A 228,566-nucleotide genomic window follows, 5' to 3' on the forward strand; every position below is an offset into this window, starting at 1 on the left:
GGCCGGGAATGTGCGGCTGCCGGAGGTGAACGTCGTCTGCCAGGGGCCCAGCGTCGGCGCGGTCGCCCCGGGGAAGTCGAAGTGGGAGCCGTTCGCCGACCGTACGGCGACGGTCAGGGCCTGCACCCGGATCGTGCGATCGGAATGGACCTTCGCGGTTGCCGTCATCGAGCCATTCGATGCCGTCGAAAGGGACAGCGAATCGAGGACCACCCCGGTCGACCCGGTCGACGGCTGCGAGTCGCCTGCCCATGCCGCGCTGCCCATGGCAAGGGTCGCGAAGGAAAGCACGAGGGCGGAAATCTTCGTCCGGGTGGTCAGCTTGCGGCGGTGTCTGGAATTTCTGGGCATGAATGGATGACCTTTCGCCCCCCACATCAGGCAATAGGCCTGCCATTGCGCGGGGCAAAAGCGGGCTGAAGGCTTGGACTCTGCGCGAGCCGAATCGGGCACGCAACCGCCTTCGTTGTCCTGTCACCCGTATCGCCGAGGTCACTGACCCTCAGAACTTATGACACAACGCCGAGTTGGCGAGACTCGGCGCCTTTTATGTGATGTCCGCCATAGTGAATTACATTTCACTCAAATGGGACGAATGCGATGCGATGGAAACGTCCCATTTATGCCGAAGATGAAGAATTACCGCCCTACCGGGAACCGGCAAAACACCCCCACGGAGGCCGACCGGCGGAGAAAGGCCTCAACGCCTGATCCGGGGCCGCTCAGGACCTCCGGTCGCCGCCCATCCAAAGCCGACATACCATCGAAAAAGCCAACGAACAGGCCGACGTTGCCCAGCAGACAACGGTGCTGTACCGGGTGTCCGATGGTGGTAGGAGGCGGTTCGCATTGACCCGGTTCCAGCGCCTGATGGCCGGCTATTTCGCACTCGTGATCCCGCTCACCGTCGTGTACCTGACGATCCCGAGCCGACGCGAGATCACCTGGGCAGCCATCGGCCTCCTCGGCGTTTGCGCCATTCTCCTGGGCATCCGGATCAACCGGCCGACCCACCGCTGGCCGTGGCTGGTGCTCGCCGCCGCCAACTTGACCTTCACCGCCGGCGACACCACGTACAACATCCTCAACACCGTCTTCAACCAGCAGAATCCATTTCCCTCGCTGGCCGACGTGTTCTATCTGGCGACGTATCCGCTGTTCGCCATAGGGCTGTTCGGATTCATCCGGTATCGCGCGACGGGGCGTGGCCTCGCGAATCTGCTGGACGCGTTGATTCTGGTGTCCGGCCTCGCGCTGCTTTCCTGGGTCTACCTGATCACGCCGTATGCCCAGGCCGCCGACATGACCTGGATTCAGCGAGCGATTTCGATCGCCTACCCGCTCGGTGACGTACTGATGCTGGCGATGCTCGTGCGTCTGCTCGTTCCCGGCGATGTGCGCAGCCCCGCGGTCCAGCTCCTCACCGTCGGCACGCTCGGCATGCTCGTCTCCGACGTTTTCTACGGGCGTCTCCAGCTCAATGGAACCTGGCAGACCGGCACCCCGATAGATCTGGGCTGGGTGGTCTTCTTCACCGCCTGGGGTCTGGCGGCGCTGCATCCCTCGATGGTGGAACTGACGACACGAATGCCCGAGCGGCAGCCGGTCATCCGCATCCGGCGGCTCGTCATACTCGCCCTGGCCGCGCTGGTCGCTCCCACGATGCTCCTGTACGAAGCCCTGGGCGGCTCAGTCCAGGACGGGGCTGTCATCGCCGTGTTCTCGGCCGTTCTCTTCCTGCTCGTACTGGCCCGTCTTTCCGGCCTGGTCCCCGTCCACTTGAAGGCAATGAGCCGCGAACGGGGCCTTCGGGAGGGGGCCGCGTCGCTGGTGGCGGCGGCCAGCGTGAAGGAGATCGCGAATTCGGTCCAGGGAGCGGCGGACCTGCTCTTCGGAGCGCGGACGCCCCACGAGGCCGTCCTGCTGACCACCGACACCGGCGAGTCCAGGCTCCACAGCGTGCGCACGACATCGCGCCTCTGGGACTGGCGCCTCGACTGGACCGACGAGACGGCCGAAGCGTGGCTGCCCGCATTCCTCGCCCGTGAGACGCAGGTCGTGAAGCTCGAGGACCTCGGTCAGTCCGCAGCCTCCGAGTTGGGGGACCTGCCGAACGCCCTGCTGTGTCCCCTGTCCTTCCCCGACCGTCCGACCGGTGACGCGCTGGTCGGCGCTCTGGTCGTGGCGGGGCCGGAGCAGAGCCTGGCGCAGTTGTGGGGGTCCTTCGAGACCCTGGCCTCGCAGGTCGCACTGGCGGTCGAACGCGTCGCGCTCGGCAAGGAGGTCAACCGCCGTAACAGCGAGGCGTACTTCCGCACCCTCGTGCACAACGCCTCCGACGTGATCCTGATCCTCGACGACGACAACACCATCAAGTACGCGAGCCCGTCCGCCGAGGGGATGTTCGGCCGGTCGCCCCTGTACGGGGTGGGACTCGGCGAACTCGTGGCGGACCAGGACAGCGAGCGGGCGATGGAGTCCCTGGCGCGGATGCGCACCGAGGACGACCTGGACAGCCGCAACGACTGGCAGGTCCTGCAGCAGGACGGGGGACGCATCGATGTGGAGGTCCGATGCAGCAACCTGCGGCACGACCAGACCGTCCACGGACTGGTCCTCACCCTGCGCGACGTGACCGAGCAGCGCAAACTGGAGCAGGAACTCACCTACCGCGCCTTCCACGACGGCCTCACCGGCCTCCCCAACCGTGTGCTCCTGCTGGAGCGGATCGAGCGGGCACTGCTGCGCGGACGCCGGGCTTCCACCCTCACCTGCGTACTGTTCGTGGACCTGGACGACTTCAAGGTGGTCAATGACACGAGGGGCCACTCGGTCGGGGACGAACTCCTCATCGCCGTGGCACGGCGGTTGACCGGAACACTGCGGGCCAGTGACACGGCATCGCGCCTGGGGGGTGACGAGTTCGCGGTGCTCATGGAGGGGGCGAAGGAACCGGCAGCCGCGGAAGTGCTCGCCCAACAGATAATCCAGAGTCTCACCGAGCCGTTCCGGCTCTCGAGCGGAATGGTCAGCCTCTCGGCCAGCGTGGGCATAGCCAGCGCGCAGGACAGCGCCAACGCGGAAGAACTGCTGGAACATGCCGACTTGGCCCTGTACGCCGCGAAAACGGCCGGGAAGCGGCAGTGGCGCACCTACCGGGCGCAGTTGCACACCGGAATGCTGGAGCGGCACGAACTCCAGGCGAGCCTCGAAAGCGCCATCGCCGCCGAGGCGTTCCATGTGCGCTATCAGCCCATAGTCGAGATCCCCACCGGCGAGGTCACCGGCTTCGAAGCGCTGATCCGCTGGCCGCAGGACAGGCGCGGTCTGATGCCTCCCGACCAGTTCATCGCGCTCGCCGAGGAGACCGGGCACATCATGCCGCTCGGCGCCTGGGTGCTCGAACACGCCACCGCCCACGTGGCCCACTGGCAGCAGTCGGTGCCACGGCCGGTCCCCCTGAACATCAACGTCAACGTGTCCGCCCGCCAGTTCCGCGACCCCGGGTTCCTCGAGCAGGTGCGCCGCGTCCTCGACACGTCCGGCCTGGCGAGCGGTTCGCTGGTGCTGGAGTTGACGGAGACCGTCCTCATGAATCGCGACGATCAGATTCGTTCGGTGATGAGGACGCTGAAGGAACTCGGCGTGGGGATGGCGATCGACGACTTCGGCACCGGCTTCTCGTCGCTCAGTTATCTCCGCGAATTCCCGATCGACGTGCTCAAAGTCGACAAGTCCTTCATCGACGACATCGGCGTCGACGACCAGCAAGTCGCTCTGGTCGAAGGCATTGTGCGCATTGCCGACACCCTCGGCCTTCAGGTCATTGCCGAAGGTATCGAAGAGGTGGAGCAGCGGGACCGGCTGGCAGCCATGGGCTGCCGGTTCGGGCAGGGTTATCTGTTCGCCCGCCCGATGACAGCGGACCAGGGCGAACAACTCCTGAGAAGCGCCAGCGAACACCAAGCACCACGGGTGATCAACAGCACGGCGACGCGTCGGACGACCCGCATTCGCCAGAGCACCGCCGACGTCAGCCCGCGCTCGTCGACCGGTGCCGAAGGCCCGGTGGACGAGGATCCCGCACGCAAGACACTGACACCCAGCGACGTGCGACGCGACCCGCGCTGGGGAGATCTCGAACACCTGCGGCGTTCCAGCCCGATGTGCGATGCCGTCGTCGACGAGGTCCGCGGCCGGCACGTGCGCTGCGGTGACCACTGGCTCATCGACTTCGCGTCATCCAACTTTCTGGGCTTCGACCTCGACCCCGAGATCATGGACGCGATCGAGCCACAGATTCAGCGTTGGGGCACCCACGCGAGCTGGTCGCGGCTGGGCGGCAGTCCCAGCCTCTACCCGGAGATCGAGGAGCGGCTCACCGAACTGCTGGACGCGCCGGACACGTTGCTGCTCCCGACCGTCACCCTCATCCATGCCTCCGTGATCCCGGTGATCGGCGGCGAGGGCCACATCTTCATCGAGGCACGCGCACACCGCACGGTCTACGACGGATGCCTGGTCGCCCGGGCACATGGCGCAACCGTGCAGCGGTTCCACGCAGACCGGCCGGACGAACTCGATGCTCTGCTGCGCGCCGCGCCGGCCGATTCCTCCCGGCTGGTGTGCCTGGACGGGGTCGACAGCATGACCGGGAACCTGCCCAATCTGGCCGAACTGGCTGGCGTCTGCCGGGCGCGGGACGCATTGATGTACATCGACGACGCGTACGGCTTCGGGATCGTCGGCGAACGCCGTGCCGATGAGACGTCCCCGTACGGCTCCCGCGGCAACAGCATCATCCGCCATCTCGGGGAGACGTACGACGACGTCATCCTGGTCGGCGGATTCTCCAAGGCGTACTCGTCGCTGCTGGCGTTCCTGGCTCTGCCGACATGGCTGAAGGACCATCTCAAGGTCGCCGCCGCACCGTATCTCTACTCCGGCCCCTCACCGACGGCCTCGCTCGCCAGTGCACTCGCCGGCCTGGATGTCAACGACCGGCGGGGCGACACCATCCGCGCCGATCTGCACCGCAAGGCAATGCGCGTCCTGGATCATGTCAACGCCCTTGGCGTCTTCACGCCCAACACCAGCGGGCTGCCCGTCATCGAGATTCCCCTCGCCGACGGCTCTGACCTGGATGCGGCGGCGCAGTTCCTCTGGGACCGCGGGATCTACGTCACGCTGGCGGCGTATCCGCTCGTCCCGCGGGACCGGGTGGGAGTCCGCATCCAGGTCACCGCCAAGAACAGCGACGAGGACATCGACCGGCTCAACGAGTCGCTTTCGGAGTTCGTCGAGCGGTTCGAACTGCAGATGCGGCCCTGACGCGCCGGGCACTGGCCGGCTGATGCCCGGGCGCTGGCCGACTACTCTTCGGCCGGATGGTGACCCTGTGCCGCCTCCCGCAGGGTGAAGGCCGTGTTGACCAGCGCGATGTGACTGAACGCCTGTGGTGTGTTGCCGAGTTGACGGCGAGTCACCGGATCCCACTCCTCGGAGAGCAGCCCGACATCGTTACGCACGTCCAGCACCCTCTCGAACACCGCGCGGGCCTCGTCCTGGCGCCCGGTGACGGCCAGCGCATCGGCCATCCACATCGAACAGGCCAGGAACGCACCCTCCGAGCCACGCAGCCCGTCCACGTCGTTCACCTCATGGTCCCTGCTGGCGTAGCGGCGCAGGAAGCCGTGGTGATCCAGCGTCCTGACCGCCTCGACGGTGCCGAGCACCCGCGGATCGTGAACCGGCAGGAAGCCGACTCTGGGGATGAGCAGCGCGGAGGCATCGAGCACATGGGCCCCGTAGTACTGCACGAAGGACCCCTTCTCCTCGTTCCAGCCGTCCCGGCACACCTCCCGGTGGACCTCTTTGCGCATGGCTCGCCATCGTTCGACGTTGTCGGTGCGTCCGGCCAGCTTCCACATCCGCAGGGCGCGGTCGGCGGCCACCCAGCACATGATCTTGGAGTGGACGAACTGCCGCCGTGGCCCGCGTACCTCCCACAGTCCCTCATCGGGTTCGCGCCAGTGCTCTTCGAGGTAGCTCATGAACGAGTTGACGAGTCTCCATACATGGCGTGGCATGGGAACACCGGAGCGCAGGGCCATGTACAAGGCGTCCAGCACCTCGCCGTAGACGTCGAGCTGGAACTGCCCCACCGCCGCGTTCCCGAAGCGGACCGGCTCCGAGCCCTCGTAGCCGGGCAGCCACAAGGCCGACGACTCTTCCGGCAGCCGGCGCTGCCCCGCCACGCCGTAGAGCGTCTGCAGGTCCGCCGGATCCCCCGCGATGGCGCGCAGCAGCCAGTCCCTCCAGGACACGGCCTCTTCCCGGAAACCGCTGCGCAGCAGGCAGGAGAGGGTGAGAGTGGAATCGCGGAGCCAGCAGAACCGGTAGTCCCAGTTCCGCTCTCCGCCGATGCTCTCGGGCAGGGACGTGGTGGCCGCGGCGACGATACCCCCGGTGGGGGCGTAGGTGAGCGCCTTCAATGTGATCAGGGAGCGCACCACAGCGTCCCGCCAGGGCCCCTGGTAGCGGCACTTCGCCGTCCAGCGCTCCCAGAAATCGAGTGTTTCCAGCAGCGCGGTCGCCGGGTCGACCAGCGGCGGGACCGGCATGTGCGAGGGTGACCAGCTGAGCATGAAGGCGAGAGTCTCGCCTTCCCGGACGGTGAAGTCGAAATAGGTGCAGTCGTCGGTGGCGCGCACATCCACCCGCTGGTCGGCGCTCAGCCATGCGGAGTCGGGTCCGGCGACCGAGACGACGTAGGTGCCGCGGGTGCGCGTCCAGGGAACGACACGGCCGTGGTTGAACCGGAGCCTCATTTCTCCGCGCATGGCCACGGTCCCGGAGAGACCTTCGACGATGCGCACGACATGGGGCAGATCGGCGCGCGGAGGCATGAAGTCGGTGACCCTCACCGCGCCGTCGACCGAGTCCCAAATGGAATCCAGCACCAGGGTGTCGCCGCGGTACGACCGGCGGTTGCACTGACGCCGGCCGACGGGCGCGATGCGCCAGTACCCGTTGCCGGGGCCCCCGAGAAGCGCGGCGAAGCAGGCCGGAGAATCGAAGCGGGGCACACACAACCAGTCGATCGCCCCGTCGCGGCTGATGAGGGCTGCCGTCTCCAGATCACCGACGACGGCATAGTCCTCGATCATCCCGGCCATGACGCACTGCCACTGTCGGGGGCGCCCGGCGGACGGGCGACCCGTCGTGGATACCTCCGGGCTCCCACGACGCCGACCCTGAATGCCCAGATTTTCCAAGCTCTCACGATGGCCGCCACAGTCGCTGGAGTATCAGCCTTTCCCGGTTCAGTTTGCCTTGGATGCAGCATAACTCCGGCTTTGCGCCCCCGCGCGGCGTCGCAAAACCGGACGAACGTGGAAGGTCCGCACGGCGGCGGCCCCGACGACGGCATTCACCCGTATGGCGCAGTACTAGTGGCTGTGCCCGCCGGCCTTCGCGTCCGAGCCGGCTTCCCGCCCGGCGCTTTCCGGGTGGTGCGGCTCGTACCCCGGGATCGTCCCGTCCGGCTTTGCCACCAGGAACAGCCCGGCCATACCCATGTCGGAGTGGCTCTGGACATGACAGTGGTACATCCACGCCCCCGCCCCCACGCTTTCGCCCGCGACGACCTGGAAGCCGAAGGAGTCCGCCGGGCCCGTGATCTTGTTGTCGATGACACGGCTGACATCCTCCGGACCCTGAAGCAGACCGGTCCGGTTGTCCGCCCAGCGATGGCCGTGCATATGGAAGGTGTGGTAGTACTCGCCGTGCGTGATCATGATGATCTCGACGCGATCGCCCACCGTGGCCCGGAAGTTGGGGCTCGCGCTCGCCGGCTTGTTGTTGATGGTCATGTCGTTGAAGACGATCGTGAACTGCTTGTCCGGGAGGATGTCACCCTTCCTGCGGACCACCACCGGACCGTAGAGACCCTTGCGGATGCCGCCGGTGCCGTGGTCCGTGCCCACCACATGGTCGTGGTAGTGCCAGTAGCCCGCGCTGCCGGGGCGCCAGGTGCCGTCGGCGCGCTTGCCCGGGGCGTGCGTGCGCCAGGTGTACGTACGCGTGGCTCCCGGTTCGACGTGACTCTTGCTCATCCGGGTGCCGTCGTTGGCGATGTCGTAGTCCACGCCGTGGGCATGCAGGCTGACCGGAACATCCATGGTGTTCTCGAACTCGATGTGCAGCGTGTCGCCCTCGATCAGCTCGATGAGCGGGCCGGGGATCGACGCCTTCCCCTTCTCCAGGCCGTAGCCCATCTGGCCGTCCATCAACTTCTCGGCGTACAGCTTGAGATGGCGTACCTGGCCGCCCGCCGGGGCGGTCCTCGGTGCGTCCGCCGCCGACGGCGCGCTCGTCGCGCTTTGGGCGGCGGCCAGCGATAACGATGTCACGCCCGTCGCCGCCACCGCGCTCCCTGCCAGCAGCCGCCGGTTGAAGCTCCGTCTGTCCATGCCGAACTCTCCAGTCCTGTACGGAGGTTGACGGGGTACGGATATGCACAGGTGACCCCGGGGACGGCGCCACGGTAGCCCGGTGATCTTCGTTTATCCACGCCCAGGACAAAGTTCGTGCCATTGCGGTCTTTCCTATTGGCGAACCACGAAAAGGGGTCTAGTTTCCAAGGCTGTTGTTGTGACCACAGAGGGGTGGGTGACCAATGCAGCGCACACCACATCACAGGTCGAGATCCCGAAGAAGCAGTCTGGCAGCTGCCCTTGGGGTCGGAGCTCTGACCGTCTCCCTGCTCGGCGGTGGCGATGTCGCCTCGGCCAGGATCAATCCGGAACCACCGTCGACAACGTTGTCCTTACCGTCGCCCCCGGGCGGCCAGAATGTGAAAGTCCTCGTCTTCCACGCCTCGGCCACCGCCGAGTCGCCGACCGTCGACGCGGGTATCGCGGCGATCGAGGCCATCGGCCGGACCGGGCCCGCCGCCGGCCGGTTCACGGCCGAGGCCACGGACGACGCCGCCGTCTTCACCGAAGCCACCAGGCTCGGCACGTACAACGCGGTCGTCTTTCTGACCGGCGGCGGCGATGTGCTCGACCCGGAGCAGGAGGCCGGGCTGGAGTCGTATCTGGAGGCCGGCGGAGGCTTCGTCGGCATTCATGACGCGGCGCGCACCGAGCCGTACTCCGACTGGTTCACCGGGCTGATCGGGGCCCGGCCGACCGGCGCACCGAGCACAGTGCAGCGCGCGGTCGTCGAGGTCGGCGACCGCCGGCATCCGGCCACCGCGTCGCTTCCGCTGCAGTGGAAGCGGCCGGACGCCTGGTTCAACTGGGCGGCGAACCCGTCCGGCAGCGTGCACACCGTGGCCCGTGTCAAGGAGAGTTCGTACAAGCCCGCCGCCGGCGCCAACGGCTGGGACCACCCCGTCTCCTGGTGCCGTGACTACGACGGCGGCCGCTCCTTCTACACCGGCATGGGCGGTACGGTCGACAGCTTCGCCGAGACCGACTTCCGCGACCATCTGCGCGGCGCCCTCGCCTGGACCACCCGCCTCTCGCGCGCCGACTGCAAGGCCACCATCAACGCCAACTACACCGCCGAGCGCGTGACCCGGCCCAACCAGCCCGGGCAGAACGACCAGATCGGCGAGCCGCACGGCCTGGTGACGGCACCCGACGGGCGGGTGCTCTACATCGGCCGCGGCGGGGCCGACGCCGGCACGCCCGTCGTCACCGACTGGAACAACCCCGACATCGGCAAGGGCCTGGGCGAGATCCATGTCTACGACCCGAGGACCAGGAAGGTCACCCTCGCCGGGGCGCTCACCGTCTTCGGCAACAAGGGCGGCGGCGATGAACTGATCAAGGTCGAGGAGGGGCTGCTCGGTATCGAGCTGGACCCCGGCTTCATGACCAACGGCTGGGTGTATCTGCACTACACGCCGCATGCGCAGATCAACCGCGAAACGCACATGGCCGAGCGTCGCGTCTCACGCTTCACGCTCGACCTCGCTGCCGACAAGCTGGATCTCGCCTCCGAGAAGGTCCTGCTCAAGTGGCCGGTGCAGATCCACAGTTGCTGCCACGCGGGCGGCGGTATGGCGTGGGACTCGAAAGAGAATCTCTACATCGCCACCGGCGACAACAACTCCTCCGGTTTCAGCGGCGGTTACTCCGGCAACAACCCCCAGCCCAACTTCAAGGGCGTGTCCTTCGCGGACGCGCGCCGCACCGCGGGCAACACCAACAACCTCAACGGCAAGATCCTGCGGATCCACCCCGAGGACGACGGGACCTACACGCTCCCGGCAGGGAACCTGTTCACGGGCACGGAGCAGGACGAGGGCGGCGGCAAGACCCGCGGCGAGATCTATGTGATGGGCGTGCGCAACCCGGCCCGTATCTTCGTCGACAAGTCGACGGACATTCTGTACGCGGGCTGGGTCGGTCCGGACGCGGGCGCACCGAGCACGACCTGGGGCCCGGCGAAGTACGACACCTTCTCCGCCATCACCACAGCGGGCAACCACGGCTGGCCGTACTGCATGGGCAACAAGCAGCCCTACCGGGACCGCAATCTGCCCGATCCGGGCAAGCCGCTCGGCTGGTACAACTGCGACGCCCCGAAGAACGAGTCCCCGAACAACGACGGCCTGGTGAATCTGCCGCCGGTCACCTCCAACACCATCTGGTACTCGCCGCAGGGCGGTGGCGTGGACTATCCGCGGGACGCCAATGGCATCCCCAGCTACAAGACGGAGGAGCAGAAGATCCTCATGCCGTGGCTCAAGGGCGGCGGCCAGGCGACCATGAACGGCCCGGTCTACCGCTATGACGCGGCGAGCACCAGCGAGGACAAGTGGCCCTCGTACTGGGACGGGAAGTGGTTCGTCGGCGACTTCTACGACGGCGACCAGCCGCGGCACGCGGTCCTCACCGACCCCAGGACCGTCGGCAAGGGCGGGATTCCGGTGCACGCCGAATCCCTGAAGAAGATCATCCCGGTCGGGACGGACGGCATCCGCAATCTCATGGACTGGAAGTTCGCCCCCGACGGCTCGCTCTATGTCCTGGACTACGGCCGCGGATTCTTCACCTCCGACTCCAAGTCGGCGCTGTGGCACGTCACGTACAAGGGCGGCGAGCCGACCCCGTCCGCCGACAAACTGGCACGGAAGGCGGCGCGGTGAGACCCGTGAAACACAGAACGGCGAGTTTCTGGACGGCCGTGGTGGCCGCGCTGACGATGGTCCTCGGTCTGATGTCGGCGGTCGCCTACGGGCAGAGCGACGACGTGGCCGCGGGCCAAGTCCTCACCTGGACGGCCGGCGACTCGATCGAGAAGTACGCGTCGTTCCCGGGCACGGCGGTGGCGGGCAGGGCGACGATCGTCTTCGAGAACAGCGCGGCGACCGGCAACACCATGGGAATGCCGCACACGCTGACCTTCGACGTCTCCGATCCCGAGTACAACAACGACGTACCGCTGAACATCCTCGCCAACCCCAGTGACGACCAGGGCGGCAAGCACACCGCCGAGGTCACTCTCACCCCCGGCCGGTACCGCTTCCACTGCACCATCCCCGGCCACGGCGCGATGCAGGGGATCCTGACCGTCACCGAGGGCGGCGGCCAGGACACCACACCGCCGGAGACGTCCGCGAAGGTCGACGGTGACAAGAACGCCGACGGCGCGTACGTCGGCCAGGCCACCGTGACCGTCTCGGCGGCCGACGCGGGTTCGGGTGTGGACAGGACCGAGTACGCGGTCGGGGCCGGCGGCCCCTGGCAGCCGTACACCGCGCCCGTCGTGGTGAACGAGGTCGGCACGCACAAGATCCGCTACCGGGCCCGTGACAAGGCCGGCAACGTCGCCGCCGAGAAGGCGGTCGACTTCGCCGTCGTCGCCCCGCCGACCGACGACAGGACCCCGCCCGAGACTTCGGCGACGGTCAGCGGCGAGAAGAACGACCAGGGTCAGTATCTGGGCATGGCCACGGTCACGGTGACCGCGTCCGACACCGGCTCGGGCGTCAACACCATCGAGTACGCGATCGGCGCGAGCGGGGCCTGGCAGCCGTACACCGCCCCGGTGATGGTGCATGAGGCGGGCACGCACAAGGTCCGCTACAAGGCGACCGACAAGGCGGGCAACGCGGCCCCGGAGAAGTCCGTGGACTTCACCGTCGTCACACCGCCCGCCGAGGACAAGAATCCGCCGCAGACCTCGGCCGCGGTGAGTGGCAGGCAGAACTCCGACGGCGCGTACATCACGAGCGCCAAGGTGACCGTCACCGCGAGCGACGCGGAATCCGGGGTCGACAAGGTCGAGTACTCCCTCGACGGCGGTCCCTATCTCGCGTACTCCACGCCCGTCATCGTCGACCGGGTCGGCTTCCACACCCTCCTGCACCGGGCCACCGACAAGGCGGGCAACACCTCGGCCGCGCAGAAGGTGACGTTCACGATCGCCGAGGGCGGCGGCGTACCGGCGCCCAACTGCCCGGAGTTCGACGAGCGGTTGACAGTGATCGTGGGTACGGTCGACACGGGTGTGCCCAACCGCGTCACCCGCAGCCGCTGCACCATCAACGAGCTGATCGAGGACGAGAAGGACTGGTCCTCGCACGCGCTGTTCCTCAAGCACGTCGACAAGGTCCTCGACCAGCTGCTCGCCGACGGTGTGATCGACCGGCGCGAGCACACGAAGATCTACCGGGCGGCCAAGCAGTCCGGCATCGGAAAGCCGGGCCAGAACACCGGCTACCGCGATCTGTTCGACGGCACACAGGCCTCGTTCGGCAAGTGGCAGCACGTGGGCGGCGGTTCGTTCGGGCTGGGCCCCGACGGGTCGATGACCAGCGGCACCACCAGAGGCGGCCTGGGCATGCTGTGGTTCCCGCAGCGGCAGTACGGGGACTTCTCGCTGAAGCTCCAGTGGCGCGACGACGCGCCGGGCAACGGCAACGCCAACAGCGGTGTCTTCGTGCGCTTCCCGTACGTCCACGACAATCCGGAGGAGCCGCGTCCCGAGTGGGTCGCCATCAAGTACGGCCACGAGGTGCAGGTTCTGGACCGGTCGGACGGCGACATGTACAAGACCGGCTCGGTCTACGGGTTCGACCGGGTGGGCCTCGGCGGTGCGGGTGTGACGCCGAAGGGCACCTGGAACGACTACGAGATCCGGGTGGTCGGCCAGCACTACTCGGTCTACCGCAACGGCGTGCTGATCAATGAGTTCGACAACGCCGGCGGCCAGGAGTTCGTCCCGCCGCGGGGCGACGACCCGGGCACGGACGGCCGGCGGTACGCCTCCGGCTACATCGGGCTCCAGGTCCACGGCACGACCGATGTGATCTCCTACCGCAACATCCGCGTCAAGGAGCTGTGAGGAGGGGCCCGGCGCGGCGCGCTCAGGCGTCGTCGTGCCGGGCCCTGCTGGGCTGTACGCGCTTGGGCTCGCCCGGCATCTTCGGATACTCCGGCGGGTAGGGCAGATCGCCGAGGCCGTGCTCCGCCTCGTCCTTGCGGGCCACCTCCAGCAGGCTCTCCAGGCTGAACCGGTGGTCGTCCATGTCCGCGTGCACATCGCCGACCTCGGCGTACCGCGCGGGCATCGTCCTGATGTCGAAGTCCTGCGGCACGGCGTCGTCGATCTCCTCCCAGCGCAGCGGCGCGGAGACCGGGGCGTGGGGGCGCGGGCGTACGGAGTAGGCGGAGGCGATGGTGCGGTCCCGGGCGGTCTGGTTGTAGTCGACGAAGATCCGCTCGCCGCGCTCCTCCTTCCACCACTTGATGGTCACCCGGTCCGGCATCCGGCGCTCCAACTGCCTGCCGACGGCGATCGCGGCCCGCCGTACCTGGGTGAAGGTCCACTGCGGCTCGATCGGTACGAAGACATGGATGCCGCGTCCGCCCGACGTCTTGGGCCAGCCGCGCAGTCCTGCCTCGTCCAGTACGGCGCGCAGTTCGTGGGCCGCGCGCACGGCGTCCGTGTAGTCGGTGCCGGGCTGCGGGTCGAGGTCGATCCGCAGTTCGTCGGGGTGGTCGGTGTCCTCGCGGCGTACGGGCCAGGGGTGGAAGGTGACCGCCCCGAGATTGGCCGCCCACAGCACGGCGGCGGGTTCCGTCGGGCACATCTCGTCCGCGGACCGGCCGCTGGGGAAGGTGATGTGGGCGGTCGGGATCCAGTCGGGCAGGTACTTGGGGGCGCGTTTCTGGAAGAACGACTCGCCGGTCACCCCGTCGGGGTAGCGCTCCAGGGTGGTCGGCCGATTGCGCAGGGCGCGGGTGATGCCGTCGCCGACGGCAAGGTAATAGCGGACCATGTCCAGCTTGGTGTAGCCGGGCTCGGGGAAGTAGACCTTGTCGGGATTGGACACGCGTACGGTCCGCTCCCCCACCTCCAGCTCGATTGCTCCGGCCATGCCCGCCAGCGTAGGCCGTGCCGAGATTCCCCGCATACCGGACAATCGCCGTATGGATCTGCCTGTGATGCCGCCCCTGAAGCCGATGCTGGCCAAGTCGGTCAAGAAGATCCCGCCGGGCATGCAGTACGAGGCCAAATGGGACGGCTTCCGGGCGATCGTCCACCGGGACGGCGACGAGGTGGTCATCGGCTCCAGGACCGGCAAACCGCTCACCCGCTACTTCCCCGAGCTGGTCGCCGAACTGCTGGCCAACCTTCCCGGCCGCTGTGTCGTCGACGGCGAGATCGTCATCGCCCACGAGGGGCGCCTCGACTTCGACAAGCTCACCGAGCGCATCCACCCGGCCGATTCCCGGGTGCGAATGCTCGCCGAGCAGACGCCCGCGAGCTTCGTCGCCTTCGATCTGCTCGCGCTCGGTGACGAAGCCCTGCTGGACGCCCCGCTCTCGGTCCGCCGCACCACCCTGGCCGCCGCGCTGAGCGATGCCGTACCGCCCGTGCATCTGGCGCCCGCCACCACCGACGTCGCGCTGGCGCAGGAGTGGTTCGAGCGGTACGAGGGCGCGGGGCTCGACGGGATCGTCGCCAAGCCTCTGGATCTGCCCTACCGGCCCGACGCCCGGCTGATGTTCAAGATCAAGCACGAGCGGACGGCGGATGTCGTCGTGGCCGGCTACCGCTTCCACAAGAGCGGACCGATCGTCGGCTCGCTGCTCCTCGGCCTTCATGACGCATCGGGCGCGCTGCAGCACGTCGGCGTCTGCGCGGCGTTCTCCATGAAGGTGCGCGAGGAGCTGATCGAGGAGCTGGAGCCGCTGCGGATGGATCCGCCCGAGGGCCATCCGTGGGCGGCGTGGGCGGAGGAGAGCGCCCATGAGAGCGCCCGGCTCCCCGGCGCGCAGAGCCGCTGGACGGGCAAGAAGGATCTGTCGTGGGTGGCGCTGCGGCCCGAGCGGGTCGTCGAGGTCGCGTACGACCACATGGAGGGCGACCGGTTCCGGCACACCGCGCAGTTCCGCCGCTGGCGGCCGGACCGCGAGCCCGCCGACTGCACGTACGCGCAGTTGGAGGAGCCGGTGCGCTACGACCTGTCCGAGGTGTTCTCGGCGCCCTGAGGCAGTCGTTCACTCGGCGTGCGTGCAGCCCGTCGCGACCGCCTCGGCGCGCTCCGGGCTCTCGGCGATCAGGTGACGTGTACCACTGCCCCGTACGATCCATTCGCCCCGATCCGGCGACGGGCCGGCGTCGTTGGGCACGCTCCGGCCGCCCGCCGCCCGGACCGCGAAGTCCGGCCCGGCCCACTCGTACCTGGTCCGGGGCATGATCGCGATTCGGCCACCGGGCTCGATGCCCGCAATGATCAACGCCTTGGCCACAGGGGTCACTTGGGCCGCGAAGGCGCCGGCCCGTGACGGGCCGCTCGTCGCCCTTGCGTGGCGCGACGAGCGAGTGGGGTGCCTGGCCGGCGTTCGCGTAAGGTGTCGGCGGCGCTGCCGGAGGCGGCCGGCCGTTCGAGTCGCGCGCTTCTGGCACCACACCGTTGTCCCTGACGATGCAGTCGGCGGGTGATCCGAAACGGTTGCCGCACAGAGACATCCCTGACGACGAACGCGGAAGCCCGTCCGGTACGTATGAAGGGGTGGGCGCCGGCCTCCGGCGCCCGATGGAGAAGAAGAGAAGGACTACACGTGACCGCGTCGCCCCTCGTACCCGTACCGATCCCCGATCGCGTCGCCGCGCTGATCGGGTCCTGCATGCCGATCGACATCCTGCAGGCGGAGGTCGACGCCGAGTGCGCAGTACGCGAGGTCAACCGGTTCCGCATACCCCTGTGCAGCGAGGACCAGGCGGACCGCGAGCACGCGCTGTCCACACTGGCTCAGGCCAACAAGATCCTTGCCGCGTACAACCCGCGGCTGATCATCAAGCCGTCACGCGGCTTCTGAACTCACCGGGGTCGTGGTGAGCGTGGGCCAGGGGGCGTTGGTGGTTGCTGTTCGTGGGTGGCCCCGCGGGCGAACCGCGGCAGCCTGACCCGGCACCCCGCCCTACGCCCCGGCCGGCGCCGGGTTCCGGTTGAACGCGCGGCGGTAGGCCTGCGGGCTCGTCCCGACCTGGCGCTTGAAGCGGTCGCGGAAGGCCGTCGGTGAGCCGAAGCCGACCTGCGTCGCGATCCGGTCCACCGAGTGTGCCGTCGTCTCCAGCAGAAACTGGGCCTGGCGGATACGCGCGCGGTGCAGCCACTGCAGCGGCGTGGTCGCCGTCTGCTCACGGAAGCGACGGTTGAGGGTGCGGGTGCTCATGCCCGCCTGCGCGGCGATCTCGCCGAGGGTCAGTTCGCGGCGGGCGTTCTCCTCCATCCAGCGCAGCAGGGGCTCCAGCGTCATGCCGTCGGGGCTCGGCGGCTGCTCGTGGACGATGAACTGCGCCTGGCCGCCCTCGCGTTCGAGCGGCATCACCGACAGGCGGGCCGCGTCCGCCGCCACCGCCGAGCCGTGGTCCGTGCGGATCATGTGCAGACACAGATCGAGTCCGGCGGCGGCGCCCGCCGAGGTCAGGAACTGACCGTTGTCGACATAGAGCACATCGGGGTCCACGTCGACCTCGGGATGCATGGCCGCGAGCGCTGCCGCGCCGAGCCAGTGGGTGGTCGCCCGCAGTCCGTCCAGCAGGCCGGTGGCCGCGAGCACGAAGGCACCCACGCAGACAGAGGCGATACGGGTACCACGGGCGGCCGCCGCGCGCAGGGCGTCCAGTACCTCCGGCGGGACCGGCAGGGTCGGGTCGGCACAACCGGGCAGGATGATCGTGTCGGCCTCGGCGAGGGCGTCGAGACCCCAGGGCGCGCGCAGCGTGAACGCCCCCGCGTCGACCTCTTGTGACGGGGAACAGACACGGACCCGGTAGGCGGCCCGGCCGTCGGGCAGCCGGGTGCGGCCGAAGACCTCCAGCGGGGTGGACAGATCGAAAGCGAGGACGCCGTCGAGTGCGAGGATGGCCACGGTGTGCATGGCCATAACGTATGCCCTGCCCGGTTTCCAGCCAAGAGCCGTCAGGCTGCACTTATCTGTCATCAGACGCTGTCGGAAGCCCTGGCGAGAATCCGTTGAAAGGTGGCATTCACGCCACTGTCCTGGGTCGGCAGCGCTCCATAGCGTCGGTCCGGCGGCCCGCAGGGGGCTGCCCCCCTCCCCAGACAAGGACTGGTGCCGGATGCTTGCCCAGATCGTCCTGTTCGACGGCTTCGACCCGTTGGACGTCATCGCTCCGCACGAGGTGCTCACCGCAGGCGGCATGGTCGCCGGGGGTGCGCTCACCGTCGAGCTCGTCTCCGCCGAGGGCGCGCGTGAGGTGCCCAGCGGCCTGGGCCTGCTGTCGCTGCGCGCCGTCGGTGTGCTGGACCCCGGGCGCGCGGACCTGGTCGTGGTGCCGGGCGCCGCGGGCCGTATCTCGGACGACGGGGGCGAGGACACCATTGCGGCGATCCTCGGCCGGAGCCTGAACACTCCCCTGCCCGGCCTGCTCAAGGCCGCAGTCGAGCGGCCCGAGCTGGTCATGAGCACGGTGTGCGGCGGCTCCATGGTGCTCGCCATGGCGGGACTGATCGCCGACCGCCGTGCCACCACCCATCACCTGGGTCTGGACGCGCTGGCCGGCGCCGGGGTCCACGCGATCGAGGTGCGAGTCGTCGACGACGGCGATCTGGTGACCGGCGCGGGCGTGACCTCGGGCCTGGATCTCGCGCTCTATCTGCTGGAGCGTGAGCTCGGTCCGCGGATCGCGCACGAGGTCGAGAGGCTCTTCTCCCACGAGCGTCGCGGCACGGTCTGGAGCGCCCGCGGCACCGTCCCCGTATCCGAAGGCCTGCCGGCGTGACCAAGTTCCTGCTCATCGTCCATGTCCTGGCCGCGATCATCGCGATCGGTCCGGTGACCGTCGCCGCGAGTGCCTTCCCCGCCGCCGTCCGCCGTGCGGTGGCCGAGCCCGGGAGCGAGCAAGCTCTCGGGGCCGTACGCAATCTCCACCGCATCTGCCGGGTGTACGCGCTCGTCGGCGTCGTCGTGCCGGTCTTCGGTCTCGCGACCGCCAACAGCCTGCATGTACTCGGTGACACCTGGCTGATCGTCTCGATCGTGCTCACCGCGCTGGCCGCCGCGGTCCTCGGGCTGCTGGTGCTGCCGGGGCAGAGCGCGGTCCTGGAGGATCTCGGAGCAGGCGCCTCGGCCCGGCTCGCCATGGCGACCGGGGTGTTCAACCTGCTGTGGGCGACGGTGACGGTGCTGATGATCGTCCGCCCAGGATCCACCACAGGGGCCTGATCGGCCGGGCCCGCCCGGACCACTCCCGGCTCAGTCCAGGAATTCGCCGTCCACGTACACCCAGGCGCCGCCGTGCCGCTGGAAGCGGCTGCGCTCATGCAGCGCGCCGCGCTTCCCGTGGTGCCGGAAGCGGGCGCGGAAGGTGACCGTGCCGGACGAATGGAACGGGCTGCCGTCCTCGGTGTCCAGGATCTCCAGGCGCGTCCACTGCATCGCGGGGTCGATCTCGAAGTGCCGTGGCCGGGTCGAGGGATGCCATGTACGCCGCAGATACGTCTCGTTCCCGGCGACGAAGGCGCTGTAGCGGGAGCGCATCAGCAGCTCGGCGGTGGGTGCGGTGGCCTCGCCCGCGTGGAAGCGCCCGCAGCACTCGCCATAGGTGGCGGGCAGCCCGCAGGGGCAGGGCGAGGTGTCGGTGAGGGCCGGGGCCGAATCACGACCGGGGCGGGAGCTGCGTCGGGACATGACTCCATTTTCCGCCATTGAACGAATGGGCCGACGCGCGGCTTCCGGGTCATGGGGGATCTCCGTATGCTCCTGCGCCGGACGGACAGTTACCGTCGGTAAGGGGGATGGGGATGGATCGGGCGGGCAGCACACGACGCACCTTCATGGCGGGGGCGGCCGCGGTCGGCGGCACGGCCGCACTGGCCGCGGCGGGCACAGCCACGGCGGCCGCACAGACGAACGCGGACGGCACCGCGGCCGCGCCCTCGGTCGCCGTGCTCGGCGGCGGCGTCGCCGGGCTCACCGCCGCGCACGAGCTGGCCGAACGCGGATTCCGGGTCACCGTCTTCGAACGCAGGGCGCTCGGCGGCAAGGCCCGCAGCATGGACGTCCCGAACAGCGCGAAAGGCGCCCGCCGTCCGCTGCCCGCCGAGCACGGCTTCCGCTTCATCCCCGGCATTTACCACAATCTGCCCGACACAATGCGGCGCATCCCCTTCCCCGGAAACACCAACGGCGTCTGGGACAACCTGGTCGCGCCGCCCGAGATGTCGTTCGCCCGCACCGGGCGTGAGGACTTACGGATCCCGCTGCCCTGGCCGGGACACAAGCCGGCCCAGCTGACCCTCGACGAGATCCGCCGCGCACTGACCGCCGCGCTGGACACGCTCAGGGGCATCCCCGCCCACGAGACGGCGTACTTCGTCAACCGCGGCCTGGTCTTCCTCACCAGCTGCGACGAGCGGCGGGACCAGACCTGGGAGCGCACGCCCTGGTGGGAGTTCATCCGGGCCGAGCGGATGAGTTACGACTACCAGCGCATCCTGGCCATCGGGCTGACCCGGAACATCGTGGCGACCAAGGCCGAGGAGGCCAGCACCCGTACCGTCGCCACGCTCCTCGAGGCCTTCGTCTTCAACGCGCTGGGCCGGGGCGCGGACGGCCCCCTCGACCGGATCCTCAACGCCCCCACCAATGAGGCGTGGATCGACCCCTGGGCGGACCATCTGACAGGGCTGGGCGTGGACTTCCGGATCGGCTGGACGGTACGGGAGGTGAAGTACGGCGGCGGGCGGGTCATGGCAGCGGTGATCGAGGACCCGCAGGGGGTACGCCAGTCGGTCACCGCGGACCACTACGTCTCGGCGATGCCGGTCGAGCACGCACGCCGGACCTGGGGAGCCGAACTGCGCGCGGCCGACCCGCAGCTGGCCCGGTGCGACAAGCTGGAGACGGACTGGATGACCGGCATCCAGTTCTATCTGACCGAGAAGGCCTCGCTGCTGCACGGCCACCTCAACTGCATCGACTCCCCCTGGTCCCTGACGGCCATTCAGCAGGCAGGTCACTGGCCCTCCCGCGACTTCCCCGCCGACTACGGCGACGGCGTCGCGGTCGACTGTCTGTCGGTGGACATCTCCGAATGGGACAGAACCGGCATCCTGTACGGGAAGACCGCCAAGCAGTGCACTCGTACCGAGGTCGCGAGGGAGGTATGGGCCCAGCTCAAGGCCGCCGTCAATGACACGGGCCGCACGGTGCTCAAGGACAGCGCCCTGCACTCGTGGTTCCTCGACCCGGGCGTGGACGGCCTCGGGACCCCCAACCCGACCAATCAGGACGAGCTCCTGATCCACCCCGTCGGCACCTTCCACAACCGCCCGAAGGCCGCCACCGCGATCCCGAACTTCTTCCTGGCCGGGGACTATGTCGCCGTCGACATCGACCTGGCGACGATGGAGGGGGCCAACGCCTCGGCCCGCGCGGCGGTCAACGCCCTGCTGGACAGGACCGGTTCGGCGGCCTCCCGCTGCACGGTGAAGCCGCTCTTCCGCGCTCCGGAGATCGAACTGCTGAAGCGTCACGACCGCACCCGCTACCGGCTGGGGCTGCGCAACGCCTTCGACCTGGGGTGAGGGCCACGCCGCTGCGGGGCGGGCAGCGTAGCGGCTGGCCGCTGCGGACGTCGGGATGAGCTCCCCCGGGCGGCGTAGTCAAGTCCTTACGGACCTGTGACGGCACGGCGCGCAAAGGCGATCAGTGCGCTTGTCGGCCGTAGCGTCGCCAGTATGCGTGTACTTGTCACAGGAGGCGCGGGCTTCATCGGCTCGCAGGTCGTCGCGGCTCTCGCCGCCCGCGGCCATGACCCGGTCGTGCTCGACGCCCTGCTCCCGGCGGCCCATCCCGTACCCCCGCCGCTGCCCGACGGCGAGTGGATGCTCGGGGACGTGCGGGACCGGGAGCTGCTGGCGCGGGCGCTGCGCGGTGTTGACTCCGTCTGCCACCAGGCGGCGATGGTCGGCCTCGGCAAGGACTTCGCGGACGCACCGGAGTACGTCGGCTGCAACGACCTCGGCACGGCCGTGCTCCTTGCGGCGATGGCCGAGGCCGGTGTGCCCGAACTGGTGCTGGCCGGCTCGATGGTGGTCTACGGCGAGGGCCGCTACGACTGCCCGCGCCACGGCCGGGTCCGCCCGGGCCCGCGGGCCACGGGCGATCTCGAGGCCGGACGCTTCGAGCCCCTGTGCCCCGAGTGCGGCGCCGAGCTGACGTCGGGCCTGGTGGAAGAGGACGCGCCGACGGACCCGCGCAATGTGTACGCGACGACCAAGCTTGCCCAGGAGCATCTGGCCGCGGCCTGGGCCAGGGCGACGGGCGGTCGCGCAGTCGCCCTGCGCTACCACAATGTGTACGGGCCCGGGATGCCGCGCGACACCCCGTACGCGGGCGTTGCCTCCTTCTTCCGGTCCGCTCTCGAACGGGGCGAGGCGCCGCAGGTCTTCGAGGACGGGCGGCAGCGGCGGGATTTCGTCCATGTACGGGACGTCGCCGAGGCGAACGCGATCGCCCTGGAGGCCCTGCGCGGCCGGGAGCCGGGTGTGCTCACCGCGTACAACACCGGCAGCGGGACCCCGCACACGGTCGGCGAGATGGCGGGCGCGCTCGCGTCCGCCCACGGCGGTCCCGCACCGGTGGTCACCGGGGAGTTCCGGCTCGGCGACGTACGCCACATCACCGCGGACTCACGGCGGTTGCGGGCCGAACTGGGCTGGAAACCGCGGATCGGCTTCGCGCAGGGGATGACGGAGTTCGCGGCGAGCAGGCTGCGGGGTACGGCGTGATGACGGTCGATGTGATCCTTCCCTGCCTCGACGAGGCGGAGGCGCTGCCGTGGGTACTGAGCCGGATTCCGGCCGGATGGCGCGCGATCGTCGTCGACAACGGCTCGACGGACGGCTCCGGCCGGATCGCCCGCGACCTCGGCGCGACCGTCGTGCACGAGGGAAGGCGCGGGTTCGGGGCCGCGTGCCATGCCGGGCTGCTGGCGGCGGAGGCGGAGTACGTGTGCTTCTGCGACTGCGACGCCTCGCTGGACCCGGGGCTGCTGGTCGATTTCGTACGCCAAGTCGCCGACAGCGAGAGCGACTTGGTACTGGGGCGGCGTCGGCCGCAGGGGCCCGGGGCCTGGCCGCCGCACGCCCGGGCCGGGAATCTGGCGCTGGCGCGGATGCTGCGCCGACGCTCCGGTCTGCGACTGCACGACCTGGGCCCGCTGCGGGCGGCGCGCCGCGAGAAGCTGCTGGCCCTCGACCTGACGGACCGCCGCAGCGGCTACCCGCTCCAGATGGTGGTCCGCGCGGCGGACGCGGGCTGGCGGGTGACGGAGGTGGACGTCCCGTATCTGCCGAGATCGGGAAGGTCGAAGGTGACGGGCACATGGCGGGGCACCTGGCAGGCGGTCCAGGACATGCGGGCGGTCCTGGCGGAGCGGCCCGCGGGCCGGGTCGGCGTCATGGGTGGTGTGCGATGAGCGGGGAACGCGCCGAGGGACTGCCGGGGCCGGTGGCCGCGCTCCACACGTCCCCCGCCCGGCAGGATCGGCCCGGCACGCTGCTCGTCATCGCCAAGGCCCCCGTGCCCGGGCGGGTCAAGACCCGGCTCTGCCCCGCGTACTCCCCCGAGGAGGCGGCCCGGCTCGCCGAGGCCGCGCTCGCCGACACCCTGGATGTCGTGCTGGCCACTCCCGCACGCCGCCGGGTTCTGGTGCTCGACGGTGCGCCCGGCGACTGGCTGCCGGACGGTTTCGAGGTCGTGCCGCAGTGTCCGGGCGGGCTCGACGAACGGCTGGCGCATGCCTTCGGGCTCTGCGAGGGGCCCGCGCTGCTCGTCGGCATGGACACACCACAGATCACCGTCGAACTCCTCAGCACCGGACTGGAGTTGAGCGAGGGCGAGGCGACATTGGGTCCCGCCGACGACGGCGGATTCTGGGCGCTGGGCCTGGCCGAGCCGGATCCCTCGCTGCTGCGGGGCGTACCGATGTCCGTGCCCGAGACCGGGGCGATACAGCGGCACCGGCTCCTGCGCGCCGGTCTCGCGGTGCGTCACCTGCCCGTGCTGCGGGACGTGGACACCGCCGACGATGCCCGTCTGGTCGCGGCCCAGGCACCGCACGGCCGGTTCGCCGCGGCGATGGCCGCGCTCGCCGGGACCGGGGCACGATGACGGCGCCCGCCTGGCAGGCCGATCCGTACACCGACGCGCTGCGCACAGGACGCGGACCGCTGTTTCTGCGCCGCCCCGACGGCTGGCTGCTGCCCCTGGAGGTCGAGCGCTGGTGCGCCGATCCGGACGACGCCGATCAGACCGTGCTGGAGCGCTGCCGGGGTGCGGTGCTCGACATCGGCTGCGGGCCCGGCCGTCTGGTCGCGGCGCTGGCCGCACGGGGGCAGCCGACGCTCGGCATCGACGTCAGCCCCGAGGCGGTGGCCCGCACGCTTCGGCTCGGCGGAAGTGCGCTGCACCGTTCGGTCTTCGATCCGCTTCCCCTTGAAGGGAGTTGGAGCACCGCTCTGCTCATGGACGGCAATATCGGCATCGGCGGAGACCCCTGGGTGCTGCTCGCCCGGGTGGCGGCTCTGGTCGCCCATGACGGCGTGCTGCTGGCCGAGACCGCGCCGCACGATGTCGACGAGCGCGTGCAGGTGCGGGTCTATGACGGCAGTGCGCAGGGCTCGGCGTTCCCCTGGGCCCGGGTGGGCACGCCGGCGCTGCTCGACTACGCGGAATCGGCGGGCTGGGCGGCGGACCAGGCGGAGCTCTGGACGGTGGCCGGGCGCGCGTTCGTGGCGCTGCGCCGCGCACCGGGCGTGCTCCAGAACTCCCCCGAGAGCCTCAGACGCCGGAGCGGACTGATGTGAGACGGGGCGTCGTGAAGACCGGCGGCTGGCCCGCCGGGACCGGCTGTTCCGGCTGGTCCACGGCGCCCTGCCACAGCAGCACTCGGTTCCGTCGCTCCCAGCGGGCCGCGCGTTCGGCCCGCATCAGCGGGTCCACCGCCCAGACGAGGTTGAACGTCACGACCAGCGGTTCGTAGACGGCCAGTGCCGTGCCCACCGGGAGCCAGAGGGCAAGCCTCATTCCGTAGGTCCTCATCAGCCACAACCGGACCTGCGCCGGGGCGGACAGCGCCCTGGCCGGGTCCGCGATCGGGACCGCGGCCCGGAACAACGGCAGGTCGCCTTCCTTCAGCAGACCGCTCGTGGAGACGACCGCCCACAAGACGCCCCAGGCCACAATCGCGGCGATGAACCACCAACCGGGCAGCCTGACGGGGCCGTTCACCGCGACGCCGACCGTCGCGGCGATCAGCCCCGAGACCCCTATCACCAGGGCGTACGCCAACTGTTTGTGTACGAACCTGACCATGACCGCGTCCCCCTTGTACGCCACGGACGGGCACTCGGTGTCACTATGCCCAGGCGGACACGGTCACCGACCGTCCGGGCCGATGCGTTCGCCAAGAGTTCAACGCCGCGGCACCCGGCGCCTGATCCACCGCGCCGCAAGCAGCACCCCCGTAAGCACCGCGACCGCCGCGAGCGCCAGCAGCCAGTTGCGTACGTAGTCCAGCGGCAGCACGGTCGGGTTCTTCGGTGTTCCCGGCCGCAGCAGGACCGGCAGGGCGACCGCCGTCAGGCAGCCCGCCACGATCAGCGCGCCCCGGACCGTTCCGCGCGCCGGGACCGCCGCGAGGAGCAGGCCCACGCCGAGGACCAGCGGGGCGACGATCCCGTCGTGCACGACGATCGCACCGGCCAGCCACAGCGCAACCTCCTTCAGTTGTCCGCCCGTCAGCAGCAGTACCGCGCCGACGGTCATCAGGGCGAGGCCCAGCGCACCTGTCACGATCCGCATCAGATGACCTCCATCCGGGCGACCCACTTGGTCTGCAGCACACCGGGCCGGTTCGGGGCGATGATGCGCGCCGGGAAGCCGTGGTCGAGCGAGAGCACCTGGCCGTTGAGGCGCAGGGCGAGCAGGCTGAGCGGATCGTCGGCGTAGTCGGCGCCCATCTCCATCACGCGGTAGGTGCCGCGCCGCTCCATCGACACGACCCGTACCGCAGTGCCGGGCCGGGCTCCGGCGCGCTCCAGCAGAGCCCGTACGCGGACGCCCGTCCACTGGGCCGACTTGCTCCAGCCCTCCACACAGGCGATCGGAAGGGTGACGGTCGTCTGGGGCAGCGCCCTGAGTTCGTCGAGGGTGAGTTCGTAACTGCGCTTGCCGACCACGGTCAGCCGCCAGTCGGCAACGGTCAGCGCCGTCACCCCCGCGGTGGATGCCAGGCGGTTGACGGGCAGCCCCTGAGGGCCGTGGTCGGGATGTCTCGGCGCGAGCAGGTCGAAGCGCCCCAGAGGAGTGAAGGACTGACCGACGGTCGTGAGCGTGACCGCGCCGACCGCCGCCGCGATGCCGGTCAGCAGGGAGCGCCGGTCGGGCCCCTCCGCCGCCGGGAGTTCGAGCGTGCCCGGCGAGCGGATGGTCCAGTGCGCCCTGATCTCCGGGTACTTGACGGCGATGTGCAGGATCAGCGCGCCGAACAGCAGCCATGCCACGGCGAAGTGCACGGGGACGAAGGAGAACGGCCACGGGTACCACTGGACGGTGTTGAGCAGTCCGGTGAAGAGCTGGAAGACGGCCGCGCCGACCAGGACCGCCACCGAGAGACGCTCCAGTGCATGGCGCACCGACTTCAGCGCGGGCCACACGAACAGCCGGGGATACACGGTCCACAGCTTGGCGAACAGCAGCGGGATCGCCGCGATGCCGCTCGCCACATGCAGCCCCTGCGTCACCCGGTAGCCCCAGGACGGACGGCTCGGCAGCACGTTCACGAGATAGTCCGGCGGGTGCTGGAGGTAGTGGCTGATCACGCCGGTCACGAAGCACACGGCGATCGCCAGGCCCAGCCAGCGGCCGATCGAGGTCGCCGTGCGGGCATCGTGCAGCTTACCCGAGAAGGACGGCAAGGGGGGCGCGGACAGTCTGGGCAGTCGGGGCGGCTTGATCTTCATGTCGTCCATGAGACCCCCGCCAGAGCCCGTGTGGGGCGGCGTGACACCTTACGGAATGCGGACATCAGGAGGTGGCCCGGCGTCCGGACCCCTTCCCGGTGCCAGGCTGAGCCTGTGATCAACCCGCGTACGCTCACCGCCGGCGTTCTCCTGGCGGCCCTGACGGCCGCACTCGCGCTGACCGTCCGCAAGGACGGCTACTTCACCGACTCCGTCGGTCTTTCCTGGTGGTACGCCGCCTGCTGGGCGCTGTTCGCCGCGGCGGTCTTCGCGGTACGCAAGGCGCCGGTGCGCCAGGCCGTGGTCCTGGTGATGGCGGGCGGTGTCGCCGTCGCCGCGACCGGGCTGCTGGCTCCCCCGCGCACCAGTACGGACTCGTACCGCTACGCCTGGGACGGCAGGGTGCAGGCGGCCGGCATCTCGCCGTACGACCACGCCCCGGCCGATCCCGCGCTGGGCGGCCTGCGAGACGACTGGCTGTTCCCGAGCGGGGCCGCGTGCGCCGGGCCCGATCTGGTACGCATCGCGGGGCCCCAGGGCGAGGTGCACTGCACGCGGATCAACCGGCCGCAGGTGCACACCATCTACCCGCCGGTGGCGGAGGGGTACTTCCTGCTCGTCGACTCCCTCGCGCCGGACGGTTCACGGCACAAGGCACTGCAGGCCGGCGGTATGGCACTGTCGCTGGGCACAACGGCGGCGCTGCTGCTCGTCCTGCGCAGGCGCGGCGATCCCCGCAGTGCGGCGTACTGGGCGTGGTGCCCGATCGTGCCCATCGAAGCGGTGAACAACGCGCACGCCGACGTGCTCGGGGCGCTGCTGACCGTGGTGGGCCTGGGAGTACTGCTGCGGCGCCGCATCGCCGGCGGGGCACTGCTCGGTGCGGCGATCGCGACCAAGCTGCTGCCTGCCGTGGTCCTGCCGGGCGCCCTGTCCGGGGTGCGGCGTGTGCGGGACGTTGCGGCGATCCTGCTGCCCGCGGCCGCCGTGGTCGCGCTCACGTATCTGCCGTACGTCCTGGCATCCAACAGCTCGGTGCTCGGCTATCTCAGCGGCTATACGAAGGAGGAGGGCTACGACGATCCCTCGGCCCGCAACCGCTACGCCCTGCTGCGGCTGGTACTGCCGGACGACTGGGCGCTGCCCGCCGTCATCGTGGCGATGCTGGCGGTCACCGCCCATGTCCTGCTGCGCGGCGATCCCGAACGCCCGTGGAGCGGCGCCCTGCTGGTCACCGGATCGGCCTTCCTGCTGCTGACTCCCGGCTACTCCTGGTACGCGCTGCTGCTGGCCGCACTGGTGGCGCTGGACGGACGGTGGGAGTGGCTCGCGGTCGCGGTCGCGGGCGCGGCCAAGTACGTCACCGTGAGGTCGGACGCCGACCCGCAGAGCATGGGGACCTGGGTGTACGCGGTCGCAGCCGGCGTGGTGCTCACCGGCTGCGTAATGCGCCGTCGTGAGCCGCGACGCCCGGTGCCGCGCGGTGACCACGACCGGCAGGTCGGCAGTCTCGCCACGGGCTCCTGAGGTACTGGGCCACGTCGAGGAGCAGCCGCGGATCAGGGAAGTCAGTACGGCATGAGCCTCGTCGCCAACTCTGCTGTCTTTACGGCCCGTTGGGCACCCCCTACGCTCCGGCCCCATGACCTCACCCGGTACCCGTTTACGAAGAGCGGCCGCGCTCGCCACCGCGGGCGTGCTGCTCGCCGGAGGACTGCTGGCCGCCACGCCATCGGCGGCGGCCGACAGTCCCGTCACCGAAGCCGCCACGGTGGTACCCGTACAGACCACCGGCCCCGCGGACAAGCGCTTCAACATCATCGTTCTCGGCGACGGCTACACCGCCGCCGAGCTCCCCAAGTTCCGCGCCGACGTCGACAAGCACCTCAATGTGCTCTGGTCCACCGAGCCCTTCGCCTCGTACCGCTCCTACGTCAACGTCTGGGCCGTGGAGGTCCCTTCGGCCGAGTCCGGCGTGGACTGCGACCCGGGTCTGGACTCGCCGCGCCGCAACACCGCGCTGGGCATGGGCTTCTGGGGCGGCTGCAACCCCGGCAGCGTGCAGCGTCTGCTGACCGTCGACAGTCGCTCGGCGTCCGCTCTCGCCGATCTCGTCCCGGGGTCGGCGAGCGCCAACCGGCAGATCGTGGCGCTCGCCAACAGCGAGACCTACGGCGGCGCGGGCGGCACCTTCGCCACCGCGTCCGGCGGCAACGCGCTCTCCTCGCTGATCACCCCGCACGAGATCGGCCACTCGCTGGGCGGTCTCCAGGACGAGTACGACTACTACGCGCGCGGCGTACCCGGAGCGGCGTACGAAGGCGGTGAGCCGTCGTCCGCCCACCACACGCTGCTCACCGAGGAGCAGATGAAGCAGCAGCGGGCCAAGTGGTGGCGCTGGCTCGGCGAGAAGAGCGAATCGGGCGGGGTCATCGGCCGGTTCGAGGGCGGGATGTACAGCACCAAGGGCGTCTGGCGGCCCAGCAAACACTCGATCATGAAGACCCTCGGGTACGCCTTCGACCAGGTCGTGCGCGAGGTGATGACCCAGAAGATCTCCGCCAAGGTCGGTCTGGTCCAGGACCACACCCCGAACAGCGCCGCGATCGGCGACGACCGGACGGTGTGGGTGGACACCCTGCATCCGGTGGGCGGTGAGCTCGATGTCGTGTGGCGGCTGGACGGCCGTCCGCTGCGTGCGGTCGGCGATGCCCGGACGGTTGATCTGCGCGGGCTCCAACTCCCGCGCGGCACCCACTCCTTGACGGCCACCGTCAGCGACCCGACGCCCTTCGTACGGGACCCGGCCATCCGCGCGTCCGCCGCGCTGACCCGCACGGTCTCCTGGAGTGTGGACACGGAGGTCACGACCCCGCGGGAGCCGGTCGCGGCCGCCTTCACCGGTCACACCGACACCGCGGCCCCGGTGGGCTCGGCCTCGGTCGTGTACGCGGACACCACGCACCCCGCCGACCGGACCCACTCCGTGCGCTGGACGCTCGACGGGCGGCCGGTGGCCAATGGGGGCAACGACCGCGATCTCGATCTGGGCGCGCTGCGACTGCCCGACGGCACCCACAGCCTCACGGCGCGTATCGCCGGAACGCAGACCGCCCTGACATGGACGGTCGACGCGGCACCCGCGGCGGGGGCGTACACACTCTCCAAGCCGCTGCGCACCGTGCACCGGCCGGGTATGCCCGTGGAGTACGTCTACGACGGCCCGTTCACGATGAAGCTGACGGCCCGCGACGACCGGGAAGGCTCCGTGGTCTCGCAGTTCCGGGTCGACGGCGACGGCTGGCAGACCTACTACGGCTGGCCCACGGACGCGGACGCGCCGTACCGCTTCACTCCGGGCGGCACGGTCATCGACGGTCTCGTCTACGGCAAGCTCGGCCGTACGCGCGCGGTGCCGTGGGACGACGCCACACCTGACTACGGGACCCACACGATCGAGTACCGGACGATCGACGCGGCAGGCAATCTCTCACCGCCGAAGGCGTTCCTCGCGACGCTGCTCCCGCCGGGGGCCGCGAAGGGCTGAGCCGGCACCCGGGCCGACGGCCGAGCCGTCAGGTGAGCAGGAAGTCCGCCTTCCCGGACTTGGCCCCCTGGATGAACGCCTCCATTTCGTTGGAGGTGTAGATGAGGGCGGGGCCGTCCGGGTCGGCGGACTGTCGCACCGCGACCCGGCCGTCGGCCAGCTTCATCGTCTCGAAGCAGTTGCCGCCGTTGCCGCCGCTCCACGGCTTGTGCCAGCCCTCTTCGCCCAGTTCGGCCGCCGGCATCCCGTTGTATATGTCGTGATTCATTACAACTCCTTGCGGAGATCCTTGAGAATCTCCTTCGTGCGTTGCGCAGTCGCGGCCTGAGCCGCCATGCGGTCCAGAACCTCCAGATGCGAGGCGACCTCGGGGCGGGCGTCCAGATAGACGGCGCCGGTGAGGTACTCGCTGTAGACCATGTCCGGGAGCTCGGGGACGGCGAACCGGAAGAGGACGAACGGCCCGTAGGTGCCGGGGTGATGTCCGGTCGCGAACTCCGCGATCTGCAGGGTGATATGGGGCAGCCGGGCCCATTCGAGCAGCTTGTCGATCTGCGCTCGCATGACGCCGGGGCCACCGACGGGCCGGCGGAAGACCGTCTCGTCCATGATCACCCAGAACTTGGGTGCGTCGGGTCGGGTGAGCAGAGCCTGGCGTTCCATCCGCAGCGCCACATGGCGCTCGATGTCGGCCGGGTCGGTCTGCCCGACGGCTCCGCCGGTCATGATCGCCCGGGCGTAGTCCTCCGTCTGCAGCAGACCGGGCACGAAGTGTGGCTCGTAGGTCCGGATGAGGGCGGCGGCACCCTCCAGACTCACATACATGCTGAACCAGCCGGGCAGAACATCGTGAAAGCGCTGCCACCAGCCGGGCTTGTTGGCCTCCTCGGCGAGTTCGATGAAACCCCGGGCCTCGTCGTCAGTGATCCCGTAGGCGTTCAGCAGCAGCTGGACATAGGGGATTTTCAGCGCGACCTCGGCGGTTTCCATCCGGCGGATGGTGCCTGCGGCCACGCGAAGGACCTTTGCCGCTTCCTCGCGCCTGAGTCCGGCCCGCTCGCGCAGATCCTGCAAGCGCTTGCCGAGAACGACCTGGCCCACCGTGGGGGCGGACCGCGGTTCACTCACTTCGAGACCTCCCCACGTGCTGTTGCGTGCAGTGTGCCACGCTCCCGCAAGGATGAATATGCCCACTCTGAATATTTCAAAGTGGGCCTTGCCAAGCTGACCATTGCAGCGGGAGAGTGGTCGGGTGAACCGTGACGCGCTCACCGCCCCGCTCGTGGACCAGTGCTCGGGGGCCGACCACCACCGGTACGGCTTCGAGCTTCCGGCTCGCGTCGAATTCGTCGCGAGAGCGCGAAGACTCGCGCGCGAGCGCCTGCACTTCTGGGGCATAGGCGGGGACGTTCACGACACGGCGATGCTCGTCGTGTCCGAACTGGTCACCAACGCGGTCGTGCACACCGACGGCGATCTGGTGGCCTGCGAACTTCTCAACGACGCCGAGCGCCTGCGTATCACCGTGCAGGACCAGGGGTCGTCCCCCGCCGGCCCGCATGTGTGCCACACCCTCGAAGAAGAACGCGGGCGCGGCCTTCTGCTGGTCGAGGCCGTCAGCAGCGCCTGGGGGGCGTACGACTCGCAGCACGGCCCCGGCCGCCTCGTGTGGGCGGAGTTGCCGCACGCCCGCACATCCCGGGAAGGCGGCATTCCGCACGCCCGCACGTCCCGGGAGAGCATTCCGCACGATCCGCAGAGGCCATGCTGAAAAGCCTGGCGACGCTCCTCTTCTTCCGGAGCTTCTCCCGGAGGTTCCCCCGGAGCGCCCGCCGCGGCACCCTCCGCACCGAGACCCCGGTGACCCGGCTCGACCTTCCGCCCACGCTCTCGGCCCATCTGGGCTGTGATGCCGTGGGCTTTCCCGCGCGCCACGGCTTCCGGCTGCTGGGCGGACTGCCGCGCTACGGCTGCGTCTTCGCCGACACCGACTGGTGGTGGTGGATCGTACCGGCCGGCTCGGACCTGGAGCTGACGTGGCCGCTGCCGTCGCACTACGCCCGCGGAGCGTACGTACCGGCGGTGAATCCCCGGCTGATCCGCCGGCCCGACGACACCAGCCCCTACACACCGCCGATCCCGCTCTATCTGATGGCCTGCCAGCTCACCGGAACCGCTCCCCGGTGGACGGCCGGTGTGGGCGGCGCGCGCAGCGCCTGAGCCGACGCAGGGGGCACGGAAGATCGGCCCCGGCAGCCCGAAAGCCCCCGCGACCGCATAGGCTTCGGTGCATGTCAGAAGCCAATTCGAGCCCGGAGCGGCAGGGGCTCACACCACGCCAGGCACGTCATGTACGGATAGCGCTCTCCGCGGTCATCATGATCGCCGTGGGTGTCACGCTCGTGCTGCGGCTCGGCAGCACGCACTCGGTGCTGACCATGGGCTTCTACGGCATCGCGCTGATCCTCTCGGGCAGCGCGCTGGTGCTCAGCCGCCAGGGGCGTACGCGGGTGGCCACCGCGGTGCTGGGGGTCGGGGTCGCGGTGGCTCTCGTGTCGGAGTGGGCCGTGGCGTCGATGCGCTGAGCTTGATCCTTACTGCTCGTAGACCTCGGCCAGTCGATCCCTCAGCCGTGCGTGGCGGAACTGGTAGACCGCGCCGACCTGGCGCAGCACGCCTCGCTGGTAGGCGTCGTCCAGGAAGGCGTTCACCGCCCACGGGAGCCGCCCTGTCAGGGGGAGCCAGACGCGGACCAGGACCACCCACCGGCCCCAAGCGGTCAGCGTGGCGACCCCGAGCCCGACCACGAGCCCGCTCGCGAGCCCGCTCGTGACCCCGAGTGCGAACCCGTTCACGAGCGCGACGACGATCCCGAACCCGAGCCCGAGCGCCAGCCCGACCGCGAGCACTTGGGCGAGCACCGTCGTGCGGTTCGTGTGCAACAGGTCCGACGGGCTGACCGAGGATTTCGTCTCGATGACTGCCTCAAGCCCGGCCACGAGCGCGAGCATGAGCCCGACCGAGAGTCCGAGCGCGAGCCCGGCCACGAGAAAGTTCCCGAACACCAAGGCGATCACGGTCCAGGGGAAATCCAGGAGACCCGCATAGACCGCCACTCCGAGCCCGAACACGACCCCGAAGACCAGCCCGCCCGCGAGTCCGCCCCGAATTCTGGGGAGGAAACTCTCCTTCACTCTCTTCGACCCGCCGCGGATCTGTATGTGCATGCGCGACGGTTCAAATGCGCCGCCGACCTTGAGCTTTGACCCGAATCCGTGCATGAGCCCGAAGGTCAGCCCGATCCCCAGCACGTTCAGAAGCACGGTGACGGATGCCACTCTGGGCTCGGTCGTGAGCCCAAAGACGAGTCCGAGGATGGTCCCTGACACGAGCCCGCTCGTGACCCCCGAGACGAGCATGCGCGAAGAGAGGCTCATGGCGGTTCCCAGTCGCCACCATTCGATGTCGTGTGTGTCGAGTGTCTTCAGGTGTGTGGCGAGGTAGCCGAGCCAGTGGCGGGCGCGTTCGGCGCGCCACGGCCGGCGTTTCGCGGCGGGGCGGTTGCTGAGAAAGCGGTCGTAGGCGGTGGGGATGAAGGTGTCCAGGAGATGGTCTTCAAGGGCTCCTCGGGTGCTGAACTCCTCGATCTCCAGCAGCTTCACCGGATCGCGGCCGGAGGTGTGGACGGTGTGGGCGAGTGTGACCATCAGGGGGGTGGTCAGCACAGCGGCCAGATTGGCGCAGGCGGGTTTGTCGGGGTGACGGCGCAGCTTGTTCAGGACGTACTCCCACCCGGTCAGTGTGGTGGGGTCCGTGCCGTCGCAGGGGGCCGTGTCGGAGTCGGGCGTATTGGTCGCGTGCAGCAGGTAGTTGACGGAGTCGTCGAGGGTGAGGTCGGTCAGTTCGATACCGGCGAAGAGCGCGGTTGTTCCCACGGCGGCTTCGAGTTCGGCGCGGCGACTCGTCATCAGCAGCGGCACGGTGGTGGCCCTCAGGTCCAGCAGCGCGGACTCGTGCAGGCCCTCGGCGATCTCGTCGAACCCGTCCAGGATCGCCAGCACACGGTCGGCACCGACCAGCGCGGCGGCCCATGTCGATCCGTCGGGGCCGGTCCCGGCAAGAAAGGGGTGGTCCCGCTCCAGCCGCTCGATCAGCCAGTCCCGCAGTGGGGTGGTGGTGGGATTCCACGATCCCAGACTGAAGATCACCGGTACTGGTATTTCTCCGGTTGGAGTGCGAGCTTCCAGCCGGGCCCTTGCGAAACGCCTGACCAGGATGGTCTTTCCCGAGCCCGCCCGGCCCAGCACCATCAGTCTGCCGGGCTTTGTCCCCTCGTAGACAGCCGCGATCCTTTCCAGCGGACCGGTCAGGTCCAGCGGGAGAGTGGCCGCCGCCTCGGCCGAGACGTCGAGGATGCTCTTCCGGCGGCCGGTCAGCGTCTCAGGCGCCGGCCGACAACGCACAGGCAGCGGGGCCGGATCCCATAACCGCTGCTGCTCCTCCTCACGCTTCAGGACGTCGCTGACCCTGTCCGCGAGCAGATTGGCCTTCCCTGCCAGCGAGTTCTCGGCAGGGCGCGCTGCAGGAAGGATGAGCACGTTGTTCGCGTTGTCTCCGGTGCTCACGATGCCGTGGTTGTCACCGCCCACGTTCACCGACCGGTCGCCGCCCGACTGGTCAGGCTTGTGCTCGGCGGGGTCCGGCTTCTGCAGACCCGGCCCGCCGTTCACTGGTGCAGGGCGTTCTTCGCACCGTCGCCGGTGGAAATGATCCCGGAGTTGTTTCCGGCAACGGCGACGCTGCGCTCGCCGTCGGCCTGCGCGGCGGGACGCTCCGGCAGCAGCGCCGAGAGCTCATCGGCAGGGCCTGGGGAGTCCCTGAGCGCCTCCCGGTCCGTGCCCGTGTCCGCCGGGCTGGCGGCGGCGGAGCGAACGGGGTCGGCGTCGGCGTCGGCGTTCAGGATCCTGGCCAGCAGCCGCTGCCGGTCGAGCAGCGCATCGATGTCGGGCACAGGCGTTCCCCTTGTCGCGCAAGCGAATTCAGGTTTCATGCTAGCCACGCAGACACCTTCGGTCAGCGGTTCGGCCGCGAAATTGATCCCAGGTCAGGTTTCCCGGCCGACGCCCGCGCCTCAGCCGCTGGAGACCGCTCGCAGATGCGACTTGCCGCGCCGTACGTCGGGCGAGACGGCGGAGCGTCCCTCGCGCATGACGAGCGTCAGCCGGGTGAATCCCCGGTCCAGCAGGGTCCCGGGGGTCTCGTCGAGGATCCGGCACTCGGTGCGCCCCCACCGGGGATCGGGGTGGTGGAGCGGCCGTACGGCTCCGTCGTGATGCACGGCTGCCGCACCCATGACGCGCATCCAGTGCGGCAGGCCGAAGCGGTAGGCGGCGTCCATGATCGGGTCGCCCGCGATGTCGCCACGAATGGCCTGAAGGACTCGGTCCTCCGGGTAACGCTCCAGGGCCGCGCCGAGCTGCGCCAGCAGGGGAAGGCACCAGCTCGTCTCACGGTCGCCGAGCACCGCACCGGCGTCCGGGTGGAACAGTACGAACCGGAGGAAGTTGTCGCCGGGCATAGCTGTGGGGTGCGGTGCGATGCCGCGGAACAGCGCCGCGAAGGAGTGGTTGGCGTGTGCCACGTTCCAGCGCCGGTCGAGCAGCACCGAAGGCATCGGCACGGCGTCCATCATCACGGCATAGTCGTGCAGGTAGGCCTGGGTTTCGGGGTCCGGCGCAGCACCGGGGTCCGGCTCCCCCGGCGCCGCGGGCACGGTGGGCAGCACGGGTGCGGTCACCGGCGCGAACGGGCGCATGGGCCCGGCCGGGAAGGCCGGACCCGAGGGGCGTGCGGGTCCCAGCGGAAGCGCGGACAGGGACGCTGCCACAGTCCTGTCGGAGGTGGCAGGCGGATCCCGGTCGACGGCGAGACGGAAGAGCCAGCCGCCCTGCTGGTCGCTCATCTCCAGGGCCTTGACCAGGGCACAGAGCCTGTCGTCGGTCCAGTCCTGGGCGGGGGTGCGCTCCCAGTTTCCGTACGCGCCGGTGCTCATCTCGAGCCGGGCGGCCACGTCCTCCACGCTCAGCCCGAGCTCTTCGCGGCGCCGTCTGATGACATCGGTGACGCGCCTCGCCCGGACCGCGCCGCGAGCCGTGCCGAAGTGGCCTCGCCGCCCATGGGCACCGGGTCGTTCCACGCCTGCCTCATATGTCATCGAGAACGCCACCCTCTCGAAGTCCCGGTGCGGCAGGGCCATTTGGATCATCACCGCGTGGGCGATCCTGCTACCCGCACACGACCATGTCAACTATCGTGGCATTGGCCGCCGCTGAGCGCTCAGATCGCGCCACAGCTGTGGCAAGGCCTGGTTACACTTCCCTGAAGCAGTTACTCTCCCGGCAGCCCCCCTGTGTGCGGAGTGACCTCGCGTGATCTAGGAGACCTACTGGTGACAGACGGCTTCTTGGTTCCGGGCCCGACAGCCGCAGGCCCCCTGACGGCATCGATTTCCCGTCTGGCCGAACTCGCGGGCAAGCTCGGTGTGCCTCACAGCGAGGTCTTCGACCTGCATCAGCTCTCCGAGGCCTCCGGCGTCCCCGCCGACGTGGTCGGCGACCTCCTCGACGGCCTGCCCGCCGGCGAACCCGACCTCCAGGCGCGCTTTCTGCAGCGCTTCGATCTGCTGCGCAGGACGCGGCTCAAGCCCAACGGCCGCCGCTACACCCAGCAGGAGATCGCCGACGGCGCGGGCATGTCGCGGCAGCAGGCGGGGGCCCTCATCAACGGCGACCGCCGACCGACCATGGAGCACTGCGACGCCATTCAGCGCTTCTTCAAGGTCCACGCCGGATTCCTCACCGCCGAGGACGCCGACGCCCTCGACGGCGCCCTCCAGCGCACCGAGCAGACGCTGCTGCACGACTACGCCGGCGACAGCGACCCGCTGGAGCGTCTGCTGCAGGACCATGGGGTACGGGGCATCGCCTGGCGCGCGGCCCAGCTCCCCACCGACAAGCACCGCGACAAGGTCACCGAATGGCTCGACATGCTCCTGGAGAGCGTCAAGCCGACGGAGTCCTGAAGTGAACCCTGCACCGACGGGAGAACGGTGAACAAAGGCAAAGAGATGCGGCGGTTGTGCGGCGAACTGATCGCCGGAATCGACCTGCCCGTCCCCGCGGAACCGACGGACCTCTACGCCACCCTGTGCGCCAGGATGAGCGGCCGACGCGGCCGGCCGGTCCAGTTCCGCATGGCCTCTTTCCCCCCGGGAACCGCGAGCGGGCTCTGGCTCGACATGGCGGACCAGGACCTCATCGTCATCGAGGAACGCACCGCCCCCGACCACCAACTGGTCATCCTCGGCCACGAGTTGTGGCACATGCAGGCCGGTCACTGCAGCCACCACGTCGAAGGGGCGGCCGTCGCGGCACGACTGCTGAACGACGGAGCCGACCTGCAGGACACCGTCCTGAAGGTCGCGGCCCGTACGCACTTCGACGTCGCCGAGGAGAACGAGGCGGAGAGCTTCGGTCTGCTGCTGAGCTCCAAGTGCCGTTCACTGCTCACGAGTTCGCCCGCCCACGGTCCCCTGCCCGGCCTGGATGTCATCGAGGGCCGCATCGAGGCGTCGCTGGGATACCGAAAGCCGCAGGGCTGATGCGTGGAAGGCCTGGACCTCTGCATATCGGGCTTCGCGTTCGCCAGTCGGCTGCACGGATTCAGCCACGTCGGGCGTGACCCGCTGCTGCGGTCCGTGAGCGCACTGCGCCCGGTGGCAGAACTCGAGTCCGATCCGGCGGGCCCGTGAGTGGGAACGGCCCCGGGAACCATCCACCGCTGGAGCCCAAGGCCGACCGGGAAACGGTACGACGGCACAACCTCAGCCTGGTGCTGCGGGCGGTCCGCGACGCGGGCGAGGTGACCCGGGCCGGGGTCTCGGCGCGGGTGGGGCTGACCCGCGCGGCCGTCTCCTCCCTGGTCGAGCAGCTGCTGGACAGCGGGTTCCTGACGGAATCGGGCAAGACCTTCAGCGGTCAGGCGGGCCGTCCGGGCACGGTGCTGAAGGTGGCCCGTACCGGAGTCGCGGGCATCGGGGTCGAGATCAACGTCGACTATGTCGCGGTGTGCGTGGTCGACCTGGCGGGCACCGACCGGGTGCGGCTGGTCGAGCACATCGACAACAGGGGCGCGCCGCCCGAGCGGGTGCTGGACCGGGCCGCCGTGATCGCCGCCCGGGCGTTGGTGTCCGCGGCCGAGCAGGAACTGCACCCGGTCGGAGCCCAGTTGGCGCTGCCGGGCCTCGTCTCGGCCGGAACCGTCCGGTACGCGCCCAACCTCGGCTGGACGCGCGTCGCGGCCGAGGGCCCGTTCGCCGAGGCGCTTGCCGCGCTGCGTCCGGCGCAGCCCGTTCTGCCGGTGCGGTCGGAGAACGAGGCCAATGTGGCGGCCCTGGCTGAGCTGTGGTTCGGGGGCCTCGGCGACGTACGCAGCTTCCTGTACCTGACGGGGGAGATCGGGGTCGGCGGCGCGCTCGTCCTGAACGGTGAGCTGCTGCGCGGTGCGCACGGTTTCGCCGGTGAGATCGGCCATGTCGTGGTGTCCCCTGACGGCCCCGACTGCCGCTGCGGCTCGCGCGGCTGCCTGGAGCAGTACGCGGGGCAGTCGGCGCTGCTGCGGGCCGCGGGCCTCGACGAGCACAGTGGCGCACGGGGCGTGGCGCAGCTGGAACGGCGGGCCCGCGCGGGCGACGAGCGCGCGGTGTCGGCCCTCCGCCGGGCCGGCCTCATGCTGGGCCGGGTGCTGTCCGGCGCGGTGAACCTCTTCGACCCGGACGCGGTGGTGCTCGGCGGGATCTATCCGCCGCTGCTGCCGTGGCTGGCGCCACCGGCCGACGGCGAGCTGTCGGCCCGGGTGGTCTCGGGCCTGTGGCCCGAGACCGCGGGCCGCCTGCGTGCCGCGTCCCCGGCGGCGGACGCGGCACGGGGTGCGGCGGCGCTGGTGGTACGGGACGTGCTGGGGGACCCGGTGCGGTACGCCGCACGGGCGGCGGGGTAGGCGCAGCGGTGGTGCGGGTCGCCTGCGGCGGGCCTGTTCCCCACCCCGCCCCTTCCCGAACCGGGGGCAAGCCCCCAGACCTCCGGAGGGCCTTCGGCCGTGTACTCAAACGCGGGACGGGCTGAAATGTGCGGCCGAGCCGCACCATCAGCCCCTCCGGCGTTTGAGGAGCGGGGTCCGGGGCGGAGCCCCGGCGGAAGGCCCGCCGCCCTCAACGCACCCCCAGCAGGTGGTCCAGCGCCAACTGGTCCAGCTCCTCGAACGCCATCCCCCGCTCCGCCGCCGCCTCCACATCGAACTCCTCGAACGCGGACCGGTCCGCCAGCAGCCCGGACAGCCCGTCCTCAGCCGTGGAGCGGCAGAGTTCGTCCAGGCGCGCCGCCCGCAGCGCCTCCCTGACCGCGGGGTCCGCGCGGAACGCCGCAGCCCGTTCCCGCAGAATGAGGTAGTTGCGCATACAGCCCGCCGCCGACGCCCACACCCCATCCGCGTCCTCCGTCCTCGGCGGCTTGAAGTCGAAGTGCCTCGGGCCCTCGTAACCGCAGGTCTCCAGCAGGTCGACCAGCCAGAAGGCGGACCGCAGATCGCCCGCGCCGAAGCGCAGGTCCTGGTCGTACTTGATGCCGTTCTGCCCGTTGAGGTCGATGTGGAAGAGCTTGCCCGCCCACAGCGCCTGGGCGACGGAGTGCGTGAAGTTCAGCCCGGCCATCTGCTCGTGGCCGACCTCGGGGTTGACTCCGTACAGCTCGGGCCGCTCCAGCTGTTCGATGAAGGCCAGCGCATGGCCGACCGTCGGCAGCAGGATGTCGCCGCGCGGCTCGTTCGGCTTGGGCTCGATGGCGAAGCGCAGCTCGTAGCCCTGCTCGGTGACGTACTCCCCCAGCAGGTCGAAGGCTTCCTTCATCCGGTCCAGCGCGGTGCGCACATCCTTCGCCGCGCCCGACTCCGCGCCTTCGCGGCCGCCCCAGGCGACATAGGTGCGCGCCCCGAGCTCGGCGGCCAGGTCGATGGTGCGCATGGTCTTGCGCAGCGCGTACCGGCGTACGTCGCGGTCGTTGGCGGTGAAACCGCCGTCCTTGAACACGGGGTGGGTGAAGAGATTGGTCGTGGCCATGGGCACGACCATGCCGGTGGCGTCCAGCGCCTGCCGGAAGCGTTTGACGTGCGACTCGCGCTCGGACTCGGAGGCGCCGAAGGGGATCAGGTCGTTGTCGTGGAAGGTGACGCCGTACGCGCCGAGTGAGGCGAGCCGCTGTACGGACTCGACGGGGTCCAGTGGCGGGCGGGTCGCGTCCCCGAACGGGTCTCTGCCCTGCCAGCCGACCGTCCAGAGGCCGAAGCTGAACTTGTCGTCGGGGGTGGGAGTGAAGCCTTGCGCCATGGTCATGACCGCCTTCGAACCCTGGTTTGTTTGCTGGCCTTACTAATGATGCATACCCCCTCTCGATCGCAGTAGCCCCCAACACCTGTTCGCGCACGACCGCTTGACGTAATTTGTTCGGCGAACGGCCAAATAGGCCGGGAGGGAGAGGTGGGGACCATGCCCGCGCAGCAGGTGGTCATCGGTGTGGACAGCTCGACCCAGTCCGCCAAGGCCGCGTTCATCGACGCCGCCACCGGCCGCCCGCTCGCCGTCGGCCGGGCTCCGCACCAGGTCGGGGGCGAGGGCGGCGCACGCGAGAGCGACCCCGAGGTGTGGTGGTACGCGCTGCGCGAGGCCGTCTCCGCCGGGTTCAAGGAGTCGGGCCTGCCCGCGTCCGCCGTCACCGGTATCGCGGTGGCGGGCCAGCAGCACGGCCTGGTGGTCCTCGACCGGGCCGGACGTCCGGTCCGTCCCGCGCTGCTGTGGAACGACACCCGTTCGGCCCCGCAGGCGGCCGCCCTCACCGAGGCGCTCGGCGGGCCCGATGCCTGGACCGCCCGTACCGGATCGGTACCGGTCGCCTCCATGACGGCGGCCAAGTGGCAGTGGCTGCGCGAGAACGAACCACGGGCCGCCAAGGCGGCCGCCGCCGTATGCCTCCCCCACGACTTCCTCACCGAACGGCTTGCGGGCACCGCGGCCACCGACCCCGGTGACGCCTCGGGCACCTGCTGGTACTCCACCGCCACCGGCGCGTACGACCCGGACGTCCTTCAACACATCGGCTTGGACGCCGACTTGCTGCCTCCGGTGGCCGCGACCGGAGCCGTACGCATCGGCTCGCTGACCGACACCGCGGCAGCCGACCTCGGCCTGCCCGCGGGCATCGCCGTCGCCGCGGGCACCGGCGACAACATGGCCGCCGCGGTGGGCCTCGGTCTCGGCGGCGCGGGGCTTCTCGACCACCCGGCCCTCAGCCTCGGCACCTCGGGCACCGTCTTCGCGGCCAGCCGCACCCGGCCCGCCTCCCCGGCGCTCGCCGGGTTCGCCGCGACCGACGGTACGTATCTGCCGCTGGCCTGCACTCTGAACTGCACGCTCGCCGTCGACAAGATCGCGACCCTGCTGGGCCTCGGCCGTGACGCCGCCGAGGCGGGCGGCGAGGTCGTGCTGCTGCCCTATCTCGACGGGGAGCGCACCCCCGATCTGCCCGCGGCTTCCGGCCTGCTCACCGGCCTTCGCCACACCACCACCCGCCAGCAGCTCCTCGGCGCGGCCTACGAGGGCGCGGTGGTGACGGTGCTGCGCGCGCTGGACGAAGTGCTCCGCGCCTGCGGCCTCGACCCGGCCGACGAGGAGGTGGCGGCCCGCCCGCTGCGCCTGGTGGGCGGCGGAGCGAAGGGTCGACACTGGGTGGAGACCGTGCGCCGCCTCTCCGGCCGCCCGCTGCTGATCCCTCAGAGCGGCGAGCTCGTGGCCCTCGGCGCGGCGGCCCTCGCGGCGGGAGCCGCGACGGGCGAAGACCCGGTCGCCCTGGCGGGCAGCTGGCGGGGCAGCGGCGATGCTGTCGAACTCCCGCCGGTGGAACGGGACATGGAGACCTGGGAGCGGGTCACCGCCGTACTGGAGAAAGCGGCGCCGACGCTGCTCGCCTAGGGAGTGTCGTCAAAGTAGCGTCGTCCGCCCGCCGGGCAGACGGGACTTTGACGACACGACCTAGCGCCGGACCTCAGCCCATGACCAGCAGGACTCCCGTGTACGAGACCCCCGCCACGACCACCCACGCGCTCAGCCCCAGCGCCGCGACCCGCGCGCCCGTGCGCGTCAGGGACGGCAGGTCGACCGCGCTGCCCAGACCGAACAGCGCGGCGGCGAGCAGGAGTTCCTGTGCGTGCTGGGCCGCGTCGATGGCCGACGTCGGCAGCAGGCCCGTACTGCGCAGGGCCACCATCGCCAGGAAGCCGACCACGAAGAGCGGGACGAGCGGCAGCCGCTTCCGCGCCGTCGCAGCGCCGCGCCGTCTGTGTCGTACGGACAAGGCCACCGCCGCGACGAGCGGTGCGAGCAGCGCCACCCGCATCAGCTTGACCAGGACCGCCTCGGCGAGCGCGTCGGGTCCCGCGGTCTGCGCGGTGGCCACGACCTGCCCCACGTCGTGGACGCTCGCGCCGACCCAGCGTCCGAACTCCGCGTCGCCGAGCCCCAACGGCTGCTGCAGCAGCGGCAGTACGGCGATGGCGAGAGTTCCGCACAGCGTCACCAGCGCCACGGACGTCGCGGCGTCGCGCTCGTCGCTGTCCGTCGCCTCGCTCACCGCGCCGATCGCGGACGCACCGCAGATGGAGTATCCGGCGGCGATCAACAGCGGCTGATCGCCCGGGAGCCCCATCCGGCGGCCCAGCCACCAGGTGCCCAGGAAGGTCGCGGCGACGACGCCGAGCACCATGGTGACCGTCGCCCAGCCGAGGCCGAGCACGTCGTCCAGGCTCAGCTTCAGCCCGAGCAGCACGATACCGACGCGCATCAGGCGCTTCGCGGCGTACGAGAGTCCCGGGCGGGCCGCTCCCCGGACCAGGGTGCGTGCGCCCGGCAGATGCGCCGCCACGATTCCCAGGACCACGGCGGCGGTCAGCATCGGTATGTCCGGCAGGAGTTGGTGGACGGACCAGGCGACGGCGACGGCGGACGCGGCGAGCGCGAGTCCGGGCAGGATGCGGGGCGCGGCCGCGGAAGGGGGTGCCTTGGCCGCCCGTTCCCTCAGCAGCGCCATCAGCGGTCGGCCGGCAGCTCGTAGACCCGCCGGACGCTGGTACCCAGGCGCGAGATGTCCGCCCCGTACACATGAAGGGAGATCGCCCGGCCGGGTCCCGCGTTCCAGACCCGGTGGATGTCGCCGGGCGGCGCGAATCCGCAGACCTCGCCCTGCCCGTTGACGACATCGCCGGTGGCGACGAGGCGGGCGGCCGCGCCGGTGGCCTGGGACGGGAGGAGACGGTAGCGCCGCTCGTACTCCTCGCCCTCGTGCACACCGGTGGTGCACCACGACACATGGTCGTGCACGGACGTCCCCTGGCCGGGCAGCCAGACCAGCGCGACGATCGAGAAGCTTCCGTCGTGTTCTGCGTGCAGCAGATGCTGGCGGTAGCGGGCGGGGTCGCTCTCGCACTGCTCGGAGGTGAGCAGATCGTCCGCGCCGAGATGCGGTGCGAGGCGCTCGCCGACCAGATACGCCGTCAGGTCCGGCGGCAGGCCTCTCCCGACGGCCTCGCGCACGTCGGCGATCAGCACGTCGAGACGGTCGGTCGTGCGGGCGGTCGTGAAGGCGGTCGTACCGGTCGAGAGGGTCATACGGGCAGAGTCGAGCCGCCCGACCCATCACGTCCAACGACGGTTTCTTGGCGACTTCCCAAGCTCCGCTTATGGGTGAGACGCCGCTGTCTCAGCAGCCGATCTTGTTCGCCGCGACCTTCTTCAGCTCGTCGAGTACCCGCGCCGTCGCCGGTATCCGCAGATGCTCTTTCAGGACATACGCCGAGATCTGCCGCCGGGAAGCGGGTTGCAGCGGCCGTCCGGTGACTTTGCGGTGGCAGAGGAAGTTCAGTACGAGCGCCGGGATCATGGCGACACCGAGCCCTTCCGCGACCAGGCTCTGCACCACGAGATTGTCGTCGGTCGTGAACGCGATGTCCGGGGCGAACCCCTGCTCGCCGCATTCGTGCAGGAGATTGGCTCGGCAGCGCAGACACCCGGCTATCCAGCGCTCCTGCGCCAGATCCGCCAGCTGCACGGCTCTGCGCCGCGCCAGCGGATGCCCGGTCGGCAGCAGCACCGTCAACTGGTCCTCCAGGAGCGGGATCTCCACCATCTCGTCCGGCACCTCTTCATGCAGGCCGGGATAGGTGAAGGCGAGCGTGATGTCGCACTCCCCGCCCACCAGGCGATGGAGCGACTCCGGCGGTTCGCTCTCCAGCAGGTCGACGCGCACCCCGGGGTGGGCGGCGGCGAGGCGGGCCATCGCCTCCGGAATGAGGGTGGCGTTGGCGCTGGGGAACGCGCAGACGCGGACCCTTCCCGCACGCAGCCGGGTCAGCGCGCTCATCTGCTGCCGGGCCGCGGACATGTTGTCGAGGATGACCGTGGCATGCCGCGACAGGGCCTCGCCCGCTTCGGTGAGACGCATATTGCGGCCGACCCGGATGAACAGCGGTGTACCGACGTCCCGTTCCAGAGACTTCATCTGCTGGGTGATCGCCGGTTGCGTATAGCCCAGGGTGCGGGCGGCCGCCGAGTACGAACCGGCCCTGACCACTTCATGGAACGTTCTGATGTGCCGGGAATCGAACACATCTGAATCATAAGCAGAATTTGGGTACCCCGGGGTGCCTGCCGTTCCCTTGGCCGGTATACGCCGCCGATATACCCCGCGGACGACCGCTACCGCCACGGCTACGCCTTGCGCGCCACTCCCGCGTAGAGCGAGGCCGCCTCGTTCCCCTCGGTGACCTCTTCCACTCCCAGCTCGGGGTGCCATCGCGTCAGCTGGACGATGCCGGGCTCCGTCAGCTCAAGCCCCTCGAAGAAGCGGCCCACCTCGTCGCGCGAGCGCGGCACCAGGGTGACGCCGCCCGCCGCGTACATGTCGACGCCACGCTGGACGGCGAGCGGGTCGAAGTCGGCGGTGAGCTGGGACAGTACGAGATAGCTGCCGGACGGCAGCGCGTCCACGAGCTGACCCACCAGCTCGTACGGACCGGCCTCGTCGGCGACGAAGTGCAGCAGCGCCACCAGCGAGAGCGCGATCGGCTGCTCGAAGTCGAGGACCTTTCTGGCCTGTTCAAGTATGCGCCCGGGCTCGCGCACATCGGCCTGGATGTAGTCGGTCACGCCCTCGGAAGTGCTGCGCAGCAACGCCTCCGCGTGGGTGAGCACGATCGGATCGTTGTCGGTGTAGACGACGCGGGACTCGGGCGCCACGCCCTGGGCTATCTGGTGCAGATTGGGCTCGGTGGGAATGCCGGTGCCGATGTCGAGGTACTGGCGTATGCCCGCCTCGCCCGCCATCCATCGGGTGACGCGGTGCATGAACCACCTGTTGGTCTGGGCGACATGCTTGGCGCGGTTGTCGATACTCATGATGTGGCGGCCCAGTTGCTCGTCGACCGGGTAGTTGTCCTTGCCGCCCAGGAACCAGTCGTACACCCGGGCCGGATGCGGCTTGCTGGTGTCGATCCTGGGGACGGCCGGCTCGCTCCCGGTCATGAGGCGCTCCCTGGATGGTCAGGAATTGTGCTTCGTCGATCATGTGATCCTCGCAGGTGGAGGAACCACGGGCAAGCAACTCTCCGCCCAGGGCGAGCAGTTGGGCGAGGTCCGTCGGCCGGGGGCAGTTGCGCTCTTCCAGGAGGTGAGAATCGCCGGTACGTCCTGCTCCGGCTTCGTAGAATGCTCGTCGATCTCCGCACGCCCGGCAGGAAGGACCACGATGTCCCACGAGCCCCCGCCCTTCCGGCTTCTTCCCGGCGCCGACCACTCCCCGGTCCTTCTGCATGTCCCGCACTCCGCACGAGTCATCCCCGCGCCGGTGCGCAGCGGCATCGAGCTGGACGACGCGGCGCTTGAGCGGGAGCTCGACCACATCACCGACGCCCACACCGCGGAGATCGCCGCCGCCGCGGCAGAGGCCGCGCCCGTCGCCCCCTGGCGGTTCGTCAACGCGCTTTCCCGCCTGGTCATCGACCCCGAGCGGTTTCCCGACGAGCGGGAGGAGATGCTGGCCGTCGGCATGGGCGCCGTCTATACCCACACCACGCACGGCGAGCGGCTGCGCTCACCGGATGTGGACCTTCAGCCCCTGATCGACTGCTATTTCCGTCCGTACGCGAAGGCGATGACCGCGGCGGTCGGCGAGCGGCTGGCGGCCACCGGACGCGCTGTCGTCATCGACATCCACTCGTATCCGACCGAGCCGCTGCCCTACGAGCTGCACGGCGAGAGCCCGCGGCCGCCGATCTGCCTGGGCGCCGACGACTTCCACACTCCGCCGGAGCTCGTCGCCCTGGCCGAGAAGGCGTTCGCCGGGCTGGGCAGCACTGCGGTGAACACGCCCTTCGCCGGTACGTATGTGCCGCTGAAGTACTACGGCAAGGACCCTCGCGTCAGCGCGCTGATGATCGAGATCCGCAGGGACCTCTACATGACGGAGCCGGGCGGCCCGGCAGGCCCCGGCCTCGCAGCGCTGGCACGCGCGGTGGCCGATCTGGTCGGTCACGCGGGCGGGACGAGGGTCGTGTAGCGGTCGGGACCATCCCGGTCGCCTTTGGCCGATCGGCGGTCTCTTGCACAGCAACCTCCTTGGCGGAGCTCCAAAAATCCCTGGTGACTCTGCTGCGCGTCGGGCAGGCTCCGCATTGATGAGTAACGAATCAGCGGGTGACCAGGCGTACGCGCCGGTGGACTCGCTCAAAGGACTTCTGCAACGAGGCCGGGGGCTGGGCGCGCTACGTGCGATGGACGATCCGGCGACAGCACGCGAGTTGGTGTACGGCAAGGTCCGGCAGGACTGGCGGTGGGATTCGGTGGACGACCGCTGCCTCTATCTGGCGCGCTTGATCCAGGAATTGGGACTGGCGCTGGATCCGGTGATCGCCGTGCTGGCAGGTGACGAGGACGACTGCGAGCGGGCCACCGGCATTCTGGAACTGCTGGCCGTGTCGGGTTCGGCCGAGGCCCGCGATGCCCTGCGGGCCTACGTCCAGGAGGGCGAGCACTGGGTGGACGTCCTTGAGTCGGTGGCCCGGATCTGGCCGATGGAGTGGTGGAACGACCTGGCCGGCGTCGCACGTGCCCGGCTGAGCGGCGAGGAACGACTGCTGTGGCGCTCCGAGCCCTGGGTGTCCTGGGGGACGGGGTACGAGACGTCCGCACATCCGCGCCCGCAAAGGAGGCACACCGTCGAGCTGGGTCCGAGCCGTCGCCGACTGCTGTCCGTACTCGCCGACGCGGACACGGCCGACGGTGCGAAGGCCGAGGCACTGCACACCTTGTCCGGTCGCCCGCCGGAGCCGGACCTGATCCCGCTGGTGCCCGGCCTTGGGACGGTGGACGGCAGGTGGCCACTGCCCTGGCTCAGTCGCGCGGTCGAGCGACTCGGCGCCCTCGCCGTACCGGAGGCGCGCGCATGGGCGGCGGACGAGCGAGACTGGTTGTCCTGGACCGGAATCCGGGTTCTGGCCGAACACGGCGAAACCCAGGACCTGCCCGCGCTGATACGTGAACTCGCCGCCCACGAGGAGGCGCGCCAGTGGTGCGGGCCAGACCGGCTGGCCGCCGGTCTGGCCCGCTTCGGGCCGGCGGCCGCGGAAGCCACGCCGGTACTGCGCCGATTCTGGCTGCACACCCCGCACTCCTACGAACGACCGGCCTACCTGAAGGCACTGGCGGCCATCGACCCGGCCGGGCTTGACTGGGCGTACACCGAGTCGCTCTGGGACTGCGAATCGAACGCCCGCCTGCTGGGCATCGCCTCCGCACCCGACGATCCGCGAGTCAGCCAGCGGCTCACCCAGCTCCGCGACGACCCGATGGAGGAGCCCGAGGTAAGGACGGCCGCAGGCGGCCGCCTGGCAGGCAGGCGTTGATCGTCCAGACATGCCGGTTGTCACCTGGGTCAAAATCCGGTCGCAGCCAGGCCCGATCGGTCAGGACTCCTGGAGAGCGGCGTCCACGCCCCGGGTAACGCCGGTCCAGTCGTCCACTTCGCGCAGGCGGGCGGCGAGGGCGCCGCGAATGCCGTCCTCCGCTGCGCGTCCCAGGGCGAGACGCAGGGGCGGCTGCTCGGCGTCGACGGCTGTGATGACGGCCGCGGCGACTCGGGCGGGATCGAGGAACGCTTCAGGGGACAGTTCACCGAGCGAGCTCTGGACTGCGCGCACGGTCCGGTCGTAGTCGGGGGTGGGCTCGGCGAAGACCAGGTGGGACAGGAAGCCGGTCCCCATGTAGCCCGGCTCGATCAGCGTGAGCTTGATGTCCAGGGGGGCGAGCTCGGCAGCCAGTGCGTCGGAGAGTCCTTCGAGCGCGTACTTGCCGGCGGCGAGCAGGCCGACGCCCGGGTGCGCCAACTGCCCGTAGAGCGAGGATCCCTGGAGGATGTGGCCCGATCTCTGCCCTCGCAGGACGGGCAGCGTCGCGCGCAGCACGTTCAGCGGGCCGAAGACGTTGGTGTCGAAGATGGCTCTGGCCTGTGCGTCAGTCGCCTCCTCGACGGCGCCGAACAGTCCGTATCCCGCGACATTGGCGACCACGTCGATGCGGCCGAAGGCGGCGAGGGTCTGCTCGACGGCGCGGTGGGCCGCGCTTTCGTCTCGGACGTCGAGTGCGAGCGCGATGACCTGGCCGGGGTAGCGGTCGACGAGGTCGGCGAGCGACTCCGTGCGGCGGGCAGTGGCCGCGACGCGGTCGCCGCGGTCGAGGGCGGTGATCGCCAGTGCGCGACCGAGGCCCTGAGAGGAGCCGGTGATGAACCAGGTGCGGGTAGCGTTCGAGGTGTCACTGTCGTTCGTCATGGTTAGGACCATAAGCATTTAGCTCATAACTAGCAAGCGCGCTGGCACCCAGATGTCTATGCCTGACAGCAATGACGCCTCACTCACCTCGGGTACTGTGAGGTTCATGGCCATGGATGCAAACCGGACTGCGCTCAGCCCTTCGGAGGCGGCGGAGGTCGTACTCACCTTCGTCAACACCCGTGCGATCGACGGCAGTCGTGAGGAACTCCTCGACGGTGCCGCCTTCTCGCGGTGGTTGCGGAAGGAGGACCTGATCGACTCCGCATCGCTGGTCACGGATGCCGATGCCGCCGCCGCCCGTGAGCTGAGGGACGCCTTGGTCCTCGTCCTGCTGGCCCATGCGGGCGAGCAGGACGAGGCGGGCCGGGCCGGAGCCGAGGAGTATCTGCGCCGCAGTGCGGAGCTGTATCCCCTGGCTCCTGTCATCACCGCCTCGGGCGTACACCTCGCGCCCACCCAGAGCGGCGTACCGGGCGCGCTCGCAAAGATGCTCGCCGCAGCATCCGACGTAGCCCTGCGCGGCTCCTGGATGCGACTCAAGGCATGCCGGAACCCGCCGTGCCATCTCGGGTTCTACGACCGGACGCGCAACTCCTCCGCGGCCTACTGCAGCCCGAATCGATGCGGAGCCCAGGTCGCCATGCGTACCTACCGCAGCCGCAAGGCGAAGGAGGGAAACTGCTAGCCGGGCCCCGAGGACCTGCGCTTCGTCGGCTACCGCCCAGGATTCCTGGACGCGGACCGTGTCCTGGCCGCCATCGCCGAAGACCAGGACTCGGTGGCGCACGGCCTGAGTGCGGGCACCGCCCGCAGCGGCGGGGCATCAGTCGCGCCCCGCCGCCCACCCCGCCAGTTCCGCCCGCGCCGCACTCAGCAGTTCCGCCGAGGGCGCCGTCGCCCCGTTGGTGACGAGCGCGTAGTGCAGGACGTCGGCCCTCCCGGCCGTGAGCAGCAGGCGGCGGCTGCCCGTTCCGCCCGGTTCCGGGGCCACCGCGATCGGCACATCCGACCCGTACGACGGCAGGCCGTTGACCGTGCCGAGGTCGGAGACGACGGTGGTCCGGGCGGTCTCGAAGGACGCCGGGAGGTGGAGTTCGGTGGGGGCGGTGCCGCCGTCCGAGCGCCACAGCAGGAGGCCGTACTGCCCGGAGCCGACGAGTTCGCGGACGCGCGGGAGCGAGTTCGGTACGGGATTCCAGGTGAGGGTGGCCGATCCGTCCCGTGAGCGGTCCTCGTACGTGAAGGCGAGGGCGCGGCCCGCGGTGGCGCTGGGGTAGAGGCGGTCCAGGAGTCTGGCGTCCTGCCGCAGGACCGGCGTCCCGGAGTCGTCGAGACGTACGGCGGAGAGGTCCTCGTCGTTCCAGGCGTCGCCGGCGGTGCGGACCTTGTCGGGGTTGCCGTTCATCAGCTCGTGGTGGCGGCCGTTGTAGATGTCCCACTGCCATTGCGTACCGGACAGGACCGGGCCCGAGTCCTGTGGCCGGGACCACCAGGTGGCGCCCGGCAGCCGGGAGTCCAGGGCCTGGTACATCGCCTTGTGGACGGTCGGGGCCTTGTCGGAGACCGTCCCGGTCAGGGGATGGCCGAACTCGCTGACGACGGCCGCTGTTCCCGCGCCCGCCGCGCGGTCGCGGACGGCGCCGAAGTCGCGCGCGTACTGCCCGTCGGCGGCCTTGCCCCACATGAAGACGCCGGAGATGGCCTTGTGGTCGTAGAAGTGGGTGTTGAAGACATAGCGCGGGCCGATGGTGCCCGCGTCGAGGAGGCCGCCCTCCTGCTTCTGGAAGGAGAGGTTGGAGTTCCAGAAGAGGTTCGGTTCCACGAAGACGGGCTTGGACTGCCATCCGGCCGCGTCCATGCGGGCGCGGAACTTCTCGTAGAAGGGCCAGAGCAGGTCGCGCTCCCACATGCGGCTGGTCTGGCCGGTGTCGTACGAGCCCGCGTGCGGTTCGTTGTACGGGTCGAAGCCCGCGACGGCCGCGAACTCCGCGTCGGTGAGGTGGTCGGCGAGGTAGGCCATGGTGGTGCGGGCAGTCGCGAGGAAGGCGTTCTGGAGGCCGCCGCGGTTGTGCCAGAAGTCGTACGCAGCGCGCTTCACGGCCTCGTTCTGGGTGATGTTCTGGCCCCAGAAGAGGCAGATCCCGCAGAACTCCCGTGGATAGCCGCCGGCCTCGACCGCCCACTTGGGGGCGCCGTCGCCGGTGTACCAGCTGCCCGGGTTGAACAGATGCCGCGAGTACAGGTCCTGGTGGAAGTCGGGGTAGACGCGGATTCCGGCGGCGAGGAAGGCGCGCATCTGCGCGGTGACGGCGGCGAGATAGGCGCTGTCCACCTGGCCGCGGACAGGTTCGGCATGAGCCCAGGACAGCAGGAAGCGGACGCTGTTGCCGCCTCCGAGCGTGCGCAGGGCCGTCGCGGACTTCTCGGCGTCGGCGACGGACGCGAAGGGCAGTCCGCCGTTCTCCTCCAGCTTGGTCTCGCCGGAGACGTTGTATCCGCGCAGCACCACCTCGCGGCCGAGCCCGTCCGTGAAGCGGCCGTGGTCGACCGTGAACGCGGCGGCGGCCTGCTCGTCGAACCAGAGCGAGCCGGGCGGGGCCGCGGCGGCGGACGTGGCGCCCCTCAGGGACGCAGCGGCGGACGTGGTGCCCCCGGTGGTGAGGGACGCGGTCATGAGGACGAGCAGACCAATCAGACGCGCACGCATCATCGCCATGCCCACCACCTTCCTGACGCACCGTCAGACTGTCAATGACCCAAGCCAGGTCGAGTACCGCCAAACGCCGTGGTATGCGCCGGAATCGACCATTCCGCTCGCCTCGGACGCACCTCCGTTATGCGGTTATCTCCGCTTCTACCGGGGGCCGGACCATTTTCCCCGTAATGCCATGCCGATTGCAGCTCTGAACACCCTGCGAACACCCGAAGGAAACACTCCCTACACATGGACGTCTGCGGTGCGCGCACCACCTGACACAAGGAAGCGTCCTTCGGTGAATCTGCACACCGAATACCCAGGCGCCACACAGTCCCCGACACCGCAACCAGGCGCTGACCTGCTGGTCCGTTGTTTGGTGCGGAATGTCCTCCCATCGGCCAAGGGGCCGCACAGGCATTGGAATTGAGGCGCGGCGAATACGTGAAGAAGATGGCACCAACCCATGGACACCCGTGCACGTGACGTAATTCAGCGGACCTGAAGCACCTTGATCCGGCACTGTCCGATTAGCTGCGCAACACGCCTGCGTGCTTTGATCCTTCGCACTGCGGGAGAGTCGAAAGACCGGTCGCAGAAATTCGAGTTAGCCATGCGAAGGGAAGCTCATCATGAACTCCACCCCCCAGGTTGAGACCCAGGTAATCTCCGACGCCGACCTGGACAGCGTGTCCGGCGGCCTGGTGGGCCAGGCCGCGGGCGCCGTCCTCGGCACCGCCGACTCGCTCGTCCCCGTCTCCGGCATCGTCGACGCCGCGTCCGGCACCGTCGGTTCCCTGGTCGGCACAGCCGAGGGCGTCACCGGCCTGAACACCTCCGGCATCACGGGCCTGGCCGCCGGTCTCTGAGCCGGTTCTGTGTCGCTGGGCGGCACAGGCAGTTGCGGTGACTACGGCCAGTCGGCTTCCCCTCCCTGTCGACCGGCCGGGCCACGTGCCCCGGATCCCCCACGGGTCCGGGGCATTCGGTCGCCGCCCCCCGAGGAGTGTCCGTGCAGTTCCGCCAACAGGCCCTTTCCAAACTCCAGTCGCCCGAGGAAATCGATCTGCCGGTGCGTTTCGCCCGGCCACGCGGCCCGCTCATCCTCGCCGTCACGGTCGTCGTCATGATCGCCGCGGCCGTATGGGCCGTGACCGGCACCGTGACCTCGACCCTCGGCGCGCCCGGAATTCTCACGCACGCCCAGGGCAGCTATGTCCTGCAGAGCCCCGTCTCGGGCCAGGTCACCGAGGTGCTGGCCGAGGAGGGCGCGAGGGTTCCCGCCAACGCTCCCCTGGTGAAGGTCCGTACGGCCCAGGGCAGCACCGTCGTCCGCACCATCGCCGCGGGGCGGCTGACGGCGCTGGTCGCCACGATCGGCTCGGTGGTCACCACCGGAGCGGACTTGGCGGCCGTCGAGCGCGTCGAGAAGGCCGACGACCCCCTGATGGCGGTTCTGTATGTCCCTGCCGACAGCGCGTCCCCCGTGCGCGTGGGCGCGACGGTGGATCTCACGGTCCAGTCCGTGCCCACACAGCAGTACGGAGTGCTGCGCGGCCGGGTGAAGGCGGTCGGCCGGACCGCCCAGACCCGGCAGCGGATCACCGGCTTCCTCGGCAGCAGCCAGCTGGGCGAGCAGTTCTCCAAAGCAGGCCAGCCTGTCGCGGTCCTGGTCAGGCTCGATGCGTCGTCGGGCACCAAGTCCGGCTACTCCTGGTCCACTTCGCAGGGCCCTCCGTACGCCGTCGACTCCATGACCATGGCCACCGGTTCCATCCGCCTCGCTCAGCAGCATCCGATCGATTGGCTGCTTCCATGACCACGCAGCAGCAACTGCCGCCGGCGGGCCGCGGCCGGCACCGCCCGGAGAGCGCACCCGCTCCGCGACGTGGCGGCGCCCGCCGCGGAGCTCCCAAGCCGAAGAAGCGGCCGAAGCTGAAGACCGTCCGCACTCCGACCGTGCTCCAGATGGAGGCGCTGGAGTGCGGCGCCGCCTCGCTCGCCATGGTGCTCGCGCACTACGGAAGGCATGTGCCGCTGGAGGAACTGCGGATCGCGTGCGGCGTCTCGCGGGACGGTTCGCGGGCCAGCAACATCCTCAAGGCCGCCCGCAGTTACGGACTGCAGGCCACCGGCATGCAGATGGAACCGGCGGCACTCGCCGAGATGCGGGCGCCCGCGATCCTATTCTGGGAGTTCAACCACTACGTCGTCTACGACGGCATGGGCAGGCGGTTCGGCCGCCGGGGTGTGCACATCAACGACCCCGACAAGGGCCGCCGCTTCGTGGCGACGGAGGACTTCGACACCAGCTTCACCGGTGTCGCCCTGATCTTCGAGCCCTCCGGCAGCTTCCACCGCGGCGGGCGGAAGCCCGGGATCATGCGGGCGATGCCCGCGAGGCTGCGCGGCACGACAGGCACGCTGCTCGCGGCGCTGCTGGCGAGCCTGCTGCTCGTCGCGGTCGGCGCGGCGGTGCCCGCGCTGAGCCGTACGTACATCGACATGTTCCTGATCGGCAATCAGACCTCGCTGCTCGGACCGCTGTTCGCGTCGATGGCGGCGATGGTGGCGCTGACCGCGGTGCTGACCGGACTGCAACAGGCGAACCTGCTGCGCGGCCGCATCATCTCGTCCACGCTCAGCAGCGCACGGTTCCTGCGGCATCTGCTGCGGCTGCCGGTCACCTTCTTCGCGCAGCGCAGCCCGGCCGATCTGGTCCAGCGCCTCCAGTCCAACGACGCCGTCGCCGAAACGCTCGCCCGGGACCTCGCCGCCGCGGGCGTGGACGGCGTCGTCGTGATCCTCTACGCCCTCCTGCTGTGGACGTACGACCCTCAACTCACCGTCATCGGCATAGGGATCGCCCTGCTCAACGTGGTCGCGATGCGTATCGTGATCAGGCTGCGGGCCACCCACACCCAGAAGCTGCGCGCCGACAGCGCCAGGCTCACCAACACCTCGTACACCGGTCTTCAGCTCATCGAGACGATGAAGGCCACCGGCGGCGAGAACGGATACTTCCGCCGCTGGGCCGGCCAGCACGCAACGACACTGGAGGAACAGCAGCGGCTCGGCGTGCCGAGCGCGGTCCTGGCCGTCGTGGCGCCGACCCTCGCGACGCTCAACAGCGCGCTGATTCTGTGGATCGGCGGTCTGCGGGCCGTGGAGGGCCATATCTCGATCGGTCTGCTCGTCGCCTTCCAGGCGCTGGTGACCCGCTTTACGGCGCCCATCACACGCCTCAACGGCGTCGCGGGCAGAATCCAGGACTTCGCCGCCGACGTGGCCCGGCTCAAGGACGTCGAGAGCTTCCCCGTGGACTCGCTGTACTCGCGCCGGGAGACCGACGCGAGTACGCGCAGGCTCAAGGGCCATGTGTCCCTGGAGAACATCACCTTCGGCTACAGCCCGCTCGACAAGCCGCTGCTCAGCGGCTTCTCGCTGACGGTCGGACCCGGCCGGCAGGTCGCGCTCGTCGGTGGGTCGGGCAGCGGCAAGTCCACCGTCTCGCGGTTGATCTCCGGTCTGTACAGCCCGTGGGAGGGGACGATCCGTATCGACGGGCAGCGACTCGAGGACATCTCCCGCAGCTCGCTTGCCGCATCGGTCTCCTTCGTCGACCAGGACGTCTTCCTCTTCGAAGGCACCGTCCGCGACAACGTGGCGCTGTGGGACCCCTCGATAGCAGACGAGGCCGTCGTCACCGCCCTGAAGGACGCGGCACTCTACGACGTGATCGCACGGCGTCCCGACGGCATCCACAGCCGGGTCGAGCAGGACGGCCGCAACTTCTCCGGCGGTCAGCGCCAGCGACTCGAGATCGCCCGGGCGCTGGTGCGGCGGCCCAGCATTCTGGTGCTCGACGAGGTCACGAGCGCCCTCGACGCCGAGACCGAGCGGATCATCATCGACAATCTGCGGCGCCGCGGGTGTGCCTGCGTCGTCATCGCGCACCGGCTGAGCACCGTGCGCGACAGCGACGAGATCGTGGTCCTCGACCACGGCTCGGTCGTCGAACGCGGCCGTCATGAGGACCTGGTGGCCGCCGGGGGCGCGTACGCCCAGCTGGTCAAGGAGCACTGAGGTGGCATCCGTTCACCCGGCCGCGGTCGTGGGACCGGGCGAGAGCGACGCGGTGACGCATGCCCTGGGCGGCCTGGGCGCGCCCGTGGACTGCACCGGCCTGCGCAGTCTGCCGCTGGAGGGGCCACATGTGCTGTGGCTCGTCGTCGGCGGAACCCTGGATCTCTTCGCGGTCGACGCCGACCAGCAGGGGCACTGGCACTTCCTCGGCCGTCTGGAAGCGGGCACCCTGCTGCTGGGCCCGGTCGAGGGCCCCCGGCACACCCTGCTCGGCAGGCCCTCGCAGGACTCTCTGCTGCGCCGGATCCCGCTGCGGGAGCTGTACCGGCCGGAGTACAGCGGCGAGTACCCGGCGTACGGGTCCCCGACGGGGTACGGGACCGGCTACCAGAGCGGGTTTGAGACGGGGCATGGGACCGGGTACGAGACGGGGTACGAGGCGCCGACCCCGCTGGAGCACGCCTTCGCCCTCGGCACCGGACGTGGCCTCGGCGTCCTGTTCCAGGCTCCGCTGGAGGGCCGGGCCACCGACGAGGCTATGGCCGACGACGACATCCTGTGGATGCCGGTCCCGTCCGGCAGTGTCCAGTACGGCGCGATGTACAGCGCTGAGGCCGCAGGCGATCTGCTCGTCGACGCCGCGTTGTGGCAGCAGATGGTCAACCAGCAGTACCGGCTGCTGTCCGCGGTGGACCGCTGGATCGAGACCCTTGAGCGCGCCCACGAGGACCGTACGGCCGCGGGCATCAAGGCGGGCGAGGCAGTCAGGGCCCGGGCCGACCAGGCGCTGCTGGCCTCCATCGGCAGGCCCGAGCGGGCCGGGCGGGCATCCGCCGGAGCGGACGGGGCCGACGACGACGCGACCTTCGCCGTCTGCCGACGCGTGGCGGAAGCCGCCGGGATCACGCTCACCGAGCCGCCGAAGAGCGGCCAGGTCAGCGACCGCATCAGTCCCGTCGAGCGGATCGCGACCGGCTCCCGGATCCGCACCCGCGCGGTCCGGCTGGAGGGACGCTGGTGGCGTACGAACACCGGTCCCCTGGTGGGCCATTGGGCCAAGTCCGGCGCCCCGGTCGCCCTGCTGTGGCGCCGTGGCCGCTACGAGGCGGTGAACCCGGCCTCCGGCCTGCGCATCCGAATCGGCGAGAACCAGGCGGAGGAACTCGAGCCGCGCGCCGTGATGTTCTACCGCCCGCTGCCAGAACGGCCCATGACCCCCTGGCGCCTGCTTCGCTTCAGCCTGCGCGGTGCCGCAACGGACGTACGCAATCTGGCGATCGGCGGACTGGTGACCGTCGCCCTCGGCGCGCTGGTGCCGATCGCGACCGGCCAGGTGCTCGGCGTATACGTACCGACCGCCGAGAAGAGCCTCATCGTCCAGGTCGCCCTGGCCGTGATGATCGCCGGCATCGTCTCGGCCGCCTTCATGCTGCTGCAGAACCTCACGGTCCTGCGGATGGAGGGCCGCATGGAGAGCCAGCTCCAACCGGCCGTGTGGGACCGGCTGTTGCGGCTGCCGACGCGATTCTTCACCGAGCGCTCCACCGGCGAGCTGGCCAGTGCGGCGATGGGCGTCAGCGCCGTCCGGCGGCTGCTGTCCGGCATCGGCCCGGTGGCCCTGCAGGCGGGCACGGTCGGCGGGATGAACCTCGTACTGCTGCTCTGTTACAGCGTGCCGCTGGCGCTCACGGCCATCGCCATGCTCGTCGTCATCGGGGCCGTGTTTGTCGGGATGGGACTGTGGCAGCTGCGCTGGCAGCGGGAGCTTGTCGAACTCGGCAACAAGCTCAACAACCAGGCTTTCCAGACCCTGCGCGGACTGCCCAAGCTGCGGGTCGCGGCGGCGGAGAGCTTCGCGTACGCCGCGTGGGCGCGGGAGTTCGCCCGCTCCCGGGAACTCCAGCAGCGGGCGGGGCGGATCAAGAACATGACGACGGTCCTCGACGCGGTCTATCTGCCGCTCTGTTCGCTCACCATGTTCATGCTGCTGGCCGGTCCCGCGCGCGGGAGCATGTCGGCGGGTGAGTTCCTGACGTTCAACACCTCCGTCACCATGCTGCTGACCTCGGTCACCCAGCTGTCGGGGGTGCTGGTGTCGGCCGCCGCCGCGCTGCCGATGTTCGAGCAGATCAGGCCGGTCTTCGACGAGGCTCCCGAGGTCCGCGGGGCAAGTGCCCAGCCCTGCACCCTGTCCGGCGGGATCGAGACCAGAAAGCTCAGCTTCCGCTACGCCGACGACGGCCCGCTCGTCCTCGACGACGTGTCCCTCCAGGTGCGGCAGGGCGAGTTCGTGGCGATCGTCGGCCCCAGCGGCTGCGGCAAGTCGACGCTGCTGCGCCTCCTCATCGGCTTCGACCGGCCGGCCTCGGGCAGTGTCCTGTACGACGGCCAGGACCTGGCGGCCCTTGACCAGGCCGCCGTACGCCGCCAGTGCGGAGTCGTCCTGCAGAACGCACAGCCGCTGACCGGATCGATCCTGGACTGCATCTGCGGCACCGAGGCGTTCACCCAGGAAGAGGTGTGGGAGGCGGCCGAGATGGCGGGCCTGGCCGAGGACATCAAGCGCATGCCCATGGGCCTGCACACGATGATCGCGGGCGGCGGCGCAATATCGGGCGGCCAGCGCCAGCGCCTGATGATCGCCCAGGCCCTTGTCCGCCGCCCCCGGATCCTCTTCTTCGACGAGGCCACGAGTGCGCTGGACAACGAGGCCCAGCGCATCGTGATCGAGTCCACCCGCCGCCTGAGCGCGAGCCGCGTCGTGATCGCCCACCGGCTCTCGACCGTGATGGACGCCGACCGCGTAATCGTGATGTCGGACGGCCGGATCGTGGAGCAGGGGACCCCGGCGGAGCTGCTCGCGCACGGCGGCGGGCATCTGCACGAGCTGGTGCGCCGGCAGATGGCGTGACGTACGCGCTGCCTATTCGGCTGCGCCGTCCAGGTGCGGCAGGTAGTGATCGAGGCGGTCCCGCTTGGTCCACAGATAGGACCTGTTCTCCGCGCGCGGCGGTATCAGCAGGGGTACCAGATCGGCGATCTTGATGCCGTGCCGCAGCAGCGCCTCGCGCTTGAGCGGGTTGTTCGAGAGCAGCCGCACCGACCGGACGCCGAGATCGTGCAGGATGTCCGCCGCCACCTGGTAGTCGCGGGCGTCGACCGGGAGCCCGAGGGCGATGTTCGCCTCGACCGTGTCGAGGCCCTCCGCCTGGAGCTTCATCGCCCGGAGCTTGGCCAGCAGGCCGATCCCGCGCCCCTCATGGCCCTGGAGGTACACGAGGATGCCGTGCCCTTCCTCCACGATGGCACCGAGCGCCGCGGACAGTTGGTCGCCGCACTCGCAGTGTTTGGAACCGAAGACATCTCCGGTCAGACACTCCGAATGCACGCGGGTAAGCGCTCCTTCTCGCTCGACATCGCCGAATACCAGCACCATTTGTTCCTCGCCGCTATTGCGGTCCAGGTAGCCGATCGCGACGAAATCGCCGTGCACGGTGGACAGTTGGACATCCACCACTCGTTCGACACCTGATGGACGAACACTTCCGCGGAACGCGCCATCACTTTCTGTCATGCGCCCGATCCTATCTGGCAGACTGCGTGTGGTGTGAGGGAAAATGACGAAGGGCACAACTGGGCGCCCGATTCATCACGTTCGACCATCGGCGCGCAGAGCGAACGACGAAAGGCCGGAAAGACATGAGCAGTTCGGGAACGCCATGGCAGGCAGCGGGACTGTTGCCGTGGCACTCCACGGAGGATGTGAGGGCCGAGGGGGCCGACATCGCCATCCTTCCCATCGGCAGCTTCGAGCAGCACGGTGCGTATCTTCCATTGGTGACCGACACGGTCGTCGCCTGCACCATCGCGCGTGAGGTCGCCGCAGCTCATCGGGTACTCCACCTTCCTCCGTTGACCGTCTCCTGCTCCCACGAACATGCCTCCTGGCCGGGCACGGTCAGTATTTCCGCCGCGACCCTCATCGCGGTGGTACGGGACATCGCCGACTCCCTGAGCCGGTCCGGTATCGGCGCCCTCATTCTGCTCAACGGCCACGGGGGGAATTACGTACTGCGCAATGTGGTTCAGGAATCCGATAGCAACGGTATCCGCATGGCGCTTTTCCCGGGCACGGCGGACTGGGACGCCGCCCGGGCCAGAGCAGGTGTACAGACCCCGTCGCACAGCGATATGCACGCGGGAGAAGTGGAGACATCCATCCTGCTGCACGCCCATCCCGAACTCGTCCGGCCCGGCTTTGAGACATCCGATTTCCTTGCCGACGAGCGTAAGCATCTCCTCACTCTCGGTATGGAGGCATACACGGACTCCGGAGTCATCGGACGTCCGTCAATGGCATCCGCCGACAAGGGAAAGGAACTGCTGGCCTCACTTGTCGAATCCTTCGGTGAGTACGTCTCGCTGCTCTCCGGGCGAGCGACGCGATGAGCGGCCCCGGTGGTGCGCTGGATACGTCGGAGGCCTGGAAGCGGCTGCGAGCCGTACGGACCGGGGCGGACGCCGAGGCGGCCGGGCTGGTCCTGGACCCGAAGAGCGGCGGGCGCTGGACGCAGGACGCCTCGCCCGGGGCCGAGTGGCTCGCGGAGCGCTATCTGCCGCTGTGCCTGGCCGGTCCGCGCGTGGCATTCGCGCAGCTCGGGCAGAGCCTTGACGGCTTCATCGCGACCCGTACCGGCGACGCCGACTATGTCACCGGCGAGGAGGACCGCAGCCATCTGCACCATCTGCGTGCCCTGGCCGACGCGGTGGTCGTCGGTGCGGGCACGGCCGTCGCGGACGATCCTCAGCTGACCGTGCGTGCCTGCGCGGGGACCAACCCGGTGCGCGTCGTCCTCGATCCGCGCGGCCGGGTGCCGCTGGGGCGCCGGGTGTTCACCGATGGGTCAGCCCCCACTCTGTGGGTGGTGGGCGCCGGCAGTGGCCACGACAAGTCCGTCCCCGACGGTGTCGAGGTTCTGACCCTGCCGGACCAGGACGCGTTCGCCCCGGGACGCCTGCTGGACTCGCTCGCGCGGCGCGGCCTTGGCCGGGTGCTGGTCGAGGGCGGCGGCGTCACCGTCTCGCGCTTCCTTCACGAGCAGGCGCTGCACCGGCTGTACGTCACCGTGGCGCCGGTCCTGATCGGTGACGGCATCCCCGGGCTGCGCTTCGCCGGACAGCCGGTGATGCGCCATGCGCTTCGCCCACCGGTCCGACGTGCCTTCCTCGGCGAGGACACGCTCTTCGAGTTCGACCTGCGGGCGCCGCAGCCGGGCGAGCCAGGGGCCGACGAGGACGCCGATGCCGGGCAGGCTCGCGGCGAAGGTGAGCACTCCGTAGACCACGGCGACGGTCAGGCCCTGGGCGGCTCCCAGCCCGGCGGCGCCGAAGGCCCAGGCGGTGACGCCTTCCCTGGGCCCCCAGCCACCGACGTTCAGCGGCAGCGCCATGGCGAGCAGAGCGAGCACCATCAGGGGAGCCAACTGGGCGAACGGAGCCGTTGACCCCGCTGCCCGCGCGGCGAGAAGGAACATGCCCAGATGCCCCGCCAGCACCGCGACGGAGGAGATCACCACTCCCGGCCAGCTGGCGCGGGCGAGCAGTCCCAGGCGCGCTTCGGCCAGCGCGGTGCGGGTCGCCCGGTGCCATCGCGAGGTGCCGGGCTTCCCGCGCCGCCGGACGGCGACCGTGATCATCAGTGCACCCGTGACGGCGACGGCCGCGGCGAGAACCGGCACGGTGGCGAGGTGGCGGGCCGCTGTCAGCGCCGGGGACGGCTGGACGAGCAGCACCACCCCGCCGACGGCGATCAGGACCACCTGCCCCGCAGTCCGTTCGAGGACCACAGCGCGGACGCCGCGGCCGATGTCACCGGTGTTCTGCCCGTGCCGTACCGCGCGGTGCACATCGCCGAGCACGCCACCGGGCAGGGCCGCGTTCAGGAACAGGGCCCGGTAGTAGTCGGCGACCGCCCGGCCCAGCGGCAGCCGGATGTCCAGGCCGCGGGCCACCAGGCGCCAGCGCCAGGCGCTGAACACGGTGGTGAGCAGGCCCAGCCCGAGGGCGGCCAGAAGGGTCGGTCCGTCGATCCTGCGCAGCCCGTCCAGGAAGGCGCCGGTGCCAAGACGCCACACCAGCACGGCCAGGATGCCCGCTCCGGCGAGCGTGCCGATACGGGCCCTCGTCTGCCCGCTCATGAATTGCCACCCGTCGCGCTGGGCAGTGCCAGCAGATCGCTGTGCTGCACGACCACTGTCAACTCGCCCGCCGCGCACGCCGCCAGGCGGCGGCGCAGATACGCCTGGGCGCGGGGGGCCAAGGAGGGACGCTGCTCGCAGGCGGCGCCGACCCAGCCGCGCAGCCACTGCGCGGTCAGCAGCGCATCGTCGGCGCCGAGTTGCCAGGGGCTGGCATGCATCCGTACCGTCACGCCCTGCCGTACGAAGGCTTCCGCGGCGAACGTGACGGCTTCGGGCCCCAGCAGACCCTCGCGTTGCTGGTGTTCGTTGAAGGCTTCGGCGATCTGGTCGTCCAGCGGCTCGGCCGGTGTCAGCTCGACCCGCCCCACCACCGACAGGGCCAGCAGCGCCGGGCAACGGGCCCCGGCGCAGGCCCGGGCGAGCGCGGTCACCTCGTCGCGGGTGAGTACGTCCAGCAGCGCGGAGGCTGTCACCAGCGAGGCACTGGCCAGGAGGTCCGCCGTCAGGTGGGCGATGTCGCCGCGCTCCGTGGTGACCGTGACGCCGCTGCCGTCGGCTGCCGTACGGGGAGTGTGAGCGGCCGCCAGGCGGAGGAGTTCGGGGTCGTGGTCGTGCAGGATCCAGTGCTGGGGGCCAGGGAGCCTGGGTGCGAGCCAGCGCCCCATGGAGCCCGTGCCGCAGCCGAGATCGCGGATCACCAGACCGCCGGCCTTGTGGCCCGCCAGCCACTCTCGCAGCGGGTCGAGGAGTTCGGTCGCGCGGGAGGCAGCGTCGGCGCCCTCCCGCAGCTCGAGCCACTCGGGGGCGTAACGGGGTGCGTCGGTCGCATTCACGCGGCCCTCCGGGGATCGAGTCGGACGTGTTCCAGAGCGCCCGCCAGATTCCGGGCCGTGGTCTCCCACCCGTCCAGCGCGGCGCGCCGGGCGCCGGCGGCCGCCCTCAGCCGACGGCGCAGGGCGGGGTCGCCGAACCAGCGGCGCAGCGCCGTCGCGAGCGCCCCGGCGTCTTCCGACCGTACGAGCAGGCCCGGCACAGTGCCGTCGGGCGCGTGCCCGACAGCCTCCGGGAGCCCGCCGACGGTGGTTGCGAGTACGGGGATGCCGCGGGCGAGCGCCTCGGTCACCGCCATGCCGTACGTCTCCGCGTACGAGGTGAGCAGCAGGAGGTCGGCATCGGCGTAGGTCGCGTCCAGCTCCGCGCCGCTCTGCGGCCCGACGAGGTGCACCCGGCCGTCGAGGCCGGACTTTTCGATCAGCGCGCGCAGTTGGGCGACGTATGCGGGGTCCTGTCCGAGGCCTCCGGCGCACACGAGCGTCCAGGGCAGGTCCGCGACGTCGGCCAGGGCCTCCACCAGCCGGAGCTGCCCCTTGCGCGGGGTCACCGAGGCGACGCAGATCAGCCGCGAGGCTCCGTCGGTGCCGCAGGCCGGGGGCTCGATGTCGGCGCCAGGGGCTGCGACATGGACCCGGCCGGGGTCGAGCCCGTGGTGGGCCACAAGCCTGCGGGCCGCCCATTCGCTGGTCGCCACGACCGCGGGCACGGATCGCAGGGTCCTGCGCTCCAGAGCGTCGAGCTCACTCACCCGCGACGGAGCGAGCCCTGTCTCGTCGCCCAGCGGCAGGTGCACCAGTACCGCGATGCGCAGCCGTCCCGTCTCGGGGACGACGATGTCGGGAACGGCGCAGGCGACGAGTCCGTCGAGGAGGACGACGACGCCGTCCGCAGCCCTGGCCAGGATGCGGGCCAGCTCCGCCCGGGCGTCCGCTCCCGGCTGCGGCCAGCTGCCCGCGACGGTGTGCTCGCGGACCTGCCAGCCGGTGCCGGGCAGCTCCCGGCACAGGCGGCGGTCGTAGATGTTGCCGCCACTGGGCGCGGCCGGATCGTCCACCCCGCCCGGCATGACGATGTGCACCGAGCGGCTCATAGTGATCGCTCGTAACTCGCCCAGGCGACATGCGACTCGTGCAGGGTGACCGTGATCCCGGCCAGCCCGCGTGCGCCCTCGCCCAGAGCCCCCGCGTGCACCCGCTCGGCAAGGCGGTCGGCGATGACCTTGGCCAGGAATTCCGTACTGGTGTTGATGCCGGCGAAGTCGGGGTCGTCGTCGAGATTGCGGTAGTTCAGCGCGCCCACGACGGTGCCGAGCTCCTGGGTGGCCAGGCCGATGTCGACGACGATGTTGTCCGCGTCCAGTTCGGGGCGGCGGAAGGTGGCGTCCACGAGGAACGTAGCTCCGTGCAGGCGCTGCGCGGGTCCGAAAACCTCCCCGCTGAAGCTGTGAGCGATCATGATGTGATCACGGACGGTGATGCTGAACAAAGGACGACCCTCCAGGTGCGGTGGCACATCTGACCTGTAGTACGGCCGATCGGTCCGCCCTGTTCAGCGGTCGTACCGTACGCGCAGACACAACCCCGGAAGATCGCCGGAAGCAAGCCTCGGCAGCGCATCCGGGAGCTCGTCGAAAGCACACTCCGCAGTGATCAGCGCATCGAAGGCGGGATCGGCGAGCAGGTCGAGCGCGAGAACGAGCCGGTCGGCGAAGGTCCGGCGCGAACCCCTGGCCGGGGACACCGTGCCGACCTGGCTGCTGCGTACGACGAGGCGGCGGGAGTGGAAGGCCTCCCCCAGCGGCAGGCTGATGCGCCGGTCTCCGTACCAGCTCAGTTCGAGGACTGTGCCCTCCGGGGCGAGGAGTTCCAGCGAGCGCGCCAGTCCCTCCTCGGTGGCACTGGCGTGGACGACGAGATCGCAGTCGCCCGCGGCCTCCTCGGGGAGCGCGAAGTCGACGCCGAGGGCGCGTGCGATGTCCGCGCGCGCGGGATTGGCGTCGACGAGCTGGACGCGGACGGCGGGGAAGCGGGCGAGTACGGCCGCGACACTGGCGCCGACCATACCCGCGCCCACGACGGCGATGCGGTCGCCGAGCATCGGTGCCGCGTCCCAGACGGCGTTCACCGCCGTCTCCACCGTCCCGGCGAGCACGGCCCGGGCGGCGGGGACGCTGTCCGGCACCGGAGTGACGGCACTCGCGGGGACGACGAACCGGGTCTGGTGCGGATAGAGGCTGAAGACCGTACGGCCCACCAGCTCCCGCGGCCCCTCCTCCACAAGACCCACGTTGAGATAGCCGTACTTGACGGGCCCGGGGAAGTCGCCTTCCTGGAACGGCGCCCGCATCACGCCGTACTGGCTCTCCGGTACACCCCCGCGGAAGACCAGGGTCTCGGTGCCGCGGCTCACCCCGGAGAAGAGCGTGCGCACCAGCACCTCGTCGGCGGCGGGGGCCGGCAGGACGACCTCCCGGACCTCTCCATGGCCGGGAGAGCGGAGCCAGAAGGCACGGGCGACGCGCTGCATCGGCGTCCTCCTGAACGATCGCGCGGTAATTAACGTACTGGTGGCTGAAGCCGCGGCCACGGTACGCGGGAATGATCGACTCTGTCACTCACCCGGAGGTTGCGCACGGTGGCCTTGAACAACGCGTACGACATGAGGCCACTGCGGCACGAGACAGCCGTGGGAGCGGGCGCACAGCTCGCCCTGCTGGCTCTGCTCGGCACGGTGATCGGCCTGGGACCCGCGGGCTGGCTGACGGGCCTGGCCTTCGGGGTCGCCACCTGGGCGGCCCTGACCCGCGCCCTGCGCCGCTCCTGGCTCGAGTCCTTCGGACCGGCCAATCGTGTGACCCTGGCCCGCGCGACGCTTGTCGGCGGCGTGACCGCACTGGTCGCGGACTCCTTCGAAAGCCCGCCCCCGGTCACGGTCCTGGTCGCCCTCACGACGGTCGCCCTGATCCTCGACGCGGTCGACGGCAAGGTCGCCCGCCACACCGGCACATCGTCCCCTCTGGGGGCACGCTTCGACATGGAGGTCGACGCGTTCCTCATCCTGGTGCTCAGCATCTACGTCGCCATGTCCCTGGGCCCCTGGGTGCTCCTGATCGGCACCATGCGCTACGCCTTCGTCGCGGCGGCGCGGGTCCTGCCCTGGCTGAACGGAGCCCTGCCGCCGAGCACGGCCCGCAAGACCGTGGCGGCGCTGCAGGGGATCGTGCTGCTGGTGGTGGGCGCGGGGATCCTGCCGGTTCTGCCTGCCTTCGCGGCGGTGCTCGTGGCGCTGGCGCTGCTGGTGTGGTCCTTCGGACGGGACATCAGGTGGCTGTGGCGGGTGCGGGACGCGGAGGCGGCCGCGGACGTGTGCCGGTCGCCCGACCTGTCCCCCGCCTCCAACCGCCAGCAGGCGCTTCAGACTCCGGCGAACTCGATGAATGCGACCCACGCAGCCTGAGACACCGCGAACCGCGGCCCGTCCTTCTCCTTGGAGTCACGGACATGGACGGCGTCCGGTCGGCGCGCGACCTCTACGCAGCTGTCACCCTGGGAACCGCTGTAGCTGCTCTTGAACCAGTCCAGCTTGTCGTTGGTGCTCATAGCGCTCCTCGCATCCGCTGCAACAGCTCCGCCGAGTCCGCCGGAGACAGAGCTTGTGAGCGCATCTTGGCATAGCGCATCTGCATCAGGCTGACGTCTTTCGGGCCAGAGTTCAGCTGCCCGGTCTGCTGGCCCTCCGAGTAGCCCAGCCACTTGTTGTCGGGCGTCTCCAGAAGCTGCATCGGGCCGTCCGTACCAGCGTGATACGGCTGTCGCAGCGGCATGATCTGCAGCTCGACGTTCCACAACTCGGCGCAGGCGATGAGGCGGTCGAGGAGTTCCCGTGTGACGCTCTCGCCGCCGGTGTGCCGCAGCAGCACCGACTCCTCGACGATGAAGCTGAACGCGATCGGTGGCGTACGGGTCAACAGCTCCTGCCGCTCCATGCGCGCGGCGATCCGCTCCACGACCTCCGCCTCGGTGGGCGGCGGTGGGACGTTCAGCATCACGGCACGCGCGTACGCCTCGGTCTGCAACAGACCGGGCACCACCCGGCATTCGTATGTGCAGAGGCTCATGGCCGCGGACTCCAACTGCGCCCACAGCCGGAACCACGCGGCCAGACCCGGCCGCCGCGACACATGCTGGGCCACCGCCCGCAGCACGCCGAACGAGTCCAGTGCCTCCTCCGCCCGCTCGACGAAGTCGCCGGGAGGCATGCGCCGCCCCTGCTCGATCGAGGCGACGCACGCATGCGAATAGCAGACCAGCGGCGCGAGTTGCTCCTGCGTGAGCGAGGCCCGTTCACGGAAGATCTTGAGGACGGCTCCGAACGCCTTGAGGCTGTCGGACTGTTCGGGTGCACTGCTGTTCGCCATGGGTGGCGACCCCCTTGTCGCGCTCGTCGCACTCTTTGCTTCTGTTTAACGACCCCATGGTCACGTTGGGTTACTCGTACCGTCCAGAGGGTGAGCTCGTACGGGGACGGTGCGTACGAGCCGAGGAGTATCGGGTGGTTCGCCCTATCCGTCGCTGGATGTGTCCGAAAACTAGGCAGGAGACTTTTCAACAGGTACGTTTCGCTCCCTGAGTTGCACTGCGTAGTGCCCCCGACACGGGGGAAGGGAGCGGCCTAATGCGAGGAAGCGGTCCTCCCCTCCGTACCGAACCGCTTCGGTCGGGCGGCCTCGCCGACTCGGTGTACGAGACCGCCGAGCGCGACCCCTCCCTGGTGCAGCTCTCCCGATTGACCGGCATCCGGCCGGAGACCTGGGAACCGGTCAGCGCCCAGCAGTTCCGCGACGACGTGATGGCCGTGGCCAAGGGATTCCTGGCCAACGGCATCCGCTTCGGCGACCGGGTCGCGCTCATGTCCCGTACCCGGTACGAGTGGACGGCTCTGGCGTACGCCCTGTGGTCGGTCGGCGTCGAGATCGTTCCTGTCTACCCCACGTCGTCCATCGAGCAGGTGCGCTGGATCCTCTACGACGCCCAGGTTCGAGCCATCGTGGTCGAGCACGAGAACCATGCGATGACCGTGGCGGCGGCCACTGACACCGAGACGCCACTGTTCGCGATCTGGCAGATGGACCTGGGCTGTGTGGAGTCCCTGATCGACCAGGGCATCGACGTGGACGACGAATTGATCCACCGTCACCGGGCGGCCGTGATGTCCGACCAGGTCGCCGCGATCAGCTACACCTCCGGCACCACCGCCACTCCCAAGGGCTGCCTCATCACGCACGCCAATCTGGCCGCGGAGTGCGACATCCTCCTCAAAGGCTGGGGCCGGATCCTCGCCGAGCCCGGTGTGCAGCCGTCGATCCTCAACTTCCTCCCCGTCGCGCACATCTACGGGCTGGCGGTCGTCGTCTGCTGTCTGCGCGGCGGCATCCGGCTGGGCCACCAGCCCGATCTGACACCCGAGACGCTGCTCCCGGCCCTGACCACCTTCCGGCCGACGTTCCTGTTCGCCGTCCCGTACATCTTCGAGAAGATCTTCCACAGGGCCCGCCGCGCCGCCGAGGACGCCGGCCACGTCAGCCTCTTCGACAAGGCCGCCGCCGTCGCGGTGCGCCACGCCGAAGCCGTGGAACGCCACGCCATCGGCTCGGGCCACGGCCCGAGCCCGTCACTGAAGGTCCTGCACTCGGTGTACGACCGCCTGGTGTACAGCAAACTGCGCGCCGTACTGGGCGGCCAGGTCCGCAACGCGGTCTCCGGCGGCTCGACGCTCCGCAGGGAACTGGGTCTGTTCTTCGCGGGCACCGGTATCACGGTCTACGACGGCTACGGCCTCACCGAAACCTCCGGCGCGATCACGGCGCAGCCCCCGGGAGCGGTCCGCTTCGGCACGGTGGGCCGCCCGATCCCCGGCGCATCGGTGCACATCGCGGACGACGGCGAGGTATGGGTCCGCGGCGGCACGGTCTTCGCCGGGTACCTCAACAACCCCAAGGCCACCGAGGCGGTCCTGCGCGACGGCTGGTTCGCCACCGGCGACATGGGCCATCTCGACAACGAGGGCTACCTCGTCATCACGGGCCGCAAGAAGGACATCATCATCACCAGCGGCGGCAAGAGCGTGGCCCCACTCCCCTTGGAGGAACAGCTGCGCCACCACCCGCTGATCTCCCAGTGCCTGGTCGTGGGCGACGACCAGCCCTACGTCGCGGCTCTGATCACGGTGGACCCGGAGGCACTGGCGCACTGGCAGAGCCTCAAGGGCAAGCAGCCGGCGGACGTCTCCGCGATGACGGACGACGAGGAACTACGAGCCCAGATCCAGCGGGCGATCTCAAGGGCGAACACCCAGGTCTCGAGGGCAGAATCCATCCGGGCTTTCCGCATCCTGCCGAACGAGTTCAGCCTGGACGACGGCCTGATGACGCCGACGCTGAAGCTCAAGCGGCGAGCGATTACAGGGGCGTACGCGGCGGACATCGACGCGCTGTACATGCGCTGAGGCGGGTGTCGCGTCAGTTGTGCCGACCCCACCCATGGACAGACCAGGTTCGGGGTTCCGGAGCGCTGGGAACCAGTCAGCATCATGCGCCGGGGGTCGGCTCACCGGAGCCGAACGAGCCGCCGCTGAGGCTGCTGATCAAGCGTCACAGGTAACGGTTTGACCAGCTCACTTCAAGCCACTACCTTCTGCGCACCGGCTTGCTCCAAGAGGACAGGCTCCCATCGCGGTCCTTTGGGGGGACGCAGTGAACTGGTACGTCGACGTACTCAAGAAATATGCGGTATTCAGCGGGCGTGCGCGCCGCCAGGAATACTGGATGTTCGCTCTTTTCAACATCATCATCAGCGCCGTGCTGGCGGTCCTCGACAAGGTGCTCGGCACGAGCTTCCTCCAGCTGATCTACGCGGTCGGCGTGCTCCTTCCGGCCCTCGGCGTCACGATCCGCCGACTGCACGACACGGACCGGTCGGGCTGGTGGATCCTCATCGCGCTGATCCCGCTGGTGGGCTTCATCATCCTGATCGTCTTCCTGGCGACCGAGGGCAAGCGGCACGAGAACGCGCACGGCCCGGACCCGAAGGCCGTCGCCGCTTTCTGACGCTGACGCACCGGCAGGCGGGACCGCTCCCTGCCGGCCGGTGGCCTCACCGTCCGCTCGATTGCCCGTCAGCCCCGGCTGACGGGCAATCGTCGTTGTACGCGGCACTGGACGGGTGCCCCACATTCAATGTGTTAGGCCTGGGACGTGCCGGAAGCCTTCGCGATGGCAGGGTTTGTTACCATACCGAGGGCCAACTCGGCGTAGAACTCCCCAAGTTGCCCGGGCGAGTCCGGACCGTCGAGCCGGTACCAGCGGACGAGGTCGACCGCCAGGGACAGCATGGCCCGTACGACCCGGTTCACGTCGACCTGCACGAAGGAACCGTCCGCGATACCCCGAAGGACTGCCTTCCGGAATACTTCGGTGGTCTGCTGACGGATGCCGAGCACCTCCGCGTAGTGCTCCGGGGTAAGGGCGAACATCTCGTACTGATTGACCCGGCCGGCCACATGGTGGCGGGCGTGCCACGCCACGAAGCGCGAGAAGACCGACCGTAGATGCGCCGCCGCGTCCGGGTCCTCGGGGCCCTGCAGTGCCGCGAGGGCTCGCTCGTGTCCGACCCGGGAGATCGTGAACAGCACGTCCTCCTTCGAGGCGAAATGGACGTACAGCGAGGCCGGGCTCAACTTGGCGCCCGCCGTGATGTCTCTCGTCCTGGTGGCCTGGAAGCCCTTCGCCGCGAAACACCGCACCGCTGAGGTGAGCATGCTCTGGCCCACCTCACTGAACCCCTGCCCCCAGAGCGTCGGCGACTCGTCCTCGAGCCGGGCATCACGCGCCTCTTCCGCATGGGACAAACCGGAGCGCTCCGCGGGCGTCATCCTGTCTCCTCCTTCACAAGCTCCGAACCGCGAAGCCCGTACGCTGCCCAGCTTCAGCAGAGAGAACACGCAACGAGGGCCGCAACCCTAGGGTCGCGGCCCTCATGGCCGTATCTTCATTTGTGTCCGAGGGGGGACTTGAACCCCCACGCCCGATAAAGGGCACTAGCACCTCAAGCTAGCGCGTCTGCCATTCCGCCACCCGGACAAGGTGACCGCGGTCTCCCGCGGCGACATGGACAACAATACCAGGGGTTTGAAGCGCCCCGAACTTGAATATCCGGTGGTCAGTGGGGTGCCGGGGGCTCGCTCAGAGCCCCTTTCGCGCACCCGCCAGGAACAGCTACCGCGTGTAGCGATACGCCTGCGCAGCGTGACGCTACCGTCGGCTGTGTGAGTGATCGCAGCTATCGACGACCCCGCGCCCTCTCGCAACTGCGCGAGCATCTGCGGGACACCTTCTGGTTCGCGCCGACCGCGGGGCTGGTCTGCGTCCTCGTGCTGTGGGGACTGGCCGCGGAGCTGGATACGGAGATCGTCTCGTCTCTGCGGGAACAGCAGGAGTACGAGACCATCGAGGATCTCATCGAGCTCGCCAATGATGCCAAGACAGTCGTCACCACGATCAGCTCGGCAATGATGACCTTCATCGGTGTCGTCTTCAGCATCTCGTTGGTGGCCGTCCAGATGGCGAGCGGGCAGCTCACTCCCCGGGTGGTGCGGATCTTCGTACGGAGCCGGATCACCAAGGCCACCTTCACGGTGTTCCTGGCGACGTTTCTGCTGTCGCTGCTCGTGCTGACGTCGTTCGAGAGCAAGACCGATCCGCACCTCGTCACCACGGTGCCGTTTGTTCAGGGCCTTCTGACCATGGTGATGGTCGGGCTGAGCGTGCTGCTCTTCATCGCCTTTGTGACGTCGATGCTGCGGTTGATGCAGGTCGGGCCGGTCGTCGACCGCATCGCCCGGGAGGCCATGCACGCGGTGGTGAGACAGCCGGGCGGGGAGCGGGAGCCGGCGCCGCTCGCGGCGGAGAGTGCGTGGGTTCCGTACAACGGGCGGGCCGGGGTGCTGCGGGATGTGAATGTCGCGCGGCTCGTGCGGATCGCGAGGCGGCAGGGGGTCGTGCTGCGGCTGATCCCGCGGATCGGTGACTTCGTCGTGCCGGGGACGCCGATGCTGGCGGTGCACGGGACGGGGGAGCTCTCGCGGCGGGCGCTGAGTTACACCGTGTCCGTGGGGGTCGAGCGGACCTTTCCTCAGGATCTCGGGTTCGGGCTGCGGCAGTTGTCGGACATCGCTCTGCGCGCCCTGTCCGCCGCCGTGAACGATCCGACGACCGCGGTGCAGTGTCTGGACCGCATCGTGCAGTTCCTGACCGTGCTCGCGAGGAAACCCCTCGGCGCGGTGCACCACCGGGACGGCATGGGCGAGGTGCGGCTGGTGCAGGACGTGCCCGGGTGGACGGATCTCGTGGATCTCGCGCTCGCCGAGGTACGGCTGCACTCGGCGGGCAATCCTCAGGTCAGCCGACGGCTGCTGGCCGGCATCGACGATCTGCTGCTGATCGCGCCCGGGGAGCGGAAGGAACCATTGATCAGGCATCGTGCGCTGCTTGTTCAGGCGGTGGAGCGGGCCGTGCCCGGGGCGGCCGAGCGGGAGTTCGCGCTCCTGCCCGACCGCCAGGGGATCAGGTAAGGCCTCAAGGCATCACGGCATCAGGTGGTAGTCGGGGAAGTTGCCCGGCAGCCGCTCCCCCGCCGGGCCGTCGGTCACCGCCCGCACCAGCAGTTCGCCGCCGACGAAGGCTCCGCGCCACGACGCCCCGAAGCCGCCGAAGAGTTCGTCGCGGTCGCCGCGCGAGCGGGGCTTTCCCTGGCCGACCTTGAAGGCGCGGATCTGCGGGGACAGACGTTCGTACGTCTCCGGGTCGTCGGTCGACAGGGTCGCCACGAGCGCGCCGTTGGAAGCGTTCATCGCGGCGAGCAGTTCGGCCTCCGTGTCGACGAGGACGATCGTGTCGACCGGGCCGAAAGGCTCCGCGTGGTGCAGGGGCGAGGAAGGCGGCGGGCCCAGGAGCGTCACCGGCGGGAGGTACGCCGAGGTGTCCTGGCCGGCCAGGAACGCGCCGTCGGACAGCGTGCCCCGGTGCAGCGGCACAGCCCCGCGGTTGATCGCCTCGGCAACGTGGTCGCCGAGTTCCTTGGCCTTCGCCGCGTTGATCAGCGGGCCGAAGTCGAGGTTCGGCAGCGGGTCGGTGGCGTTCTCGACGGCCAGGGGGTGTCCCGTACGAATGGAACGTACGGCGGGCAGGTAGGCCGCCAGAAAGTCGGCGAACAGCTCGCGCTGGACGACGAATCGCGGGTATGCGGTGCAGCGCTGCTTGCCGTAGTCGAAGAGCTTGGGGATCACGGCGGTGAGTGAGTCCCAGTCGCTGAAGTTCCACACGCCCCAGGTGTTCAGGCCCTCCTGCTCCAGGATGTGCCGCTTGCCGAGGTCGGCGACCGCGGTGGCGATACGGGCCCCGGTGTCGCGGCCGCCGACGAAGGAGACGCAGCCGATCTCCGGGGAGCGGACCAGCGCTTCGGAGAGCTGGCCGCCGCTGCCGCTGACCAGGGTGACCGGGATGCCCTCGCGGGCGGCGAGCGCGCAGGCCAGGGTGAGGCAGGCGACGCCGCCGTCGGTCGGGGTCTTGGCGATGACCGCGTTGCCCGCCAGTGCCTGCACCAGCATGGCGTGGACGAGCACGGACATCGGGTAGTTCCAGCTGGCGATGTTGGAGACGGGGCCGGGCAGCGGGGCGCGGCCCTGAAGCATCGGCTCGATGCCGTCGACGTACCAGCGCACTCCGTCGATGGCACGGTCGACGTCGGCCTGGGCGAGGCGCCACGGCTTGCCGATCTCCCAGACCAGCAACAGGGCGAGCAGCTCGCGGTGTTCGGTGAGGGCGTCGAGCGCGGCACCGACGCGGGCCTTGCGCTCTTCGAGGGGGACGTGCCGCCAGGCGCGGTGCTGGTCGAGCGAGGCGCGTACCGCCTGCTGGGCTGTCTGGGCGTCCAGGCGCGGCGGGCCCGCGATGGGGCTGCCGTCGACGGGGCTGGTGGCGGACAGGGCGCTGCCGTCGGCCTGCCACTGCGCGGACCAGAGGTTGAGCACGCGCTGGTCCCGGAAGGCCTCGGGGGCGACGGCGAGAGCGCGCTGCCAGGCGTCGGACCAGGCTGTGCCGGGCTTGAGGACGAGGGTGGATGCTGCGGTGAGGGTGGGTGCCATGAGGGTGGTCTCCGCTCGAAAGGGGGCGGGAGGGGCCGGACGGTGGGCCATGAGTGTGTGGCACGCACTCGGCGTCATTGGGCGGTGACGCCAACGGGACCACGGAGTGCGGGACTGCGTCAACGCGGCCGTGTCACGACGTCAGCGGGACGTCAACGCGACCGCGTGGCCCTGTCAGTGAGGTCGGCGATGTACGCCGCTGCGCGATGTGTGCGGTGCCGACAATCGGGTCGCCGCCGATACCGACGGCGGACGAGAACCCTATGTCCCGCAGCTCGTACATGAGTTGACAGGTGAAGGTGCCGGACTTGGGGGCGAGCCCGATGCGTCGGGGCTTCGCGGCGATGTCGGCGGGATGATCCCGGCGTTGGACTGTCCGGCGCTGATCAGACCCGGCCGGTTGGGGCCGATGACCTGAGTGCCGCGCTGCGCGGCGTTGGCCTGGAAGATCACCGCGTCACATACGTGGGGCGCCCATATGGTGCCCGGTACATGATCGTGCTCCTATGGAAGGGACGGGTTTGGGCAAAGGCCGTGCGGGTGCCTGTGATGAACGAGCAGATGCCGATCGAGGAGCTGATCAGCGGGGCCGCCCGGGACGCCGGCGGGTGGCTGGGGGAGCTGCCGGTGGCGCTGTTGGCCACCAGTGCCGACGGGACGATCGTGCGCTGGAACCGTGCCGCGCAGGAGCTGCTCGGCTACGAGCCGCCGCAGGTGGTGGGACGGCACATCGCCGACCTCCTCCACCCGGGGGCCGACCGTAGTCTGGGGCGCTCGTTGTGGGAGACCGCGGCCACCGGCCGGGGTGTGATGGGCACGGTGACGGCATGGCACCGTGACGGGCACCCGCTGGAGCTGGAGATCTGGGCGTGCCCGGTGCCTGGCCGGCAGCGCGACGCCTCAACGGTGCTCGTCTTCGCCGCCGATGCGCATGGGGTACGCCGCATCCGTGGGTCGTCGGCGGTGTGGGAGGGGCTGTTTGCCCGCTCGCCGGTCGGTATCGCCGTCTTCGACACGCAGTTGCGCTTTCTTCAGGTGAATTCAGCGCTTGAGGCCATGAACGGTCTTCCGGAGTCCGCTCACGTGGGGCGGCGCCTGATTGAGGTGCTCCCGAAGGTGAACGCGGGCGAGATGGAGGAGCCGATGCGCCAGGCCCTGGACACGGGAGAGCCGGTCCTGGACCGCCGCCGTACCGGCCGTACTCCGGCCGACCCGCACCATGACCGCGTATGGTCCTGCTCGTACGTCCGCGTGGAAGACCCGGCCGGCAGGCCGGTCGGTGTGATCGCCTCGATCCTCGACATCACCGAACAGCAGCGGGATCACGCGGAAGCCGAAGCGAGCCGCCGCAGGCTCGCCCTGCTCAATGAGGCCAGTATCCGTATCGGCACCAGCCTGGAGCTGGAGCGCACCGCGCAGGAACTTGCCGAGCTCGCGGTCCCCCGCCTCGCGGACGCCGTCACCGTCGATGTCCTGGATACCCTCGCCGGCAGCGACGAGGTCGGCATGGGGCTGACTGGCGGCGTCGCCCTCAGGCGCCTGGGCAAAGCACCGCTGACCGGCTCACAGGTCGCCGACGTACTCGCCCCGCTCGGGCGAACTTTGACCTTCCCCGCGACCGCCCCCTACACGCAGGCGCTCGCAGGCCGGCAACCGTTCCTGATAGCCCATTTCGACGAACGGGCCATCGCCCCCGCGGCCCGCCACTCCGCCAAGCCCGCACAGCTGCTCAGGATCGGCGTGCACTCCTTCATGATGGCGCCGCTCGTCGCACGGGGCGTGGTGCTGGGCGTGGCCACGTTCTACCGCTCCCGCCCCATTGGCCCCTTCTTGCCCGACGACATCACGCTCGCCGACGAGCTGTGCGCCCTGGCGGCGATCAACGTCGACAACGCGCGCCTCTATCACCGCGAGCACGAGACCGCACTGGTCCTGCAGCGCAGCATGCTGCCGCAGCACATCACCTCGCCGCCCGGCATCGAGGTGGCCCACCGCTACCTGCCCGCCAGCGACGTCAACGAGGTCGGCGGCGACTGGTACGACGTCCTGACACTCCCCGACGGCAAGGCCGCACTGCTGATCGGGGACGTGATGGGCCATGGCATCGCCGCCGCTGCGGTGATGGGACGACTTTCCTCCACCGTACGAGCCCTGGGTCGCCTTGATCTTTCCCCCATCGACGTGTTGCGGCAGCTGGAATCCGTCCTGGCCGACCTCTCCGAGCCGATGCTCGCCACGTTCCTGTATGCGGTCTGCGACCCGGCCACCGGGCGCTTCAGCATCACCCGGGCAGGACACCCGCCACCGGCTCTCGTAGAGCCCGACGGCACCGTCAGCCTGCTGGACGTCCCGCCCGGCGCCCCTTTGGGGGTCGGCGGCACAGAATTCACCACCACCGAGTTCACTGCGCAGCCCGGAAGCCTTCTGGTTCTCTACACCGACGGCCTGGTCGAAGCCCGCAAACGCGACATCGACGAGCGGCTGGACGAACTCACCCGCCTCCTCGACCAGCCCGGACAGCCACTGGATCGCCTGTGCGACTCGCTCATCACCCATCTCGCCCCAGCCGCGGCCGACGACGACATCGCCCTGCTCATCGCTCGCATCGGGGGCCTTCCGGACAGCTGACGGCAGCGGCCGCCGGCGAGACAGGGGTGCCTCCTCAGGAACGCCCTGTCTCGACGGCCCCCAGCCGCACCTCAGCGCGATACAACCCACGTGTCTGGTTGCTGAAGCGCTCGTACTGTGCACCGAATGACGCCTTGAAGGCGAGAAAGGCCTGTTCGCTGCTCCATCGGTCGACAACGAGATATCGATCCCCGGTCTCATCGACGCGACGAAACAGATCAGTCCCCAGGTAACCGGGCGATGTTCGGAACAAATCCGCCCAATCGCCGGCAGAGCCGTAGACTCGCTCAAATTCTGAATGCCGTGTCGCATCGACGTCGTACTCGTACATCAAGACGTACATGTCACACCCACCTGAGACGGACGGCGAGGTCTCGGCTTCCGCAAACCAAGCACAGCACGCCGGAAGCTTCCCGTCATGCCAGACGGGGACTGGTGGTTCGATGTCCGGCCACAGCCCCTGGTGCCGACGCTCTAGCAGTCCTTCTCACGGAGCGAGTGGAGGTGCTCGCTGGACTTGCGGGCGAACGCGAACGACTCGACGGGGTTGTCGTGTTCGGTCTGCCAGTGGTGCTCGCGGTAGCCGCCCTGGGTCTTGTTCACCGAAGAAATGAAGCGCTTGTAGTCGATGTCGCCGTCCCCGACGTCCACCATCCGGTATCCGTCGCGGGCGGCTTCGTCGTGGACCCCGTCCTTGACATGGAAGAGGGGGTAGCGGTGGGGCTGCTTCAGCACATAGCGCAGGGGATCGAAGGGCGCGGGCGTGCCGTCGGCGCGCTTGCTGAAGCGGAACTGGCCCACATAGGCCCAGTAGATGTCCATCTCCAGATGGACCAGTTCGGGGTCGGTCTCGGCGAGCAGAACGTCGTAGAGGCGGACGTTCGGCTGGTCGGTGGCGAAGGAGAACTCCTCCGCGTGGTTGTGCTGGTAGAACTTCATGCCGCGGGCGCGCGCCGCGGCTCCGTAGGTGTTGAACTCCTCGGCGGCCCGCTTCCAGGCGTCGACGGTGGCGCCGTAGCGGAAGGGGCCCGACGCAGTGCCTATGTGCCCCAGGCCGAGGGCCTGGGCGTCGTCGAGGACCTTGGTCAGGTTCTGCGCGAAGGTGTAGGCGTTCGGGTCGCTCGAGTAGTAGCCGACGTGGCTGCCGATGGGGTTCAGGCCGTGGTCACGGGCGAGATGCTTCAACTGGGCGAGCGTGATGGGGCCCGCGGAGCCCTGGGTGTACCCGGCGAACTCGATCTCGTCGTAGCCGTAGCGCTCCAGCTCGGCGAAGACCGGTGCGAAGCCGAGCGTGGAGACCTTGTCGCGGAGCGAGTAGAGCTGGGTGCCGAGGCGGCCGGGGGGAAGGACGGGGCGGCCCCGGCCGGGGGCGGCGGTTGTCGTCGTCGCGGCGGCGGCGGTGGCCGGGCTCGCGGCGGCGCCGACGAGGGCGGCTGCGGTCGCACCGGCGGCGACGCCGAGCATGCCGCGTCTGCTGAGCCTGTGGGCGAGTTCGGGGTCGCTGTGCGTCGTGGAGCGGCTCATGTGGATAACTCCTTGATGTCCGTGCCTGGTTGTCAGTGGCGTCTGCTTCAGTGGAATCCAGCGAGGTGAAGCAGCAGGGACTTCACTTCGGTCGCTTTCACGCGGCCGCTTACAGCGCGGGGGGTGGAGCACACAATGAGCGGACCTTCGTCGTCGCTCGTGGGAAGGCGGCCATGGCTGCCGCGAATAGGTGAGGGGTCCAGGGGCACGACCGCGAGGCGGTAGCGCATGCCGAGCTTCTTGCGGGCGATGGCCCTCGCGGCCTTGACACGTACGTAGGGGTCGAGCGGGTCCATGAACAGCTCGGCCGGGTCGTAGCCGGGTTTGCGGTGGATCTCGACGAGCTGTGCGAAGTCGGGGGCGCGGGTGTCGTCGAGCCAGTAGTAGTACGTGAACCAGGCATCCGGCTCGGCGACGGCGACGAGTTCGCCGGAGCGGGGATGGTCCAGGCCGTGGGTCTTCTTGCCCTCGTCGTCAAGGAGTTGCTCGATGCCGGGCAGGTCCGCGAGGGCTTGGCGGGTGGCGTCGAGGTCTTCGGGACAGCGGACGTAGATGTGGGCGAGCTGGTGATCGGCCACGGCGAAGGCGCGGGAGGTCATCGGGTCGAGATATTCCATGCCGTCCTGGGTGTGGACCTCGAGCAGGCCCGCTCGGCGCAGGGCGCGGTTGATGTCGACGGGACGGCTGACGGGCGTGATGCCGTACTCGGACAGCGCGACGACCGTGCGGCCCTCCCGCTGGGCGTCGTTGAGGAGGGGGGCGAGGGCGGCATCGAGGTCGGCGGCGGCCTGGTGGGAGCGGGGGTCGTCCGGTCCGAAGCGCTGCAGGTCGTAGTCGAGGTGGGGGAGGTAGCACAGGGTCAGGTCGGGGTGGCGGGTGCGCATGATGTGCCGGGTCGCGTCGATGATCCACTGACTGGAGACCAGGTCGGCGCCGGGACCCCAGAAGTGGAAGAGGGGGAAGGTGCCGAGTGTGCCGGTGAGTTCGTCGTGGAGGGCCGGGGGCCGGGTGTAGCAGTCGGGTTCTTTGCGGCCGTCGGCGTAGTAGACGGGGCGGGGGGTGACGGTGATGTCGGTGTCGGCGCCCATGGCGTACCACCAGCAGATGTTGGCGACGGTGTAGCCGGGGTCGATACGGCGTGCGGCGTCCCACAGTTTGTCGCCGCCGACCAGGCCGTTGTGCTGGCGCCACAGCAGCACCTCGCCGAGCTCGCGGAAGTACCAGCCGTTGCCGACGATGCCGTGTTCGGCCGGCAGTGCGCCGGTGAGGAACGTGGACTGGGCGGCACAGGTGACGGCGGGCAGCACGGTGGAAAGGGGCGCGCTCGATCCCTTGTCCGCGAGGGCTTGGAGGTGGGGCATGTGAGCCAGCAACTGGGGGGTGAGACCGACGACGTCCAGGACCAGAAGAGGGGTGGGCGCGGGCTGTTCGGCGACGGTCACGGCAGCTCCTTGAGTCCGAGGTCGGTCAACAGATCACGGGCAAGGGCGAGTTCGGCGGCGATGCCGTCGGCGAGCTGGGTGCGGTTGCGCGGGCGCAGCTCGGGCGGCAGCGCCTGCCAGGTGTAGGTCTCGACCTCGAGGTGCCGGGTCAGCGGGACCGGGCCGCCGACCAGCCGGGTCAGCGCGTCCCTGAGCACCGGGAGAGTGGAGGTGAGCGGAGGAGCGGGCCGGGCATGCAGGGGGACATGGAAGTGGGCGCGCCAGGGGGCGGCCTCGGGCAGCGTCTGGCCCGCTAGAGCCTCGTCGAGGTCGTCCGTACCGCGCAGACCTGCGGCGGTGCGCGTGCGGGTCTGGTGCAGGAAACGCGGTTCGGCGAAGGCTGCCAACGCCGCCCGCACTTCGGGAAGGTGGGGTTCTTCGGCATGGAGCGCGGCGGACAGCTGCGCCTTGGGGATGGAGATGCCCGCCGCGGTGAGTGCGGCCAGGGCAGGCTGTGGATCTTCGAAGGAGGTTGCGAGATGGCAGGTGTCGATGCAGATGCCGATGCGGCGGGACGCGAGCGCGGCCAGGGGGCGTATCGCGTCCGCCGTTGTCTCGACGATGCAGCCGGGCTCCGGCTCCAGACCGATGCGTATCGACTTCCCGGTCAGCTCCTCCAGAGCGTCCAGGCGCTCGGCGAGGGTGGCCAGCGCGGTGTGCGCGGTCCCGGCCGCCGTATCGCCGAAGGAGGTGCGCCAGGCCAGCGGCAGGGTGGAGATGCTGCCCTCGGTGACATCGTCGGGAAGGAGGGAGGCGAGGAGGCGGGCCAGGTCGGTGGTGTGGGCGAGCCGTTGGGGATCGGTCCAGTCCGGCTTGTAGACCCGGTACTTGACCTCCTCGGCACCGAACCCTTCATAGGGAAAGCCGTTGAGGGTGACGACCTCCAGGCCGCGGCGGTCGAGCTCGACGCGCAGTCCCCGCAGCGCCGCCGGGTCGCCGACCAGGGCGCGGGCCGCGTCCTTGGCGAGCCACAGGCCGATCCCGAGGCGGTCGCGGCCGAGGCGTTTGCGTACCGGCTCGCAGTGGTCGCGCAGTTGGGCGATGACGCCGTCGAGGGTCTCCGCGGGGTGCACGTTGGTGCAGTAGGAGAGGTGGACGGTGGTGCCGTCCGGGTGGCGGAAGCGCATGCGTCGGCCTCCTCATTCCCCGCCACGGAGGATGGAGTTGCCCTCGTGGAGGGATTCCGGTTCGGGGGTGTCGAGCTGGAGGCGGCCGCTGAGGCCGTAGAAGGCGACGGGGTTGCGCCACAGGACCTGGTCCACGTCGTCTTCCGTGAAGCCTGCGGCGAGCATGGCGTCGCCGACCTTGCGGGTCTTGAGCGGGTCGCTCCTGCCCCAGTCGGCGGCCGAGTTGACCAGCACCTTCTCGGTTCCGTACGTCTTGAGGATCGCGACCATCCGGTCCTCGTCCATCTTGGTGTCCGGGTAGATGGAGAAGCCCAGCCAGCAGCCACTGTCAGTGGCGTGCTTTACGGTCGTCTCGTTGAGGTGGTCGAGCAGCACGCGGTCCGTGGGCAGGGCGGATTCGCGGATTACGTCGACCGTGCGGTGGAGGCCCGCGAGTTTGTCGCGGTGCGGGGTGTGGACGAGGGCGGGCAGGCCGTGCTCGGCGGCGAGCTGGAGCTGGGCGGCCAGTGCGGCGTCCTCGGCGGGGGTCATGGAGTCGTAGCCGATTTCGCCGACGGCGACGACGGAGTCCTTGACGAGATAACGGGGCAGGGCGTCGAGGACGGGGGTGCAGCGGGGGTCGTTGGCTTCCTTGGGGTTGAGGGCGATCGTGCAGTGGTGGGCGATGCCGTACTGGGATGCGCGGAAGGGCTCCCAGCCGAGCAGGGCGTCGAAGTAGTCGAAGAAGCTGGCGGGCGAGGTGCGGGGCTGGCCCAGCCAGAAGGACGGTTCGACCACCGCCCGCACACCCGCGTCGTACATCGCCTGATAGTCGTCGGTGGTACGGGAGGTCATATGGATATGGGGGTCGAAGATACGCATCAGAACTCCTCGGACTGCTCGCCGGTCAGGGTCAGCACGCGGTTGAGGTCGGGGGGCACGGCGCGGCCGGCGGCGGTGCGCTCGGCGGCGTAGTCGGCGAGCATCCTGGCCAGCTCGTCGTCGCCGGCGGCCCGGCTGTCCAAGTCGGCGACAGCATCGACGGGCACACCGGTGAACAGGCACTTGAGGACGGCGTGCCGCCAGGCGTGCGGGTCGAGGTGCTCGGCGGCGTACGGTCCCACAGCGGCGGCGACCAGCCGCGTGTCGTTCGTACGCAGCGCGTCCTCGACGAGCGGAAGGGCGACGGGCCCTTCGAGGAGGTGGTGCAGGGCGAGGAGCACGGCACGGCGTTCGGCGGCGGTGCCCTGCTGGTAGAGGCGGGTGAGCGTGGCGCTGTCGGCCCGGGCCTCGACGAGGAGCAGGGTGCGTACGGAGTCGGCGTAGTGCCGGCCACAGGCCCGGCCGGCTGAGGCGAAGCGGAGCTCCCAGAGGGGTGCGGCGTACGGGGACGGCTCGGCCGGAGGCGTCTCGGCGGCGGCGCGGGCAGCTTCGGCGGCGGGGCGTGCGGCCTCCGCAGCCTCCGCCGCCTCGACAAGTGCTTCGTCGAGCCAGGCGCGGGCGTCGTCGGGGAGCTGCTCGTCGAGTTCCTTGTGGGTCGGAGTCACGATGTCGGTGCTCCCTTCAGTGGGGCCTGCGAGCGGAGGAACTCGATCGAGGCGCGGGCGAGTTCGGGTCCCGCGTGGGAGTGGCGGGGCAGTTCGACGACGGTCAGGCCCTGGTAGCCGGTGGCGGCGAGGGCTTCGAGTACGGGCGGGAAGTCGATCTCCCCGTCCCCGAAGGGGAGGTGTTCATGGACGCCGCGCCGCATGTCCTCGATCTGGACATGGCGCAGCCAGGGGGCGGCGTCGCGTACGCAGTCGGCGGGCGGGGCCGGTTCCAGGCACTGGCAGTGGCCGATGTCGAGGGTGAGACCGAGGGGTTCGGGGTCGCCGAGGATGCCGCGGAGGCGGTGGAAGTCGGCGAGGGTGGCGAGCAGGTGTCCGGGTTCGGGCTCGATGGCAAGGGCGACGCGAGCGTCGGCGGCCGCCTCCAGGACGGGGGTGAGTGACTCTTCGAGCCGCTTCCAGGCCGTGTCGGGCGTGGTGTCCGCGGGGGTGATGCCGCTGAAGCAGTGCAGGGCGTGGGCGCCGAGGTCGGCGGCGACCTGCACGGCGGTGGTGAGCAGGGTGGTACGGGCCGCTCGTCCGTCGGGGTCCGGGTCGAGGAGGGAGGGGCCGTGTTTGCGGCGGGGGTCGAGGACGTAGCGGGCGCCGGTCTCGACGGTGACGTCCAGCCCTAACTGGCCCAATGTGGCGGCCACTTGGCTCGTGCGGGCGGCCAGGTTCGGGGTGAGCGGGTCCAGGTGCATATGGTCGAGGGTGAGTCCGACACCGTCGTAGCCGAGGTCCGCGAGGAGGGCGAGGGCGTCGCCGAGGCGGAGATCGGTGAGGCCGTTGGTGCCGTAGCCGAGGCGGATGGGGGCGGCGGGGCTCATGTGAGGCTGACCTTCCGTGCGAGCTTGCGGGCGAGCGGGACCAGGGACATCAACGCGAGGGCCGTGGCACCGGCGCCGGTGCGGGCGGCGAGGGTCGCCTGGAGCGGCATCATGGCTCGGATGCCACCGCCGACGGCCCTCTGGGTGAGGGGCGGGGAGGGGTTGAATGCGGCGTGGAGGAGGGGCTTGGCGGCGGTACGGATGTAGGCGGCGGCGAATGCGGTGGTGGCGAGGTGGGCGGGGGTGAGCGGGACCGGGGGTGCGCCGCGCACTCTTCGCGGCGCGCCGTCCGGTGCCTCCGGCACGGCACGGACCCCGCCACCCCGCGGGCCTCTCGTCGCGAGGGCGCCCAGCCCGATGGTTGCCGCCAGCGCCGCAAGCGGCACCGCAGTTGAGCCGCCCTGCGCCTCATGTCGCGACACCGATGTCACCGCGTATGTGTGGGCACTCAGCACGGCAGCTGAGGCAAGCACCGGGCGCCGACCCCCACGCGCCGTGCCGCCTGTCGCGACCGCGCCCAGCACCAGATCCAGCCCTCGCGCCGCCGCCATCGCCGCCGGGCCGCCCGCCGTGTGCTTGAAGTAGAGGTCGTACGACCAGACCGTCGCCGACAACGCCGACGCCACGGCCAAGGCCGGGCGGCCCGCGCGGGAAGCCAGTACCAGGCCCGCGCCCGTCAGCGCACCCGCCGCGCCCAGTGCGGCCCCGGCGCTGACGCGCCCCGACGGAATCGGCCGATGCGGGCGCTCCACCGCGTCCACCTCCCGGTCCGCCCAGTCGTTCAGCGCCATCCCCGCCTCGTACAGACACAGCGAGCTGCCGACGGCCAGCAGAGTCCGGCCATTGGGTCGCACGCCCACCGCCGCCGCTCCCGCCAGCGCATCCCCCGGCACCGTGAACAGCGCCGACACCCGCAGCAGTTCCGCCCAGGCCCGCCAGGTCATCGCGCCTCACCCAGCCGATCGGCAAAGGAAAGCAGCTCCTCGAACTGCTCCCCCAGCGCCGCCGGACCGCCGTCGGGATCCTTGAAGTAGAAGCCCAGCTCCAGCAGCGGGCCGGCCAGACCCACCTCATGCGCCCGGGCCACCAGCCGTGCCAGATCCAGAACCAAGGGCGCCGCGAGCGCGGAGTCGCAGCCCTGCCAGATCGTCTGGAGGATCATCCGCGAGCCGAGGAAACCCTCGAAGGCGATGTGGTCCCAGGCCGTCTTCCACTCACCGAGCGCCGGGACGTCGTCGATATGGACCTCGCCCTCGGGCACGATGCCCAGGGTGTCGCCAAGAACCCGCTCCTTGCCCGCGTTCTTCGCGGCCGCCGCGCCCGGATCGGCCAGCGCCGCTCCGTCCCCGCCGCCCAGCAGGTTGGTGCCCGACCACGCCCGCACCGTCAGGGCGCGCTGCACGAACATCGGGGCGAGTACGGAACGGAGCAGCGTCTGGCCCGTCTTGCCGTCACGGCCCGCGTGGGGAAGTCCACGTGCCGCGGCGGCGTCGGTGAGGGCCGCGGTACGCAGCCCGGTGGAGGGGGTGAAGTTGACGAAGGGGCACCCTGCACGCAGGGCCGCCGCCGCGTAGAGCGAGCTGGGCGGCAGACGTACGGCGTCGGGCCCGGGCACCGGCTCGGTGGAGGAGACGTTGACGACGACCACGCGGGCGAGCCCGTGCCGGTCCCGGAAGTCGCTGATGTCCGAGGCGAAGGCGGCGATCAGTTCCTCGTCGGTCCGCGCGTCGCCTGGCTGCGGCCCACCGGGACGTATCTCCGCGTCCGCGTCGGCCAGTTCACCTCGTACGGCGGCGGCCAGCCCGTGCGGCAGCACTCCCCCGGCCGCAAGCGCCTCGGCCCGCTTGGGCAGCGGGCAGTTCGCGATGTCGTGGCCGCCGAAGACCAGCGACGACAGGGAAGGCAGCCCCGATCCGGCGAACGGCGCGGTTTCCGTGACCATGCCGTTCGGGGGATGCAGTCCGGCAGCGATCGCCGCGCACCCCGCGACGGCCGTGGTGGCCACGGAACCACGCGCTCCCACGAACCAGACTCCGGTGCGTGTCGTGCGGTCATTCCCGTTCGTCACGGGCTGCCTCCCTGCCTCTCGGTGTGGTGGGGACGGCGGGCGGGGGGTACGGCGCCTCCCCGCCCGCCGTCGTCTCGGGGGACGCCTATGAGGGCAGCTCCCTGAGTTGGATGTCGCGGAAGGACACCTGATCGTCGGCGCCATGATTCTGGAGGCCGATATAGCCGTCCTTGAGGCTGCGCGCCGGGTCGGTGTTGGTGAAGTCGTTGATCTTCACGCCGTTGAGGAAGATCTGCAGCCGCTCCCCCTGCACCCGGATCTCGTAGCTGTTCCACTGGCCGGGCGGCCGCAGGACACGGTCGCGGGCCACGAGGTCGGCCGACTTGAAGCCGTAGACGGCGCCGGTCGTGCGCTCGGGTGCGTCGGTCGCGTCGATCTGCACCTCGTAGCCGTTGTTCACCGCCGACCAGGGGTCGTCGGAGGCCGGGAAGCCCACAAAGACTCCGGAGTTGTCGTCGCCGTCCAGCTTCCAGTCGAGCTTGAGCGAGTAGGACTTCAGCTCCTTGGCCTGGTACCAGAGCATGCCCATGCCGCCCTCGGTGCGCAGTTCGCCGTCGACGACCGTGAACTTTCCGGGCCCGGCCTGCTTCCAGCCGTCCAGGGTCCTGCCGTTGAAGATCGGCCGATATCCGGTCTTCGGCCTGCAGTCGGCCGTGACCTGTCCCGCGGCGTAGCGCAGTCCGCCGAGCAGGTGCTGTCGGAAAGCCGGTTCGGCGTACGACTCCTTGGTGTGGCCGCCTCCGGTGTAGAAGGCGCGGCCGCCCTCGTAGGTCTGGCACCAGGCGATCGGATGGTCGCCGTTCATGGTGCCGCCCTGGTAGGTGGTTTCGTCGAGGGTGGCGAGGATCCGTGCCTGTGCGCGGGGGTTGGTGCGGTAGTTGTACCACTCGTCGGTGCGCTGCCAGGCGTCGTCGAGATGGCTGGTCGAGGGATGGGTGTGGTCCTCGACCCGCACGGTCGCGGGCTGGATCTGCGGGTGCGACTGGAAGTACGCGCCGACGAGCCCGCCGTAGAAGGCCCAGTCGTACTCGGTGTCTGCCGCGGCGTGCACGCCCATGTAGCCGCCGCCTGCGGCGACATAGTTCTCGAACGCCTTCTGCTGGTCGGCGCCGAGAACATCCCCCGTGGTGGACAGGAACACCACAGCGTCGTAGCGGGCGAGGTTGCCGGCGGTGAACTGAGCCGCCTCCTCGGTGGCGTCGACCGTGATGTTGCTGCTCGCGCCGAGTTCCTTGAGGGCCGCGATGCCCGACGGGATGGAGTCGTGGCGGAAGCCGGCGGTCTTGGAGAAGACCAGGACACGCTTGGCGGTCCGGTCGACGGGCGTGTTCGAGATCTCGAAGTCGTCCACGTCGTACAGCGCTCCCTGTCCGCCCTTGAACACCAGGAACAGTTCGGTGGTCCTCCTCGGTACGGCCCGCAGCGGGACATCGACGTCCTGGAAGGTCTCCCAGCTGCCGGTGACCGGCACGGCTACGGAACCGAGAAGCGGACCGCTCGCCGATCCGGTGCGCACCTCGAGGAAGCCGCCCGCTCCGCCCGATGAGATCCGTGCGGTGAGCTTGGTGGAGCCGGTCAGGTTGTACGGCTTGAAGGCGATCCAGTCGCCGTTGTCGATGTCGCCGACCGTCTTGCCGCCGTGAGCGGTGGCCTTGTCGTAGAGCTTGATGCCCGAGGAGGTGGTGAAGTGCTCGGCCTGCCGGTGGCGGGGCTGGAGCTGCGCCTGGTCGTGGCCGGTGAGCGCGGCCTGGCCGCCGCCACCACCGTCGGTGTACTCGGCGTCGAAGACCCCGAAGATATTGGCGTTGGGATCGTGTCCGCCGTCGGCGGAGGTCTTGATGGTGCCGGTGCAGCCGTGGGCCGAGGTGACGGGGTGGCCGTGGCTGTCATGGCCGAGGACGTATGTCACCTTGACCTTGGCGCAGTCGATGGTCCCGTCCTCGGGGTCGGTGACGGTGACCTTGAAGGGGATCTCGTCGCCGAAACTGAACAGCTGCCCCTCGACGGGGAGTTGCAGGGTCACCTTGGGCGCGGTGTTTCCGACCACGACATGGACGCTCGCGGAGCCGGTGCGCCCGCTGGGGTCCTTGGCGGTGACGGTCGCGGTGTAGGTGCCGTTCTTCTTGTACGTGTACGTGGGGCTGGTCTCGGTGGAGGTGCCGCCGTCGCCGAAGTCCCAGGCGTAGGTGAGCGAGTCGCCGTCGGCGTCCGAGGTGCCGGCCGAGGAGAAGCCGACCCGCAGCGGTGCCTGGCCGGAGGTCTTGGTGGCGGCTGCCTCGGCTACCGGGGAGCGCCCACCGGTCGCGTTCTCGATGCGATAGAGGCCGGAGTTCTCGTCGCCGCCGAACCAGGCGGTGCCGTAGTCGAGTACGTACAGCGCGCCATCGGGACCGAAGGCCATGTCCATGATCTGGGTGCCGGTCCACGGGACCGGGTTGATGGACTGGACCGCGCCGTCCTGGCTCTGCTCGATCCGCTTGATCCAGCGGCGGCCGAACTCACCGGCGAAGAAGTCTCCGTCGTACGCCTCGGGGAACTTGACCGGGGACGTGGATGCAGGGTCGTAGCGGTAGACGGGCCCGCCCATCGGGGATTCGGAGCCTGTGCCGAACTCCGGGACGGAACCGCCGTCGTAGGGAATCCAGGCCGGCTGCGCGGGCGGCAGGTCGACCAGGCCGGTGTTGTACGGCGACTCGTTCCTGGGTGCCGCGCAGTCGAAGGTGGCCCCGGATGTCCTGGTCGCGAAGTCGTAGTCGACGTATGGGTCGTTCTTGCCGGTGCAGAAGGGCCAGCCGAAGTTGCCGGGCTTGGTGATCCGGGCGAACTCGACCTGGCCACCGGGGCCGCGCTTGGGGTCGGCCGCGCCCGCGTCGGGGCCGTAGTCGCCGACGTAGACGATGCCGGTCTTCTTGTCGACGCTGAAGCGGAAGGGGTTGCGGAAGCCCATGGCGTAGATCTCGGGCCGGGTCCTGGCCGTCCCCGGCGCGAAGAGGTTGCCGTCGGGGATGGAGTAGCTCGCGTCGTCATTGACCTTGATCCGCAGGATTTTGCCGCGCAGGTCGTTGGTGTTTCCCGAGGTGCGGCGTGCGTCGTACGCGGGGTTGCGTCCCGGGCGTTCGTCGATCGGGGTGTATCCGTCGGAGGCGAAGGGGTTGGAGTCGTCGCCGGTCGACAGATAGAGGTTGCCCTGCGCGTCGAAGTCGATGTCCCCGCCGACGTGGCAGCAGATGCCACGGGTCGCGGGAATGTCGATGATCTTCTTCTCGCTGGCGTTGTCGAGGGTTCCGTCCTCCTTGAGGACGAAGCGCGAGAGCCGGTTGACGCCGTCGAACTTCGCGAAGTCCTCGGCGGTGCCCTCATTGGGGGCATCACCCGCGGGGGTGCTCAGCGGGGGCGCGTAGTAGAGGTAGACGAAGCGGTTCTCGCCGAACTTGGGGTCGAGACCGATGCCTTGGAGGCCTTCCTCGTCGTGCGAATAGACGGGGACGGTGCCGACGACGCGGGTGTTGCCCGCGCTGTCGGTCATCCGCAGCTCGCCGTTGCGGGAGGTGTGCAGCACGCTGCGGTCGGGCAGGACCGCCAGCGACATGGGTTCGCCGGTCTCCTCACCGCCCTTGGCGAGGGTGACCTGCTGGAATTCCTCGGCGGCCTGGGCGGCGTCGGCGGCGGGTACGGCCTGCGGCGCGGTGAGGGCGAGCGAGCCGGCGGCGAGAAGGCCGCCGGTGAGGAGTGCGAGTGCCTTGCGGGCTCTGTGCAGTTTCCTGTGCACGAGTGTCCTCCGGGATAGCCGGTCGAACGGGCTGGCTGTGCCCCGCCCTCGGTCGCGGGGCGGGCCTGTCCGTGGAACCGGAGTGCGCCGTCACACCGAGGACCACCTTGTCCTGTACACCTCATGGACGGTAGTCGGGTTCGTCCGGGACGGAAAGCCCTTGTGCAGTAGGGAAGTTCAACTTCTTCCTACTGCAGGACAAAGACGAACCCGAGCAGCTGGGACCGGCCCGGCGGCGGATCCGCCGCCGGGCGTGGAGCTGCAGCAATGCGCCTTGCAGCGTTAGTCGTTGCCTCCGAATGCCGCATCGAAGGAGGCGGTGGGCGGGTCGAAATCGAAGCGCCTCAGGTCAGCAAGCGCTTGTGGAGCACCCGTCAGGCGGTCCATTCCCGCGTCCTCCCACTCCACCGAGATGGGACCGTCGTATCCGATCGAGCGGAGCATCCGGAAGACGTCCTCCCAAGGGACGTCACCGTGCCCGGCCGAGACGAAGTCCCAGCCGCGCCGCGGGTCTCCCCACGGCAGATGGGAGCCGAGCCTGCCGTTGCGGCCGTCGAGACGCTTGCGCGCCTCCTTGCAGTCGACGTGGTAGATCCGGTCCCGGAAGTCGTACAGGAATCCGACCGGGTCCAGATCCTGCCAGACGAAGTGGCTCGGGTCGAAGTTGAGCCCGAAGGCCGGCCGGTTGCCGACGGCCTCCAGAGCCCGCTGCGTGGTCCAGTAGTCGTACGCGATCTCGCTGGGGTGCACCTCGTGCGCGAAACGGACCCCCTCCCCGTCGAAGACGTCCAGGATCGGGTTCCAGCGCTCGGCGAAGTCCTCGAACCCCCGCTCGATCATCCGCTCGGGCACCGGCGGGAACATCGCCACCAGATGCCAGATCGAGGAGCCGGTGAAACCGATGACGGTACGCACCCCGAACGCGGCCGCGGCCCGCGCGGTGTCCTTGATCTCGGCCGCCGCCCGCCGCCGCACGCCTTCGGCCTCGCCGTCGCCCCAGATACGGGCAGGCAGGATGGCTTGGTGGCGTTCGTCGATGATGCTGTCGCAGACGGCCTGACCGACCAGATGGTTGGAGATCGCCCAGCAGGTGAGGCCGTACTTCTCCAGAAGGGCGTGGCGCCCGTCGAGATACGAGGGGTCGGCGAGCGCCTTGTCGACCTCGAAGTGGTCGCCCCAGCAGGCGAGTTCGAGGCCGTCGTAGCCGAAGTCGCGGGCGAGCCGGCAGACCTCCTCCAGCGGCAGATCGGCCCACTGGCCGGTGAAGAGCGTGAACGGGCGGGGCATGCGGACCTCCTAGGCCTGAGTCTGCACGGATGTCGGTACGGGGGTGTAGACGGCGTTCCTTTCGGCACTCTCCTCAACCGCCGCGAGCACCCGCTGCACCTGCAGCCCGTCCGCGAACGACGGCGACGGGTCGGTGCCGGCCGCGATCGCCTCGACCAGATCGCGGGCCTGGTGGGCGAAGGTGTGCTCGTAGCCGAGTACGTGGCCGGGCGGCCACCACGCCGCCAGATACGGATGCTCCGGTTCGGTGACCAGGATGCGCTTGAAGCCGGATGAGGCGGCGGGCTCGGTGTGGTCGTGGAAGAACAGCTCGTTCAGCCGCTCCAGGTCGAAGGCGAGCGAGCCGAGCTCGCCGTTGATCTCCAGTCGCAGGGCGTTCTTGCGCCCCGACGCCATCCGGGTGGCCTCGAAGGTGGCGAGGGCTCCCGAAGCGAGGCGCCCGGTGAACACCGCCGCGTCATCCACGGTGACCGGCCCGCGCTCGGCCCCGCCGGACGCAAATGGCCCGCCCGACGCGGAAGGCCCGGCCGACGCTGAAAGGCCGGCCGACGCCCCCGCGAGCAGCGGGCGTTCTCGTACGAAGGTCTCCACGAGCGCCGAGACGCCCACCAGCGGCTCCCCCGCCAGATACTGCGCGAGGTCCACGATGTGCGCGCCCAGATCGCCGAGCGCACCGGAGCCCGCCTGCTCGCGCCGGAGCCGCCACGTGAGGGGGAAGTCCGGATCGACCAGCCAGTCCTGGAGATAGGTGAAGCGCACATGCCGCAGGGTGCCGAGCCTGGCGTCGGCGATGAGCCGACGGGCGTACGCGATCGCGGGCACCCGCCGGTAGTTGAAGCCGACCATCGCCAACTGGCCCCGCTCCCTGGCCGCTTCGGCGGCCGCGACCATTGTCTCTGCCTCGGCGACCGAATTGGCCAGCGGCTTCTCGCACAGGACGTGCTTGCCCGCCTCCAGCGCCGCGACGGCGATCTCCATATGGCTGTCCCCCGGCGTGCAGATGTCGACCAGCTGCACATCGTCGCGGGTCACGAGGTCGCGCCAGTCGGTCTCCGCCGCCGTCCAGCCGTGCCGGTCGGCGGCGGCCCGCACGGCCGCCGCGTCACGGCCGCCGATCGCGGCGAGGACCGGCCGCAGCGGCAGGTCGAAGACGCGTCCGGCGGTGCGCCACCCCTGTGAGTGGGCGGCGCCCATGAACGCGTATCCGACCATGCCGACGCCGAGCGCCGGCGGACCGGCGGCCGGCGGACCGACTGTCGCTGCAGCCTCACTGTCCCTCTGTTCCATACGGGTTTCTCCTCGTCGGTTGCTCGGTGGGGGCGGGCAGGCCGGTCAGCTGAACCCCGTGGGCAGGTACTCATCGACGTTCTCCTTGGTCACGACGGCGGAGTACAGGGTGATCGAAGCGGGGATCTCCAGTTCCGACATTCCGCTGACGCCCTTGGCCTGGCCGAGTGCGCGGGCGAGGTCGATGGCGGACGCGGCCATGGTCGGCGGATAGAGGACGGTGGCCTTCAGGACGCTGTTGTCGGCCTTGATGGCGTCCATCGCGGACTTGGCTCCGGCGCCGCCGACCATGAGGAAGTCCTTGCGGCCCGCCTGCGCGATGGCGCGCAGTGCGCCCACCCCCTGGTCGTCGTCGTGATTCCAGAGCGCGTCGAACTGGCTCTGGGCCTGGAGCAGGGCGGCCATCTTCGCCTGGCCGGACTCGACGGTGAACTCGGCCGCCTGGCGGGCCACCTTCTTGATGGTGGGGTAGTTCTTCAAGGCGTCGTCGAAGCCCTGGGTGCGCTGCTTGGTGAGTTCCAGATTGTCGAGTCCGGCCAGCTCGATGACCTTGGCATTCGGCTTGTCCTTGAGCTGCTCGCCGATGTAGTTGCCGGCGTTGAGGCCCATGCCGTAGTTGTCGCCGCCGATCCAGCACCGGTACGCCTGCGGGGAGGCGAAGATCCGGTCCAGGTTGATGACGGGGATGCCCGCCTTCATGGCCTGCAGGCCCACCTGGGTGAGGGCCTTGCCGTCGGCGGGGAGGATGACGAGGACGTCGACCTTCTTGTTGATCAGCGTCTGGACCTGGCCGATCTGGGCGGCGGTGTCGTTGGAGCCCTCGGTGATTTCCAGCGTCACCTCGGAGTACTTCTTGGCACGCGACTTCGCGTTCTCGTTGATCGCGTTGAGCCAGCCGTGGTCGGCCTGCGGTCCGGCGAAGCCGATGGTGACAGCCTTGCCCGGCTTGTCGTCGGCCGCGGGCACGTTGTTGGTTGCCGCCTGCGACTTCTTGGGCTCATTGCTGGTGCAGGCGGTCAGCAGCGCGCCGGCGGAGACGGCGGCAGTGCCGAAGAGCAGTCCTCTGCGGCTGGTGGCTGGGATTTCTGGCATGGCGGATCAACCCTTCGGCTGGGGGCGACAGATGGGGAGGGGGGAAGTGGTGGAGGTGTGACCGGGGTCAGTGTTCGGCGCCGCGCAGAGTGCGGTGCTGCACCAGGACGGCGGCGACGATGATCGCGCCCTTCGCGATCTGCTGCACGGCGCTCTCCAGGTTGTTGAGGGCGAAGATGTTGGTGATCGTGGTGAAGACGAGGACGCCGAGCACCGAGCCGACGATGGTGCCCCGGCCGCCGCTGAGCAGCGTGCCGCCGATGATCGCCGCGGCGATGGCGTCCAGCTCGTAGAGATTGCCGTTGGTGTTCTGTCCCGAACCGGCGAGCACGATCAGCATGAACGCGGCGATGCCGCAGCACAGTCCGGAGAGCAGATAGAGGTAGAGCCGCTGGCGGCGTACGTCGATGCCGGCGAGGCGGGCGGCTTCCGCGTTGCCGCCGACGGCGACGGTCCGCCGCCCGAAGGTGGTGCGGTTCAGCAGCAGCCAGCCGACAACCGTGACGGCAGCGAAGACGAGCACGAGCGGCGGGATGCCGAGGATGTACGCGTCCTTGATACCGAGGTCCAGCACGGAGTTGACGGTGACGATCTGCGTCTTGCCGTCGGTGATCTGCAGGGCGAGACCGCGCGCCGAGGCGAGCATCGCGAGGGTCGCGATGAACGGCACCATCCCGCCGTACGCGATGAGCAGACCGTTCACCAGTCCGCAGCCCAGGCCGACGATCACGGCGGTGAAGAGGATGCCCGCGAAGCCGTACTCCTGCGTCGCCACCGTCGTCGCCCACACGGAGGCGAGTGCGACGATCGCGCCGACCGACAGATCTATGCCGCCGCTGGTGATCACAAAGGTCATGCCGACCGTGACGACCCCGATGATCGATGCCTGGGTGAGGACGAGCTGAAGATTGCTGGTGGCGAGGAATTCATCGGGCTTGGTGATGCCGCCGACCGCGATCAGTACGGCGAGGACGCCGAGCAGCGAGAGATTGCGGACATCCGCCCGCATTCCCAGCGATCGACGCCAACCCCCGCCCTCGGGTGCGGACTTGGCGATGGGTACCGGCGCGTCCTGCCGCGCCGGAGAGGCTGGCTGCGTCATGCCGTCGGGCTCCCTTCCATCACAAGGTCGAGTACGCGGTGCTCGTCCAGCTCCCGGGCGTCGGCCCGGTGCACGACGCTGCCCTCGCGGAGCACCAGCACCCGGTCGGCGAGGCCCAGGACTTCGGGCACCTCGCTGGATACGAGAAGTACGGCGAGCCCTTCGTCGGCCAGCCGGCGGACCACGGCATACAGTTCGGCGCGCGCGCCGACGTCGACGCCGCGGGTGGGCTCGTCGAGCAGCAGTACCCGGCAGCCGCGCAGCAGCCAGCGGGCGAGTACGGCCTTTTGCTGGTTGCCGCCGGAGAGGGTGCGGATCCGGGCTTCCGGGTTGTCGGGGCGCAGGGAGAGCTCCCTGGTCGCCTGCTGTGCCGCTGCCCGTTCGGCGCGGCGGTCGAGCAATCCGCCGCGGGAGAAGCGGGAGAGGGAGGAGACGGAGACATTGCGGGTGACGGACTCCAGCATCAGCAGGCCCTGCGCCTTGCGCTCCTCGGGGGCGAGGCCGATTCCGGCGCGTACGGCGGCGCGTACGCTGCCGGGGCGCAGCGGGCTGCCGTCGACGAGGACACGCCCGGCGCTGGGTTTGCGGGCGCCGTAGATCGTCTCCAGAATCTCGGAGCGTCCGGAGCCCACGAGTCCGGCGAGCCCGACGATCTCGCCGGGGCGCAGTTCGAGGTCGAGGGGCGCGAACTCCCCTTTCCTGGCGAGTCCTTCGACCGTCAGAACCGGCAGACGGTCCGCCGCGTGCGCGCGGTGGGGGCGGTCGGGGAAGACGTATTCGACGTTCCGGCCGGTCATCATGGCAACGATGTCACGGGTGGGGGTGTCCCGCGCGGGCAGTCCGACGGCGACGGCCCGGCCGTCCTTGAGGACGGTCACCCGGTCGCCGATGCGGCGGATCTCTTCGAGGCGGTGGGAGATATGGACGACGGCGACCCCGCCGGCGGTCAGATCGCCGACGATACGGAAGAGGTTGTCGACCTCGTCGGGGTCGAGGGCGGCGGAGGGCTCGTCCATCACGATGAGGCGTACGTCGTGGGAGAGCGCCCGGGCCATCGAGACGATCTGCTGCTGGGCAGCCGAGAGGTCGCCGACATGACGGCCCGGGTCGATCTCGGGGTGGCCAAGTCGTTTGAGAATGGCGGCAGTTGCGGACCTGGCCTCTTTGCCTCGTACGACAAAACCGGCGGAGGTCGGCTCGTGTCCGAGGAAGACGTTCTCGGCGACGGAGAGCCCTTCGACGAGATCGAGCTCCTGGTAGATCGTGGCGATACCGAGCCGCATGGCCGCGATGGGCGACCTGAGGGAGACCGCCTCGCCGCGCCAGGTGATCTCGCCGCCGTCGGGCTGATGGGCTCCGGCGAGCACTTTGATGAGGGTGGATTTTCCGGCGCCGTTCTGACCGAGGAGGCAGTGGACCTCGCCGGCCTGGACCTCCAGGTCCACTCCGTCGAGCGCGCGGACGCCGGGGAACGACTTGGTGATGCCGGACATGGTGAGCAGGGGCGGTTCTGGTGCCATGACGAATCCCCTCGGCGGGTGCGGCCGGTGAGCGGGCAGGGCGGTTCCAGGTGCACATGCGGGTCGTACGTACCGGCCTGGTGGATCAGGCCGGCGAGAACAGGTGGTCGCTGATGAGCCGGGCCGCGCCGATCACTCCGGCGGTCGGGCCCAACTCGCCCAGCACGATGGGCAGATTGCCGGTCGCCAGCGGCAGCGACTGGCGGTAGACCTGGGTGCGCACGCTCGCCAGCAGCGTGTGGCCGACGCCCGTCACGCCGCCGCCGATCACCACGAGCCCCGGGTTGAAGAAACTGACCAGTCCGGCGATGACCTGGCCGACGCGGTTGCCGCCCTCACGGATGAGTTCGAGCGAGGTGGCGTCGCCGGCGGCCGCCGCTGCCGCGACATCGACCGCCGTGAGCCGGCCCGCCGTCTCCAGTCTGGCGGCGAGCTCCTGCGACCGGCCGGTGCGGGCCGCGTCCTCGGCGTCGCGGGCGAGCGCGGCACCGCTGAAGTGGGCCTCCAGGCAGCCCTTGTTCCCGCAGGCGCAGGCACGGCCGTCCGGTTCGACCTGGATATGGCCGATGTCGCCGGCGCTGCCCGTCGTACCGCGGTAGACCTCACCGCCGACGACGATGCCGCAGCCGATGCCCGTGCCTATCTTGATGCAGAGGAAGTCGCCCACGGAGCGTGCGACGCCCGCGTGCTGCTCCCCCACCGCCATCAGATTCACATCGTTGTCGACCATGACGGGGCAGCCGAGGTCCTGGCTGAGCGCCTCACGGACGGGGAAGCCGTCCCAGCCGGGCATGATCGGCGGCGCGACCGGCACGCCTTCGGGGAAACGGACCGGACCGGGGACGCCGATGCCCGCACCGTCGAAGCCCTCGGCGAGTCCGGAGGCCTTGAGTTTCGACGCCATCGACAGCACCTGCTCGAAGACGGCGACCGGGCCCTCGCGGACATCCATGGGGTGATTGAGGTGGCCGAGCACTTCGAGCTCGGCGTTGGTGACGGCCACGTCGATGGAGGTGGCGCCGATGTCGACACCGAGGAAGCGCAGCGCGGGGGCGAGCCGGATGTTGTGGGAACGGCGCCCGCCGCGGGAGGCGGCGAGGCCGTCGGCGACGACGAGGCCGGTCTCGAGCAGCCGGTCGACCTCGACGGCGAGCTTGGAACGGGACAGATCAACCTGGTCGCCCAGCTGGGCACGGGAGTTGGGCCCGCCGTCGCGCAACAGCCGGAGCAGTCGCGCCTGGTGCGCGTTCGCGGGTCGAGCCGTCATGCGTCTCACGTGCCCCTCCCCGCCTTTTCGGCCGCGTCCGTCCTTCTTTCGAGGGGAACGTAGCAGCGCTTTCTCCAACTGGGAAGAAGTTGCGCGGGGTTCCGGTACAACTTTCTCCACAGTCGGGACAAAGATCTGACCGTCGATGGAGACTGAGGCCCCCATCGGAGCTCTTCGAGAAGTCTGCGAGAAGGGAATCGCATGATCCTGGTGACAGGCGCCACGGGGAACGTGGGATCGGCGCTGGTCCGGCAGCTGGCCGAGGCGGGCGAGCCGGTGCGCGGTCTCAGCCGCGGCGGCGACCCGTCCAAGCTCCCGCCGGGCGTGGAGGCCGCGGCGGGCGACCTCAACGACCCGAAGTCGCTGCTTCCCGCACTCGCCGGAGTGCGAGCGGTCTTCCTGATGCCGGGCTACGCGGACATGCCCACGACGCTGGCCGAGATCCGGGCGGCCGGTGCCGAACGCGTGGTGCTGCTGTCGGGCAGCTCCGCCGGAAGCAGCGACCTCGACAATGCCATCTCCCGGTACATGGTTGAGTCCGAGACTGCGGTACGGGAGTCCGGACTGCCCTGGACCTTCCTGCGGCCGAGCGCCTTCATGACCAACACGCTTGAGTGGGCACCCCAGTTGCGCGCCGGGGATGTGGTGCGCGCGCCGTGGGCGGGCGTACGGATCGCGAACATCGACCCGTCCGACATCGCGGCGGTCGCGGCGGCGGCACTGCGGACCGGCGACCACGAGGGTCGCGTATACGCGCTGTCCGGGCCGGAATCACTGCTTCCGGCGGACCGGGTGCGGATTCTGGGCGAGGTGCTCGGCCGTGAACTGCGCTTCGAGGGGCAGTCGGACGAGGAGGCGCGGGCGGAGATGAGCGCGACGATGCCGGAGGCGTACGTCGACGCGTTCTTCGGCTTCTACTCGGCGGGGACGCTGGACGAGTCGCGGGTGATGGGGACGGTGCGGGAGGTGACGGGGCGGGAGCCGGGGACGTTCCGGGCGTGGGCGGAGGCGCATGCGGGGGCGTTCGGGTAGGCGGGGTTCCGCTGCGCGGGGCTTGTTCCCCTACCCGCCCTCCCCCTACGGCCTGGCGGCCGTGGGAGGTACCCCCATCCCGAACTGGGGCAAGCCCCAGACCCCGTACGCGCTTCGCGCGTGTCCTCAAACGCCGGACGGGCTGAATGTGCGGCTGGACCGTGCGCGCACCGCGATCCGCGTCACGGCCGGCCGGATTGGAGCAGCTCCTCCAGCCGGTCGATGAAGACCCGCTGCCCCGTCACCAGCTTCCCCCTGGCCTCGTCCAGGCCGAACCACTCGGCCCGGTCGATCTCGGGGAACTCCTGCATACGGCCCGAGCCGCGCGGCCACTCCATGGTGAAGGTCCCCGGCACCACGAGGTCCGTGTCGAGGTTGCCCTCCAGCGCCCATGCGGTGACGATCTTCCCGCTGGTCTGGCGAGCCTCACCGAGCGGCTGCCAGTCGCCCTCGGGCGGCGCCAGGCCCAGTTCCTCCTCGAACTCCCGCCGGGCGGCGGCCATCGGCTCCTCCTCGGAGGTGTACTCCCCCTTCGGCACGGACCAGGCCGCGGCGTCCCGCCCCTCCCAGAACGGCCCGCCCATATGGCCGAGGAGCACCTCGATGTCCGGACTCCGCCTGCGGTACAGCAGCAGGCCCGCGCTTCGTTTCGCCACCATGCCGTTCAGTGTGCCCGGCTCAGGGGCAGCGGATGACCTGACCCGCGTACGAGAGGTTGCCGCCGAAGCCGAACAGCAGCACCGGGTCGCCCGACCGGATCTCGCCGCGCTCGACGAGTTTGGAGAACGCCATGGGGATCGAGCCGGCCGAGGTGTTGCCGGACTCCACCACATCGCGGGCGATGACGGCGTTGACCGCACCGATCTTGTGGGCGACAGGCTCGATGATCCGCAGGTTCGCCTGGTGGAGGACGACCGCGGCCAGTTCCTCGGGGGTGACGCCCGCCCGCTCGCAGACCTTGCGGGCGATGGGCGGGAGCTGGGTGGTGGCCCAGCGGTACACGGACTGGCCCTCCTGCGCGAAGCGGGGCGGCGTGCCCTCGATCCGTACGGCATGGCCCATCTCGGGAACCGAGCCCCACAGCACCGGGCCGATCTCCGCCTCCGCGCTCGCCTCGATGACGGCCGCGCCCGCGCCGTCGCCGACGAGTACGCACGTGGAGCGGTCACTCCAGTCGACGATGTCCGCCATCTTGTCGGCGCCGATGACCAGCGCCCGGGCGGCGGCTCCGGCCCGCACGGCGTGGTCGGCCGTGGCCAGCGCGTGCGTGAAGCCGGCGCAGACGACATTGAGGTCCATGACGGCGGGCGAGCCCATGCCGAGACGGGCCGCGACGCGGGCGGCCGTGTTGGGCGAGCGGTCGATCGCGGTGGAGGTGGCGACCAGTACGAGATCGATGTCGGCCGGTGTGAGACCGGCGGAGGCGAGCGCCTTCGCGGCGGCGTGCGCGGCCAGCTCGTCGACCGGCTCGTCGGGTCCCGCCACATGCCGGGTCTCGATCCCGACGCGGCTGCGGATCCACTCGTCGCTGGTGTCGACCATCTCCGCCAGGTCGGCGTTGGTGAGCACCTTTGCGGGCTGGTAGTGGCCGAGCGCGACGATGCGTGAGCCGGTCATGGGCGGTTCCCCCTGGGTGCGGACAGTGGAATTACCCAGTCTTGGCGGCTACCGCCCGGTACGACGGCATGTGATCCCACAGGATTCGGGGGCCGGAATTTGGAGCTTCCCGAAGGGTGCTGAGTCGTTTGCGTGCAGAGAGCGACCAAGAATTCCCAGGAACCGCTCACCCTGCTTGTGCAGGAGAATGAGATCGTCCGGGTCACCTCGCCGCACGACCGTACAGAATCGGAATTGATCGCCATGGGACGGGTCACCGAGCGCCGCCGCACCATCCGCATCAGGGACGGCGCCGTCTCGTCCCGTCCGGACACCCTCGTGGCCGAGGAGCCCCTGGAGATCCGGCTCAACGGCAAACCGCTCGCGATCACCATGCGCACCCCGGGCGACGACTTCGCGCTCGCGGCGGGCTTCCTGGTCAGCGAGGGTGTGCTCGGGTCCGCGGACGAGCTGCAGTCGATCGTTTACTGCGCCGGGGCCACGGCGGACGGCACCAACACCTACAACGTCGTGGACGTGCAGCTCGCGCCCGGTGTGCCCGTGCCCGACATCACCCTTGAGCGCAACGTCTACACCACGTCCTCCTGCGGTCTGTGCGGCAAGGCAAGCCTCGACGCCGTACGCACCACCGCCCGCTTCCCGATCGCCGACACACCCCCGGTCCGCGTCGAGCCCTCGCTGCTCGCCGCCCTCCCCGACCGGCTGCGGGCGGCCCAGCGGGTCTTCGACCGGACCGGCGGACTGCACGCGGCGGCGCTCTTCTCCGAGGAGGGCGAGCTGCTCGACGTACGGGAGGACGTCGGCCGCCACAACGCCGTCGACAAGCTCGTCGGCCGGGCCCTGCAGGACGGGCGGCTGCCGCTGTCCCGGGTGATCCTTCTGGTCTCGGGGCGCGCGTCGTTCGAGCTGGCGCAGAAGGCGGTCATGGCCGGGATCCCGGTGCTGGCCGCGGTCTCCGCGCCGTCCTCGCTCGCCGTCGACCTGGCCGCCGAAACGGGTCTGACCCTGGTCGGCTTTCTGCGCGGCGCCAACATGAACGTGTACGCGGGCGACGAGCGCATCGCCCTGGGCACCGGGGTCTGAAGCGCCCCCGCCGGACGGGACAAGGACCCGGCCGGCGGGGAGCGCCCCCAGCGTCGGCCGGTTACCTCCGTGCGCTCTTCGTCAGCGGACGACGTCCACGAAGACCGGGTTGGTGTAGCACCAGGTGTCCGCCCACGCGTCGCCGTTGCCCGGCTCGTGGGGAATCGGCCCGTGCGGGTCGATCGCCGCGCCCAGGAAGCCGGAGCCGTTGCGCTTGCCGTCGCTGCCCCGCAGCCGTGCGCATGAAGTCGCGTACGGGCAGGGCGCGTTCGACGATCCTGATGTCGCCGAGCCAGCCGTGCATCAGCTGGTCGAGGGTGCCTCCGTACTCGTAGGCGCCCAGCAGCCAGGGCAGGCCGACCGTGCCGAGTCCGGTCGTGGCGGTGGAGGGGTTGCGGGCGACCTGGCAGCCGTCGACGTACATCGTGGTGTGCTTCGCGTCGTTGACGACGGCGACGTGCCACCACCGCTCGCGCTCCAGCTCATGGCTCCAGTTGGTGACCAGGCCGGGCTGGTTCAGCAGTGCGGCCGCCCACTGGAGGCCGGGTCCGTCGGAGAGGGAGAGGGTGGCGACGGGCTCTTCCGGGTCGCCCGCGGTCTTGCCCGCGGCGCCGAGCGTGCCGCGGCGGCTGAGGATCGAGCCCCAGGCGTGGTGTCCGGCGTCCCAGTCGGCGGGGAGCCTGAGGAAGGCCTCGATGGTGTAACCGGAGCGGAAGGTCTTGGAGTTGAGCGGGGCGTCCTTGGCGGTACGCAGATACGCGCCGTGCAACGGGGGCTTGCCGCCGTCGAAATAGAGACTGCCGTGTCCCGGCTGGTCGGGGTGGTGGCCGGCGGACCAGCGCAGGGCGTCGGCCGGGGGGGCCGGGGACGGGCTCGCGGGTGAGGTCGTTGCCGTGGCCCGACAGGTCGGGGACGCGCAGTGCGGGGTCGGCCGGGGAGCCTTCGGGGTGCGAGCCGTCGAAACGCCAGTAGGCGACGGTGCCGGGCACCAGCATCTTCGCGGCGGGGCGCGGGCCGCGCGGCGGGACGGGCGCGAAGCCTGCGAAACGCTTCTCGAAGTCGACCGGGACGGAGAAGCAGTCCTGGGGGCCGGTGAGTTTAATCTCGCGGCGCTCGAGCTCATTGAGGTCCTCGCCCGCACGGCCGAGGATTCACGGGGAGATCGTCTCGACGTCGATGGTGTTCCTGGCGAGGTCGAACCGGTAGAGGCGGATCATCGCGCTGCCGCCGTAGTAACGGTTCTGGTAGTTGGTGATGTGCAGATGTACGTCGTGGCCCGTGGCGTTGGCGCGAGTGGTGCGGGCGGCGGGCCAGTAGTGGCCGTTGAGGGTCAGGAAGATCTGGTCGTTCTCGGCGATCAGCTCGTCCCACAGGTGCTTGCCGTGCGCGGAGAACTCGGCCTCGTCGCCGTACTCGTCCGCGTACACGAGCTCGTGCGTGGTGAGGATGACCGGAGTCCGCGGGTGTTTGGCGATGACGCCCCTGGCCCAGGCGAGCGAGGCCGGCGAGGGCCGCCAGTCGAGGGCGAGGACCAGCCACTCACGGCCGGCGGCGCGGAAGAGGTGGTACGTGTTGTAGCCGTCGGGCGTGGCGCCGCCGAAGGTGGGGAGCCGGCGCAGACGCCGCGGGCCGAAGGCATCCAGGTAAGGGGTGCGGCCGCGCTGGTCGTCGGTCGAGGACTTGATGTCGTGGTTGCCGGCGACGACGCTGAGCCGACGCGGCGCCGGTCCAGGAGCTCGAAGGCCTCGCTCAGCGGCCCGAATTCGCCCGGCTGCCCGTTCTCGGTGAGATCGCCCAGGTGGGACAGGAAGACGATGTTCTCGTCGCGGCCGTGGTCGAGGATGTAGCGCAGGGAGGCCTTGACGGGCTCGGCGTGGATGCTGGCGCCGTCGAAGAGGTACTGGGTGTCCGGCATGACGACGAAGGTGAATCTGTGGCTGTCCGGGTCGGGACGCCAACTGGCAACGTTGTCAGCGGACTTCTGCTGGTCAAGCGCCGCGGCGGGCGTGGCGGTGGCGAGTCCCGCTGCCGCGGCCGCGGTGGCGGCGCCCGTGAGTCCGGTGGCACGCAGGAACGTGCGACGGCTGGCGGCGGAGAGGGGACCGTCGGGCTGGTGGAGGGGACCGGGTGCGTTCGTCGGGGTGCCTTCGTCGGGGGGAACGGTGAGCACGCTGGGCGAAGGGGCCGGGCACGGCGGGGCCGGAGCGGGGACGTCTGGACGAAGACTGGGTGAACGAGGCGGCGGGCCCTTTGCGTGACGGTGGGTCAGCGGGCCCGGCGCCGGGCGTCGGAGGGCGGGGGGATCATCTGGAGCGCGAGGGTGGCGGGGGGTTCGGCCACGCCGGGACCGCCGGCGGCGACCCACTCCAGCACGTCGTCCGTCGCGTCGTCGTCGAGCGCCCAGCCGATCCAGGCCGCGCGGGCTCCCCGGCGGCGGGCCTCGGTGGTGGGCTGGACCACGATCACGTTCGCCTGTCCGCAGGGGCCGAGGCAGTCGCTCGTACGGACGGCGAGCCGCCCCCCGGATTCCGCGGCGGCCTCGCGCAGCCGGGCCAACTGCCCGTCGTGGTCGGTGCCGGGGTTCTTGCGGGGGTCGCCGCAGCAGCACCCGCGGCACACGACGAGGGTGCAGGGGCGGGGGCGGTGAGGGCCGTGGGGGCGTGTCGCGTACGTCGTCACCTGGCGATCTTGCCAGCCGGGGGGTGCGGGTTGGGATGCGGGGTTACCCGGTGCGGGTCGGGTACGGCCGCTCGATGGCGCGTTCGGAGCGGACTGGAAGTCGGCCCAGCCGAGTTCGGGTGGGCCGACGATTGATTTCCTGGCTACCAGCTGTCGGTGAGCCGGACAGGCGCGGCGAAGGTGCCGTCACCGTGGCCCGACCACCGGTACAAGGTGCCGGTAGCGTCGTTGCGAGCGATCAGGTCGGCCTTTCCGTCGCCGGCAAAGTCACCGGCGACGGTCTGGGTGAAGTCCCAGCCGCCAGTGAGCTTCTTGCGGGTGCTGAACGTGCCGTCGCCGTTGCCAGGCCACAGGTAGAGGTTGCCGGAAGAGTCCTTGGCGATCAGGTCGGCCTTTCCGTCGCCAGTAAAGTCACCGGCGACGGTCTGGGTGAAGTCCCAGCCGCCAGTGACTTTCTTGCGGGTGCTGAACGTGCCGTCGCCGTTGCCAGGCCACAGGTAGAGGTTGCCGGAAGAGTCCTTGGCGATCAGGTCGGCCTTTCCGTCGGCAGTAAAGTCACCGGCGATGGTCTGGGTGAAGTCCCAGCCGCCGGTGATCTTCTTGGGAGCGCTGAACGTGCCTGTCGTGCTTCCCGTCCAGAGCAGCAGTTCGCCCCTGGTGTTGCGTGCGATCAGGTCTGCCGTGCTGTGTGCGGTGAAGCTGGCAGCGACGTTTTGTGTGAAGTCCCAGCCATCGGTCAGCATCCTGGGTGAATTGAACGACCCGCCTTTGTTGCCAGTCCACACCGACAGCTGGCCGCGTGCGTCCGTGGAGAACAGGTCCGTGATCCCATCCCCGTTGTAGTCACCAGCCATCAAGTCCTGCTGAGACAGCGAGGTGACCACCTTGATCCAGGCGCCGAGGTCGTCGACACGGGCGCTGATGGCGCCAGTACGAGTCTCTGCAGCGTCCGTTCCCAGGCAGCCGCCCTGCCAGGAGCGGGAGTTGATGGCGACGAGTTCCGGCGTGCCGTTAGCCGTGCGCAGGGCTGGGCCTCCGGCGTCGCCCTTGCAGACGGTCGCGGTGTCGGAGCCGTTGAGGTCCACTGTCGTGTTCGTGGTGGAGGCGACGGTGAACGTGCCGGTGTGGAGCTTGCTGGGCACCCATTCGGTCTTGATGCGTCCGAATCCGGCAACAGTGAGCTGCTCGTTGTCGGCGGCGGGCGTGGTCGCCAACGGCACGGGTTTGATGGCCGGGTCCGTGATCCGGGTGGCGAGCCTGACGAGGACCAGGTCGCGGTCGGCGTGCGGGACGAGCGCGATGGCCTGCTGGACGCTGCCGTTGGTCTGGGTCAGGTCGGTGCGGCCTATGGTGACGGTGGTGGTGATGGCTGGTTTGCCTGCGGGGGGTTTGCCGTCCGCGGCGAAGCAGGTGGCCGCGGACAGGACCCACTGCGGGTCGACGAGGGTGCCGGTGCAGGCGGTCTGTTCACCGACGTTGATTTTCGCGACGTAGTTCAGCTGTGACGGGGCGTCGGCTCCGCTGAGTGCGGGGGCCGAGCCGGTGACGGCGGACGCGGGCGCGGCGCTCAGCGCCACGGTGGTCGCGAGCAGGGCAGCGGCCAGCGCGGAGAGGCGCAGGGGTCTGGTGTGTTGCATGACCTTGGTTTCCTTGGTGCGAGGTCTGCGCGTCCGGTGGGCACCGGACCGCAGCACGGCGGACGTTGGGGCGCTGACCGGGTGTTACTTGGTGGACCTGATCTCGACGAGCATGTGATCGCGGCCCTCTGTGTCCGCGGCCTCACCCACCGAGGTCCAGGCGTTCTTGGTGATGTCGAACGACTTCTCCTCGGTACCTACGGTCATGTCCACCGCGGTCGTGTAGTCGTTGCCCTTGATCGCGTAGACCGCGGGGATCTCCAGGGTCAGCCAGCCGGAGTTGCCCACCACCTTGAAGCAGATCTTGTCCGCCTTGTCGCGGGCCATGATCTCCAGGAGGCCGGCGCCACTCGCACAGTCGGCCAGGGTGATGTGCCCGTCGCCGCGCTTGAGGACGATGTTCTTCTCCGCGAGGATCTTGTCCGCCAACGGGTAGTTGAAGTCCTCCACCGCGTAACCGGGGGCCTCGTCGGCGACGGGGGTGGCCGCCTCGCCCGTGCCGCCGGTCTCGGCGGCAGCGCCCGCCAGCGCGAGCCACGCGAGGGCCCCGGCGGCGGCCGCGGCGCCGAGCGTGCGCGCTATGAATCTCTTCCGCTGTGGCTTCGCCGCATTTGCGGTACGTGCCTTCATCACATTCCTAAAGTCGTCGGTTCCGGTCGCTGGCGCCGGAACGTGGTTGTCAACGGGCATGAAGGCGACCGGAATAGAAATACAGCTCCCACTCCCCGGCGGGAGCATGACCACTTCCCAACGGTTCCTCCTTCGGCGTATCGCGCGAAAGGAAACCTCACCCATGCCCCGGGGAGCCGCTTCGGGCCTCGCAATCGAATCCTTCGATTCGATCTTTGTACACTTCGCCAATACCCGCAAATCGGCCGGGAGTTGAGGCTCGGCTGTGGTCCTCGCCGCCTTCGGGCAAGGTTGTACAGCCCTGCGTGAAGAACGCGTAAAGGATCTCGGGGCCACCCGCCCCCCGCGATAGCGGATAAACCTGTGCGGCGTGTCCGTCGAAACGACTTGACCACCTGCATGAAGGACAACTCGCCACGGAGGATGGCGTGCTGGGATGTATTGGGCCGGACGCGCGGCCTGCCCCGCACCGCCTCGTGACCAGCTCCAGCCGGGTCAGGTCACGCACCGCGGCCAGGACATGGGGTGGAGTCGGTGCGCTGCGTGGTGCGCTCGCGCACCAGACCGATTCCTTCAGGCGGGCCGGCGCGAGGTCGAGGAAGCGGTCAGCACGGTCGCCCTCGGCCAACTGGCGCACACTCACCCAACCTCCGCGCCGACCCCGCCCGCGCCACCCAGCTCCTGCGCGCACTGCTCGTCCTGACGAACCTCGAAGTCCACCGCTGACAGCCGACAGGTGACCTTCAGCGCAGACTGCCGCCCACGACCAGCAAGATCACCCCGACCGAACCTCCCGGAAGAGACGCTGACCAGCGACTTTCAAGATGGCGCACCCTCACTGGATCAGCTCGATGTGCGGATGATCCGGGGATGCCGGGCAGGTGTGGAGTTGCAGGTTGTTGCCGCCGGTGATGTCGATCAAGGTGAAGTTGCCGTCCTCCTCGCCCAGATGGTGCGGGGCCGGGGTCGTCCGTTCCTCCTCGGCGATCCAGGTCTCGCCGGCGCCGTCCCATTCCCAGGAGGCGATGGTGAGAAGCGGGACCGCCTCGGTGCCGCACTCAGTGCAGGAGCGGTCGACCGGGTCGGTGGGGCTCCAGCGGGTCCAGCCGCCGGTCTTCCAGCCGGGGGCGGTGCTGAGGTTGGTCAGGTAGAGCTCGCCCGGGTCGTCCGCGTACGAGTTGTAGTCGGCGGGGTCGATCGCCGACCAGCGGTCCATGTCGTCCAGCTGGTCCCGGAGCTCCTGGCTCAGCTCCAGAGGGTGGGGGTAGTCGGTGACCTGCTCCGGCGAGAACAGGCACGGCTCCGGGAGGTAGTGCCGGGACTGGATGACCAGCGGCTCGGGCGGTGCGTCGAGGACGTCGGCGACCGTGGCGGAGGAGCGCCAGAAGAGGGTGGTCCGGGGGTGGGCGGCCTCCTCGTGGTCGAAGGGGCACCACAGGACCTGGAGGAGGTCCGCGCCCGGCGGGCACGGAAGGGGGGCGTCGCGGGTGTAGAGCTGGGCGACGGGGAGGAGGGGGACCGGGGCGTCGGACCACGGGCGGCCAGCTTTGATCCGCTCCCAGGTCTCCCGTTCCTCGGGGGTGGCCGCGATGGCCTCGGGGTCGAGGCGCAGCCGCTCGGCCGATGCGGCGAAGTCGCGGCGGAGGAGCCGGACGTCGTCCGGAGAGAGGACGGTCGGCGACGCGTGCCGGTCGTGCGGACCGTCGCAGTACGGCCACGGCTCGCCGGCGGGCCAAAGGAGCGGCCCGCCGACGGAGCTGTCGTGCACGGTCGGCGACCCGGGGCGCGGGTGCAGCCGGGTCGCCGTACGCGCCAGCGGGGCCAGTTGAGGGAAGAGCGCGGTCACGTCGAATGGCCGCGGCGGGGTGGTGAAACTCATGCCGGCTCCCGTTGGCGCGAACTGGGGGATCAGTTACCGAGGTTGAGCGTCCCGGTGTTCCCCAGGGTGTTGGTGACATAGACGTTGGGGAACAGTTCTTCCACCGTCCCGTTGGCCCGTTCGATATTAGCGGTCATCGTGACGCCCAACGGGATGGTGCTCTTGGCGTCCTTGTAGACGGGGGTCACCTGGTAGAAGACCGCGTCGTTCGCCCCGAAATCGGCGATGGGGCCCTTGATCAGGTCCTGCGCCTTGGACTCGAAGGTCCGCATGCTGGGCGTGCCCGTGTTCATCCCGGACTGCCAGCAGGGGACGAGGTTGAACCGCGTGACCGCACTCGTGCCCTTTCCGCCGAGGACCTTCGGGATGAGATGGCACCGGGCCAGCGAGGACGTGGGTGAGTTCGCCGTCTTGAACGCCTGGGCGTCCAGCCAGCCGGTGATGTCACCGGAGGTCTCGGTGCCCTTGCCGAGATTCCGCCCCAGGCAGGCCTGCGCCCGGGTCGGCCGCTGTCCGGCCCCGCTGGTCGGAACGGTCTGCTGGACGAGAGCGACCGGCTCGGTGGTGTTCTTGAACCAGCCGTCGCCGCTGGGCAGCGCGCCGGCCGGCGCGGGGTCGTTCAGGCAGCCGGCCTGCGGTCCGGTGTCCGGCGTCGAGATCGTCAGCTCGAACCGGTCGTCGTCGATCACCCGCTGGTCCTTGAAGCCGTCGGCGAGCTGGGTCTCAGCGAACTGCTTCTCGGCGGGGGTGACATGGGCCTGCACGCAGGGTGAGGCGGGGTCCAGTTCATGGGCGTCGTTCAGGATGTACGTGTCCCACTCGCCGTTGCCCAGGTTGGGGATCACCTCGACGCACCGGTCGCCGGCGGCACCGCCCTCCTTCGCCTCGCCGAAGGGGAAGTCGCCGCAGGTGTCGGTGTCGACGAGTTCCGTCTGCGCCACGAAGCCGCTGCACGTGCTGGCGGTGCGGCCGGCCACGCCGCTCGTCGACCGGGTCAGGGGGCTGCCCTTCTTGCCCCAGGCACCGTCGAGTTTCTTCTGGGCCCACTCATACGCGGCCACGGCGCCACCAGGGTCGGAGCCCTGCGCGCTCATCGGCACGACGGGCATGACCGAGGGGACGGCACAGCCCGCTGACGAGGTGCCCCCGACCGCGTCGTCGCAGCGGATCTTGCGGGGGTTGTCCCACGAGGCGTTCGGATCGACGGCCGTGGCACCCGGGGAGGTCACGTACATCTTGTACGAGGTGGTGAACTCCACGTTGGTGTTGGCGGCGGGGGTCGAGGAGTAGGCGACGGAGCCGCTGACGGACTGGCCCAGGGTCAGGTTACCGCCGTACCAGGGCGCGGTCTTCGTCGTCGTGCAGCCGGTCGTGCAGGAGGCGCGGAACTTGGCGTTGAGGGCGGTGACATCGCCGCTCGCACTCGTCATCTTCACGGTGATCTGCTCGTTCCAGGCTGTGCCCTTCGCGGGAAGGGTCGCGCTGGCCGAGACCTGCAGGGTGCCGCGTCCGATCTCCTTGCCGTTGCTGTCGCGCAGGATGTAGAGGACGTTCACCCCCGTCACGCAGTACTCGAAGCGGTTGTAGGTGTAGGACCCGGGGTTGGTGATGTCGCAGCTGCCGGTGCCGGCGGCCGCGACCGCGGCCCGGCTCCGCTGTGGTGTCGCGGTGGCGGGGCTCGTGCTCACACACGCCTTCGCGGCGCCTGCCCGGCGTTCCTTCGAGCCTGCCTTCGTGGGCTCGCAGCGCTCCCCGGAATCCGCCCGGAACGCGGCGGTCTCGGTGAGGGGCGCGGTGGCCGGCCGGCCCGCCGAGTCGGGCCTGCCCACCCGCTGCGGCTTTTCTTCGGCCCCATGCTGCGCCGGGCTCATGCCGGTCGTGGTGAGCCCCAGCGTCACCACGGTCAGCAGTGCCAGTACGGTCGACCGGGCACGTCTCCGTCCTGGTCGTATCGAATGCATGATCGTCATACCTCTCCTTTGGTGTGGGTGCCCCGATGACTTCGGGTAAGGGGCAATGGGGGGCACCGGCACAGCGGTGCCTCCGGGCAACGGACAACTGCCGGATATCCAGGGGATCCGGACCGGCACGGTCAGCAGTTCGCCCGCGTGAGAGTCGTTCTCGTGCGGTGGGGACCGGCCGGCGCCGGCGGACTCGCCGGCGCCGGGATCGTCCGGGTTCGGGCCGAGGCCGTTCGGGTCGGCCGGGTCGCCGAGTGCTGCGACGCGGGTCAGAAGATGGACGACAGGACCTTGGTGGCCCCCGATACGACGTCCTCGCCGACGTCGGCGATCTTGCCGACGACGGGCTTGATGAGCTTGCCGCCGAGCGCCTTGTCCGCGGCACCGATCCACTTGGACTGGCCGAAGGTGACCAGGCTCAGGCCGGTGCCGATGGCGGATTCGATGAACTCGCTACTGGAGAAGCCGTGTTCGATGCCGGTGAAGAGGGTGCCGAGGGCGCCGGCGCCCATCGAGACCGCGGCGAAGAAGCCGGCGGCCGCGGCCGCCGGGGGGAACACGAAGGCGGCGAGGGCGCAGCCCGCGGCCAGGAACCCGGCGCCGACACTGATCGCGTTGAACGCGTCGGCGTAGAAGCCGGCGTCGTTCCACCACTCGTCGGCGTCCGCGCTGGTGCCGTTGGGGTTGATCTGGTCGTTGGTGTCCTTGTCGGCCGGGTCGATCTTGGCTTCCCGCTCACGTCGGGCCTTCTCGGCAGCCGCTTTGGCAGCCGCCTTGACCTCGGCCTCACGCTTGGCCGCAACGATCTGCTTGGCCTCGGTGGCCGCAGCCGCCGCCGTCGCCGCGTCCTTGCCCGCCGCGATCGAGGAGGCGCGGGCGTCGGCGGCCGAAGCCTGGGCGCTGTACGACGACCTGAGGGCGGAGCGGGCGGAGTCCATCGCCTTGTTCGCCGAGTAGTTCGCGGTGCGGGCGGCACCACGGGCGGTCGACGCCGCGGCGCTCGCCTTGTTCGCGGACGCCTTGGCGTCGGCCGCGGACTTGTCGGCCGCGTCCGCGTTCCGCCTGGCCTCGTCGGCGTAGTTGTCGGCCTTGGCCGCGGAGTCAAGTGCCTTGGCCGCCCACTCCTTGGCCTCGGCGGCGGCACTCCGGGCGTCGGCGGCGGCCTTCGATGCCAGGGCGGCGTTCTCCTGCGCCTTCTCGGCGATCTTCGCCGCAGCCGCGATGGCGCCGCGGATCGCGGCGACATGGGTGGCGGTGTCGTGGTCGAGCTGGGCCGTCCGGAACTGCACCAGGGAGACGAAGTTGCGGCGCATCCAGGTGGGCCCCTCCATGGCCACCTCGGCGTACGCCTTGGTGAAGGCACCCCCGGTGTTCATCAGTGTGACGGTGAGGACCGCGTCGTCCTCCCGTATCGCCTCGGGGTAGTCGTGGTCGAAGAATTTCTGCAGTGCTTCGGTGGTGTTGAGGTCGAGTGCCTTGTTCGCCGCGACAGTGACGGCCTTGCCGGGGTTCGAGTCCAGGATGCGAACGATCGCCACCCGGTTGTCCTCGTCGGAGGCCTTCTTCATGCCGCTGGTGAGGAAGTCGCCGACCGCCTTGGAATCGGGGCTCTCCAGGGCGCCCTGGGCCGCTGCGGCGATCTTGGGGCCGGCGATCGTGGCCACGTGGAGCGTGGTCTCCCGGTCGTCCTGTTTCTGAGCCAGGAGCCGGTCGAGGTCGATCCACGCGTACACGTCGTCGTCCGTGCCGGAGAGTGCGTACTGGGCCGCCTGCCGGGTCCAGGCACCCCTGGAGCTGAGCAGGGCGATGGCCGCCTTGCGCCCCTGGACCGCCGCGACCGCCATGTCGTTCGCCGCCAGCGCCTGCTCGGCCTTGGTGATCAGGTCCTTGGTCTTCTGATCGGTCTGCTGGGCCTGGGCGACTTTGTTCTGATAGGCAGTCAGCTCCATCGTCTCGATCTCGGCGAGCAGTCTGACCTCCTCGATGGCCTGCAGTTTGTCCTGCTCAAGGGTTTCCGCCTCGGCTTTCCGCGCGTTCTGCTCCACCAGGAGGGCGTCCGAGACGGCCTTGGTGGCCGTGTTGGCGGCCAGCACGGCCGCCGCCGCGTGGGCGGTGGACTTGTTGGCGTAGTCGACGGCCTTGCCCGCGTACTTCACGGCCTCCTCGGCGGCGGCTGCCGCCTTGTCGGCGTGGTCCGCCGCGGAGTTGGCGGCGTCCCGGGCGGTGCGGGCGGCCGCGGCCGCGGTGGTGGCGAGGGTATGGGCGGTGGAGGCGGCATTGGTGGCCCGGTTCGCGGCGCTGGACGCGATCGCGGCCTGGCGCTTGGCCTCAGCGGCCTCCGACTGTGCGGCGCCGGCGGCGTTGCCGGCCTGGGCGGCGGCGTTCGCGGCGGCGGCCGCGTTGCGTGCGGCTGAGGCGGCGGCGGAACCGGCGGCGGCGGCCTTGGTTCCGGCGACGGCGGCCTGGTCGGCCGCCTTGGCCGCGGTACGCGCCTTGGCCGCGGCGTTGCGGGCGGCGACCGCCGCGTTCTTGGCGGCCTCGGCCTTGCCGGCGTCCTTGGAGGCACCGATCGCGGCATGGAAGGCGCGGGCCGCGGCGCTGCCGGCGTTCGCGGCGGCCTGGGCGGCGCCGGTGGCGGCCCAGGAGGCACGACGGGACGCCGACACAGCGGCGTTCGAGGCGTTGATGGCGTTACGGGCGGCATCCGCCGCGCCCTTCGCGGCGCCCGCCGCCTTGCGGGCCGCCGCCCCGGACTTCTGCACATCCTCCTTGGCAGCGGCTGCTTCGGCGGCGGCTTTCTCCGCCGCCTCCTTTGCCTTCTCCGCGGCGGTCTGGGCGCGCGCGGAGGCCTCGACGGCCAGGTTCGTCTGGCGCTCGGCGCGCTTGCCCTCCCGCTCGACGACGGCGACGAGCTCCTCGATCGTCGCCGACTCCTGGTCCCGGGCACGGGCGATGTGCTGCCCGGTCTCGATGAACCACTCGACGTCGGACGCGGTGCCGCTGAGGGCACGGCCGGCGTACTTCTGCACTTCCGGGCCGGCCTGCATCATCATGGCGGAGACCTGGACCCGGGCGTCTTCCAGGCGTGCGTCGTACTGGGTGTCGGTGAGGAACGCGGTCAGGGTCGGCTGGGTGCCGGCGGTCAGGGCGGCGGTGGCGGCTCGCTGGACCGCCTTGTCGCCGGTGCCCGACACGATGGTGGTGGCCACCCGGAGGTCCTCGAGGATGGCGGGTTTGAAGCCGTCCCTCAGGAAGTCGGCGATGGCGGCGTCACCGTTGTCGAGGGCGGCGACCGCCTCACGGCGCAGGCCCTTGCCCGCGCGGTCCAGGCTGCTGACGATGGCGACGCGGTTGTCCTGCACGGTCTGGTTCGGCAGCGTTTCGGCCAGGAAGGTCTGGATCTCGCTGTCGGAGCCGAACAGGGCCTCGGCGGCTGCGGCCTTGACGCCTCTTCCGCCCGATATCCAGGCCTTGACCACCTTCGCCCGCTCGGTGTCCGGCAGCGGGACCGGATCGGGCGCCGTGCCCTCCGCCGCGGCGGCGACGGGGGCGAGGAGCACCGAGGGCGTGGAGGCCACGGCGGTGGCGGCGGCGAGCGCACCAAGCACGCGGCGCCGGCTCCAGAAAACTGTCTGCATAAGAGCGTTGTCCTCGTGTGAGCTGTTGACAGAACATGTCGGATCTCACTGGCAGGGCGGTTTCGACGTGCCCGCGGGATGGAATGCCAATGGATGCGAAGTAGCGCGTTGGCGGCGCCTCTTGTGTGCTGGACCATATCAACTGCCCATACAGCAAAAGCCAATTGGGGAGTCCGATCCTTCAAGGCACTTTGGAACTCCGGCTCCTGACTGCGCCTCAGGGATCCTTTACATGCCCCTCACAATCTTCCGTACAACCTTTACGAAGTGTGGCGGAGATCATGACTGGCGCATGGCGATTGCCCCAGTGTGCGTGGTTTTATGCACTCGACCTGGGGTTCACTTCGTGTTTGCATGGCGAAGCGGATGAAGATCACCAGGACAGGGGGCCTCTCGCCTTGAGAGGTAAGACAACTGCCTGCCAAGGTAGTTGGGGCATACCCAGCAGAGCGATGTCTATATCGCATTCCTGTGCACCCGAAAATTCGAGCCCGGTGATGAGCATCCGGTCGTCAGCGACGAACTTAGGGATGCAATGAAGGAAAACAGCAGAATGTCCGTGAAGCCGCAGCGCAAGCGGATTGCGCTGCGCGCACTGGGCGCGGCCGCGGTCGGCGCCCTGGCTTGGATCACGGCGACCACGGGCATCCCCGGCGGGGCGTCGCAGCAGACGAGCCCCACCGCACTGGTCGCGGAGGGCGCCCCCGGTTACGCGGTGGAGGACTTCAACTACCCGTTGGCGGACAAGATCCTCGCGGAGAAGAACATCGTCCTCAAGCGCGGCGACGGGCACATCACCCTGGCCGACTGTGCGAGTGGCGCCGGCCTCCTGGAGATCATGGCCCGCGACAAGGCGGACAAGATCTGCTTCAAGGTGGTGGGCAACTCCGGCTGGCTGACCCTGGAGATCCCCGCGGTCTACGCGATCAAGGGCAACGACTACACGACCGCGGTGGACATGACCGTAGGTACCGAGGAGAAGTCGTTCGACATCACCAAGAACGCCTGGACCTCGGTGGGTGAGGCCGCGGACACAGAGGGCCGCGATCACATGCTCGTCGAGATCAGGTCCACCAAGTAACACCCGGTCAGCGCCCCAACGTCCGCCGTGCTGCGGTCCGGTGCCCACCGGACGCGCAGACCTCGCACCAAGGAAACCAAGGTCATGCAACACACCAGACCCCTGCGCCTCTCCGCGCTGGCCGCTGCCCTGCTCGCGACCACCGTGGCGCTGAGCGCCGCGCCCGCGTCCGCCGTCACCGGCGGCACCGCCTCCGCCGACACCACGTACGGCTACACGGCGCGTCTGGACATCGGCGACAGCACCCGCGGCTGCTCCGGCACCCTCATCGACGCCGAGTGGCTGCTTACGGCGGCCAGCTGCTTCGTCGACAACCCGGCCGCCGGCCTGGCGGTGCCCGCCGGCGCCCCGAAGCTGAAGACCACCGCCGTCATCGGCCGCGCCGACCTGACTGGCGCTCAGGGCGCGGAGCGCCGCGTCGTGGAGCTGGTCCCGCGCACCGACCGTGACGTGGTCCTCGCCCGCCTCAACCGCCCGGTCGCGGGCGTGGCCCCCATCGCCCTGGCCACCTCGGCCCCCACTGCGGGCGAGCAGCTGACGTTCGCGGGATACGGACGTACGAAGGACGAGTGGGCCCCGCTGAAGCTGCACACCGGCACCTACACGGTGGACTCCGCCGCCCCCACCACGGCCGCGGTCGCCGGCAAGGACGGTGCGGCCGCGTGCATGGGCGACTCCGGCGGCCCCGTGGTCCGCGTCATCAACGGCACAGCCACCCTCGCTGCCCTCAACAGCCAGTCCTACCAGGGCGGTTGCTTCGGCTCCGACACCTCCGAGACCCGCACCGGCGGAGTCACCGCCCGCGTCGACGACCTGGCCTCCTGGGTGAACTCCAAGATCGGCGCCACCCGCATCACCGACTTCAACGGCGACGGCGTCGAGGACATCGCGATCTCCGACCCCAAGGCCACCGTCGGCGCCGACGCCGACGCCGGAGTGGTCCGGATCGTGTACGGCGGCGGCAAGGGCACCGCCGAGATCAACCAGGACCTCGACTGGGTGCCCGGCAGCGCCGAGGCGTCCGACTGGTTCGGCGAGGCCCTCGCAACTGTCGACTACAACGAGGACGGCTACACCGACTTGGTCGTCGGAACCCCCTCCGAGGACCTCGGCACCGCCGCCGACGCGGGCACGGTCGACGTGCTTTACGGCGGAGCCGGCGGCCTTGGCACCGGCACCCAGAAGGTCACCCACCTGGAGCAGGGCACCGGCGCGGGCGCCATCCTTGCCTCGGCCGCCGAGGCGGGCGACCGCATGGGCCACGCCATCGCCGCCGGCCGCACCGCCGAGGGCGAGCCGTACCTGGTGATCGGCGTCCCCGGCGAGGCCCTGGGCACCGTCACCAAGGCGGGCATGGCCTTCTACCTGCGTGGCACCACCAACGTCTCGGTCCACCAGGACAAGACGGATGTCCCGGGCGTCGCGGAGGCGAACGACCGCTTCGGCGCCAGTGTCGCGGCCGATGCACACCGCATCGCCATCGGCGCTCCCAACGAAACCATCGGCACTCTGGCGGACTCCGGCGGCGTGGCGGTCTTCTCCCACACCCTGCACGCCGACGGCCACCCCAAGCCCTTGTTCGGCCTGGACCAGGACCTCGACACCGTCTCCGGCGCTGCCGAGGCCGGCGACGAGTTCGGCGCCTCCTTGTCCCTGGTCGCGTACCGCCCGTCAGGCGCCGCGTCCGCCACGGACTCGTTCCTCGTGGTCGGTTCGCCCGGCGAATCCCTGGCCGTGAGCGGCGTCGAGAAGGCTGACGCGGGCCGCGTCGTCACCTTCCGCGTCACTGCCGCGGGCACCTACAGCGAGGTCGACGCCCTCTGGCAGGGCACCGGCGACGACACCGTGACGGGTACCGCCGAGGCCGGTGACCGCTTCGGCGAGAAGGTGACCGCCGTCAACACCGCACCGCGCGCCACCAGCACTGTCTCGACTCTGCGGGTCGCGGTCGGCATCCCCGGTGAGGCCGTCGGTACGGCTGCCAAGGCGGGCGCGGTCCAGACGTTCCCGCTCCTCGGCACGGCCGGCGATTCCGATGTCTGGATCGAGGCGGGCAGCGCCGCCGGTCTGCCCGGCACCCCCGGCGCCAACCAGTACGTGGGCAGGAGCATCACCTTCGCAGGCACGAACCTGTACATCGGCATGCCGTACGGCCCGTCCCTCGGCGCCGTCCACGTCCTGCCCTGGTCGAACGTGAGCGGCGGCACGAAGGCAGCCGTCACCACGTACAAGCCCGGATCAGGCGGCCTCCCGCCGGTCGGCGGGCGCTTCGGCTACGTGGCCAAGTAGGCCTGTCCGGTCGTAGTTGACGCATGGGAACCCCCGAAGACCCAGCATGGGTCCTCGGGGGCTCCCGCTTATTGTTCTCCGCGTCCACTCCCGAGGTGGGGTTCCCAGGAGTCGGACCGCCGGTTCCGTACCGGCAGCCCGTGGCGGGACGTTGAGGCGCCATGCTCTGCGGCCCCTCGGGTTCCTGGTGGTGCGGCAAACTGTGTGGGCTTACCACGTGGTGACCGTCCCTGAGAAGGGACAGGAAAGAGAAGTAGGGAAGATCGTGGGCAAGGGCGGGGCGTCCATACCGGACGAGGAGTGGGAGCGCTTCCTGCGGGAAGCTGAGGCCGGGACTTCCGGGGCACCTGAGGAGCCATCGGCGCGGGCCCGAATGGTGGCGCGGCGGCTGCGTACGGAGAGCGGCCGGCCACAGGGGTGGCGGACTTACCAGCCGGCCCGGCGGCGACGGGGCGCAGGCTGGTACGTGGTCGGTCTGCTGGTCGCAGTCGGATTGCTGGCCGTGGCGCTGGACCCGGGCAGGGTGGTGGGCTGGTTCGGTGGCGGCGACGGTGGGAAAGCGCCGCTCGCCGCGGAGTCGGACCGTCCAAGTGGGCCGCCCGCGGACCAGGGTCCAGCCCAGCTGCCCACCATCGAGAAGCCGTTCAGAGGATCGCCCGCGGACCAGTGGGGCAACGGGGCGGAGGGTGTCCACTTGCCTGAGGCGCGGCCGACCGGCTGGATGAGCCGGGAGCAGGTCGCGCAGGCGCTCGCCCGGACGCAGGAATTCCTGACCGGGACCAATCTGGATCCCGGTGTGCTGCGCGGGGAGCGCCCCGGGAATGCGATCGCGTTGATCAATCCGCATCAACGTGACGTCCAGGACTACCTGGCGGCCGCCCTCCGCGCGCCCAGTCGGCAGAGTGATCCCCTGCTGCTGTTCAGCCGCTTCACCACGACGAAGGTGCGTCTTGTCGGGAACGTGATCAAGTCACGAGGCCGGATCACGTACCGGGAAGGCGAGCGCGGCGCGGTCGAGGTGACTGCCGACGTCACGTACGTCTATCCGGTCGTACGCGCCGCAGCGGGGAGCGACGAAGTGGCGCGCACCATCGTGCGCCGCGAGATAGTGATGAGCTGGGACAACCCGGCGAAGGTGGTCACAGAGCCGGGGACGTTCTCCCTTGTCTCCTACAAGGTGGACACGACCAACGGCGGCTGCGACAACTCCACCGGCTACTTCACCCCCGAGTTCAGGGCCGAGCGAGCGGTCACAGGCTCGGGAGACGGCCATGAGGTCGACCCGTACGACCGGAGCAAGCCGATGGATACACGCATGCGGGAGGCCGGGGAAGGGGAGTGCGGGACCGCCACACGATCGTGATCGACAGCGACTTATGGATGTTGGCGGAGCGCTCAGGCGTGTCCGCCGACGTGGTGCGCAAGTTGGAGCAGCGCCGGAAGCACAGCGCGCGACTGCCAACGTTGCACGCGCTGACGACGTGTTCCGGCGGGAGTACGTCGACCATGCGCGAGTGACCCGCGCTGAGTAGCCCCGACCCGCTGAGCGACGGCAGCAAGACAGTTCAGCGCGTCGGCAACGGCCCCGTTCGCGTGTTGCCCCCGTGGCGCATGGGCGGGGCTACTTTGCGTCCCGCCGCTCGTCGCCGACCAGCACGTTCACAACAGACCCTAGCCCGCCTTCTCCTCCGGCCGCCGAATGGTCGGCCGCTCGCGGCCCCAGGCGGCCAGCGGCTGAAGTGCGTCATTGAGGCGCATGCCGTCCTCGGTCAGCGAGTACTCGACGCGGGGCGGCACCTCGTCGTAGGAGACGCGGTGCACGACGCCGTCCGCTCCCAGTTCACGCAGGTGCGAGGCCAGCACCTTCTCGGTGATCCCCGGAAGCAGTCGACGCAACTCGCCGAAGCGACGGTGGGGATGCTCGTGGAGCGCCCAGAGGATCAGCACCTTCCACTTGCCGCCGATCACCTCCATCGCGGTATCGATCCCGCAGACGTGTCCGTCTGGTGTGCCCGGCCGGTTCAGCGTCGTCATGCCCCACCCTTCTGACGTGCTCGCTCACCCCGAGGTAACCAAAAACCGGCGGCTTCGTCTTCTACAGCGGCTCGCGGGAGCTGTTCGAGCGGCACCAGGAGACCCTGAGCGTCCCGGCCGGCACTACCTACGTCGGCGAGGACGCCGGCTTCGCGGCCCTGCACGACGTGGCCCTTCTCAGCGCCATGTACGGGATGTTCGCCGGCGCCGCGCACGCCTTCGCCCTGATCCGCAAGGAGGACATCGACCCCGCGGCGCTCGCCCCGCTGCTCGCCGACTGGCTCGTCGCGATGGCCCCGGCAGTTCACCAGACCGCCGACCAGTTGCGGAGCGGCGACTACACCAAGGGCGTCGTCTCCAACCTCGCCATGCAGGTGGCTGGCACGCCTACCTTCCTGAGCACCGCCGAGCAGCAGGGTGTCAGCCCGGAACTGCTCAGCCCCTACTTCGAGCTGATGCGCCGCCGCCTGGCCGAGGGCAGCGGCGAGGAGGACCTGACGGGAGTGATCGACCTGCTGTTGAACTGACCAGCCACTTGCCGCCGCAGAAGCGACCGTGCAGTGTGTCCCGCCCGGTCAGACACCAGGCGGGACAGAACACCTACTTACGAACATCGGGCAGGGGCGGGGTGGGCGAACGGCACCGCGGTCACCGCGTCCCGCGCACGCCGCTTCGCGATCACCGCGCACACCATCAGCTGCATCTGATGGAAAAGCATCAACGGCAGCACCGCCACACTCGCCTGCGCCCCGAACAGCACACTCGCCATCGGCAGCCCCGCCGCCAGGCTCTTCTTCGAGCCCGCGAACTGGATCGCGATCCGGTCCTCCCGGCCGAAGCCGAGCCGCTTCGCGCCGTACCAGGTCAGCGCCAGCATCGCCGCGAGGAGCAGCGCCTCGACCAGGAGCAGCGCACCGAGGCGCAGGGGCGTGACCCGGTGCCAGACGCCCGCGACCATGCCTTCGCTGAAGGCGGTGTAGACGACGAGCAGGATCGAGCCCCGGTCGACATGGCCGAGCGCCTTCTTGTGGCGGAGCAGGAAGCCGCCGATCCATCGCCTGAGCACCTGCCCTGCCAGGAACGGCACAAGCAGTTGCAGGACGATCTTCAGCAGGGAGTCCGCGGAGAAGCCGCCCCCGGTGCCGCCGAGCAGCAGGGCCGCGAGGAGCGGGGTCAGGACGATGCCCGCGAGGCTGGAGAAGGAGCCCGCGCAGATCGCCGCGGGGACATTGCCGCGGGCGATGGAGGTGAAGGCGATCGAGGACTGGATCGTCGACGGGACGAGGCAGAGGAAGAGCAGGCCGCTGTAGAGCTGCGGGCTGAGCACCAGCGGTTCGAGGCTTCGGGCGGCGAGGCCGAGCAGCGGGAAGGCCAGGAAGGTCGCGCCCAGGACGGTCAGGTGGAGCCGCCAGTGCCGCAGCCCGTCGAGGGCCTCGCGTGTGGACAGTCGGGCGCCGTACAGGAAGAAGAGCAGGGCGACCGCGCCGGTCGAGGCTCCGCCCGCGATGTCCGCCGCCGCTCCCGACGCCGGGAGCAGTGCCGCGAGGCCGACCGTCCCGAGCAGCGCCAGGATGTACGGATCGACCGGCAGCCAGGACGGCAACTGCAACGTGCGGGGGCTCATGGGCTCCACTTGCTCTCGGGTCAGGATGTGCCAACCCCATGCTGCTTCCGATGGGGGCGATCGGGAATCCCGTATACCGCTCTGACTGTCATCACGGATCGCGATGACGCGCTAACCTCGAAGCATGTACGACCCGGCCCAGCTGCGTACCTTCCTCGCGGTCGCCCAGACCCTGAGCTTCACCCAGGCCGCGCGTCGGCTCGGTCTGCGTCAGTCGACGGTGAGCCAGCATGTGCGGCGGCTGGAGGAGGCGACCGGGCGCCCGTTGTTCACGCGGGACACGCACAGCGTGGAGCTGACCGAGGACGGCGAGGCGATGCTCGGTTTCGCCCGGACGATCCTGCAGGCGCACGAGCGCGCGTCCGCGTTCTTCGCGGGCACGCGGCTGCGCGGGCGGCTGCGTTTCGGGGTCTCGGAAGACTTCGTACTGACCAGGCTCCCGGAGATCCTTCAGTCGTTCCGGCGTGATCATCCGGAGGTCGATCTGGAGCTCACGGTCGAGCTGTCGGGCATCCTGCACAGGCGGCTGGAGGCGGGCCGGCTCGATCTGGTGCTGGCCAAGCGGCGGGCGGGTGACACGCACGGCGAGCTGGTCTGGCAGGACGCCCTGACCTGGATCGGCGCCCCGCAGCTGCGGCTGGACCCGGACCGCCCGGTCCCGTTGATCGTCTTTCCGCCGCCGGGGATCACGCGCGCCCGCGCTCTGGAGGTCCTGGAGGCCGACGGCCGCGCCTGGCACATCGCCTGTACGAGTACGAGCCTGAGCGGTCTGATCGCGGCGGCGCGCGCCGGGCTCGGCGTGATGGCCCACACCCGCGGGCTGATTCCGCCGGGCCTCGTCCCGGTTCCGGGCCGCGCGGGTCTGCCGGAGCTCGGCGATGTGGACTTCGTCCTGCTGCACGGCCGCCGTGCGGGAGCGGACCGGGAGGCGCGGGGGGCGGCGGACGCTCTGGCGGCGTCGATCCTCACGGGCGGGGACCGGTTGCACCGCGGTCGGTGACAGCGGGCCGGCGAGGGCTGGGGCGCAGCGGCAGACGGCTTCGGCGCAGCGGTTTTCGGTACGATCGCGACCGCCCGGCCCGCCGCATCGACGCCCTGGAGACGGCGCAGGTACGGACCAAGGCCCCCGTACCCGTAGAGCGACGGTGAGCGCACCGTACAGATTCGGTGGAGATTCCGGCCCGGCGTACTTACCGTGGGGTCAGAACTACACCCGAGCCTGCACCATGTTGCCGGACATCTGCGCCTGACCTGTGGTGATGCCATTCGTCCACAGTTCATGAAGCCCCTCCCGCCCCGCGGCGGCGTGGGGTAGCGTCACGGCGCTGTGCGGGGAGCGCCACGAGGAGCAGGCCATTGCGCGAGTTCACTGTCCCACCCATGGCCGCGGCGCCTCAGGTAGGCGGACTTGCGGACGCGGTCTTCGACCATGCCGATGACGATCCCGAGCGGGTCGCCCTCGGCCGCAAGGACGCGGCGGGCAACTGGCAGGACATGACCTCCGCGCAGTTCCGCGACGAGGTGCTGGCCCTGGCCAAGGGGTTGCTCGCGCACGGTGTGCGGTTCGGGGACCGCGTCGCGATCATGAGCCCCACGCGCTACGAGTGGACGCTCTTCGACTTCGCGCTGTGGACCGTCGGCGCCCAGTCGGTGCCGGTCTACCCCACCTCCTCCGCCGAGCAGGTCTTCTGGATGCTGCACGACGCCGGGGTCTCGGCCTGCATGGTCGAGCACGAGGACCACGCCATGACCATCGGCTCGGTCATCGACCGGCTGCCTCAGCTGAAACGGCTGTGGCAGCTGGACGCCGGGGCCGTTGCCGAGTTGGTGGAGGCGGGCGCGCACATCGACGACGAGGTGGTGCACCGCCACCGGCGTGCGGTGACTCCCGACTCGATCGCCACCGTGATCTACACCTCCGGCACCACCGGCCGCCCCAAGGGCTGTGTGATCACCCACTCCAACTTCATGTTCGAGACGGACACCCTGATCGAACGCTGGGAGCCGGTGTTTCACTCCAAACCCGGCGACGAGGCCTCGACCCTGCTCTTTCTGCCGCTCGCCCATGTCTTCGGGCGGATGGTCGAGGTCGCGGCGGTGCGCGGCCGGGTCAAGCTCGGCCATCAGCCGGTGCTGCAGGCGAGTGCGCTGCTGCCGGATCTGGCGGCGTTCCGGCCGACGTTCATCCTGGCTGTGCCGTACATCTTCGAGAAGGTCTTCAACGCCGCGCGCCGCAGGGCGGAGGCCGAGGGGAAGTCGGGCCCGTTCGACAAGGCCGTCGATGTCGCGGTGAGATACGCCGAAGCGACGGAGCACCGGGCCTTCGGGCTCGGCCCGGGACCGTCAGCCGGGCTGCGGATGCAGCACCAGTTCTTCGAGAAGGTCGTCTACGGCAAGGTCCGTGACGCGATGGGCGGCCGCGTACGGCACGCGATGTCCGGCGGCTCCGGCATGGACCGGCGGCTCGGGCTCTTCTTCGAGGGCGCGGGCGTGACCGTCTTCGAGGGATACGGACTCACCGAGTCCACCGCGGCCGCGACCGCGAACCCGCCGGAGCGCACGCGCTACGGCACCGTCGGCCAGCCCATCCCCGGCACCACGGTGCACATCGCCGAGGACGGCGAGGTGTGGCTGCACGGAGCGCATATCTTCGGCGGTTATCTCGGCGACCCGAAGTCCACCGACGCCGTACTGCACGACGGCTGGCTGGCCACCGGAGATCTCGGGGCGCTCGACGAGGACGGCTATCTGACCATCACCGGGCGCAAGAAGGAGATCCTGGTGACCTCGGGCGGCAAGAGCGTCTCGCCCGTGGGGCTTGAGGAGCGGGTGCGCAACCATCCGCTGGTGGCGCAGTGCATCGTCGTCGGCAACGACCGTCCCTACATCGCGGCGCTGGTCACTGTGGACCAGGAGGCCGTCGACCACTGGCTCGCCATGCAGAACAAGGCACCGCTCGAGCCCGCCGAGCTGGTGCGCGACCCGGATCTGGAGATGGAGATCCGCCGGGCCGTGGTGGCCGCCAATACGCTGGTGTCCAAGGCCGAGTCGATCCGTACGTTCCGGATCCTGGCGCATCCCTTCAGCGAGGAGCACGGTCTGCTCACCCCCTCGCTGAAGCTCAAGCGGAAGGCGATCGAGGCGGCGTACTCGGTCGAGGTGGACGCGCTCTACCACTGACGTGAACTGCCCGGCGCGGGGCAGGAGTTCCGCGCCGGGCAGCGGTCGGCGAAGGCCGGTGCCGCCGACGGGGTGTCAGCCCCCGTACTGGGCCACGATCTTGGTGTACGCATAGGGGGACTGCGAGACACCGCTGCAGGCGTCCGCGTCCCCGCCCGAGCCGCAGCTGCGGTCGCGGTTGACGGACCAGAAGGAGTAGCGCGCGATGTGGTGCTGCTGCGCGTACGCGAGGATCGTCCTGAAGTCGTTCAGCGTGACGGTCTCCCCGGCCACGTCCGTCTTGCCGTTCATCGACGAGACGCCGATGTGCTGGTAGGCGGCGGAGTCGCTGTATCCGTACGCACTCTTGACCGCGCTCTTGAGGCCTTCGAGAGCACTGACCGAGGCCTGGCCCATCGTGCCGCTGTGGCCGCCGAAGTCGAAGGGCATGATCACCCAGGCGTCCGCGGCCAGACCCGACCTGGCGCCGCGCTTGATCAGGTCCTTGCCCGTGGCGTCCGGGCCGCCGGGGGTCGTGCCCATGGTGATGTAGGTGACGATGCCGGGGTTCTTCTGCTCGACGATCTTCAGCGCGTCGACGACCCGCTGGCGCACGGTCGCGTTGCCGAATTCGCTCGCCTCGATGTCGATGTCGAAGGCCTTGAGCCGGTACGCGTCGATCACCTTCTGGTACGCCCCGGCGAGCGCGGTGGCGCTGGAACACTTCTCGCCGAGCTTCGCACCGCTCCAGCCGCCGACGGAGACGACGATGTCGCCGCCCGCCGCGCGGATGGACTTGATGGCCGACTCGTCGGAGCCGCCCTTGAGGGCGCGGCTGCCGTCCCACTTCGGGTTGCAGCCGCCGTCGGAGAGGATGAAGGCGAGCGTGAACCACTTCACGCCGGTGGCCGCCATGACGTCGGTCGGCTTCTGGGGGCTGCCCCAGCCGAGATATTCGTACGGTGCCGCGGCCATCGCGCCCGAAGCTTGCTGGGCGGCGCCGGGTGCCGCGCCGGCGGCCGCAGGGAAGGCCGCCAGCACCAGTGAGCCGAGCAGTCCGGTGACTGCGGCGCCGATCGTGGAGTTACGGAGCCGTGTGGTGGGGGGTCGCACGTCTGTTATCCCCTGTCGAGGTAGTCGATGTTGGGTGCGCCGTTCGCCGTGGTGGCGGTGACGCGTACTGTGTTCGAACCCGCCTTGAGCGGGACGCTGAGGGTGGAATCGGCCCAGGTGGTCCAGGCCCCGGTGCCGTCGAAGGCCCGGCCCGCGGAGACGACGGCGCCGTTGACGGAGACATCCATCGGCCGGCCCGCCGTGGTGCCGTTGGCGTAGCGGATGGTCAGTGCGGCATCCCGGGCGGTCGCCGATTCGACCGTCCACTCGACATACGCGCCCGCGGCGTTGGCCGTGTTGACGAAGCCCGTGCCGCTGAAGCCGCCGTGGTCGGTGTCGACGGTCGAGCCCGCGCTGAAGGAGGCGTTCTCGGCCTCGTACCGGACGGTGGTGCCCGACTGCGGGGTGGCCCGGATCAGCCGGGTCTCCCCCGGGCGCAGGGTGACGCTGTACGAGCCGTTGACCAGGCCGCCGCTCTGGCCGGACCAGAGGTCGGTGACGGCAGCGGCGCCGGAGAAGCCGACCTGGGACCAGTTCACGGCGACGGTCTGGTTGCCGGAGGTGCCGGTGTTGAAGAGGGCGACGATGTAGTCGCCGTTCTGCTCGCGCTTGCTCCAGACCTGTTGGGGACCGGAGTTGACGATGCGTCGGGCGGCGATGCCGTCCTGGTTGACCGCGATCAGCCGGTCGTTGGTGAGCATCGCCTTGTCGGTGGCGCTGAGTGCGGTGAGGTCGGTGCCGAGCAGCAGCGGGGAGGCGGCCATCGCCCACAGCGTCATGTGCGAGCGTCGCTGGTCGGCGTTGAGGCCGACCTGGTCGCCGTTGCCGATCTCGAGTGAGTCCAGGTCGTTCCAGCCGCCGGGTCCGGCGTACTGCTGCCAGTTCGCCGCCGAGTTGAACCGTGAGGTGATGTGGTTCCAGTCGGTGAGCGGGAAGCCGCTGCCGTTGGGTCCGGGGCCGCAGTAGCACTCGACATCCCCCTGCGTGCGCCAGCTGTTGGCGAGCTGTCGCCAGGTGGGGGCGTCGGCGATGGCGAGGTTGTTGGAGAGGGCGTAGTTGATGGGGCGGCCCGATGCGCGCAGAGCCTTGTCCCAGGCCCGCACGTCGGGAATGTCATGGCTGCCGACGCCGTCGATCTTGAGGTAGTCGACTCCCCAGGAAGCGAACTGGCGGGCCCAGGAGTTCACGAACTCCTGGGAGCCGGGCTTGCTGTAGTCGATGTAGTACATGTTCTTGCAGTTGTAGTTCTTCTCCAGCTTGGACGTGTCGGCGATGTCCTTCGCGTGGTACGAGGTCCCTTCGATCGGCGTGTTCCTGGTGACGGCGTTCTTGGCGATGCCGGGCGTGACGTAGAAGCCGAACTTCAGCCCCTTGGAGTGGATGTAGTCGGCGAGCGCCTTGATGCCCGAGGGGAATTTCGCCGAGTCGACGGCCCACCGCCCGTACTGGTCGACCGTGAAGCCGTTGGAATCGCACTTCTGGTAGAAGTCGTCGAGGTTGACGTGGATATAACCGTGTTCCTTGAGACCGCTGCCGACCAGGGCGTCCGCCTGGGCCTTCAGCTTGGCCTCGGTGGGCTGGCGGCGTACGAAACTCCAGCTGGACCAGCCCATCGCGGGCCGGAGGGACAGGCCGTTGTCGGACGCGGCGGCCGGTGGCGGGGCCGAGGTCAGCCCGGCGGCGGCAAGAGGTATCGCGAGCGCCCCCACCAGCAGGGCTCTGAGGGGCGGGGGGTTTGGGGGGCGTCCCCCCATTAGACGCAGCATGGCGCCTCCACATCGAGGTGGTCGAGGTTGGGTGCGCCGTTCGCGCCGGTGGCGGTGACGCGTACGGTGTTCGCCCCGGCGCTGAGCGGGACGGTCAGGGTCGAGTCGGCCCAGGTGGTCCAGGCGCCGGTGCCGTCGAACGCCCGGTTCGCGGAGACGACCCTGCCGTTGACGGAGACATCCAGTGGGCGGCCCGCCGTGGTGCCGTTGGCGTACCGGATCGCGATCGAGGCGCTGCGGGCGGTGGCCGACTGCACCGTCCACTCCACATACGCACCAGCCGTGTTGGGCGTGTTGACGAAGCCGGTGCCCGTGAAGCCGGTGTGGTCGGAGTCGACGGTCGAGCCAGTCGAGTAGTTCGCGTACTCGGCCTCGTAGCGGCCGGGCGTCGGAGTCGTGCCACCGCCCGCCGCGTAGGCGCTGCCGATCCAGCTCTCGTCGATCCGCAGCCGTTTGTAGCGGGTCGAATCGCTCGATGCCGCATGGGTGTTGACCACTTCGAGGCGGACATGGCGGGTGGTGGTCGCGGGGATGTCGATAACGGCGACGCCTCGGCGGCTGGGCAGGGTTCCGGTCGTGACCGGGCTTCCCCAGGTGGTGCCGTCGTTGCTGACGTACACCCGGTAGTCCCTGATCCGGGCGGACTGTTCGGTGCCCGAGCGTGCGTAACTGACGGAGTCCTCACGCTGGTTGACGCCGATGTACTGCACCCGCTTCGCGGATCCGAGGTCGAAGCGGAGCGAGACGGGCGTGGTCTTGTCGCTGTCCCAATAGGTGCGGTAGTCGCCGTCGGCGGCGGCCGCGGCTCCGTGTCCGCCCGCCGACGCGCCGGCGCTCATCGTGTACGAGGTGGCGGGGACGATGCCTTCGCGTCCGGCCGTGGTGACCTTGAAGACGGTGTCGTACGGGTCCCAGCTGCCAAGTCCGGTGAGGCTGAGCGTGCCGCCGCTCTGGCTGTACGCGATGGGCGCCCCGGTACGGAGGTTCCTCACACCCGTCACCCGATAGCCGTTGTCCCGCAGCCGCAGGGTGGAGGCGGACGGCGGGGTCAGCACATGGATGTAGTGCTTGTCCGGGTCGGTCCTGCTGACGGTGGTGACGCCGTGGGAACCGTCGTTCCAGAACCCGGGGGCGAGGCCGCCGTGCAGGTAGCCGCCGCCCTCGGTGCCGTGCAACGACTCGGCGATGGCGTCGAGATAGCCCTTGGCAAAGTTGTTGAACGCGGCCTGATTGCCCGGGAGTCTGCCGCCCACCATCGCCGTCTCTGCCATCAGCGCCTTCACCGAGGAGCCGGCGTTGGTGATGAGCCGGCCGAGGGTGAGCCTGCGGTCGACGGCCGGATCGGAACCGGTGTACCACCACGATCCCGTGGAGGGGAGCTTGAAGTCGGCCTCGACCAGCCGGGGCGCCGCCGTGTAGACGGCTTGCGGGTAGTCGTACGACGGGCTCATCCCCGTCTTCTGCTCATTGCTGATCATGTCCATGATCGGCGTGTCTTCGTTGTTGTTGCTGATCGTGTAGTTCGGGCGCTTCTGGTACACCTGCGCGTAGAGGTTGTGGCTCTCCCAGTACGCGTTGTCGTTGTCGATCCAGAAGCCTCCGAGCTCCGGATAGCGGTCCATGACCTCGAAGAAGTTGTCGTAGCTGAACTCCCCGAAGCCGTCGCGGCCGGTCAGATCGACATTGCGGCCCTTGTACTTCGAGTACGCCGCCGAGTCGAGCCACTCATGGCCGCCCTCGTCGTGCCACTGGGGGTCGTCGGTCATGTAGAGGATCGTCTTGAGGCCCTTGGCCTTGGCGGCGGTGATCAGCTCACCGAGGAAGTCGCGCTTCGTACTGCAGCTTCCGGGGATCCTGGACGGCCAGGGGCGGGCGTAGCCGAGGCGGCTGTGGAAGGTGGCGAGCACGAGGTACTGGGTGTGCAGCTTCTGTGCTTCCTGGACCCAGTAGTCGGGCGTCCAGCCGCCGCCCGTGACATCGGACTCCCACTGGCTGCAGCTCGTGTGCGAGGGAGCGGTGCGCTGCCCCCAGTGCAGGAAGAGACCGCCGAGGGAGGAGCGCAGGAAGTCCTGGCGCGGGTGTTCCAGATCGGCGCGGGCGGGGCTCTGCAAGGTCAGCGCGCCGAGGAGCAGCGCGCCCACCAGCACCAGCCGCGCCAAGAGGCGTCTGGTCATGCCGGGCCGTCCAGGAAGTCGAGATTGGGTGCGCCGTTCGCGGTGGTGGCGGTGGCACGGACGGTGTTGGCTCCGGCCTTGAGGGCGACGGGCACGGTGACCGTGCGCCAGGTGGTCCAGGCGCCGGTGCCGGCGAAGGGGGAGGCCGCGGCGACAGTGACCCCGTTGACGGCGATGTCCAGCGGGCGGGATGTGGTGGTGCCGTTGGCGTAGGCGATGACGAGATCGGCCGTGCCCGCCTCGGAGGCGTTCACCGTCCACTCCACGTACGCGCCCACGGTGTTGGGGGTGTTGACGAAGCCCGCGCCGGAGTAGCCGGTGTGGTCGGAGTCGACGGTCGAGCCGGTGGAGTACGTGGCGTTCTCGGCCTCGTACCGGGTGGGCGAAGGTCCGCCGCCGCAGTTCTGGCTGGAGCCGGTCTGGCTGATCCGCAGCGCGCCCCCGTTCGTGTTGGCGCTGCCGGCGACGCAGTAGCCGTTGACCGTCTGGAAGAGCAGGTCGGACGGGCTGTTGCTGCCGCGCTGCGCGGTGAAGCGGTCGAAGCGGACGCCGGTGCTGTTGTCGGCGATGACTGCGGGCCTGCCGTCGTTCGCCGCGAAACGCACCTCGCTGTCGGTGAAGCGGACGTTGTCGGCGCCCCGGATATACCAGCCGTAGGCGGGGCGGGTGCCGATCGCCTTGGGGTTGTAGTCCGTCGGGTCGTTGCTCGGCGGGTTGGTGGACATGGTGCCGTTGCCGCCGGGCACCGTGATGTCGACGTTTGTGAAGGTGATGTCGTGGATGCGGCCGCTGCCGGACTCGCCCCACAGGGTCGGGGAGAAGGACGGGGTCGTGCCGTTGGCCTTGATGTTGGTGTACGTGATGTTGCTGATGGAGCCGACGCCCGGGTTGTTCCCGCACCGTTTTCTCGTACCGACCTTCTGCATGATCGGCGAGCGGACGTCGGTCATGGTGATGTCCTTGTAGTGGACGTCGGAGATCTTGGCGCCGTCCATGGAGACCAGACCGAGGCCGGACTTGTCCGAGCCCTTGATGGTGATCCGCTCGAAGCGGTAGTCGGAGAAGTCGCCGCAGGTCTCGGAGCCGAACATCAGCGCGTTGCAGCAGCCGGCCGAGAGATAGGAGTCGGTGACGGTGACATGCCCGTTGTTGAGCTTGGCGCCGAGCGCGTAGTCGCTCTTGAAGGCGAGAGCGTCGTCGTTCGCCTCCAGATGGGCGTTTGTGATCTTGACGTTGGTGGTGGAGATGATGTTCCAGCCGTCGCGGTCCATCGCCGTGTCGATGGTGAGGCGGTCGGAGACGACGTTGTCGCAGTTGTTGATGAGCGCGGCGAAGTGTCCGCCCTCGCGCAGGGTGATGCCGCTGAGGGTGAGGTTCTTGCAGCGCGTCAGCGAGATGATCTTGTCGGCCTCGCCCGGCTTGGGGTTGCCGGTGATCAGCGCGCCGTCGCCGTCGATGACGCCGGAGCCGGTGAAGCCGATATTGCTGAGGTTGTCGCCGTAGATCATGGCGTTGTGGAAGTGACTGTGGCCGTAGTCCTGGTAGTCGTCCCACTGGTTCGGCTCGGGCGGGTCATAGGTGTCAGCGCCGTTTCCGCTGATCGTCGATCCCGCGTCCAGCTGCAGGGTGACGTTGCTCTTCATCCTGATCGTTTTCTTGGACTCGTACGTCCCCGAGGGGAAGCGGACGATTCCGCCGCCCGCCGTGTTGGCGGCGGTGATGGCCTTGTTGATGGCCGCCGTGTCGTTGGTGGAGCCGTTGCCGACCGCTCCGTAGTCACGGACGTTGAACTCGGCCGCGGCGGGTGCGGGTGCCGTCGCGGCCGCGGTCGGCGGCGTTTCGGGCTCAGCCCCCGCCGGAGGCTGGGCGATGCCCAGCGCCAGCGCGAAGCCCAGAAAGGCGGTGGCGGCGGTTCTCCGTAAGCACTTCATCGTCGTCCTCCTCAGACGAGCTGGTAGCAGCGCATATTGGTGAGGAGCAGGTGGCAGTTCTGCAGCGAGCCCGAACTGTCGCCCAGGGAGCGGTAGATGCCCCACTTGGGGCGCACCCGGTCCGCGAGGAAGGTGTCGACGCCCGACTTCGACTTGTCGATCACCGTGGTTCCGCCGCTCTTGAGAATCCAGCGGACGGAGCCCGAAGTACCGTTGCCGATCTTGATCTGGAAGTCGACGTCGGTCCACTTGTCGTGCAGCGGCTCCAGGTTCGTACGGCCGACGAGGACGTCCCCCTCGATGACCCTGAGCTCGATGGTCTGTACGCCGTTGACGCGGCGCAGCGACTGCACGACGATCGGCGACGAGCCGGTGCCGGGCTGCTTCATCTGCATGATGTGCGTGAAGCTGGTGGTCGCCTTCAGCGTGCTGGGGATGTACATCGAGTACGTGACCCGCCAGGTCTGGCCGGACTTCCACTGGAGCAAGGAGCTGCCGTTGCGGCAGCCGGTGACCTCGTGGCGCTGCCGGTCCTTCATGGTGTCCCGGTCCACGGTGTGCATGGTGAACCGGAAGTTGTCGCCCTCGGCGAAGATGTGCGGCGCTCCGGCCGGGTGGGAGTCCGCCCGGTCGTCCTCGATCGTCTCGAAGGCCTTGAGCTTGTCGGTGCTCGCCGACGGAGACCAGCGCAGCTGCCACGATGCGGCGCTCGCCGTCGCCGCGGGCATGCCGGCCGCGACGGCACCGCCCAGCGCGGCGCCCAGAACGGTCCTTCTGGTGGGGGTCATTTCTTGTCACCTGGCCCGGAGTTGTTCGTTCATGATGAGAAAGGCGCCGAGACCGTGGAAATCATTGGTCTTCCGGTCGCGGTTGATGTAGTAGCCATAGTTCCCGACATTCGTCCCGATGGAGATGTCGGTGAGGTTGGTGAGACCGTCGCCGCCGGTCGAGATCTTTTCCAGCACGCCCTGATATCCGCGCTGGGCCACCTGTGCGTAGTGCGCGTCGACATATCCCTGCTGTGCCGAGCGGGAAAGGGCGAAGGTGAACATGCTGGAGCAGGAGGTCTCGGTCCAGTTGTCGGCGTGCGCGCCCTTGTCGACGACCTGGAACCAGCGGCCGGTGGCCGGATCCTGGTAATGCTCGATGCCGGCGGCGAGCTTTCGCAGCGCGGTCAGCAGCTGGGCCCGGCGGGGATGGCCGGCCGGGACTGCGTCCAGGACGTTGACGATCGCCATCGAGTACCAGCCGATGGCGCGGCACCAGTGCTCGGGTGCGAGTCCGGTCCCCGGATCGGACCAGCTCGCGTCGCGCGACTCGTCCCATGCGTGCCTGAGCAGTCCGCCTTCCACCTGCAAGTGGCTGCCGTAGACGGCGAGTTGTCTGGTGGCCTCATTGCTGGTGTACGCCGAGTCGCCGAATTCCTTTCCGTACTCGACGAGGAAGGGGTTCACCATGTAGACGCCGTCGGCCCACAGCTGGCTGCGCCGGGAATCCGATGTCGAATGCCAGAATCCGCCGTCGGACGTGCGCGGATAGGTGGTGAGCCGGTCCCGGATCTTCTTGGCGGCTTTCTGGTAGCGCGCCTGACCCGTCTCGTGGTGGAGGATGTTCAGCAGCCGCCCTGCCTGCATGCTGTCGAGATTGTTGAAGCTCTGCCCGATGTTTCCGCCGCTGTCGACGAAGCGGTCGACATAGCTTTTGATGTAGCTGAGGTAGCGGGCGTCGTGGGTGCGCTGATAAACGAGGTACTGGCCGTAGAGATACAGCCCCACGGGATAGGACCAGCCGCCGATGGCGCTCGGGGAGTAGCGGGCCGTCGTGGACTCGACCATGGCGACCGACCAGTCGGCGGTGGGGGCGTCTTCGCCGACGGTGAGCGAGTCGAGATTGGGGCCGCCGGTCGCGCCGGCGGAGGTGACCCGTACGGTATTGGTCCCCGCCTTGAGCTCGGCGGTGACGTTCGTGGTCCGCCAGCCGGTCCAGCTGCCGGTGGAGCCGAAGGCCAGGTCGTCGGCGACCAGTTGACCGTTGACGGAGATGTCGAGCGGGCGGTTCGCCGTCGTGCCGTTGGCGAACCTCAGGGCGAGCGTGGTGCTCGTGGTCACGGCGGAGTTCACAGTGAACTCGACATGACTTCCGGCCGCGTTGTCGTAGTTGACGAATCCGGTTCCGGTGAATCCGGCGTGGTTGCTCTCCACGGCGCCCTGGTGGATGAGGGCGCTCTCGGCCTCGTACCGAACGGCCGCGGCCGGCACCTCGGGATCCGCGCTCGCGGGCACGGCGGACAGGGTGCTGCCCGCGAGAGCGGCCGCCAGCAGCAGGGGAGTTGATCGCTTCATGGTCCTTCCTTGCGGTAGGCGTACGCGGGTGCTGCCACCGGCGCGGGGATGCGCGGGCGGTCGACGAGATCGCGTACGAACGCGTGGTCCGGCGAGAGACGGCAGGCCGGATCGGTGCGGGTGGCGTCGCCGGTCAGGGCGTACGCCTGGCAGCGGCAGCCGCCGAAGTCCGTCGTGCGCAGCTGGCAGCTGCGGCACGGGTCCTGCATCCACTCCTCGCCGCGGTAGAGGTTGAAGGTCTTCGACTCGCGCCAGATCCACTCCAGGGAGTGGTCCTTGACGCTGGGGGCGTCCAGGCCGGGCAGGGACGCGGCCGCCGGGCAGGGGTGGACCGTGCCGTCGGGTGCCACGGTGAGCGAGAGAGCGCCCCAGCCGCCCATGCAGGGCTTGGCGATGCCGTCGACGTAGTCGGGCACGACCCAGACGAGGTCCAGCCGGCCCGCCAGCCGGGCCCGCCATCGTTCGACCGCGGCACGCGCGGCGGCGATCTGCTCACGGCCGGGCAGCAGGGCGTCCCGGTTGCGCAGGGCCCAGCCGCAGAACTGGACGTTGGCGAGCTCGATCCGCTCCGCGCCCCAGGCCAGGGCGAGTTCGACGAGGTCGTCCAGCGCGTCGAGATTGGCGCGGTGGAGTACGACATTGAGCCCGAGGGGCAGATCCGCCTCGCGTACGAGCCGGGCGGCGCGCTCCTTGGCGGCGAAGGAGCGGGCTCCGGCGATGAGTTCGGAGGCGGCCCGGTCTGCGTGCTGGACCGAGAGCTGGACGCTGCGCAGCCCCGCGTCGATCAGCGCGGCCAGTCGCTTCTCGTGCAGGCCGACCCCGCTGGTGACCAGCTGCGTATGGATTCCGGCGCCGTCCGCCGCGGCCACGATCTCGGGCAGATCCCGGCGCAGCAGCGGCTCTCCGCCGGAGAGATGGGACTGTACGACGCCCAGGTCGGCGGCCTGCCGGAACACCTCGGCCCACTGGGCAGTGGTCAACTCGTCTGACCGACCGACCAGTTCGACGGGGTTGGAGCAATAGGCGCAGTGCAGCGGACAGCCATGGCTGAGCTCGGCGAGGAGCGCCCACGGCGGGTCGACAGTTGTCACTTGAGCCAGCCCTCCTTGCGCAACCGCCCCAGAAACTCCGGGACTTCCTCGGCCACGGGCGCACCGGGATGCTGTTCGGCGAGCTCGGCCACGATCGCGCCGACGTCGCGCACGCCGTCGCAGAGCCGCACGATGGATCCGGCATTGCCCTGGAGCACGACCACCCGCTCGGGCAGTACGAGCAGATCGGCGCCGCGCACCCGGTCGTGCCGGAACACCACCGACCTCGAGAGCACGGGTTTCCAGGTGTCGCCTGTCGAGGTATCGGTCATGGCCGCTCCCCCGCGCCGTCCACGGCGTCGAGCAGCGCCCAGAGCACATCGCACTTGAAGCGGAGGGCTGCCACGGCCGCCTCCTGCTCCTGCCGGGTCGCCGCCCAGGCGAGGACGAGCGCGAGGGCTTCTTCGCTGTCGCGGCCGCCCTGTCCGATGCGGCTCTGGAAGTAGACGAGTCCGTCGGTCTCGATCCAGCGGTAGTGGCGTTCGAAGGCGTCGATACGGGTGCGCATGATGGCCGGCGCGGCGAGTTCGGTGAGGGAGGCAGCGACGGCTTCTAGGGCGGAACGCAGCCGGCAGAAGTTGACGTATCCGTCGACCGCGAGCCGTACACCCGGGAGTACTTCCGCGCCCGACCGGAGCCGCTCCCGGTCGATCCCGGCGGCTTCGCCGAGCCGCAGCCAGCGCTCGATGCCGCCCTCGCCCTCCACCGGTCCGTCGTGGTCCTGGATCCGGCGCAGCCAGGAGCGGCGCAGCGAGGAGTCGTCGAACTTGGCAAGGATCAGCGCGTCCTTGACGGGGATGTGGCGCTGGTAGTGGAAACGGTTGAGGATCCAGCGGCGCAACTCGTCGGGGCGCAGGGCGCCTTCGTGCATGCGCAGGTTGAAGGGGTGGCGGTCGTGGTAGCGCTCGGCGGGTACGGCGCGCAGCCGCGCCGTGAACTCCTCGGGGCTCCACAGCTCACCGGCGCCCGTTGCGGGCGGAGCGACTGTGCTCACAGCTCGATCACCATTCGGTCGGCGGCGACCTCGAGTCCCCAGTCGCCGAGCAGCGCGTGCTGCGGGGCGTCCGGGTCCGCGAGGGGGTTGGTGTTGTTGAGGTGCGTGTAGAGACAGCGGGCGCGCAGCCCGCTGAGGCGGCGGGCGGTGCCGTTCGGCCCGGCGATGGGCAGATGGCCCATTCCGGTCGCGGTCCTGGCGGAAACTCCGGTGCGTACCGGCTCGTTGTCGTCCCAGAAGGTGCCGTCGAGGATGACGCAGTCGGCCTCTTCGACGGCTTGCTGGAACTCCTCGCTCCAGTGGGCGAGAGCCGGTGCGTAGAGCAGGCTGCGGCCGGTCGTGGTCTCACGCAGCCGGAGCGCGACGACCCAGGTGCGCTCGTCCTGTCCGGTGCCTGCGGCGTAGCGCGGTCGTTTGGCCGAGAGGGGTACGGCAGCCATCTCCACGGTGCCGCTCTTGGTCAGCGGTTCCGCTTCGTGGCTCAACTCCCGCCATCCGATACGGGTGTAGGGGGCGAGTACTTCGCCGAGTCTTAATCGTCCGAGCAGCGCGTGCCGTACCGGCCGGGTGGCGAGGATGTCGAAGCCGTCGGCCTCGCGCAGCCGGGCGATCCCGAGGGTGTGGTCGAGTTCGGCGTCGGTGAGGATCACTCCGGCCACGGGGGACTCGCGTGGCCCCGGCCCGGGCCGCAGCGCGTGGCTGTCCTCGATCTGGTCGCCGATGTCGGGGGTGGCGTTGACGAGAAACCAGAGGCTCTCGTCCGCGCGCAGGGCGAGTGAGGCGTGACGGCGGCGCCGGTGCGGGTGCGCGCGTGCCCCGGCGCAGCCGGGACACGCACAGTTCCACTGGGGCAGTCCGCCGCCCGCCGCGGTGCCGAGCACCTGCAGCAGCATGGCGGCGGGGTCTACCGGTCGGTGAGGGCGTAGGCGGTGACCTCGAGCGCGGTCTCGACGACCGTGTACTCGGGGGTCTGCCAGGTGGCCCTCTCCTCCGATGTTTTCTTCGATGCTTCCTTGTTGTCCTGCATGAGCCGTGCCTGCCTTCCTGAGATGTGGGGTCAGGAGTGATTCAGGAGTGATTGCCCGGTGACGCATGGTGGAGCAGGGCTGATACATCCGTTCACATGAGTGTCCGGCGTTCAGCTATGTGCCATAGAGTTGCGTCTTGAGGAGACGCGGTCAATGGTCCGGACCGATAAGGTCGGAGCTGTATCAGGCCAACTTCGGCGTCGGGAATGCGTCTGCGAAGGTGATCGTTGACGATGGGCGTACCAACCGACGACGTAAGGATCGACCGCTCGTGAGCAAGGTCCCCTCCCTCACCCTCAACAATGGCGTCGCGATGCCGCAGCTCGGCTTCGGTGTCTGGCAGGTGCCCGACGACGAGGCGGCGAAGGCGGTTGGCACGGCTCTGGAAGCCGGCTACCGCAGCATCGACACCGCGGCCATCTACGAGAACGAAGAGGGCACCGGACGCGCCGTGGCCGCCTCCGGAATCGCCCGCGAGGAACTCTTCATCACGACGAAGCTGTGGAACGGCTCGTCCGTGACATGGACGCGTGACGCCGTCCTGCGTGAATTCGACGCCTCGCTGAAGAAGCTGGGCCTCGACCATGTCGACCTCTACCTGATCCACTGGCCGCGCGCGATGCGCGAGGACTACCTCACGATCTGGAAGACGTTCACCGAGATAGAGCAGAGCGGCCGCGCGAAGGCGATCGGCGTCTCCAACTTCAAGGTGCCGCAGCTCAGTCGCGTCATCGAGGAGTCCGGCGTCGTACCGGCCGTCAACCAGGTCGAGCTGCACCCGCAGCTCCAGCAGACGGAGTTGCGCGCCTTCCACGCCGAGCACGGCATCCGCACCGAGGCCTGGTCCCCGCTGGGCCAGGGCAAGGGCCTTCTGGAGGTCCCGACGGTCGTCGCGATCGCGCAGAAGCACGGCAGGACGCCCGCTCAGGTGGTGCTGCGCTGGCACCTGCAGACGGGGAACGTGGTCATTCCCAAGTCGGTGACTCCGTCGCGTATCGCCGAGAACTTCGATGTGTTCGGCTTCGAGCTGGACGACGAGGACATGCTCGCGTTGGCCGCCCTGGACGAGGGCAAGCGCCTCGGCCCCGACCCGGACGGCTTCGACTGGAACTGACGTCCCTGATCGGCGCGGGCGGGCGTGCCCCTGGCTGCTGTTCAGCGGCCAGGGGCACGCCCTTCGGGGTTTGATGAGGTACGACTTGCTGTCGAACGCGCGACGCAGCACGCAACAAGCACGGGAGGCAGCACGTGTCACGTCCGGTCACCATCGTCACAGGCGGCAGCCGGGGCATCGGCGCAGCGACATGCGTCCGGCTGGCGGCCGACGGCCACGACCTGGCCCTGGCGTACGTCAGCGACGGCGCGGCGGCGAACGAGGTCGCAGCCGCTGTACGTGCGGCGGGCGCCCGCTGCGTCACGGTGCAGGCGGACGTGTCCGAAGAGGCCGACGTGGAGCGGCTGTTCGACACCGCCGCGCGCGAACTCGGCCCGGTGACCGGCCTGGTCAACAACGCCGGAGTGACCGGCCCGCTCGGCAGACTCACCGACACCCGCACTTCGGACCTGCGCCGGGTCATCGAGGTGAACCTCCTGGGCTACCTGCTGTGCTGCCGGCGGGCCGCCCGCGACATGGCGGCGCTCGGCTCCGGCGCCATCGTCAACATCTCATCCGCGGCGGCGACGCTGGGCAGCCCCGGCGAGTACGTCCACTACGCCGCGACGAAGGCGGCCACCGACGCCCTGACGGTCGGCCTGGCCAAGGAACTCGGCCCGGACGGCATCCGGGTCAACGCGGTCGCGCCCGGCGTCATCAACACCGACATGCACGCCACCATGGGCGACCCCGACCGCCCGTCCAAGGCGGCCACCACGATCCCGCTCGGCCGCCCCGGCGAACCGGAGGAGATCGCCGCGGCGGTCGCCTGGCTGCTGTCGCCCGACGCCTCATACACGACGGGCACGGTCCTGAGGGTCTCCGGCGGCCGGTGACCGACACCATGTCCGAACGGGTGGAACGCGTGGACGAGCAGGACCGGGAGCTGGGCGTCGTCGACCGGGATGAGGCCATCCGCAACCGGTGGCTGCACCGGGTGGCAACCGTCGTGTGCCGGGACGCGACGGGCCGGATCCTGGTGCACCGGCGACCGGGAAGCGCCGCGCGCTTCCCGGGCCAGTACAACTGGTTGCTCGGCGGAGCGGTTGAGGCGGGCGAGTCCTACGCGGACGCCGCCGGAAGGGAACTCGCCGAGGAAGCCGGGATACGGGCGGCCCAGGTCCGGTTCGTCCTCAAGTTCCTGTGCCACGGGACGATCAGCCCGTACTGGCTCGGTCTGCACGAGGCCGTGATCGAGGGCGACCTGACGCCGGACCCGCGGGAGATCGCGTGGCACGCCTGGCTGCCCGAACCCGCGCTGCGGGAGGCACTGGATCAGTGGCCTTTCGTGCCCGACTGCCGGGAGGCCTACGCGAGGTATGTCGCACTGCCCGGGGGCCACCGGTCCAGCGAGCTTGCGACTGATCCGTAGCGCAACCAAGGGCCGTTTCACCACGAGCGCGTCGATTCCTCATATTTACGCCCCATATGCCTAGGGTTGGTGATCCGTAGTCCCCCTTCCCCCTGGAGTGATCCCATGGAGCGTTTCAAGCGTGCGTCGGTGACCGGAATCGCGACGGCCGCCGTGCTGGCCGGTTCCGTCGGAGTGGCCATGGCCGTTGTCTCCCCCGCGCCACCGGCGACGGACACCGGCCGTGACAGCGCGAGACCGGCCCACGCAGGACCCACGCTGACGGCGAGAGCCACGACCGACGGCGTCCAGGCGTGGCAGGAGTTCCGGGTGTACGGCAAGGCCCGGCAACTGCCTCCCGGGACCCGGGTCACGCTGCAGCAGAAGCAGAACGGCAGGTGGGTCACCCTGCCCGCCTCCATGAACCTCACGCAGCGGTCGACCTACAAGATGCGGGTCTACCTCGGTCTCAAGGGCCGCAACACGCTCCGGATCGTCGGCGGAGGCATCGCGTCGCCGCCCCTCAAGGTGCGGGTGCACTGAGTCCGGCACGGCTTAACCGGCAGGCGTCGCCCTCGCCGCCGTCAGGCGTCCGGCGAGGGCTTCGCCCAGCCTCTCTCGTACGATCGGTCAGCGCGAACGCGACAGGGCCGACCGAGAGGTACGAACATTGAGCGGGGCACTGGCACCAGGGCTCTATCTGGTGCGCAACATCGGCAGCGGGCTGCTCCTCGAGGTGTACGGCGGAGCCAAGGGCAGCGGTGCCAATGTCCAGCAGGGCAAGGACAGCGCAGCCCCGGCCCAGCAGTGGCAGATCGATCCCGTACCGGGTGGCAGCGGGCTCCACCACTTCGTGAACGCCGCCAGCGGAAAGCGGCTGGACGTCGCGAACGCCTCCACCGAGAACGGCGCCAACATCCAGCAGTGGAGGGCCAACAACTTCGGCGCCCAGGAATGGATCGTCGAGCAGCACCTGGACTCCCCGGGCACCGTCACCGTCGTCAGCTTCATCAGCGGTCTGCTGCTGGAGGTCGAGGGCGGCAGCACCGAGGACGGCGCGAACGTGCGGCAGTGGGAGGACACCGACTCCCCCGGCCAGTGGTGGCGCCTGGAGCCCTGTTCCTGACTCAGTCCCGCCGTGCGGTGTGCACCGTGCGCGCGGTGAGCAGGTACACGTCCGGGCGATGGAGCAGGCCCTGCGGGTCCTCGGGGTCGAGCAGCCGGTCGAGCACCGCGACATCGTCCGTCGCCAGCCGTCCGTCCAGCATCCTGCGCTGCCAGCCGACGGCGCCGACGAGATGTTCGCGTACGGCCTCGGGCACCGGCGCGGGGATGTCGAGCAGGAACGATCGCGTCCCACTCGGCGCGAGGCCCGCGGCGGCCATCAGCGCCCGCCAGTCCTCGACCTCGTCCTTCGCTCCGGGCAGCCCGGCCCGCATCTCGATGAACCACTCGCCCTGCGCCGCGTCCAGCCTGCTCTCCAGACCCGGCCGGCCGATCCCGATGTCGCGCGGCAGCTGACGCGCGGGCAGTCCGCCCTCCGCGATCGCGAGCAGCCCGCCCGGGCGCAACAGCCGGGCGAAGCCGCCGAGCGCGGCGCGCTGGTCGCCGATGTGGTGCAGCGAATTGCCCGCCCAGATCAGATCCGCCTCGCCCAACTCGTCGATTCCGTCCGGGAGTTCGGCGTGGTGCGTACGGACGCGGTCCCCGAGCCCGGCGCGCTCGGCGCGGGCGCGGGCCCGGTCGAGCAACGGTTCGGTGGCGTCCACGGCCACCACTTCCGCGTACGGGAACGCCCGAGCCAGCAGCAGGGTCAGCACTCCCGGGCCGCTGCCGATGTCCAGGATCCGCCGGACCCCGGCCACCGGCAGCAACTCACCAAGCCAGGCCCCCACCTGCTCGTACAGGGGGCCCTGGAACTGCGCGTTGCGCTCGAGCAGGCCGCTCATCTCGTCCCAGTCGATGTGCGTGCTGTCGTGATTGTCGTGGTGATGACTCATGCCCTCAGCGTCGCGCCACGGCGCCGTCAGCGCGACTCTTGTTGCCGTTCCGGCAAAGCTGCGCCGGTGCGGTGTTCCTGCGGGCTGATGCCCCGTACCCGCTTGAATGCGGTGCTCAGCGCGAACGAGCCGCTGTAGCCGACCCTTCTGGCCACCGCCTCGACCGTCGCGTCGGTGTCGCGCAGCAGATCCGCCGCGAGCGCGAGCCGCCACCCCGTGAGGTACGCCATCGGCGGCTCCCCCACCAGATCGTTGAAGCGGCGGGCGAGCCCGGCTCTGGAAACCCCGCACTTCGCGGCCAGCGAGGCCACCGTCCACGCGTGCGCCGGGTCGTCCTGAAGCAGCCGCAGCGCCCGGCCCACCACCGGGTCACCCATGGCCACATACCAGGCGGGCGCCTCGGCGCCGGGACGCGAGAACCAGGCCCGCACCACGGCGATCAGCACCAGATCCAGGATCCGGTCGAGCACCACGCTCTGGCCCGGCTCGTCCCGGGAGATCTCGTCGTCGAGCACCGGCATCAGCGGGCAGTCCCAGACATCGGCGGGCAGATGGAGCAGTTGGGGCAGCGCGTCGAGCAGCCGCGCACTGACCTCGCCCTTCATCTGGTACGTCCCGACCAGCATCGTGGCCGAGCCGTGCGGGTCGTTGCCCCAGCTGCGTACGCCCAAGTGCATGGCCTCCGCGAGCGGTTCGCCCTGGAGGGTGTGGCAGGTGCCGCCAGGACCGATCAGCGCCGTCGGATCGCGGGTGACCTCGTCCGCCGCGGTGTACGGACCCGGGCCCCGTGCGATCGCGACATCGCCGGGACGCAACAGCACCGGGTCACCGTCGTCGGGCATGATCCAGGCCTCGCCCGCGGTCATGCACAGCAGGGAGAGCGGGGCCCGGTCCTCGATGCGAACGGACCACGGCGGCTCCATCACCATCCGCAGGAGGAAGGCTCCCCTGGCGCGCGGTCCGTCCAGAAGTCCGGCGAGTGCGTCCATGCTCCTCAGCGTAGACGCACGCATATGGCATTGAGCCTCTGGAGCATGGAGAGTCCAGACCGAGGCAGCGAACCTTGAGGCATGACAGAGAACCTGAAGCAGGAAACGGTGTTGGTGACAGCGGCCACGGGCAAGACCGGCCGGCGGGTGGCGGAGCGCCTCGCGGCGCGCGGCGTGAACGTGCGGGCCGGATCGCGCAAGGGATCGGTCCTCTTCGACTGGGAGGACGAGTCGACCTGGGGACCCGCACTGAGGGGCGCGGACGCGGCCTACGTCGCGTACTTCCCGGACCTCGCGGCCCCGGGCGCGCCCGAGGCGATGCGGGCCCTCGGCCGGGTCGCGGCCGAGAGCGGAGTGGGGCGTCTGGTGCTGCTCTCCGGCCGCGGTGAGCCGGACGCGGTGGTGGCGGAGGAGGCGCTGCGGGAATCGGGCCTGGACCTGACGGTCGTACGGGCCAGCTTCTTCGCCCAGAACTTCAGCGAGGGCGCGATGTACGAGGGGGTCCTCACCGGTGAGATCCCCTTCCCCGCGGGCGAGGCCGCCGAGCCCTTCATCGACGCCGACGACCTGGCGGACGTGGTGGTCGCGGCGCTCACCGAGGACGGTCACGCCGGACAGGTCCATGAACTGACGGGTCCCCGGCTGCTCACCTTCGGCGAGGTGGCGGCGGAGATCGGCCGCGCGTCGGGCCGCGAGGTGCGGTACGTCCCGGTGTCCGGGGTGGAATACGCCGAGATGCTTCAGCAGTTCGGCTTCCCCGGACCGGAGTCGGAGTGGCTGTCGGACCTGTTCACGATGCTGCTCGACGGTCACAACGCGTCGCTGACGGACGGGGTGCGGCGGGTACTGGGCCGCGAGCCGAAGGACTTCACGGACTTCGCGAAGGCGGTGGCGGGTGGGGGTGCGTGGGGGTAGGGCCCCGGGGCTCCGCCCCCCTGGACCCCCGTATGCGACCTTCGGCCGCATGTCCTCAAACGCCGGACGGGCTGGATGTGCGGCCCTGTCGCACAATTGCGCCGGAGGCGACGCTAGCCCCCGGCGTACCGCTCCGCCAGCGCCCGGGCCGTCGCCGCAAGCCGGGTCCGGAGCTCCTTCGGCTCCAGCACCTCGATCTCCGCACCCATCGCCAGGAATTCGCGATGCGCGTGGTCAACGGACTCGATCGGCAGCACCGCCCGCGTCCAACCGTCCGCCTCCTGGGTGCCGGTGTCGGCCGGCGCCCGGACCGCCGCGCCCGTCAGCCGCGCGGCCGCGGACGGCGAGAGGCGCACCAGCGCATCGCCGCCATGCAGCCGGGCGTGGAAGTCGGCCTGGTAGCGCTGCCAGTAGGCGGCCAGATCGAAGTCGACAGGCAGCGCGACCTTCCCTTCCACTACTGCGAGTTCAAGGATCTGGTCGACGCGGAACGTCCGCGGGCCCGGCCCGGCGACGACGTACCAGCGGCCCGCCTTCAGCACCAGGCCGTACGGCTCGAGGCGCCGGTCGACATCTGTCGGCTCCTTCCAGCGGCGGTAGCGGATGTCGAGCACCCGGCTGTGCCAGACCGCGTCCGCGACCGCCGTCAGATACGGCACCTCGTCGTCGGACGCGTACCAGCCGGGCGCGTCCAGATGGAATCGGGACCGCATCCGGTCGGCCTGGTCGCGCAACTCGGCCGGGAGCGCCGCACGCAGCTTGAGCTGAGCCGCGGCCAGCGCCGAACCGAGGCCGAGTTCGGCGGCCGGTCCCGGGATCCCGGAGAGGAACAACGCTTCGGCCTCCCCCGCGGACAGGCCGGTCAGCCGGGTTCGGTAGCCGGCGAGCAGCTGGTATCCACCGGCGTGGCCGGCGTCCCCGTACAGCGGCACACCGGCCGTGTGCAGCGCCTCGACATCGCGGTAGACGGTTCGTACGGACACGTCCAGCTCCTGCGCGAGCTGGGCGGCGGTCATCCGACCGCGGGTCTGGAGCAGCAGGAGGATCGAGACAAGACGGCTGGACTTCACTGACACAGGATGTCAGTGAAGTGGGCTTAGCGTCCTGCCATGACCTTCACCGAGAAGCTGCTGCGGGCACTGCCCCCGATCGAGGTCGGCGGCCGCCACATCAAGCGGTACCACGTCACGGGGGACCCGGGCGGAATCGAGCCCGCGGTCGAGAAGGCCGCGTACGCGATGCTCCCCGAGCTCCTGCCGGAGCCGGACGGCACACCGCCGGCCACGTTCGTCGTCCTCCACAGGGGAGGGGACGACGGCGCGTACATCAACGCGTACAGCTGGGTGTGGGACAACGTCCTGCACTTCGGCTGCGCGGTCGCCGGACAGCCGGTGCTGGACTGCCCGGACCGCGACCCGTCCCATTTCGTCCGGCTCGACAGAGCCGATCGGCCATGGATCGGCTGTGTCTGGGAGCTGCCGCCGATCCAGCACGAACGCAACGCGTGGGTACGGCACATGCTCGCGCCACACCGCCCGGATCTCGACGCCTATCTCGCCGACTCACTGCCCGACGGCACGACAGGAGACCACTCGTGAGCACGACTGACTTCGACTTCTTTCAGGGCGAGTGGATCGTTGCCAACCGCCGCCTCAAGGACTTCCTCGACGAGAGAAGCGAGTGGGAGGAGTTCACCGCGGTGAGCCGCGCGTCGCGCCACTTCGACGGCGGGGCGAACTTCGACGAGATCGCATTCCCGACGATGGGCTTCAGGGGTCTGACGCTGCGGCTGTACGACACCGAGCGCGAGGAGTGGTCGCTGTACTGGTCGAACGACCGCCGGGGCGTGCTGGACCCGCCCGTGGTGGGCGGATTCGGGGCGGACGGGCGCGGTGTGTTCTACGGCGACGACACCTACCAGGGCAAGGACATACGGGTCCGCTTCCTCTGGTCGGACATCACCGAGACGACGGCGACATGGGAGCAGGCGTTCTCGGTCGACGGCGAGAAGACGTGGCTGACGAACTGGGTGATGGAATTGGTCCGCCGCGGCTAGCTTGATCTTTAACCTGTGCGGCGAAGCCGGGCGCCCGGCCCCGCCCGTCAGCTCGCGCCGTGGCCCGCCGCGATCTCCTCCACGCGCTGGGCCAGCTCGAAGTCCTTTTCGGTGACTGCGCCGCCCGCGTCATGGCTGTTCACCGACAGTGCGACGGTGTTGTAGCCGAGCGTCAGGTCCGAGTGGTGGTTCAGCGCCTCCTGGATCTGGGCGATGTGTACGACCATCGCGGTCGCCGCGAAATGCGTGGAGAGGCGGTAGGAGCGGGCGATGCGGTCGCCCTCCTGGGACCAGCCGGGGAGCTCCCGCAGGCGGTCCTCGATCTCCTTCTGCGACAGCGGCTCTGTGGGCATGACCAGGATCCCTTCGGAAAACGGCTCAGGAAGTGGCGCAGGAAACGGTTCAGGAAGCGGTTCAGGAAGCGGTTCAGGAAACTGCGGCGACTTCGGCCACCATAAATGGGATGCCCGCCCGAACGCGCTCTGTGTACCTTCCACCGGTGGAAGCTCTGACCGAAAAGCAGATACGCGGATCCTTCGTCAACTGCACGAAGGGCGAGGCCACGCGCATGAAGCTGCCCGCCGATTTCGCCGAACGCCCATGGGACGACCTTGACTTCCTCGGCTGGACCGATCCCGGCGCTCCCCTGCGGGCGCATATCGTCCTTCCCCGCGAGGACGGGCCGGTCGGCATCACCCTCCGGGTGCCTTCCACCGGACGGACCAGCGCGGTGAAGTCCAGCATGTGCCAGGTCTGCCTCACCGGGCACGCCTCGTCCGGGGTGACCCTCTTCGCCGCGCCCCTGGCCGGCGCGGCGGGCCGGGACGGCAACACCGTGGGCACGTACCTCTGCGCGGACCTCGCCTGCTCGCTCTACATCCGCGGGCGGAAGCTGCCGAAGCTGCGCGGCGGTCTGCAGGAGGAGACTCTCACCCTGGACGAACGGATCACCCGCACGGTCGACAACCTGACGGCCTTCACCGACAAGGTGAGGGGCCTGCGCTGAGCCGACCCTGGTTCAGGCGCGGGAGTCCAGCACCTGTTCGATGGTGTCGGCCTGCTCGGCGGGCTTGTCGGGGCGGTGGCGCAGTACGCGCGCGAAGCGCAGCGCGACGCCGCCGGGGTAGCGGGAGGAACGCTGGACTCCGTCGTACGCGATCTCGACGACGAGCTCGGGACGGACGGTGACGGTGAACCCGTCGTCCCCGGTTGCCAGTTCGCCCAGCCGCTCCGTCTGCCAGCGCAGCATCTCGTCGGTGAGGCCCTTGAAGGTCTTGCCGAGCATGACGTACGTACCGTCGGCGGCCCGTGCGCCGAGGTGCAGGTTGGACAGGAGTCCGGTGCGCCTGCCATGGCCCCGTTCGACGGCCAGGACGACGAGGTCGAGCGTGTGGACCGGCTTGACCTTGAGCCAGGAGCGGCCGCGGCGTCCTGCCGTGTAGGGCGCGTCGAGAGCTTTGACGAGCACGCCCTCGTGGCCGCGGCGCAGAGTCTCGGCGAAGAACTCCTCGGCGGCGGCGATCTGCCCCGCGTCCGCCGGGTCCTCGACGACCGTACGACGCACACGCATCGGATCCTGTACGAGGCGCGCGAGGACGGTGTGCCGTTCGGCGCCGGTGAGGTCGAGGGTCGGCTCCCCGTCGGCGGCGAGCACGTCGAAGAAGACGGGCGAGAGGGGGAGGGTGGCCCGGGCGGCGTCCACGTCGACGCGGGAGCCGACGCGGGAGGCGATGTCCTGGAAGGAGACCGGGCGTCCGCTGCTCGCGTCCAGGGCGATGACCTCGCCGTCCAGGATGAACTGATCACCTGTCATGCCACGTGTGGCGGCGACGACTTCGGGGAGCCGGTCGGTGATGTCGTCGAGGGACCTGGTGTACACACGGACGTCCTCACCCGCACGATGCACCTGGACGCGGATGCCGTCGAGCTTCTCCTCGACGACGCAGGCCGTCTCCAGCGCCTGGACCGCTTCGGTGACCGACTTCGCCGTGTGGGCGAGCATCGGGAGGACGGGGGTACCGACGCGCAGCCGGAACCGCGCCAGGGCGGTCGGCCCGTCTGCGAGCAGGGCGCGGGCGACGCGGGGCAGCGACCCGTCGAGCATGACGGCCCGGCGCACATCGGCGGCAGGCGCGCCTGCGGCCTTCGCGACGGCCTCCAGCGCGACCGCGTCGAGCGCGCCCTGGCGGACCTCGCCGATGAGCAGCCGCATCACAAACTCCTGCTCCCCTGCGGTGGCGGCGGCCATCAGCTCCCGCACGAGCCGCTTGCGCTCGGCCTGGGACCCGGGCCCCGCGACGCTTGCGAGCCGGGTCAGGGCGGCGTCCGTGTCCGCGACGGTGAGGCTGGGGGCCTCGGCGGGAGGTACGGATTCCTTGAGCACGCTCCAGCCGATGCCGATACGGCCCTGCGGGAGGCTCCCGGCGAGGTAGGAGATGACGAGCCCGACGTCATCGGGCTCGGCCTCGGTGAAGAGCCCCGCGAGCGCGGCGATCTTCCGCGAGCGGGCGGAGGTGGCGGCGACGTCGCGCGACACATCGGCGACCCGTACGAGAAGCATGCGGCCATGGTCCCTCGCACCGAGGACGAACGCACGCGGTGCGGCGGGGGCGGGCGCCCCTCGCCTACCCAGGTGTGGTGAAGCGGGCCCGCCACAGGTCGCGGAGCAACGCGATCTCGGCCATGTGGTGGATGAGTTCGAGATTGGCCCCCGCCAGCACGGTGATGAAGGGGTTGTCGGCGTCGTTGCTGTACGGGTACTGCGAGAAGCCGACCATGTCGAGCTGCTCGTCGGTGACGGCGGCGACACTGTCGCGCCAGCGGTCGATCACCGGCCAGAACCGCTCGAGTGTCGAGGCGGCGGAGGGGACGAAGTCGACCATCAGCTTCGGATCCTGCCGCCGTTCACCGAAGGTCCACTCCCATCCGCCCGCGAACTGGAAGTGCAGGTGCGCCAGCCGCCACGCGATGGTCGTGATCGGCGTCGCGTCGGGCTCCGGCGCACCGGTGTGGGTGAGGATCTGCTCGACCCGCTCGACACTCACGCTCCAGTCATCGGCGATCTTGGCGACGGTCATCCCGCCGGCGGCCTGCCGGGCGACCTCGGCGTACTCGCTTGCCGGAATGTCCGGGGCGCCCAGGTCGAGCACCCACTCGCCCGGCCCGAACGCCCTGGGCGTCGCCGCCTCGCCCCGGCGCCGGATCGACCAGCAACCGGGCACCGGCTCCCACAGGTACTCCTCGTCGCTGAGCCCCGTGAGCCGCACCTCGGCAGTCTCCCTGGCGTGGTCGAACTGGTCGAGCAGCAAGCCCAAACGATCGGTCCGCGCGCCCTCGGTCTCCATGCCTGGCTCCCCTTCGCCGTCGCGCCGCCTGCCTCACTGCGCTCAGGCAGAAGCTAACGGCTCACCTCACGGGGCGCGACCGAATTCCCCCGCACACATCCGCCGCATCCGTAACGGCCGGTCCCCGTCTCCCCCCGGTTCACTCAACTCCCCTACTCTTCCGTCGACTTGATCGCATCGACCCAATCGACCCAAAGGCAGGGGACCATGGGGAACCTCAAGCGCGCTGCCCTGACGACCACCGTCGCGGCCGGGCTGTTCGCCGCCGCACTCGCGCCGGCGGAGGCGGCCACTCCCGGTTCGGTGGATCCGGGGCAGTTGCCCTACTCCTCCGCCACCTGGGTGGGCGTCCACAACGCTTACGAGAAGGCCAAGTACCCGTACTTCGCCGACGCCCTCGACTCCGGCGCCGGGATGCTCGAACTCGACGTCTGGACCAACGTGTTCGGCCGGTCGTGGCGGGTCTCGCACAGCAATCCCCTTGGCAACAACAACAATTGCGAGAACGCCTCCAGCCCCGCCCAGCTGCGCACCAAGGCCAGAAACCAGGACCTCGGCGGTTGCCTCTCGGACATGAGGGCGTGGCACGACGCCCACCCCGGGCACCGGCCCATCCTCATCAAGGTCGAGATGAAGGACGGCTTCCAGAACAACAACGGCCGCGGACCCGCCGCGCTCGACGCACTGCTCTCCGCCCGGCTCGGCGACGCCCTGTTCCGTCCGGCCGATCTGGCGGGCGGCCTCCCGGAGCTCGACACGGCGGTCAGGACGAACGGCTGGCCCGCCCGCTCGGCCCTCGCGGGGAAGTTCGTGGTGGAGCTCATCCCCGGCACGGTGGAGGAGAGCAACCCGGCGGACTCACTGTGGACGGACCGTGAGTACGCCATGCATCTGCGTAATCTCGCCGCCGCAGGGCGCCTCCGGGACGCGGCCGCGTTCCCGGCCGTCCATGGCGCCGCCGCGGGTGATCCCCGCACCCGGTACGCCGACGCGGGCGTCCGCCCCTGGTTCGTCCTCTTCGACGGTGACGCCGGTACGTACGCGGGCGGGACCGTCGACGCCTCGTGGTACGACCGGAACCACTACCTCGTCGTCATGACGGACGCACACAACGTGGCGCCCGCGATCGACGGCACGAACCCGACCGAGACGCAGGCGCGGGACCGTGTGAACCTGCTGGCGGGCCGTTCCGCGAGCGTGGTCTCGGCCGACTGGTACCCGCTGCCGTCGGTGCTCGCGACGGTGGTGCCGAGGGGCAGCGGCCAGTAGCGGAACGTTACGTCCATCACAGGCGTGACCCCCGGTAACAGGGAACGGGCCTGGACGGTTTATCGTTCACCAATACGTGGAGACGCGCTGCGTCCCCACCTTGTGCCGCCCCGGCCGGAAACCCCCGTTCCGGCCGGGGCTTCCCTTTCGAGCGCCAGCAGCGCGGGGCCGACCAGCGCGGGCAGCCGGTCGTTCACGCAGGTCAGCAGGGTCAGCCGGCCGCGACAGTCCCCGCAGTCCTCCAGGTGGAGGCACAGTTCCCCGGCCTGTCGCGGTGACTCCGGGGCCTCGCCCACATGGGCGGGAATCCGCTTCCAGTGCCGCTCGCACGCGGGGTCGTCCGGTATCCCGGGATGCGCGCGCAAGAACGCGTGCCGCAGCCCCTCCTGCGCCCGGTGCAGCAGCACCGCCGTCGCACCGTGCCCGGCGCCCACGCGGTGTCCTACCACGTCGAGAGGGTGATCCTCGGCCTCGGCCAGCCAGAGCGCTTTGACCCAGCGCTGCGGCAGCTGCCGCAGGACGCGTGACAGGAGCCCGACGTACGCGATCCGGCGGCCGGGGTCCCCGTCCGCGTCGGCGAGGTTACGCACAGTCGTCGCCAGATACGCGGGCACATCGTCGACCGAGTGCCCCGAGGACAACCGCCGCCAGACCCGGAAATGCGCCTCGGCGACGAGATCGTCGGCCAGCCAGGGATTGCCGGTGAGGGTGCGGGCATACGCGACGAGCCGCGGCTGCTGCTCTGAGCACAGCCGCGCATAGGCGTCCGAGTCCAAGGCCGAGGGACTCTCGGACATAAGCAGACTCCTGTCCTATTTGTGATGAATACGAAGCTGCCGAGCCTAACCAGCAAACCCCCAGGGTCCGCAATTTTGTGACGCAGGTCACATTGACCCCGCTCGCCGTCCGCGTGGACTTCGCACGCCGTCGACGTGCCGTACTACGGTTTCGGGCATGACAACTGTCGCGTCCGACACCGGAGTAGGTCCGCTGCTGCGCGGCTGGCGCGACCGGCGCCGGATCAGCCAGCTGGAGCTGGCCCTGCGGGCCGACTCCTCCGCCCGGCACATCAGCTTTGTCGAGACGGGCCGCTCCCGCCCGAGCGAGGAGATGATCCTGCGCCTCGCCGAGCACCTCGAGGTTCCCGTACGGGAGCGCAACGCCCTGCTGCTGGCGGCCGGTTACGCGCCTCGATTCACCGAGACGCCTCTCGACGATCCGTCGATGGGCGCCCTGCGTGAGGGGATCGAGCGGCTGCTGAGGGGCTACGAACCGTATCCCGCGATCGTCGTCGACGGCTCGTACACCGTCGTCGCCGCGAACCGGGGTATCGCGATGCTGCTGGAGGGGCTTCCGGAGCATCTGCTCACGCCACCCCTCAACGCCATGCGGATCACGCTCCACCCCGAGGGCCTCGCCCCGCGGATCCGTAATCTGCGGGAGTGGCGCGGTCATCTGCTGGCCCAGATGGAGCGGCAGATCGCGCTTGCCCGCTCCGAGTCGCTGCGCGCGCTGTACGACGAGGTCGCCGCCTACCCCCTCCCGGCCGGCTCCGACGCCGAGGAGCGGCAGGAACCCGCACCCGCTCCCTATTTCGCGCTTCCGCTGCAGATCGAGCACGAAGGGCGGGTGCTGTCCTTCGTCTCGTCCATCTCCACCTTCAACACCCCGATGGACGTGACCGTCGCCGAGCTGGCCATCGAGACCCTCCTCCCGGCGGATCCGGCGACGGTCAAGTATCTGCAGTCGCTCACGCCGTAGCGGCCGCGCGCAGCGCCGACCACTGAAGAGACGCGAACCCGGCGACGGTCATGGCCTGCAGCACGATCCAGACGGCTCCCGCGGTCGTGGGGTCGAACCAGAGCGCCAGCGCGGCGATGCTGAGGACGGCCCACAGCAGATTGGCGTCGATGACGAACTTCACGGGCAGCTGCGGGGGCCGGCGGCGGGAGGCGAGGTAGCCGACTCCGGCCCCGAACAGGGCCAGGAACACGCCCAGTTCGAGGAGCAGGGCCGAGTCGACTCCGAGCAACCGCCCGAGAGGGCCGGATGCCGCGGCGTATGCCAGTCCGTTCGCGCCGGTGACGACGGCGTCGAGAGCGAGGAACCGGCGCAGCATCGTCTGCGGCTCGGTGGTGCGGGAGATACCGGCGAGCAGGGTGGCGGACATGGCGGATCAGCCTCCATCGAGGTTGTACGGGCTGGTCGGGGACCCGGAACTCGAACGGAGTGCGCCGCCCGAGTTCCGGTACCGCAAGGGTGGCGGGTCCGGCGAGGGCCGTCGATTACGCGCGAGGTAATGGCGCGGCTGCCCTCCGAGGCGCCTTTGCCCAGGTCACCGAAATGGGTGGAGCGGCGAAACGGGTAGGGGGAGCCACAGAGGGAGCCACGGGCTGTGATTCCGACTCGTGACGTCGTCAGGTACCGCTGGCTCTCATGCCTTGAAGATGTCTTCCATGGCTTCGGCGCCGCTGGTGATGACGGGTCGGATTTGCTTGCGGTACACACGCTCGGTCGTTGCGGTGCCGCTGTGGCCCACCACCCGAGCGATGACCTCGATCGGGATTCCGTGATCGGACATCAGTGAGACGAAGCTGGTTCGCAGCTCTCGCGTCGTCCACTGCTTTGGCGCTTCGATCCCCGCTTCCTTGAGGAGGGCCCGGAAGTTGGTCAACACGCTCTTTGAAGACCGCAGCTGGCCTTCGTCGTTGGGGAAGACGAGGCAGTCGGGCGTCCAGGCGACGCCTGCCGCCTCGCACGCTTCCTGCTGACGCTTGCGGTGGGCGTCCACGACGGCGGCAGCTTGCTTCGGCATGGCCAGCGAGCGTCGGCTCTTCTTGGTCTTCGTGTCGCCCTTCTTGCGTACGGATCGCCAGACGTCCACGTGCGGCCGAGTGTCGTGCCCGGTCTCGGTGTGGACGTGCGCCCAAGTGAGAGGGCGTTCCTCCTCCGTGCGCATTCCGACAAGAAGGGCCAGCACCACGTAGGCGTGAATCCACGTGCCTGGCCGTGCCTTGAGCACCTTCTGCGCCTGCTCCAGGGTGAGGGACTTGCTGGGCCTGCCCGCTTGCCCGTCGGGGAGTTCCACGAGTTCGGCGACGTTGCGGGTGACTGCCCCGTCCCGTTGGGCCAGTGCGATCGAGCGGCGGAGGATGGAGCGGATGCGCTTCAGAGTTTCGTGGGCCAGCTCTTCCGATTTGGCCTCCAGCCACTCGTCGACGTCGTCAGCTCCGAGTTCGTGCAACTTGGCCTTGCCCAGATCAGGGATGACGTGATTCTTTGCCAGGCTGCAGTACGCCTTGAGGCTGGCCTGGTCCCGGCCCTTCAGCCCCCGGGCAAGCCAGTCGTTGACGGCTCGTTCCACTGTGTACTTGCTCGACGTCTTCACGCCTGCGGCAAGGTCCCGCTTCAGGTCCCTCAGCTTGGTTCGGACTTCGGTCTTCGTTCTGCCGTAAACCTTGGGGCGGCGGCGTGTGCCGTCCGGTGCGTAGCCGCGTGAAACGGCTCCGACGTAGCGGTTCTTGGACTTGTCCCAGTAGATCGAGTCTTCCCCGTTGCCCGCCTTCGGCCGCCGGCCGGGTGTCTCCGTCGTCATCTGCTGCATTTGCCTCTCGATGACCGGAGCCGCGCCCCAATCTGGGGCGCGGCTCCGGCGGTACGGATGATCAGTTGGTGGATTCGGCTTCTCGCTTCAGCAGCTCCACGTACGCATCGATGTACTCGGTGGGGACGAGTACACGTCGGCCGACTCGGACGGTGCGCAGTCGCCCGCGGCGGATCTCCTCCCAGGCGGTGGTGCGCTCGAAGCCGAGGACGTAGGCGGCATCGAGTACCGGGTGGAGGCGGCGCTGGAGGGTTGAGGCATCAGGTGCCGTGGCCATGACGCATGTCTCCTTCAGAACGCGATCGAGTGGAGCGGTCGCTCCCCTTCTGGGGGATCCGCCACGTCCGCCACGCCGCCACATCGCAGGTCAGCGGCCTGGATTTGTGGCGGATGCCGGTGGTGTGGCGGATAGGTGCCGCCACACCTGGTGGTGTGGCGGCACCTTCGCGTCGGGCTGGTCAGCCTGCGACGGGGAACAGCGGTGTGGCGCCTTCCGCAGACATGTGGCGGGTGCCGGAAGGGCTATCCGCCACGGATCCACCCCCGTTGACCTGCGGTGTGGCGGACGTGGCGGATGTGGCGGCTTCTCCGGGGGGAGGAGGGCAGTAGCGGGTCCAGGCGTCCGTGAGGTCCTCCGCGTAGTAGCCCTTCGGGAAGCCGGACGCCGTACGGATACCCCGCGGCTTGATGGGCTTGTTGCCGGACGTGACGTACTGTCCGAGCAGCTTGGCCAGGGACCGGGAGTTCAGCGGCTTGTCGTCCAGGTCCGCCCACGGCCCGTCGTCCATGCCCAGCAGGCATTCGAGGATGACCGCGGTGGAGACCCGGTCTGCTCCGCAGAACGCCCTGTCGCGCAGGTCGGTCAGGAGGCGGATGCCGAGTGAGGCTTCATCGTTCTCGGTGGCCGCGTGGACGAGTTCGAGGCAGGCGGCGCGAGCCCGCTCGGGCCAATCCCCGCCGGCGGCGTCTGCGACTGCGAGCAGCGGTTCCCACACATCCGCAGGGCGGTCGGTGACCCCTTCGGGCATGACGGGCCAGGCGTCCGCCACCTGGTCGCGGACGGTGTCGGCCCACTTGGCGAGTTGGTCGCGCAGGGCGTTGCCCTGCTTCTCGTGGGTGCGCCTGCGGTAGGGCTCGACCGTCTCGTTCGGGGCGCGCTTGCGCATGCGGATGATGACCGAGCGGGTCAGGATCGTGTCCGGAAGCGACCCGAGTCCGGCCATGGCGACCGCGCAGAAGGATGAGAACCATGCGGCGGTCTGGTTGGAGCCGTCCCCGACGCAGCGCAGCGACTTACCGCCGCGCCGGTATCCGGAGTTGAGGAAGCCGCGGACGAGTTCGTCGCCGCCGGCCTTGGGTCCGAATACGGTGTCGATCTCGTCGAAGAGGAGCGTGGGGGTGCCCTCGGGTGCTTCGACGAGCCGGAACAGTGCGTTCGGGGATGCGTTGACGGTGGTCGCGGCGCGGGGGGTGAGTGTTTCGATGATCTCCAGGGCGCGGGACTTTCCTGACCCCGGTTCGGGGGACAGGAACGCGATGCGGGCAGTGCCGTCGAACGCGTCGATGAGGTGCGCGTGCGCGTCCCACAGGGTGACCGCGACGTAGGCGGCTTCGCGGGGGAAGACGTTGAACCGGCGGTGGAAGCGCTCGACCTGATCGAGCAACGGCGCGCCGTCGATGGGAGGCGTCGTGGATGCGGGGGCGCTCATGCAGCGGCCCTCCCTTCCTGGGAAGTGGTGCGGAGCGGGCAGGTGTCGCGATGGTTGGTGTGGTCGGCGGCGAGGGCGAGGACTTTGCGGTGTCCGGCGGCGAACAGGTCTCGTCCGCACGCACACCACGAGGTGGCAGTGGGGACCGCGCCACGCGGTGTGCGGATCGTCAGCCACCCGACCGGGGTCCGGCCGTCTCCCTGCCGCGGCCCAGGGCCAACAGCAGAGGGGACGCCTTCGGCGATGCCCTTCGGGGCGCCCACCTCCGCCTCGGGGCGAGCCTGTTCGGCGTCATGCGAGTAGTTCGCGGTTGGGGTAGGGCAATCCAGGCGGGGGGAGGTGGGGGCGCTCATGCCGCCTCCCGGGGTCCGGCGGCGCGCAGGACCCATTCCAGGGCGCTGCGGATGGTGGTGCGGCACTCGGCCGGCGGCAGTCCCGTCGACTCCCCCGCCGCCTGGATTGCCTCCTCCACCACGTGCCGGGGGATGTGGCCCCACGCGACGAATCGTGCGACCTTGCAGGCGCTGCGGTACAGGGTGACGTTGCGGCCGTTAGGCCCGCCCTCGCTCGCGGCCCTGACCACGTCGCATTCGCGGTCCAGGGCGACTTTGGCGGCGCGGGTGCCGTCCCGTACGGGAACGACAACCGGCGCAGCTGCTGGCTTTGCCCGTTCGAGGAGCAACGCCGTGAGCCAGGTGGGCAGTTCAGCGACCGGCGCATCGTCGGTGACCACGTAGTCGCCCTCACGGGTGGTGCTGCCGGGAGCGACGACGTAGCCACCCCAGGCACGCGTGTCGATGTGCCGACCGAGGCGGTCCACGCTGCACTTGAGCCGCACGCCCGACGGAGCGGCGAAGTACAGATGCGCCCCACCGCTCGCGGTCCGGGTCCGGTAGGTGGTGGGGAGGACCTCTCCGGCGCGCTCGCAGAGCGCCCGCAAATTGGCGCCGCCGTCAGGCGCTCCGCTCGGCTCTTCCGGTTTGGGCAGGTCGAGGTCGATGACGAGCAGACCGGCCGGACCGGTCGCGATCCCCACGTTGTAGGGGCAGTTGGCCCATGCGGCGCTGATCAGCTCGGGGTCGGCGGTGGCGCGCTGCTCGGGCTTGCGGTGTCCGCCAGCGCACCGGCCGGTGCCTGGGCAGGCCCGTTCCGGGTGACCCGCGGGCCGCTTCATGCCGGGATGCAGGGGAATGACAGGCCAGTCGCGCTCCGCGGCGTCCAGCGCCGCGCGCAGCAGCGCAGTTCGGGCGTCATGGGTCATGCTGGATGTCTCCAGTTCTCTATGGCAGGGCTGGGATGCCGGGGTGACCGCGGATCTTTGGCGAGATGGAGCGGTCACCCCGGGCGTAGCTATCGGGCGACCCGTACGCGAGCGTGCTGGGCGACGCGCAGGGCGGATTCGGCGAGCAGGCCGTAGGCGTACGCGGCGTCGGGCACGCCGGTTGCGGTGTCTAGGGCCTCGTGGAGTTCACCGGCCTCGTGGTCGCTGAGCTGCCGCTGGTCGTCGAGGTACTCGGCGAACAAGGCTGCTTCCTCGCAGATGAGCCACCGGGTGTGCGCCTGAACGAACTTGGGGTAGTCGTTCCAGCGCTGCAGACCTGGCATCAGGGGCGGGACCGGGCACAGCTCACCGGGGATGACGTAGTTTCCTTCGGCGGTACGGCCAAGCTGCACTGCGTCGGGCTGCTGGCCGTCAAGGACACGCAGGATGGCCCACGCGGTGCCGTACGCGTAGCCCATCGCGCTTTGCATGTAGAGGCTGCGTAGCTTGCCCGCCTGCTCGCGATGCACGTCGCCGATGGCGAACAGGGCGTCATCGTGCGGGCGGAACGGCACGCCGCCCGGGTCGCGGCCGTCGATGCGAACCTGTCCGTCGACGGGCCGCAGTCGGTCAAGGTCGTAGGAGTCGCGGGCGAGTTCGGCAGCGCGGGCGGCACGCTGTGCCTCGCGGACCGCGGCCCCGAGCGCGTACACGCTGTCGGTGAGTGATTCGAACCACACGGGTGTGGTCGTCATGGACGTTCTCCTCAGTCGTTGATGGAGCTGGTGTGGGTCATTCGGCCTTGGGGCGGGTGAGCTTGAAGGTGAGGCCGCCGATGCCGAGAGGTCCGGCGGCCCCGGCGATGAGGGTGGCGGTGTGGATGGCGAACTCGAAGAGCGCGAGGATCGCGGCGACGGTGCCCGCGACCCCGATCGCGGTGGCGAGTCCGAGGCCGAGTGGCACCAGGTAGGTGTGCGCGGTCCGTACGGTCGGGGCGGCTTGGAGGACGACGATGATCGGGCGGCCTTCTCGTTCGGCCTGCCGGTAGAGGTGGGCGGGTATGTGCGGGGCGATGGTTCCGGGTTCGGGTCCGGGCGGTTGGTGGGTCATGGTGGTGCCTCCGTTCGTCTCGCGGTGGGTGGTGCGGGAACGGGGCGGGCCGGTCTCCACAGGGTGTGGAGACCGGCCCGATGTGCAGCGCCGTGCGGTGTCGGCTTGTCGTGTCTCTTGTCGTGCGGCTTGTCGCTTGTCTTGTCTTGTCGCTTGTCGCCTTGCAGGTCACAAGCCGTTTTCGGCCCTCACAGAGCCACCCAGGGCTCTTCTCGCGGGGATGGGCGACAAGCGACAGGCGGTCATGCCTCGGGGGCGTGGCGGTGGTGGACGTAGCGGGCTTTGGTGCCTGCTCCGACGCGTATGGCGGTGCCGTCGTCGGTCCATGTCTTGAGCCATCCGACGACGGTTTGTCGGGTGGTGCCGTGCTCGTCCGCGAGGGCGCGGGCGATGGCGGATGCCCCGGTTCCCTCTGGCCCGGCGGCGAGGAGGAGCGCGAGCGCGGCCTCCTTCGCGGCGTTGTCCTCGGCCCTGAGTGCGGAGAGGTTCAGCCCGGGCGGTGTGGGCGGCTGCTGCGTCCCCGTGTCCGGCTCGGTGGCTTCGGGTTCGGGGGCGGTGGCGAACTGGGCGTCGATCTGCTCGCGGAACTTCCGGGCGAGCGCGTCCGCGGCGGACTCTGCGGCGGGCGGCTGCTCGCGCAGGGCGGAGAGGTTCAGTCCGCCCGTGGTGCCGGCCGCCTCGGCCGCTGTACTCGTGGCGGGTGCATGGTCGTGGTCGTGCATCCAGGCGATGCGGTCGCTGTACCAGCGGCGGGCGTAGTCCTGCCCTGCCGCCTTGGCGGAGGTGGCGTCCAGGGTGGGGTGCCTGTCGGACGTGGCGGCCACGATGTCGCGGATCTGGTTGGGCAGGATTCGCCACGACTTGAACAGCGCCGGGGCCGATTCGGGGGTGCCCATGAACCCTGCGCCCTTGTAGGGGGCCTGGTCCACGCGCAATCCGCGGGAGCCGGGGAATTGCTTGCCCAGGTCCATGCCTTCGGTCTCACCGCCCGTGAGGGCGACCCTGACCTTTGCCTCGCGGCGGATCATCAGGTTTCCGAGGACGGCCCCGGTGGCTCCGAGCGCGGTCAGGACAGTGCGGATGCCCATGGCGCGGGCGATCCGGATCACTTCCAGGATCTTCGCGGCCAGGATCTTGGACGGCCGGTCCATGCTCGCGAGGATCTCCGCGCCCTCGTCGATCACGATCTCGATCTGCGGAATCTGCGCGCTGATCGGCAGCAGATCGGTGTTCGCCTTCGACATGAGGTCCTGGTAGGCCATCTTGCGGTGCTTCGCGATCCGCACGGCCGCATCCAGCATCAGCGCGGCTTCCTCGTGGGTGGAGGCGAGCCAGTCCACCCCCGGCCGCATCCCCTCGCGGTCCCCGGCGAGGGCGGGGCGGACCCAGGGCAGGCCGGCGGAACCGGCGTTGAGGTCGATCACCCAGGTGAGGACGTCGGTGGCGCGGGCGAACCCGGCGAGGATCGTGTGGACCATATTGGTCTTGCCCGATCCGGTCGGCCCGACGACGAGCGCGCACTGCTCGCGGAGGTAGGCGCGGATCTCGTCCGCGTTCGTCCTAAGGCCCCACGGGATGCCCGTGTGGAGGGACAGCGGCCCGTAGTCGGTCGGGTAAGTGACCTCTGCCGCAAGCACGTTGACCGTGGTCACGTCGATGAGGACGCGGCCCTGGTCGATGCCCTGCGAGGCGGACGCGGTGCAGCCGTGCGGCAGCCGCGCATCCGCCGAGAGGCGGGCGGACTCCCGCGCGATCTTGTCGTAGGTGACGCCACCCAGCGGGAGCGCGGCATCGATCGTGAACCCGGCCCCGGTGGGCCACATCTCGACCGCGAGGACGCGCACGGTGATGCCGCACACGCGCTGGATCCGGTCCACCCATTCGGCGGCGATCGCCCGCCGTTCCGCGGAGAGTTCCTGGGAGACCTGCCGGTCAGCGGCGGCGATGGCCTCCAACTCCCGTGCCTCCTCGTGCAGGAGGGTGGCGCGGGCGGCAGCCCCGAGGCCGACACCGAGGGTGGCGAGGGATCCGAGGGCGGCCCACGTGAGCGGGCCCGAAGCCATGGCCCATGTCGTCCACCCGGCACCGACCAGCCACGACGCGGCGCGCATGCCGATCGTGCGGGCCGAGAGACGGTCGCGGAGGCTGGTCGCGGTGTGGCCGATCGCCCCGGCCGCGCCGACCGCGAGCACCCAGCCCGGGGGCATGCCGGTGGCGGCGCCGGTGGTGGCGAGGGCGAATGCTCCGGTGGTGGCGGACAGAGCGCCGGTCACGGGTCCGTGACCGGCAGCCCAGTCCCACACCGGCCCCGTGCTGGCCTGTGTGTTGGTGGTCATGGTTAGACGTTCCATCCCTTCTCGGCCTCGGTCCCGTTGCGCGGGTCCTCGTGGCGTGCGATGTCCTGCTCGTGGGCCTGCCGGAACAGCGGGCCCATGTCCTCGGCGACCGCGACCGCGCTCATCAGGGCGCCGAAGATGTCGTTGAAGCCGTCCGCGACTTCCTTCTCCAGCGGGAACTCCGAGTCGGCCCGCTCGGCAAGGATCCGCATCACGTTCGCCACGCTGGTCAGCGCGGCCGGGAGCCCTTCGACCATGGCCAGAATCTCCATGGCGTCCTCGGGGTCGTAGCTGTTGGCCGCGGCTTCCATCTCCGCCGCGTACTCCTCGAACCGGAAACCAGACACGATCTCTCCCTCACTGCTCTCGCTGCTGGTGGGTGCTGTCGGCGTCGGCCCGGCCGGGCGCTTGGCCGTGTCCCCGATCTGCCCTGCGTTGTCCTCGGCGGCCTCGGCATCGACGGCGGCCTCGGCGTCCTGCAGGGCCGCCCGGATCTCCTCATCCCGCGCTGTCCGCTGCTCGTCGGCGGTGCGCATCATGCGGGCGTAGAGACGGCGGCCCGGGTGCACCAGCCACGGCAGCCCGAGCTTGCGCCCGATCGGGGACGTGATCAGACCGACGATGCCCAGGGCACCGGCGAGCAGGGCCGCGAGCAGGCGGCGACGCTGGAGCCGGGCAGCCGAACGACGCAGGGCTTTGCGCGCCTGCTTGCGGGCCGGTGCCTTCCGCACCTGGTCACGCTGCCCGGCGACCTGCCCGGCGGTCCGCTGATCACGCGCCTTACGGGCGCGCTCTATCGCCGCACCCCGGGCCTTGCCAATGCGCCCGGCAGCCTTCCCCACGGCCCGACCGACCGGGCCCTTCTTCGCGAGCGAGGCGGACCGCTGATCGGCCTTGGCCTTGCGGCGGGCGTCCGCCACTGAACGGCGGGCGCCCTGCGTGTCGTTGCGGCGAGCAGCGCGCGACGGCGACGCCTTCCGGGCCGAATCGCGCAGCGACTTGACCTGTCCGACCTTGCCCCGAGCCTTGCTCGACACTGCGGACGGCGACGACCCGGCGGCCTTGCGAGGGCTGCGGTTCAGCCCTCCCGCCTTGGCAGCCGTAGGGGAACCGGCAGCAGCGCGGGGCGACTTGCCCCGGCTGCGACCAGTGGCCTTGGTGGTGCCGGCGTTCCCGTTACGGGACTGGCCCGGCACCCGCCCCGCACCGTGCCGGGAGGCACGGCCGACCGATGCGCTTCGGGTTCGGGCCGCGCGGCCGGTCGTCGTCTTCCCCTTACGGTCGCGGCGGTGGCGGGTGGCCGCGGCGACGGTGCCGAGAACAACCGCGCCGGTGGCGGCGACGGCGAGCGCGGCAGGTCCGCCGACCAGCGCGGCGGCGGCCAGAAGGGAGGTGGTGGTGTTCGTGCCGGTCACCGCGAGCGGGACGACCGGCCACCCGCCCGGCGTGTGCTCAACCTCGGCGGCGGCCGGGGCGGGTGTCGGTTCGGCCGGGGGCGGTGTGGTGTCCGGCGGGGCCTCGGTGCCCGCTTCCGGAGCGATGGTGGTGTCAGTCATGCTGGTGTGCACTCCTTCGCTGGAGAACAGCAGGGCCCGCACGCAGGCTTGGTAGGCGGCGCGTGCGGGCCCTGCTGGGCGAGGTGTTGCAGGTCAGAGCCGGTTCGGCTCCAGGGAGAAGAAGACGACGTTGGCCCTGGCGAACGCGGGGTTCTCCGTGCCGACGTGGTCCCGCAGGGCCACGAAGAGGCTGTACCGGGTGTCGTCGGAGGCCGGCGTGACGGTGCCGTACCAGGTACCGGCAACCCGGCCGGGCAGATCGAGAGTCAGCACGTAGTGGTGCGAGCCCTGATTCCCGGCAGCCGGGGTGGTGCTCTCTTCCGTCTGGCTGCTCATGTGCTGTGTCTCCTGTCGTGTCAGGCGGCGGATGCGGATGAGTCGGCGCAGGGCGTGCACATGCCGCGCGACGGCGGGATGCGATAGCCCGCGTCACGGCGGCAGTTCGGGCAGATCCGGCGAGCGGCGTTCGCCCGCTCCAGGGCCGCGCATTTGGCGGGCGTCATGGCGCGGACGGGCTTGGCCCGGTCGATCCGGTACAGGTAAGCGACCAGCGGGCCCCGGCGACCCCGGGGGCGCTGCAACTCCGCGGCCACGTCCTGCCCCCCGGGCCACAGCCCCATGGCCCGCAGCTGGCGGTAGGTGGCGTAGCCGTCCGGGGCCAGGCGCCACCGGTAGACCGGCAGCGCGCTCACGACGATGCGCCTTCGAGCGTCCGGCCGGCGGTGGTGTCGCGGTACTCCTGGTAGCGGGTGGAGACCCAGCCGACCGACCAGCCGCACAAGTCCGCAGCCGCCCGCACGGGCATTCCCTCGCTGAACGCAGCGGCGACGATCTGGCGGGCGCGGTCCTCGGGCAGCTTCTCGTTCACCGGGCCGCCAGCAAGCAGCGCGGCCCGTTCACGCGCGGCCCGCCCCTCCCGCTCCGCCTGCTCACGACGGGCAGCCGCTTCCCGCTCCAGACGCTCCGCCTCGCGGCGCTGAGCAGCCTCCCGTTCCAGGCGTTCACGCTCCCGCTGCTGCTGTTCACGCTCATGTTCACGGCGTTCACGGGCCTCCCGCTCGGCACGCTCGCGGGCTTCGGCCTGCTCCCGTTCCGCACGTCGTGCCGCCTGCTCCCGTTCGGTCTGTTCACGGGCGAGGCGTGCCTCGTGCTCGCGCTGTTCACGGGCCAGCGTCGCGGCGTGCTCGCGTTCCTCGCGGGCCCGCTGCTCAGCCGCCTCGCGCTGTTCCCGCGCAGCCTGCTCGCGCTCGTTCTGCTCGGCCCGCATACGGGCTTCCTGCGCGGCCAGGGCGGCGGTGATGGCCCGGCGGTAGGCGAGTCCGGTCTCTGCCGTGACGATCAGCAGCAGCGGCGCGACCGCGTGCACAGCCACTCCCACCAGGTCTTTCCTCAGCGCGGAGTCGGCGACGTTGAGCGCGAGGGTCATGCAGCCGGTCATCCACCGCAGCGCGATCGGCCACCGGCCACCGTGCCCGCCCAACCGGGCCAGCACCGCGTCCAGGCGGACCACGATGACAACCGCGGCGTCCACCACCAGCGGCAGAATCGGCGCCGTCCAGTCCCACTCATCAGGGGTGTGAACGGCCATGAGCGGCGTGACGGTGAGGATGGAGTAGAGCATCGCCCCGGCCACGATCAGCCACGTCCCGACCGACAACGCGCGCTCTGCTGAACGGATCTGAACACTGTTCATTCCGTCGCCTCCCGCACCGTGACCGACGCGATCAGCAGCACCGCCGACGAGGGGTCGTCCGGGGTTTCGCTGTCCTCGGTCCACTCCCACTGCGCACCATCAGTGAGCGCGTAGCCGAGCGCGTTCAGCGCCCGTGAACGCTCCTGAACGGTCGGCACCACAGCACTGCCGAAAGCGCGCTCGGGCCACTGCGACACCGGCACCCCGAGCAGCACCACGTACAGCCGCCACCGGCCGCTCGTCCGGCTGGCCGACATCTGTGCCGTGAACGTGCCCTCCATCAGGCCACCTCCGGGTCAACCGTGACGCCCCGGTTCGTCAGCTCACGGCGGGCGACCAGCACCCGCCGGCGGGCCCGCCGGATCCGGCGGACGTCCAGCGGCGACGGCGTGCGGTCCAGGATCGTGATCTGCACGTCCAGCAGTTCGAGCTCGGCCGTGATGACGGGCATCTCCCACTCGATCGCGTCCAGCTCCGCGGCCGTGGGCCCGCGGTCGAAGTCGGGGGCGGTAACAAGCGCCTGAACAGCAGCGATGTGCTTCATGAGTCGTGGTCTCCCTAGCAGGTTCACGGCTCGACAGCGGCCCCGGAGGTGCAACTCCGGGGCCGCGCGCCGTGGGGCGGAAAGTTGTCAGACGGTGGCGATGATCAGAGCGGCGACCAGCAGCCACAGGTGATGGAAGGACTGGTCCAGCGCGTAGGCGCCGGTCCCGATGTGCGGGTTGTCGTCCCGGCCGGCACGCGGAGAACCCAGCCGGTAGAACTCGCCCTTGCCCGTTGCCTCAGCGAGGCGGGCGAGGGTGCTGCGTCGATCAGCCCAGCCATGCGACAGGGCATCCACTGCGAGGCCAGCAGCCACACCGGCCGCGGAGAGCTCCAGCCCGAGCAGCCACGCCACCGGAATCAGCAGCAGGGCTTTCGTGGCCGTGAGGGTGACGACGTGCTGCGCCGCGGCGAGGCGGCCGGGCCAACCCGGCGCCCCCTTCGTGCACGACTGATGCGAGGTCTGCACCCAGTGGTCACCCACCGAGTGCCCGACCCATAACGCAATGAAGACCGCAGCGAACAGAGCAGCACCCATGCGGAAACTCCCAGGTAGAGAGGGACAAGCAAGCCGTCCGGCTCCCCTCAGCGCTGCTCGTACGAGACGAGCAGCGGAGGCAACCGGCCGCAGCAGACCGCTGCGCGGGTGACCTGACTCCGCGAATCACCGGATGTCCCAGTGCGCTCAGCGGCGGATCAGGGAGACGCGAGGGGCATCACCGTCCGTGCCGGTCCAGCACAAGCAGCGCCCCGGTACGCATCAGAACTCCTCTTCTCGCCGGTCGTATGTGATGTCGCACTGCAAGGGGGACCTCGTCCCCACCCTCCGGCCGTTGCACGCGGTCACCGGGCCACCTCGCCAGTCGGGCCGAAGCCCTGTTCCCCTGGCCTTTAGCGGGATTGCAGCGTCCCCGCCCTCTACTGCTGAGCAGCCCGAAGAAGGCCCCTCAGACGTTGCTGAGAACCGCGATCGAACTTCCCCCGATGCAGTACCTCTATTACAGGTACTGCATCGAGATCCGTCAAGCTTGCCGACGGACTCTGCGGTTCTCGCGCCGGGACTTCTTGGCGCACCATCAGAATCGGTGCAGGTGAGGGGCGTTGTTCACCCCGCGCATGGACACCTTGGGGCGATCTCGCTACCGTCAGGAAGTCCCTAGACGTCCCACCGGGGGTTGAGATGTCCAACGAGCGCTTACGGTCTGCTCTCTTGGCCCAGGGCATGACCGTCCAGGACCTGGCCGACGCGATCGAGGTCAACCCGAAGACGGTCGAACGCTGGATCACTCAGGGGAAGGTCCCGTATCGGCGGCACCAGTACGCGACAGCGTCACTACTCAAGGTCGATGTGACGACGCTGTGGGAAGACTCCCGCACCGTCGAAAGCGCCTCGGACCTGAGCAAGGCTGAGATCGTCACCGTCTACCCGCATCGGCACATGGTGCCCGCCGGGCTCTGGCGCGAGATCTATGGGCAAGCCAAGTCGCACATCGACGTACTCGTCTACTCCGGGCTGTGGCTGTCGGAGGACCCGCTCTTTCACGACCTACTCAAGGCCAAGGTTCAGGGGAACGCGCAGGTGCGCATCCTGCTCGGGGATCCGGACTGTGCAGCGGTCAAGCAGCGCGGCATAGACGAGGGTCACCAGATCATGGACGGCAAGATTCGCAATGCGCTGATGAACTACCGGCCGCTGTTCAGCAGTCATCCAGACATCGGCTTTCGGCTGCATGACGCAACGCTCTACAACTCGCTGTTCCGAGCCGATAACGAGATGCTGGTGAACACCCACGTCTACGGCATCGGCGCGTACTTGGCTCCCGTTCTGCACCTGCGACGCTTGCCGGGTGGCGGGCTCTTCGACACATACGCGAATAGCATCGAGCAGACCTGGGGAGGCGCGCGCCAGGTGACAGACCAAGACCTCACGGGAGCTTGAGCATGGGACGCATCGACTATCTCCACGACCCCGACGCCCCGCCGGCCAACTCCGTCGTGCCATCGGTCGTCGCGTTCCTGCAGAACGACGCGGGCCAGGTGCTCGTGATCCAGCGGTCCGACAACGGCCGGTGGGCACTCCCCGGCGGCGGACACGATGTGGGCGAGTCGATCAGTGACACCGTTGTGCGAGAGGTCTGGGAAGAGACCGGCATCAAGGCCGAGGTCATCGACATGTCGGGGATCTACACGGACCCTGGCCACGTGATGCTGTACGACGACGGGGAGGCGCGGCAGCAGTTCAGCATCTGCTTCCGGGCACGGCCGATAGGCGGGGACGTTCGTACGAGCGACGAGACAACGCAGGTCCGCTGGGTTGCCCCAGCGGACCTGACGGAACTCGACATCCACCCCACGATGCGGCTCCGCATCGAGCACGCGATGGACCGGACGCGAACGTCTCCCTACATCGGCTGACGCTTGGCCGCGGCGACCTGCTCCAGGACTCGGGTGGTGCTGGCCAGGATCTCCGGTTCTGCGCGGCGGATAAACGTGCCGATCAGACTGTCGGGCCCGTACCGCCCGGCGATCTCGTTGACGCGGTCCACGGGGTTGGTGGGCGAGCCATCCGGGGTCGTGTTCATGTCGCAGTAGCAGAGGGCGTCGGCGAGGTGCGGGCGCTCGCGAGGAAACTCGCCCTCCAGCTCATCGCGCAGGCCGCGGGCCTCAGCTTCCATCCAGGCGCACGAGTGGTGAGCCACGAGCCGGATCAACCGCTCGTCCGCGTCGGCCAGGTCCCGCAGATACCGCGCACCGTCCAGCGGGTGAAAGCCGGTCTTGGCAAGGTCCGGTGCGTACCCGATGTCATGCAGCACCGCGGCGGCCTCCAAGAGATCCGCGTCCGCACCGAGGATGGGTGCAATGGACCGCGCTCGCTCCGCCACCCCGAGCGAGTGCTTCCAGCGACGCGGCAGCGGATCGGCCAACAGCGATTCGGCGAGGGGATAAGCCCACTCGGTCAGTTCCGTTGCACTCACAGCTTGGATTGCTCCTCTCGGCTTGGCACAGCCAACACAGTGCGCTGCTTCCCCTGCCTCGCTTCCGACAGCAGGCCGGCAGCTTCGAGCTTGCCAAGCGCCTTGGTCACGGTCGGTCGCGAAACACCGAACCGCATGGCGAGTGCGGACGTGCTGGGGAACGGCGCACCCACCGCGATATTGTCTCTCGTGATCACGTCGGCGATCTTTTCAGCCAACGGTCTGCGGTCGACGCTCTGCCCCTGCCTGATCACGCGCCACCGGCCACCCGGCACTGGTTCGGCCAAACCCTCTTGCCGAAGCACGTTGAAGGCCCGTAGGGCTACGCCCCGAGATACGCCGTGCTCCTCCATAAGGGTCGCGAGCGTCGGCAGCTCAGTCATCTCCGGCTTGGCCTTGATCTCCGCTTTCACGGCATCCGCGATCTTCACAAAGGTCCCCCGAGGGCTTGCCTGCTCCGACACTCTTCTCCCTCTCTGCCCGCCGTCACACTCAAGCGTCCCATGGGACTGTGCGCAGCAGACGGCCGCGGCCAGCGAACTGGTGGGAGTCCCGAGACCCAGTCTCCTGCCCCTCCATACGTAGCAAGGCCATCGGAGCGGATGGCAGCAAGGCCCGCTACGGAAGGCGCAATCGGCTCCGCCTTCCGGTTGGGGCCGCTGGCCTCTGAGCCTCGCGCTGCCCCTCGTTCCGGATAAACCGGTGATATTGGCACGAGGGCTCGGTAGGCTTTCCGAATGGCCGAGCACGAATTCGCTGTGATACGTCAGCGCAGGGCTGTCTGTCCGTACCCGGACTGCGGCATTGGATCCGCCATGGATCTCGTAGAGGAGTGGGTGATCTCCCCCGAGTTCCGTAGCTTCAACTGGGAGGAGGACAACTTCACCGGCGGCTACCTGAACACCCACGGTCTCGATTCGTGGCAGCAAGGAGAAAGCTGGTTCTGCCAGCTGTGCGGCCGCTCCGTCCTGGAGCTCGCCTCGTGCAAGCGGGGTGGCATGCCCGACCATGTGAATCGGCCAACCGTTGAGGTGAGCCGACAGGTCCTCTGGCCAGCTCCTCCGCCTCGTGTCCTTGGTGTGGAGGTGCCGGAGAAGATCCGCAGCCTTTACGAAGAAGCGTCTCGGACGGAGAACGTCGGCGCGCCTCGTCTTGCAGGCGTGGGCTACCGGGCCACCGTCGAGGAGATCTGCAAGGACCAGGGCGCTACCCATCACACGCTCCACGGGAAGATCCAAGAGCTGGCAGTGAAGGGCTTGCCATCCGAGGTGATCAACGCACTCGACGAAACCCGCATCGTCGGCAACGACAGCGCGCACCATGGTCTTGAGTACACACCTGAGGAACTGGCCGATATCGCCGAACTGGTCGCCGAGGCTACAGTCATCCTCTACGTCCAGCCTGCCCAGCGTCGTCGTCTGGCCGAGTCCCGCAAACTTCGCCATGAGGCAGCAAAGAACGCTCTGCAGGCTCCGACCGCTCAATCGGGTGCATAGCCCCCACCCCGCACTGAGGGGAAGCGGCGTGTAGCCGCTTCGAACTACCGAGCCTCGTCTCAGTTCCCGTCTCATTGCCGTACGGGAGCGTTCGTGGACGTTCACCGGGACCCGCGAAACCCGGCGACGAACCAAGATGAACGACCCCGAACCGGATCTCCCCACCTGGGAACAGACCTCGAAAGCGAGTATGCCCGTTCTGCCACTGGCAGAGCGGGGGCTGCACCGCGGTAAGAACTTCCTTACCTCGTTCAAGGCTGCGTTGTATGTCAGGGCCTCAACAGTGGATCGACGACCCTCCGATCAAGATCGGTTCTGCGGATGGAGCTGGAGCCTCCTATATAACCTCTGGCCAGATGGAGGCGTTCACCGAAGAGATCGGCGCCGATTACCGGGTTGTCTATCGACGGCATCAAGACCCGCAGCTTGAGATTGGTAATTTCGGCCAGTGGTGTAAGGTCGAGCGCTTTGTCAGCGGTGGCACTCCGGCGCCTCTCGGTCCTCAAATTTCTTGTGGCCCTCAAATTGAGCTGCAGATGCCTGAGGGCGGGAAACTTAGCCACGATCTGCGCGAGGTCGGAAGGGTCCTCCACTCTACCCAGGTGCAGCCTGGAGACACAGGGAAGCGGCCGCACGAGTGCGAGATCTGGAATCCGCCGCAGTTCGATTCGCAACTCTCTGAGTTCTGGCAACTCTCGTACGAGATCCAACGCGTGGAAGATGTTCACGGGCCCGCTGAGACGCAAGCTCTGCAGCCCCTGCCACTCGGGAAGGGAATTGAGTGCCACTGACTGCAGGGCCCTCAGGGCGAGGTGCTTGACACCGTGATGTACGCGGGGCAAAGCACGGCATTCAAAGGGGAGCGCCTGCAAGACGAGCCGCTCCAGAGTCGCAATGCTACCGATGGCATCCAATGCGGTCAGGGAGAGATGCTCGGCGCTGAGAGTGAGGTGGCTCAACGGCAGAGCAGCGAGTGCCGCCAGATCCGTGACACGGAAGCAATCTATGACTTGCAGGTCGCGTAGCTCCTGCTGTCCGGCCAGGAACGCGAAGTTTTCGACCGACGGATTGCTCTCCAGTTGCAACCCTCGCATCCACCCGTCGGGCAATTCCCTGGCCACCGCTGTGGGTGATAGCGGGCCGCGCAGTCTCAGCCTTCCGAGAGGACCGAGCTTGCGGAGCTGTACCAGCTTCTCAAGGCTATCGACGTCCATTGGTATACCGTTGCAAGAGATCCGGGACAACACCTCTTGGGCGTAATCCCGAATGGGGAACTGTCCCCAGTTAGCAGCCAGGTTGTATCGAACAATGAATTCACCGCGCACTGTGAAAGTTTGCATGATCTCCATGGCTTCACGGCCCGCAACACCTGCCGCGGTTTGTACCACCGTGGCCGCTTCTTTGGCACTGAGACCGTCCGGCCCTGGCAGTAGCGGCAGTAAGTCCGGTCCCAGCGAGGCCAGCTTGGCGACGTCTTCGTGCCCTGGCGGCATGAGCCGTCTCAGGCGCTCCTCGACCTCGTCCCGATCCTCGAAGTAGGCCGACTCGAAGGCACAATGCGCCGCCAGCACGTATAGATCGACCCGCTTCCCGCGGTCGTCCACCGCGTCACCTTGGGCGATCAGATTCTCTACGATCTTCTCTGTCTGCCCTCGGCCGCAGTGCCCGGCCACGAGCCGTATCACGTCCTGCCAGTCTTCCTCGGCGGCATGGCGCAGCATTTCGTTCAGGGAGCCGCTCTCATGGAACTCCTTGGCCGCCAGATAGTCCTGGAACGTGCGGTGGATGAACTGGATTGCATCCCCGTTGCGTTCCTGGAGCAGACCGCTGCGATTAAGGAGGTGAATCAATAGCTGTTCCGACGTGGCGCTCTTTCGGACCCGGGCCATGCCCTTCAGAGCGAGGGTGATCTGTTCGATCGCGTCCTCGTGTGACAGCTGTGTCTGACCGCCGCGCACCAGCCAGACCGCGATGCGCTGTAGCAACTGCTGTTGCTGTTCCACACTGAGCGTGATGCCCTCAGCGGCACCTATCTTCCGTTGCGTGTCCCGACTACCGAGAAGCATCGCCAGCGCTGAACGGTACAGAGCCCATCGATTGTCCGGCAGCAGACCTCGATTGCGGTGGTGCAGGGCGCAGATCACGGCGCAGAGCAGGGGTGTCCGAGCCAGATCTCGCAGCGCGAGATTCCTGTCTAGCTGCTGGTTCAGTTCCCGTTCTAACTCGGCCAGCTCGTCGCGACATCCCACGGCGGCGCGATGCCACGCCGCTACGAATTCCCTGATGTCCGGGTCGCGCATAGGCAGCAACCGCAGCTCGTCGAATCCTTCTTCGGTGAGCCACCTCTTCTCCACGGCCAGAGGGCGGACTGTCACCATGCACCGCGTTTTGGGATAGCGGTGGAGCACCTCGGAGAGCCAACTAGCAGCGTCTGTCCGGTCCTTACGCGGTACTTCATCCAATCCGTCGACCAGCAGCAGCCCACGGCCGGATTCCAGAACCCGGCGGGCCCAGCCTTCCGGTGGGTTGTCGACCTGGAGTTCGGCGGCGAGGGGAAGTTCGGCCGGCTTGGGGAAGGGGCGGCCCTGGGCACGGATGCTACGCAGCGGCACGACGAACGGCACCAGGTGGTTAAGGTCGGCGAGTTCGGGGCCCAAGGTACCGGCCGCGGAGTGCGCCGCCAGCCACCAGACCAGAGTGGTTTTGCCTGCTCCGGCCTCGCCGCGCAGCAGTATGCGCGGACGGTCGGCGAGTAGGTCGTTGATGCGCCGAGGGCCCAGCTCTGGCGGGCCTGGCTTGGCTTGGACGGAGGGTTCGGCCTCCAGCGGCAGATACGCAGTTTCCAGGTCCCAGGTGGACTCGTTGCGCCCGAGTTCCTCTAGGCCGAAGATCTCTGTCTTCCGGTAGCGGGCGCTGACGGCGTTCGCGTAGTCCGGCTCGTAACGCGAGTCCTGGCGATGGAAATCAGTGACGCTCTCGCTGCGGAAGCTGCCACCACACAGGCGGCGGAACTGGTCGTAGAACCGCTGGTCCGCCATGAGCTGCGGCGTGGCGATGGCCGTGACGCGCTGATGGTTGCGTTCTTTCGGTATCTCCGTGACCAGTCCCAGGAGGACGGGGCCAGCGAAGAGCGGGGACCCAGACAGGCCAGCTAGTGGTGAGGTGCCGTCACCGCGCTCGGAGGCGGGGGGCAGGTCCAGCATGCAGGTCAGACCACCACGAAGGCGCCCCGCCACCGGGAGCACGGTCCCGGTGTATTGGTCCAAGTCGAGTCGGTCCTCGGCACCGTACCGCTGCACGTCCGGAAAGCCGATGATCTCGCAGTGGGGCAGTGGAGACTCGGTGACCAGCTCACCGAGTCTGATGCTGCCGAGCGCTGCGGCTTGGTCGGGGCTCAAGACGTTCCGCTCGGCGAGCAGCAGCGCCGCGTCGAGCTCGAGGCTGAACCAGACCACCTCGCAGGAAACGAGGTCCGAGCTGCCCGGGTGCGCCACTGACAGGGGCTGCTCCCGGGCCTGCCCTGAGAGTCGCTGGCCGCTGCTCAATAAGTGTGCGCTGGTCAGGATGAGGTGCGGGGCCAACAGCACGCCCGTGCCCTGACTCTGGCCGAGCACGGCCACCACACGCTCGACGGGATGGGCGGCTGTGACTATGTGGCCCCTCACTCCGCCGGCTGCTGGCGTCACCGAGACCCGAACCCAGCGACGCTGCCCTGGTTCTCGTTACCCACCTTCCAAGGATCACCCGTGCGGCTGTCCTTGGGCTTGAGTGTGAACGCCACCCGGTGGGTTTTGGCTGACATCCGTGTGGCGTCGGCCCCGGCCTCCAGGACCCAAGCCTTGACCTTACCGCCGCCCTTGAGCTCCTTGCGCAGCTCTACGATGAACTCCATCTGGATATCGCCTAGTTCGAAGGTCAGGTCCTGCCCCTCAGCCTGTTCGGCCGCAGCGACCAACCCGTCCCGGATGACCTGCACGGCGCTGCCCAGTTCAATGGCGTTTTCCGTGTCCTCATGGCGTTCGTCGTTCACATCGCCCCCGTAGTACTGATGCCAGAATCAGCAGCGTAGCGACGAGAAGCCAGCCCTGCCGAGTCTTCGCTGCTTCTCGCCACCAGCATCTACGCGGATCCGGCCCACGGGTCACCGACGGCAACGGCCAGGTCATGGTCTCGGATGACGTCTTGCCCCGTTATGGGCTGGGAGAAATCTGGGAGAAGATCTTCTCTCGACGGCTCCTGGAGGGCTTGCAAGACCAACTCATACCAGGGCCTTGAACCGCGGAGATGACTTCGAGAAGACGTTGGGATCTTGCCCTGACCTTGTCCGGGAGGAAGAGGTCGCTGATCTTTAGGCCGAGCGACGAAATCGGTGCGGCGGCGTGGTCATGGTTGCCCCGAAGGCGGTCGATATCTCCTGTACTAGGACCTCGTCCAATTCGTGACGAATGGACCATACCTCCCTGATGGCATCCGCTATCTCCCGCCACAACGCATCCGGCGATCCGTGCGCGTCGGAGATTGCTTCGCGCAGCATGTCCTCTGCCCTTCCCATAGGCAGGAACACACGGCCGCTGACCTGTCGGGAGACGTGCAACCGGTAAGCCACAAGCCGGTTCACGCTTTGCCTCATCTCCTGCTCCAGGGATCGCATGGAGTCATCGAACTCTCTCAGGTCAACTGAACGACCCACCCTGATGTCTCGTAGGACCCGTCGCATGTCGCGTTCCCACATGGCTCCCGCAGTGCGCAGATGCGCTGTGATTTCAAGAGCCTCCCGGACATCGCGATCAGTGAGGGTCCTGCGTTCGTGATCTTGAGTTCGCCTCTGGGCCAGCAGGGGGCCGAACACCGCACCCAAAGCGCCAATCACGGTGCCCCCGACAGCACTGACTCCCGCAACTATCGCCTGATCCATCGAAGTATTTTGACCGACCACTCAGCTCTACACCACCAAGGCCGGCTGGGCCAGACCTGCAAAGCGGATTGCGCCAGGGAGCCAAGAGGGGAGCCACACACCACGACACTCAGCGGTCAGCCACGGTCGTTGACAGCCCGTCACCAAGCACCCCCGCTGGCATGCAAGGCTGCGAACTTGACCATCTTCACTGTTGATCAAGGCTCGGGATTACGCGCGAGGTAATGGCGCACTCCCCCACTACGAGCGTGCCGTGAGCTCACATGACATCGCTGAGCGTGTCCGCCAGCCTGCGTCGGGATGCCCGGGCGGCCGGCAGGGTCGAGACGGCGATCGCCCCGGCGACGGCGGCTCCGCCGAGCAGGAGCAGCATTCCCGGGGAAGGAGGCTGGGCAATGCCCGCGCCGAGCCCGCTCGATTGTCCCTGCAGGTCGATCAGCCACGTCGATACGTACACGCCCAGGATCGTTCCCGTCAGGGCTGCTGCCGCAGCGATGAACCCCGTGCTTGTGACGATCACCGCGGTGATCTGACGAGGAGTCAGTCCGATGGCTTTGAGGGCGAGAAGGTCGCGGCCGTGTTCGCGAAGTCCCGCGGCGATGACGGTGAACAGTTCGGCCAGCCCGATGAAGGCGAGCACTCCGACGAGTCCGATGATGACCCCGCGGGCGGCGGAGAGCTGGTCGGCGGGATTGGTGTTCTTCCGCACCTCGAGACCGCCGTCGGAGGACGCGGCCAGTGCACTGCTCACCGCTTCGGGGTCGGCCTCATGCGTCAGGACCAGGTTGTAGAACTCGGGCCGCAGCGAGGCATCCCCCTCCCGAAGCGTGTCGACCGTTGTGGAGATCACCCGGCCGCCGTCTTCCGGCTCGATACTGCGGCCCACGATGTGGAGGACCTGCGGACTGCCTCCGACGGTCATACGGACCCAGTCACCTACCTTCGCTCCCAGGAGGTCGAGAAGTCCCTGGCCCGCCACCGCTTCGTCGGAGTTCTGGATGGTGCGGCCCTCAGCGATGGTGAAGGGATACGGGTGCCCCAGGGTGCCCAGGCCGCGAAGCGTGATCGTCCTGGTCTGGCCAGGGACGAGCGCCGCAACCTCGACGCCCGGGTGGGCCGCGGACACGCCCGGTTGATCGTTCAGCAGCCCGCGTGCCGTCGCGTCGTCGATGCCCTCCGGCTTGGCGCGCAGTTCCGCGGCGAGTCCCACGTCCTCGGGCCGGCTTTCGAAGCGGTCGAGGGTCGACCAGGCTCCCAGAGCGATCGTGATCATCAGCAGCGGGAGCGCGAGCCGCCCCACGGCCGCCGCTGCGCGCGCCGGGCGGTGGAACGCGCCTCGCCACCCGAGCACGAGTGCGGGCGGCGTTCTCAGCCGCAGAGCGAATCTGGCGGTTCTGGACAGCCGGCGGCCGCTCTTGATCGCTCCCCGGGCGATGGGCACAGGTGAGACGCGGCCAGCACGCCAGGCGGCCAGGCCGGTGGCTGTCGCGATGACGAGAACCGCCCCGAGTGAGGTGGCAAGGACTCTCCAGGCATGCTCGGGCAGGTCGCGCCACAGCACCATCGCGTCCCCGATGCGGCCGGGTATCCGGGGGCCCAGCGTCTCTGTGACGATCGCCCCGAAGGCCACGCCGACGAGCGCGAAGGCTACGTGCTCGACCAGGAAGGCGCGTACGACCTGACCGGGGGTGAAGCCGATGGCTTTCAGGACGGAGATGTCCCGGAGATGTCCCCGAACCCGGGTGCTGATGGCTCCGGTTACCGCGAGCGCGGCAGCCAGCAGAGCACCCAGGCCGAAGGAGCCGAGCAGGAGTCCCAGGAGGCGATTGTCGCCCTCCGCTTCGTCCCGCGCCTCCTCCCAGGTGGAGACTTTGGCAACCTGGTCGGCGCCGATCAGTGTCACCGCCTGCTGCACGGCGAAATCGGTGTCCTGGGGATCCGCCAGCCGAAGTCCGACCGTCTGCCCGACACGACGGGCGTCGGGTTCGACCCGGTGAAGCTGTGAGGGCAGCAGCCAGGCGACGCCGGGGATCACACCACGGACGAAGCGCGGCTCCGCGGTGTCCGCGATCCCCACGACCTGAAGAGTCGTATCTCTGCTGCCGCTGCCGCGGACGCGCACAGTGTCGCCGGGCTTGACCCAGAGCGCATCGGCGGCCGATCGCTCGAGCACGATGCCATGGGGGACGTCGTTCTCCAGCCAGTGTCCGGAGTCAACCAGCGGGCGAGCCGCTTTGGGGGGTTCGGCCCCGGCACCGCGCAGCTCCAGTGACACCTTCGCGCCCCGGATTTCGGCGGTGGCCGGGGCAGTGGGGAAGGGCCCGGAGAAAGCTGCGACGCCGTCGATGTCCCTCAGCTTCTCGGTGGACGCGTCCGCCCTGGTGTGGATCCATACGTGCGCGCCGGAGGACTCGGTGAAGATGCGCTGCCACGGGTTGGCCGCATATTGCAGGAGGGCGCCCGCGAGCAGAAGGGAGGCGATGATGCCTGCGGTGGCCAGGATGATGAACAGTGCCTCGCCGCGGTTGGCCCGAAGGTCGGCGCGCGCCCACCGCACGGTGGCCCGCATCGGTCAACCCTTGATTCTCAGGATGTCGGCGACACTCCTCGGCACATGCTCAGGACCGCCGAGGACCGCGTCGTCGACGACTTGGCCGTCGAAGAAACTGATCACTCGGTCCGCCGTGCTGGCAGCCCTGGCGTCGTGGGTGACCAGCAGGATGGTCTGGCCGCGCTGATGGAAGCGGGTGAGCAACCGCAGGACATCGCGGCCTCCCTTGCTGTCCAGGCTGCCGGTCGGCTCGTCGGCGAGGAGCAGGCGTGGGTGGTTGACCAGGGCACGAGCCAGCGCCACCCGCTGCTGCTCGCCTCCGGACAGCTCGCCGGGCATGCTGCGCTGCTTGCCTTCCAGGCTCAGCTCGGCGAGCAGCTCCTCGCAGCTCGCCCTTGCCTGCCGTGGACTCTTGCCGGCCAGAAGTGCCGGGAGCTCGATGTTGTCGGTCACGGTCATGTTGGAGACCAGGTTGAAGAACTGGAAGACGATTCCGATGCTGCGTCGGCGCAGCACCGCCCAGCGAGCCTCGCTCAGCGAATCGACCTGCCGGCCGTCCAGCCAGATCTTCCCGCTGTCCGGGCGGTCCAGGCCGCCCAGCAAATGCAGGAGTGTGGACTTGCCCGCGCCGGAGGGCCCGGTGACGGCGACGAATTCGCCCGGCTCGACGTGCAGATCGACGCCACGCACGGCCCGCGCCTCGGCGCCCTCCGCCTTGTATGTCTTGACCAGGCCCTGCGCCTTCACCATCGGCTGGGGATCAGCAGCAGACCGGGGATCAGCGGCAGAGGAGAGATCGCGGCTCATTCCAGCTCCTCCTGACAGCGTTCCAGCCAGTCGAGGTCAGCCTGTAGGTGCAGCATCGCACCCTCGATCAGCAATTGCGAGACGCGCTTGTCACGGTCTTCCGAGGCCGCGAGCCTGGACAGATCACGCATGGCATTCAAGCAGTGGCGACGCTGCTTGTTGATCAGTCCGATCCGGTCGGCCGCTCCCGTCTCGTGGGCGAGCGCGAGCTTCATGAAGAAATCGTCCCGGATCTTCGGCTCGGCCGGCTCCTCGAACCAGTCAGCCACCGCTTCCCGCCCGGCTTCCGTGAGCCGGTAGATGCGTTTGTTCGGCCGACTGGATTGGGTGACGTCCTCGCCCTGGATCAGACCCGCATTCTCCAGGCGACTGAGAGTGACATAAATCTGCCCGATGTTGGGCTGAGAGTAAGCTGCCCCCATGAGCTTCTCAAGAGCTTGCTTGAGCTCATATCCATGAGCCGGCCCCTTGAACAAGAGCACCAGCAGGGCGAGACGCACTCTGCACATTCCCCTCGCCGCGGATGAGGGAAGCGATTGTTACTTCCTCCGGCTTCGTTTCCCTTTTCGACCGGGTCCTCTTCTGTCATGGCTAACAGGTATGCATAGAGCATACGCCGGGAGGGCAACCGACGCGGCGCGCGAAGGAGGCATCCATGCGGTGGGCGCGGGCCGCCAGTGGCGGGCTCATGGTCGGAGCCCTGCTCCTCGCAGGCTGCAGCGGAGACGGCGGTGGACAACGACCCGCTGACACCGGTCCGATGACATTCGTGACCGGCGGTGACCTGACGGATTATCTCCGCAACGTGCTGAGCGAGTGGAACCGCTCGCACCCCGCCGAGAAAGTGAAGGTCATCGAGCTGCCGGAAGCCGCGGACGAGGTACGCGCACAAATGGCAACCGGCCTGGCTTCGGGCAGTGGCCGCTTCGACGTGCTCAACATCGACGTGACGTGGACCTCGGAATTCGCCGCCGCCGGCTGGATCACCCCGCTCGACGCCGACCGTTTCCCGCTCGACGACTTCCTGCCCCCGGTCGTGGACACCGCCACTTTCCAGGGGGAGCTCTATGCCGTCCCCTACGTCACCAACGCGGGACTGCTCTACTACCGCAAGGATCTGCTCCAGCGGGAGGGCAGGCAGCCGCCGCGCACCTGGCGCGAACTCGAGAGTATGGCGAAGTCGATCGCACCCAAGTACGGCCTCGACGGCTATGCCGGCCAATACCTTCCGTATGAGGGGCTCACCGTCAACATCGCCGAGGTCATGCAGTCTGCCGGGGGCCAGATCCTCAGCGACGAAGGGGCACGGGTCACCGTCGATTCCCCCGCCGCCCGCGAGGGCCTTGATTTCCTCGCCCGTGGCGTTCGCGACGGCTGGATTCCCCGGGATGCCCTGACGTTCAAGGAAGAGGAATCCCGGCGTGCCTTCCAGAACGGCGACCTGCTCTTTCTGCGCAACTGGCCGTATGTCTACGACCTGGCCAATGAGAAGGGGTCCGAGATAGCCGGGAAGGTCGGCGCCGTCCCGCTGCCCGGACCGAACGGCCAGGGTTCGAGCATCCTCGGAGGCTCCAACCTCGCCGTCAATGCCAACTCACGGCACCAGAAGTCGGCGACCGAGCTGATCGCCTTCCTCACCAGCGAGCGCGTCCAGCGCCAGGTACTCACCCAGGGGTCACTGCCACCCGTACGCGCGGCCCTGTACTCCGACCCCGCCCTGGTGCGCAGGTTCCCCTACCTGCCGACGCTCAAGCAGAGCGTCCTGACAGCCAAGCCGCGCCCCAAGAGTCCGCACTACGAGCAGGTGAGTCTGGCTGTCCAGGCAGTCGCTCACGACGCCCTCGCAGGTCGGCAGACATCGGATGAAGCGGTCGCCCGCCTGGCGTACGAGCTGCGGGCCATCGTGCGCAGGGGCTGAGCCCTCCCCTGAGCGCATCAGCCGGCACAGGCTGTCGGCCGACTGCGCAGATCAGTCACCATGCCCGACATTGTCGGACATAACATCTTGATCCTTCGTCTGGGGCCATTGACACGCCCCCCACACACCTACTTAACATGTATGCATAACTCCAGTTTCCGGCTCAGAGGTGCCCCCTCCACCGCCGACACCGCACGGCCGCAGCCTCGCTCTTCTCCGCGGGACATCAGGCCGACAGCGATCCATCACACTCCAGTCCGACACGATTCAGGACGGTCACTGGACATGTATACAACCCAGGTTCAAAGTGGCCGCACAGATGGTGTGGCGGCACAGGAGTCGCCGATGCGGCCCCTGAGCGCCCCGCGGTTCCGCTATGAAATGACCTTCCAGACCCACGATCATTCAGTCCCCGCCACCCGTCGCGCAGCCAAAGCCATCCTCCTGGGGGGCACTCCGGGCATGAAGGACGACTGCCTCGACCGTGCGCTGCTGATCATCACCGAGCTGGTGGCCAACACCGTCCAGCACGCCGCCCGGCTGTCCCCCCGCGCCGAGCTGACTCTCGTGACCGACGACCACTGTCTGACGATCGCCGTCCACGACCGCGATCCCCGCCTCCCCCGCGTGCTGCCCCCCTCGCACCCGGATGACATCGGAGGACGGGGCCTTCGGCTGGTCCACGACCTCGCCGCCGAGGTCGACGGCACCCTGGAAGTCCGCTGCGACCCTGATCGGCGGGGCAAGGCAGTACACGTCTCCTTGCCCCTCTGACCTACCCGGGGCTCCCCCTGCCGTGGGAGACGTTCGACCTCAGGAAACGCGCTTGATCGTCCAGGTGTTGGGGTCATGGCTGGGCACTGCCGAGTACTGACAGGCGCCGCTGTAGAAGCGGTTCACCTGCACCCAGCCCGCCGGGGGCAGGGTGGACATACAGGCGTTCACGGTGGAGCCGATGGGCATGCCGGACACCTGCTGGATCTTCTTCATATTGGGGTTGAACGTGACGCCGCACGCCCAGGTGTTCCACCACTGCACATCGACCCAGCCGGACGGCGTCAGATTGCTGTAGCAGATGCTCTTGGTGTCGCCGGGTGCGGCCGAGGCCGACAGCCCGGGGAGCGCGACGCATGCGACAGCGGTCAGCAGGGCCAGCGTGGCCGAACGGAGACGGACCATGGCGGTACCTCCAGAATCATCGATCTCTCTACGTGAACTCCACAATCAATACCGTTCCTCCGCATATGAAAAGTAGTCAGTTATCGGACTGCGCTGAGGGTGACCGAAAAATGGGCGCCGCCTAGCACCCCATCCCTGCACCCGCAACAGTCCCGGCAGCGCCGTCCCCGCACCGCCCTATGGGCCGCGTCACCATTCCTCCCCCACAGGCCCGTTCCTACTGTGACGGCACCTCGGTACGCCTGCGGGAGGCCCTGATGCCGTTGCGTGAACGTCTGTCCAAGCCGGCCGTCCGTCTGGCCGTCGTCCTCGTGCTCCTCGCGGCCGCCCTGTGGCTGGCGCCAACGCCCGCCGCACAGGCGGCCGTACCCCTGGAGAGGGTGAGCAGCTTCGGCGCCAATCCCGGCGCCCTGAACATGTACGTCTACCGGCCCGCGGGCCTGCCCGCGCACCCGGCCGTCGTGGTCGCGCTGCACGGCTGTACGCAGAGCGCCCAGGTCTACGCCGACAATTCCGGTCTCACGACCTTCGCCGACCGGCACGGCTTCCTGCTGGTCTTCGCCGAGACGACCTCCGCGAACAACGTGAGCAGCTGCTTCAACTGGTTCCAGCCGACAGACAACCGGCGCGGACAGGGCGAGGCCGCCTCCATCGGCCAGATGGTCGCGCATGCGGAGAGTGCCTACGGCGCCGATGCGGCGCGTACCTATGTCACCGGTCTGTCGGCGGGGGGCGGCATGGCCGCGGTGATGCTCGCCGCCTATCCGGACGTCTTCGAGGCGGGCGCGGTGGTCGCCGGGCTGCCGTACGACTGCACCAAGGACACCGGCGCCTTCACCTGCATGGACCCGGGAGTGGACCGTACGCCCGCGGTGTGGGCTCAGCGGGTGCGGGACGCCTATCCCTCGTACTCCGGGCCCTGGCCGCGGGTGGCGATCTGGCACGGCGACAACGACCCGAAGGTCGTACCGAGAAACGCCGATGAGCTGAGGGACCAGTGGACCGGGGTGCACGGTGTGGACCAGAGTCCGGACCGTACGTCCACGATCGGGCCGAATCAGACGCGCCGGGAGCAGTACCTTGCGGCGGACGGCAGCGGGACGGTCGCCGTCGAGGTCGACCGGGTGCCCGCGATCGGGCACGGGACACCGGTGGATCCGGGCAGCGGGCCGCAGCAGTGCGGGCAGACCGGTACCGCGAACTTCATCGACTCGATCTGCTCCGGCTACTGGATCACCGAGTTCTTCGGTCTCGACGGCTCCACGCCGGGTCCGGGTCCCGGCAGTCTCCCGGCACCGTCCGGGCTCGCGGCCACAGGTGTCACCGACACCTCAATCTCCTTGACATGGACGGCAGTCGAGGGAGCGGCGAGTTACGCGGTGTACCGGGACGGGACGCGTATCGCCACCCCGGCGGCCGCGTCCTTCGCCGACACGGGTCTGAGCCCGGGCACCGCTCATGGCTACAGCGTGGCCGCCCGGGACACCGCCGGAACCGAAGGCGCGCGCTCCGGCACGGTCACGGCCACGACCACCGGCGGGGCGGCCGCCGACTGCTGGACCACCGACAACTACCACCAGGTGCAGGCGGGACGGGCCACCACCGACGGCAGCCATGCCTACGCCAAGGGCTCCGGGCAGGACATGGGCCTCTACAACACCTTCGTCACCCACACGCTCAAGGAATCCCCGGTCGGCCACTACGTCGTCGCCGACGGCAACTGCCCCTGACCCCACCGTCCGTACGCCCCAGGAGGTCTCTCCGTGCCCCTGCCCCTCGCCGTTCCCTACGCGGCCGCACTGCTGCTCTCCGTCGCCGCGCTCCCCGCCGTCGCCCATCACCCGGACACCGCGGCGTCGGACCACTGCAACCGGATCGCCCGGCTGCATGTGCCGGGTGCCGAGCGTCAAGAGGCGTCCTGCCTCGATGAGTTGACGACCGCGGGGACGGTCGCATCCGGTCACTCAGACCCGGCCGACTGGGCGGGGCTGACCCCGGCGGGCCTTGCCACTCCCACCGGTGTGCCCGGCATCCAGATCGACGGTTATTTCCCAGACGCGTCCGCCGGCAACACCAACCACGGCTGGAAACACGACGCGCAGTTCGTCGTCCGGCTGCCCGACCGCTGGAACGGCGGCCTTGTCGTCGCGGGCTCCCCCGGCGTGCGCGAGCAGTACGCGAACGACCGGGCCATCGGCGACTGGGTCCTCTCCCGCGGCTATGCGTTCGCCGCGACCGACAAGGGCAACACCGGGGCGGCCTTCTACCGTGACGGCGACGCGCCCGGCGAGGCGATCGCCGAATGGAACGACCGGGTCACCGAGTTGACCAGGGCGGCCCGCGCGGTCGTCGCCCAGCGCTACCACAGACCGCCGTCCCGAACGCTCGCCACCGGCATGTCCAACGGCGGCTATCTGGTGCGCTGGCAGCTGGAGAACCATCCCGGGCTGTACGACGGCGGCGTCGACTGGGAAGGGACGCTCTGGCGGGCGAAGGGCCCGAACCTGCTGACTTTCCTGCCGCCCGCGCTGCGCCACTATCCGCTCTACGCAGCGGGCGGACCGGGCGCGGACGAGGCGCACCGGGCCATGGTCGCCGCCGGATATCCGGCGGGGTCGGAGTTCCTGTGGCCGTTCCACCATCAGTACTACTGGGATCTGACCCAGCGGATCTACCGCGAGGAGCTGGACCCGGGCTACGACGGGCCCACCGAGGCGGGCACCCCGTACTGCGCGCCCGGCACGCCCGCGTGCGACGCGGACTACGTGTACGCCTCCCGGCCGCCGGAGGTCCGCCGTGCCGTCGCCGCGATCGCGCTGACCGGCCGGATCGGAAAGCCGCTGATCACCCTCCACGGCACTCTCGACGTGCTGCTGCCCATCGGTCAGGACTCCGATGTGTACGCCCGCATGGTGCGCGACGCCGGCCGCGGCGGGCTGTTGCGCTACTACCGGATCGAGGGCGGCACGCACGTCGACTCGCTGTACGACGTCTTTCCGGACAATCTCCGGCCGTTGACGCCCTGTCACCGCTCAGCCTTCACGGCCCTGGAGGCATGGATCGGACACGGCAGACAGCCTGTGCCGAGCCGCACCGTGGCCCGCCCGGAAGGTGCCGGTCCGGGCACGCTGCTCGAAGAGTGTTCCCTGGCGGGCAAAGAGACCGGATTCTGAGCAATCCCGGGCCTCACCGGCGCCGAATGTCAGTCGTGTGGCGGCGCACCGGTCGGCGGTGCGCCGGACCGACCGGCTCTGGGGGCGCAGGTGCGAGCGACGATACGGGTGCGTGTACTGGCGGAGGACGGGCCACAGGTGTGGCTCGCCGTGAGCGGCCGGCTGGCGCGGTCAACCGCTCCGATGCTGACGGGGGCGCTGCGCCTGCGGGAGGCCGAGGGCTTCACCGTGCTGTTCGTGGATGTCGGTGCGCTCGCCGTCGACCGCGAGCCGGCCCTCCAGGAGATCCGGGATCTGTTCCCCGGCGGCAGGCGACTGGCGTTCCACGTCATCGGTTCCGCCGATGACATTCGATTGCAACCCGGCCACGATCGCCGGTTCGTCTTCCATCCGGGACCTGCTTCGGCGTGGACTGTGTGGGTTCGCGGCCCTTCGACGATGCCCTCGACGAGGGGCCGCACGGCAGTACGCCCGTCCGTCCGCACTCGTAGCCACAGGAGTTCCCTTGGCAGCATCACCTGAACAAGGCCAGTCCGTCGCCGACTTCACCCTCCCCGGCGGGATTCTGGTCGACGACGTCTTCGAGCGCCGCGAGTTCACGCTGAGCGAGCAGCGGGGCCGCCCGCTGGTCATCGCCTTCTATCCGGGCGACGACACCACGGTGTGCACCAAGCAGCTCTGCTCGTACTCCAGTGGTCTGGAGACGTTCACGGACTGCGGCGCCGAGGTCTGGGCTGTGAGCCCGCAAAGCGTCGACAGCCACGAGTCGTTCGCCCGCAAGTACGGGCTGCGCATGCCGCTGCTCGCCGACACCGACAGGGCCGTCTCACGGTCCTTCGGCATCGCGGCGCCGGGCATCGGGCTGCGGCGTGCCGTCTTCGTCATAGCGGCCGACGGGACGCTGCACTGGAAGCATGTGGCCCTGTTCGGGGCGACGTTCCAGTCGAAGGAGACGCTGGCCCGACAGCTCGCGGCGCTCCAGGACGCGTGACGTACGCGCTCGGTGGCCACGGCATCGCTGCCGTGGCCACCGCCCTGTTCAGAGAGCCGGTGGTACGCGGGAGGGGCGTCCGGATCCGCGGGTGAGGGAGTAGCCGCCGATGGCCGCCAGCGCGCCGAGCAACCCTCCTGCCGCGGTCCAGAGCCAGCGATCGGACCACCAGCCGGCCGACCAGCCGCCGTCCGGCTCGCTGATGGCGGCAGCCGCCTGCTTCGGCGTGCTGCCTTCGTCGTCCCGCGCACGGGTGGCCGTACCCGGCACCAGCGGTGCGGAGAGCGAACCGCCGCCCGCGTGGGCGCCGCCCGCGTCGACCGACGTGGCCTCGACCTCCGCCTTCACCGGCAGGCCGAGGTCTTCCGCGGGCAGATCGGTGACCGTCAGCCGGATGTAATAGCTGCCGGGCAGCGGGTCGTTGTCCCACGGCTCGGCCCAGGAGCGGACCGTACGCAGCGTGCAGGACAGTTCGACCGACGCGGCCTCCTTGGCCGCGCCCCTGCTCTGCATGCCGTACATGCAGGACTGGCGCCTGCGCAGCCCGTCGTACACATCGAGCCGCCAGGTGGACGCGCCGTGCCGGGCCGCCGGCTCGGGGAGCGTGACCGTGGCCTTCACGGTGGCCCGGCGGCCCGCGTCGGCGGGGAACACCCAGTACAGGTAGTCGCCGGCGGACGCCTCGGCGGTGGCCTTGTGGCCCTGCTCGACGGCGGTCGCGTCACGGAAGCCGGTGCCCGCCTCGGTCGGTCCGGCCGTGTCCGAGCTCTTGCCCGGGCTGGGCGACGGGCCGTCCGCCGCGGCCGAGCCGGCCGTGCCGGCCGTGCCGGCCAGCGCGGTGACGGCCAGCATCGCAGTCGTCAACACACGTGCGATACGCATCAGTTGGTCCTCCATACGGCGACGCGCCAGCGTGAGATCCAGCCCCACAGCAGACCGGCCACCAGGCCGGTGAGCACCAGGACCGCGAGCAGCCACCAGCCACGGCCGAGACCGAAGGCGGCCACGTCGGACGCCCCGTCGGGCGCGTCCACGACGTCGACCGTGAGCTCGATGGGCAGGCCGGGCTCCGTCTTCACCGACGCGGGCGCCGAGAAGGAGTTGCTGACCTGGAGGCAGACGGTCTCCGCGGCGGGCTTCACGCCGTCGGAATCCTCCAGCTCGGCCTTCGGATAGCGCAGCCCGGTGGAGATCACATCGGTGCGTCCGTCGCCCGCCTCCGAGCCGCGGACGATCTCGCGGCCGTGGACGGTCACGGCCCGCAGCAGCACGCCGTAGTCGTTGTTGACTGCCCGGTCGGCCGCGACGCTCACCGAGGCGCGCAGCTCCTGGCCGGGCAGGACGTCCACCCGGTACCAGCGGTGCTCGCCGAACTTCTCGCGGTCGCTGTAGAGACCGGCCTTGAGCTGCGGGGCCTTCGTGCACTCAACCGCGCCTTCGGTGGCGACCGGCGTGACCACCGGCTCGGCGGCCCGGTCCACCAACTGGCTCACGCGGTCGGAGAGTTCGTCGGTGTGCTGCACGGAGGTGTACGTACCGCCGGTGGCCTCGGCGATGCAAAGGAGCTGGCTGCGGGTCTTGGCGTCCGGGACCAGGCCCAGCGTGTCGATGACGAGATGGATCCCCTTGGCGGCGATGTCGCGCGCGACCTCGCACGGGTCCAGCGGGGCGCAGGTGTCCTCGCCGTCCGTGATGAGGACGATCCGCCGGGTCGCTTCACCGCCCTTGAGATCCTCGGCCGCGCCGAGCAGGGCGGGACCGATCGGGGTCCAGCCGGTGGGGGCGAGGGTCGCCACGGCGGTCTTCGCCTCGGTCCGGTCCAGCGGCCCGACGGGGTAGAGCTGCTTGGTGTCCTTGCAGCCGACCTTTCTGTCCTTGCCGGGGTAGTTGGCGCCGAGGGTGCGTATGCCGAGCTCGACCTCGCTCGGGACCGCGTCGAGGACCTCGTTGAACGCCTGCTTGGCGGCGGACATGCGGGTCTGTCCGTCGATGTCTCGCGCGCGCATCGAGCCACTGACGTCGAGGACGAGTTCGACCTTGGGGGAGGGTGGCTTGGCTGCCGGTTCGTCGGCGGCGGCGACGGCTGGGGGGAGCGCGGCGGCCAGGGCGGCGAGCAGGCCGCAGGTGGCGGCCGCCAGCCGTTTTCTTGTGATCATCACCGGATGGTATTGATGATCGCGCGACGATCCAAAACGGGTGGGCGGTGCGGGGGTTGGGCGGTGTCGGGGTGCGCCTGCGGCGGGGCTGTTCCCCACCCCGCCCCTTCCCGTAACCGGGGGCGCTGCCCCCGGACCCCCGCGCCTCAATCGCCGGCGGGGCTGAATGTGCGGCTGGGCCGCACATTCAGCCCGTCCGGCGATTGAGGACATGCGGCCGAAGGTCGCATACGGGGTCCGGGGCGAAGCCCCGCCGGGGGCCTGGGGGCGTGCCCCCAGTTCGGGAAGGGGCGGGTAGGGGAACAGGCCCGCCGCAGGCGAACCCGCACCCCCTACCGACCGCGCGGGACGATCACCGTCACCCCGGTCCCGGACCCCCCGCCGAGCGCCGCCAGCGCAGCCGGCGCCTCCGCCAGGCCGATCGTTCTCGTCACCAACAAGTCCGGCCGCAGCGACCCCGACGCGACCATCGCCATCAACTCCGGGTACGCGTGCGCCGCCATGCCGTGGCTGCCGAGGATCTCCAGTTCCAGCGGGACGACCCGGTCCATCGGCAGGTGGACGCCCTGGGGCAGCAGGCCGACCTGGACGTGGCGGCCCTGGCGGCGCAGGCTCTGGACCGAGTTGACGCAGGTCACCGGCGCGCCCAGCGCGTCCAGAGACAGATGCGCGCCGCCACCGGTCGCGGAGCGGACCGCGTCCGCGACGCCCGCGCCGAGGGCGGACGCGTCCACGCACACCTCCGCGCCGAAGGACCGCGCGAGCTCCAGCGCGTCCGGCGAGAGGTCGACCGCGACGACCCTGGCCCCGCACGCCGCGGCGATCATCACCGCGGACAGGCCCACGCCGCCGCACCCGTGGACGGCGACCCACTCCCCCGGCCGCACCCTGCCCTGTGCCACCACCGCGCGGAAGGCGGTCGCGAACCGGCAGCCCAGGCTCGCGGCCGTGCTGAACGACATCGCATCGGGCAGGGCGACCAGATTGGTGTCGGCGTGGTGGACGGGTACGCACTCGGCGAAGGACCCCCAGTGGGTGAAGCCGGGCTGCTCCTGGCGCTCGCACACCTGCTGGGCGCCGCGCGCGCATGCCGCGCACCGGCCGCAGGCGCAGATGAACGGCACGCTGACCCGGTCGCCGGGCCGCCATTCGACGACGCCGTCGCCCACCGATTCGACGACTCCGGCCAGTTCGTGCCCGGGGACGTGCGGGAGGGTGATGCCGGGGTCGTGGCCCATCCAGCCGTGCCAGTCGCTGCGGCACAGCCCGGTCGCCTCGACCCTGATCACCGCGCCGCCGGGAGCGGGCACGGGATCGGGCACCTCGCGTACGTCGAGCGGCCCGCCGAACTCCTCGAACACCACAGCACGCAAGGGGCACACTCCCGGTTCGCCTGACGCTCTACGGCGTCAACGTATCCGGAGGGGAGGCTTCTGCGGCAGACCCGATCGGCATCTGCGGTCCCTGGCACTCGCGCAGCCAGCGCCGCAGCACGCGGTGCACACCCTCGGCGCCGACCACTTCGGCGCCCGGCTCGGCCGGCGCCGACAGGTCGAGTGGTGACAGCAGGAAGGGCTGGGACTGTTCGCCGCCGAGTCCGCCGTGCGAGCCGATCTGTTCCTCGAAGGCGTGCACGGTGCCCGTCTTCGGGTCGAACATCGAGTTGACCATGATGTCGGCGACGTGCGGGAAGGAGTCCGTGCGCCGGACGGCCTCCGCGGCGCCGGGCCCGAAGACGCCCAGCGGGCCGTAGTCGGTCAGCCGGCTGACGGGTACCTCTTCACCGTCGGGGCCGAGGACCAGTGAGCCGTGCTCCTCGCTGCGTACCAGCAGGAAGCCGATGCCCGGGTGGCTGGCGAGCGTCCGCAGCAGCGCCGGGTGGCGGCGCTCGATCTGCTCGCGGCTGAGGCGCTCCTTCGCGTCGGGGAAGGAGATCAGCGCGAGGTTGCCGGAGGCGAGCACCATCGGGTCGGAGCCCGCCTGCGGATGTTCGTCCGCTCCTTCGGCGCGCTGCCGGTGCAGCGCGAGGCGCAGGGCGTCGCCCGCGGCGTCGCGTGCCTCCGCGCCGCTCTTGGAGCGTTCCGCCCGGCGCGAGACGGGCAGTCCGCACCCGGCGCGCACGAGATCCTTGAGGGTGAGTCCGTACACGCTCTCGAAGGTCTCTCCGGGGCTCTGGCCGTGGTCGGACAGCAGCACGATCCGGTAGTCGCGGGGCGCGTGTTCGGCGACCTTGGCCATCAGCGCGATCGACCGGTCGAGGCGTTCGAGCACCAGCGAGGCGTCCTTGCTGTGCGGCCCGGAGTGGTGGGCCACTTCGTCGTACGCCACGAGGTCGGCGTAGACGGCGGTGCGCCCGGCGAGCATGTCACCCATCACCGAGGCGACGACCACATCGCGCTCGATGACCGTCGCGAACGCCCGGATGAACGGGTAGAGCCCGCCGCGCCCGACCCGCGGCCGGTCGCCGCGCAGGCGTGCCCGTGTCGACTGCCCGATCTCACGAGCGACTTCGGCGACGAAGGACAGTGCGGTACGCACGGCATTGGCGGGGTCGGAGAAGTACGCGAAGTAGCCCGCCCTGGAGCGGTTGGCCTTGCCTCGTCTGGCGGCCATGGACAGGACGAGCGCGAGCTGGTCCGCGCCGCCGCTGAAGAGGTTGCCGCGGCTCGCGCCGTCGACGGTGAGCAGTCCGCCGTCGCCGGTGCGCTCGATGGCGCGGCGCTGGAGTTCGGCGGCGCTCGCGGGCCGGTTGCTGACCATGACCCGGCCGCTGTCCTTCTCGTACCAGCGGAAGGCGGGGACGTCGTGGTTGGAGCCGTGCAGGATGCCGAGCTGGCTGGCGCCGGTCTGGCTGGACCAGTCGGTACGCCAGCGGCTGAGCCGGTGGGTGGTGCCGATCCATCCGGCGACGGTCGGCATGACGCCGTCGCCGGCCGCGTTCCGCAGGACCTCGTGTCCGACCCCGTCGAGCTGCAGGAAGACCGTGCCGGGCGTCCCAGGGAGCCTGCCGTCCTCGCCGCGTCTGCGTCTTCGGCGGTCGGCGAGCCGGGAGAGCCGGCGGCGGTAGGCGTTGTCGTCGCGGACGGCGAGCGCGGTGGAGGTAGCCGACGCGACGGCGGACATCACGGCGGCGACGACGACCGCGGTCTCCGGGTTGGCCGCACCGCGCCCGTCGGGGATCAGCCAGAGCGCGATCAGCAGCAGCGAGCCGTTGAGGAAGAAGACCAACAGACCGAGCACCAGGGCCGGTACGAGCAGCAGCGCCCGTACCACGACGGGCCAGACCAGCGCGGTCAGCAGACCGAAGGCGCCCGCGCCCCAGGCGGCGGTGACGGCGGTCCTGGTGATGGAGTCCCCGTCGCCGGACTGCAGCTGGAAGTCGGGCAGCAGCCCGGCGAGCGCCAGCATCGTCAGCGTGGACACCGCCCACACCACGATCACACGCACCAGGGCTCTGCCGGCCGTACGCCATCGCCCCTCGACCACGCCGCTTTCACCTCACCCTTGGATCAGGTCTCCAGCCTGGCACAGGGGCTCAACTTGTCCCGCGGGGTAGTCGGCGGGGTCATGGGCGGGACAGGGCGGTGCGGTCAGCAGCCGTCGTACCCGGCGGTCGGCATGGAGAGCCTGCGATGCACACGGGCTTTCATCGCCGCGTCGTAGACGGGCTCGTCGAGGTTCGCCGTCTCCAGCGGTACGCCTCTGCGTTCGCACTCGGCGAGGAAGTCCGGCAATGACGTCAGGGCGCGGGCGAGCACCCGCTCGTTGGGGGCGACGAACAGATCCACGCTGCCCGCCCCGACGTCGGTCCACAGCGCGCAGTGGTCGGGGCGCAGTCCGTAGAAGAGGAGCTGCCGGGTGACGACATAGCCCTTGTCGGCGGCCCAGCGGGCACACATCGCGTGCTGGCTGCGGGTGTCCACCAGGAAGGGGTCGCGGTCGAGTTCCTCAAGGGGAGTCAGACTGGCGATGGCCGCCACACGTAAGCCGTCGATGGACATGGGCTCCCCCTGCACTCTCGGTCACTGGCCGATGACCCTACTCCGGACAGGACCTAGGGAGTGTCGTCAAAGTAGCGTCGTCCGCCCGGAGGGCGGGCCCGGCGGCGTCTGGTGCGTGCGATCGCAAGGCGGAGGAAGGAGCCCACGCGGAGCGTAGGCGACTGACGACAACGCAGCGAGGGTGCGTGCCAGACGCCGCCGGGCAGACGGGACTTTGACGACACGACCTAGGCTCGTAGGCGTACGGGTGCAAGGAGGAGGCGCGCGTGGAGGTCACCTGGTGGGGTCATGCCACCTGCACGGTCGAGGACTCCGGCGTCCGGGTGCTGACCGATCCGCTCTTCGTGCGCCGGCTCGCGCATCTGCGCAGGCGACGCGGTGAGCTGCCGCCCGCGGAGGCGACGGTCGCCGAGGCGGTCCTGGTGTCGCATCTGCACTCCGACCATCTGCATCTGCCCTCGCTGGCGCGGCTGGCTCCGGGCACCCGGCTGGTGGTGCCGCGCGCCGCGACACGGTCCGTGCCGGGGCTGGCCCGGCTGGGTCTGCGGGTCACCGAGGTGGCGCCCGGTGACGAGGTACGGGTCCAGGACCTGGTGGTGCGGGCCGTGCCCGCGTTGCACGACGGGAGGCGGCTGCCGCTCGGGCCCCACCGGTCGCCGGCGCTCGGCTATGTGATCAGCGGCGAGGCGCGTACGTACTTCGCCGGGGACACCGGGCTCTTCGACTCGATGGCCGAGGAGGTCGGTCCGGTCGATGTGGCGCTGCTGCCGGTGGGTGGCTGGGGTCCGTTTCTCGGCCACGGGCATCTGGACCCGGGACGGGCGGCGCAGGCGCTGGCCTCGCTGGCGCCGCGCGCGGCCGTGCCCGTGCACTACGGCACGTACTGGCCGATCGGTATGGACGGGATCCGGCCGCACGAGTTCTACGCCCCGGGCGAGGAGTTCGTACGCAAGGCGGCTCGGCTGGCTCCGCAGGTGGCGGTGCACCGGCTGGGGCACGGCGAGCGGGTCAGGCCGGAGGCTGCCCGGTGAGTTCGAAGCCCTGGGAGTCGCTCGGGCAGCTGTCCGAGATCGTCGGGAAGCTGCCGCCGGAGTCGACGCAGCAGGCGGTCGGCTATCCGTCGCTGTTTCTGCTGGTGGTGCTGGGTGCGCTGGTGCCAGTGGTGCCGACGGGGGCGGTGGTCAGTTCGGCGGCGGTGGTGGCCTTCCATCAGACGGCCCCGCTGTCGCTGCTGTTCGTGTTTCTGGTGGCGTCGCTCGCCGCGTTCCTCGGCGATGTGACGCTGTACTGGCTCGGCCAGCGCGGGTTCCGCTCCAAGAACGGCTCGCGGTGGCTCGCGGCTCTCAGCGACCGTGCCGCGCCCGACCGGCTCGATCAGGCGCAGCGCAAGCTGGATGAGCACGGGGTGACGGTGCTGGTGCTCTCCCGGCTGGTGCCGGCCGGGCGGATCCCGGTGATGCTGGCCTGCCTGCTGAGCCGGATGCCGCTGCGCACCTTCGTGCGCGGCGACATCCCCGCGTGCCTGGCCTGGGCGGCGACGTATCAGCTGATCGGGATTCTCGGCGGCTCGCTGTTCGACGAGCCGTGGAAGGGCGTGGTGGTGGCGGTCACGCTGACCGTGGTGATCAGCGGCGCGCCGACGCTGTGGCGCCGGGTCCGACGCGGGTCGCGACCCGGCTCGGCGGGCTCAACCGGCCAGCAGGCGTGAGCCGCCCACCGGCAGGTCCCACAGCCCCTCCCGCGGCCGGCCGGTGCGCTCCCAGGCGGCGCGGACCCTGCTGAGCGGCTCCAGGACCGGTTCGGCGGAGAGCACGAACGTCGCCCAGTGCATCGGAGCCATATGACGCGCGCCGAGATCCTCGAAGGCGCGTACCGCCTCTTCGGGGTCGGTGTGCACATCGCTGAGCCACCAGCGCGGCTCGTACGCGCCGATCGGCAGCAGCGCCACATCGAGGTCCGGGTGGCGGCGGCCGATCTCCTTGAACCAGCGGCCGTAGCCGGTGTCGCCCGCGAAGTACACGGACTGGCCGAGCCGGTCGGTCAGCACCCAGCCGCCCCAGAGCGAGCGGCAGGTGTCCAGGAGGGTGCGCTTGGACCAGTGGTGGGCAGGGACGAAGTCGAAGCGGACGCCACCCAGCTCCGCGCACTCCCACCAGTCCAGTTCGGTCACACGGGTGAAGCGGCGGCGCCGGAACCAGCGGGCGAGGCCCGCCGGGACGAAGACGGGGGTGTGGCGCGGCAGTCGCTTCACGGTGGGGGCGTCGAGATGGTCGAAGTGGTTGTGGCTGATGACCACCGCGTCGATCGGCGGCAGATCTTCCCAGCGCACTCCGACGGGCGTGATCCGGGCCGGGGTGCCGAGGATACGGCGGGACCAGACGGGGTCGGTGAGGACGGTGAGCCCGCCGATGCCGAGCACCCAACTCGCGTGTCCCGCCCAGGTGACGGCGACGGTCGCGGTGTCCACGGCGGGCAGCGGCCCCGGCGCGAAGGGCAGCAGCGGAATGTCGCGCAGCCCGTCGGGACCGGGGCGCACGGCGCCCTCCGTGGCGAGGCGGGCCATGGCGCGTACACCGGGCAGGGGCGCTGTGAGCCGGTCGGCGAAGGTCCTCGGCCAGGTGCGGATCTCGCCGAGCGGACGGGGCCGGGAGCCTACGCCGGGGTGGTTCGGCGGTGTGGGGTGAGGTGGCGGTGCGGGTGCGGTCGCCGGTGCCGAGTCGTCTGCGTGTGCGGGGTCGGTCGCCTGTGCCCCGCCGGTTGCGATTGCCGCGTCGTCTGCCTGGCCCGAGTGCTCCGCCTGCTCCGTCTGTTCCGTCATCCGGGGCTCCGTTCAACGCAGTTCGTCGAAGGCCGTTCCAAGCATGCTCAACGCCCCCGCCACGTGCGGCAATTCCAGAGGTGCCGGTGAGGTGAGTGATTCCTGCCGCTGCTCGGGAGTCGAACCCAGCAGCGGCCCGGTGGCCAGCCGTACCCGCAGCGCCCCCAGCTCGTCGTCGAACCGGTGCCCGCCGGGAACAGGCGACCCGATGCGGTCGCTCAGATACTCCTCCAGCTCCATGGAGTCGTTCACACCCCGCTCGGCGAGGCGCGAGCGCAGCGGCCCGAAGTCGGCGTACAGATGGCGGCCCGCCTGCGGCGGCCGGGCCAGGGCGCCGGAGGCGAGCACCGCGCGGTGCACTTCGGCGGCCACGCGCGCGTGCAGGGCAGCCGCCCGCTCCGCCCTTTCGGTGACCGGACCCGGCTCGTCGAGCGCGTGGGTCGCGGCCACCGCGATCGGTTCGGCGACGACCGCGCCCAGCGCGGTGAGGAAGTCGAGGGTCCTGGCCCGCCGGAGCGCTCCCTCGTCGGTGCGCGGGAAGCGGGCGACGGCCACCGGCCAGGAGGGGGGCGTGAGCGCTCCGGCCAGATCGCTGATGATGGTCACGTCCTCGGGGCACATCTCCGCGGGGCTGAGCAGCACCGTCTCATGGGGCCGGTGCAGGGTGTCGCGCCAGGTCTCGTCGCTGATGATGTGCAGCCCCTCGTCCACGGCGGCCTCGCACGCCTCGCGCACGATCTCGGGCGGGGCGACCGTAGCGGTGGGGTCGTCGGCGACGGAGAGCAGCAGCAGCCGGGGCATGCCGCCCTCGGCGCGGACCCTGCGTACCGTCTCGAGCAGGGCGAACGGGTCGGGAACACCGCCGCACTCCGCCGGGGTCGGCACATGGTAGGCGGGCCTGCCGAGCATCCGGACCTGCGGAGTCCACCAGGCGGGGCACGGGCGCGGCATCAGCACATCGCCGTCGTACGCCCCGATCAGGGCGAGCAGCAGGGGCTGCGCGCCGGAAGCCGCGGCCACCTCCTCCGGCCGGGAGCGCAGCCCGCGCCGCCACCAGTAGCCGCAGGCCGCCTCGCGCAGCTCGGGGCCGCCGCCGGGCGGCTCCCCCACGGCGCGGTCCGACGCGGCCGCGAGCACATCGACGAGCTCGGGCAGCACGGGCAGTCCGGACTCCGGGGCGGGCGGTCCGTAACGGACACGGCCACGCTCTTCCGGTGCCGTCCGCTGCATGTGCCGTCACCTCCGCGTGTCCCAGGACCGGTCACCGGCCCACGAGCCCTTTATACGGAGGTTTGCGCGAGCCCGCCGCGCGGGAGCAGCGATCGGCCAGGCATCGGACGACGGTGTCGGGCGACGGTGACCGGGTGGCGGACCGGTGACCCGGCACCCCGCACGGTCCGCCTCCTGGTGGGTGAATGGGTCCCTCCTGCGTGGCGGCGGCGTCCACCGGGTACCCGCGTTCCATGTCAGACGCTCACGCACAGGCTCAGACACAGGGAATGTCGCAGATCCGCACCAGGGTCACGGCGCTGCTCGGCGCGTGGGACCGGCAGGTCCACCACGCCGTCGCGGCCCGGCACTGGCCTCTCGCGGAGCCTGTACTGCCCCGGCTGAGCCGCAGCGCCAACCACGGACTGCTCTGGCTCGGCACGGCTGCCGCCATGGCCACGCTCGGGCGCGGCCCGCGCTCGCGGCGCGCCGCGGTACGGGGCGTGGCGTCTCTCGCGCTCGCCTCCGCCGCCATCAACACCATCGGCAAGCGCTCGGTACGCAGAGCACGGCCGCTGCTCGACGCGGTGCCCGTGATACGGCAGCTGAAGCGGCAGCCGTTCACGACGTCCTTCCCTTCCGGACACGCCGCCTCGGCGGCGGCCTTCGCGACCGGCGTGGCGCTGGAGTCGAAGGGCTGGGGTGCGGTCGTCGCGCCGGTGGCCGCGTCTGTCGCCTTCTCGCGCGTCTACACGGGCGTGCACTATCCGAGCGACGTGCTGGTGGGCGCGGCGCTGGGAGTGGGCGCTGCCTTCGCGCTGCGCGGCGCGGTGCCGACCCGTTCGCAACTTCCGCCACCCGGCCCGCCGCATGCCGAGGTACCCGCGCTGCGCGACGGCGATGGCCTGGTGGTCGTGGTCAACCGGAAGGCGGGCTCGGCGGATTCGGCCCGGCTGGTGCATGAGCTGCTGCCGCTCGCCGAGATGGTGGAGTGCGCGCCCCACGAGCTGGCGGCAGAGCTGGAGAAGGCGGCCGGACGCGGCCGTGCGCTGGGCATCCTGGGCGGCGACGGAACCGTCAACCGTGCGGCGACCGTCGCCGCCGCGCGCGGTGTGCCGCTCGCCGTCTTCCCGGGTGGCACGCTCAACCACTTCGCCTACGACCTGGGCATCGAAGCGGTCCAGGACACCTGCCGTGCCCTCGCGGGCGGCGAGGCCGTCCGCGTCGATCTGGGGCGCTTCACCCCGGGACCCGGCGGCGGCGCCGAACCGGGCCACTTTCTCAACACCTTCAGCCTTGGCGTCTATCCGGAGCTGGTGCGCATCCGTGAGCGCTGGTCGCCGCGTATCGGTGGCTGGCCGGCCGGGGTCCTCGCGGCGGCGCGGGTGCTGCGCGGCGAACACCCGCTGGAGGCCGAGGTTCAGGGCCGCCGCCGCCCGATGTGGCTGCTGTTCGCCGGCAACGGCATCTACCAGCCGATGGGCCCGGCGCCCGGCAACCGCCAGTACATGGCCGACGGACTGCTGGATGTGCGCGTGGTGCACGGTGGTCGCCGGCCGGGGCTGCGGCTGCTGGCCGCGGCACTCGCCGGACCGCTGAGCCGCTCGCCGGTGCACGCGGCGCAGAAGCTGCACCAGCTGCGCATCTCCGGGCTCGCGCCCGGCACACCGATGGCATACGACGGCGAAGTGACCGCAGCGCCACCGGAGTTGGTGGTGGACAAGCAGGTCGAGGTGCTGACCGTCTACCGTCCGCAGGCCCTGCTCTGAAGCCCACTGGGCCGTGTTTTGGAACCAGCGCCGTCCGCCCGTAGGGCGGGCTCCAAAACACGGCCTAGGGCCAATGCCGTTGCTTTACGGATCTGCTGGTTGGGGTCTGGTGATCAGGACGGCTCGTGTGCCGGTGCGGGTGGGCTGGGGCCAGTCATGGTGTTCAGGTCGTTTGAGCCGGTAGTTGGACATCTTGCGTTTCACGACGCGGGGCTGGCTGCGCAGGCGTCTGTTGGGCAGGAGTCGTTCCAGGAGGTCCTGTTCGAGTATCACCAGGGCTCTGACCAGGAGGTCAGGGGGAAAAGCTGCCGGGCGTGACGGTCACGCTGCGGCGGGCAGAGCGCAGGGTTTCGGTGAAGGAGACCCGGTCGGGGTCCAGGCCACGGGTGGCGGCCGTTCTCAGCATGAGCTCGCGCAGGGCGTGGTGGACCAGCAGGTGTGCCCAGATCTGCTGGCGGACGCCGTCGGGGGTTTTGCTGCTGAGGACGACGCGTGCGCCGCGCTGATGAGTCTTGATCTCAGCGAAAACGGACTCGATCTCCCAGCGTTCGCGGTAGAGCGCGGCCAGTTGCCGGGCCGGATACCGTCGGGCGTCCAGCAGGGTGGTGACCAGGCGGTATCCGCCGGCTGCATCCTCGCCGAGCTGGTCCTTGAGCCGGTAGGCCAGGACCCGGACCACGATGGGCTCGTTCCGGGCAGGGTCGCTGCTTGCGCGGATCTGTGACAGCCACGACCCGTCACGGAACTGCCTGGTGACGGGCAGGACGCGGTTGGCGGGCACCCGCCAGAGCAGGTCGGCGCCGGTGGCGGTGAATGCCTGCCACAACGGGACACCGAGGAACTCCCGGTCGGCCAGGACGAGCTGGCCGGGACCGCAGGAACGCGGCAGACGGGCCACCAGGGTGACTTCACCGGTGCGGCAGCCGGCCAGTTCCGCGTCCAGCACCGCATGGCTGCCCAGCTCCACCAGGGCAGCCATCCGCACCTGCGGAAACGCACTCCGGCCTGTCCCGCGGCCGCTGCCCGGACGATCGAAGGCAGCCTCGTTGGCCGCGGTGTCCGCGACGTCCCAGCAGGTCCCGTCCACCGCCAGCAGCCGCAGCCCCCGCCAGAACGCCCCGGGCGTCGCCTCGGTGGCCATCGGCTTGGCCGTCGTGGCGAACAGCACCCGCAAGGGCTCCGAGCCCAGCCGTTGCCGGGCCCGGAACAGCGAGGACTTCGCCGGCACGTGCCAGGCACCGAGCAGTCCCTGGCTTCGCAGACCCTCCACCAGGTGCCGCATCACTTCCAGATACGGAGCCGGAGAGAACAACGCGAGCCCCAGCACGAAGTACAGCACCAGCCGGGCGGGAAGCAGTCGCTTGCGTTGTTCCGCGCAGCCGCAAGCGGCCACCACCCGATCCACCAACCCCGGCGGATACACCCAGGTCAACAGCCCCAGACCCGATAACTCAGAGACACTCACAGCCACCCGAACCACCCCCGGGACCACTGCCAAGCAGCCTACGCCCGCAACCTAAAACAACGGCATTGGGCCTAGGGCCTGTCTTTTGGATCAGGCCGGATCAGTGAGCGGGGTCTGGTGCGTGCAGATGCAAGGCGGAGGAGGGAGCCGACGCGGAGCGTCGGCGGCTGACGACAACGCAGCAGATGTGCGTGCCAGGGCACGCGAGCCCGGCAAGATCCGAAAGACAGGCCCTAGCCCTGGGACTCGCGCGGAAAACCGGATCGACGGGCTCGGCCTGCGTCCCGCACGATGAGCACATGCAGATCCGCCGCGCGCAGACCCATGACGCACCGGGGATCGCCGCGGTCCACGTACGGTCCTGGCAGGCGGCGTTCTCCGGTGTCGTGCCCCAGGAGCATCTCGATTCGCTCGATCCCGCGCGCGAGGCGCTGGCCTGGACGGGACGGCTCACCCAGCCCCGAAGACCCGCCGCGGGTGTGCTGGTCGCCGAGACCCTTGAGGGGATCGTCGCCTTCGCCTCGTACGCACCTGGCCGCACCGCGGGCACCGCGGAGATCGGCATGCTGTACGCGCTGCCGGAGGTGTGGGGCACCGGCGTCGGCTCAAGCCTGCTGGCGGCCGTCGTCGACGAGCTCACGGAGGCGGGCTGCACCCGGGCCACGCTGTGGGTGCTGGAGGCCAATGACCGGGCCCGCCGGTTCTACGAGGCGTCGGGCTGGCGCCAGGACGGCGCCGTGGAGGTGGACACGAGCTCCGGCCTCCCACTGATCAAGCTCCGCTACCGGCGCCCGCTGCTGCCACGCCTGGCCGCCGAGTCAATCCGCACCGAACGGCTGGTGCTGCTGCCGCTCGCCGTCGAGCACGCGGACGAGATGGCGAAGGCCCTGGCCGATCCCTCCCTGCACACCTTCATCGGCGGTGCGCCCGACACGGCCGAAGCCCTGCGTTCGCGGTACGCCCGCATGCTGGCGGGCGCGCCCGATCCGGCCGTGTCCTGGTGCAACTGGGTCATCAGCCTCCGGGCCGAGTCCTGTCTCGCGGGCGCCGTCCAGGCGACGGTGAGCCCCTCGGGACACGGCCGCGCGGCCGAGGTCTCCTGGGTGGTCGGCACGCCCTGGCAGCGCCGGGGTGTCGCCACCGAGGCGGCACGCGCGCTCGTCGGCTGGCTCGCGGACCGGTCGGTGCACACGGCCGTCGCCCATGTGCACCCGGACCATCTCGCATCGGCGGCGGTCGCCGCGGCGGCCGGCCTGAGGCCCACCGACCGGGTGCGGGACGGCGAGGCGCGCTGGCAGGCGGACCTCGCTGTGAGCCCCCGGCCTTCCTGACGCGGGCTCGTCCCATATGACAAGACGCGGGTCTCGTCATGCGGGACTGCGGCGTACGGTTGCCGTACCCGCTTCCGGAGAAGGAGTTCGGCCATGTCGAAGGAGACAGCCGTCTACACCCATGGGCACCACGAGTCGGTGCTGCGTTCTCACCGCTGGCGGACGGCCGCGAACTCCGCCGCGTATCTCATCAGTGAACTCCGGCCGGGTATGGACGTGTTGGACGTGGGCTGCGGTCCGGGCACCATCACGGCCGATCTGGCCGATCTGGTGGCGCCGGGCCGGGTGACAGCGGTCGACGCGGCTGAGGACGTACTGGTCCAGGCGCGCGAGACCGCCGCCGAACGGGGCCTCGACAGCGTCCGCTTCGAGGTCGCCGATGTCCACGCGCTGGACTACCCCGACGACTCCTTCGATGTCGTCCACGCCCATCAGGTCTTGCAGCATGTCGGCGATCCCGTGCAGGCGCTGCGCGAGATGCGGCGGGTCTGCCGCCCCGGCGGCATCGTCGCGGCGCGCGACAGCGACTACGGCGCGTTCACCTGGTTCCCCTCACTCCCCGCGCTCGACGACTGGCAGCGGCTGTACCGGCGCGTCGCCCGCGCGAACGGCGGAGAGCCCGACGCCGGCCGCCGACTGTTGTCCTGGGCCCGTGCGGCGGGCTTCACCGACATCACCGCGTCCGCCGCGGCCTGGTGTTTCGCGGGGCCCGAGGAGCGCGCCTGGTGGAGCGGCCTGTGGGCGGACCGTACGACCGCGTCCGTATACGCGAAGCTCGCCGTCGACGGCGGGCATGCGACAGCGGAGCAACTGGCGGCGATCTCCCACGGCTGGCAGGAATGGGGCCGCCAGGACGACGCCTGGTTCATGGTTCCGCACGGCGAAGTGCTCTGCCGGGTATGACAATCCGGCAATCGATTTCGTCGCCCGCCGCCGCGAACTACGCTCGCTCGTATGGAGATCCTCGGAACCACGCTTCGTATCTGCGTCGACGACCTGGAGGCCGCGGCTGCCTTCTACGAGCGGCTCACCGGAGCCACGCCCCTGCGCTTCGAGCGCGGCGGGGTCTCGGTGGCGGCCGTCGGCTGCTTCCTGCTGATGAGCGGACCGGAGTCGGAGCTGGAGGTGCTGCGCAAGGTGACGGCGACGATCGCGGTGAAGGACGTGGACGAGGCCTGCGCCACACTCTCCGAGGTCGGCGCGCGGGTCGTCGCGGGTCCGGTGCCGACCCCGGTGGGCCGCAATCTGATCGCCGTGCACCCGGACGGCGCGGTGTTCGAGTACGTCGACCGCAAGGCCGCCGTGTGAGCTGCGGTCGCCCTCCTCAGCCCCCTGACGGGCGCATCCGGTAGTCGTACGCCTCGGGCAGCGGCTCGTCCGTGATCCGGGACCACACCTCTTCGAGGGTCTCCGCGCCCTCCCGCAGGTCCGCCACCTCGAAGCCCGCGTCGAAAATCGCGCGCGCCTCGTCCTTGCGGCCCTCGGCGACGAGGAGTTGGGCTTCGACGAGCCGGAAGCGGCCGCGCTGCTGGACCGCCGGACGCAGCCGGTCCCAGACCGCGCGGGCCTCGGCGGTGCGGCGGGCGGCGAGCAGTGCGGCGATGGCCTCGCGGCCGAGGGCCGCCGTCGCCGACGTCCACGTCGCGCCGTCGTCGCGGCGCTCCTGGCACAGGTCGTCGAAGGCTTCGGCGTAGCGGTCGGCGGCGCGCGTCGTCTGGCCGCCTTCCTGGTCGGCGACCGCGAGGCAGCGCAGCAAGGGCCAGCGGGACGGAGCGAGTCCGAGGCCGCGTTCCCAGCTGCGTACGGCCTGGGCGAGGTCGCCCGCGTGCCACTGGGCGACACCGAGGTGGTACTCGGTCAGCGGTTCGGCGGGCGCGGTCTCCAGCATGTCGCGCCAGTGCGGTGCCACGAGCGAGGGACCGGGCGGAACGACCCTGCGGGGCGCAGGGAAAACGCCGGTCCTCAGCAACTCCCGCCAGGGCGCCTGCTCTTCGCCGAGTGTCGACTCGTCGAAGGGCGTGCCCGGCAGTTTGTGTCCGCCGCGCAGCACCTCCAGGGCTCCCCAGCCCGATCCGGTGGCGAGCCGCTCGCCCGGTTCGGCGTCGGCGCAGGGCCGCCAGGCCTCGTACGCGGCGTCCACCGCCTCCCGTGGCAGCGCCTGCGCCAGCCGGGCCTCCACCTCGGCGCGCGCCGCGTCCCAGTCCTCGCCGTGGACAGCCGCGGGGTCGGCGGCGAGCGGTCCGTACGACTCCAGCCAGCTGAACTCCCCGCCCCCGTCAAGGCGTACATGCTCCAGCTGGGTGCGCGCGAGCCCCGCCTGGATCTCCGCGTAACCTCCCGTGCCTGGCTCGGTCAGCCATTGCTGCCAGCGCCGTCCCCCGCGCCCCGAACCCCAGAGGAAGAGCTTGCGGCCGCGCAGCGCGTCGGTCGAGGTCTGGACGAGGCCGTGGCCGTCCGCGTCCAGCGAGGCGATCCACTTGCGGGCCTCGGCGGGCACCTCGTAGAAATAGTCGGCGGGATACTCGCTGCGCAGGGGGTACGTACGGTCCACGCCCCGGAATTCGGGCACGGGCACCCGGCGCAGGCTGCGCTCGTATCCGAAGTGCCAGGCCTCCTCGGCGGGGGCGAGCACACGGGTCGCCTCGTGCTCCTCGACGGCTATGTTGGACCACCAGTAGACGGGCGCGGGCCGCTCGTGCGGATTGCGGACCCGTACGCCGACATGGAGGAAGTCGGAGCCCTCGGGCAGCCACAGATCGACCTGGAAGGGCAGATCGCGCAGCCTCTCCCACTCCCAGAGCCTGACTATCTCGCCCCCGTCGGGCGCTGGTACGACGGCGGCGTGCAGCGGTGCGCAGGACAGCGTGGTGTGGCCCGTGGCGCCGATGTTCCACTCGATGCCGCCGGAGTACCAGGCGCCGTTGAGCGCGAAGTCGGCGGGCTGGAACACGGGGTTGCGGTAGAGGAGTTCACGCCCGGTCGGCTTGTGGTGCAGTGAGTGGATACGGCCGCCGAGGCCCGGCAGCACCGTCGCCCGCAGCCGCTCGTTCTCGATCACGATGGCGTCGAGCGGGGTCTGGGTGCGCCGGCGGCCGTATCCGTCGAGCACCCGCACCGGCAGCAGTGTGCGCAGTGGCTCGTACCCGATCTGCCGTGCCATTTCGCGCGGCAGCTCCTGCTTGGCGCGCTCGTCGATGGCGTGCATCTCGTCGAGCGGACGCAGTGCGGGCAGCGGATTCGGCGGCCCCACGGGCGCGGCCGGCAGGGTCACTACGGTACGCCGCACGGTTGTCATGGCGACCATGGAACACGGAGGTCGCCGCCCTGACCAGGGGCTCCGCAGGTCAGACTTCGGTCAGGCTTCGGCAAAGGCGGCGACGATCAGGGCCGTGAGCAGTTCACCGGCCGTGCCCTCCGGGTCGAGATCGAGGTCATAGACGGTCACATTGAGTCCGACACAGCGCTCGGAGCGCACCAATCGGCGCAGCAGAGTGGTCACTTCGGGCGCCAGCAGGCCGTCCGGGTCGGGGCTGTCGACGGCTGGCATCACGCTCGGATCCAGTACGTCGGCGTCGAGATGTACCCAGAAGCCGTCCAGCGCGGGCACTTCGAGCGACTGCGCCACGACCCCTGCCACGTCCGCGACGCCCCATTCGCGCAGCTCCCCCACCGTGGTGGTCGGGATCTTCAACTGGGCGAGTTCGGCCCGGTCTTCGTCGAAGTAGTCCCTGATTCCGAGCAGCCGTACGTCCTCGTCGCGCAGATAGGGCCGCAGCCCCTCGATGTCCGTCAGGTCCTGTTGTCCCCGCCCGGTCGAGAGCGCCAGTTCCTCTCCGGCTGCCGCGCCGACGTGATCGGAGTTGCCGGGGTGACGGAAGTCGGCTGAGGCGTCGATGGCCGCCAGGCCGTACCGCCCCAGGCGGCGCAGCGCGAGCGCGGCGCCGAGCTGGATGGAGCAGTCCCCGCCGAGGACGAGGGGGAAGTCCCCTGCGCCGACATGCCGTTCGATCCGGTCGGCGAGCCTCGGGGTGTACGAGGCTATGGCGGCGGCGTTGAAGACGCCGTCGCCCTCCTGCCAGTCGCCGCGGTCGTAGCGCGGTGGCGCGACCACCCCGCCCTCGAAGGCCCCGAGCCGCTGCACGATCCGCTGTTCGCGCAGGGCGCCCGCGAGTTTGTAGCAGCCGGGGACGGTACCGGGAGCAGGAGGCCGCAGGCCGAGATTGGAGGGAGCGTCGACGATGACGATGTTCCGCATGCGTTCCATCCTTACGCCCGTTCTGCGGATCTTCAATGCGCCGACGGTCAGTGGTCGAGCATCTCGCTGGTGATCGCCCAGCGTTCGTGGTCGCGCCAGGCGCCGTCGATGAAGAGGAAGGCGGGCGAGAAGCCCTCCAGGCGGAAGCCCGCGCCGCGCACGAGCCCGAGGGAAGCCGCGTTCAGCGGCTGGATATTGGCCTCGAGACGGTGCAGGCCCATGACGCCGAACGCGTATCGCACGACCAGGCCGAGGCCCTCGCCCATCAGGCCGCGGCCGACGGCGTGCGCGAAGGCGCCGTAGCCGATCGCCCCGGAGCGGAAGCCGCCCGCGACGATGTTGTTGATGTTGATGAAGCCCGCGATCCCTCCGGACTCCCGCTCGCAGACGAGGAATCCGGCCCTGGTCGGGTCCTCGATGAGCTTCTGCGCGTACATGGCGTAGGTCTCGGCCGTGGCGGGCGGGAAGAGCCAGGGCCGGTGGTATTCCGTGCTCCGGCGCACCAGCTCGGTGAATTCCTCGCCGTCCTCGTACGTGTAGGGGCGGATGCCGACCCGTGGGCCCGTGGTGAGGTACGGGGAGGCGGAGGAGGTCTCGGCCATCACGCCAGCCTAATCGGATCCTGGTCCCATGCGATCTTGTCTGACAAGTAAAGCTGATACACATAGGGCCTAGAGGCGCATGACGTGGCTGTGCCGTCCATGGAACCGCGAAACCGCAGTTCGCCCGGGATCCGGTGAGATTGCCACCCCGCCACGGCTCGCATAGCTTGCTGACAAGTGAGCCGAGGAGGGTCAGTGGCAGTCAGCGGGCAGCAGCGGAGGCCGGTCGTCGTCCTGTACGAGCGGATCGCGGACGCCATCCACGAAGGCACCTATCCGCCCGGCTCCACCCTGCCGTCAGAGCCCCGGCTCGCGGCCGAGCTGGGGGTCAGCAGACCGGCCCTGCGCGAGGCCCTGCTGCTGCTCCAGGAGGACGGGCTGCTCTCGGTACGCCGAGGAGTGGGCCGGACCGTCAACGACCGCCCGCCCCGGCGCGGTTACGAGCACATCCAGCCGCTGGAAGAGCTGCTGTCCACCGGCTCACCGCTGCGGGTGCGCCCACTGCTTCGCGCTGTGGAGGAGCCCACCGACTTCACCACCCAGCATCTGCTCGCCCCGGCCGGGGCGGAGCTGCGGTTCTGGGAGTCGCTGCTGGCCGGGGAGGGCACGGCGGCGGCGCTGAGCCATGAGTGGGCGGCCGCCGAGGGGGTGCTGGACCTGGTGCATCCGGCCTTCGCGGATGCGCTACGGGCCGAGCCCGCTCCGGCCGGATCGATGCTCGCCGTCCTGGTCGGGGCATCCCGCGGGGTGACGCTGTCCGGTCACAGCGGGGTGAGCGCGACACTGCTCGGACAGCGGCGCGGCGAGCAGCTCGGCCGGGCGGCCGAGACCCCTGCGGTGCTGGTCACCCAGGTGGTGCGGGTCGACGACACCCCGATCCTGGCGGCCAAGCACATGCTGCCGACGGGGGCGCCCGCGCTGCCCGTCCTCCAGTCGAACTGAGGGTGACCGAGCGCGGGAGACGCCCGTCACGGCACCGTCCCGGGACGTGCCGTACACTCCCGGGATGCACTTGTCTGACATCCTCCGCGCACCCAAGGCGGTCCTCCACGACCACCTGGACGGCGGTCTGCGCCCCGCCACGATCATCGAGCTGGCCCGGCAGTGCGGCTACCGCGAGCTGCCCACCGAGGACCCGGCCGAGCTGGCGGTCTGGTTCCGCGACGCCGCGGACTCAGGCTCCCTGGAGCGCTATCTGGAGACCTTCGCCCACACCTGCGCGGTGATGCAGACCCGCGAGGCGCTGGAACGGATCGCGGCGGAGTGCGCCGAGGACCTGGCGGCGGACGGGGTCGTGTACGCCGAGGTGCGCTACGCCCCCGAGCAGCACCTGGAGCGCGGTCTGACCCTCGACGAGGTCGTCGACGCGGTCAACGCCGGCTTCCGCGAGGGCGAACGCCGCAGCGGCGACCGGATCACGGTCCGCGCCCTGCTCACCGGCATGCGGCACACCGAACGCTCCCTGGAAATAGCCGAGTTGACGGTCGCCCACCGCGAGCGCGGGGTGGCCGGCTTCGACATCGCGGGCGGCGAGATCGGCAACCCGCCGTCCCGCCATCTGCCCGCCTTCCAGCATCTGAAGCGGCACAACTGTCACTTCACGATCCACGCGGGCGAGGCCGTCGGCGCCGAGTCCATCCACGAGGCGGTGCAGATCTGCGGAGCCGAGCGGATCGGCCACGGCGTCCGCATCACCGACGACATCACCGTGCACGACGACGGCACCGCGGACCTGGGCCACTTGGCCGCGTACGTACGGGACAACCGCATCGCTCTGGAGGTCTGCCCGACCTCCAACCTCCAGACGGGCGCCGCCAAGGACTACGCGACGCACCCCATCGACCTGCTGCGCCGCCTCGGCTTCCGGATCACGCTGAACACGGACAACCGGCTGGTCTCCGGCACCACGATGAGCCAGGAGTTCCGGCACATGGTGGACGCGTTCGGCTACGGGCCCGAGGTCTTCGAGGAGTTCACCGTGGCCGCGGTCGAGTCGGCGTTCCTGCCGCTGCCGGAGCGGCGCCGGCTGATCGACGAGGTGATCCGCCCCGGGTACGCGGCACTGTCGGCGGGCTAGTCCCCGTCCGGGGAGCGCGGCGCCTGCGGCGGGCCTTGTCCCCTACCCGCCCTCCCCCTACGGCCTGGCGGCCGTGGGAGGTACCCCCATCCCGAACTGGGGGCAAGCCCCCAGACCCCTGCGCCCGCTTCGCGGCGCGGATCGGGGGCTCCGCCCCCGGACCCCGGATGCGACCTTCGGCCGCATGTCCTCAAACGCCGGACGGGCTGAATGTGCGGCCCTGCCGCACAATCCAGCCCCGCCGGCGTTTGAGGCGCTGGAGGTTGGGGGTCCCCCCGGACGGAGTCTGGGGGAGGGCGGGGTGGGGACAAGCCCCGCCGCAGGCGCACCCCCCGCGCCCCCTCACCGCAGCGCCGGCTCCTCCAGCGTCAGCGTGCACGCGTCCGCGTCCAGCACCGCGGCCACCCCGAACGGCATCGTCAGCGCCGGCGCCCCGTGCCCGAAGCCCAGCTCCTCCACGACCGGCACGCCAAGGCCGCCGAGCCGGTCGAGCAGCACCGCCCGTACCTTCTCGTACGGACCGCACTCCTCCCACGATCCGAGCGCGACGCCCGCGACGCCCTCCAGCCATCTGGAGCGCAGCAGTTGGGTGAGGATCCGGTCGAGCCGGTAGTCCTCCTCACCCACGTCCTCGATCAGCAGCAGCCCGCCGTGGGCCGACGGCCGGGCGTGCGGGGTGCCGAGTTCCGCCGCGAGCAGGCTCACACAGCCGCCGAGCGTGACGCCCCGGGCCCGGCCGGGGACCACGGTGCGGGCCGTCTCCAGGCCCAGGGTGCGTACCGACTCGGGCTCGAAGAGCGTGGCGCGCAGCGACTCCCGGGTGCGTTCGTCCTTGAGGAAGGTGAGCGCGCCGGCCATCGGCCCGTGCAGTGTGGCCAGGCCCGCCCGGACGGCGAAGGCCTCATGGAGTGCGGTGACGTCGCTGTAGCCGATGAAGATCTTGGGACCGGCCGCGCGCATCGCACTCCAGTCGAGCAGGTCGACCATGCGCTGCGTGCCGTATCCGCCGCGGGCGCAGATCACCGCCGAGACCGACGGATCGCACCATGCGCGGGTCAGGTCACGGGCGCGGTCCTCGTCGCTGCCCGCGAGATACGGGAGGCGCGGGTGCCGGTCGAGGACGTGTGGCATCACGACGGGTTCCAGGTCCCAGCCGCGCAGGATCTCCAGGCCCGCTGCCAGCCGGTCGTCGGGGACGGGACCGCTGGTCGACACGACGGCGACCTTGGCCCCGGGCCTCAGTCGCGCCGGCCGGGTCAGGGGCTTGAGGGTCACTTCTTCAGCTCCAGCAGCGGGACGTCGGGTCGGACGATGCGGAAGGTCTGGGCGTAGAGGGACAGTTCGGACTCGAGCGCGCGGACCATGGTGTCGGCCCGGCGGAAGCCGTGGCCCTCGCCCTCGAAGGCGATATACGCGTGAGGGATGCCGCGGCCCGCCATCTGTGCCAGGAAGCGCTCGCTCTGCACCGGCGGGCAGATCACGTCGTCGAGCCCCTGGAGCAGCAGGAACGGCACGCCGATGCGGTCGGTGTGCTGGAGCGGCGAGCGCTCGCGGTAGCGGCCGGGCACCTCGTCGGGCGGGCCGATCAGCGACTCCAGATACCGCGACTCGAAGTCGTGGGTCCCGTCCGCCCAGCTTATCAGGTCCAGAACCGGATAGATGATGGTGCCGCACGCATAGATGTCGGTGGTGGCGAGGGAGGCCGCGGTGGTCCAGCCGCCGGCGCTGCCGCCGCGGACGGCCAGGCGCGCGGGATCCGCCGTGCCCTCGGCGGCCAGGGTCTCGGCGACGGCCGCGCAGTCCTCGACGTCGACGACGCCCCACTGCTCCCGCAGCCGTTCGCGGTACTCGCGGCCGTACCCGGTGGAGCCGCCGTAGTTGACCACGGCGACGCCGATGCCGCGCGAGGTGAAGTAGGCGATCTCCAGATTGAGGACGAGCGGTGTATGAGCGGTGGGGCCGCCGTGCGCCGCCACCACGAAGGGCGGCAGTTCGTCGTCGGGAGCGATCCGGTCGGGGCTGTGGGGCGGGTAGATATGGGCGTGGATCTCGCGGTTGTCGGGGCCGGTGAAGGTGCGGATCTGCGGCTCCGGGTAGTACACCGGGTCCACCGGGTCGTCGTGCGCCGAGCCGATGACCCGGGTCCGCCCGGTGCGGGTGTCGAGCTCCACCACCTCGTACGCGCTGCGCGGGCTGGCCGCGACTCCGATGACCCGGGTTCCGTGCACGGCGAGGGTGGACGCCCACTCGGTCCAGGGCCCCGCGGCGTCGACGAGTTCACCGGTCTCCGGGTCGAGTATCCCGAGGGCGGTGGTGCCCTTGCCGTGGATGACGGCGATCAGTCCGTTGTCCAGCGGGTGGAACCACTTGAGGCCGATCTTCCACAGCGGCCCGCCGAACTCCTCCCCGCGGCCGGAGCACAGGCCGGTGCCCGGCACGAAGCCCGGCCCCGCGCCCGGCCCGAACGCGTCCGGCCGGACCCTGTGCAGCTCCCACCAGTTGCTCACGTCGGAGACGAAGAGGAGCGAGCCGTCCGGGGCCCAGTCGACCTGGCACACCGATTCGTCCGTGTCCCCGACGACCGGCCGGACCCCGCCGAAGGGACCGTTCTCGCTCACCTCGCCGAGCATGACGACGGTGGCGTCCCAGGGCATCTGCGGATGGTCCCAGGCGATCCAGGCGGCGTGCCGCCCGTCCGGCGAGAGCCGCGGCCCGGTGACGAAGCGGTGCCGGTCGTCGCAGAGTTCCCGCACCGCCCCGCGGTCGTCGGCCGCGGAGCCGTCCAGGGGCACGGCCGCGATCACCCGGCGTACGTCGGTGGGCCCTTCGCCGGTGAACTCCTCCAGCACGCACCAGACTTCGCCCCGGTCCGACAGGAGCTGGGGGTCGGCCCAGCGCAGTCCGCCGCCGACCGGGGACAGGGGGGTGAGCGGGCGCGGGGCGGCGCCCGGTGCGTCCGGCTCGTACGCGTACAGCCGCTGGTCGGGGAAGTGCACGAAGACGACGAGGGGCCCGCCGTCGGCGCGCCGGGCCCCGGCCCAGGGGTGCCCGCCGTACTCGATGACCCTGCTGCGTACATTCCACGGGGCGGGGAGCACCGACTCCTCCGCGCCGTCGGCCCGTCGGCGCATCAGGGCACGTCTGCCGCCCTCGGTGGGCCGCGGCGCGGTCCACCACACCTCGTCGCCGATCATGCCGAGGAACTCCGGGCGCCCGTCGTGCGAGGCGGCGAGTGCCGCGTCGATCGGCGACGGCCAGGTTCCGTAGGCTCCCGTGGGTACCATGACCGACTCCCCCTATGCGGACCGCAGATAGTGGTCGAGAACCTTGACCCCGAAGTGCAGCGCCTCGACCGGGACGCGCTCGTCGACCCCGTGGAACATGGCCGCGTAGTCGAAGCCGACGGGGAGCTTCAGCGGCGAGAATCCGTACCCGGTGATGCCCAGGCGGGAGAACTGCTTGGCGTCGGTGCCGCCCGGCATGCAGTACGGCACGACATGGCCGTCCGGGTCGAAGAGCTCGACGGCCGCGCGCATCTTGGCGTACGCCGGGGAGTCGAGGGGTGCCTGCAGGGCCACCTCGCGGTGGTGGAACTCCCAGTCGACGTCCGGACCGGTCAGCAGGTCGAGGGTGTCCTTGAACTCGTCCTCGCCGCCGGGCAGCATCCGCCCGTCGACATAGGCGGTCGCGTGTCCCGGGATCACGTTGAGCTTGTAACCGGCTTCGAGCATCGTCGGGTTGGCGCTGTTGCGGACGGTGGGCTCGACCAGGGCGGCGGCCCGGCCGAGCTTGGAGATCAGCGCGTCGGCGTCGAAGCCGTCCCCCTCGACATCGACATCGATGCCGTGCAGCCGGGCGAGCTCCGCCAGCGCGGCCCGCAGGGTCGGGGTGAGCCGCAGCGGCCACTCGTACTCGCCGATCCGCGTGATGGCCGCGGCCAGCCGGGTCACCGCGTTGGCGCGGTTGACCTTGGAGCCGTGTCCGGCGGTGCCGTGCGCGGTGAGCTTGAGCCATGCCGTGCCGCGCTCACCGGCGCCGATCGGGTAGAGCGTCATCCCGGGTCCGGCGTGGAAGCTGAAGGCCCCGGATTCGCTGATTCCTTCCGTACACCCCTCGAAGAGGCCGGGGTGGTGGTCGGCGAGGAAGCCCGAGCCGTCGACCGCGCTTGCCTCCTCGTCGGCGGTGTACGCGATCACGATGTCGCGCCGGGGCCTGATTCCGGCCCGCGCCCAGGCCCGGACGACCGCGAGGATCATCGCGTCCATGTTCTTCATGTCGACCGCGCCGCGACCCCATACGACGCCGTCGCGGATCTCCCCGGAAAAGGGGTGCACGGCCCAGTCGGCGGGTTCGGCGGGCACCACGTCCAGATGGCCGTGGACGAGCAGGGCATCGGCGGATGGGTCGGTTCCCTCGATCCGGGCGACGACATTGGTGCGCCCCGGGGTGCGCTCCAGCAGGGTGGGCTCAAGTCCGGCACCCGCGAGCCGCTCGGCGGCGTACTCGGCGGCGGGCCGCTCCTGGCAGTCGCCACCGCCTTTGTTGGTGGTGTCGATCCGGATCAGCTCGGAGGTGAAGGTAACCACCTCGTCGAGCGCTTGAGAGTCGATGGGCGTTGTCACATCAGCCATACTGCTCCTCCACTGCCGCCGACACGATCGTCGTGACCGCTTTAAAGGTGCGAATGCCCTCAAACATCGTCTCGCTGGTGTACGCGACCCTGCGCTCCCCGCTGCCCGCGACTCCCGGCACGACGGTGGCCGCGGCCGCGAGATGTTCCGCGTCGAACTCCAGCTCCACGGTGAACGGGCCGCCGCGCACCGGCTCGTGACGCCCGGCGAGGGCCGTCGCTTCCTTTGCCGCCGCGCGGATGTCGGACGCGGTCCGGCCCGGAGTGCGGCACACCGCCGCATAGCGGGACACGTAGTCCTTCACGGCGACCTTCCGGGCTTCGGGCGCGTAGCCGTCGGCGTCCACGCAGGTCAGATCGTCTCCGGTGACGAGCACCACCGGCACGCCGTACTCCGCGACCACATGCGCGTTGAGCAGCCCCTCGCTCGCGCGCTTGCCGTTCAGCCATACCCCGGTGATGGAGTTGGCGAGATAGGTGTGCGCCAGGACGCCTTCGGTGCCCGCGCCCGTGTGGTAGCCGACGAAGGCGATGCCGTCCACGTCACCGTGCTGCACGCCCTCGACCATCGACAGAGACTTGTGCTTGCCGGTGAGCATCTCGACCCGGTCGTCCAGCCGCTCCAGCAGCAGATTGCGCATGGACCAGTGCGCTTCATTGATGAGCACGTCATCGGCGCCGCCGTCGTAGAACCCGAGTGCGGCGGCGTTCACGTCCGAGGTGAACATTGCCCGGCAGCGCTCCCACTGGGGCGTGCCGGGCAACACGTCGGCAGGCCAGGTCACACCGGTGGCGCCTTCCATGTCGGCGCTGATGAGGATCTTCACGGCATCACGGTACGCGTCGTTCACCAGCCGGGCCAGGACTGATGGACGTGCCAGTGGTCCGGTCGACGGAAGCCCGGTCGCCGATCCCCCGGCTGCTTTCGCTTCGGCGGAACGAGGGTGCGCGGGAAGCGGGCGGTGCCCGCGCTATCCGTTCCGGCCGACGATCAGCCATTTCGAAGGGAGTTCGATCCGGGAGCCGTCCGCCGCGTACTCCGTTGTCGTCAGCGGCAGATCACCGCTCGCGAGCACCTCGAGACCGGCGGTACGGAACAACTCGGCCACTTCCGCGTCGGCCACCGCTCCGGGCACGATGCCGTGCTTGAAGACCGGCTGAAGCTTCGGCGGGGGGCCCGAGGGCAACTTCGCGAGGCCCATCAGCTTCTGGCCTGCGGCCTCGGCGAGCTCCACCACGAAGGCGCGTCCGCGCTCGCCCACGAGTGTGGCGATCGTGTCGACCAGCGGCTGACGGTCCTCGGGGTCGCACTGGTGCAGAACGCCGCGCATATAGACATTGGCGTCGCCCAGTTCAGCGTGCAGCCGCGCCACCTGGTCCCCGTCCACGGCGTCGATCACCCGGAACAGCGCATCCCCCTGTTTGTCCTGCCTCCTGGCGAGTTCGATCGCGGCGGACGACAGGTCGACGCCGAGCACCTTCGGGAAGCGGTCGGCCAGGAAGAGCGTCTGGGTGCCGTTGCCGCAGCCCAGGTCGAGGAGCGTCAGCCCGGGATGGTCCACATGCGGTTCGTAGAGCGCGAGATGCAGTCCCGCGGTCAGCGCCGGCTCCGCGTCCCAGAAGACCGATCCGGGCTCCCCGGAGGCCTCGCTCCAGAAGCCTTCCCAGGCGTTCTTGTACCGATTCGTCACGCTCATGACCAGCTCCCCAGGGGTATGACACAGCGTCATGATCGGTCTACCGCTACCGGGTTGCGGCGACAAGCGCCCTGCGCATTCCTTCACGCGGCGTTCGAGCGCGGGCCGAGACCCTTCGCAATGTGCTTACGGCAGCGCCAGCTCGAACCAGACCGTCTTGCCGTCGGTCGTGCGGCTCGTGCCCCACTCCCGCGCCAGACTGCTCACCACCTGCAGTCCGCGCCCGAGCTCGTCCGCGGGGCGCGCGTCCAGCATGGCCGGAAGGTGGTGAGCCTCGTCGGCCACCTCGCACAGCAGGGATCCCGCCCGTACGAGGCGAAGCTCCGCGCTCCGGCCGCTCGCGTGCCGTATCGCATTGGTGACGACTTCGCTGACCAGCAGTTCCACGGTCTCGGTCAGCCCGGCGAGCCCCCAGGAGCGCAGCTGACCGCGAACCAGACGCCGTGCCCTGGCCGCCTCGCGCGGCTCACGGGACAGCTCCCAGACGGCCACGTCCTCGGGATCGATGCCGTTCAGCCGGGCCATCAGCAGGGCAACGTCGTCCTTGCGTCCGCCGCGGGTGTTGAGCGCGCGGATGATCGTGTCGCAGGCGTCGTCCATGGAGGCCGCGGGGTGTGCGGCGGACTCGCAGAGCGTCGCGAGCCCGACGCCGATGTCCTCGCCCCGCACCTCCACCAGGCCGTCCGTGCACATCACCAGGCGGTCGCCGGGCGCCACCGGCACACGCACGCATCGGAAGGGCACTCCGCCGACACCGATCGGCGCTCCGGTCGGCAGGTCGAGGAGTTCGCTGCGCCCGTCGGCCGCGCGGACGATCACGGGCGGTATGTGGCCCGCGTTCGCCATCTGCAGCTCATTGCCGATCGGGTCGTACACCGCGTACAGACACGTCGCGAGATAGTGCTCGCCCAGGCGCTGGGCCAGATCGTCGAGATTGCGCAGCAGCTGCTCGGGCGGCAGATCCAGCGCGGCCATGGTCTGCACTGCCGTACGCAACTGGCCCATCATCGCGGCCGAGTTGAGGCCGTGCCCCATCACATCGCCGACCACCAGCGCCGTACGCGAGCCGGGCAGCTTGATGGAGTCGAACCAGTCGCCGCCGACCCGGCCGAGCAGGGTGCCCGGCAGATAGCGGGTGGCCGTGTCACATCCGGCCATCCGCGGGGTGACCTGCGGCAGCATCGAGTCCTGGAGGGTCTCGGCGACGTTCTCCTGGTACGTGTACATCCGGGCGTTGTCGAGGACGAGCCCGGCGCGCGCGGCCAGTTCCGCCCCCGTGACGCGGTCCATGTCGTTGAACAGGGCACGCTCGGGGTGGCGCAGCAGAATCATGAAGCCGAGCACCACATTGCGCGCCTTCAGGGGAACGACCAGCATGGAACGTCCGCTGATGAGGGGCCGTATGTCACGCTTCTCGAACTGCGAAGCGATGGCCGTGCCCATCTGCTCGCTGATACGCGGCACCAGGACCGGGTCGCCGGTGGTCATGCACTGGAAGAACGGGGTGTGTTCGGGAAACGGCATGGATTCGCCGACCGGCACCACATCGTCCCAGCGGCCCGGCTCGTCCACATGCTCGACCGCGACGCGGTGCCACATCGTCGTCGCGTCGGGCGGTCCGTCCGGGAAGCCCTCACCGGCGATGACCTGTTCGCGCAGATAGGTGCCCGCGACATCGGTGAAGCGCGGCACGACGGCGGCGCTGACTTCCTGGATCGTACGGGCGAGGTCGAGGGACGAGCCGATGCGGCCGCTCACCTCGTTGAGGAATTCCAGCCGTTCGCGCACCGCGGCGTATTCGAGGTCCTGCTCGAGATCGGCCGTGTCCACCGCCCGGCCCGCGGCGGCCGCCGCTTCGGCGGCCTCCTGCCGTGCCCTGCGCTCCGCGCGGCGGGGCACTCCCCAGTCGGGCGTGACCGGCACCCGGTCGTGATGGCTGAACTCGAGCACCGGATAGCCCAGATCGAGGACCTGGGAGACGATCCGGGTCGACTCGTGGACGCTCATGCTCGGCAGGATCTCCGGGAGCCTGCGCGCCAGTTCGTCGGAGCCGGGGAACTCGGTGTGCAGGGCGAAGGCCGGAGCTATCCGCTCGACGCTCTGGTCCTCGCCCACGAACTGCGAGGCGTCCGCGGCCAGTACGAGCAGCCGCTCCTCGCCGGGGCCGACCATGGGGTACGCCCACCACAGCACATCGACCCGCTCGCGTCCTGGCTCGGCGAGCCGGGCCCTGCCCGCCGCCGGATAGGAGGTGAGGCCGTTCAGGGAAGCGTCGAGTCCGGGGCCGAGGCCGCCATAGCCGTCGTACGAGTCGTACTCGGCCTCGGCGGCCAGCGCTCCGGTGACCGGGAGCAGATCGACGGCGGGCCTGCCCACCGCCTCCTCCCTGGTGGGACCCAAAAGCCGCCGCGCACCGGTCGACCAGTGCGAGACCAGGCCGTCGCCGTCCACGACGACCACGGCAAGCGGAATCCGGCCGGCCACGGCGTACTGCTGCGGCGGTGTCGGCGGAACACCACTGTCCATGGGTGGGAGGCTCCTTCCCCGCCGCAGTTCCTGCGGCCTTACCCCACGGTACGGCTCCGCGCACGCCCTGCGCCGGGCAACGGCGCAAAAGGTTGTGCGCCCGCTCGCGACTGACGCCGGATCAGTCCTCGTGTCCCAGCTGGAGATCGCGCTCGGTGCGCCCCCCGCCCGCGACCTGCAGGACTGTGGCGACCGGCGGGTATCCTGCGGCGATGACCGTGTACTCGCCCGAGGACAGGTCGACGAACCGGAAGGTGCCGTCGGGGCCCGTGGTGAGCGTGTCCACCACATTGCCCGCCACGTCGAGGAGAGTGACCCGGGCATCCTCGACCGGCCGCCCGCCACCGGCCCGTACCGTGCCCTTGAGCACGGCACCCCCCGCCAGCTCGACGTCCTGCCTCGTCTCGCGGGACGCCTGCACGCTCACGGGGAGCGCGGCGGGACGGAAGGCGGGGGCGCTCGCCGCGAGGGTGTACTCCCCCGCCACCAACTCCGTGAACTGATAGCCGCCTTCGCGGCCGCTGCGGGTCGAGGCGACGACATCGCCGCGTACGTCGGTGAGCGTGACGGCCGCGTCCCGCACGGGCGAGCCGTCCGCGGTGACGACGGTCCCGGCGAGGCGTCCGGCACCGCCGAGGACCACATCGAGCTCAACGGGCCGGTCGCCGACGGTGACAGTGACCGCCTGCGGCTGATGCCCGCCGGCCGCCGCGATCATGACGTACGAGCCGGAGCCCGGCACGCTCAGCGCGTACCGCCCGTCCTCGCCGCTCGCACCGCGCCCGATCTGGCTCCCGTACACGTCGATCAGGGTCAGGGCGGCGCGCGGGACGCCGCTGCCGTCGTGGTGCTGGACGGTTCCGCAGACCGGCACGCCGGAGGTGTACGCGGGCGCGCTGCGGGCCTTGGGCACGGACGCGGTTTCGGCGGAGGCGATGTGGGACACCAGCGGTTTCTCCTTGAGAAAGAAGGCGATGAACAGGCCGAGCGCGAGCACCGGCACCAGTAGGAGGAAGATCCGCGGCATCGCGTCTGCGTAGGCCTGGACGTAGCCGTCGCGCAGGGCGGGCGGCAGGGCCTGGACGAGCTGCGGAGTGATGGACTGCGGGTCCGGCAGGTCGGCGCCGGCCGGGAGGCGGTCGGCGAGGGCGCGGGTGAGGCGGTCGGCGAAGAGGGTGCCGAAGACGGCGGCGCCGACGCTGCCGCCGATCTGCCGGAAGTAGTTGTTGGCGCTGGTGGCGGTGCCGAGGTCGGCGGGCGGTACGGAGTTCTGTACGGCCAGGATCAGTACCGGCATCACCAGTCCGATGCCCACACCGAGCACGGCCTGCCCGATGCTGTGGTCCAGCCGCGGGGTGTCCCTGTCCAGGCGGGACAGCAGCCACATCCCGACGACCGAGACCGCGCAGCCGAGAACCGGATAGATCTTGTAGCGGCCGGTACGGGTGATGAGCCGGCCCGACACGATCGAGGCGACGACGATGCCGCCCATCATGGGCAGCATGAGCAGCCCGGACTCGGTGGCGCTGACGCCGTCGACCATCTGGAGGAAGGTCGGCAGATAGCTGGCCACGCCGAAGAGTGCGACGCCGACGACCGCGCCGACGAGGCTGGTGACCGTGAAGACCGAGTCGCGGAACAGCCGCAGCGGGATGATCGGTTCGGGGGCGTAGTTCTCAACGACGATGAAGAGCAGGGTGCATCCCGCCGCCCCGGCCGCCAGTCCCAGGATGACGCGCGAGCCCCAGGCGTACTGGGTGCCGCCCCAACTGGTCAGCAGAACAAGGAAGGTGGAGGCTGCGGCGAGGAAGAGGGCGCCGAGGAAGTCGAGCCTGCCTCGGGCCGCGGGCTTCGGGAGCTTGAGCACCACGGTGATCACGAGCAGGGTGACCAGGCCGAGGGGCACGTTGAAGTAGAAGCACCAGCGCCAGGAGACATGGTCGGTGAAGTAGCCGCCGAGCAGGGGTCCCGCGACGGATGCGAGTCCGTAGGCGGCGCCGATGAGTCCCATGAAGCGGCCGCGCGCTCTGGCCGGGAGGATGTCCGCGATGATCGCCTGCACGCCGATCATGAGGCCGCCGGCGCCGGTGCCCTGGATGGCGCGGAAGGCGATGAGCTGGTCCATGCTGCGCGACCGGCCGGCCAGTGCGGAGCCGATGACGAAGACGACGATCGCGAACTGGAAGACGCCTTTGCGGCCGAAGAGGTCGCCTAGCTTGCCGTAGAGAGGCAGGCCGATGGTGGCGGTGAGGAGATAGGCGGTGATCGCCCACGGCATCCGTTCCAGGCCCTGGAGCTCGCCGACGATCTTCGGCAGTGCGGTGGCGACGATCATCTGCTCCAGCGCGGCGAGGAGCAGCGCGAGCATGAGGCCGGTGACGACGAGGCGTACGCGGCGGGGGCTGAGAGCGGTGCTCTCGGCAGGTCCGGGTGGTGGCGGCGCGGCGGCGGCCGGAGCGGCCCATTCGTCCTTCACCAGAGTGATCCCGCCCACGTCACTGCTCCCCTCGTCGCGACTGCGCGGCGTAATTCTTCGCATTACACGCCAACGGGGAGCAAGCGGGACGTTATTGAGAACGGGGGCGCGTCGTGCGGCCCAACTCGCCCTGGCGGGGCGCGCGTCGGGCGCTCATCAGGGGCTTTCCCGCGACCCGTGGCGCGCGGGCGCATCACGGAGCCGCGGGGAAAACCACTCGAAACGGTGAGAGTTGGAGTCGATTCCTTCTCGGCTGCTTCTCGACTCTTCTCGGTTCTTCCCGGCTACTTCTCGACCTCGGCGGCCAGCTTGGCGAGCACCGCGTCGTAAATGCGCCCAAGTCCCTTGGGGGCGAAGGTCCTTTCGAAGAATCCGCCGATGCCGCCCGCGCCGTTCCAGACACTGCCGACGACGACCTTGGACCGGCCCTCGCCCGCAGGGGTGACCGTCCAGGTGGTGACCATCGAGGAGTTGCGGTCCTTCTCGACCAGCCGGCCGTCGGTCGGCTCGGTCACTTCGAGGAGGCAGTCACGGATGCGCTTGCTGGTCGCCTGGAGCTTCCAGTGGACGACGGTGCCCTCGCCGTCGCCACCCTCGCGGACCTCGTACTCACTGAAGTGCTCGGGCAGGAGCTTCGCGCGGGTGTTCTCGTAGTCGGCCAGCGCGTCGAACACCTTCTCCGCGTCCGCCGAGATGATCCGTTCCGTGGTGGCCTCGACCTGCGCCATTCCTGTTTCCTCCAGCACGTCGTTCTTCGGGGGTGGCTGCTAGCCAATCACCTCGGATGCGGCCGCCCAAATCCGCCTCGGGTCCGCCTCGGGTCCGCCTCGGGTCCGCCTCGGGTCCGCCTCGGGGCCACCTCGGGTCCGGTCCGGGTCCGGTTCGGGGAACAGGGTTGCGGTGATCAAGGGAACAAGTGTTCTATTCTGTGGTCAGTGCTACCGAGGAGGCGTCCATGCGCTGGGACAATCTGGTCGAGAACCCCCGGGCGGCCGGGGACACCGCGCTCTTCGCGACGTCGGCGGTGACCACCCGAACCTTCGACACACCCGAATTCCGCGGCATCACCTTTCATGAGATCCGCGCCCGGTCGATCCTGAACCGGGTGCCGGGCGCCTCGCGCATGCCCTTCGAGTGGACCGTCAATCCGTATCGGGGCTGCACGCACGCGTGCGTCTACTGCTTCGCCCGCAAGACCCACAGCTATCTGGACCTCGACACCGGGCTCGACTTCGACTCCCAGATCGTCGTGAAGATCAACGCGCCGGAGCTGCTGCGCCGGCAGCTCGCGTCCCGGCAGTGGCAGGGCGCGCATGTCGCGATGGGGACGAACGTCGACTGCTACCAGCGGGCAGAGGGCCGCTACCGGCTGATGCCCGGCATCATCGCCGCCCTGCGTGACCACGCCAATCCCTTTTCGATCCTCACCAAGGGCACGCTGATCCTGCGCGATCTGGAGCTGCTGCGGCAGGCGGCCGAGGTGACCGAGGTGGGCATCTCCGTCTCCGTCGGCTTCACCGACCGCGAACTGTGGCGCACGGTCGAGCCCGGCACGCCCTCGCCCGAGCGCCGCCTCGACGTGGTGCGCACGCTCACCGACAACGGCATCGGCTGCGGGGTGCTGATGGCGCCGGTCATCCCGTTCCTGGGCGACCACCCTGACCAATTGCGCGCCACGGTCCGGGCGATCGCCGCGTCGGGGGCGACATCGGTGACCCCGCTGGTGCTCCATCTGCGGCCCGGCGCACGCGAGTGGTTCATGGCCTGGGTGGCGCAGCACCATCCGCATCTGGTGCAGCGCTACGAGCGGCTGTACGCGGAGGGGGCGTACGCACCGAAGTGGTACCAGCGCCGGATCACGCGCCATGTCCATGAGCTGGCCACGGAGTTCGGGATAGGGCCGGCGGACCGGGGCATGCCCCGGCGCATTCCGGTGCCGCAGGAGCCGGGTCCGTCGATTCTTCCGGAGCCGACGCAGCTGACGCTGCTCTGAGCCGGGCGGCAGCGCGGGGCGGACCGGGGGCAGCCCGGGGAAATTCGGGCCGGGTTGTCAGTGGCGTACGCGAGGATGGACGCATGACTTCGCGACTCACCCGTGTACAGGCCCCCGAAGGCGTCGCCCCCGGCGCCGGATACAGCCATGTCGTCTGGGGCACCGGCCGGTTCGTGGCCATATCCGGGCAGTGCGCCCTCGACGAGGACGGCAAGGTCGTGGGAGAGGGGGACCCGGCGGCGCAGGCCACACAGGTCTTCGAGAACCTCCGCCGTTGTCTGGCCGCGGCGGGCGCGTCGTTCGACGACGTGGTCAAGCTGACCTACTTCGTCACGGACGTGGCACATCTGCCGGCGGTGCGGGCGGCGCGCGACGCGGTGATCGACGCGGGGCGGCTCCCGGCCAGCTCGGCGGTCCAGGTGGCCGCGCTCTTCCGGCCCGAACTGCTCGTGGAGATCGAGGCGTTCGCGCTCGTCGGGGAGGGCGAGTGATGGACGTCCGGGTGCGGGACATGACGCTGGAGGACATCGAGGCCGTCGCGACGATCCGGGTGCGCGGCTGGCAGTTCGCCTACGACGGGCTGATGCCGGCGTCGTATCTCGACGCGATGAGTGTGGAGGAGGACGCGACTCGGCGCCGCGAATTCCTCACCAAGGGCGGCGCCGTGATGACCAACGTGGTCGCCGAGCAGGACGGCACGGTGGTCGGCTGGGGCTGCTTCGGACCGAGCAGGGACGAGGGCCAGCCGGCCGGGGTGTGTGAGCTCTACGCGATCTACGTACTGCCGGACCGGGTCTCCACGGGGGTGGGGCGGGCGTTGATGGACGAGCTGACGGAGCGGGCCGAGGCGGCCGGTTTTGAGCGGATGCTGCTGTGGGTCCTGAAGGAGAACGACCGCGCCCGCCGCTTCTACGGCAAGGCGGGCTTCGCCCCGGACGGCGCGGAGGAGCCGTTCGAGGTGGAGGGCGTCGAGGTCCCGGAAGTCCGGTACGCGCGGCGGCTCAATGGCTAGGCGGTTGCTGTCCCCCACCCCGCCCCTTCCCTGAACTGGGGGCAAGCCCCAGACCCCGTATGCGACCTTCGGCCGCATGTCCTCAATCGCCGGACGGGCTGAATTTCCGCCGGTCGGCCTGAAGATTCAGGCCGACCGGCGGAAGATTTCAGCCTCGTGGGGGTCCCCCCGGACGAAGTCTGGGGGAGTTTGAGGCGCGGGGGTCCGGGGGCAGAGCCCCCGGTTCGGGAAGGGGCGGGTAGGGGAACAAGCCCGCCGCAGGCGCACCCCTCACCCCAGCCGCGCCAGCGCCGCCTCCGCCGCCGCCGCCAGGCGGGGATGCGCCCGCGCCGACCTGAGGATCTCCCCCGCCCGCTTGTCGCCCAGCGCGCCCAGGCCCTCGACGCACGCGAGGGCCAGCCTCCAGTGCGCGTCGCCCGGGGCCAGCCTGCGCCGCAGGACGGTTATCAGGGCCGGTACGGACTCGGGTGCCCTCAAGCGCGTGAGCAGGCGTACGGGGACCAGCGCATAGGCGACCCGCAGCTCGTTCGTGGCGAGGGCGGCCGCGGCCCGCGGTGTGCGGGGGTCGGCCAGCCGGGACAGGGCGTGCGCGGCCGAGACGCAGCGTTCGGGGTCGCGGTGGTTGAGGAGCAGGACCAGGGCCTCGAAGGCCCGCCGGTCCCCCGCGCAGCCGAGCCGGAAGGCGACCATCTCGCGCGCCCACAGGGGCCGTTCCTGTTCCGTCAGGACGCCCGCGAGCTCCTCCCGGTCCTCGGTGGTCAGCAGTCTTTCGTAGGCCACCGAGCCGCCCGACTCGCCCCGAAGCCGCTGCGCCAGTACCCGTAACTCCTCATCCATGGCGGCCAGGGTAGCGGCGCGGCGTCGGCGATCCAGATCACATCGCCTCACCCCTGGCGCGCTCGTTACTCGCGAGTTAATCTCAAGTGAGCGGGTAACCCCCGCACAGCTCACGGTGGCCTGGTGACGCAGCCGCCGCGAGTGTTTGTCGGTTCGGCAGTTCCTGCACGACGTTCGACGCGACTCCGGGACAGAGTCCGTCGGCCCGCACCACGACATGTGTGTCATCCGGTGCGGCGATTTCTCCGTGCGCCCCGCGCCCCTTGGCGTTCTCGCCCGCGCTCCGCCCGCGCGGCTCCCTCATCAGTCGTCACTCATCCCTGGAGTCCCCCGATGGACACCCCTCTCCACACCATTGCCGTCGTCGGCCTCGGCACCATGGGCACCGGCATCGCCGAGGTCCTTGCCCGCGCCGGACGCGAGGTCATCGGCATCGACATCAGCGACGCCGCCGCCCGCCGGGCCGTCACCGCCCTGGAGGCCTCCACCGCCCGCGCCGTCGAGCGCGAGCGGATGACCGAGGAAGAGCGCCGGAACACCCTCGCCCGTTTCCGCACCTTCTCCGATCTGCAGGCCGCCGCGGATGCGGACCTCGTGATCGAGGTCGTGTCCGAGTCGTACGAGGCCAAGCAGCAGCTCTTCCGCGCCCTGGACGCAGTCGTCCGCCCCGGCGCCATCCTCGCGACCGGCACCAACGCGCTGTCGGTGACCAGGCTCGCCGCCGACTCCGAGCACCCCGAGCGCGTGCTCGGCCTGCACTTCTTCAACCCGGCCCCGGCGATGAAGCTGGTCGAGGTCGTCTCTTCGGTGCTGACCGCTCCGGCCGCCGTCGAGGCGGTCACCGTGCTCGCCCGTGAGCTCGGCAAGGAGCCCGTCGCGGTCGGCGACCGGCCCGGTTTTGTCGCGGACGGGCTGCTGTTCGGCTATCTCAACCAGGCCGCCGCGATGTACGAGGCCAAGTACGCCTCCCGCGAGGACATCGACGCCGCGATGAAGCTCGGCTGCGGACTGCCGATGGGCCCGCTCGCGCTGCTCGACCTGATCGGCATCGACACGGCCCGTACCGTCCTGGACGCGATGTACGCCGAGTCCCGCGACCGGCTGCACGCGCCCGCACCCATCCTCAAGCAGCTCAGCGAGGCGGGCCTGACCGGCCGCAAGTCGGGCCGCGGCTTCTACACCTATGCGGCCCCGGGCACCGGGGACGTGGTGCAGGACGCGCTCACCCCACAGCCGTCGGCCGAGGCGTCGGGCGGCCGCGAGGTCCGCTCCGTCGGCGTCGCCGGTTCCGGCACGATGGCGAGCGGCATCGCCGAGGTCTTCGCCAAGGCCGGATACGACGTGGTGCTCGCCGCCCGCGGTCTGGAGAAGGCCGAGACCGCCAAGTTCCGTATCGCCAAGTCGCTTTCGCGCTCCGTCGACAAAGGCCGGATGACAGCCGAGGCGCGCGAGGAGACGCTCGCGAGGATCACCCCGGCCGGTTCGCTCGACGCCTTCGCCGAGGTCGACCTCGCGGTCGAGGCGGTCGCCGAGGACCTGGAGATCAAGCAGCAGCTCTTCGCCACCCTGGACAAGATCTGCAAGGCGGGCGCGGTGCTCGCCACCACCACCTCCTCGCTGCCCGTCGTCGCCTGCGCCCGCGCCACCTCGCGCCCGCAGGACGTCATCGGAATGCACTTCTTCAACCCGGCCCCGGCGATGAAGCTGGTCGAGGTGGTCCGTACGGTCCTCACCTCCGACGACGTCCACGCCACGGTCCGCGAGGTCACCACGAAGATCAGGAAGCACCCGGTGGACTGCGGCGACCGGGCCGGTTTCATCGTGAACGCCCTGCTCTTCCCGTACCTCAACAACGCGATCAAGATGGTCCAGGAGCACTACGCCACGCTGGACGACATCGACACCGCGATGAGGCTGGGCGGCGGCTATCCGATGGGTCCCTTCGAGCTGCTCGACGTGGTCGGGCTCGATGTCTCGCTCGCCATCGAGAAGGTGCTGCACCGCGAGTTCCGCGACCCGGGCCTGGCCCCGGCGCCGCTGCTGGAGCACCTGGTGGCCGCGGGCTGCCTCGGCCGCAAGACGGGTCGTGGTTTCCGCGAATATGCCCGGCGCTGATCGCGAAGCGGGCTGGGGCGGGCTGCTCGATCCCTCGGGCGGCCCGCCCGACGCCTCCGGGGCAGCGCACCCGCAGGCGCGCTCGGCTGCACGAATGCAGTACGTTCAGCTCATGCCCCAGCCCGCCAAGCCCACCCGTACCAAAGCCACTCCCGACGCTCCGGAAAGTGCTGCGGGCTCCCGCGCCGCCGCCCAACGCCTCAAGATGCGGCGGGAGCTGGCGGCCGCGGCCATGGAGCTGTTCGCGACCAAGGGCTACGAGGCGACGACCGTCGACGAGATCGCCGCGGCGGCCGGGGTCGCGCGGCGGACCTTCTTCCGCCACTTCCGCTCCAAGGAAGAGGCGATCTTCCCGGACCACGACGACACGCTCGTACGCGCCGAGGCGGTGCTGAACGCGGCTCCGGCGCACGAGCATCCGCTGGACACGGTGTGCCGGGGCATCAAGGAGGTCATGCGGATGTACGCGGCCTCTCCCGCGGTCTCGGTCGAGCGGTACCGCCTGACCCGCGAGGTGCCCACGCTGCGGGAGCGGGAGATCGCCTCGGTGGCCCGCTACGAGCGGCTGTTCACCCGCTATCTGCTGGGCCACTTCGACGAGCGCGACCACCATGACGGCAACGACGACCCGCTGCTGGCCGAGGTGGCCGCGTCCGCGGTCGTCACCGCGCACAACCACGTACTGCGCCGCTGGCTGCGGGCGGGTGGCCAGGGGGACGTCGAGTCCCAGCTGGACCACGCCTTCGCGATCGTCCGCGACACGTTCGGCTCGGGTATCGGCGCGGGCCGCGCGCCGCAGGGCGAACGGACGGGCCCTGCGGCGGTCGCGACACGGACGAGCGACGACGTGCTGGTGACGGTGGCGCGGACGGATGCGCCGCTGGACGAGGTCATGCGCACGATCGAACGCGCGCTGCGCGGCTAGGCCGTGTTTTAGAACTAGCGCCGTCCGCCCGTAGGGCGGGGCTCGCGGCGTCTGGTGCGTGCAATCGCAAGGCGGAGGATCATCCTCGTACTGGACGTACTTGGATGACTCCGACAACGCAGCGAGTGTGCGTGCCAGGCGTCGCGGGCCAGGCGGGAGTTCTAAAACATGGCCTAGCCCCCACCCCACCCCTTCCCGAACTGGGGGCAAGCCCCCAGACCCCACCGGGGCTCCGCCCCGAACCCCGTGCGGGGGCTCCGCCCCCGGACCCCCACGCCTCAAACGCCGGCGGGGCTGAGTTTCGCGTCCGGGACCGCGCCTCAATCGCCGGCGGGGCTGGAAGTGCGGCTCGGCCGCACATTTCAGCCCGTCCGGCGATTGAGGACATGCGGCCGAAGGTCGCATACGGGGCCCGGGGGCGAAGCCCCAAGTTCGCGCCGCGAAGCGGGCGCGGGGGTTCGGGGCTTGCCCCGGTTCGGGAAGGGGCGGGGTGGGGAAAAGAACGCTCCGCGCATACCACCCGCACGCAAGCGAACACAGAACGCGACGGCCCCGCACATAGCGGGGCCGTTTCGCGTGTGCGGCGCCCAGGTGACATCCGCGAGACACCTTTGTTTCAAAGTCTTGGCACGCAGTGTCTTGCGAGCTGGCACGGCGTGCCATACGTTGAGAGAGTCCGGGCGGCCGGCGTGCAGAGACCACTCGTACGCCGGCTGTCCCCGCAAACCATCGGTTTGTGCGCCCGGACGCCTGCGTCACAGGCAACCTCCCGCGCCCACCAGCGCTGCCAACAGCACCACCCCGCCGAACCGACGGCACACCTCCACAGCAGCATCCCGACGTTCCCCTCAGCGTTCCCCGAAACGCGCTTCGCCGGAGGCACCCCGTGAAGGAAATCCTGGACGCGATCCAGTCGACGGACAGCACGTCCGCCGACTTCGCCGCACTGCCCCTCCCCGACTCCTACCGCGCGGTCACCGTGCACAAGGACGAGGTCGAGATGTTCGCGGGTCTCGAGACCCGCGAGAAGGACCCCCGCAAGTCCCTCCATGTCGAGGACGTGCCCGTGCCCGAACTCGGCCCGGGCGAGGCCCTGGTGGCGGTGATGGCCAGCTCGGTGAACTACAACTCCGTCTGGACCTCCATCTTCGAGCCGATGGCCACCTTCGGCTTCCTGGAGCGGTACGGAAAGCTCTCCGAGCTCACCAAGCGGCACGATCTGCCGTACCACATCATCGGCTCCGACCTCGCGGGCGTCGTGCTGCGCACCGGTCCCGGCGTCAACGCCTGGCGGCCCGGCGACGAGGTCGTCGCGCACTGCCTGTCCGTCGAGCTGGAGTCCTCCGACGGCCACAACGACACGATGCTCGACCCCGAGCAGCGTATCTGGGGCTTCGAGACCAACTTCGGCGGTCTGGCCGAGATCGCGCTGGTGAAGTCCAACCAGCTGATGCCCAAGCCCGACCACCTGAGCTGGGAGGAGGCCGCGGCTCCGGGCCTGGTGAACTCCACCGCGTACCGCCAGCTCGTCTCGCGCAACGGTGCGGGCATGAAGCAGGGCGACAACGTGCTGATCTGGGGCGCGAGCGGCGGACTCGGTTCGTACGCCACCCAGTTCGCGCTGGCCGGCGGCGCCAACCCGATCTGTGTCGTCTCCAGCCCGCAGAAGGCGGACATCTGCCGCGCGATGGGCGCCGAGGCGATCATCGACCGCAACGCCGAGGGCTACAAGTTCTGGAAGGACGAGCACAACCAGGACCCGCGCGAGTGGAAGCGCTTCGGCAAGCGCATCCGTGAGCTCACCGGCGGCGAGGACGTCGACATCGTCTTCGAGCACCCGGGACGCGAGACCTTCGGCGCGAGCGTGTACGTCACCCGCAAGGGCGGCACCATCGTGACGTGCGCTTCCACCTCGGGCTACAACCACGAGTACGACAACCGCTACCTGTGGATGTCGCTGAAGAAGATCGTGGGCTCGCACTTCGCCAACTACCGCGAGGCATGGGAAGCCAACCGCCTGGTCGCCAAGGGCAAGATCCACCCGACGCTGTCGAAGGTCTACTCGCTCGACGACACCGGCCAGGCCGCGTACGACGTGCACCGCAACCTCCACCAGGGCAAGGTCGGCGTGCTCGCCCTCGCCCCGCGCGAGGGTCTGGGCGTCCGCGACGAGGAGCTGCGCGCCAAGCACATCGACGCCATCAACCGCTTCCGTAACGTCTGAGAGACGCACACATGACAGAGCGTCAGAAGGACCGGCCGTGGCTCATGCGGACGTACGCCGGTCACTCGACCGCCGAGGCGTCCAACGAGCTGTACCGGCGCAACCTCGCCAAGGGCCAGACCGGCCTGTCGGTCGCGTTCGACCTGCCGACGCAGACGGGCTACGACCCGGACCACATCCTCGCCCGCGGCGAGGTGGGCCGGGTCGGGGTCCCCGTCTCGCATCTCGGTGACATGCGGCGGCTGTTCCAGGACATCCCCCTGGAACAGATGAACACCTCGATGACGATCAATGCCACCGCGATGTGGCTGCTGGCGCTCTACCAGGTGGTCGCCGAGGAGCAGGGCGCCGACGCCACCAAGCTCCAGGGGACGACGCAGAACGACATCGTCAAGGAGTACCTGTCGCGCGGGACGCATGTCTTCCCGCCCGGCCCCTCGCTCCGGCTGACCACCGACATGATCACGTACACGGTGGCCAACATCCCCAAGTGGAACCCGATCAATATCTGCAGCTACCACCTGCAGGAGGCCGGCGCCACACCGATCCAGGAGATCTCGTACGCGATGTCCACGGCGATCGCCGTGCTGGACGCCGTCCGCGACTCCGGTCAGGTGCCCGCCGAGAAGTTCGGCGATGTGGTCGCGCGTATCTCCTTCTTCGTGAACGCGGGCGTCCGCTTCATCGAGGAAATGTGCAAGATGCGAGCCTTCGGCCGCATCTGGGACAAGGTCACCCGCGAGCGGTACGGCATCGAGAACGAGAAGCAGCGGCGCTTCCGCTACGGCGTCCAGGTCAACTCCCTCGGCTTGACCGAAGCCCAGCCGGAGAACAACGTCCAGCGCATCGTCCTCGAAATGCTGGCCGTGACGCTCTCGAAGGACGCACGCGCGCGTGCCGTCCAGCTGCCCGCCTGGAACGAGGCCTTGGGCCTGCCCCGCCCCTGGGACCAGCAGTGGTCACTGCGTATCCAGCAGGTGCTGGCACACGAGAGCGACCTGCTGGAGTACGAGGACATCTTCGAGGGCTCGCACGTCATCGAGGCCAAGGTGGACGCCCTGGTCCACGAGTGCCTCGCCGAGATCGCCCGGATCCAGGAGATGGGCGGCGCGATGGCGGCCGTCGAGTCCGGCTATCTCAAGTCGCAGCTGGTCTCCTCGCACGCCGAGCGGCGCGCCCGGATCGAATCGGGCGACGAGAAGATCGTCGGCGTCAACATTTTCGAGACCACCGAGACCAATCCGCTCACCGCGGACCTGGACGAGGCGATCATGACGGTCGACCCGGCCAACGAGGCGCGGGTGGTCAACAAGCTCCACGAGTGGCGCGACAACCGCGACGAGGCCCGGGCGACCGAGGCGCTGGCCGCGCTGAAGAAGGCAGCCGCGGGGTCCACGAACCTGATGGCCGCCACCGTCGAGTGTGCCCGCGCGGGTGTCACGACCGGCGAGTGGTCCTGGGCGCTGCGCGATGTCTTCGGCGAGTTCCGCGCGCCGACGGGCGTCTCCAGCGCACCGGTCGCCGTGACCGCCGAGGCGGGCACGCCGCTCGCTGTCGTACGCGAGAAGGTGTCGCGCACCGCCGACGAGATCGGCGCGGGACGGCTGCGGCTCCTCGTCGGCAAGCCCGGCCTGGACGGGCACTCCAACGGCGCCGAGCAGATCGCCGTACGGGCCCGCGACGCGGGCTTCGAGGTGGTCTACCAGGGCATCCGGCTCACACCCGAGCAGATCGTCAACGCGGCCCTCGCCGAGGACGTCCACTGCGTAGGCCTGTCGATCCTGTCCGGCTCGCACGCCGAGCTGGTACCGGATGTACTGGAGCGGCTGCGCGAGGCCGGCGCGGCTGATATCCCGGTGATCGTCGGCGGGATCATCCCGAACGCCGACGCCGCCGATCTGAAGGCGGCGGGTGTGGCCGCCGTGTTCACCCCGAAGGACTTCGGCATCACCGAGATCATCGGCCGTATCGTCGACGAGATCCGGAAAGCGAACAAGCTCGACCCTCTGGAGGTCCCCGCATGACCGTCAACCGTCTCCGCCCGCGTCGCTCGTGCCTGGCGGTTCCGGGCTCGAACCCGCGCTTCCTGGAGAAGGCCCAGGGCCTGCCGGCCGACCAGGTCTTCCTGGACCTGGAGGACGCCTGCGCCCCGCTGGCCAAGCCCGAGGCCCGGCACACCATCGTCAAGTTCCTCAACGAGGGCGACTGGACGGGCAAGACCAGGGTCGTACGGGTCAACGACTGGACCACCGAGTGGACCTACCGCGATGTCGTCACGGTCGTGGAGGGCGCCGGGCAGAACCTCGACTGCATCATGCTGCCGAAGGTCCAGGACGCCCAGCAGGTCGTCGCCCTCGACCTCCTGCTGACGCAGATCGAGAAGACCATGGGCTTCGAGGTCGGCAAGATCGGCATCGAGGCGCAGATCGAGAACGCGAAGGGCCTGGTGAACGTCGACGACATCGCGGCCGCCTCGCCCCGCGTCGAGACCATCATCTTCGGCCCGGCCGACTTCATGGCATCGATCAACATGAAGTCGCTGGTCGTGGGCGAGCAGCCGCCCGGCTACCCGGCGGACGCGTACCACTACATCCTGATGCGCATCCTGATGGCCGCCCGGACGCACAACCTCCAGGCGATCGACGGCCCGTACCTGCAGATCCGCAACCAGGAGGGCTACCGCGCGGTCGCCCAGCGCGCCGCCGCCCTCGGTTTCGACGGCAAGTGGGTGCTGCACCCGGACCAGGTCGCCGCCGCGAACGAGATCTTCTCGCCCTCGCAGGAGGACTTCGACCACGCCGAGCTGATCCTGGACGCGTACGAGTACTACACCTCCGAGGCGGGCGGCAAGAAGGGCTCGGCGATGCTCGGCGACGAGATGATCGACGAGGCGAGCCGCAAGATGGCGCTGGTCATCTCCGGCAAGGGCCGCGCCGCCGGGATGCAGCGCACCTCGAAGTTCGAAGCCCCGGAGGCCTGATCATGCAGTTCGGACGCACCTACGAGGAGTTCGAGGTCGGCGCGGTCTACAAGCACTGGCCCGGAAAAACGGTCACCGAGTACGACGACCACCTCTTCTGTCTGCTCACCATGAACCACCACCCCCTCCACATGGACACCAACTATGCGGAGAAGACGACGGACTTCGGCAAGAACGTCGTCGTCGGCAACTACATCTACTCGCTGCTCCTCGGCATGTCGGTCCCGGACGTCTCCGGCAAGGCCATCGCCAACCTGGAGATCGAGTCGCTGAAGCACGTCGCGCCGACCTTCCACGGCGACACGATCTACGGCGAGACCACCGTCCTGGACAAGACGCCGTCCCGCTCCAAGAGCGACCGCGGAATCGTCTATGTCGAGACGAAGGGTTACAAGCAGGACGGCACCCTCGTCTGCGTGTTCCGGCGCAAGGTGATGGTCCCGACCGAGACGTACATCAAGGAGCGCGGCGGCGAGCAGCCCGGCCGCCCGGAGCTGAAGGCACAGGAGAAGTAGCCATGGCGCGTCTCGCCCAGACCGCAGGTCTGACCGACATCCAGCAGGAAATCCTGGCCACCGTCCGGGACTTCGTCGACAAGGAGATCCTCCCGGTCGCGACCGAGCTGGAGCACCGCGACGAGTACCCGACGCAGATCGTCGAAGGCCTCAAGGAACTCGGCCTGTTCGGGCTGATGATCCCGGAGGAGTACGGCGGCCTGGGCGAGTCTCTGCTCACCTACGCGCTGTGCGTCGAGGAGATCGCGCGTGGCTGGATGTCCGTCTCGGGCATCATCAACACGCACTTCATCGTGGCGTACATGCTCAAGCAGCACGGCACCCAGGAGCAGAAGGACACCTTCCTGCCGCGGATGGCGCTCGGCGAGGTGCGCGGCGCGTTCTCGATGTCGGAGCCGGGTCTTGGCTCGGATGTGTCGGCCATCACCTCCAAGGGTGTCAAGGACGGCGACGAGTATGTCCTCAACGGCCAGAAGATGTGGCTGACGAACGGCGGAACGTCCACTTTGGTCGCCGTCCTGTGCCGGAGTGACGAAGGACACCCGGAGGGCACCGCCCCCCACAAGTCGATGACGACCTTCCTTGTCGAGAAGGAGCCCGGCTTCGGAGAGGTCCGCCCCGGTCTCACCATCCCCGGGAAGATCGACAAGATGGGTTA

General features: G+C 69.8%; 198 protein-coding genes, 1 tRNA gene and 6 pseudogenes (2 of these 205 cut by a window edge). 81 read left to right on the forward strand and 124 right to left on the reverse strand.

Features of this window, described 5'->3' with window-relative positions; genetic code table 11:
* Window positions 1-351, reverse strand: partial view of a family 16 glycosylhydrolase gene (locus tag OHA61_RS05505; protein ID WP_406301982.1) — the beginning only. The gene continues 918 nt to the left of window position 1, outside the view; 351 of the gene's 1,269 nt are visible here — the first part of the coding sequence; the start codon lies at window positions 349-351; the stop codon falls past the left edge of the window.
* 498 nt (window positions 352-849) lie between these two features.
* Between OHA61_RS05505 and OHA61_RS05510 the strand changes: the two genes are divergently transcribed.
* Entirely contained in the window at window positions 850-5,331 is a 4,482-nt protein-coding gene (locus tag OHA61_RS05510) for an aminotransferase class I/II-fold pyridoxal phosphate-dependent enzyme (RefSeq protein ID WP_406301984.1), read from the forward strand.
* 41 nt (window positions 5,332-5,372) lie between these two features.
* On the opposite strand, the gene OHA61_RS05515 is transcribed toward OHA61_RS05510, so the two are convergent.
* Window positions 5,373-7,178, reverse strand: coding sequence for a glycoside hydrolase family 15 protein (locus tag OHA61_RS05515; RefSeq protein WP_406301986.1), 1,806 nt, complete (start codon window positions 7,176-7,178; stop codon window positions 5,373-5,375).
* Between the two features lie 273 nt (window positions 7,179-7,451).
* Window positions 7,452-8,474, reverse strand: a complete 1,023-nt coding sequence (locus OHA61_RS05520) for a multicopper oxidase domain-containing protein (protein ID WP_406301988.1) — start codon at window positions 8,472-8,474, stop codon at window positions 7,452-7,454.
* 206 nt (window positions 8,475-8,680) lie between these two features.
* Between OHA61_RS05520 and OHA61_RS05525 the strand changes: the two genes are divergently transcribed.
* A complete protein-coding gene (locus tag OHA61_RS05525; RefSeq protein WP_406301990.1) occupies window positions 8,681-11,164 on the forward strand; it encodes a ThuA domain-containing protein in 2,484 nt (827 codons plus the stop codon).
* Window positions 11,165-11,220: 56 nt separating this feature from the next.
* Window positions 11,221-13,365, forward strand: coding sequence for an OmpL47-type beta-barrel domain-containing protein (locus tag OHA61_RS05530; RefSeq protein WP_406307285.1), 2,145 nt, complete (start codon window positions 11,221-11,223; stop codon window positions 13,363-13,365).
* 22 nt (window positions 13,366-13,387) lie between these two features.
* On the opposite strand, the gene ligD is transcribed toward OHA61_RS05530, so the two are convergent.
* Window positions 13,388-14,401, reverse strand: a complete 1,014-nt coding sequence (ligD, locus tag OHA61_RS05535) for a non-homologous end-joining DNA ligase (protein ID WP_406301991.1) — start codon at window positions 14,399-14,401, stop codon at window positions 13,388-13,390.
* 52 nt (window positions 14,402-14,453) lie between these two features.
* On the opposite strand from ligD, the gene OHA61_RS05540 reads away from it, so the two are divergent.
* A complete protein-coding gene (locus tag OHA61_RS05540; protein WP_324983864.1) occupies window positions 14,454-15,518 on the forward strand; it encodes an ATP-dependent DNA ligase in 1,065 nt (354 codons plus the stop codon).
* Between the two features lie 9 nt (window positions 15,519-15,527).
* On the opposite strand, the gene OHA61_RS05545 is transcribed toward OHA61_RS05540, so the two are convergent.
* Window positions 15,528-15,941 (reverse strand): AMP-binding protein, encoded by a 414-nt coding sequence (locus OHA61_RS05545; RefSeq protein WP_406301994.1) that lies wholly within the window; start codon window positions 15,939-15,941, stop codon window positions 15,528-15,530.
* A gap of 150 nt (window positions 15,942-16,091) precedes the next feature.
* On the opposite strand from OHA61_RS05545, the gene OHA61_RS05550 reads away from it, so the two are divergent.
* The gene (locus tag OHA61_RS05550; RefSeq protein ID WP_361904561.1) at window positions 16,092-16,349 is read left to right on the forward strand and encodes a hypothetical protein; all 258 of its coding nucleotides are present in this window, start codon (window positions 16,092-16,094) and stop codon (window positions 16,347-16,349) included.
* Window positions 16,350-16,451: 102 nt separating this feature from the next.
* On the opposite strand, the gene OHA61_RS05555 is transcribed toward OHA61_RS05550, so the two are convergent.
* Entirely contained in the window at window positions 16,452-17,414 is a 963-nt protein-coding gene (locus OHA61_RS05555) for a GlxA family transcriptional regulator (protein ID WP_406301996.1), read from the reverse strand.
* 202 nt (window positions 17,415-17,616) lie between these two features.
* On the opposite strand from OHA61_RS05555, the gene OHA61_RS05560 reads away from it, so the two are divergent.
* Window positions 17,617-18,279 carry a DJ-1/PfpI family protein gene (locus tag OHA61_RS05560; RefSeq protein WP_406301999.1) on the forward strand — a complete coding sequence of 221 codons (663 nt, stop codon included), beginning with the start codon at window positions 17,617-17,619 and terminating at the stop codon, window positions 18,277-18,279.
* A complete protein-coding gene (locus OHA61_RS05565; protein ID WP_406302000.1) occupies window positions 18,276-18,722 on the forward strand; it encodes a hypothetical protein in 447 nt (148 codons plus the stop codon). The genes OHA61_RS05560 and OHA61_RS05565 overlap by 4 nt, the downstream gene beginning before the upstream one ends.
* A gap of 30 nt (window positions 18,723-18,752) precedes the next feature.
* On the opposite strand, the gene OHA61_RS05570 is transcribed toward OHA61_RS05565, so the two are convergent.
* Complete coding sequence (locus tag OHA61_RS05570) at window positions 18,753-19,187, reverse strand: YchJ family protein (RefSeq protein WP_406302002.1); 435 nt, start codon at window positions 19,185-19,187, stop codon at window positions 18,753-18,755.
* 113 nt (window positions 19,188-19,300) lie between these two features.
* Between OHA61_RS05570 and OHA61_RS05575 the strand changes: the two genes are divergently transcribed.
* The 5 genes from OHA61_RS05575 to OHA61_RS05595 all read left to right on the forward strand — a co-directional run bounded on the left by OHA61_RS05575 (window position 19,301) and on the right by OHA61_RS05595 (window position 24,370).
* A complete protein-coding gene (locus tag OHA61_RS05575; protein WP_406302004.1) occupies window positions 19,301-21,085 on the forward strand; it encodes an FAD-dependent oxidoreductase in 1,785 nt (594 codons plus the stop codon).
* A gap of 153 nt (window positions 21,086-21,238) precedes the next feature.
* Window positions 21,239-22,291, forward strand: a complete 1,053-nt coding sequence (locus tag OHA61_RS05580; RefSeq protein ID WP_406302006.1) for an NAD-dependent epimerase/dehydratase family protein — start codon at window positions 21,239-21,241, stop codon at window positions 22,289-22,291.
* On the forward strand, window positions 22,291-22,980 hold the full coding sequence (locus OHA61_RS05585; RefSeq protein WP_406302008.1) for a glycosyltransferase family 2 protein: 690 nt from the start codon (window positions 22,291-22,293) through the stop codon (window positions 22,978-22,980). The genes OHA61_RS05580 and OHA61_RS05585 overlap by 1 nt, the downstream gene beginning before the upstream one ends.
* The gene (locus OHA61_RS05590; protein ID WP_406302009.1) at window positions 22,977-23,675 is read left to right on the forward strand and encodes a DUF2064 domain-containing protein; all 699 of its coding nucleotides are present in this window, start codon (window positions 22,977-22,979) and stop codon (window positions 23,673-23,675) included. The genes OHA61_RS05585 and OHA61_RS05590 overlap by 4 nt, the downstream gene beginning before the upstream one ends.
* Window positions 23,672-24,370 carry a class I SAM-dependent methyltransferase gene (locus OHA61_RS05595; RefSeq protein WP_406302011.1) on the forward strand — a complete coding sequence of 233 codons (699 nt, stop codon included), beginning with the start codon at window positions 23,672-23,674 and terminating at the stop codon, window positions 24,368-24,370. The genes OHA61_RS05590 and OHA61_RS05595 overlap by 4 nt, the downstream gene beginning before the upstream one ends.
* Here the strand turns inward: OHA61_RS05595 and OHA61_RS05600 are convergent.
* From OHA61_RS05600 to OHA61_RS05610, 3 genes are all read right to left on the reverse strand, one after another.
* Window positions 24,345-24,878 (reverse strand): hypothetical protein, encoded by a 534-nt coding sequence (locus OHA61_RS05600; RefSeq protein ID WP_406302013.1) that lies wholly within the window; start codon window positions 24,876-24,878, stop codon window positions 24,345-24,347. The genes OHA61_RS05595 and OHA61_RS05600 overlap by 26 nt on opposite strands.
* A gap of 99 nt (window positions 24,879-24,977) precedes the next feature.
* Window positions 24,978-25,367 carry a hypothetical protein gene (locus tag OHA61_RS05605; protein WP_406302014.1) on the reverse strand — a complete coding sequence of 130 codons (390 nt, stop codon included), beginning with the start codon at window positions 25,365-25,367 and terminating at the stop codon, window positions 24,978-24,980.
* The gene (locus tag OHA61_RS05610; protein ID WP_406302016.1) at window positions 25,367-26,527 is read right to left on the reverse strand and encodes a molybdopterin-dependent oxidoreductase; all 1,161 of its coding nucleotides are present in this window, start codon (window positions 26,525-26,527) and stop codon (window positions 25,367-25,369) included. The genes OHA61_RS05605 and OHA61_RS05610 overlap by 1 nt, the downstream gene beginning before the upstream one ends.
* Before the next feature lie 114 nt (window positions 26,528-26,641).
* Here OHA61_RS05610 and OHA61_RS05615 point away from each other — a divergent pair, with 114 nt between their 5' ends.
* Entirely contained in the window at window positions 26,642-28,054 is a 1,413-nt protein-coding gene (locus tag OHA61_RS05615; RefSeq protein ID WP_406302018.1) for a glycosyltransferase family 87 protein, read from the forward strand.
* Window positions 28,055-28,169: 115 nt separating this feature from the next.
* Window positions 28,170-30,074, forward strand: a complete 1,905-nt coding sequence (locus tag OHA61_RS05620; protein ID WP_406302019.1) for a M64 family metallopeptidase — start codon at window positions 28,170-28,172, stop codon at window positions 30,072-30,074.
* 28 nt (window positions 30,075-30,102) lie between these two features.
* On the opposite strand, the gene OHA61_RS05625 is transcribed toward OHA61_RS05620, so the two are convergent.
* The gene (locus OHA61_RS05625) at window positions 30,103-30,342 is read right to left on the reverse strand and encodes a DUF397 domain-containing protein (protein ID WP_406302021.1); all 240 of its coding nucleotides are present in this window, start codon (window positions 30,340-30,342) and stop codon (window positions 30,103-30,105) included.
* Window positions 30,342-31,202: a helix-turn-helix transcriptional regulator gene (locus tag OHA61_RS05630; RefSeq protein ID WP_361904599.1), complete on the reverse strand. Its 861-nt coding sequence runs from the start codon at window positions 31,200-31,202 to the stop codon at window positions 30,342-30,344. The genes OHA61_RS05625 and OHA61_RS05630 overlap by 1 nt, the downstream gene beginning before the upstream one ends.
* 124 nt (window positions 31,203-31,326) lie before the next feature.
* On the opposite strand from OHA61_RS05630, the gene OHA61_RS05635 reads away from it, so the two are divergent.
* From OHA61_RS05635 to OHA61_RS05645, 3 genes are all read left to right on the forward strand, one after another.
* A complete protein-coding gene (locus OHA61_RS05635) occupies window positions 31,327-31,845 on the forward strand; it encodes an ATP-binding protein (protein ID WP_406302023.1) in 519 nt (172 codons plus the stop codon).
* Window positions 31,839-32,294, forward strand: coding sequence for a hypothetical protein (locus OHA61_RS05640; RefSeq protein ID WP_406302025.1), 456 nt, complete (start codon window positions 31,839-31,841; stop codon window positions 32,292-32,294). Before OHA61_RS05635 ends, OHA61_RS05640 begins: the two co-directional genes overlap by 7 nt.
* Window positions 32,295-32,365: 71 nt before the next feature.
* Window positions 32,366-32,659: a hypothetical protein gene (locus OHA61_RS05645; RefSeq protein WP_266483327.1), complete on the forward strand. Its 294-nt coding sequence runs from the start codon at window positions 32,366-32,368 to the stop codon at window positions 32,657-32,659.
* 9 nt (window positions 32,660-32,668) lie between these two features.
* Here OHA61_RS05645 and OHA61_RS05650 read toward each other — a convergent pair whose 3' ends face one another.
* The 3 genes from OHA61_RS05650 to OHA61_RS05660 all read right to left on the reverse strand — a co-directional run bounded on the left by OHA61_RS05650 (window position 32,669) and on the right by OHA61_RS05660 (window position 36,339).
* The gene (locus OHA61_RS05650) at window positions 32,669-34,804 is read right to left on the reverse strand and encodes an NACHT domain-containing protein (protein ID WP_406302027.1); all 2,136 of its coding nucleotides are present in this window, start codon (window positions 34,802-34,804) and stop codon (window positions 32,669-32,671) included.
* Window positions 34,801-35,085: a hypothetical protein gene (locus OHA61_RS05655; RefSeq protein WP_406302028.1), complete on the reverse strand. Its 285-nt coding sequence runs from the start codon at window positions 35,083-35,085 to the stop codon at window positions 34,801-34,803. The genes OHA61_RS05650 and OHA61_RS05655 overlap by 4 nt, the downstream gene beginning before the upstream one ends.
* Window positions 35,086-35,205: 120 nt before the next feature.
* Window positions 35,206-36,339, reverse strand: a complete 1,134-nt coding sequence (locus OHA61_RS05660; protein WP_406307286.1) for a helix-turn-helix domain-containing protein — start codon at window positions 36,337-36,339, stop codon at window positions 35,206-35,208.
* Window positions 36,340-36,522: 183 nt separating this feature from the next.
* On the opposite strand from OHA61_RS05660, the gene OHA61_RS05665 reads away from it, so the two are divergent.
* The 3 genes from OHA61_RS05665 (at window position 36,523) to OHA61_RS05675 (ending at window position 39,131) form a co-directional block, all read left to right on the forward strand.
* On the forward strand, window positions 36,523-37,155 hold the full coding sequence (locus OHA61_RS05665) for a helix-turn-helix domain-containing protein (RefSeq protein WP_406302029.1): 633 nt from the start codon (window positions 36,523-36,525) through the stop codon (window positions 37,153-37,155).
* A 45-nt stretch (window positions 37,156-37,200) separates the two neighbouring features.
* Window positions 37,201-37,734: a toxin-antitoxin system, toxin component gene (locus OHA61_RS05670; protein WP_406279914.1), complete on the forward strand. Its 534-nt coding sequence runs from the start codon at window positions 37,201-37,203 to the stop codon at window positions 37,732-37,734.
* 146 nt (window positions 37,735-37,880) lie between these two features.
* Entirely contained in the window at window positions 37,881-39,131 is a 1,251-nt protein-coding gene (locus OHA61_RS05675) for an ROK family protein (RefSeq protein ID WP_361904622.1), read from the forward strand.
* A gap of 211 nt (window positions 39,132-39,342) precedes the next feature.
* Here the strand turns inward: OHA61_RS05675 and xylA are convergent, their stop codons facing one another.
* Window positions 39,343-40,512, reverse strand: a complete 1,170-nt coding sequence (xylA, locus tag OHA61_RS05680; protein WP_406307287.1) for a xylose isomerase — start codon at window positions 40,510-40,512, stop codon at window positions 39,343-39,345.
* Window positions 40,513-40,671: 159 nt separating this feature from the next.
* Here xylA and xylB point away from each other — a divergent pair, with 159 nt between their 5' ends.
* Window positions 40,672-42,150 (forward strand): xylulokinase, encoded by a 1,479-nt coding sequence (gene xylB, locus OHA61_RS05685; protein ID WP_406302030.1) that lies wholly within the window; start codon window positions 40,672-40,674, stop codon window positions 42,148-42,150.
* A gap of 73 nt (window positions 42,151-42,223) precedes the next feature.
* Here the strand turns inward: xylB and OHA61_RS05690 are convergent, their stop codons facing one another.
* From OHA61_RS05690 to OHA61_RS05705, 4 genes are all read right to left on the reverse strand, one after another.
* Window positions 42,224-43,264, reverse strand: a complete 1,041-nt coding sequence (locus OHA61_RS05690; protein WP_406302032.1) for a YeiH family protein — start codon at window positions 43,262-43,264, stop codon at window positions 42,224-42,226.
* Window positions 43,264-43,842, reverse strand: a complete 579-nt coding sequence (locus tag OHA61_RS05695; protein WP_406302034.1) for a cysteine dioxygenase — start codon at window positions 43,840-43,842, stop codon at window positions 43,264-43,266. Before OHA61_RS05695 ends, OHA61_RS05690 begins: the two co-directional genes overlap by 1 nt.
* A 91-nt stretch (window positions 43,843-43,933) precedes the next feature.
* Complete coding sequence (locus OHA61_RS05700) at window positions 43,934-44,839, reverse strand: LysR family transcriptional regulator (protein ID WP_406302036.1); 906 nt, start codon at window positions 44,837-44,839, stop codon at window positions 43,934-43,936.
* 101 nt (window positions 44,840-44,940) lie between these two features.
* Window positions 44,941-45,753, reverse strand: coding sequence for an SAM-dependent methyltransferase (locus OHA61_RS05705; protein WP_406302037.1), 813 nt, complete (start codon window positions 45,751-45,753; stop codon window positions 44,941-44,943).
* Between the two features lie 223 nt (window positions 45,754-45,976).
* On the opposite strand from OHA61_RS05705, the gene OHA61_RS05710 reads away from it, so the two are divergent.
* Window positions 45,977-46,786: an N-formylglutamate amidohydrolase gene (locus OHA61_RS05710; protein WP_406302038.1), complete on the forward strand. Its 810-nt coding sequence runs from the start codon at window positions 45,977-45,979 to the stop codon at window positions 46,784-46,786.
* Window positions 46,787-46,904: 118 nt separating this feature from the next.
* The gene (locus OHA61_RS05715; protein ID WP_406302039.1) at window positions 46,905-48,131 is read left to right on the forward strand and encodes a hypothetical protein; all 1,227 of its coding nucleotides are present in this window, start codon (window positions 46,905-46,907) and stop codon (window positions 48,129-48,131) included.
* A 60-nt stretch (window positions 48,132-48,191) separates the two neighbouring features.
* On the opposite strand, the gene OHA61_RS05720 is transcribed toward OHA61_RS05715, so the two are convergent.
* Window positions 48,192-49,055 carry an SDR family NAD(P)-dependent oxidoreductase gene (locus tag OHA61_RS05720; RefSeq protein WP_406302040.1) on the reverse strand — a complete coding sequence of 288 codons (864 nt, stop codon included), beginning with the start codon at window positions 49,053-49,055 and terminating at the stop codon, window positions 48,192-48,194.
* A 106-nt stretch (window positions 49,056-49,161) separates the two neighbouring features.
* On the opposite strand from OHA61_RS05720, the gene OHA61_RS05725 reads away from it, so the two are divergent.
* Entirely contained in the window at window positions 49,162-49,743 is a 582-nt protein-coding gene (locus tag OHA61_RS05725; protein WP_406302041.1) for a CGNR zinc finger domain-containing protein, read from the forward strand.
* Window positions 49,744-49,881: 138 nt separating this feature from the next.
* Here the strand turns inward: OHA61_RS05725 and OHA61_RS05730 are convergent, their stop codons facing one another.
* Entirely contained in the window at window positions 49,882-51,774 is a 1,893-nt protein-coding gene (locus OHA61_RS05730) for a cellulase family glycosylhydrolase (RefSeq protein WP_406302042.1), read from the reverse strand.
* A gap of 611 nt (window positions 51,775-52,385) precedes the next feature.
* On the opposite strand from OHA61_RS05730, the gene OHA61_RS05735 reads away from it, so the two are divergent.
* The 4 genes from OHA61_RS05735 to OHA61_RS05750 all read left to right on the forward strand — a co-directional run bounded on the left by OHA61_RS05735 (window position 52,386) and on the right by OHA61_RS05750 (window position 58,750).
* Complete coding sequence (locus OHA61_RS05735; RefSeq protein WP_324990005.1) at window positions 52,386-52,622, forward strand: type A2 lantipeptide; 237 nt, start codon at window positions 52,386-52,388, stop codon at window positions 52,620-52,622.
* Window positions 52,623-52,765: 143 nt separating this feature from the next.
* A complete protein-coding gene (locus tag OHA61_RS05740; RefSeq protein ID WP_406302043.1) occupies window positions 52,766-53,572 on the forward strand; it encodes an HlyD family efflux transporter periplasmic adaptor subunit in 807 nt (268 codons plus the stop codon).
* Window positions 53,569-55,839 carry an NHLP family bacteriocin export ABC transporter peptidase/permease/ATPase subunit gene (locus OHA61_RS05745; protein WP_406302044.1) on the forward strand — a complete coding sequence of 757 codons (2,271 nt, stop codon included), beginning with the start codon at window positions 53,569-53,571 and terminating at the stop codon, window positions 55,837-55,839. The genes OHA61_RS05740 and OHA61_RS05745 overlap by 4 nt, the downstream gene beginning before the upstream one ends.
* Window position 55,840: 1 nt before the next feature.
* A complete protein-coding gene (locus OHA61_RS05750) occupies window positions 55,841-58,750 on the forward strand; it encodes an NHLP bacteriocin export ABC transporter permease/ATPase subunit (RefSeq protein ID WP_406302045.1) in 2,910 nt (969 codons plus the stop codon).
* A gap of 12 nt (window positions 58,751-58,762) precedes the next feature.
* On the opposite strand, the gene ribA is transcribed toward OHA61_RS05750, so the two are convergent.
* Window positions 58,763-59,413, reverse strand: a complete 651-nt coding sequence (gene ribA, locus OHA61_RS05755; RefSeq protein ID WP_406302046.1) for a GTP cyclohydrolase II — start codon at window positions 59,411-59,413, stop codon at window positions 58,763-58,765.
* Window positions 59,414-59,538: 125 nt separating this feature from the next.
* On the opposite strand from ribA, the gene OHA61_RS05760 reads away from it, so the two are divergent.
* Both OHA61_RS05760 and OHA61_RS05765 read left to right on the forward strand, forming a co-directional pair.
* A complete protein-coding gene (locus tag OHA61_RS05760; protein ID WP_406302047.1) occupies window positions 59,539-60,288 on the forward strand; it encodes a creatininase family protein in 750 nt (249 codons plus the stop codon).
* A pseudogene (locus OHA61_RS05765) lies at window positions 60,285-60,932 on the forward strand (RibD family protein); the annotation flags it as partial. The gene OHA61_RS05760 and the pseudogene OHA61_RS05765, both read left to right, overlap by 4 nt.
* A 156-nt stretch (window positions 60,933-61,088) precedes the next feature.
* On the opposite strand, the pseudogene OHA61_RS05770 reads toward OHA61_RS05765, so the two are convergent.
* The 5 genes and pseudogenes from OHA61_RS05770 to OHA61_RS05790 all read right to left on the reverse strand — a co-directional run.
* Window positions 61,089-62,036: pseudogene (locus OHA61_RS05770) on the reverse strand (lysylphosphatidylglycerol synthase transmembrane domain-containing protein); the annotation flags it as partial.
* Complete coding sequence (locus tag OHA61_RS05775; protein WP_406302048.1) at window positions 62,033-62,941, reverse strand: class I SAM-dependent methyltransferase; 909 nt, start codon at window positions 62,939-62,941, stop codon at window positions 62,033-62,035. The gene OHA61_RS05775 and the pseudogene OHA61_RS05770, both read right to left, overlap by 4 nt.
* A complete protein-coding gene (locus OHA61_RS05780) occupies window positions 62,869-63,963 on the reverse strand; it encodes a glycosyltransferase family 4 protein (RefSeq protein WP_406302049.1) in 1,095 nt (364 codons plus the stop codon). Before OHA61_RS05780 ends, OHA61_RS05775 begins: the two co-directional genes overlap by 73 nt.
* Window positions 63,960-64,358 carry a 6-carboxytetrahydropterin synthase gene (locus tag OHA61_RS05785; RefSeq protein ID WP_324990034.1) on the reverse strand — a complete coding sequence of 133 codons (399 nt, stop codon included), beginning with the start codon at window positions 64,356-64,358 and terminating at the stop codon, window positions 63,960-63,962. The genes OHA61_RS05780 and OHA61_RS05785 overlap by 4 nt, the downstream gene beginning before the upstream one ends.
* Window positions 64,359-64,421: 63 nt before the next feature.
* A complete protein-coding gene (locus OHA61_RS05790; RefSeq protein WP_406302050.1) occupies window positions 64,422-65,399 on the reverse strand; it encodes a zinc-binding alcohol dehydrogenase in 978 nt (325 codons plus the stop codon).
* 108 nt (window positions 65,400-65,507) lie between these two features.
* On the opposite strand from OHA61_RS05790, the gene OHA61_RS05795 reads away from it, so the two are divergent.
* A complete protein-coding gene (locus tag OHA61_RS05795) occupies window positions 65,508-66,329 on the forward strand; it encodes a CDP-alcohol phosphatidyltransferase family protein (protein WP_406302051.1) in 822 nt (273 codons plus the stop codon).
* On the opposite strand, the gene OHA61_RS05800 is transcribed toward OHA61_RS05795, so the two are convergent.
* On the reverse strand, window positions 66,287-66,472 hold the full coding sequence (locus tag OHA61_RS05800) for a DUF397 domain-containing protein (RefSeq protein WP_406302052.1): 186 nt from the start codon (window positions 66,470-66,472) through the stop codon (window positions 66,287-66,289). The two genes, OHA61_RS05795 and OHA61_RS05800, sit on opposite strands and share 43 nt — an antisense overlap.
* Window positions 66,469-67,290 (reverse strand): helix-turn-helix domain-containing protein, encoded by an 822-nt coding sequence (locus OHA61_RS05805; RefSeq protein WP_406302053.1) that lies wholly within the window; start codon window positions 67,288-67,290, stop codon window positions 66,469-66,471. Before OHA61_RS05805 ends, OHA61_RS05800 begins: the two co-directional genes overlap by 4 nt.
* A 257-nt stretch (window positions 67,291-67,547) precedes the next feature.
* Here OHA61_RS05805 and OHA61_RS05810 point away from each other — a divergent pair, with 257 nt between their 5' ends.
* Together OHA61_RS05810 and OHA61_RS05815 are read left to right on the forward strand one after the other, a co-directional pair.
* Window positions 67,548-69,377, forward strand: a complete 1,830-nt coding sequence (locus OHA61_RS05810; protein WP_406302054.1) for an AMP-dependent synthetase/ligase — start codon at window positions 67,548-67,550, stop codon at window positions 69,375-69,377.
* 247 nt (window positions 69,378-69,624) lie between these two features.
* Window positions 69,625-69,978: a DUF805 domain-containing protein gene (locus OHA61_RS05815; protein WP_328666847.1), complete on the forward strand. Its 354-nt coding sequence runs from the start codon at window positions 69,625-69,627 to the stop codon at window positions 69,976-69,978.
* 134 nt (window positions 69,979-70,112) lie between these two features.
* Here the strand turns inward: OHA61_RS05815 and OHA61_RS05820 are convergent, their stop codons facing one another.
* On the reverse strand, window positions 70,113-70,802 hold the full coding sequence (locus OHA61_RS05820) for a TetR/AcrR family transcriptional regulator (RefSeq protein WP_406302055.1): 690 nt from the start codon (window positions 70,800-70,802) through the stop codon (window positions 70,113-70,115).
* Between the two features lie 123 nt (window positions 70,803-70,925).
* A tRNA-Leu gene (locus tag OHA61_RS05825) sits at window positions 70,926-71,010 on the reverse strand.
* A 185-nt stretch (window positions 71,011-71,195) separates the two neighbouring features.
* Between OHA61_RS05825 and OHA61_RS05830 the strand changes: the two genes are divergently transcribed.
* Window positions 71,196-72,500, forward strand: a complete 1,305-nt coding sequence (locus tag OHA61_RS05830) for a DUF2254 domain-containing protein (RefSeq protein ID WP_406302056.1) — start codon at window positions 71,196-71,198, stop codon at window positions 72,498-72,500.
* Window positions 72,501-72,512: 12 nt separating this feature from the next.
* Here OHA61_RS05830 and OHA61_RS05835 read toward each other — a convergent pair whose 3' ends face one another.
* The gene (locus tag OHA61_RS05835; RefSeq protein ID WP_406302057.1) at window positions 72,513-74,072 is read right to left on the reverse strand and encodes an aldehyde dehydrogenase family protein; all 1,560 of its coding nucleotides are present in this window, start codon (window positions 74,070-74,072) and stop codon (window positions 72,513-72,515) included.
* Window positions 74,073-74,277: 205 nt separating this feature from the next.
* Window positions 74,278-74,537: pseudogene (locus tag OHA61_RS05840) on the reverse strand (succinate--CoA ligase subunit alpha); the annotation flags it as partial.
* Between the two features lie 84 nt (window positions 74,538-74,621).
* Here OHA61_RS05840 and OHA61_RS05845 point away from each other — a divergent pair.
* A complete protein-coding gene (locus OHA61_RS05845; RefSeq protein WP_406302058.1) occupies window positions 74,622-76,700 on the forward strand; it encodes a SpoIIE family protein phosphatase in 2,079 nt (692 codons plus the stop codon).
* Window positions 76,701-76,734: 34 nt separating this feature from the next.
* Here OHA61_RS05845 and OHA61_RS05850 read toward each other — a convergent pair whose 3' ends face one another.
* The 16 genes from OHA61_RS05850 to OHA61_RS05925 form a co-directional block, all read right to left on the reverse strand.
* Entirely contained in the window at window positions 76,735-77,043 is a 309-nt protein-coding gene (locus OHA61_RS05850; protein ID WP_406302059.1) for an antibiotic biosynthesis monooxygenase family protein, read from the reverse strand.
* A 131-nt stretch (window positions 77,044-77,174) separates the two neighbouring features.
* Window positions 77,175-78,224, reverse strand: coding sequence for a sugar phosphate isomerase/epimerase family protein (locus OHA61_RS05855; protein ID WP_406302060.1), 1,050 nt, complete (start codon window positions 78,222-78,224; stop codon window positions 77,175-77,177).
* 47 nt (window positions 78,225-78,271) lie between these two features.
* Entirely contained in the window at window positions 78,272-79,666 is a 1,395-nt protein-coding gene (locus tag OHA61_RS05860; RefSeq protein WP_406302061.1) for a nucleotide pyrophosphatase/phosphodiesterase family protein, read from the reverse strand.
* Entirely contained in the window at window positions 79,663-80,832 is a 1,170-nt protein-coding gene (gene eboE, locus OHA61_RS05865) for a metabolite traffic protein EboE (protein WP_406302062.1), read from the reverse strand. Before eboE ends, OHA61_RS05860 begins: the two co-directional genes overlap by 4 nt.
* A 12-nt stretch (window positions 80,833-80,844) precedes the next feature.
* Entirely contained in the window at window positions 80,845-81,693 is an 849-nt protein-coding gene (locus OHA61_RS05870; protein ID WP_406302063.1) for a TatD family hydrolase, read from the reverse strand.
* Window positions 81,693-82,358, reverse strand: a complete 666-nt coding sequence (locus tag OHA61_RS05875) for an EboA domain-containing protein (protein ID WP_406302064.1) — start codon at window positions 82,356-82,358, stop codon at window positions 81,693-81,695. The genes OHA61_RS05870 and OHA61_RS05875 overlap by 1 nt, the downstream gene beginning before the upstream one ends.
* Entirely contained in the window at window positions 82,355-83,227 is an 873-nt protein-coding gene (locus OHA61_RS05880) for a sugar phosphate isomerase/epimerase family protein (RefSeq protein ID WP_406302065.1), read from the reverse strand. The genes OHA61_RS05875 and OHA61_RS05880 overlap by 4 nt, the downstream gene beginning before the upstream one ends.
* The gene (locus tag OHA61_RS05885; RefSeq protein ID WP_406302066.1) at window positions 83,224-84,171 is read right to left on the reverse strand and encodes an SCO3242 family prenyltransferase; all 948 of its coding nucleotides are present in this window, start codon (window positions 84,169-84,171) and stop codon (window positions 83,224-83,226) included. Before OHA61_RS05885 ends, OHA61_RS05880 begins: the two co-directional genes overlap by 4 nt.
* Window positions 84,168-85,439 (reverse strand): inositol-3-phosphate synthase, encoded by a 1,272-nt coding sequence (locus tag OHA61_RS05890; RefSeq protein ID WP_406302067.1) that lies wholly within the window; start codon window positions 85,437-85,439, stop codon window positions 84,168-84,170. Before OHA61_RS05890 ends, OHA61_RS05885 begins: the two co-directional genes overlap by 4 nt.
* On the reverse strand, window positions 85,381-89,064 hold the full coding sequence (locus tag OHA61_RS05895; RefSeq protein WP_406302068.1) for a ThuA domain-containing protein: 3,684 nt from the start codon (window positions 89,062-89,064) through the stop codon (window positions 85,381-85,383). The genes OHA61_RS05890 and OHA61_RS05895 overlap by 59 nt, the downstream gene beginning before the upstream one ends.
* Before the next feature lie 282 nt (window positions 89,065-89,346).
* Window positions 89,347-90,351: a sugar phosphate isomerase/epimerase family protein gene (locus OHA61_RS05900; RefSeq protein ID WP_406302069.1), complete on the reverse strand. Its 1,005-nt coding sequence runs from the start codon at window positions 90,349-90,351 to the stop codon at window positions 89,347-89,349.
* 9 nt (window positions 90,352-90,360) lie between these two features.
* Complete coding sequence (locus OHA61_RS05905) at window positions 90,361-91,638, reverse strand: Gfo/Idh/MocA family protein (RefSeq protein ID WP_406302070.1); 1,278 nt, start codon at window positions 91,636-91,638, stop codon at window positions 90,361-90,363.
* 45 nt (window positions 91,639-91,683) lie between these two features.
* Window positions 91,684-92,730 carry a substrate-binding domain-containing protein gene (locus OHA61_RS05910; protein WP_406302072.1) on the reverse strand — a complete coding sequence of 349 codons (1,047 nt, stop codon included), beginning with the start codon at window positions 92,728-92,730 and terminating at the stop codon, window positions 91,684-91,686.
* 67 nt (window positions 92,731-92,797) lie between these two features.
* A complete protein-coding gene (locus OHA61_RS05915; RefSeq protein WP_406302073.1) occupies window positions 92,798-93,832 on the reverse strand; it encodes an ABC transporter permease in 1,035 nt (344 codons plus the stop codon).
* Entirely contained in the window at window positions 93,829-95,352 is a 1,524-nt protein-coding gene (locus OHA61_RS05920; protein ID WP_406302074.1) for a sugar ABC transporter ATP-binding protein, read from the reverse strand. Before OHA61_RS05920 ends, OHA61_RS05915 begins: the two co-directional genes overlap by 4 nt.
* Window positions 95,353-95,437: 85 nt before the next feature.
* Window positions 95,438-96,619: an ROK family protein gene (locus OHA61_RS05925; RefSeq protein ID WP_406302075.1), complete on the reverse strand. Its 1,182-nt coding sequence runs from the start codon at window positions 96,617-96,619 to the stop codon at window positions 95,438-95,440.
* A 201-nt stretch (window positions 96,620-96,820) separates the two neighbouring features.
* Between OHA61_RS05925 and OHA61_RS05930 the strand changes: the two genes are divergently transcribed.
* On the forward strand, window positions 96,821-97,651 hold the full coding sequence (locus OHA61_RS05930; protein ID WP_406302076.1) for an NAD(P)H-binding protein: 831 nt from the start codon (window positions 96,821-96,823) through the stop codon (window positions 97,649-97,651).
* Window positions 97,652-97,833: 182 nt separating this feature from the next.
* Here OHA61_RS05930 and OHA61_RS05935 read toward each other — a convergent pair whose 3' ends face one another.
* Window positions 97,834-98,310: an NUDIX domain-containing protein gene (locus OHA61_RS05935; RefSeq protein WP_406302077.1), complete on the reverse strand. Its 477-nt coding sequence runs from the start codon at window positions 98,308-98,310 to the stop codon at window positions 97,834-97,836.
* Between the two features lie 19 nt (window positions 98,311-98,329).
* Window positions 98,330-99,268 carry a beta-ketoacyl-ACP synthase III gene (locus OHA61_RS05940; protein WP_406302078.1) on the reverse strand — a complete coding sequence of 313 codons (939 nt, stop codon included), beginning with the start codon at window positions 99,266-99,268 and terminating at the stop codon, window positions 98,330-98,332.
* A gap of 243 nt (window positions 99,269-99,511) precedes the next feature.
* On the opposite strand from OHA61_RS05940, the gene fdhD reads away from it, so the two are divergent.
* Window positions 99,512-100,351 (forward strand): formate dehydrogenase accessory sulfurtransferase FdhD, encoded by an 840-nt coding sequence (gene fdhD, locus OHA61_RS05945; RefSeq protein ID WP_406307288.1) that lies wholly within the window; start codon window positions 99,512-99,514, stop codon window positions 100,349-100,351.
* Between the two features lie 241 nt (window positions 100,352-100,592).
* Here fdhD and OHA61_RS05950 read toward each other — a convergent pair.
* The 7 genes and pseudogenes from OHA61_RS05950 to OHA61_RS05980 all read right to left on the reverse strand — a co-directional run.
* Window positions 100,593-102,266, reverse strand: a pseudogene (locus OHA61_RS05950) (LamG-like jellyroll fold domain-containing protein); the annotation flags it as partial.
* A 350-nt stretch (window positions 102,267-102,616) separates the two neighbouring features.
* Window positions 102,617-103,030 (reverse strand): (2Fe-2S) ferredoxin domain-containing protein, encoded by a 414-nt coding sequence (locus OHA61_RS05955; RefSeq protein ID WP_406302079.1) that lies wholly within the window; start codon window positions 103,028-103,030, stop codon window positions 102,617-102,619.
* A gap of 143 nt (window positions 103,031-103,173) precedes the next feature.
* Complete coding sequence (locus tag OHA61_RS05960) at window positions 103,174-104,667, reverse strand: FG-GAP-like repeat-containing protein (RefSeq protein ID WP_406302081.1); 1,494 nt, start codon at window positions 104,665-104,667, stop codon at window positions 103,174-103,176.
* 84 nt (window positions 104,668-104,751) lie between these two features.
* Complete coding sequence (locus tag OHA61_RS05965) at window positions 104,752-105,297, reverse strand: hypothetical protein (protein WP_406302082.1); 546 nt, start codon at window positions 105,295-105,297, stop codon at window positions 104,752-104,754.
* Window positions 105,298-106,132: 835 nt separating this feature from the next.
* Entirely contained in the window at window positions 106,133-107,176 is a 1,044-nt protein-coding gene (locus tag OHA61_RS05970; protein ID WP_406302083.1) for a hypothetical protein, read from the reverse strand.
* Between the two features lie 29 nt (window positions 107,177-107,205).
* Window positions 107,206-109,146: a DNA/RNA non-specific endonuclease gene (locus tag OHA61_RS05975; RefSeq protein ID WP_406302085.1), complete on the reverse strand. Its 1,941-nt coding sequence runs from the start codon at window positions 109,144-109,146 to the stop codon at window positions 107,206-107,208.
* A gap of 260 nt (window positions 109,147-109,406) precedes the next feature.
* The gene (locus OHA61_RS05980) at window positions 109,407-112,775 is read right to left on the reverse strand and encodes an ALF repeat-containing protein (protein WP_406302086.1); all 3,369 of its coding nucleotides are present in this window, start codon (window positions 112,773-112,775) and stop codon (window positions 109,407-109,409) included.
* 553 nt (window positions 112,776-113,328) lie between these two features.
* On the opposite strand from OHA61_RS05980, the gene OHA61_RS05985 reads away from it, so the two are divergent.
* From OHA61_RS05985 to OHA61_RS05995, 3 genes are all read left to right on the forward strand, one after another.
* Window positions 113,329-113,856, forward strand: coding sequence for a hypothetical protein (locus OHA61_RS05985; protein ID WP_406302087.1), 528 nt, complete (start codon window positions 113,329-113,331; stop codon window positions 113,854-113,856).
* 84 nt (window positions 113,857-113,940) lie between these two features.
* Window positions 113,941-116,145, forward strand: coding sequence for a trypsin-like serine protease (locus OHA61_RS05990; protein ID WP_406302088.1), 2,205 nt, complete (start codon window positions 113,941-113,943; stop codon window positions 116,143-116,145).
* 265 nt (window positions 116,146-116,410) lie between these two features.
* Window positions 116,411-117,508, forward strand: a complete 1,098-nt coding sequence (locus tag OHA61_RS05995) for a hypothetical protein (RefSeq protein ID WP_406307289.1) — start codon at window positions 116,411-116,413, stop codon at window positions 117,506-117,508.
* Between the two features lie 308 nt (window positions 117,509-117,816).
* Here OHA61_RS05995 and OHA61_RS06000 read toward each other — a convergent pair whose 3' ends face one another.
* Window positions 117,817-118,179, reverse strand: a complete 363-nt coding sequence (locus OHA61_RS06000; RefSeq protein WP_406302089.1) for a winged helix-turn-helix transcriptional regulator — start codon at window positions 118,177-118,179, stop codon at window positions 117,817-117,819.
* A gap of 38 nt (window positions 118,180-118,217) precedes the next feature.
* Between OHA61_RS06000 and OHA61_RS06005 the strand changes: the two are divergent.
* Window positions 118,218-118,706, forward strand: a pseudogene (locus OHA61_RS06005) (NAD(P)-dependent oxidoreductase); the annotation flags it as partial.
* Between the two features lie 77 nt (window positions 118,707-118,783).
* Here OHA61_RS06005 and OHA61_RS06010 read toward each other — a convergent pair.
* On the reverse strand, window positions 118,784-119,803 hold the full coding sequence (locus OHA61_RS06010) for a bile acid:sodium symporter family protein (protein ID WP_406302090.1): 1,020 nt from the start codon (window positions 119,801-119,803) through the stop codon (window positions 118,784-118,786).
* Between the two features lie 124 nt (window positions 119,804-119,927).
* Here OHA61_RS06010 and OHA61_RS06015 point away from each other — a divergent pair, with 124 nt between their 5' ends.
* Window positions 119,928-120,803 carry a LysR substrate-binding domain-containing protein gene (locus tag OHA61_RS06015; RefSeq protein ID WP_406302091.1) on the forward strand — a complete coding sequence of 292 codons (876 nt, stop codon included), beginning with the start codon at window positions 119,928-119,930 and terminating at the stop codon, window positions 120,801-120,803.
* 380 nt (window positions 120,804-121,183) lie between these two features.
* Window positions 121,184-122,983 (forward strand): AMP-dependent synthetase/ligase, encoded by a 1,800-nt coding sequence (locus OHA61_RS06020; protein WP_406302092.1) that lies wholly within the window; start codon window positions 121,184-121,186, stop codon window positions 122,981-122,983.
* 75 nt (window positions 122,984-123,058) lie between these two features.
* Here OHA61_RS06020 and OHA61_RS06025 read toward each other — a convergent pair whose 3' ends face one another.
* The 11 genes from OHA61_RS06025 to pqqA are packed head-to-tail and all read right to left on the reverse strand — an operon-like array spanning window position 123,059 to window position 135,400.
* Window positions 123,059-124,075 carry a chitinase gene (locus tag OHA61_RS06025; protein WP_406302093.1) on the reverse strand — a complete coding sequence of 339 codons (1,017 nt, stop codon included), beginning with the start codon at window positions 124,073-124,075 and terminating at the stop codon, window positions 123,059-123,061.
* 5 nt (window positions 124,076-124,080) lie between these two features.
* Window positions 124,081-125,829 carry a CBM35 domain-containing protein gene (locus OHA61_RS06030; protein WP_406302094.1) on the reverse strand — a complete coding sequence of 583 codons (1,749 nt, stop codon included), beginning with the start codon at window positions 125,827-125,829 and terminating at the stop codon, window positions 124,081-124,083.
* Window positions 125,829-128,015, reverse strand: coding sequence for a discoidin domain-containing protein (locus OHA61_RS06035; protein ID WP_406302096.1), 2,187 nt, complete (start codon window positions 128,013-128,015; stop codon window positions 125,829-125,831). Before OHA61_RS06035 ends, OHA61_RS06030 begins: the two co-directional genes overlap by 1 nt.
* On the reverse strand, window positions 128,012-129,946 hold the full coding sequence (locus tag OHA61_RS06040) for a glycosyl hydrolase family 28 protein (RefSeq protein ID WP_406302097.1): 1,935 nt from the start codon (window positions 129,944-129,946) through the stop codon (window positions 128,012-128,014). Before OHA61_RS06040 ends, OHA61_RS06035 begins: the two co-directional genes overlap by 4 nt.
* Before the next feature lie 11 nt (window positions 129,947-129,957).
* Entirely contained in the window at window positions 129,958-130,734 is a 777-nt protein-coding gene (locus tag OHA61_RS06045) for a heparin lyase I family protein (RefSeq protein ID WP_406302099.1), read from the reverse strand.
* 6 nt (window positions 130,735-130,740) lie between these two features.
* Window positions 130,741-132,288, reverse strand: a complete 1,548-nt coding sequence (locus OHA61_RS06050; protein WP_406302101.1) for a glycoside hydrolase family 88 protein — start codon at window positions 132,286-132,288, stop codon at window positions 130,741-130,743.
* The gene (gene pqqE / locus OHA61_RS06055) at window positions 132,285-133,379 is read right to left on the reverse strand and encodes a pyrroloquinoline quinone biosynthesis protein PqqE (protein WP_406302102.1); all 1,095 of its coding nucleotides are present in this window, start codon (window positions 133,377-133,379) and stop codon (window positions 132,285-132,287) included. Before pqqE ends, OHA61_RS06050 begins: the two co-directional genes overlap by 4 nt.
* Window positions 133,376-133,651 carry a pyrroloquinoline quinone biosynthesis peptide chaperone PqqD gene (pqqD, locus tag OHA61_RS06060; RefSeq protein WP_406302103.1) on the reverse strand — a complete coding sequence of 92 codons (276 nt, stop codon included), beginning with the start codon at window positions 133,649-133,651 and terminating at the stop codon, window positions 133,376-133,378. The genes pqqE and pqqD overlap by 4 nt, the downstream gene beginning before the upstream one ends.
* A complete protein-coding gene (gene pqqC / locus OHA61_RS06065; protein WP_406302104.1) occupies window positions 133,648-134,373 on the reverse strand; it encodes a pyrroloquinoline-quinone synthase PqqC in 726 nt (241 codons plus the stop codon). Before pqqC ends, pqqD begins: the two co-directional genes overlap by 4 nt.
* Window positions 134,370-135,266 carry a pyrroloquinoline quinone biosynthesis protein PqqB gene (gene pqqB, locus OHA61_RS06070; RefSeq protein ID WP_406302105.1) on the reverse strand — a complete coding sequence of 299 codons (897 nt, stop codon included), beginning with the start codon at window positions 135,264-135,266 and terminating at the stop codon, window positions 134,370-134,372. The genes pqqC and pqqB overlap by 4 nt, the downstream gene beginning before the upstream one ends.
* A gap of 11 nt (window positions 135,267-135,277) precedes the next feature.
* The gene (gene pqqA / locus OHA61_RS06075) at window positions 135,278-135,400 is read right to left on the reverse strand and encodes a pyrroloquinoline quinone precursor peptide PqqA (protein ID WP_406302106.1); all 123 of its coding nucleotides are present in this window, start codon (window positions 135,398-135,400) and stop codon (window positions 135,278-135,280) included.
* 272 nt (window positions 135,401-135,672) lie between these two features.
* On the opposite strand from pqqA, the gene OHA61_RS06080 reads away from it, so the two are divergent.
* The 5 genes from OHA61_RS06080 (at window position 135,673) to OHA61_RS06100 (ending at window position 139,031) form a co-directional block, all read left to right on the forward strand.
* Entirely contained in the window at window positions 135,673-136,515 is an 843-nt protein-coding gene (locus OHA61_RS06080; protein ID WP_406302107.1) for an aldo/keto reductase, read from the forward strand.
* A 134-nt stretch (window positions 136,516-136,649) separates the two neighbouring features.
* A complete protein-coding gene (locus tag OHA61_RS06085; RefSeq protein WP_406302108.1) occupies window positions 136,650-137,390 on the forward strand; it encodes an SDR family NAD(P)-dependent oxidoreductase in 741 nt (246 codons plus the stop codon).
* Between the two features lie 8 nt (window positions 137,391-137,398).
* Complete coding sequence (locus tag OHA61_RS06090; RefSeq protein WP_406307290.1) at window positions 137,399-137,926, forward strand: NUDIX hydrolase; 528 nt, start codon at window positions 137,399-137,401, stop codon at window positions 137,924-137,926.
* 105 nt (window positions 137,927-138,031) lie between these two features.
* Window positions 138,032-138,448: a hypothetical protein gene (locus tag OHA61_RS06095; protein ID WP_328666910.1), complete on the forward strand. Its 417-nt coding sequence runs from the start codon at window positions 138,032-138,034 to the stop codon at window positions 138,446-138,448.
* Between the two features lie 127 nt (window positions 138,449-138,575).
* The gene (locus OHA61_RS06100; RefSeq protein WP_406302109.1) at window positions 138,576-139,031 is read left to right on the forward strand and encodes an RICIN domain-containing protein; all 456 of its coding nucleotides are present in this window, start codon (window positions 138,576-138,578) and stop codon (window positions 139,029-139,031) included.
* A 1-nt stretch (window position 139,032) separates the two neighbouring features.
* On the opposite strand, the gene OHA61_RS06105 is transcribed toward OHA61_RS06100, so the two are convergent.
* Window positions 139,033-139,905 (reverse strand): class I SAM-dependent methyltransferase, encoded by an 873-nt coding sequence (locus tag OHA61_RS06105; protein ID WP_406302110.1) that lies wholly within the window; start codon window positions 139,903-139,905, stop codon window positions 139,033-139,035.
* A 26-nt stretch (window positions 139,906-139,931) separates the two neighbouring features.
* Window positions 139,932-140,894 (reverse strand): AraC family transcriptional regulator, encoded by a 963-nt coding sequence (locus OHA61_RS06110; RefSeq protein WP_406302111.1) that lies wholly within the window; start codon window positions 140,892-140,894, stop codon window positions 139,932-139,934.
* A gap of 81 nt (window positions 140,895-140,975) precedes the next feature.
* Here OHA61_RS06110 and OHA61_RS06115 point away from each other — a divergent pair, with 81 nt between their 5' ends.
* The gene (locus OHA61_RS06115; protein ID WP_406302112.1) at window positions 140,976-141,809 is read left to right on the forward strand and encodes an NAD(P)H-binding protein; all 834 of its coding nucleotides are present in this window, start codon (window positions 140,976-140,978) and stop codon (window positions 141,807-141,809) included.
* Window positions 141,810-141,922: 113 nt separating this feature from the next.
* Here OHA61_RS06115 and OHA61_RS06120 read toward each other — a convergent pair whose 3' ends face one another.
* On the reverse strand, window positions 141,923-142,879 hold the full coding sequence (locus tag OHA61_RS06120) for a helix-turn-helix transcriptional regulator (RefSeq protein ID WP_406302113.1): 957 nt from the start codon (window positions 142,877-142,879) through the stop codon (window positions 141,923-141,925).
* Between the two features lie 39 nt (window positions 142,880-142,918).
* Here OHA61_RS06120 and OHA61_RS06125 point away from each other — a divergent pair, with 39 nt between their 5' ends.
* Together OHA61_RS06125 and OHA61_RS06130 are read left to right on the forward strand one after the other, a co-directional pair.
* Window positions 142,919-143,407, forward strand: coding sequence for a hypothetical protein (locus OHA61_RS06125; protein ID WP_406302114.1), 489 nt, complete (start codon window positions 142,919-142,921; stop codon window positions 143,405-143,407).
* On the forward strand, window positions 143,404-143,865 hold the full coding sequence (locus tag OHA61_RS06130) for a hypothetical protein (RefSeq protein ID WP_406302115.1): 462 nt from the start codon (window positions 143,404-143,406) through the stop codon (window positions 143,863-143,865). Before OHA61_RS06125 ends, OHA61_RS06130 begins: the two co-directional genes overlap by 4 nt.
* Before the next feature lie 47 nt (window positions 143,866-143,912).
* On the opposite strand, the gene OHA61_RS06135 is transcribed toward OHA61_RS06130, so the two are convergent.
* Window positions 143,913-144,218, reverse strand: coding sequence for a 4a-hydroxytetrahydrobiopterin dehydratase (locus OHA61_RS06135; protein WP_389369245.1), 306 nt, complete (start codon window positions 144,216-144,218; stop codon window positions 143,913-143,915).
* Between the two features lie 146 nt (window positions 144,219-144,364).
* Here OHA61_RS06135 and OHA61_RS06140 point away from each other — a divergent pair, with 146 nt between their 5' ends.
* Entirely contained in the window at window positions 144,365-144,871 is a 507-nt protein-coding gene (locus OHA61_RS06140; protein ID WP_406302116.1) for an FBP domain-containing protein, read from the forward strand.
* 12 nt (window positions 144,872-144,883) lie between these two features.
* Here OHA61_RS06140 and OHA61_RS06145 read toward each other — a convergent pair whose 3' ends face one another.
* Window positions 144,884-146,425: an ATP-dependent DNA ligase gene (locus OHA61_RS06145; RefSeq protein WP_406302117.1), complete on the reverse strand. Its 1,542-nt coding sequence runs from the start codon at window positions 146,423-146,425 to the stop codon at window positions 144,884-144,886.
* A gap of 64 nt (window positions 146,426-146,489) precedes the next feature.
* Window positions 146,490-147,209, reverse strand: a complete 720-nt coding sequence (locus tag OHA61_RS06150) for a DinB family protein (RefSeq protein WP_406302118.1) — start codon at window positions 147,207-147,209, stop codon at window positions 146,490-146,492.
* Between the two features lie 207 nt (window positions 147,210-147,416).
* Here OHA61_RS06150 and OHA61_RS06155 point away from each other — a divergent pair, with 207 nt between their 5' ends.
* On the forward strand, window positions 147,417-148,478 hold the full coding sequence (locus OHA61_RS06155) for a phosphatidylinositol-specific phospholipase C domain-containing protein (protein ID WP_406302119.1): 1,062 nt from the start codon (window positions 147,417-147,419) through the stop codon (window positions 148,476-148,478).
* A gap of 59 nt (window positions 148,479-148,537) precedes the next feature.
* On the opposite strand, the gene OHA61_RS06160 is transcribed toward OHA61_RS06155, so the two are convergent.
* Window positions 148,538-149,275 carry an RNA polymerase sigma factor gene (locus OHA61_RS06160; protein WP_406302120.1) on the reverse strand — a complete coding sequence of 246 codons (738 nt, stop codon included), beginning with the start codon at window positions 149,273-149,275 and terminating at the stop codon, window positions 148,538-148,540.
* 157 nt (window positions 149,276-149,432) lie between these two features.
* On the opposite strand from OHA61_RS06160, the gene OHA61_RS06165 reads away from it, so the two are divergent.
* On the forward strand, window positions 149,433-150,239 hold the full coding sequence (locus OHA61_RS06165) for a helix-turn-helix domain-containing protein (RefSeq protein WP_406302121.1): 807 nt from the start codon (window positions 149,433-149,435) through the stop codon (window positions 150,237-150,239).
* Here the strand turns inward: OHA61_RS06165 and OHA61_RS06170 are convergent.
* The 15 genes from OHA61_RS06170 to OHA61_RS06240 all read right to left on the reverse strand — a co-directional run bounded on the left by OHA61_RS06170 (window position 150,229) and on the right by OHA61_RS06240 (window position 162,828).
* On the reverse strand, window positions 150,229-150,648 hold the full coding sequence (locus OHA61_RS06170) for a hypothetical protein (RefSeq protein ID WP_324972466.1): 420 nt from the start codon (window positions 150,646-150,648) through the stop codon (window positions 150,229-150,231). The two genes, OHA61_RS06165 and OHA61_RS06170, sit on opposite strands and share 11 nt — an antisense overlap.
* 264 nt (window positions 150,649-150,912) lie before the next feature.
* Window positions 150,913-152,073 carry a tyrosine recombinase XerC gene (gene xerC, locus OHA61_RS06175; RefSeq protein WP_406302122.1) on the reverse strand — a complete coding sequence of 387 codons (1,161 nt, stop codon included), beginning with the start codon at window positions 152,071-152,073 and terminating at the stop codon, window positions 150,913-150,915.
* 70 nt (window positions 152,074-152,143) lie between these two features.
* Window positions 152,144-152,359, reverse strand: a complete 216-nt coding sequence (locus tag OHA61_RS06180; protein ID WP_406302123.1) for an excisionase family DNA-binding protein — start codon at window positions 152,357-152,359, stop codon at window positions 152,144-152,146.
* A gap of 181 nt (window positions 152,360-152,540) precedes the next feature.
* The gene (locus tag OHA61_RS06185; RefSeq protein ID WP_406302124.1) at window positions 152,541-153,791 is read right to left on the reverse strand and encodes a DUF3631 domain-containing protein; all 1,251 of its coding nucleotides are present in this window, start codon (window positions 153,789-153,791) and stop codon (window positions 152,541-152,543) included.
* A gap of 349 nt (window positions 153,792-154,140) precedes the next feature.
* Complete coding sequence (locus OHA61_RS06190; protein WP_406302125.1) at window positions 154,141-155,052, reverse strand: bifunctional DNA primase/polymerase; 912 nt, start codon at window positions 155,050-155,052, stop codon at window positions 154,141-154,143.
* 89 nt (window positions 155,053-155,141) lie between these two features.
* Window positions 155,142-155,807, reverse strand: a complete 666-nt coding sequence (locus OHA61_RS06195; RefSeq protein WP_406302126.1) for a hypothetical protein — start codon at window positions 155,805-155,807, stop codon at window positions 155,142-155,144.
* A 37-nt stretch (window positions 155,808-155,844) separates the two neighbouring features.
* Window positions 155,845-156,162 carry a hypothetical protein gene (locus OHA61_RS06200; protein WP_406302127.1) on the reverse strand — a complete coding sequence of 106 codons (318 nt, stop codon included), beginning with the start codon at window positions 156,160-156,162 and terminating at the stop codon, window positions 155,845-155,847.
* 242 nt (window positions 156,163-156,404) lie between these two features.
* A complete protein-coding gene (locus OHA61_RS06205) occupies window positions 156,405-158,498 on the reverse strand; it encodes a hypothetical protein (RefSeq protein ID WP_406302128.1) in 2,094 nt (697 codons plus the stop codon).
* 2 nt (window positions 158,499-158,500) lie between these two features.
* Window positions 158,501-160,054: a hypothetical protein gene (locus OHA61_RS06210; protein ID WP_406302129.1), complete on the reverse strand. Its 1,554-nt coding sequence runs from the start codon at window positions 160,052-160,054 to the stop codon at window positions 158,501-158,503.
* Between the two features lie 93 nt (window positions 160,055-160,147).
* Complete coding sequence (locus tag OHA61_RS06215; RefSeq protein ID WP_406302130.1) at window positions 160,148-160,390, reverse strand: hypothetical protein; 243 nt, start codon at window positions 160,388-160,390, stop codon at window positions 160,148-160,150.
* A 20-nt stretch (window positions 160,391-160,410) separates the two neighbouring features.
* Window positions 160,411-160,746, reverse strand: coding sequence for an RRQRL motif-containing zinc-binding protein (locus tag OHA61_RS06220; RefSeq protein WP_406302131.1), 336 nt, complete (start codon window positions 160,744-160,746; stop codon window positions 160,411-160,413).
* Window positions 160,743-161,747 carry a DUF2637 domain-containing protein gene (locus OHA61_RS06225; protein WP_406302132.1) on the reverse strand — a complete coding sequence of 335 codons (1,005 nt, stop codon included), beginning with the start codon at window positions 161,745-161,747 and terminating at the stop codon, window positions 160,743-160,745. Before OHA61_RS06225 ends, OHA61_RS06220 begins: the two co-directional genes overlap by 4 nt.
* The gene (locus OHA61_RS06230) at window positions 161,744-162,028 is read right to left on the reverse strand and encodes a DUF6303 family protein (RefSeq protein ID WP_406302133.1); all 285 of its coding nucleotides are present in this window, start codon (window positions 162,026-162,028) and stop codon (window positions 161,744-161,746) included. The genes OHA61_RS06225 and OHA61_RS06230 overlap by 4 nt, the downstream gene beginning before the upstream one ends.
* Window positions 162,028-162,291, reverse strand: coding sequence for a DUF6284 family protein (locus OHA61_RS06235; protein WP_406302134.1), 264 nt, complete (start codon window positions 162,289-162,291; stop codon window positions 162,028-162,030). Before OHA61_RS06235 ends, OHA61_RS06230 begins: the two co-directional genes overlap by 1 nt.
* 87 nt (window positions 162,292-162,378) lie before the next feature.
* Complete coding sequence (locus OHA61_RS06240) at window positions 162,379-162,828, reverse strand: transcriptional regulator (protein ID WP_406302135.1); 450 nt, start codon at window positions 162,826-162,828, stop codon at window positions 162,379-162,381.
* Between the two features lie 684 nt (window positions 162,829-163,512).
* Between OHA61_RS06240 and OHA61_RS06245 the strand changes: the two genes are divergently transcribed.
* Window positions 163,513-164,229: an XRE family transcriptional regulator gene (locus OHA61_RS06245; protein ID WP_406302136.1), complete on the forward strand. Its 717-nt coding sequence runs from the start codon at window positions 163,513-163,515 to the stop codon at window positions 164,227-164,229.
* A gap of 2 nt (window positions 164,230-164,231) precedes the next feature.
* Window positions 164,232-164,705, forward strand: coding sequence for an NUDIX domain-containing protein (locus OHA61_RS06250; protein ID WP_406302137.1), 474 nt, complete (start codon window positions 164,232-164,234; stop codon window positions 164,703-164,705).
* Here OHA61_RS06250 and OHA61_RS06255 read toward each other — a convergent pair.
* Together OHA61_RS06255 and OHA61_RS06260 are read right to left on the reverse strand one after the other, a co-directional pair.
* Window positions 164,693-165,265 (reverse strand): HD domain-containing protein, encoded by a 573-nt coding sequence (locus tag OHA61_RS06255; RefSeq protein WP_406302138.1) that lies wholly within the window; start codon window positions 165,263-165,265, stop codon window positions 164,693-164,695. The genes OHA61_RS06250 and OHA61_RS06255 overlap by 13 nt on opposite strands.
* Window positions 165,262-165,696 carry a GntR family transcriptional regulator gene (locus tag OHA61_RS06260; RefSeq protein ID WP_406302139.1) on the reverse strand — a complete coding sequence of 145 codons (435 nt, stop codon included), beginning with the start codon at window positions 165,694-165,696 and terminating at the stop codon, window positions 165,262-165,264. Before OHA61_RS06260 ends, OHA61_RS06255 begins: the two co-directional genes overlap by 4 nt.
* A gap of 306 nt (window positions 165,697-166,002) precedes the next feature.
* Between OHA61_RS06260 and OHA61_RS06265 the strand changes: the two genes are divergently transcribed.
* Window positions 166,003-166,761 carry a DUF4145 domain-containing protein gene (locus OHA61_RS06265; protein ID WP_406302140.1) on the forward strand — a complete coding sequence of 253 codons (759 nt, stop codon included), beginning with the start codon at window positions 166,003-166,005 and terminating at the stop codon, window positions 166,759-166,761.
* Between the two features lie 269 nt (window positions 166,762-167,030).
* On the opposite strand, the gene OHA61_RS06270 is transcribed toward OHA61_RS06265, so the two are convergent.
* The 6 genes from OHA61_RS06270 to OHA61_RS06295 all read right to left on the reverse strand — a co-directional run bounded on the left by OHA61_RS06270 (window position 167,031) and on the right by OHA61_RS06295 (window position 175,534).
* Window positions 167,031-170,384, reverse strand: a complete 3,354-nt coding sequence (locus OHA61_RS06270; protein WP_406302141.1) for an NACHT domain-containing protein — start codon at window positions 170,382-170,384, stop codon at window positions 167,031-167,033.
* A gap of 59 nt (window positions 170,385-170,443) precedes the next feature.
* The gene (locus tag OHA61_RS06275) at window positions 170,444-170,791 is read right to left on the reverse strand and encodes a trypco2 family protein (protein WP_406302142.1); all 348 of its coding nucleotides are present in this window, start codon (window positions 170,789-170,791) and stop codon (window positions 170,444-170,446) included.
* Window positions 170,792-171,109: 318 nt separating this feature from the next.
* Complete coding sequence (locus tag OHA61_RS06280; RefSeq protein ID WP_406302143.1) at window positions 171,110-171,676, reverse strand: hypothetical protein; 567 nt, start codon at window positions 171,674-171,676, stop codon at window positions 171,110-171,112.
* A gap of 259 nt (window positions 171,677-171,935) precedes the next feature.
* Window positions 171,936-174,245 carry an FtsX-like permease family protein gene (locus OHA61_RS06285; protein WP_406302144.1) on the reverse strand — a complete coding sequence of 770 codons (2,310 nt, stop codon included), beginning with the start codon at window positions 174,243-174,245 and terminating at the stop codon, window positions 171,936-171,938.
* Window positions 174,246-174,248: 3 nt separating this feature from the next.
* Window positions 174,249-175,034, reverse strand: coding sequence for an ABC transporter ATP-binding protein (locus OHA61_RS06290; protein ID WP_406302145.1), 786 nt, complete (start codon window positions 175,032-175,034; stop codon window positions 174,249-174,251).
* Window positions 175,031-175,534 (reverse strand): PadR family transcriptional regulator, encoded by a 504-nt coding sequence (locus OHA61_RS06295; protein WP_324972475.1) that lies wholly within the window; start codon window positions 175,532-175,534, stop codon window positions 175,031-175,033. The genes OHA61_RS06290 and OHA61_RS06295 overlap by 4 nt, the downstream gene beginning before the upstream one ends.
* Window positions 175,535-175,689: 155 nt before the next feature.
* On the opposite strand from OHA61_RS06295, the gene OHA61_RS06300 reads away from it, so the two are divergent.
* Entirely contained in the window at window positions 175,690-176,952 is a 1,263-nt protein-coding gene (locus OHA61_RS06300; protein WP_406302146.1) for an ABC transporter substrate-binding protein, read from the forward strand.
* Window positions 176,953-177,333: 381 nt separating this feature from the next.
* Complete coding sequence (locus OHA61_RS06305) at window positions 177,334-177,726, forward strand: ATP-binding protein (RefSeq protein WP_406307291.1); 393 nt, start codon at window positions 177,334-177,336, stop codon at window positions 177,724-177,726.
* Window positions 177,727-177,765: 39 nt separating this feature from the next.
* Here the strand turns inward: OHA61_RS06305 and OHA61_RS06310 are convergent, their stop codons facing one another.
* Window positions 177,766-178,131, reverse strand: a complete 366-nt coding sequence (locus tag OHA61_RS06310; RefSeq protein ID WP_406302147.1) for a hypothetical protein — start codon at window positions 178,129-178,131, stop codon at window positions 177,766-177,768.
* A gap of 257 nt (window positions 178,132-178,388) precedes the next feature.
* On the opposite strand from OHA61_RS06310, the gene OHA61_RS06315 reads away from it, so the two are divergent.
* Both OHA61_RS06315 and OHA61_RS06320 read left to right on the forward strand, forming a co-directional pair.
* On the forward strand, window positions 178,389-179,861 hold the full coding sequence (locus OHA61_RS06315) for a PHB depolymerase family esterase (RefSeq protein ID WP_406302148.1): 1,473 nt from the start codon (window positions 178,389-178,391) through the stop codon (window positions 179,859-179,861).
* Between the two features lie 33 nt (window positions 179,862-179,894).
* Window positions 179,895-181,304, forward strand: a complete 1,410-nt coding sequence (locus tag OHA61_RS06320; protein ID WP_406302149.1) for a tannase/feruloyl esterase family alpha/beta hydrolase — start codon at window positions 179,895-179,897, stop codon at window positions 181,302-181,304.
* A 171-nt stretch (window positions 181,305-181,475) separates the two neighbouring features.
* Here the strand turns inward: OHA61_RS06320 and OHA61_RS06325 are convergent, their stop codons facing one another.
* A complete protein-coding gene (locus OHA61_RS06325; RefSeq protein ID WP_406302150.1) occupies window positions 181,476-181,694 on the reverse strand; it encodes a hypothetical protein in 219 nt (72 codons plus the stop codon).
* A 115-nt stretch (window positions 181,695-181,809) separates the two neighbouring features.
* Here OHA61_RS06325 and OHA61_RS06330 point away from each other — a divergent pair, with 115 nt between their 5' ends.
* Window positions 181,810-182,295, forward strand: coding sequence for a peroxiredoxin (locus tag OHA61_RS06330; RefSeq protein ID WP_406302151.1), 486 nt, complete (start codon window positions 181,810-181,812; stop codon window positions 182,293-182,295).
* 48 nt (window positions 182,296-182,343) lie between these two features.
* Here OHA61_RS06330 and OHA61_RS06335 read toward each other — a convergent pair whose 3' ends face one another.
* The 5 genes from OHA61_RS06335 to OHA61_RS06355 form a co-directional block, all read right to left on the reverse strand.
* Window positions 182,344-183,177 carry a hypothetical protein gene (locus OHA61_RS06335; protein ID WP_406302152.1) on the reverse strand — a complete coding sequence of 278 codons (834 nt, stop codon included), beginning with the start codon at window positions 183,175-183,177 and terminating at the stop codon, window positions 182,344-182,346.
* On the reverse strand, window positions 183,177-184,451 hold the full coding sequence (locus tag OHA61_RS06340) for a VWA domain-containing protein (protein ID WP_406302153.1): 1,275 nt from the start codon (window positions 184,449-184,451) through the stop codon (window positions 183,177-183,179). Before OHA61_RS06340 ends, OHA61_RS06335 begins: the two co-directional genes overlap by 1 nt.
* Window positions 184,452-184,783: 332 nt before the next feature.
* Complete coding sequence (locus OHA61_RS06345) at window positions 184,784-185,824, reverse strand: zinc-dependent alcohol dehydrogenase family protein (protein WP_406302154.1); 1,041 nt, start codon at window positions 185,822-185,824, stop codon at window positions 184,784-184,786.
* A gap of 28 nt (window positions 185,825-185,852) precedes the next feature.
* The gene (locus OHA61_RS06350) at window positions 185,853-187,937 is read right to left on the reverse strand and encodes a phage holin family protein (protein WP_406302155.1); all 2,085 of its coding nucleotides are present in this window, start codon (window positions 187,935-187,937) and stop codon (window positions 185,853-185,855) included.
* A 104-nt stretch (window positions 187,938-188,041) separates the two neighbouring features.
* Window positions 188,042-188,446, reverse strand: coding sequence for a hypothetical protein (locus tag OHA61_RS06355; protein WP_406307292.1), 405 nt, complete (start codon window positions 188,444-188,446; stop codon window positions 188,042-188,044).
* A 272-nt stretch (window positions 188,447-188,718) separates the two neighbouring features.
* Here OHA61_RS06355 and OHA61_RS06360 point away from each other — a divergent pair, with 272 nt between their 5' ends.
* A complete protein-coding gene (locus tag OHA61_RS06360; protein ID WP_324990611.1) occupies window positions 188,719-189,483 on the forward strand; it encodes an MBL fold metallo-hydrolase in 765 nt (254 codons plus the stop codon).
* Entirely contained in the window at window positions 189,480-190,160 is a 681-nt protein-coding gene (locus tag OHA61_RS06365) for a VTT domain-containing protein (protein WP_361912310.1), read from the forward strand. Before OHA61_RS06360 ends, OHA61_RS06365 begins: the two co-directional genes overlap by 4 nt.
* Here the strand turns inward: OHA61_RS06365 and OHA61_RS06370 are convergent.
* Window positions 190,140-191,270 (reverse strand): MBL fold metallo-hydrolase, encoded by a 1,131-nt coding sequence (locus OHA61_RS06370; RefSeq protein WP_406302156.1) that lies wholly within the window; start codon window positions 191,268-191,270, stop codon window positions 190,140-190,142. The two genes, OHA61_RS06365 and OHA61_RS06370, sit on opposite strands and share 21 nt — an antisense overlap.
* A gap of 12 nt (window positions 191,271-191,282) precedes the next feature.
* Window positions 191,283-192,500: an aminotransferase class I/II-fold pyridoxal phosphate-dependent enzyme gene (locus OHA61_RS06375; RefSeq protein WP_406302157.1), complete on the reverse strand. Its 1,218-nt coding sequence runs from the start codon at window positions 192,498-192,500 to the stop codon at window positions 191,283-191,285.
* Between the two features lie 269 nt (window positions 192,501-192,769).
* Between OHA61_RS06375 and OHA61_RS06380 the strand changes: the two genes are divergently transcribed.
* Window positions 192,770-194,248 carry a bifunctional phosphatase PAP2/diacylglycerol kinase family protein gene (locus OHA61_RS06380; protein WP_406302158.1) on the forward strand — a complete coding sequence of 493 codons (1,479 nt, stop codon included), beginning with the start codon at window positions 192,770-192,772 and terminating at the stop codon, window positions 194,246-194,248.
* Between the two features lie 292 nt (window positions 194,249-194,540).
* Here OHA61_RS06380 and OHA61_RS06385 read toward each other — a convergent pair whose 3' ends face one another.
* Window positions 194,541-195,740, reverse strand: coding sequence for an IS4 family transposase (locus OHA61_RS06385; RefSeq protein WP_406302159.1), 1,200 nt, complete (start codon window positions 195,738-195,740; stop codon window positions 194,541-194,543).
* 272 nt (window positions 195,741-196,012) lie between these two features.
* On the opposite strand from OHA61_RS06385, the pseudogene OHA61_RS06390 reads away from it, so the two are divergent.
* The 4 genes and pseudogenes from OHA61_RS06390 to OHA61_RS06405 form a co-directional block, all read left to right on the forward strand.
* Window positions 196,013-196,444 (forward strand): annotated as a pseudogene (locus tag OHA61_RS06390) (GNAT family N-acetyltransferase); the annotation flags it as partial.
* Window positions 196,445-196,510: 66 nt separating this feature from the next.
* Window positions 196,511-197,044, forward strand: coding sequence for a GNAT family N-acetyltransferase (locus tag OHA61_RS06395; protein WP_406307293.1), 534 nt, complete (start codon window positions 196,511-196,513; stop codon window positions 197,042-197,044).
* 93 nt (window positions 197,045-197,137) lie between these two features.
* Window positions 197,138-197,947, forward strand: coding sequence for a methyltransferase domain-containing protein (locus OHA61_RS06400; RefSeq protein WP_406302160.1), 810 nt, complete (start codon window positions 197,138-197,140; stop codon window positions 197,945-197,947).
* Window positions 197,948-197,998: 51 nt separating this feature from the next.
* A complete protein-coding gene (locus tag OHA61_RS06405) occupies window positions 197,999-198,352 on the forward strand; it encodes a VOC family protein (protein ID WP_324990600.1) in 354 nt (117 codons plus the stop codon).
* 16 nt (window positions 198,353-198,368) lie between these two features.
* On the opposite strand, the gene OHA61_RS06410 is transcribed toward OHA61_RS06405, so the two are convergent.
* From OHA61_RS06410 to OHA61_RS06420, 3 genes are read right to left on the reverse strand one after another with little or no spacing between them, the layout of a single operon-like run.
* Window positions 198,369-200,348: a DUF5107 domain-containing protein gene (locus OHA61_RS06410; protein ID WP_406302161.1), complete on the reverse strand. Its 1,980-nt coding sequence runs from the start codon at window positions 200,346-200,348 to the stop codon at window positions 198,369-198,371.
* Between the two features lie 51 nt (window positions 200,349-200,399).
* On the reverse strand, window positions 200,400-201,299 hold the full coding sequence (locus OHA61_RS06415) for an arginase family protein (protein ID WP_406302162.1): 900 nt from the start codon (window positions 201,297-201,299) through the stop codon (window positions 200,400-200,402).
* A gap of 47 nt (window positions 201,300-201,346) precedes the next feature.
* Entirely contained in the window at window positions 201,347-201,901 is a 555-nt protein-coding gene (locus OHA61_RS06420) for a GNAT family N-acetyltransferase (protein ID WP_406302163.1), read from the reverse strand.
* Between the two features lie 195 nt (window positions 201,902-202,096).
* Here OHA61_RS06420 and OHA61_RS06425 point away from each other — a divergent pair, with 195 nt between their 5' ends.
* Complete coding sequence (locus OHA61_RS06425; protein WP_389373374.1) at window positions 202,097-202,843, forward strand: GntR family transcriptional regulator; 747 nt, start codon at window positions 202,097-202,099, stop codon at window positions 202,841-202,843.
* Between the two features lie 64 nt (window positions 202,844-202,907).
* Entirely contained in the window at window positions 202,908-203,978 is a 1,071-nt protein-coding gene (locus OHA61_RS06430) for an adenosine deaminase (RefSeq protein ID WP_361912336.1), read from the forward strand.
* Between the two features lie 342 nt (window positions 203,979-204,320).
* Here the strand turns inward: OHA61_RS06430 and OHA61_RS06435 are convergent, their stop codons facing one another.
* The 8 genes from OHA61_RS06435 to OHA61_RS06470 all read right to left on the reverse strand — a co-directional run bounded on the left by OHA61_RS06435 (window position 204,321) and on the right by OHA61_RS06470 (window position 216,035).
* On the reverse strand, window positions 204,321-205,253 hold the full coding sequence (locus tag OHA61_RS06435; RefSeq protein WP_406302164.1) for an LD-carboxypeptidase: 933 nt from the start codon (window positions 205,251-205,253) through the stop codon (window positions 204,321-204,323).
* Window positions 205,250-207,262: a prolyl oligopeptidase family serine peptidase gene (locus OHA61_RS06440; RefSeq protein ID WP_406302166.1), complete on the reverse strand. Its 2,013-nt coding sequence runs from the start codon at window positions 207,260-207,262 to the stop codon at window positions 205,250-205,252. Before OHA61_RS06440 ends, OHA61_RS06435 begins: the two co-directional genes overlap by 4 nt.
* Before the next feature lie 12 nt (window positions 207,263-207,274).
* Window positions 207,275-208,609 carry a M20/M25/M40 family metallo-hydrolase gene (locus OHA61_RS06445; RefSeq protein ID WP_406302168.1) on the reverse strand — a complete coding sequence of 445 codons (1,335 nt, stop codon included), beginning with the start codon at window positions 208,607-208,609 and terminating at the stop codon, window positions 207,275-207,277.
* Window positions 208,602-209,435 carry a M55 family metallopeptidase gene (locus OHA61_RS06450; RefSeq protein WP_324988680.1) on the reverse strand — a complete coding sequence of 278 codons (834 nt, stop codon included), beginning with the start codon at window positions 209,433-209,435 and terminating at the stop codon, window positions 208,602-208,604. Before OHA61_RS06450 ends, OHA61_RS06445 begins: the two co-directional genes overlap by 8 nt.
* A gap of 144 nt (window positions 209,436-209,579) precedes the next feature.
* Window positions 209,580-210,305 carry a class I SAM-dependent methyltransferase gene (locus OHA61_RS06455; RefSeq protein WP_406302169.1) on the reverse strand — a complete coding sequence of 242 codons (726 nt, stop codon included), beginning with the start codon at window positions 210,303-210,305 and terminating at the stop codon, window positions 209,580-209,582.
* 126 nt (window positions 210,306-210,431) lie between these two features.
* Window positions 210,432-212,831, reverse strand: a complete 2,400-nt coding sequence (locus OHA61_RS06460) for a SpoIIE family protein phosphatase (RefSeq protein ID WP_406302170.1) — start codon at window positions 212,829-212,831, stop codon at window positions 210,432-210,434.
* Window positions 212,832-212,952: 121 nt separating this feature from the next.
* The gene (locus OHA61_RS06465; protein WP_406302171.1) at window positions 212,953-215,325 is read right to left on the reverse strand and encodes an MFS transporter; all 2,373 of its coding nucleotides are present in this window, start codon (window positions 215,323-215,325) and stop codon (window positions 212,953-212,955) included.
* 266 nt (window positions 215,326-215,591) lie between these two features.
* Complete coding sequence (locus OHA61_RS06470) at window positions 215,592-216,035, reverse strand: SRPBCC family protein (protein WP_406302172.1); 444 nt, start codon at window positions 216,033-216,035, stop codon at window positions 215,592-215,594.
* Between the two features lie 227 nt (window positions 216,036-216,262).
* On the opposite strand from OHA61_RS06470, the gene OHA61_RS06475 reads away from it, so the two are divergent.
* From OHA61_RS06475 to OHA61_RS06485, 3 genes are all read left to right on the forward strand, one after another.
* Entirely contained in the window at window positions 216,263-217,300 is a 1,038-nt protein-coding gene (locus tag OHA61_RS06475) for an Rv2578c family radical SAM protein (protein ID WP_406302174.1), read from the forward strand.
* Window positions 217,301-217,383: 83 nt separating this feature from the next.
* Window positions 217,384-217,791 carry a RidA family protein gene (locus OHA61_RS06480; RefSeq protein WP_406302176.1) on the forward strand — a complete coding sequence of 136 codons (408 nt, stop codon included), beginning with the start codon at window positions 217,384-217,386 and terminating at the stop codon, window positions 217,789-217,791.
* A complete protein-coding gene (locus tag OHA61_RS06485; protein WP_406302177.1) occupies window positions 217,791-218,312 on the forward strand; it encodes a GNAT family N-acetyltransferase in 522 nt (173 codons plus the stop codon). The genes OHA61_RS06480 and OHA61_RS06485 overlap by 1 nt, the downstream gene beginning before the upstream one ends.
* 270 nt (window positions 218,313-218,582) lie before the next feature.
* On the opposite strand, the gene OHA61_RS06490 is transcribed toward OHA61_RS06485, so the two are convergent.
* Window positions 218,583-219,377 (reverse strand): adenylosuccinate lyase, encoded by a 795-nt coding sequence (locus OHA61_RS06490; protein ID WP_406302178.1) that lies wholly within the window; start codon window positions 219,375-219,377, stop codon window positions 218,583-218,585.
* Between the two features lie 105 nt (window positions 219,378-219,482).
* Between OHA61_RS06490 and OHA61_RS06495 the strand changes: the two genes are divergently transcribed.
* The 7 genes from OHA61_RS06495 to OHA61_RS06525 form a co-directional block, all read left to right on the forward strand.
* Window positions 219,483-221,264, forward strand: a complete 1,782-nt coding sequence (locus tag OHA61_RS06495; RefSeq protein WP_406302179.1) for a 3-hydroxyacyl-CoA dehydrogenase family protein — start codon at window positions 219,483-219,485, stop codon at window positions 221,262-221,264.
* A gap of 94 nt (window positions 221,265-221,358) precedes the next feature.
* Window positions 221,359-222,189, forward strand: coding sequence for a TetR family transcriptional regulator (locus OHA61_RS06500; protein WP_361918785.1), 831 nt, complete (start codon window positions 221,359-221,361; stop codon window positions 222,187-222,189).
* An 886-nt stretch (window positions 222,190-223,075) separates the two neighbouring features.
* Window positions 223,076-224,413, forward strand: a complete 1,338-nt coding sequence (ccrA, locus tag OHA61_RS06505; RefSeq protein WP_406302180.1) for a crotonyl-CoA carboxylase/reductase — start codon at window positions 223,076-223,078, stop codon at window positions 224,411-224,413.
* 11 nt (window positions 224,414-224,424) lie between these two features.
* A complete protein-coding gene (locus tag OHA61_RS06510) occupies window positions 224,425-226,437 on the forward strand; it encodes a protein meaA (RefSeq protein ID WP_406302181.1) in 2,013 nt (670 codons plus the stop codon).
* Window positions 226,434-227,393 (forward strand): CoA ester lyase, encoded by a 960-nt coding sequence (locus OHA61_RS06515; RefSeq protein ID WP_266482990.1) that lies wholly within the window; start codon window positions 226,434-226,436, stop codon window positions 227,391-227,393. Before OHA61_RS06510 ends, OHA61_RS06515 begins: the two co-directional genes overlap by 4 nt.
* A gap of 2 nt (window positions 227,394-227,395) precedes the next feature.
* A complete protein-coding gene (locus tag OHA61_RS06520) occupies window positions 227,396-227,908 on the forward strand; it encodes a MaoC family dehydratase (RefSeq protein WP_324974567.1) in 513 nt (170 codons plus the stop codon).
* A gap of 2 nt (window positions 227,909-227,910) precedes the next feature.
* Window positions 227,911-228,566, forward strand: partial view of an acyl-CoA dehydrogenase family protein gene (locus tag OHA61_RS06525; RefSeq protein WP_266482984.1) — the 5' portion only. It continues 550 nt past the right edge of the window; only the first 656 of its 1,206 coding nucleotides appear in the window; the start codon lies at window positions 227,911-227,913; its stop codon lies off the right edge, out of view.

The sequence above is a fragment of the Streptomyces sp. NBC_00885 genome (assembly GCF_045207475.1).
GTDB lineage: Bacteria > Actinomycetota > Actinomycetes > Streptomycetales > Streptomycetaceae > Streptomyces.

Excerpts from the sequence above, each read along its gene's own strand:
- OHA61_RS06515 (WP_266482990.1), top strand. The coding sequence starts at position 226,434 with ATGACCGTCAACCGTCTCCGCCCGCGTCGCTCGTGCCTGGCGGTTCCG.
- OHA61_RS05960 (WP_406302081.1), bottom strand. The coding sequence starts at position 104,667 with ATGCAACACACCAGACCCCTGCGCCTCTCCGCGCTGGCCGCTGCCCTG.
- OHA61_RS06205 (WP_406302128.1), bottom strand. The coding sequence starts at position 158,498 with ATGACCACCAACACACAGGCCAGCACGGGGCCGGTGTGGGACTGGGCT.
- OHA61_RS06245 (WP_406302136.1), top strand. The coding sequence starts at position 163,513 with ATGACCGTCCAGGACCTGGCCGACGCGATCGAGGTCAACCCGAAGACG.
- OHA61_RS05760 (WP_406302047.1), top strand. The coding sequence starts at position 59,539 with ATGAGCAGTTCGGGAACGCCATGGCAGGCAGCGGGACTGTTGCCGTGG.
- OHA61_RS05660 (WP_406307286.1), bottom strand. The coding sequence starts at position 36,339 with ATGATCCAAATGGCCCTGCCGCACCGGGACTTCGAGAGGGTGGCGTTC.
- OHA61_RS05690 (WP_406302032.1), bottom strand. The coding sequence starts at position 43,264 with ATGGCGCTGCTGAGGGAACGGGCGGCCAAGGCACCCCCTTCCGCGGCC.
- OHA61_RS06510 (WP_406302181.1), top strand. The coding sequence starts at position 224,425 with ATGACAGAGCGTCAGAAGGACCGGCCGTGGCTCATGCGGACGTACGCC.
- OHA61_RS05625 (WP_406302021.1), bottom strand. The coding sequence starts at position 30,342 with ATGAATCACGACATATACAACGGGATGCCGGCGGCCGAACTGGGCGAA.
- OHA61_RS05590 (WP_406302009.1), top strand. The coding sequence starts at position 22,977 with ATGAGCGGGGAACGCGCCGAGGGACTGCCGGGGCCGGTGGCCGCGCTC.
- OHA61_RS05780 (WP_406302049.1), bottom strand. The coding sequence starts at position 63,963 with ATGAGCCGCTCGGTGCACATCGTCATGCCGGGCGGGGTGGACGATCCG.
- OHA61_RS05885 (WP_406302066.1), bottom strand. The coding sequence starts at position 84,171 with ATGACCTGGCGGGCCTGGGCGGAACTGCTGCGGGTGTCGGCGCTGTTC.
- OHA61_RS06380 (WP_406302158.1), top strand. The coding sequence starts at position 192,770 with ATGTCGCAGATCCGCACCAGGGTCACGGCGCTGCTCGGCGCGTGGGAC.
- xerC (WP_406302122.1), bottom strand. The coding sequence starts at position 152,073 with ATGACGACGGAGACACCCGGCCGGCGGCCGAAGGCGGGCAACGGGGAA.
- OHA61_RS06485 (WP_406302177.1), top strand. The coding sequence starts at position 217,791 with ATGGACGTCCGGGTGCGGGACATGACGCTGGAGGACATCGAGGCCGTC.
- OHA61_RS05715 (WP_406302039.1), top strand. The coding sequence starts at position 46,905 with ATGAGTAACGAATCAGCGGGTGACCAGGCGTACGCGCCGGTGGACTCG.
- OHA61_RS05705 (WP_406302037.1), bottom strand. The coding sequence starts at position 45,753 with ATGACCGGGAGCGAGCCGGCCGTCCCCAGGATCGACACCAGCAAGCCG.
- OHA61_RS05560 (WP_406301999.1), top strand. The coding sequence starts at position 17,617 with ATGCTTGCCCAGATCGTCCTGTTCGACGGCTTCGACCCGTTGGACGTC.
- OHA61_RS05990 (WP_406302088.1), top strand. The coding sequence starts at position 113,941 with ATGCAACACACCAGACCCCTGCGCCTCTCCGCGCTGGCCGCTGCCCTG.
- OHA61_RS06310 (WP_406302147.1), bottom strand. The coding sequence starts at position 178,131 with ATGGTCCGTCTCCGTTCGGCCACGCTGGCCCTGCTGACCGCTGTCGCA.
- OHA61_RS05805 (WP_406302053.1), bottom strand. The coding sequence starts at position 67,290 with ATGGCGAACAGCAGTGCACCCGAACAGTCCGACAGCCTCAAGGCGTTC.
- OHA61_RS06125 (WP_406302114.1), top strand. The coding sequence starts at position 142,919 with ATGACCTTCACCGAGAAGCTGCTGCGGGCACTGCCCCCGATCGAGGTC.
- OHA61_RS05745 (WP_406302044.1), top strand. The coding sequence starts at position 53,569 with ATGACCACGCAGCAGCAACTGCCGCCGGCGGGCCGCGGCCGGCACCGC.
- OHA61_RS06415 (WP_406302162.1), bottom strand. The coding sequence starts at position 201,299 with ATGCGGAACATCGTCATCGTCGACGCTCCCTCCAATCTCGGCCTGCGG.
- OHA61_RS06035 (WP_406302096.1), bottom strand. The coding sequence starts at position 128,015 with ATGACCAGACGCCTCTTGGCGCGGCTGGTGCTGGTGGGCGCGCTGCTC.
- OHA61_RS06020 (WP_406302092.1), top strand. The coding sequence starts at position 121,184 with ATGGCCGCGGCGCCTCAGGTAGGCGGACTTGCGGACGCGGTCTTCGAC.
- OHA61_RS05930 (WP_406302076.1), top strand. The coding sequence starts at position 96,821 with ATGATCCTGGTGACAGGCGCCACGGGGAACGTGGGATCGGCGCTGGTC.
- OHA61_RS06305 (WP_406307291.1), top strand. The coding sequence starts at position 177,334 with ATGACCTTCCAGACCCACGATCATTCAGTCCCCGCCACCCGTCGCGCA.
- OHA61_RS05890 (WP_406302067.1), bottom strand. The coding sequence starts at position 85,439 with ATGGCGCCGACGATCAGGTGTCCTTCCGCGACATCCAACTCAGGGAGC.
- xylA (WP_406307287.1), bottom strand. The coding sequence starts at position 40,512 with ATGGCGCAAGGCTTCACTCCCACCCCCGACGACAAGTTCAGCTTCGGC.
- OHA61_RS06095 (WP_328666910.1), top strand. The coding sequence starts at position 138,032 with ATGGAGCGTTTCAAGCGTGCGTCGGTGACCGGAATCGCGACGGCCGCC.
- OHA61_RS06490 (WP_406302178.1), bottom strand. The coding sequence starts at position 219,377 with ATGACACACATGTCGTGGTGCGGGCCGACGGACTCTGTCCCGGAGTCG.
- OHA61_RS05975 (WP_406302085.1), bottom strand. The coding sequence starts at position 109,146 with ATGACGATCATGCATTCGATACGACCAGGACGGAGACGTGCCCGGTCG.
- OHA61_RS05925 (WP_406302075.1), bottom strand. The coding sequence starts at position 96,619 with ATGACGGCTCGACCCGCGAACGCGCACCAGGCGCGACTGCTCCGGCTG.
- OHA61_RS06105 (WP_406302110.1), bottom strand. The coding sequence starts at position 139,905 with ATGAGTCATCACCACGACAATCACGACAGCACGCACATCGACTGGGAC.
- OHA61_RS05800 (WP_406302052.1), bottom strand. The coding sequence starts at position 66,472 with ATGAGCACCAACGACAAGCTGGACTGGTTCAAGAGCAGCTACAGCGGT.
- ribA (WP_406302046.1), bottom strand. The coding sequence starts at position 59,413 with ATGACAGAAAGTGATGGCGCGTTCCGCGGAAGTGTTCGTCCATCAGGT.
- OHA61_RS05525 (WP_406301990.1), top strand. The coding sequence starts at position 8,681 with ATGCAGCGCACACCACATCACAGGTCGAGATCCCGAAGAAGCAGTCTG.
- OHA61_RS05610 (WP_406302016.1), bottom strand. The coding sequence starts at position 26,527 with ATGAAGATCAAGCCGCCCCGACTGCCCAGACTGTCCGCGCCCCCCTTG.
- OHA61_RS06300 (WP_406302146.1), top strand. The coding sequence starts at position 175,690 with ATGCGGTGGGCGCGGGCCGCCAGTGGCGGGCTCATGGTCGGAGCCCTG.
- OHA61_RS06440 (WP_406302166.1), bottom strand. The coding sequence starts at position 207,262 with ATGGTACCCACGGGAGCCTACGGAACCTGGCCGTCGCCGATCGACGCG.
- OHA61_RS05645 (WP_266483327.1), top strand. The coding sequence starts at position 32,366 with ATGTCAGAAGCCAATTCGAGCCCGGAGCGGCAGGGGCTCACACCACGC.
- OHA61_RS06155 (WP_406302119.1), top strand. The coding sequence starts at position 147,417 with ATGGGGAACCTCAAGCGCGCTGCCCTGACGACCACCGTCGCGGCCGGG.
- OHA61_RS06405 (WP_324990600.1), top strand. The coding sequence starts at position 197,999 with ATGGAGATCCTCGGAACCACGCTTCGTATCTGCGTCGACGACCTGGAG.
- OHA61_RS06010 (WP_406302090.1), bottom strand. The coding sequence starts at position 119,803 with ATGAGCCCCCGCACGTTGCAGTTGCCGTCCTGGCTGCCGGTCGATCCG.
- OHA61_RS05935 (WP_406302077.1), bottom strand. The coding sequence starts at position 98,310 with ATGGTGGCGAAACGAAGCGCGGGCCTGCTGCTGTACCGCAGGCGGAGT.
- OHA61_RS05880 (WP_406302065.1), bottom strand. The coding sequence starts at position 83,227 with ATGAGCCCCGCCGCCCCCATCCGCCTCGGCTACGGCACCAACGGCCTC.
- OHA61_RS06195 (WP_406302126.1), bottom strand. The coding sequence starts at position 155,807 with ATGACGACCACACCCGTGTGGTTCGAATCACTCACCGACAGCGTGTAC.
- OHA61_RS05905 (WP_406302070.1), bottom strand. The coding sequence starts at position 91,638 with ATGGAACAGAGGGACAGTGAGGCTGCAGCGACAGTCGGTCCGCCGGCC.
- OHA61_RS05820 (WP_406302055.1), bottom strand. The coding sequence starts at position 70,802 with ATGACGCCCGCGGAGCGCTCCGGTTTGTCCCATGCGGAAGAGGCGCGT.
- OHA61_RS05850 (WP_406302059.1), bottom strand. The coding sequence starts at position 77,043 with ATGTACGTCTTGATGTACGAGTACGACGTCGATGCGACACGGCATTCA.
- OHA61_RS05985 (WP_406302087.1), top strand. The coding sequence starts at position 113,329 with ATGTCCGTGAAGCCGCAGCGCAAGCGGATTGCGCTGCGCGCACTGGGC.
- OHA61_RS06445 (WP_406302168.1), bottom strand. The coding sequence starts at position 208,609 with ATGGCTGATGTGACAACGCCCATCGACTCTCAAGCGCTCGACGAGGTG.
- OHA61_RS06115 (WP_406302112.1), top strand. The coding sequence starts at position 140,976 with ATGACAGAGAACCTGAAGCAGGAAACGGTGTTGGTGACAGCGGCCACG.
- OHA61_RS05730 (WP_406302042.1), bottom strand. The coding sequence starts at position 51,774 with ATGGCGATGATGCGTGCGCGTCTGATTGGTCTGCTCGTCCTCATGACC.
- OHA61_RS06210 (WP_406302129.1), bottom strand. The coding sequence starts at position 160,054 with ATGACTGACACCACCATCGCTCCGGAAGCGGGCACCGAGGCCCCGCCG.
- pqqA (WP_406302106.1), bottom strand. The coding sequence starts at position 135,400 with ATGCAGGACAACAAGGAAGCATCGAAGAAAACATCGGAGGAGAGGGCC.
- OHA61_RS05530 (WP_406307285.1), top strand. The coding sequence starts at position 11,221 with ATGGTCCTCGGTCTGATGTCGGCGGTCGCCTACGGGCAGAGCGACGAC.
- OHA61_RS05600 (WP_406302013.1), bottom strand. The coding sequence starts at position 24,878 with ATGGTCAGGTTCGTACACAAACAGTTGGCGTACGCCCTGGTGATAGGG.
- OHA61_RS05855 (WP_406302060.1), bottom strand. The coding sequence starts at position 78,224 with ATGAGCCGCTCCACGACGCACAGCGACCCCGAACTCGCCCACAGGCTC.
- fdhD (WP_406307288.1), top strand. The coding sequence starts at position 99,512 with ATGGGACGGGTCACCGAGCGCCGCCGCACCATCCGCATCAGGGACGGC.
- OHA61_RS06520 (WP_324974567.1), top strand. The coding sequence starts at position 227,396 with ATGCAGTTCGGACGCACCTACGAGGAGTTCGAGGTCGGCGCGGTCTAC.
- OHA61_RS06180 (WP_406302123.1), bottom strand. The coding sequence starts at position 152,359 with ATGGCCACGGCACCTGATGCCTCAACCCTCCAGCGCCGCCTCCACCCG.
- pqqD (WP_406302103.1), bottom strand. The coding sequence starts at position 133,651 with ATGACCGATACCTCGACAGGCGACACCTGGAAACCCGTGCTCTCGAGG.
- OHA61_RS06145 (WP_406302117.1), bottom strand. The coding sequence starts at position 146,425 with ATGCTTCTCGTACGGGTCGCCGATGTGTCGCGCGACGTCGCCGCCACC.
- OHA61_RS06250 (WP_406302137.1), top strand. The coding sequence starts at position 164,232 with ATGGGACGCATCGACTATCTCCACGACCCCGACGCCCCGCCGGCCAAC.
- eboE (WP_406302062.1), bottom strand. The coding sequence starts at position 80,832 with ATGCGCTTCCGCCACCCGGACGGCACCACCGTCCACCTCTCCTACTGC.
- OHA61_RS06215 (WP_406302130.1), bottom strand. The coding sequence starts at position 160,390 with ATGAGCAGCCAGACGGAAGAGAGCACCACCCCGGCTGCCGGGAATCAG.
- OHA61_RS05980 (WP_406302086.1), bottom strand. The coding sequence starts at position 112,775 with ATGCAGACAGTTTTCTGGAGCCGGCGCCGCGTGCTTGGTGCGCTCGCC.
- OHA61_RS06150 (WP_406302118.1), bottom strand. The coding sequence starts at position 147,209 with ATGGAGACCGAGGGCGCGCGGACCGATCGTTTGGGCTTGCTGCTCGAC.
- OHA61_RS05555 (WP_406301996.1), bottom strand. The coding sequence starts at position 17,414 with ATGCACACCGTGGCCATCCTCGCACTCGACGGCGTCCTCGCTTTCGAT.
- OHA61_RS05640 (WP_406302025.1), top strand. The coding sequence starts at position 31,839 with ATGCTGAAAAGCCTGGCGACGCTCCTCTTCTTCCGGAGCTTCTCCCGG.
- OHA61_RS06375 (WP_406302157.1), bottom strand. The coding sequence starts at position 192,500 with ATGCAGCGGACGGCACCGGAAGAGCGTGGCCGTGTCCGTTACGGACCG.
- OHA61_RS05970 (WP_406302083.1), bottom strand. The coding sequence starts at position 107,176 with ATGAGTTTCACCACCCCGCCGCGGCCATTCGACGTGACCGCGCTCTTC.
- OHA61_RS06160 (WP_406302120.1), bottom strand. The coding sequence starts at position 149,275 with ATGTCCGAGAGTCCCTCGGCCTTGGACTCGGACGCCTATGCGCGGCTG.
- OHA61_RS05870 (WP_406302063.1), bottom strand. The coding sequence starts at position 81,693 with ATGCGTATCTTCGACCCCCATATCCATATGACCTCCCGTACCACCGAC.
- OHA61_RS06280 (WP_406302143.1), bottom strand. The coding sequence starts at position 171,676 with ATGGATCAGGCGATAGTTGCGGGAGTCAGTGCTGTCGGGGGCACCGTG.
- OHA61_RS05940 (WP_406302078.1), bottom strand. The coding sequence starts at position 99,268 with ATGACCGGCTCACGCATCGTCGCGCTCGGCCACTACCAGCCCGCAAAG.
- OHA61_RS06475 (WP_406302174.1), top strand. The coding sequence starts at position 216,263 with ATGCGCTGGGACAATCTGGTCGAGAACCCCCGGGCGGCCGGGGACACC.
- OHA61_RS06225 (WP_406302132.1), bottom strand. The coding sequence starts at position 161,747 with ATGAACAGTGTTCAGATCCGTTCAGCAGAGCGCGCGTTGTCGGTCGGG.
- ligD (WP_406301991.1), bottom strand. The coding sequence starts at position 14,401 with ATGGCCGGAGCAATCGAGCTGGAGGTGGGGGAGCGGACCGTACGCGTG.
- OHA61_RS06110 (WP_406302111.1), bottom strand. The coding sequence starts at position 140,894 with ATGGACGCACTCGCCGGACTTCTGGACGGACCGCGCGCCAGGGGAGCC.
- OHA61_RS06000 (WP_406302089.1), bottom strand. The coding sequence starts at position 118,179 with ATGACGACGCTGAACCGGCCGGGCACACCAGACGGACACGTCTGCGGG.
- OHA61_RS06335 (WP_406302152.1), bottom strand. The coding sequence starts at position 183,177 with ATGCGTATCGCACGTGTGTTGACGACTGCGATGCTGGCCGTCACCGCG.
- OHA61_RS06045 (WP_406302099.1), bottom strand. The coding sequence starts at position 130,734 with ATGACCCCCACCAGAAGGACCGTTCTGGGCGCCGCGCTGGGCGGTGCC.
- OHA61_RS06170 (WP_324972466.1), bottom strand. The coding sequence starts at position 150,648 with ATGTCCGCCACCCTGCTCGCCGGTATCTCCCGCACCACCGAGCCGCAG.
- OHA61_RS06240 (WP_406302135.1), bottom strand. The coding sequence starts at position 162,828 with ATGGGTGCTGCTCTGTTCGCTGCGGTCTTCATTGCGTTATGGGTCGGG.
- OHA61_RS05810 (WP_406302054.1), top strand. The coding sequence starts at position 67,548 with ATGCGAGGAAGCGGTCCTCCCCTCCGTACCGAACCGCTTCGGTCGGGC.
- OHA61_RS06500 (WP_361918785.1), top strand. The coding sequence starts at position 221,359 with ATGCAGTACGTTCAGCTCATGCCCCAGCCCGCCAAGCCCACCCGTACC.
- OHA61_RS06015 (WP_406302091.1), top strand. The coding sequence starts at position 119,928 with ATGTACGACCCGGCCCAGCTGCGTACCTTCCTCGCGGTCGCCCAGACC.
- OHA61_RS06460 (WP_406302170.1), bottom strand. The coding sequence starts at position 212,831 with ATGGACAGTGGTGTTCCGCCGACACCGCCGCAGCAGTACGCCGTGGCC.
- OHA61_RS05580 (WP_406302006.1), top strand. The coding sequence starts at position 21,239 with ATGCGTGTACTTGTCACAGGAGGCGCGGGCTTCATCGGCTCGCAGGTC.
- OHA61_RS05520 (WP_406301988.1), bottom strand. The coding sequence starts at position 8,474 with ATGGACAGACGGAGCTTCAACCGGCGGCTGCTGGCAGGGAGCGCGGTG.
- OHA61_RS06090 (WP_406307290.1), top strand. The coding sequence starts at position 137,399 with ATGTCCGAACGGGTGGAACGCGTGGACGAGCAGGACCGGGAGCTGGGC.
- OHA61_RS06370 (WP_406302156.1), bottom strand. The coding sequence starts at position 191,270 with ATGACGGAACAGACGGAGCAGGCGGAGCACTCGGGCCAGGCAGACGAC.
- OHA61_RS06430 (WP_361912336.1), top strand. The coding sequence starts at position 202,908 with ATGCACTTGTCTGACATCCTCCGCGCACCCAAGGCGGTCCTCCACGAC.
- OHA61_RS06285 (WP_406302144.1), bottom strand. The coding sequence starts at position 174,245 with ATGCGGGCCACCGTGCGGTGGGCGCGCGCCGACCTTCGGGCCAACCGC.
- OHA61_RS05725 (WP_406302041.1), top strand. The coding sequence starts at position 49,162 with ATGGCCATGGATGCAAACCGGACTGCGCTCAGCCCTTCGGAGGCGGCG.
- OHA61_RS06420 (WP_406302163.1), bottom strand. The coding sequence starts at position 201,901 with ATGGCCGAGACCTCCTCCGCCTCCCCGTACCTCACCACGGGCCCACGG.
- OHA61_RS05965 (WP_406302082.1), bottom strand. The coding sequence starts at position 105,297 with ATGAAGGCACGTACCGCAAATGCGGCGAAGCCACAGCGGAAGAGATTC.
- OHA61_RS05595 (WP_406302011.1), top strand. The coding sequence starts at position 23,672 with ATGACGGCGCCCGCCTGGCAGGCCGATCCGTACACCGACGCGCTGCGC.
- OHA61_RS06040 (WP_406302097.1), bottom strand. The coding sequence starts at position 129,946 with ATGAAGTGCTTACGGAGAACCGCCGCCACCGCCTTTCTGGGCTTCGCG.
- OHA61_RS05585 (WP_406302008.1), top strand. The coding sequence starts at position 22,291 with ATGACGGTCGATGTGATCCTTCCCTGCCTCGACGAGGCGGAGGCGCTG.
- OHA61_RS06325 (WP_406302150.1), bottom strand. The coding sequence starts at position 181,694 with ATGGAAGACGAACCGGCGATCGTGGCCGGGTTGCAATCGAATGTCATC.
- OHA61_RS05720 (WP_406302040.1), bottom strand. The coding sequence starts at position 49,055 with ATGACGAACGACAGTGACACCTCGAACGCTACCCGCACCTGGTTCATC.
- OHA61_RS06200 (WP_406302127.1), bottom strand. The coding sequence starts at position 156,162 with ATGACCCACCAACCGCCCGGACCCGAACCCGGAACCATCGCCCCGCAC.
- OHA61_RS06470 (WP_406302172.1), bottom strand. The coding sequence starts at position 216,035 with ATGGCGCAGGTCGAGGCCACCACGGAACGGATCATCTCGGCGGACGCG.
- OHA61_RS05845 (WP_406302058.1), top strand. The coding sequence starts at position 74,622 with ATGAACGAGCAGATGCCGATCGAGGAGCTGATCAGCGGGGCCGCCCGG.
- OHA61_RS06235 (WP_406302134.1), bottom strand. The coding sequence starts at position 162,291 with ATGAAGCACATCGCTGCTGTTCAGGCGCTTGTTACCGCCCCCGACTTC.
- OHA61_RS06030 (WP_406302094.1), bottom strand. The coding sequence starts at position 125,829 with ATGGGGGGACGCCCCCCAAACCCCCCGCCCCTCAGAGCCCTGCTGGTG.
- OHA61_RS06290 (WP_406302145.1), bottom strand. The coding sequence starts at position 175,034 with ATGAGCCGCGATCTCTCCTCTGCCGCTGATCCCCGGTCTGCTGCTGAT.
- OHA61_RS05910 (WP_406302072.1), bottom strand. The coding sequence starts at position 92,730 with ATGCCAGAAATCCCAGCCACCAGCCGCAGAGGACTGCTCTTCGGCACT.
- OHA61_RS06135 (WP_389369245.1), bottom strand. The coding sequence starts at position 144,218 with ATGCCCACAGAGCCGCTGTCGCAGAAGGAGATCGAGGACCGCCTGCGG.
- OHA61_RS05920 (WP_406302074.1), bottom strand. The coding sequence starts at position 95,352 with ATGGCACCAGAACCGCCCCTGCTCACCATGTCCGGCATCACCAAGTCG.
- OHA61_RS06455 (WP_406302169.1), bottom strand. The coding sequence starts at position 210,305 with ATGAGCGTGACGAATCGGTACAAGAACGCCTGGGAAGGCTTCTGGAGC.
- OHA61_RS05575 (WP_406302004.1), top strand. The coding sequence starts at position 19,301 with ATGGATCGGGCGGGCAGCACACGACGCACCTTCATGGCGGGGGCGGCC.
- xylB (WP_406302030.1), top strand. The coding sequence starts at position 40,672 with ATGCCCGCGCAGCAGGTGGTCATCGGTGTGGACAGCTCGACCCAGTCC.
- OHA61_RS05900 (WP_406302069.1), bottom strand. The coding sequence starts at position 90,351 with ATGCCCCGCCCGTTCACGCTCTTCACCGGCCAGTGGGCCGATCTGCCG.
- OHA61_RS05515 (WP_406301986.1), bottom strand. The coding sequence starts at position 7,178 with ATGGCCGGGATGATCGAGGACTATGCCGTCGTCGGTGATCTGGAGACG.
- OHA61_RS06480 (WP_406302176.1), top strand. The coding sequence starts at position 217,384 with ATGACTTCGCGACTCACCCGTGTACAGGCCCCCGAAGGCGTCGCCCCC.
- OHA61_RS05540 (WP_324983864.1), top strand. The coding sequence starts at position 14,454 with ATGGATCTGCCTGTGATGCCGCCCCTGAAGCCGATGCTGGCCAAGTCG.
- OHA61_RS06050 (WP_406302101.1), bottom strand. The coding sequence starts at position 132,288 with ATGAAGCGATCAACTCCCCTGCTGCTGGCGGCCGCTCTCGCGGGCAGC.
- OHA61_RS05835 (WP_406302057.1), bottom strand. The coding sequence starts at position 74,072 with ATGGCACCCACCCTCACCGCAGCATCCACCCTCGTCCTCAAGCCCGGC.
- OHA61_RS06265 (WP_406302140.1), top strand. The coding sequence starts at position 166,003 with ATGGCCGAGCACGAATTCGCTGTGATACGTCAGCGCAGGGCTGTCTGT.
- OHA61_RS05710 (WP_406302038.1), top strand. The coding sequence starts at position 45,977 with ATGTCCCACGAGCCCCCGCCCTTCCGGCTTCTTCCCGGCGCCGACCAC.
- OHA61_RS05915 (WP_406302073.1), bottom strand. The coding sequence starts at position 93,832 with ATGACGCAGCCAGCCTCTCCGGCGCGGCAGGACGCGCCGGTACCCATC.
- pqqB (WP_406302105.1), bottom strand. The coding sequence starts at position 135,266 with ATGCTGCTGCAGGTGCTCGGCACCGCGGCGGGCGGCGGACTGCCCCAG.
- OHA61_RS06230 (WP_406302133.1), bottom strand. The coding sequence starts at position 162,028 with ATGGAGGGCACGTTCACGGCACAGATGTCGGCCAGCCGGACGAGCGGC.
- OHA61_RS06495 (WP_406302179.1), top strand. The coding sequence starts at position 219,483 with ATGGACACCCCTCTCCACACCATTGCCGTCGTCGGCCTCGGCACCATG.
- OHA61_RS06185 (WP_406302124.1), bottom strand. The coding sequence starts at position 153,791 with ATGAGCGCCCCCGCATCCACGACGCCTCCCATCGACGGCGCGCCGTTG.
- OHA61_RS05670 (WP_406279914.1), top strand. The coding sequence starts at position 37,201 with ATGCGGCGGTTGTGCGGCGAACTGATCGCCGGAATCGACCTGCCCGTC.
- OHA61_RS06190 (WP_406302125.1), bottom strand. The coding sequence starts at position 155,052 with ATGACCCATGACGCCCGAACTGCGCTGCTGCGCGCGGCGCTGGACGCC.
- OHA61_RS06400 (WP_406302160.1), top strand. The coding sequence starts at position 197,138 with ATGTCGAAGGAGACAGCCGTCTACACCCATGGGCACCACGAGTCGGTG.
- OHA61_RS05735 (WP_324990005.1), top strand. The coding sequence starts at position 52,386 with ATGAACTCCACCCCCCAGGTTGAGACCCAGGTAATCTCCGACGCCGAC.
- OHA61_RS05620 (WP_406302019.1), top strand. The coding sequence starts at position 28,170 with ATGACCTCACCCGGTACCCGTTTACGAAGAGCGGCCGCGCTCGCCACC.
- OHA61_RS06165 (WP_406302121.1), top strand. The coding sequence starts at position 149,433 with ATGACAACTGTCGCGTCCGACACCGGAGTAGGTCCGCTGCTGCGCGGC.
- OHA61_RS05605 (WP_406302014.1), bottom strand. The coding sequence starts at position 25,367 with ATGCGGATCGTGACAGGTGCGCTGGGCCTCGCCCTGATGACCGTCGGC.
- OHA61_RS06315 (WP_406302148.1), top strand. The coding sequence starts at position 178,389 with ATGCCGTTGCGTGAACGTCTGTCCAAGCCGGCCGTCCGTCTGGCCGTC.
- OHA61_RS05695 (WP_406302034.1), bottom strand. The coding sequence starts at position 43,842 with ATGACCCTCTCGACCGGTACGACCGCCTTCACGACCGCCCGCACGACC.
- OHA61_RS06340 (WP_406302153.1), bottom strand. The coding sequence starts at position 184,451 with ATGATCACAAGAAAACGGCTGGCGGCCGCCACCTGCGGCCTGCTCGCC.
- OHA61_RS06410 (WP_406302161.1), bottom strand. The coding sequence starts at position 200,348 with ATGGTCGCCATGACAACCGTGCGGCGTACCGTAGTGACCCTGCCGGCC.
- OHA61_RS05570 (WP_406302002.1), bottom strand. The coding sequence starts at position 19,187 with ATGTCCCGACGCAGCTCCCGCCCCGGTCGTGATTCGGCCCCGGCCCTC.
- OHA61_RS05790 (WP_406302050.1), bottom strand. The coding sequence starts at position 65,399 with ATGCAGCGCGTCGCCCGTGCCTTCTGGCTCCGCTCTCCCGGCCATGGA.